Origin of the sequence: Niallia sp. FSL W8-1348, assembly GCF_038006745.1 — a bacterium.
Lineage (GTDB): Bacteria > Bacillota > Bacilli > Bacillales > Cytobacillaceae > Niallia > Niallia alba.
Map to the genome: position 1 here is coordinate 2,048,185 of NZ_JBBOVV010000001.1, position 230,686 is coordinate 2,278,870.

The window sequence follows — 230,686 nt, forward strand, 5'->3', positions numbered from 1 at the left end:
TGTTATTTAGTTGGCGGCGGCTGTTCTAGCCACTTATTTTTAATCATTAAATCGGCCCCGTCTTTTGCATATTGACCAATTTCCATAGATAGCCTTTCATAATTAAGCAGAAGATCGCTTCTTTGGCTAGCTCCACCCGCCATTGCATAATTGCCTACGCCAGCGGCACTCAATAAACCAATATGAAACATCATTAACTTATCAGAGAAAGTTCGTACGGTCGAGTTAGTGACACCTATATCCGAAGAATTGGGATTTTGGATTCCCTCATTCATTAATGTATCCGTAAATATTTTTAAATATTTTTGTGAAATATCTCTTCCTCTTAGCATATATGCTTGTACTTTTTTATTCGTCGTTGTTTGAGCAAAAGCCATTGTAATCTTTAGTCCCATATTATTTGTCTGTGTATTCATATAAAGATGAGAAACTTCTACTGCATTTAAGGGTCTTTTTTTATGAAACAAGGAGTAGCCACTTAAATATTTTTTGTTATCAATATCACTAGTGTTGCGTTAATTTAATTTAACTATTAAAAATACTTGAAATGTTCAATTTTATCATTTTATGCAAAGAAAAAGTCCTTTATAATGGATAAGTTAGGTGGTAACCCGTCCAAATCCACTAAAAAGGACTATCGCATGGACAAGATTACACGAAAAACTTCATTTGGACAATGGTTTTCACCAATAAATCTTCAATTATTTGAAGAAAACGTGAAAACGTTGAAATTAGATTTCTATACGAAAAAACTAACGACAGAGTCATTTCTAAAATTATTACTTTTTGCGCAGCTAGAAGAAGTCGAAAGTCTGCATGCGCTGAGCGATTGTCTTTTCGATGATCAACTGCAAAAGGGCATTGATCTTGATTCTATCAGTATTTCCCAACTCTCACGCCGTTTAAATGGCATGAATCCAGACTTATTCCAAAAGCTTTTCCTTGATTTAGTTTCACAAATTCATGCCAAAACGCACAACACGAAACTTGTGATGCCATTAAAAATCATTGATTCAAGCACATTGCCTCTCAATTTGACTAATCATAAATGGGCAAAATTCCGCAAAACAAAAGCGGGTGTTAAATTGCACTTACGCCTTGTGTTTATGGAAAAAGGTATATCCTATCCCGAAAAGGCCATTATGACAACGGCCAAAGAACATGACCGCGGTCAGCTTGAAGTAATGGTTGATGACAAGGAATGTATGTATGTGTTTGACCGTGGTTACTTAGACTACGAACGCTTTGATCGGATGACAGATGACGGCTACTTTTTCCTTTCTAGGCTGCGAAAAAACGCAGTCATACGGGAGGTTTACGATTTTAAACTACCCGAGAATACATCTGTTTTGTCGGATCAAATGGTGTTGATTGGTACGACGCAAAACCGTGCCGAAAATTACTTTCGTCTTCTAAAAGTGATTGATTCAAAAGGAAATGAGCTTCATTTAATCACAAATCGTTTTGATTTAAGTGCTGAAGAAATCTCAAAGATGTATAAATCACGCTGGGCGATTGAGTTATTTTTCAAATGGATTAAACAACATCTCCATATCAAAAAGTTTTACGGCCAAAGCGAATGGGCAATTCAGAATCAAGTGTTTATCGCACTTATTGTTTTTTGCCTGCATGTTCTCGCACAAATCGAGACAAAAAGTAAACGAAAAACCCTACAAATTAGCCGATATTTACGGGCAGCTTTGTGGAAACCAGCACATATTTGGCTTCGAAAGATTGAAGGAAAAACCATTCCTTAATAAACAAATTGTCGTCGTCTCTTAAGTCTAATTGTAAAAAAATTTCCAAATGGATGGATCCACCTTTAGTTGGGTATTTACTTTTTTGGCTCTTAACAGGGGACATATTTAAACTGAATATTCTAACAACATTTATGCAACACTAGTGTATCAATATAATCCATTTCCTTTGGAATGGAAGTATAAGGTGCGCAAACGAGCAATCCTTTTTTTTCAAGAATGGAAGTACTTAAATGATATAACTTTGAGGTATAATGTAATCCATGATGGAAGAAGGCTATCAAATCTTCCCTTGTACTCATAGCCAAAAATCCTCCGTATGCCAGTAGGCCAGCTTTCGCCATATGGTTAATATATGCTAAACAGAAAGAGTCAGTAAATAAAGCAGGAGCTTTCGTATTAACATCGGCTTCTGAGAAACCAAGTGGAATGGCAAATTCATCTTTTTGAAAAATTGTTTCAAAACGCTTTCCTTGCTTTTGAGCAAACCGAAAAGCAAAACGAATAACATCAGCAATTTCTCGATCCTTTACATATTGAATCATATGTGTGAGAACCTGTTTGGACATGCAATTATTTAAATACGATGTCCACAGGGAAGCAATTTCTGAGGATGTCAGTTTTATATTTGATTGGGACACGAAGTAAAACCTCCAAAATTTACATTGTATTTAGTAGTATGGGCATCCTTTTTGATATTATGCTATTTAATACATATTAGAAAAACATAAACTCGTACTTATTTATTCATTATAATAAGAGCATACATACTAGACGAAAATAATAACAAGGACTGATGATAAGCTTGAAAAATATAGATATGCTTTTTCTTGATTATGCGAACGATAAAAACCTAACCGAGTCGGAGAAAGATATCATCCATTTTCTCATCCAAAAGAAATTAGCAGGAGAGACGTTAAGCATCCGCGCAGCCGCAAATGATCTATTCGTATCCACTGCAACCATTATCCGCCTTTGTAAAAAGCTTGGATTTAGTGGATACAGTGAATTCATATACAACTTAAATTTGAAAGTCACTAAAATGCTTAATCAAGAAGTTGAATACGTAGACAGTATTCACCAACCACTAGTGGAATCGGTGGTTTCCTTTAAACAAAATTATCAACGCACCATCGATTCTTTAGATGAGACAAGCATTGAACAATTTCTTACACAAATTAATGATAATAAAATGATTTACTTTTATGGTGCAGGCTTTTCCACCGTATTTTCTAGCTATTTCGCTAAAAAACTAGAGTTATTTGGTTATTATGTTTCCAATACAACAACAAGTGATAGTCGAGCCATTTTCCTCAATAATATTCAAAAATATAAATTACTCATTGCCTTTTCACGTTCTGGTGAAACAGCTAAAGTTCTAGAGAAAGTGAAAATCGCAAAAGACAAGGGCGTTAAAACAATCCTTTTTACCGGAAATAGTAAAAGTTCAACAGCTAAAATTTCTGATATTATTTTTACTGTCCTCGATCCGACTATTGAGTCCCAACAAGAGTTTGAAGTAACTTCCTATGAATCCAACATGTTTATGCTCATTGATTTACTGTTACTTGTAGCCATTAAAAAAGGGATTATTACAGAATACTGACCAGTTAAGGGGATGCTCGTAGAACATCCTCTATTTTGCCTTGCCGAAGGTTTGTAACATGTTACAGGATTGAAAGACATAGTACACAATGCTTGCAACCCCTTTCAAAATGATATATTCAATTATATACTTCGGTTATTAAAAACATTTGACAACGCTTACCATAAAGGGAGGTTTTATAGATGAAAAAGGTTGTAAATGGTCTCCAGCTCTTTGGAAAATCTTTATTTGCACCAATTCTCATTCTACCGATTATCGGTTTATTTATCGCATTTGGGAATGTTTTCGGAAATGGAAACTTAGCACAATATATTCCGTTTTTAGAAAATCCACTTATCCAAAATACAGGGAAGTTCATTTCTTCCTCAGCTGTAGCCATTCTGCAAAATCTAGCTTTAATCTTTGCTGTTGGTATCCCGATCGGCTTAGCTAAAAAAGATAAAGGATACGCTGCCTTAACTGGGTTAGTGACCTTCGTTATCTTTATAAATGCTATGCATCAAGTACTAAACTTAACTGGTCGTTTAGTAGCACCGGAGCAAATGCAATTGTCTGGTCAGGCAATGGTATTAAATGTCCAAGTGCTAGAAATGGGAGTATTCTCCGGAATTCTTCTAGGTGCTCTAGTTGGTATTTTGCACAATAAATACTGTGACACAGAATTCAAAGGGGTTATGGCCATATATTCAGGACATCGCTTCGTTGCTATTTTAGCTATTCCTAGTGCGATGATTTTAGGCGCACTTTCCGCAGAGTTTTGGCCATTCGTTCAAGATGGAATTACAGCAGTTGCAAGTGGTATTAAAAATTTTGGGGTAGTTGGATTACTTATTTATGGATTCTTAGAAAGAATTCTGATTCCAACAGGTCTTCATCACTTAGTCTATACTCCATTCCTATACACAGAATTAGGCGGAGTTGCACATATCGGAAACGAAATTATTTATGGAGCAAGAAATATCTATTTTGCTGAAATGGCAGACTCAAGTATTAAAACGTTAAGCAGTACGGTTAACTGGGATGCGCGTGGCTTAAGCAAAATGTTTGGGCTGATGGGCGCAGCACTAGCAATGTACGTGACTGCAGATAAAAAGAAGAAATCGATCGCAAAAGCAATTCTTCTCCCAGCTGCCTTTACCTCCTTTTTACTAGGGGTAACAGAGCCATTAGAATTCGCTTTCCTTTTCACAGCTCCAATCTTGTTTGTAATACATGCTGTTCTTTCAGGCGTAGGGATGATGCTCTTAAGTATCTTTAACGTACATGCAATTGGCGCAAATGGATTTATTGACTTTCTACTATACAATTTACCGCTTGGAACAACCAAGTCTAACTGGCCAATGTTTATCTTAGTAGGATTATTAATGGCAACTATTTACTTCATTCTTTTCCGCTTCTTAATTCTTAAGTTGAATTTAAAAACACCAGGCAGAGAAGAAGATGCGGCAGTAACAGAAACAAATAAAATAGCTAAAGCAGAAGCAGCTGCTTCTGGTGTCGCACCAAGCGATTCACCATCTGCTTTAGGAGCAACTATTGTCAACGCCTTAGGCGGAAAAGCAAATATTGAAAATGTAGATAATTGTTATACAAGATTACGCTTAATTTTAAAAGATCCAAATGTGGTAGATGAACAAACACTAAAACAAACAGGTTCAAAAGGAATTATTAAATCAGGAAATAATGTTCAAGTCGTCTATGGTTTAAATGTTAAATCTGTTCGAGACCAAGTAGACCAACAATTAGGAGGTATTTAATATGAAAACATATAAATTAGCAGTTGCAGGCGGAGGAAGCACATACACACCAGGAATTATTCGAAGCTTAATGGATCGTTTAGAGGACCTGCCTCTATCTGAAATTCGCTTCTATGATATTGATGGAGAAAGACAATCACAAGTAGTTGTTGCAGCAAAAGCAGTTATTGAAGAATATACAGATAAAATTAAAGTCATTGATACAACAGATCCACAAACAGCATTTGATGATGTAGACTTTGTGTTTGCACAAATGAGAGTTGGCAAATATGCAATGCGTGAACTGGATGAAAAAATTCCCCTTTCCCATCATGTAGTCGGACAAGAAACATGTGGACCAGGTGGATTAGCTTATGGACTTAGAACCATTTTTCCAATGATCGAGTTAATCGATTATGTAGAAAAATACGCAAAAGAAACAGCTTGGATTGTAAACTACTCAAATCCTGCATCTATTGTAGCAGAAGGTGTTCGTAAATTACGTCCAAACTCAAGAGTATTAAATATATGTGATATGCCGGTAGCAACAATGCGTAATATTGCAGCTATCCTTGGAGTAGAAAGAGAAGAACTAGAGGTTGACTACTTCGGTCTAAACCACTTTGGCTGGTTTACAAGCATTAAGGTAGAGGGTCAAGAAAAATTGCCTGAAATTCGTGAACATGTCTATAAATATGGATTACTAACAGAAGACATTTCCAAAATTGATTATCGCCATGCAGATTCTTCTTGGATTAAAACCTTTAAGAATATCAAACTAATTATGGATCATTTTCCAGAATATCTGCCAAACCCATATTTACAATACTATCTGTTCCCAGATTATATTGTGGAAACTTCAAACAAAGATTATACTCGTGCAAATGAAGTAATGGATGGCCGTGAAAAAACGTTATTTGAAACAGTTAAGAAATATGAAGAGACTGGCATTTTAGAAGATTCCTTTGCAGTAGGCGTACACGGAACATTTATTGTAGATGTAACAGTATCCCTTGCACAAAATTTAGGAAAAAGATATTTAGTTATGGTAGAAAACAACGGAACAATTCCAAACTTACCTGCGGATGCAATGATTGAAGTACCGGCACTTATTACAAGTGATGGTCCTAAACCTGAGTTTGTTGGAGACATTCCTTACTTTTACAAAGCAATGATTGACCAGCAATTAGCATCTGAGAAAATTTTAGTGGAAGCAATTGTGGAAGGTTCTTATGAAAAAGCGTTACAAGCATTCACTTTAAATAAAACTTTACCATCAGCAAAAGTAGCAAAGGCAGTTCTTGATGATTTAATTGAGGCAAATAAGGAATACTGGCCAACATTAACAAAAGAATATAAAGAAGGCGTACTAGTGTAAGATTATAATAGTCCACAAGGAGTTGAGACTCTTTGTGGATTTTTTATGTTCTAATGTTGCATTGCTTTCCACTAAAAACCATCATGCAAAAACAATTCTACCACCAGTAGAATCACTATTTTTCAGCTATTCAACTAACCGTTGATAGGCATGTTTTGGCAAGTATGCTAGTATCGAATTAGACAGTGCGCACTGGAAAAGTAGAGGAGATGACAAGTATGGTTGATTCACGAAAAATTGGGGCATATATATCAAAATTGAGAAAAGAAAAAGACCTAACACAGGTTGAATTAGCAGATAAATTAAATATCAGTCATCAAGCGGTATCCAAATGGGAAAGAGGAGAATCCCTTCCTGATATTATGACCATTCCCATTATTGCTAATGAATTGGAGGTTTCTATTGATCTCTTAATGAGCGCTGGGAATAAACAACCAAAACCTTCCAAGCAAATTGGGAAAATGGTTGAGCATTTATCGGCCGACCAAACCGAGGAAGTAGCTGATTTAATTAATTCAGGAGCTACCGACGTAAAGGAGCTGATTGATATCGCCCCTCTTATTAAAACTAGTCAACTAAGTAAAGTATCTGAAAAAATGAATGCAACCGCTTGGAATCTAGACACAATTGTTCATCTAGCTCCTTTTCTGTCAACAGAAGCATTAGATGAAATCGTCATACAAGTAACAAAAGAAACCATAGATTGGAAGATTGTTCATCGAATTGCACCTTTTTTATCTTCTAGCACCTTACACTCAATCGCCAATCAAGTCATTAGCGAATCGATTGAACCTATAGAATTAGTCCAGCTTGCCCCCTTTTTAGATGAAGAATATATAGACAACTTAATATGGAAAATGCAAAATGGGCAGTTAACTTGGAAGTTCATCACAAATATGGCTCCTTTTATTAGTGATACAGCTTTAAATAATCTTGTCTTGCAAGGAATAGATGACATGTTTAATGAGGAACATATAATTGGTTTGGCTCCCTTTTTAGAAGAAGATACGATTGAACACTTAGTTTCAATCGCATCAAGTAAGGGGGAATGGTCTTTCATACAAAAAATGGCTCCTTTTATAGGAGAAGCTTCCTTTAATGAACTAGTGGATAAAGCAGTGAATGGAGAAATAGAATTGGAACAGCTGATTGAACTTGCTCCTTTTTTAGAAGAGGATGCTATTGATCAATTATTATCCAATATGGATGCTGATAAACTATCCCCACAATTACTAGCAAAGCTAGCTCCTTTTATAGAGGAAAATTCTTTAGGTAGAATCGTAAAACAGTTACTTAAGACAAAATAAAAAACTCGTTTCACTTCGACTTGGTCGTTCATTCCTCGGATGAACGACTTATTTCTTGCTTTCTTTTCTTTGATAAACTCTGCTTCTTCCTTCCACTCTTTAAAAATGAAATCCCTCATTAATGCTCTAAATACCTATATAATGTAGATTTACTAATTCCTGTTTCTTCTTTTATTTCTTTTAATGTATATTTTTTAGACTGATACATCTCCATTGCTTTTTTTACATTTTCATCAGCTTTTCTCGGTCTTCCACTTGCTTTCCCATGCTGTCTCGCGTATTCCATGCCTTTTTTTGTTCTTTCCCGAATAATCTCATTCTGGAATTCAATTAAATGAGACAGCATTTCAGACAATGAATATTCCTTTTTTCTTTCTGTATCAATATCTTCCTTTATTGATTGCAAATAAGCACCTTTGTCTTCAAGTATGTCTAATAACTCCATCAAATGCCTACTCGAGTCTGCAATTGTAAATAACTGGGCTACAATAATTTTGTCTCCCTTTAATAGAGAGGCTATTACTTCCGATAGCTTGGATCTATTTTTTGCCGAATCATGTTCTTCTTGATACATTTGCTCACATATAGGCTTCAGTATTTTTAACTGTTGCTCGCAGCTATTATCTGCAATGGTAGGTCGCATATAACCATATTTCATCTTAATTGCCTCCAACATTATCTCTTCTCATTATTATAGATAGAAATTCTCTCCTTGTAAAAACTTTCCCAAAACATATTCCTTTTTGGGAAAAAACATGGTAGACTTCTTTGTATCAAGCAGAAAGATATTGAGGTGAATCAATTGATTGAAAAAATAAAAAAAGAATGGTTTTCAAATATCCGTGGGGATATTTTATCAGGAATGGTCGTTGCTCTTGCATTAATACCAGAGGCAATTGCATTTTCCATCATTGCCGGGGTAGATCCGATGATCGGATTATATGCCTCCTTTACTATGGCTGTGGTTATTTCGTTTACAGGTGGAAGACCTGGTATGATTTCGGCAGCAACAGGAGCAATGGCATTATTAATGGGGCCATTAGTTAGAGATTACGGATTAGAATATTTATTTGCTGCTACAATCCTTACAGGGATAATTCAGATTCTTTTCGGCGTATTAAAAATTGCGAAGCTCATGAAGTTTATCCCGAGAGCAGTGATGATTGGATTTGTTAATGCTTTAGCGATCTTAATTTTTATGGCTCAAGTGCCACATCTTATTAACGTAACAAACATTACTTATTTATTTGTAATCATCACGTTATTAATTGTGTATATCTTGCCGCGATTTTTAAAAGTCATTCCAGCACCGCTAATTGCTATTATTATTTTAACCGCTGTTGCTATTGTTGGAAATGTAAATGTATCTACTGTTGGTGATTTGGGAAAAATTACGCAATCATTGCCATCTTTCTTTATTCCAAATGTACCGTTTTCCTTTGAAACGTTAGCAATAATTTTCCCATATGCGCTGGCTTTATCGATTGTTGGTCTATTGGAATCCTTATTAACTGCTTCTATCATTGATGATGCAACAGATACAGACAGTAATAAAAACAGAGAAGCAAGGGGACAGGGAATAGCTAATATTGTTACAGGATTCTTTGGCGGAATGGCTGGCTGTGCGATGATTGGTCAATCTGTTATCAATGTGAAATCAGGTGGGAGAGGGAGACTCTCTACATTTGTTGCAGGCGTTTTTCTAATGTTTTTAATTATGGTATTAGGCAGCCTTGTTGTACAGATTCCTATGCCAGTCCTAGTTGGCATCATGATTATGGTGTGTATCGGCACCTTTGACTGGTCTTCCTTCAAGTACTTAGTTACTGCTCCAAAAGGAGATGCAATCGTTATGCTCGTAACCGTGATAATTGTTGTCGCAACCGATAATTTATCGATAGGGGTAATTGCTGGGGTTATTTTAAGTGCTGTCTTATTTGCTGCGAAGATTTCCCATGTGAAAATGCATAAACAGGAAACGTCGCAAGGCTACAACTATGCAGTGGAAGGACAACTATTTTTTGCTTCTGTTGATAGCTTTGTTCAAGCATTTGATACAACGATTAAAAACAAACAAATTTCCATTAATTTTACTAATTCTCATGTATGGGATGATTCTGCAGTCGGTGCCATTGATAAAATTGCGTTAAAGCTGAAGGAAAATCAAAATACAGTTACCATTACTGGCTTAGATTCTGCAAGTAAAAAGATTGTAGATAAACTTGCTGTATTTCCCAAACAAAATGCGAAACTATCTGATCACTAAATCAGAAAAAGGGGCGTAAATCATGTATTCTACTATTCTTTTAGCAATTGATGGTTCAAAAAACTCGTTAAGAGCAACAACAGAAGCAGTAAAATTAGCTTCCCTTCAGGAGAATGCTGTAATTACAGTTGTTCATGTCCTAGATATCACTCAATCGAAATACGATGTATTGCACGCTCAAGGGAAGGCTGATTTAGAACTTACTAGGCGGAAAAAATTCTTATCAATGGAAGAATACTTACAATCCAATAATATCACTTATAAACTACTATTTCTTCATGGAGAGCCGGGTCCTACAATTGTCGAGTATGCAAATCAAAAGAGCTTTGACTTACTTGTCATTGGCAGCCGCGGATTAAATTCCTTGCAAGAACTGGTATTGGGAAGTGTTAGTCATAAAGTAATCAAAAGCGTAAAATGTCCAGTTTTAGTTGTTAAATAAAAAAAGAGCTAATTAAATGATTATCCTGTTTGATTAGCTCTTTTTTTATAGCCAAGAGAATTAGTTTTGATATAAATACGTTTTTACTCCTTGAATATGTAGCTTGATTTTATATAACCCTCCTGATTGTGGATACTTTTTTAATTCTTCATCATCCAAACCAGATCTCGCTGTCGTTATATATAACTCATTTAGTTTTTTCCCTCCAAATGTACAAGACGTCACATTCGGCACTGGCAAGCATATTTCACTTAATTTCCCCCCACTCTCTGGATTCCATCTAGACACTCTTCCTCCACCGTAATGAGCAATCCATAGCATTCCTTCGCTATCAATTGTCATACCATCTGGGAATCCTTCTTCCTCTGAAAAATCAATAATCTGCTTTGCTTTTCCTAATTTTCCTGTTTCCAAATCATATTCATAACGTGTTACTGTTTGAGCAGGTGTATCAATATGGTATAAGTATTCATTATCACTAGTCCATGCAATGCCGTTCGAAATACTCAAATGACTTATTTTTTCCGTCCATTTTCCCTCATTATCAAGACAGTATAGTGCTGCATCTTTCGTCTTTCCATCTCTGCACATTGTACCTGCCCATAAACGACCATAAGCATCACATTTCCCATCATTAAAACGATTCTGTTTTAAATCTCGCTCTGGATCGCCAATAAACTTTAGTTGCTCTGTTTCTATATTTAAAAGATGAAAGCCATTATCTAATGTAACAATAAATTCTGTATCTTTTGTTATACAAGGGATAACAGCCGATACTTCTCGTTCTAGTTGAACCTGTTTGTGCTCACCAGAAATATGGTTATACATATGTACTTTTTTTCCTTCAATATCTACCCAATATAAAATATTGTTTCTAAAATCCCAGCATGGTCCTTCTCCAAGCACAGCTTTTGCATCAAGTACTAATTCTAGATCCTCTATCATATGTTTCCCCCTCCAACTATGTATAATCTATCTCCTTGTCCTATACCTTTTCTAGATAGAAAAGAAACCCATATTATTAAAATTTTATAAAAATATGCTCGTTTTTATGTTTTAATCAATCAAATTCGGGATATTATAATAAAACTAGCTCCTTTCGTAATGTAGCTCTGCTTTGGTTATGTTTTCTAGAAAACATTTCTCCAAATTAACCTACGAATTTACGAGTAAGGGGCTAGTTTTTATTTATGAGTACTAGACTTAAATAACCATTTTATGGAATAATCCTGTCGCAATCTCTCGGAAACGCGCTTGCTTCCCGAATATTTCCTAGGTTTAGAAACTTCATGATAATTCGTTCTAAGCCAATTCCAAACCCTCCATGTGGTGGAATTGCATATGCAAAAGAATCGATATATGCCTTAAACTCATCTGGGTTTAGTCCCTTTTCTTTAAAAGATGCTATCAGCTCTGCTTGTCGATGAATTCTCTGTCCGCCTGAGGTAATTTCACTTCCTTTATATAAAAGGTCAAATGAATCAGTTAACACCGGATTCTCCTTATTTGGCATTGTATACATCGGTCTAGTTGTTCTCGGATAGTTGGTTATAAAAACAAAATCACTTCCGTACTTTTCCTTTATATAGTTTCCAATGCACTTTTCCCCTTCTGTATTTAAATCTCCTTCTGGGGAATCCTTTTGATACTTCTTCTTTAATAGTTGCTGTGCCTCTGCTAATGTCATTTGGGGAATATCGTTAATCACTGGTATTTCAACCTTTAGTATGTCTAACTGTTTCTGACAATGCTCCTTCACATAATCAAAAGTATATTGAAGAACCTGCTTTTCCATCTCCATTACTTCCTCGACGTTTTCAATAAAGCCCATTTCGACATCTAGCGAGGTATATTCATTTAAATGTCTAGAGGAATTATGTTCTTCTGCTCTATATACAGGAGCAATTTCAAACACTCTTTCAAACCCCGCTCCAACCATCATTTGTTTATAAAATTGCGGAGATTGAGCTAAATAAGCATTTTTATCAAAGTAGTTAAAGGTAAAAACATTGGCCCCGCCTTCTGCTCCTTGTGAAACGATTTTAGGAGTGAAAATCCGGGTGAACCCTTCCTTTGTTAAGAACTCTGCAAAACCTTTTACAAACATGGATTGGACTGTAAAAATAGCATTTATTTGCTCGTGTCTTAAAGATAAAACTCGATGATTTAATAAGTGGTCTAACCCTGCATTTACTTTTTTCTTATTAATTTCAAATGGCAAAGGATCCGCTTCAGCTAGTACGATTAATTCGTTTACTTGCAGTTCTACTCCATTTGCTGTTTTATCCGTTTTTACAAGAACTCCAGTCACCCGAACTACACTTTCTGTTTCTATTTTCAACTGATTTTGCTCCTGCTCTAAAACACATTGTACTGTTCCAGTACGATCTCTCAATAACAAGAAGCCAACCTTTCCTAGTTGGCGAATTTTCTTCACCCAGCCCTTTAATATTACTTCTTTACCAATATGTTGCTCACACTCAGAAATGAGTACCCTTTTTGAAAATTCCATATCGTTGTTCCTCCTAAAGTTAGTAAATTCTCTTGATTCATATCGTTATCATCATCGTCATCCACGGTACTCACCTCCTTAAATTTATGCAAAAAAACAACAAAAATCCGCCCCTATAAAAGGGACGGATTATCCGCGGTACCACCCAAATTGTTCTTTTAAAAAAACCACTTGTATCATAACGGTGACGGCCGGTTACTTCTACTAGTTAGTTATACAACGTTCAAAGTAACACTCACAGATGTCTTCTCCTAAGACTTCAACACAATCTTTTCAGCTGCCGACTGCTCTCTTTTGAAAAAGTTTTTTAGGATACTCCTTCTGATCTACATGTTCGCTCGATGAAATTATGTTTTATTATAGTCCTCTATCTTTCCAATTTCAACCACTAAAAAAAGAAAATATAAATATTTCTGAATATGACTTTCCCTAAGTTGCATAAAGTTTACTAATACGATGTTGAATTTGAGGTGAGCTTATTGAATACATTTCTCGAATCGGTTAAAACAGAACAACAAAGACGTGTAAAAGAACTTGTCGAACATCAGCAAGCAAATGGATCTTTTCCTTTTCGTTTTCAGGGAAGCTTAATGACAGATGCATTTTATATCATCACCATAAGAGCTTTAGACATCCAGACAGAAGAAGAAAATATTCGCCTTTTAACGAAGACACTGCGTGCCACTCAGCATAGAGAGGGCTATTGGAAAGCATATAGTGATGAGCCTAACGGGCATTTATCCGCAACCATTATTGCGTATACTGCTCTTTTATACTCTGGACATTATTCGAAGAACGACAATCAAATGAAGAAAGCAAAAGCATTTATAGTAAAAAATGGCGGATTAGCGAAAGCTCATTTTATGATAAAATGGATGCTTTCCGTCAATGGTCTTTACCCATGGTCCCATATGATCTATATTCCGATGACATTTCTACTTTTGCCCACCTTTCAACCTATTAATTTCTATCAGTTTAGTGCCTATGCTCGTATTCATTTCATACCAATGTTAATAGCAGCGAATAAAAAATTCACTATCGATGCTAAAACAAAACCACAGCTAGATGACTTATTTGCAAGAGATATAGCCCTTTATCCATCCTATGCTCACTTAGAAGATGAGCGCTCTCCAATTACCTTCCTATGGAAAGAGATGAAACGAATAGGAAAATTCCCGTCTTATCTCCATCACCTAGGCTTTCAATACGGAGAAAAGTACATGTTAGATCGACTAGAAGAAGATGGAACGCTTTACAGTTATGCAAGCGCAACTTTCTTTATGATTTATGCACTACTTGCGCTTGGCTATAAAAAGGACTCTCCTGTTATTCAAAAAGCAGTTACTGGTCTCTCATCCCTCATTGATAAAAGAGGGGAACAAAGTCACCTCGAGAATTCTACCAGCACCGTTTGGGATACAGGGTTAATTAGTTATACGTTACAGCAAGCGGGAATGGCTACTGACACTACCCCGATAAGAAAAGCAACGAAATATCTACTGACAAAACAGCATACAAAAAAAGGAGATTGGCAGGTTCATAACCCCCATACAGAACCTGGTGGATGGGGCTTTTCTGACATTAATACAAATAACCCAGACAATGATGATACCTCTGCAGTTTTACGAGCCATAACAGCTCCAGCAGCAATAGACCAAACTGTCCATCAGGCTTGGCAAAAAGGAACAAACTATTTACTTTCCATGCAAAACAGAGATGGAGGATGGGGAGCCTTTGAAAAAAATACCGATTGGGAAATACTTAAATTAGTTCCAATTGAAAATGCAAAAGATGCAGCAGTTGATCCTTCTACTGCTGATTTGACGGGAAGAGTGCTAGAATACTTGGGAAACTTTGCACATTTAGACTACACGCATCCTCATATAAAGCAAGCCACAAGCTGGCTAATCGACCATCAAGAAAAAGATGGTTCTTGGTATGGCAGATGGGGTGTTTGTTATATTTACGGAACATGGGCAGCAATTACTGGTTTAGCCGCTGTTGGTATGGATGTAAATCACCCAACAATCAAGAAAGCTATAGCTTGGTTGAAAAAAATTCAACAATCAGATGGAGGATGGGGCGAATCTTGCCAAAGCTGTGAAAAATTATCCTATGTGTCTCTCCCATTCAGCACAGAATCACAAACGGCTTGGGCTGTTGATGCATTAGTTGCAGCAGGGGAAGGAGCAAGCAAAGAAGTAAAAAGGGGAATAAGCTATATACTAGAAAAAAAACAAGAGGATGATGCAATTACCTATCCTACAGGAATTGGTTTACCAAATCAATTCTATATCTATTATCATAGCTATAATAAGATTTTTCCATTATTGGCTCTTTCCCATTATATAAGCGATAGAAAAACAAGGTAGCAAAGCTTTACCATAAAATCGATTGTTTTTCCGAAGCAACACTCCTACGAATTGGCTTCGGAAAAACAGATCTTTTCTACTTCGTTCGAATATTTTCGCTATGATTTTTTCTCAAAAGAAGAAAAAACAACACTAATCCAATCGTAACAGAAATATGGCCTAAGCCTGCAATTCCAGAAATAGCAGAGTCTACCCCAACTGATAAATCAAATTCAAGCACTTGCAGTGTCCCACGAATAATCATTAATGTAATCGTTGAAAGTACACCAATATTATAAAAATAAAAGAACACATCAAAATTTTTAAGCGTATGTATTTTCATCGTATAACAGAATAAATAGACAATCAGCATAATCATCATTCCTAAGGCAAATGAGTGGGTATGAACAACGGAGAGCTGAGTTTCCCCTGCAAAATCTCTCATTTTTGTAAATTCTCTATAGTAAACACCACTAACTAATCCTAAAATAGCATAAAAGAAGGCTATATTTAATACTTTCTTCATGTCTCTACTCCCTTTCAAGCCTATTCAATCACTACCTACCATTCTAACAAAATCCCAGTCTCGATACTATGACAGATTTGTGGCTGTATTTTCACTTATTTATTAAGCTTTTTTTCATGATGAAATATAGGCATATGCCTCTTGAACTTCCCATTTAAAAGTGCTATCCTATACAAAACATTCCAATTCATAGAAATCAATGAAGAGAAAAAGTACGTTTTGTGTCCCTTTTAGCGAGCTGGGTATGGTGAAAGCCAGTAAGGAAAGCAAACCGGAAAAATCATCTCTGAGATGCAAGGCTGAACCGTTAGTAAGTCTTGACGGATTTCCACCGTTAAAAGGAACACGTATGATAGTACGTTGACTAAGCGCTGTTTGCTTTTTTGCCAAACAGAATTTGGGTGGTAACGCGGGTTATGAATAATACACTCGTCCCTACAAAGGGACGGGTGTTTTTTATTTCCGAAAATATCTTTCTATACTGGAATGTTTACTGATTAAAAATGGAGGGATATGCATGGAAAAACCAAAAGAAACAGACAGAGCCCGTGAAAAAAGAATACTCGCCTTTTGGGAAAAAGAACGAATTTTTCAAAAATCAATCGAACAGCGCAAAAACAATGATTCTTTTGTATTTTACGAAGGACCGCCAACAGCTAATGGCCTTCCACACGTCGGCCATGCACTAGGCAGAACTATCAAAGATATTATTGCCCGCTTTCAAACAATGAACGGAAAACAAGTAATTCGCAAAGCCGGTTGGGATACCCACGGACTCCCTGTTGAATTAGGGGTAGAAAAAAAACTCGGTATTTCTGGAAAACAAGAAATCGAAAAATACGGGGTTATTCCATTTATTGAACAGTGCAAAGAAAGTGTATTCTCTTATGAAAAGCAATGGAGAACCTTTACGAAAGAATTAGGATATTGGGTTGATATGGATGAACCATATATGACCATGAGTAATGAATATATGGAATCGGTTTGGAATATCCTTGGAACTATTCATGAAAAGGGCTGGCTGTATAAAGGACACCGCGTCTCTCCATACTGCCCTAGCTGCCAAACCTCCTTAAGCTCACATGAAGTGGCACAAGGCTATAAAGATGTAAAAGATTTAAGTGCAACCGTTAAATTTAAATTAACTACAAAAGCAAATGAATATATACTAGGTTGGACAACGACACCTTGGACGCTACCAGCGAACGTGGCCTTAGCAGTTCATAAAGACTTAGATTATGTAAAAGTAAAAGTAGGGGAAGAAATATTCATTGTTGCTCAAAATAGATTGCAGCAGGTTATTGGCACAGAAGGGGAAGTAATCGAACAATTAAAGGGATCAGCCTTAGTTGGTCTCTCCTATTCAGCACCATTTTCCTATATTCAAGTTGTGAAAGGTCATACCATTCATCATGGCGATTTCGTCACAAGTGAAAGCGGAACAGGAATTGTCCATATTGCTCCTGCTTATGGAGAGGATGACTATCGACTTGTGCAAGAAAACAATCTTTCTTTTGTACACGTAGTCGATGAAAGGGGAAGATACAAAGAATGTATTCCTCCTCTAGCTGGCGCCTTTGTAAAAGACGGGAAAGTGGATGTGGAGATAATCAAAATGCTTCACCAAAAGGGGTTGTTATTCCATAAAGAAAAGTATGAACATTCCTATCCACATTGCTGGCGCTGTGACACAGCTCTTTTGTATTACGCGACAGAAAGCTGGTTTATTAAAACTACTGCCGTAAAAGAAATGCTTATCACTAGAAATCAAGAAGTAACTTGGCATCCTGAGCATATAAAGGATGGTCGTTTCGGAAAATTTCTTGATGGTTTAGTCGATTGGAATATAAGTCGAAACCGATATTGGGGAACACCACTAAATGTTTGGCAATGTACTTCCTGTCAAAAGGAGATTGCTCCAAAAAGTATTGCACAAGTAAAAAAATATACTAAGGCCCCATTTGACCAGTTAGAATTGCATAAACCTTACGTAGATGAACTTGTCTTAACATGTCCATCTTGCAGTGGAGAGATGTATCGAACACCTGAAGTAATCGACGTATGGTTTGATAGTGGCTCCATGCCATTTGCCCAATATCATACTCCATTTGAAAATAATGAAGTATTTCAACGGCAGTTTCCTGCAGATGTTATTGTAGAAGGAATTGACCAAACAAGAGGATGGTTTTATTCGCTATTGGCTGTATCTGTCCTCTATACTGGTAAAGTACCATATAAGAATGTTGTGGCTACAGGGCATGTATTAGATGAGGATGGGCAAAAAATGTCTAAAAGTAAGGGCAATGCGCTAGACCCTGTCCAGCTTATCCAAACATATGGTGCAGATGCACTACGATGGGCGCTTATCGCAGATAGCGCTCCATGGAACCAAAAAAGATTCTCAGCAAAAAATGTCCAAGAGGCAAAATCAAAAATCATTGATACATTTTTAAGTTTATTTCATTTCTACTCCTTATACGCTGAGATAGATGGTTTTGAGACAGATTTACCTAAAGTTAAAAATATGCCTAATATGGATCACTGGATTCTCTCTCGCTTAGCAACGACGACAATGGTCGTGCAATCAGAGATGGAACAATATCAAGTGACTAATGCAGCTCGGAAACTTGGTGAGTTAATGGACGATGTAAGCAACTGGTATATTCGTAGAAATCGCGAACGGTTTTGGATAGCCGGAATGTCTGAGGATAAAATTTCTGCCTTTCAAACACTATATACTGTATTAACTCAGTTATCACAATTGCTTGCTCCTTTTACTCCTTTCACTTCTGAAAGCATTTATCTTGCCTTAACAGGGAAAAGCGTCCATCTGACTAACTTTCCTTCAAAGAATTCAGAAAGAATGAATAAACAATTAGAAGAACAAATGGAACAGGTTAAAGAGATAGTTGAACTAGGGCGAAGTCTCCGTCACCGGTTTCAACTAAAAACAAAGCAACCTTTAGCAACACTACTGATTTTCTCAGCAACGAATTCGCCAGATATCGAGCTTATTAAATTTGAGCCAATTATAAAAGATGAACTTAATGTAAAAAGCATTAACTGGATAGATTCTCAAGATAATTATGTTCAATATTCTTTAAAGCTCAATTTTCAAAAGACAGGACCAAAACTAGGAAGTAATACAAAGCAACTTAAAGAGAGAGTACAAACCGCTACACAAGAAGAGATAAATTTCTTCAGAAATAAAGGATATTTAACTTTTCAGCTAGAAAGTAAAGAAAGTGTTACCCTAGCAGGAGAGGAAATACTCCTTCAAAGAAAAACAAATTTACCTGGATATCATGAGGCCTCTAATAAGAACTTTACCGTAATGCTTGATACTACCGTATCAGTAGCATTAAAAAAGGAAGGGAACATCCGAGAACTGATTCGGTCTATCCAAGATTTGCGCAAAGAGAAAAATCTGCCTGTCGATAAAAAAATGGATTTATATATCGACAGTTCATCCATTTTCAAAAATACAATGATGGAATATCATTCCCTCATTCATAAAGGCGTTATTCTTCATAAGCTCCTCTTTGAAAGAATAGCAGAAATGAAAGAAATTCAAATAGACGGCGAAATTGTATACATTGGATTGAAATAACTATACGTAGGGCTGTCTCAAGCAGGGTGCATAACCTATTTGAGACACCTTTTTTCTTTCCAATGAATTGTTTTTCAGATTGTTTTCTAAAAGAAATTAGTCGTAAGCTGTTCTATTTTTTCCATATTAGATTATACTATTGGGCAGGGGTGAAAAAAATGTACAAACTATTATCGCATAATGACCTAGATGGAGTTGGCTGCGGCATTGTGGCAAAGCTGGCTTTCGGAGAAGACGTAGAGATTCGTTATAACTCCGTTTCTTTTCTGAATCAAGAAGTAGAAAAATTCTTAGATCAAAAAATAGAAAATACCTTCCTCTTTATTACCGATCTTTCTGTTAATGAGGAAAATACAATTCGACTAGATGATTATTATAAAAAGGGTGGAAAAGTTCAACTTATTGACCATCATAAAACGGCACTTCATTTAAATGATTTTGAATGGGGATTTGTTTCTGTTCAAGATGAGGATGGAACGTTAACTAGTGCCACTTCTTTATTATATGAATACCTTGTCAAAAATGGCTATATGACACCCTCTCCAGCGGTGGATGAATTTGTTGAACTAGTAAGACAATACGATACCTGGGATTGGGAAAGAAATAATAATTTAGAAGCACAACGTCTAAATGCACTTTTTTATCTAATTTCTTTTGATGAATTTGTTGAGAAAATGGTAACACGTTTAAAGGAAAATGAGCATTTCTTTTTTGATGAGCTAGAAGTACAGATACTAGATATGGAAGAAAAGAAAATTGACCGTTACATCCGACGCAAACGACGTGAACTCGTGCAAAAGGAGATTGATGGTTTATATGCAGGCGTTGTATATGCAGAGCAATACCATTCTGAATTAGGGAATGAGCTCGGAAAAGAGTACCCTCATTTAGATTACATAGCGATTGTTAATATTGGCGGGAAAAAGCTTGGTTTCCGTACCATTCATGATCATGTAGATGTATCCAAAGTAGCAGGTACCTATGGCGGTGGTGGTCATGTCAAAGCATCTGGCTGCAACTTAACCGATAAAGCCTATCAAAATTATTGCTTAGATACTTTTGCATTAGAACCGTTAAGAGAAGATCCAAAAAAGAATGAATACAATAAAAAAGATTCTCCACTCGGAACCTTGTTTGAAAATAAACAAGATGATATATTCTTCCTTTATCAAGTAAGCAAAAACCAGTGGGCAATCAATCATAAAAAAACCAAACTCCCGCAAACATTTCCGACCTTCTTGCAAGGGGAAATCTTCCTCCGTAGAAACTATGGGGCATGGCTTGCAAGAGATGATAAATATATCCGCTACGTAATGGATTTTGTAAAACATAAGTAATCTATGTAAGAAAAGCAGAAGTCGGACTGTCAAAAAAACCAATGGAAAACACAAACACCATTGGTTTTTTATTATTTCATCGATTAGAACTCAATCATTGCTCCACGTTCATCAAATACCGCGCTCGGATTCCATGCTACTTCCCAAATATTATTTTCTGGATCAGCGAAATAAGAGGTTCTTCCGCCCCAAAATGCATCACTTGGTTCTCTAAGAACCTTTCCTCCCGCTTCTTTCACCTTTTCCATTACAACGTCTACTTCCTCTGGCGTATTTACAATAATAGCAAAGGTAACTCCTCTAAAGCCCTCCTTTGGATTTTGTAGTTCTATCCCAGCATCCTTCGCTAATTCCTCCAATGGAAACAAGGTTAACAAAACGCCAGCTGTCGTAAAAATAGCATATTGATTCGAACTAGATTCTTTTTCCTCCCAGCCAAGAAGTTGATAAAACCTGCGCAATTCCGGTAATTGGAAAGCTCCTAACGTTAGCAACGAAACCCTTTGTGGAACCATTTGAAATCTCCTCTCTATCATTTTTTGTATACTTTCGTTTTTTCTTTCTAGAATTCCTTTTTAAATAACATGAATTTTAAAATCCTTATTCATTTGCTATAAAGGAAATGGATTTCTAACAATAAAAAAGAAAAATAGAAGAACTGCTAGTTAAGCAATCCCTATTTTCCTTCCACTATTTCAAAATATACAGAGAATCTCGTACCATTCTCGCTTGTCTTAACTTTTATTCTCGCTTTATGACGTTCTGCAATTCGATAACACACCGCAAGGCCAAGTCCTGTACCATTGTCCTTCGTTGTAAAAAAAGGTGTTCCTAATTTATTTAAGATTTCCTCATCAATTCCAGTACCGCTATCGATGATTTCCAACACAAGATATTGTTCTTGGCAAAATGTTCTTATTGTGAGAATTCCTTCTGCATCCATAGCTTCTAAACCATTTAAAGCAAGGTTCAGTAAAAGCTGCCTTATTTCTTTCTCATCCAAATAAAGTTCAGGACAATCATCCAACTGGAGATTCACCTTTTTTCCAGTCAATAATGCCTCTGCATTAATTAAGGGATAAATAATTTCAATAATCTTATTTAACGAGTACTTTCTCTTATCGCTCGTCTTATTTTTTGCTAATGTTAGAAACTCTTTGATAATCTTATTCGCCCGATCTAACTCATCAATCATTAACTCCATATGCTCTAATGATAAATTTGAAGGATTCGATTTTCCAATTTGCAAGAATCCATGAACTGTTGTCATCGGATTACGAATCTCATGAGCTATTCCAGCGGCCATTTCCCCAACTAGGTTTAATTGATCTAGTCTTGCCATTTCCTTTTCAAAAGCCAATCTTTCTGTTATATCGTTCAAAACGATTAACACACAATTTTTATTCTCAATTGTTATAATCTCCGTAGATAATAATCCTTGCTTCTGTTCCCCATTTTTCAGCATGAAAAAGACTCTTTGATTTTTAAATGGGGTCTGCCATTCATCCTCATGAAATTTCTCTTCTAAGCCATTTATATCTTTGGATATCTCCCATTGATAACTGTCTTCCTTCAACTCTTCCATCGTATAACCTGTACTTGCCACCCAGTTTTTATTTACAGCAATAAAAACTGGGTTTTGCAAGGAACGAATTGCCATCATGCATGGACTCGCCTCGAATATTTGTTGAAATCGTCCTTCGGAAAGCATTAAATCATCTGTTACCCTAGATTTTTCCTCCCGTTCCCTATGCAGCTGATGATTCATAGATAATAACTCTAGCGTTCTTTCTTCTACAGCATGCTCTAGTTGATCAACTTGTTGTTTTCTTAATAGCTCTACCTCTTTTCTTTCAGAAATATCTCGAATCGTACATACGAATAGCTGATAATCTTCAACCATTGCATCCCCAATATATAAATCAACGGGAAAAATAATATTATTCTTCCGCTTCGCTTTTGCCTCTATCATTCTACCAATAAAATTTGGCATGAGTATATCGAAGGTAATAGGTGTCTCTCCAGAAACTTCTGATTCAACAGAATGCAAGAGAACTTCGATAGAAGACCCAATAAGGTCATCTTCTTCATAACCAAACATATTTCTTACACTTGGATTAACACTAATAATGGTTCCATCTTCATCGAAGGTGACAATTGTATCCTGTAACGCTTTCTGTAAGACAGAAGAGAATACCGTATTTTTAGTCAAATCCATTTTCGTTATTCTTAGTTCCTTATTCATTTTCTCCAGTTCTGATGTTGTTTGCCAGTTAATCTCATGGAGACTTTTCGTATGGCTTTCATAAATTTGAACAAACTGAGCCACTTTACTTCTTAATGTTTCTGGATTAAAAGGTTTTACAATATAATCAATTGCCCCTACTTGATAACCTTGTGTAATATGTTGAATATCTTGTGAGATGGCGGTAATAAAAATAATGGGAATATGTCGTGATTTTTTTCGTTCTTTAATTAATTTTGCTGTTTCAAACCCGTTTAAACCTGGCATTTGGACATCGAGTAAAATAACAGCGAAGTCATATTTTAAAATGCATTTTAAAGCTTCTTCACCTGATTTAGCAAATACTAAATGATAACGAGGAGAATTTAATACTGCTTCTAGCGCCAAAAGATTTTCTTGTAAATCATCTACCATTAAAATGTAGATTGGTTCCGATACAGAAGAAGATAGATTTTTCTTTTGTTCTATAGATTGAGCCGAATACTGCATAAATATATGAAGCCTCCTATCTATTAACAAGCCATTTACCAACGTTACCTATATATCAGTATCGCTCTATTATTCCTTATAAAGCCAAACTTGAATAAGCGAATATAATTGTTCTAAATTAACTGGTTTACTAATATAATCAGATGCTCCCGCTTCTATACATTGCTCTCGATTATGTTTCATCGCCTTTGCAGTCAATGCAATAATTGGCAATGTTTTAAACTTCTCCTTTTTTCTTATGATGGAAATAGCTTCTAAACCACTCATTTCTGGCATCATAATATCCATTAATACAAGATCAGTGTCCGGGTTTTCCTCTAAAAGATTTATACCATCCTTACCATTTTCCGAATAAAGTATGTCAATATTATACTCCTCTAAAGCTGCATGGATGGAAAAGATGTTGCGTATATCATCATCTATGATTAGGACTTTCTTTCCCGTTAAATGAACACTCTTATTAGAGTCGATGTTCTCTATTAACTCTCCCTTTGCGGTTGCAATCTGCCGATAACTCCCTTCCATAGAAATAGGTTCTTTAGCTAAGACTGTTCCCTTTTTCGTTTGTCCTTTTATAGGCAAATAAATGGAAAAGGAGCTTCCCATTCCTTCGATACTGGTTGCTTCTAATTCCCCTCCAAGCAAGCGGGAAATTTCCTTACAGATAGATAATCCAAGTCCTGTACCACCGTATTTTCTGCTAATGGTTCCATCCGCTTGCTTAAATGGCTCAAAAATAATACTCATTTTTTCCTCAGGAATACCAATCCCTGTATCCTTCACAGTAAAGGATAAAACCACTTCATCAGGTATGGCCAACTTAGAAGTATCTTCCATTTGAACAGAGAGCTCTACCTTTCCCTTTTCCGTAAATTTAAACGCGTTAGACAGTAGATTTTTTAATACCTGATTTAAACGATGGCTATCTGTTTCAATACAAGTAGGAACTTCTTTATCAATTTTTATCAGAAAATCAAGCTTCTTTTGATTAGCGATAGGAGAAAATTGGTTTTTCAAACAATTTAGGATTCCCTCCATTTTCACAGGCTCCTCTATTATCTCCATCATCCCAGTCTCAATCTTTTCCAAGTCTAAAATTTCATTAATCAACCTTAATAATTCATTGCCAGAATAATAGATTGTTTGTAAATATTGAATTTGCTTTGCATTTAAATTTTCATTTTCCTTTTCCACTAGCATTTGCGACAATATCAGCATACTATTTAAAGGTGTTCTCAGTTCATGAGACATATTAGCTAAAAACTCTGATTTATATTGGGAACTATAAATCAACTGCTGTGCTTTTTCTTCTAATTTCTTGCTTATTTTTTCGAGTTCTGCATTTTTTTCTTCTGAAACTCTATATTGAGTCTGCAGTTCCTCATTAATAGCCATTAATTCTTGCTGCTGTGCTTGCAGCTCCTCCGATTGGCTTTGTAGCTCCTCTGTCAAACGTTGTTCATCTTCTAACAATCTCTTAACTTCCAGTCGATTGATAATCCCTTGAATCGATATACCTAAATATTCCACCACTTCTTTAAGTAAACTTTGTTGCAAAGGTCTAACATATTGTAAAGAGGCTAATTCCACAATTGCCAATACCTTTCCTTCATAGGAAATAGGTTGAATCAAGACCTGCTTTGGCTCTGCCTCTCCTGACCCGGATTTAATCTTTATGTATCCTTTAGGGATATCAATAAGACTGATACTTTTATTCTCTTTCGCAGCTTGTCCTACTAGCCCCTCCCCAAGTTGGATAATAGATTGTTGTTCTTGACTATGAAAAGCATAATTTGCTATTTCCTCTAGATAACGAACATTCCCCTTCTTATTTAATAGATAAAAGATACCATATTGGGCACCAACTGCTGGTGTTATTTTGCTAATAAAGTAGTCTGCAAGAGATTCCATTGTTTCTGCCATAGAAAAATTCGTTGTAATTTCTGCCAATTGTGAATCAAGCCAACTTTTCTCTTCTGCCTTTGCACGGCTTTCTATTTCATCCTGAGAATAATTTTCTAAAGTTGTTACCATTTCATTAAAGGCACGGGAAATTTCTCCTATTTCATCCTTTGACGCAACCTTTAATCGTGGGAATTTTATACCTTTTTTGTAGGATATACCAGACATAACAGTAGTAACTTGGCGCAAATTTTTCGTTAATCCTCTAATTAAATAGATAGCTAGCGCTATACTGCATACGACCCCGACAATAATATAAATATACGTCATCAGTACAACGATATCATATGTTTTTTTCGAATTTTCTAGGTCATCCTGCATTTCTTGAATCTGTACTGTATAAAGGGAACTGGCAATTTGCAGTAATCTATTTTTTTCATCATTTTCTCTGACCCAAAAATTTGTATTCATTTTTTTATTTTCAGCTTCTATTATCTGTTGCCCTTTTTCTTCAAATGGTTCGTAAAGGATTTCAAATTTTATTAAAAGATCCTGCGCCTCTTCTCTTTTATCATTCTCTGTTAAAAAATTATGTGCTTTGTTTATTTCCTTTCTTGTATCTTCCATATGTCTCATCGTTATATCATTGAGCGTTTTAGAAGATTGGGAGGACAATTCATAAAGCTGCCTGCTTAAATTATTCACTTCATTCTTTAATGTATAAGCAGCATTTATTCTTTCTGTTTTGTCATGGACAAGTAGATGCATTTTGTCATTTTGCTGTCGAAGCATACTCAGGAGTACAATAATTAGAATGGTGATTAAAATAAAGATAATTCCTAAACCAAAATAAAGCTTTGTACTAAATCTCATGTATCCTCCTATCAATCTACAGTTTAAAAGGCGAAGCTTGGAAGATTATTTTTTTATAAAGTGAAACTTCCTTCAGTGGGGGTTCCTTCCTCCCCCACTGATGGTTAGTTGAACCAATCGGACCTTTACGGACAGTTGATCTCCCACTTCTCTTCCTCGCATACTCATAAGCTTGAGGGGAGTCTTACTGGCCGTTAAGAGTGGGATAAACAAATGAAGACTTTTTAAAGTTATGTAAATAATGCCATTATAAGAAAATTATATGTTAAATAAGGAAATGACACAATATGATAAATGGATGAAACTAGGAGTAACAGAGATGGAGAACAACATAATACTTGGAGACAAAAAGTAATTTTTATAAAGGGTACTAAAGTATTAAAAAACTCCTAAACCTGGTTATCTGTTTAAAGGTTTAGGAGTTTTTCATAATAAATATGTCTTAAAGTTGCCGATTCTTTATAAGCATCATCTAATATCTCTCCTAAGATAGCATCAGAAACTTCCGGAGAAAGTGACTTTTTCTTTATAAGAGTACGAACCTCAAATAAAAAATCAATATACGCAATATAATTATCATCATACGTATGCTGCCATTCTTCCTTTATCTTCTTTGCGAGTTTCGGACTTGCCCCATTAGTGGAAACAGTTAAATGAAGACGCCCCTTTTTAAAGCTAGCAGGAAGCTGACAATTTCCTTCTTCATAGGAGGAAGCATCATTAACCAAACTAATTGATTTAAGTTGTTGGGAGATACGACGATTTTCTTGCGAGTCATTAGTTGCTGCAACGGTTAGAAAGGCTTCGGCAAAATCCTCTTCCATTCCTTTTCTTCTAACCAACTTTATTTCTCCGTTTTTTGAAAGTTCTTCTATTTCACTACAAACTTCAGGGCTAATCACTGTTACACTTGCCCCTTCCGCAAGAAGCATTCTTACCTTTCGATAAGCAATCTTGCCACCACCTACTACTACACAATATTTATCCTTTATATCAACTAGTAATGATAGCATATTCGTTACCAACACTCATTTCTTCTATTCTTTCTTTTAAAATCTCTGCAATGAATGGATCATAGCCTAAATAAGGAGCCAACACGTATTCCTTATCAATACTGTTCATTTCTTTGATTGTCTTTTCCATTGATTTCATTAAAATCCCCGTAAAAAGAAGATAGGGAATCACTAATATATGGCGGTAGGAAGAATGTTCTGCCATTTGAAGCGCTTCTTCAAAGCTAGGTTGTGCTGCTGTTAAATAACAATCTTGTACATCAATCCGATCTACTTGTTTTTCGATTAAAGATGCGATTTTACCTAAATCCCGTTTCACATCTGGATCACTACTGCCACGCCCAACAAGAACGACATGGATCTTTTCATCGTTTTTTTTGTAAAGGGAATTATTTCTGATTTTATCTGACACAATTTCAACCATTTGAGGATGAACACCAATCGGCCTGCCATATTGTATGTGGACGTGCGGATATTCCAATGAAAGCTTTTCTAATACTTCTGGAATATCCTTTTTAGCATGGGCCGCTGTAAGCAGCAGAACCGGTATAATACGAATAGTAGTAGCACCTTTTTCTACGCAATTTCGAAATCCTTCTTCTATGGAAGGTTCCGACAACTCTAAGAAAGAATATTCTTGTATGCCTTGAAATTCATTTGTCTCCATACACTTCTTAACAAATGAGATAGCCTGCTCGCTTGCCTCTTTTACTCTGCTTCCATGACATATATATAATACTGCTTCCATTAAACTACCTCTTTCGGAATGGTTTCTCCGAAGCTTTCCTCAAACCATTGGATTTTCTCTCTCATTTTTACTACTTCGCCAATCACAATCATACATGGATTTTCAATCTTCCCTGTTTCTGCATCCTCTATTACATGATACAAGTCCGTTATAATTGTTTTTTGTTTAAAGGTTGTTCCCCAATTAATTAATGCAACTGGTGTAGTGCTATTTTTTCCAAAAGACAGAAGCTTTGACTGAATATATGGTAGATTTTTCACTCCCATATAGATGGCCAGAGTATCAATTTGAGAAAGTGCCTCCCATTTAATATGGTCTTCCTCTCCATTTTTCATATGTCCTGTTACAAACGCAAACGAAGATCCATAGTTACGATGAGTCACCGGGATACCTGCATAACTTGGCGCAGCAATGCCTGCAGTAATGCCTGGGACTATTTCAAAAGGGATCTGATTTTTTGCTAATTCTTCGGCTTCTTCTCCACCTCTTCCAAATACAAAAGGATCACCGCCTTTTAGCCTTGTTACGATTTTGCCCTTTTTGGCATGTTTGACCAAGGTTTGATTGATCAACTCTTGCTTCATGGCATGATGATGCGGCAGCTTACCGCAATAAATCAGTTCAGCTTTGGGTCTGGCATATTCTAATAACTCTCGATTTACTAAGCGATCATATAAAATAACATCTGCATTTTTGATACATTTTAGTCCTTTTACCGTTATTAAATCTGGATCTCCTGGTCCTGCACCTACTAGGTATACCTTCCCCATTTTATCCACCCTTCTTGTTGTTTCTTTATAGGATCAATTAAAAAAGTGGGGAAAGGAAATAACGATGAACGGAAAGTAATTATCTTGACTTTCGCCCAAGTTTCTCCTTTTCCCTACATTAAGAGATATAATAACCTTTTCCTTTTAAATATTGTACGATTTGTTCCACACACTCTTCAATAGAATGTTTTTCGGTATCCACTATTATTTCTGGATGAGCCGGTTCCTCATACGGAGAACTAATCCCTGTAAATTCTTTAATGATTCCTTTTCTTGCCTTCTCATATAATCCCTTTGGATCTCGAGCCTCACAAGCCTCTATCGAACACTTTATATATACTTCAATAAACTCATTATCTTCTAATAAAGCCCTTACTCTATCACGATCTTCTTGAAATGGAGAAATGAAGGCAGTTAATACTACTTGGCCACTGTCTACAAACAGCTTGCTGACTTCTCCTATTCTTCTGATATTTTCTTTACGATCCTCATCTGAGAATCCTAAGTCTTTATTAATTCCAAAACGAATATTATCTCCATCTAACACATAGCTATTTGTTTGTTCTTCAAATAATCTTTTGGCAACAGCATTCGCAACCGTTGATTTTCCGGAACCAGATAACCCAGTAAACCATAATACATAGCTGTGATGCTTGTTTCTTTCTCTTCTTTCCTTCTTTGTTACAGCATGGTCATGCCATGTAATATTTGCACTTTGGCTCAAAAGTTCTCTCTCCTTTAAGAATGAATTTCTTGTTTCTGCAATCCTTTGATCAACACTTCCACTACTTCTTTACGGCTAAATGTACTTGGTGGAATCTCTCCATTTCTTAAAAGTTCACGAACCTTCGTACCAGATAAAATTTCATGATGCTCACTGCCATGTGGACAAGTCTTTGTGGAAGCCATGTTTTCGCATTTCTTACAATAGAAACTATGTTCAAAGAATAATAGATTAATTCCTAGCTCTTCTTGTGTAAATTGATCGAAAATTCTTTGGGCGTCATAGGTTCCATAGTAACTTCCGACACCAGCATGATCACGACCTACAATAAAATGAGTACAGCCATAATTCTTTCTAACCATGGCATGGAACACTGCCTCTCTCGGCCCTGCATAACGCATAGCTGCTGGGAATACTGCTAGGAAGACACGATCCTCTGGATAGTAATTTTTTAATAGTACTTGATAACTTTCCATACGTACATCGGCTGGAATATCATCCGCTTTTGTTTCTCCTACCAATGGGTTTAAAAATAAACCATCCACTATTTCAAGGGCTGATTTTTGGATATATTCATGGGCACGATGAACAGGATTTCTTGTTTGGAATCCGACTACTGTCTTCCACCCTTTTTCTGCAAACACTGCTCTCGTTTCCGCCGGGTCTAAGTAAAAGCTACTAAAATCTGTTTTTTCTACTTTCTTTAAAAGATTAATTGGGCCGCCAAGATAAATATTTCCCCGGTCATACATTTTCTTGACACCAGGATGTGCTAAATCATCGGTACGATAAACGGAAACAGCCTCTTTATTTTTATCAGGAATATAAATATCCTCCACTGTAAGTACACCATACACTTCTCCTTGATGTACTAATTTTACGGTTTCGTGAAGTTCAATAGTTTCTGATTGTTCTTTTGAAATAGGCAATGTAATAGGAATACTCCACACTTCTCCAGTTGACAAGTGCATGTTATCTACCACTGCTTCATAATCTTTTTGTGATAAAAATCCTGTTAGTGGGCTATACGCTCCGTTGCCAATCAACTCCAAATCACTAAGTGCAATAGTGTCTATTTCTAGTTCTGCCGTGAGTTTAGATACATCAAAATTAGGGTTGTATAAATTAATTAATTTTCCACCATGTGGTTGGCTTAGTGACATTTTTAGCACACCTTTCTTTTTTCGACTATTTTAGTAGTTAACTTTTTTTACTAAGTTATTAATTTTAAATACCGCCACCGTCTTCATAAATAGTACTGTTATCTTCACGAATGGTTTTCATTAAACTTATAATTCCAAGTGTAGCAATACATACACTAAGAATGATAAGAACACTATAGATATCTGCTTTAATAAATAATTGAACCAAGCTATACGAAATAACTAGTGATAAAATTGGAGAAACAAGCCATACCTTAAATATTCTTAACACCAATTTCTTTTTCAGTATCTCATATCCATTCTTAGAAACACCTATTCCTATAATTGCAGAGCTAGTTACTTGTGTTAACGGAACTGGTATTCCAAAGATAGACGCAATCATTACTAATGTTGCACCGGTTCCTGAGATTAATCCTCCTTCAAGCTTGCTAAATTGAACAATTTTCTTTCCATTTGTCTGTAATACTCTACCACCTAAGAAAAAGGCGCCAATTGCAATAAAGAATCCTCCAATAACTACTCCTGTATTCATCGATATGAGATTGGCACCAACTAATGGGCCAATAGAGTTTGCAACATTGTTCATTCCTGCTGAGAATGCTTCAAAGCACCCAATGATAATGACAAAAATCGATAAATATTTTTCATTGTTTGGATTGCGGATCCATTCATTTTGATCCTCTAGCTTCCTTATATATTTCCCAGCACCTAAGGCGATAAAAAAAGAAACAATAGGAACTAAAATCCAAAAGAAAACAATCCATAAAATATTAGCAATATACAAACTTTTGAAGGCCACACCTACTCCTACTACACTACCAACTGTAATTTCACTTGTTGATAGGGGAATCCCCATTATATTAGCAATAAATAAGGAGAGAGCCGCTGATGATAAAATGATTAAGACGATTTTGGCATCAAGGATATCACTTGGAATGAGCCCTTCCCCAACCGTTTTTACTACTTCGCTTCCTCCAATAACAGCGCCTAGAAAAATGGCAACCCCACATATGAGAAGAGCAACTCTTTTTTTAGGAATGGCGCCAGATCCATATGCAACACCAAGACTTGCTGCTGCACCACTCGCGCCAATGTTCATTGCAAAAAACAATGACATAATACCTGCTAAAATAACGATCATATCCCTATACCTCTACTCCTTATTGTAAGTGTAACCCACATTCTGTTTTGCCTTTTCCTGTCCATCTTCCAGATCGTAAATCATCCATATTAATGGCAGGCTGTGTACATGTCCTGCAGCCAATGCTAGGATATCCCTTATCGTGAAGAATATTGTAATCTAAAGAATTCTTATGGGCATATCTCCAAACATCTTTCCATGTCCAATGAATAAGCGGACAAACTTTAACGGACTTGAATTTATTATCTTTATTAAAATATTGCGTATTTTTTCTTGATTCGGATTGTTCTCTTCGAAGGCCTGATATCCAAGCAATCGGTTCAGACAATACTTCATTTAAAGGAATAACTTTACGAATCTCACAGCATTTATTTGGATTTGATAACCAAAGTTCATCTCCATATTGAGCAGCTTGTTCTTCCAATGTAATCGCTGGTTTTTTCATTTCAATTTGCAAATCTGGATACCGTGTTTTTACTTTTTCAATTAATTTATATGTTTCATCAAAATGTACATCTGTGTCTAAAAAGACAATATGTGCATCTTTTTTTATTTTGGAAATTAAATCGATTAGGACAATTCCTTCTATTCCAAAACTACATGCATAGACAATATCATCTTCGTACGTATCATAAGCCCACTTTAAAACCTCTAAGGCTCCCTTTGTTTCCGTTTCACTTGAAAAGTCAACAGGAGGATACGTATCAATAGTTTCATAAGTTAATAATGGACTCATAAAAAAACCCTCCAATCTTATTAGAAAAACGTTAATACCTATTTAAGCAAGGGCAAAAGCCGCTAGTCCCTTTTACCAAACACTAGTTCAACTATCACGGATTATGTGACAATTAACACAAAAAGGCAGCTTTAACCCACTTTCTCAGTTAAAGTTGCCTCTAGTTTTCTAGTCAGCCTCTTTATAAAACGCCTTAATCAGAATATTCCCTCATAACAGGCTACTACCACTTATTTTCCTAAGCGTATTTTTTCATTTTTTTCAATTTGGATTATTTTCCCGTCTTGTATCACTAATGTGACAGATCCAAATTTCATGGTTTTTAGAATTGCCTCTAATTGAGTTTTCACTTTGTCTAGCTGATTTGTTTCCCCCACCAACAAATCCCTCCTTAAGAAAGGTGAAATCTTTATAAAACCTTTTGAATAGCCCTTATGCCAGACATTTTTTGATATCCAATACTCTTACCAAATGGCTGTTTGAATTTTTAGCGTTTAGAAATAGACAAACCCAAAAGATAAAGAAATCCTTCCCATTCGGAAAGATTGTAGGTACTTATTCCTTACCTTATCTTTCAAAATGGTTATCCATTTTGTTGGATTTAGCACCTTGCCTGTGAGCAGGTTGCCGGACTTCTTTGGGCCAATTCCCTCAGTCTCTCTTGATAAGCATCGTTATTTTCTAAATTTTATCATAATTGTTATTATTGTCAATAAGTTTTACTAGTTGTTTAGTCGGAATTATTTTTGGTATCTCCTAGTATTTAAGAAGGGAGATACTCTCTCTCATTATATAAAATAAGATTTTACTAGTGCATGACCAAACTTAAAAATGACCCTTTTTCTTTTGCAAAAATAGCTGATTAGCACTAGGCTACATCAGCTATTTTCCATTTCTTATTTCTTTCTTATTTTTAATAATGGCTTGGCAATGATTGGCGTTAAAATACCTGATAAAATCGCTTCTGGGACCCCATTTGTACCAACAACGGCCAAGATTGCGGGTAGAAGTTTTTCTACATTCACTCCAATAGCATTTGCATAAGGTTCTCTTACAAATAAATAGACAAAGCCAAGCACAAGAATAGTATTGGTTAAGGACCCAATAACACCAGATATACTCATTGCTAAAGTCTCATTCATTCTGTCTTTCAGTACTTTATAAAATAAGATTCCTGCTACAACTCCAATCATTACTCTTGGAAAAACAGATATCAATGGATTTGTGAAAATTATCGGTGCTAGGGCACTTGTTGGAAAAGTGAATGCGCGAATAAACGTGATAACTCCCCATACTCCTCCGATAATCGCGCCATCTAATGCTCCTAAAACAATCGCCGCGATAATAACGGTAACCGGAATGATTGTTAAGCTTAGTGCAGGAGTCGGGATATATCCTAATATCGGAACGAAAGTTTGAATAATTATAATTGCTGAAAGCAGTCCTAGTAGAACCAAGCGAGTTGTTTTATTTTTTTTCTTCATCTGCGAGTAGTTCTCCTTATTAGAAAAAGGAAGGTTCATCACTTTTTCTTCTATATAATAAAATTCCTTTGTTATCATACTACAAACGCTAGTCATTTTTCTATGATTATAGAAGGAATTTCTGCTTTTTCCTTTATAGGATGGAACTAATTACTTCCAGTTATACATTTCACCTAGACAATGTTACTTACTCTGTATAAGGAAATGTCGCTTTAAGAGTTTCCATAAATGTAAGAACATTTTGCTTCTCCTTCATAATTGGAGCAAATAGATAGGATAATCTTCTTGTAAAACGAGTATTTACTACTGGGATAATACACAGGTTCCCATTCTTTACATCTCTTTCTATTACACTTTTGGATAAAAGAGATAAGCCATACCCATTAATAATGGTTTCCTTAATTCCTTGATTACTGCTAATTGTCAAAAATGATTTTGCTCTTAGTCCATTGGAACGAATAACATGATTCAAGTATTCCCTTGTCCCCGATCCGACCTCTCTTGTAATCCATGCTTGATCATGGAGTTCTGAAATCGAAACTTGCTCTCGCTTTGCTAGCGGGTGATGGACAGATGCAACAATAAATAACTCATCCTCCATAAAAGGCACAACCTGCAATTCCTTATTGTTTGTCTGTCCTTCAATTAAGCCAATATCTACTTCATACAATCTTACCGCTTCCACAATTTCCTCCGTATTCCCAATCGTTGCTTGTATTTGCAACTCAGGATGCTGCTGTTGCAAATCAAGTAATAAAGAAGGGAGTATATATTCACCAATTGTAAAGCTCGCACCTATTTTAAGCTCCCCTTTTATCGCATGATGGTGCTCTGTAATATGCTGTCTTGTCTGCTCATATAAGCGTATCATCTGAACCGCACAATCATATAGCATTTGACCTGTTGGGGTTACCTTTAGATACTTGGGTGAGCGGTCCAGTAATTTTGTTTGAAATTCTTTTTCGAGATTTTTTATATGCAAACTAACACTTGGCTGTGACATCAGCAACATTTCTGCTGTCTTTGTAAAATTTTTCACTTCAACAAGTGTTACAAATGTTTTTAAGGCATCATACTGCATGATTTTTTCCTCCATATGGTTTAACTAGTTTAGATGAGTTGTTACTTCCGCTTTTTTGAATGAGAAGGATAGTAGCCAATTATTAAAATTACTAATAGTTGCAATTATTTATATGTATTTTACTAATTCCTTTATTTGCAGTAAAGTACAATTAGAATACGTATCATATGAGGATGGTTTAGGCGTTTTTCTTTGTGCTTGGCTTGGTTTTGGCGTTTTAACGTCTTGTCGCCTATCCAACTTTCAGTCACTAGTTAGATAAATCTACTATTAGATGGTGATTCTAAAAGACATCTATCCAATCCTTAGCTTTTGGAATAGATGAAAGGCTTTTAGAAAAGGCTTTTTTCTAAAGGATTGTTGTTTTATCAATCGAAAAAAAAGAATTAGTTGGAAAAATGGAGCAGCCGAAATACACGAAGAGGCCACGGGGATTAGCGAGACAGCCTGAGACCCCGGAGGCGAAGCTGAGGAGGCTCAGAGCGAGCCCCACGGAAAGCGAAGTGTATTCCGGCTACGGGTAATCGCAACAAACTTTACGAAAACAACCTTAGAAAAACATTATTCCACTGCTTGTTCCAAATAGTAACAGGCTTCTTTTGTTTTTCTAATCCGATTTGTCTGATAGGATTAATAAATATACAGTGACAATCCTCCCTTTTCATTATAAAATGAATCTCAAGAATTATCTTACTAATCAAACAATGCCAAGAAACGTTATTATCTATGCGAGGTGAAAGTGTTGCAGCTTCAAGTAATAAACAGCCCATTTAATCAAGAACAAACTGAATTATTAAACAGCCTATTACCAACTTTAACAGAATCACAAAAAATTTGGCTAAGTGGCTATTTATCTGCTTCCACGACAACAGTGGCAACAGCAGAATTACCTAACTTAACAACTGAAATAACAGAACAAAAGGCAGCAAAGCCAATTACCAAAGACATTACAATTCTTTTTGGTTCTCAAACAGGCAATGCACAAAATCTTTCCAAAAATCATGGTAACCGTTTAAAAGAAAACGGATTTAATGTTACTGTGCAATCAATGAGTGACTTTAAGCCTAATAATCTTAAAAAAATACAAAATCTTCTTATTATTGTTAGTACACATGGCGAAGGTGACCCGCCAGATACAGCAATAGCATTCCACGAATTTCTACATGGAAAACGCGCACCAAAGCTAGAGGGTCTCCAGTACTCCGTATTGGCGCTTGGCGATAGTTCTTATGAGTTCTTTTGTGAAACAGGCAAACAATTTGATAAGCGTTTAGAGGAATTAGGCGGAATCAGACTTTACCCACGTGTAGATTGCGATCTTGATTATGATGAACCGGCAAATGAGTGGTTTGAAGGTGTAGTAAGTGGCTTAAATCTCCAATCGAAGTCAACAGTCACCAATACAGTAAATACAGCACCAACATCTGTCCAAGATTCTGGCTACTCCCGCACCAATCCGTATTATGCTGAAGTACTTGATGTCATTAATTTGAATGGTCGCGGTTCAAATAAAGAAACATTCCATGTTGAACTTTCTCTTGAGGATTCTGGAATTTCCTACGAACCAGGCGATAGCCTTGGAATATTTCCAAACAATGATCCAGAGCTGGTCGACCTTTTAATAAAAGAGCTAGACTTCTCACCAACAGAAAGTGTAACGATCAATAAACAAGGTGAAGTGCTCGCTTTTCGTGAAGCTCTATTAACCTACTACGAAATTACCGTTTTAACAAAGCCACTATTACAAAAGTTTTCCGCAATAACAGCTAATAAGTCTTTAGCTGCATTGCTAGGTAAAGGAAACGAGGAAAAATTAAAAGATTATATGAATGGTCGAGACTTATTAGATCTTATCCGTGAGTTTGGTCCATTAGACACAAATGCTCAAACATTTGTATCCTTGCTTCGTAAGCTGCCTACTCGGCTTTATTCGATTGCCAGTAGCTACAAAGCAAATCCTGATGAAGCACATTTAACAATCGGGGCAGTTCGTTACCACGCAAACGGAAGAGATCGCAATGGCGTTTGTTCGGTTCAAATAGCAGAACGTATCCAGCCAGGTGATAAGCTGCCTATCTATATCCAAAACAATGAAAATTTCAAACTTCCTGAAAATCCAGAAACACCTATTATTATGGTCGGACCTGGAACAGGCGTTGCCCCATTCCGTTCTTTTATGCAAGAAAGAGAGGAAATTGGTGCACAAGGAAAATCGTGGCTATTTTTTGGAGACCAGCATTTCGTAACAGACTTTCTCTATCAAACAGAATGGCAAAATTGGCTTAAGGATGGCGTGTTAACGAAATTGAATATCACTTTTTCTCGAGATAAAGCAGAAAAGGTTTACGTTCAGCATCGTATGCTTGAACATAGCAAAGAGCTATTTGAATGGCTAGAGGACGGGGCAGTTCTCTATATTTGTGGAGATGAAAAGCATATGGCACATGATGTACATCAAACACTTCTTGCTATTATTCAAAAAGAAGGCCAAATGTCTTTAGAAAAAGCGGAAGAATATGTAGCAGCTATGATTCAAAACAAGCGTTATCAACGTGACGTTTATTAATTAATTTTTACAGGAAAGGAGTTTTCTATAAATGGCTAAACAAGTATTAAAAGCACCAGATGGATCACCAAGTGATGTGGAACGAATTAAAGAAGAAAGTAATTATTTACGTGGCACATTAAAAGAATCCATGGAAGAAGAAATAAGCTCTGGTATTTCAGAAGATGATAACCGTTTAATGAAATTCCATGGCAGTTATTTGCAGGATGACCGTGATATTCGCAATGAAAGAGCTAAACAAAAGCTAGAGCCTGCCTACCAATTTATGCTCCGTGTTCGAACTCCAGGTGGAGTAGCAACACCTGCTCAATGGTTGACAATGGATGATTTAGCTCAAAAATATGGAAATCATACATTAAAATTAACCACACGCCAAGCTTTCCAAATGCATGGCATTTTAAAATGGAATATGAAACAAACTATTCAAGATATTCATCAATCCTTGCTTGATACAATTGCTGCTTGTGGAGACGTAAACCGTAATGTTATGTGTAACCCAAATCCGTATCAATCAGAGTTACATAGTGAGGTTTATGAATGGTCTCAAAAATTAAGTGATCATTTATTACCTCGTACACGCGCTTATCATGAACTTTGGTTAGATCAGGAAAAAGTTGCTTTCTCTCCAACAGTGGAGGAAACTGAAGTAGAGCCAATGTACGGAAAACTTTACTTGCCTAGAAAATTTAAAATTGGTATTGCCGTTCCTCCTTCCAATGATATTGATGTTTTTTCTCAGGATCTTGGGTTTATTGCTATTACAGAAGATCAAAAATTAGTTGGATTCAATGTAGCAATCGGCGGTGGGATGGGAATGACTCATGGAGACAAAGCAACTTACCCTCAGCTTGCAAAAGTGATTGGGTATTGTACTCCAGAGCAAATTCTTGAGATTGCTGAAAAAGTAATTACGATCCAACGTGATTACGGTAATCGTTCTGTTCGTAAAAATGCTCGTTTCAAATATACCGTGGATCGCCTTGGTTTAGAGAATGTAGTAGAAGAACTAGAAAATCGATTAGGTTGGAAGCTACAAGAAGCAAGAGAATTCCGCTTCGATCATAATGGAGATCGCTATGGCTGGGAAAAAGGCATCAAGGGAAAATGGCATTTCACTTTATTTGTGGAAGGCGGTCGTATTAAAGATTATGAAAACTATCCTTTAATGACCGGATTACGTGAAATTGCTAAAGTACACACTGGAGATTTCCGATTAACTGCCAATCAAAACCTGGTTATCGCTAATGTTTCAAGCCGTAATAAAAAGAAAATTGCTAATTTAATAGAACAATACGGCATAATGGATGGAAAGCTTTTCTCTGCTCTACGCCGTAATTCAATCGCTTGTGTATCACTACCAACTTGCGGACTAGCCATGGCCGAAGCAGAGCGATATTTACCAGTATTAATTGATAAGATTGAGAAAATTATTGATGAAAATGGATTGCGCGAAGAAGAGATTACCATTCGTATGACTGGCTGTCCTAACGGCTGTGCCCGCCATGCTTTAGGAGAAATTGGTTTTATCGGGAAAGGTCCCGGAAAATACAATATGTATTTAGGAGCTGCCTTTAATGGAAGTCGCTTAAGCAAACTCTATCGCGAAAATGTTGGCGAGGAAGAAATCCTTTCAGAGCTCCGTGTGCTGCTCCCTCGTTATGCAAAAGAACGCCTAGAACATGAACATTTTGGAGATTTTGTCATACGCGCTGGCGTTGTTAAAGAAGTAACAGATGGTACTAATTTTCACGATTGATTGTTGAATAGTTGACACCACTTTAATCATTTTTGATTGGGTGGTGTTTTTTTGGATTGAGGTTGGTGGTGGGGTATCGTTATGTTTGCTGGTTTGGCTGATATTTTCGATGTTTGGCTGATTTCCTTGCTGCTTTGGCTGATATTTTCGATGTTTGGCTGATTTCCTTGCTGCTTTGGCTGATATTTTCGATGTTTGGCTGATTTCCTTGTTGCTTTGGCTGATATTTTCGGAGTTTGGCTGATTTCCTTGCTGCTTTGGCTGATATTTTCGATGTTTGGCTGATTTCCTTGCTGCTTTGGCTGATATTTTCGATGTTTGGCTGATTTCCTTGTTGCTTTGGCTGATATTTTCGATGTTTGGCTGATTTCCCCACCGCTTTGGCTGATATTTTCGATGTTTGGCTGATTTCCCCACCGCTTTGGCTGATATTTTCGATGTTTGGCTGATTTCCCCACCGCTTTGGCTGATATTTTCGATGTTTGGCTGATTTCCCCACCGCTTTGGCTGATATTTTCATTGTTTGGCTGATTTCCCCACCGCTTTGGCTGATATTTTCATTGTTTGGCTGATTTCCCCACCGCTTTGGCTGATATTTTCATTGTTTGGCTGATTTCCCCACCGCTTTGGCTGATATTTTCATTGTTTGGCTGATTTCCCCACCGCTTTGGCTGATATTTTCATTGTTTGGCTGATTTCCCACCGCTTTGCCTGATATATCTATATTTTCATGAGATTTTCCACCATTGCATTTCAGTCCACTATAAAACAAACTAATTTTCCACTCATAGGCCAACCTAATTTTGTATATATTTAAGCTTGTAATACATGAAAAATTCTCTACTAAACAACTAGGAGGCTACATTATGTCTGTTAATCCAGCTTCTCCTTCCTTTCAGCTCTTTGGCGATTCAACTCAGTCTGTGAATTATAAAAGGGATTCCTATAATTACATTACACAATTATTTTCTGATCAATTACCAGCTATACATACTGGGTTATTCAATGTGCATCTAAATCAAGGAATCATCGTACAGCCGCACTGGCATACAAATGTAAATGAACTTGTTTTTGTCATTAGCGGGGAAGTAATAACATCTGTCTTCAATCCTTTTACGCAAAGTATTATGACTTATCATGTAAAACCAGGGCAGGCTTCTCAGTTCCCTAAAGGATGGTTTCACTGGATTGTTGCATTGAGAAACAATACTCATTTTCTTACTATTTTTGATCAACCAACACCGGATATTGTTTATGGCTCTGATTTTCTCCGCTTTTTGCCTAAAGAGATTGCTAACAGAGCTTATTGTGTAAATGAAGCGGCTTATGCAAATGCGATTGCACCTATTAATCAATCCACTATTCTTGGACCACCACTAAACTGTAATCAACATGGCGGCACAATGAACCATCCACACCATGTCACGCAGCCTTCACCTACTACCCATCCTTATATTGATCTCTCCCCTCCGCCTACCCCTTATTAAATGTGATTTGGAGGTTAACACCGTGACGAAGAAAAAATATTATGGATCGGAAACAAAATGTGAAGAGATGAAATGGACTTTTCCGCCTCAACACCAAACAAGACAGCCTGGCTTTGAATACCTTATGGAACCCCTTCCCATTTTTGATAATCCCAATTATATTGGAACAGGTAAATTAAAAGGTCGTACCGCTATTATATCCGGGGGAGATAGTGGCATCGGAAGAGCGGTGGCAGTGGCCTTTGCAAAAGAGGGGGCAAATATCGTTATCTCTTATTACGATGAGCATACAGATGCAGAAACAACGAAACAGGCAATCGAGCATTACGGCAGTTCATGCTTGCTTATTCCAGGAGACTTACGAAGAAAAGAACACTGTGAATTCATTGTGCAAAAAACGTTAGAGGCGTTTGGAAAAATCAATATTCTAGTAAATAATGTAGCTGTCCAATTTTTACAAGAGGACTTAATGTCAATAACAGATGAACAATGGGAATTGACCTTTGATGTTAACATTCATTCCTATTTCCATTTAACAAAAGCCACCTTACCTCATTTAAAAAAAGGAGCTAGCATTGTCAACACGACGTCAGTTGTTGCCTATATCGGTGCAAGTAAAATGATCGATTACGCAACTACAAAAGGTGCGATTGTTAGCTATACAAGAGCACTCGCTAATAATCTTGTAAGCGAAGAAATTCGAGTTAATGCGGTGGCTCCAGGTCCATTTTGGACACCGATCCAGCCTGCAACCAAACCTGCCGAAAGTATTGCCATTTTAGGTACGGATGTACCAATGAAGCGCGCTGGCCAGCCATATGAAATCGCCCCGGTATATGTGCTACTTGCCTCCGATGACGGTTCTTATATCACAGGGCAAACAATTCATGTAAACGGTGGTGCGATGGTTGCTACTTAGGAACTAGCAAAAAGACGACAGTACTTCCCTGTCGTCCCTTCATCATCAGCAAATTACTTTTCTTTTCTCAATACCATTACTTCATAAGGGGAAAGCTCTACATGCTCATCTATTGTTTCCTGTGTAAGCAAATCATAGAAGGATTCCTTTAACATAATGGTTTGCTTTTGTTCGGTAAAATTCATCACAAAGAAGTAATAGTAATCGTCTGATTCTCTTGTTTGAACAGACACACCTTCTTCATGCAAAATGTTAGTTTCTGTATGAAGCTTTACTTCCTGTTGAATTTCTTCATAGAGATCGTCTAAAAAGGACTGTTCTGTTCTAGCCCCTATAAAATAAGTTTTTCCTTTACCATAGCTGTTTTTTACAACTGCAGGATTTCCTTGATAAAAGTCTTCCATATAAGTTGCTAAAACATCTGCTTCCTTATTTTCAAAAATAGTACAGTAATCCTTTATTTCATATTGCTTTCCATTATAAATAAGCGCATTTCGATCTTTTGGATAAAGTGTATCTGTTTCTTTTACTTCCATGCCAAATATACGTTTTAATAGGGCTGGCCACCCTGATAGATGTGCAAGATCCGTATCATCGACAAGACCACTAATATAAGAACTTACTAATGTCCCTCCATTAAAAACATAGCTTTCTAATTTAGAAATAGTCTCGTCAGACATCATATAAAGCATTGGAGCAATAACTAAATCATAGGAAGCAAGCTCTTGATTTAATGTAACTATATCGACACTAATATCCTTTTTCCAAAAACTTTGATAATGCTTTTGCAACGTTTGAGGATATTGCTTTGTTGAATCGGAGAATCCTTGTGCATCGTTTAAAGCCCAGTTATTTTCCCAATCATATACAATTGCTACTCTTGCTTGTTTATGCGTTCCCTTTACTTCAGCAATCTTCTCTAAAGCTCCACCAACTGCTGAAACCTCTTGAAAGACTCGATTCGTTTCACTATTATCATGATCCACTACTGCCCCGTGAAATTTCTCAGAGGATCCTCTTGATTTTCTCCATTGAAAATACAGAACACTGTCTGAACCATGTGCAATAAATTGCATGGAGGATAGCAAATGCATACCAGGTCTCTTCGTTTTATTCACATCATGCCAGTTGACGCCACTTGGTGTACTTTCCATAATGAGAAAAGGCTGTTGTTTTAAAGAGCGATACAAATCATTGATAAAACCAACTTTTGCAGCTAAGTCCTTTGTTTCCTCCCAATCATTGTGCCAAGCAGGATAGCAATCCCAACTAACAATATCCACATGCTTTGCAAACTCACTATAATTCAAACTTTGAAAGGGTATTAAATCATGCGTGTCTGCCATAAAGTTTGTTGTAATAGGGATAGATGGAGAGATTTCCCTTAATGGCACTATTTCATGCTTGTAAAAATCAATTGTTTGGTCAGTGACAAAACGCTTCCAATCTAAATTCAATCCATGTACCATACTCTCTCCAATAGAAGAAGGCGATTCAATTTCCGACCACTCAGTAATCGTATGGCTCCAAAACGGTCCCCACCAAGCATGATTTAGTTTTTCCAATGTTTCATACTTATCTTTTAACCAGCTGCGGAAGTTCGCTTGGCAAAAATCACAATGACAGTCACCACTAAATTCATTAGAAATATGCCACATTAGTAATGCAGGATGATTTCCATAACGTTCTGCTAGTTTTCTATTAATGATGGCAACTTTTTCTCGATAAATGGGAGAAGAAAAGCAATGGTTATGACGTCCCCCCTGCAACATTTTCGTACGCTTCTCAGAAGTTCTTAATACCTCTGGATATTTTTTCGACATCCATGCTGGTCTTGCCCCACTTGGTGTTGCCAAAATTACTCTTCCGCCCATTTTGTGAATAGCATCGATTCTTTCATCGAGCCAACCAAACTGAAATTCACCTTCTGTTGGTTCAAGTGCACTCCACGCAAATACGCCCAATGTGAATGTATTTGTTTTGGCTTGTTTCATCAGTCGTAAATCATCTTTCAATATTTCTGGATAATCGAGCCATTGATCAGGATTATAATCTCCACCATGCAATAAGCGATTATCTGCTACTGTTTTATCTGTCATCTTAATGCCCTCCGATTCTTATCCTTTTGTTCCTCCTGCTGTTAATCCAGATACGAAATGCTTCTGTAAAGCTACAAATACAATCGCAACCGGAATACTTATCAGAATAGCTCCAGCTGCAAAGGTGGTGTAGCTTGCTCCCATTTTATCGCTGACTAATTTATAGAGCCCTATTGGAAGTGTATAGTACTCTGGATTTCTCAAGATTACTGAAGATATCGCAAAATCACCCAATGGAGCAGTAAATCCGTTCATCGCAACTACTGCCAGCATCGGTCGAGATAAAGGCATGAGTATTCTCCAAAAAATCCTTGTGTTGCTAGCACCATCAATCTTCGCACTCTCGTCCAAATCCAATGGGATGGAATCAATATATCCCTTCATCAAATACGTATTCATTGGTATTTGACCGCCGACATAAATGAATATTAACAACCAGTGACTATTGATTAATCCAAGCATTTGCGCTAAAACAAAAATCGCGATTAAAGCGGAAAACTGTGGAATCATCTGTAATAACAAAAATAGCATGAGACCATTTTTTCTTCCCTTAAATCGGAAACGGGAGAAAGCGTAAGCTGTATAGGATACACATAAGATGGAAAATACCATCGTTAGAATACTAATTTTCATGGAATTCATATACCATTTTCCATAATATAGAGTACCTTCCTGTTGGAATAGGTCTTTATAATGACCTATCGTTGGATTATCAGGGACAACACGCGTACTCACCAAGCTATTTCCAGGATTAAAGCTTGCACCAATGGTCCAGACTAACGGATAAATGATAGCAGCACATACAAAAAGTAAAAGAAGGTAAGTCAGCGTCATTCGAATCGTCCGCTGTTTTTTGATACTGACTATTTTTTTCGTCATCTTATTTTACCTCCTTAAACGAATTCGTTCTTCTGAATTGCCATAAAGCAATGCTAATAACAAAAATACTTAGTAGAATCGTTAATGCAGCAGCAAGCGCATATTGACTGTTCTGCATCGTTAATTTATATATCCAAGAAACTAAAATATCTGTACCGCCTGCAGTGGAGCCTGGAACTGCTGGCCCTCCAGCATTAAACAAATATATAATATTGAAGTTATTAAAATTGAACGTGTATTGCGTAATGATAATTGGTGCCATTGCATATAAAATTAATGGCAAGGTGATATTCTTAAATTTTTGAATAGGCGATGCTCCGTCAATAGTAGCTGCTTCATACAAATCATCTGAAATAGATTGAAGTACCCCTGTTGTTACAATAAATATATATGGGAACCCTAGCCAGCCTTGAATAAGCAACAATGCAAGTCGCGTCCAATTCGGACTTGTTAGCCAAGGGATGGCATCTATTCCAAGGAATGCCAAGATAGAATTGTTAATTGCTCCAAAACTATCATTAAACATTCCAGCAAAAACTAAAATCGTAACAAATCCAGGAACTGCCCATGGCAATACTAAAATGGTCCGAAAGAATTTTTTAAAGCGTAATTCCTTCTGGTGAACGACCACTGCTAAGAATATCCCAATTGCTACTTGAAGCGTTGAGGCGATTAATGTCCAAATTAATGTCCATCCTAATACATCAAAAAAAGTAGCACGCCATATATCAACAGTAAATATTTTCTTAAATGTCTCCAGCCCTACCCAATCCACTAAGTTAGCTGGTGCTGAGTGATATAAATCGTAATTAGTAAACGCAAGGGCAAAACAAAATAGAATAGGAAAAATAACGGAGAAAACAAGTAAAATAAAGGCTGGACTTGTAATGATATATGGATAGCCTTCTGCCAAAAGAACTTGATACTGCTCTTTTATAGAAGGAATATCAAAGCCTTCTTCTCTCCTCTTTCCGATCGCATAAGCGTCTTTTATATTAAAGTAGTAAAATGCTAATCCGAAAAAAATTACAATTAAAGCGATGATCCCTTCTGCCAGCAAGAAGATCGAATTATCCCGGGGTACTTGTTCACCAAGTGTAACAATCCCCCAAAGCCCCATATTAAATAAATCCTTAAAAACAATAATAAATGCGATAGAAAAGACAAGGAAGAATGCTCCCTTACCCCACTGCTTATTATAAAACTGTCCTAATCCTGGAATAATGGATAATAACGCAGCCTTTTTCGCAAACTTTGTATCCTTATCAACTGTATTTGCCTGGAAGCTCATACCTAAACTTCACCTCTCTCCTTTTAAAAGGGACGAGTAATTTTTCGTACTGTCCCTTCTTGTCTCAAGTTAGTTTCCACTATTCGCAGCAATAGAACCTTTAATTGTTTCTACTGCCGTAGTTAGAGCTTCTTCTGGTTTTGCTTTTCCAGTAGCAATCGTTTGAAGTGCAGAGTCAACAGGTTGCCAAACTGCATCCATTGCTGTAATGCCTGGTGTTAGTTGAGAATATTGAGATTGATTGGCTACCGCCTTCGCATTTTCACTTTCTGTTACAGCTGGATCCTCTGCCAATGCTTTCACTGCTGGGACCTCTTTCGTAATTTCATAACGTGTTTTCGAATTTTCTTCATTCGCTAAAAACTTTACTAACTCTTCCGCTAACTCAGCGTTTTTGCTATATGTGCTTACGTTATAGCTTTTAACTCCGATAAAGGAGCCCATATGCTCTCCATTCGCTAACATTGGAAGTTCCGTTACCCCGTAATTGATGCCTGCTTTTGCATATGGTTCTAAATTCCATGGTCCAGAAATAACTGCCGCTGCTTTTCCTTCTGTAAATAGAGAGTCTAGAACGTTAATACCTTGCTCACCGATAATGCCTGATGGGAATAATCCGTCTTTATAGAATTTAGAAATATATTCTGCTCCATCGATAGCTCCATCGTTCGCTAAGCCAATATCCTCTGGATTATAAGTGCCAGAACTATCCTGCCCGAATACATAACCGCCATATCCGCTTAAAACACCATTTGCATAATAGATTTGATCCCATAATGCCAATAATCCATAATTACCGTCCTTTGTTACACTTTTAGAGAACTCGTACCATTCTTCGGTGGTTTTAGGCAATTGGTCTTCACTCACTAAGTCCTTGTTATAGTATAAAATGGTTGTTTCTACTGCTTTAGGAAGCCCGTATACTTTACCATCTACAATTTGAGAATCCATCGCTGCCTCTGTATACGATGCCTTAAGGGTATCATCCACTGTGATTTCTTTTAAAATCCCTTCTGTGACAGCTGTTCCAATTTGATCAGCGGGAATCGTAATAACATCAGCACCTGTGCCTGCAGGACCGTCTAATCGTAAATCCTCTAATTGATCTGCATATGCTTTTTCTTCCACTTTAATTTTCACATTATTTTCTTCTTCAAATTTTTTAATTGCATCTGCAATCCCATCGGATTTACTTTGATCTTCCCATACAAGGAGATCATATCCATTATTATTTTTCTTGGAAGATGTATCGTTATTTGTTTCACCAGACGGTCCACAACCTGCTAGTGCCAAAGCTAAAGAACTACTCAAAAGTATTGTTGTCAGCCTTTTTTTCATCTTTTTTTCCACCCTTTGCTTTAATATTTTACTGAAAACGTTTTCTAACAAAAGGATACTACACATCTATTTCTTTGTAAATATATTTAGTAACATTTTTTATTTAATAAGTAACGATTCAACACCAAATAAATTTAACCTTCTTATAAAAACCAATCAATCACTTTACTTACCATAGAACAACCGAAGGAAAACAATTTACTAAAAAACATTACTAATTTATTAGTAAATAGCTTATAATGAAAGTATTGTAGAACAGTGCTTTTAGGAGGTTTACATGGTCACCATTAAAGATATTGCAAAAAAAGCAGGTTTTTCTCCATCGACCGTTTCAAGATTATTGAACAATGATTCAACACTTTCCATTTCTCCAGAAACTAAGAAGAGAATTTTAGATACGGCGCTTGAATTAGGCTATGAAAGAAAAAGTATTCAACCATTAATAGAAAAAGTAGCACTCCTTTACTGGATCACGGAAAAAGAGGAGCTAGAAGATGTTTATTTTAAACAAATGCGATTGGAATTGGAGAAAAATGCTCTTAATCATAATATAGAGTTGCATTTGTTTAAACACGAAGATGGCGTCAAAAGTATTCCTAATGATATATCCGGCTTTATTGCTGTAGGTGCATTTTCAACAGAAGAGATACAAAAACTAAGAAAGAAAACAAAAAGGGGGGTTTTCATTGATACAAACCCCGTTCCAGATTTATATGATGCTGTTCTGCCGGATACAGTAAGAATTACAAAAAAGGCAATTGATTACTTTATTGAAAAAGGACATCAAAAAATCGGATTTATCGGGGGAACATACCACAACCCTGATACAAATGAGGATGAAATGGATATTCGGGAAATTACTTTTCGTACATATATACAGGATTTAGGATTACATGATGAAAAGTACATATTTGGCGAAAGGCATTTCTCTGTAAACGATGGCTATACTGTTACGAAAAAAGTAATTAACGACTTAAAAGAAGAGTTACCAACTGCCTTTTTTATTGCTTCAGATCCGATTGCAGTTGGAAGTCTCCAAGCTTTTAATGAATATAATATATCGATTCCAAACAGAGTTAGTATCATAAGTGTTAATAATATTAGTGTCGCGAAGTATATATCACCCCCTTTGACTACCTTTCATATTGATATACCTGAACTTTGCAAGACAGGGGTTTCCTTGCTTTTGGAGCAAATCTTAGATCAGCGAAAAATACCAAAGACCGTTTTGCTTCAATCGGAATTAATTGAACGAAAAAGCGCATTATAAAGAAACCTTCCATAAGTGGGGGTTTTACCTTATCCCCCATAATGGTTAGTTACTCTTATCGGACCTTTACGGATTAAGAGTAAGCTAAAAAGACAAAAAAGCATCTATTCGGATGCTCAGGCTGTCGAGAAAGTCTCGACAGCTTTTTTTACAATTCCGATATACAACATATAGTGTTTTAATAATACCTTATATTCCATATGTTGTGGTAAAAATCAATTAAAACATCAAAAACCCCCTTTTTCAAAATCATACTTTTAAAAATAGGGGGTTTTTCTACAATCTGAAGCATCTATTCGGATGCTTTTTTTCATATTTTCTTGCTATCTGGGTAAGATAATAAAATCCTATCACGACCAGAAGGAAGGATAATTTGCAACTAGACGGGTGATTATAGTGGAACGGAAGATATTAAGATTTCTCTTATTTTTGGGAATTGGGCTTTTACCAGTTATTTTTAGAAAAAAACCAGTAAAGGATTGGTTTCTGGTTTTCTTTTTTAAAGGCTATGTGTCCAGCTTTATTGATAGTATTGTTACTACTGAAAAATGGCTTAATTTCCCTGTTCGATTTCTCCCCAAAAATTTTCAAATCAATATTTTATTTGATTATCTGTTATTCCCAATCACTTGCGTCGCTTTTAATCAAATAAGTTATCATTCCAAAATACCTGGAATTATACTCAAATCCTTTTACTTTAGTATTCCAATGACTATCTTGGAAGCTCTGTTCGAAAGATACACAAATTTAATAAAATATAAAAAGGGCTGGCATTGGTATCATACTTTGTTGACAGAAACATGTACTTTCTTACTTTCCAGAACTTGTCTTGGCATTATTCAAAAATTTGATAAGGAAGACAAAAAACAATCGATCCATTAATGGTCCGATTGTTTTTCTCGTTCAAGAAGAACGAGCAGCTCTTGAAGACTTGTGATTTCGTATGTTGGTTGCACATCTAAATTATTTTCCTTTTTCAATGGATTGACCCAGCATGTATCAATTCCTGCATTGTAACCGCCTTGTATATCGGCGCTTAATGAATCACCAATAATTAAAGTAGACTCTTTGTTGATCTGTGGAATTCGCTCAAAGCAATAATCAAAGAACTCCTTCATTGGCTTTTGATAGCCAGTGTCTTCTGAGACAAATACTGCTTTAAAATATGGGTATAGTCCAGAGGATTTTAAACGCTTCTCTTGCGTTTTAGATATACCATTGGTCACAATATATAAATCAAAATGATTTGAAATCTTTCGTATTAGATTAAGCGCTCCATCTAGTAACTGACTTCCTTCTCCTAAATACGCACGATAGCTTTGCTGTAATAAAACGCCGTCTACTTTCTTGCCCAGCTTTTCAAAGAAGAGCGTAAATCTTGTATTGACTACCTCATCACGCGTAATTTCTCCTCCTTCAAACGCCTTCCATAGACCTTGATTTAGCTCTTGATACTGCTTTTTCCATTCATCACTGTATGATATCCCTTGTTCCTGTAGCAATAAGCGAAAAGCTTGATCTTCTGCAGCTACAAAGTCTAATAAGGTATCATCCACATCAAAAAGCAAAGTTTGATAGTACTTTATGTTCCTTTTTTCCTTAGTTGCTGGAGTCGTATTTAGCATTGTCTCTCCCTTATTATTCAATAATCCCTGCATAAAAATCCTCTCCTATCTTTTCACCAGTTCTTTCACTGGCTGTTTCTTCTCTGATGTTCCACCCATTTTAAAAACAAGGATTCCACCGATAATGACCAATACTCCAATTAACTGCTTTGAAGTAAATGGAACTTTATCTAATCCCAATAAACCGAAGGAATCAAACAGCAAAGCAAAAATAAGCTGAGAAGATAAGGAGATCGAAACAGCATATGTTGCCCCCAAATGTCTAATCCCCTTTGTCATACAAACAACAACACCGACCCCGATAATTCCACTAAACCAGTACCATGTCTGCATATTTTCTAAATGAAAAAGTCCTGTTCCTTCCGTAATAAAGCCCAGAATAAAAGACGCAATAAACCCTAACGCTAACACAAGCGTTGTAGTAGCCCAAAGGCCCGCCTTCTGATTTACTCGATTATTAAATATATTTTGCAACCCAACAAGACTACCGCTAATAAAAGCAATAAGTAAGCCATAAATCATATTTTTTATTCACCCAATCCTTCTTCATAAATACTTTTACCAGCTAAATTTGTTAAACCATCACGATTTTTCACCACAATAAACCCTTTTTTCCGTTCAATCAAGCCATCCTGACAAAATTGCTGTATCACTCTGTTTAAATGACGGTAACTAGTACCAATTAGATTGGCTGTATCTTTTAGGTTAATCTTATTACGCTCCGTATCATATAATGGATCCTCCTTATCAAAGGAAACAGACAATAAATAACTAGCCAATCTTACTTCGACTGGATAAAATAAATTGAAGCGCATCGAACTTGATTTGATATAAAACTTCTTCGTGATAATATCCAACAAAAACTGTAAAAAGGGTGCATAATCGCTCACATATTGTTTTAAATGTCGTTTATGAACACCGATCATCATTACGTCTGTTATAGCTTCCACTGTATTAAGAATATCCGTATCTCTTATATATTCCACGTCGCCTACCATTTCCAATGGCGTTTTAAAAGAAAGGATTAATGTTTTTCCTTCCGCTGTAGTTGTATATATTTTAATTTTCCCATCCACCAAAATATAAATATATTCAGCCGTCTGCCCTTGTGTACAAATAAACTCCCCTTGTTTAAAGGCATAAAGGTGTAAATGCTCTTTCAACTTCTCAGGAAAAATTGCTTCTAATTGAAATGTGCGAATATATTCTTCTACCTGTTCCAGATTACCAATTACTTTCATGAATGGTTCTCCTTACATTTTTAATAAAAGAACACCTATTATCATCATACCAATGCCAATAAACTGCGGAGCCTTCATTTGCTTTTTTTCTAATCCGAACCAGCCATTGCTATCTATTATAAAGGTCATAAATAGCTGTGCAATTAAAGCCGTTGAGATTGTTAATGTAGCGCCCACTAAATGCATCGCTGTAATCGTACTAAAAATAATAACTGATGCAAAAGATCCTCCAGCCAAATACAGCGGCTTTACTTGTTTATATTTTGAAAAGGTTTCTTCTTTAACAAGCAATAAGATTAAAAAGGCAAGTACAAACCCGGTAAATTGTGTAATTGCAGCTGCCTGCCATGAACCAATATCTTGGCTAATTCTTGCATTTGCCACTCCTTGTAGAGTAATAAATGCACCACCCATATATGCAAATAAAATACCTCTCATTTGTTCGACCCCTTGTTATTTAATTTCCTTTTTAAAGATAATCGAATTCTAAAAATAGGAAAAGGACATATGTCCTAAATATGCCCTTTTCCTAGTATAATCTTTTTTCCATAAAAAAACCCATCTGAAAAATAAATTTCAGACAGAGTTTAGCTTGCTATCTTATCTATTAATTAAACAGTTTGTGCTACTAATTTAGTTCCAGCAGCAGTTACTTTTTGTAGACCTTCTTCAATGATAGAAGCAGCTTTATCAGGCATTGCATTATGACCTTCGATAATCACTTCGTCAATGATTTCCATTCCGAATACGCCGCCAAATACAGCACGCATATAGTTAACTGCCATTTCAGATGAAGCAGCTTCTGGAGTAGAATAAATGCCACCACGAGCATTTAAAAGAATTGCTTTTTTATCTGTCATTAATTGGATCATGTTACCCTCTGCATCAAATTTAAATGCAAAGCCTGCAGCATATACATAATCAATAAATGTTTGTAATTTAGCTGGAATAGTTAAGTTCCAAAGTGGGAATGCAAAAACTACTACATCAGCAGCTGTTAAAGCATCCATCGCTTTTTGTTTAGCAGCTAATAAGCGTTGTTCGATATCTGTTAATTCTTCTCCGCTTTGTACTTTACCAAAAGCATCAAATAATTCTTGACCAAAGTAAGGAGTATCTTCTGCATATACATCATATACATTTACATTAAGGTTTTCAGCACCTTTAATAGACTCCATAAACGTTTCATACATTTTGCTTGATACAGCTTCAGAAGCTGGACGATTGTTTGCTTTTACTACTAAGATATTCATTTTATTTCATTTTCCTTTCCCTATTTCAAATTGAAATCTAATGTGAATATAATAACAAAAAAAATACCTCAAAGGCAAACATTTTTAACTAAAGATATTTCCATTAAATATTTCCAATTAAAATGCACATAATTCATTCCACTGGAACAAGTAAAAAAGTAGAATAGTATTAAATAAATAGAAAGGTTGATGGGGATGAAAATTATTATCGATCATGTTACATCAAAAGAAGTTATCGCTTTATTAGAAGATCATTTACATAGCATGACCCTCCACTCACCGCCTGAAAGCATACATGCTCTTGATGTAGAAGGATTGAGAAAACCAGAAGTAACTTTTTGGAGTGCATGGGAAGACGGGGAGCTAACTGGCTGCGGTGCGTTAAAGGAACTTAATAACAAGCATGGAGAGATAAAATCGATGAAAACATCTCCTCATCACTTACGCAAGGGCGTAGCGAAAAAATTACTTGTCCATATTATCACAGAAGCCAAAAATCGTGGTTATAGCCGATTAAGTTTAGAGACAGGTTCCATGGATGCTTTCTTGCCTGCTAAAAGACTATATGAAAATTTAGGATTTCAGTATTGCGGCCCGTTTTCGGATTATGTGGAAGATCCGAATAGTGTGTTTATGACGTTGAAGTTATAACAGGGTGCCAGTTTTTTCAATCATAATCCGATGATTTTGTACTGAACATGAAGTCGGCCACTCAGTTTTTCTTCGAATCTTGATGAGACGATAGTAAACTGAGTGGTCCTCTTTTATCAATTTCATTAGATGCTACTCAAGTGTTCATGAATAATTTTCCAATTTCGTTCACTATCTTTTACAAAAACATTTGTTGCTCGTCCACTTCCTTTTATAAATTTCCCTTTAAAATATCCTTCATAATGATAATTGTAAATACATGTTGCCGAGTCATTCTCCACAACTAGCCACTGTACATCTGCGGCTGAATACTTTTCTTCCTTAATCGTATCCCATGCAATCTCAAAATATTTTTTTATTTCTTCCATACCTGTACATGTTTTATCTGTAAACCAATATACCGCTTTTGGATGTAATAATCGTTCAACATTTTCGAAGTTATGAGTGTTTGTCGCGTCAATATATTGTTTTAATAGATTAATAGGGCTCATTTTAAAATAACTTCCCCTTTCTGCTTTTTATTTTCGGTATATTTTCTGAGATGTAGCTAACTTATTCAGTAAAATTCTTATTCGCACTTCTTCTTTCCATCAATACAACATCTCTCCAAACTCCATCTAACTTGCCAATTTTCTCACGCATACCAACTTCTCTAAATCCGCAGCTTTTATGAAGCTGGATGCTTGCAATATTTTCTGGAAATATACCTGATTGCAGTGTCCAATAACCACTTGATTCAGAATGTTCGATTAATTTGACCAATAAAAATTTCCCATATCCTTTTCGCTGATAATCTGGGTGCAAATAAAGACTATGCTCGCCTACCCCTTGATATACACTGCGATTTGATACTTTGCTGATAGCAGTCCAACCGATTACTCTATCTGCGTCTTCATCCAGTAGAACAAAGCTGGATGATAAATCTTTACTGCTGCTCCACTTCTCCCAAGTTGGAACACTCGTCTCAAATGTTGCCTGCTTTGATTGAATCCCCAACCTATAAATATTCGCTACCTCTTCCCAATGATCCTCCGAAATCTGCCTAAGCTTTACGTTCATCCTCTCTTTCCTCCTTAATCTCACACCAGTCTCCTTGCTTTTTTCCTACTTCTTCTATCATAATAGTTAATTTATTGCATATTGTAATTATTTAATTTTGACTGCTTAAATCGGAACAGGCCTTTTACAATTCTCTGCTAAAAATAATTAGTTCTCCTTTTGGCCCCATTACTCTTCTTCCATTATCATCAAATCCTGCTTTATGGTATACGTATTGGGCTCGAGTATTTTTCACATTTACAGCCAAGATTACTTCCTTTTTAGCTGGAAATTGTTCTTTCACAAAAGGGATTAATTGCTCCATTGATTCCCTTCCAATTCCCTGCCCCTGATAAGAATGCTGAATAGAATAAGCCCGCATTAAAATCGCCCCTTTATTCTCACTATAATCTTTTACTCCGTCCCAGCCATGAAGGACAAAAAAGCCAGCAACCATACCATCTTTTAAGATAACGACCGGATGGCGATCCTCTTCCACTAAACATTTCTCTAGAGCATCAAGAGGTGTACTCGTATAATATAATTGTTCCTCTGATAAAAGGTAATTTTCCAGCTCTGGTTTATATTTTTCTTCATAAAATGCTAATGCGATAGACAAGTTTCTCACCTCAAATTTTTTGTAGCTTATCCGATAACTTCTTTACAAGTACTATTTCATCTCTAATAGAAATTCCGTCATTTCCATGGAAAGGTATCTATCTCAGGGCTTCCCCACTGAGATTGAAAAAATAGCTGTACTTTTTCACAATTGGTTTCGTTAATAGAGGTCATATTCATATTAGTTCCTTCTCCATACAAAGGTATTTGCGATGTCCTTCCGGCTTAGATTTATAGAAAATCTCTCCTCTTTCCACATAGTCACGCTTTTTATATAAATTTAAAGCTTGAAGGTTTCCTGAAAATGAATCTAATCGGATGCTATCATATCCTTGGGCAAGGGCATATTCTTCCATATATTGTACAAACGTAGAACCGATCCCTTTTCCTTGATAACTGGGATCAATCATGAAAGAATGAATAATCAAAGGCTTATTTCGCTTCCACTGAATAACCTCCCACTCCCCTGTTTGCCATTCATTTAATACAACATGTCCAACTATCCTGTCTTCTTTTAATAAAACGAATAATACTTTATTATCTATGCACACTTGAAAATATTCAATATTTGGATATTGATCGTCCCACTGAAAGATATTTTGCTTTATTAAATTTTCTCTACATTTTAAATAAATCTCATTAACTTCCTCTAACATATAGGCACTTGCCATGATAAATCGCATTTTCATTCCACCTCTTGCCGTTTATATTACTTGAATCTATTCTACCATTACAGTTCTTCTAAGCGATGTTTTTTCTAAACTAGTAGGGAATCATGGGGACGGTTCTTGTGCTTCCCTTTTCTCTACTAGAAAGAATAGAAGCACAAGAACCACCCCTTTAATTCCTTTAAAATCGTTCCAGCATTAAGTCTGTATTCACCGCTATAGCAGTCTTACTTCCATCTGCAGCGGACAGGAGAATAGAGGATGAAGCTACCTTTTCCACTTCTCCTGCCACATAAATATTTTTGACTGTTGTGCGGCCGGATCCATCCGTTACTATTGCCCCATTAGGATGAACTTCTAATCCAAGGTGTTCCACAAACTGATTGGAACGGTAATAAGAGGGAACAACAAAACCACCAGTTCGTGCCATTTTCCTTCCTGATCTAAACTCGATTTGTTGAAGGAATCCATTTTCTCCAATTATGCCTTTTATCGGTTCTGTGATAATTGGGATATTTCGCTTTTGAAAAGCCCCCTTAGTCTCTGCTGAAACAGCTGCTCCATTAGTTGTTATCACTAAATCCTTTGACCAATTATAAACTAATTTCCCCATATGTAAGATTTGCGCTTCGGTATGGACAATGAGAATAAGGGCTTGATCCCTTAGTTCCCACCCATCACAGTACGGACAACTAAATAGGCTTTTTCCATAATATTGTCTCACATTTGGAATCGGGATTACCTCTTGAACTCCAGTTGCTAAAATGATTTTCTCCGTTAAGTATTCTTCGTGATTCTTTGTTTTAACAAGAAAAGCTCCTCCTGCTTTTACCTTTTCGATTTTCGTTATTGTAGCTCTATGGTAAGAAATACTTGGGTATTTCATCAGATCATTTATACCTAAATCTTTAAACATTTGAGGACTTATCCCATCTCTCGTAAGAAAACCATGTGATTCATGGGTTACTCTATTCCTGTTCGTCCCATCATCAAATACAGCAACCGTTCTTCTTGCCCTCCCTAACATAAGCGCCGCACTCATTCCCGCTGGACCAGCCCCTATAACCACACAATCATAAACATTCATCTCAATTGGCCCCCTTTTTGCTTCCATTTAAATTATATGAACATTGTTTACTTTGTAGTGCTAGAATAAAGTGAAACTTCCATCAGTGGGGATTTTCCTTCCTCCCCCACTGATGGTTAGTTGAACCAATCGGACCTTTACGGACAGTTGATCTCCCACCTATCTTCCTCGTATACTCATAAGCTTGAGGGGAGAGTCTTACTGCCTGTTAAGAGTGGGATAAAATTTTTATAAAATAGAAACCGTTCTTCTGTTTGCTTTGTCTAAACAATAGGTAGAAAGGAGAGGGAAATGTGGAAAAGCATGAAAGAGATAAATTGCTCACAAACGCGATGGATGTATATGGCCATTATTTAACCCGACTTGCCTATGCCCTTGTGAAAGACAAAGAAAAAGCAGAGGACATTGTGCAAGAAGTATTTATCCGTTATTACTTACATCTCGAACAATTTGAGGGTCGATCTAGTGTTAAAACGTATTTATATCGTATGACTGTAAATGAGTGCCGAAATTATTTTAAAAGCTGGGCCTTTCGAAAAATAGAAGTTTCCAAGCTTGCTAGCACTTTTCTAATCTATAAGGAGACACCAGAAGAAGCCTATTTAAAACAAGAAGATAAGCATTATCTTGCCGCATTGCTTAATAAACTTCCAGCTAAATACAAGGAAGTCATATGGTTATATTACTATGCTGAATTATCTATAAAAGAAATTAGCGAGATATTAAACTGTTCCAGCAACACTGTTAAAACAAGACTAGCGAGAGGACGGAAAAAAGCGCAATTAACCATAAGTGAGGAGGAAATAGATCGTGCCAAATAACATTAAACAATTATTAGATGAATCAATCCCAGCTGATATCACCCTTTCCGAAGAAAATAAACAAAGAATTTTACGAAAAGCAAATCAGCAGTTACAAAGTACCATTCATCCGAAAAAACGATTATTTCGTCCCATATTCAGCACACTTGCCATTATTAGCCTTCTCATTATTTTAATTGGTCCGTCGCTATCCAATTGGTTTTCAACAAGATCTTCTTTTAATTTACCATTGGAAAAAGTAACTATTCCAAATGGTGATTATTCTTCTTTCATTCATTCTATCTTTATAAAAGATACAAACGAATTAATTTACGCAGATAAAAAAACGATATATTCTTATTCCCTTACGTCTCACTCACGGGAAGTACTTATTGAGTCTAGTGAGAATATTGATATTTATACACTGGCTGCAAATAAAAATTGGCTTATTTGGGGAGAAAAAAACAATAATATCTATATTTTAAATCGAGAGACAACATTGCAGAAAGAACAGAAAAAGACCGTTCTGGGGGATATTCAACTCCAAGAGGATATGTTAATTTATAATGATGCTTCGGGTTATAAGCAGTTAAATTTAATAACAATGGAGGAAACTAACCTTCATGATTTCACCGGAATAGGCAGAAACAGCAAAGCCGGTTTATATGATAATTTACTTGTTATACCTGAACAGTTTAAATCAAATAACGGAAATACAACTGAATTTTACGTCTATGATCTAACCACTCTAAAACAAATTGGAAAATATGGAGCTCCTTATAAAGCGGCAGAAAATGTTATCTTAATGAACAATAAAATATATGCTGCATTTTCAAATGAGGATGAAAATTCACCTATTTTAGGCTATATCGATCTCACCGATGGCACTTTTCACAAAATAGAGACTCCCCCCTTTAATAATTATGCAGTATATAAAAATTACCTTGCACTAAGTATAGTGGACAAAAATACCGATACAGTAAAACTATATCGATTAGAGAATGAAAATTTGGAGGAACTTCCCACTTTCAATAAAATAAAAGAACGCTTAGTCATGCCCCGCTTCACCGATGATGGAGCCTTAATAGTAAACGGAGAGTCAGCAGATTTTTCGATGTATATACAGGATGTAGAATGAAAGCAGAGGGACGGTTCTTTCGCTTCCCTTTTCAAAATAGCGGAAGCAGTAGAACCGTCCCTCTGCGCACTTACATTACGTATTCCCTATAGCGGTTATAGTCTTCTTCTTTGCATTCGATAGATAGATATACTCCCTCGTTTTTGTATTCGGTTGAAAGGATATTTGCCCTTTCTTTTAAATAAGACAGGATATTTCCTTTATCGTAAGGGATGTTCATTTCGCAGGAAATATATTGTTTAAAAACATTTTCCGTAATAACTCCAATCAATTCATCTATTCCCATTTGTTTTTTTGCAGAAAGGTATACTGTATCTGTTCCTGCCATTGAAACTTCTTCCATTACTAAATCGACTTTATTAAAAGCATAAATAGTAGGGATATTTTCTGCCCCTAGCTCTTTTAATGTTTGCTTGGTTACGTTTATTTGCTCCTTATAATTCGGATTGGAGAAGTCTACGACATGAATGAGTAAATCAGCTTCAGCCACTTCCTCTAAGGTAGATCGAAATGCTTTTACTAATTGGTGTGGCAATTTACTGATGAATCCAACAGTATCTGTTAATAAAAAGGACTTATTATTTGGCAATGTTATATTTCGCACAGATGTTTCCAATGTTGCAAACAACATATTCTTTTCAAAAACCTTTTTTTCTGTCGCAGCGTGAAATTTTTCAATCAGCACATTCATTAAAGTAGATTTACCAGCGTTCGTATAGCCAACTAGTGCTATACTTGGCATTTCTTTCTTTTTCCGCATTTTCCGTTGATTCTTACGTTGGACAACAAGCGTATCCAATTCTTTATGCAGACGACTGATTCTGTCCTCAATACGTCTTCGATCCAACTCTAGCTTTGTTTCCCCAGACCCTCTATTTATTAGTCCAGATCCACCGCCTTGGCGTCCTAATGATTCGCCTAAACCCGCTAATCGAGGTAGCATATACTGCAATTTTGCAATTTCAACCTGTAGCATAGCTTCTTTTGTCTTCGCTCTTTGAGCAAAAATATCTAAAATTAATACCGTTCTGTCAATGATTTTACAATTTGTAGCTTCTTCCAAATTTCGAACTTGTGATGGAGACAACTCATCATTAAAAAGAACTGTTTGCACATCCTTTTCAGCAAGTAAAGCTGTTAATTCCTGAAGCTTCCCTTTTCCAATATAATGGGCAGAATGAACCCGATCCAACTTCTGTGTTACTTCCCCAACTACCTCTATATCACAAGCCTCAGCTAATTGAGCTAGCTCTTCCATCGAATTCGAAAAATCTTCTTTCTGATCATAATGAACGCCTACTATTATCGCCTTTTGTCTTTCTGCCATTTACTATTCCTCCATTCTGTTCATAAAAAAACACACAGGTGGCCGCCTGCGTGTTAAGTAATCGGAAGAAGGAAAAGGAATAACATTTATCCAGAAAAAACCCTAAATTCATAAAAATTGGGTATCTAGAGAAAAATATTATTCAATTTTAATAAATAAAAAGAGAGCACATTTCTCTCCCTTTTTACACCACATCATTATTAATAACGTTAATGAAAGGTTAAATTAAAAATAGGCAGACTAATCCCGATTACTCTACACACAGGCAGAGCCTTTAAGTACTATAAAATTAGTTACATAAAGTATAAAATCGAGATAGAATTCCACATCTTAAAGCAACCCTCCATTCATCTAATTAATTTTATTATACCATAAATGGAAATGATTCGGAAGCAGTAAAACCGTCCCCACGCTTCCCCTTGACATAAAGTTAACTTCATGTTGTATCGTCTAAAATACGAGGTGAGAAAATGTATCAAGTATCAGAAGTTGCTAAGCTTGTTGGCTTATCGATTCCTACTATTCGTTATTATGAAAAATTGGGACTCATTGATGCCCCCATGAAAAATGACAGAGGCTACAAAGTATATGATGACAATATCGTTCAATATTTAGGATTTATTGTTAATTTAAAAGATACCGATATGCCGTTGGAACAAATTAAAAAGTATGTAGATGCTTATAAAGAAAACGATAACCAGCAATGTTATAGTATTTTACAGGAACATGCAGAAAAAATGAAAGCGGAATTAGCCAAACGCCAGCAAATTTTAGAAAAGGTGCAATACAAAATTTCTCACTTTAGTACCCTCAAAGGTGGCGGAAAATAATGCAACAACCATTACTAACAGGAAATTCAGCAAGAACAACGACAGATGAAGTAATTGAAAATATAGATTTAACAGGTAAAACGGTCATTATTACTGGTGGAGCAGCTGGCCTTGGTTTAGAAACAACGAAAACATTAGCAAATGCCGGGGTAACAATTGTTATTCCAGTAAGAAATCCAGGTAAGGCTAAACTTTCTTTAGCTGGAATTCCAAATATTGAGCTTTATCCTGCTTCATTTGATTTAAGCAACAGGGATTCCATAAACTCATTCAGCCAATGGTTCAAAAAAAATCATCAAAAATTAGAGATACTAATTAATAGTGCCGGAATCATGGCTACTCCTCTATCCTATGATAGCTTGGGAAATGAACTACAAATAGCAACAAATTATTTAGGCCATTACTTTTTAACAAAAGCGTTGCTTCCCGAACTAAAGCAAGCGAATGGAGCGAGAGTTGTCCATTTAACCTCAAGAGCACACTGGTTTTCTCCTTTTCATTTTGAGGACCCTAACTTTACACACACGCCTTATGATAAGTGGGTGGCTTATGGACAATCCAAAACAGCTGTTTCATTATTTAGCGTAGCTCTTGATGAACTGTATAAAAAAGACAATATCCGCTCCTTCGCGGTACATCCAGGAAGTATCGTTACAAACCTTTCTCATAATTTAACAGATGAAGAATTGTCCGCAATGGGAGCAATCAATAAAAACGGAGAACGTGGTTACGATAGCTATAACAATGAACATAAAACAATAAAAGAAGGTGCCGCAACCATTGTTTGGTGTGCAACAAGCCCACAATTAGCAGGATATGGCGGGGTTTATTGCGAAAATGGAGATTTAGCTCCTTTAGCCACAGACGATAGTAATCAAAATCGAGTCGGCGTCAAACCTTGGGCTATAGATAAAGGAACTGCACTTAAGTTATGGGAAGAAACTCCTCATTTATTTAAGTGATCATAGGGACGGTTCTTTCGCTTCCCTTGATCGTTTTTCTTAGTATGTGAACAAAAAAAGCGAGGGATCAGTAGAACCGTCCCTCTGCTTCCTTCCTCCGCTTCCTTTATGCTCTTTGTAAGGTTTGTATCGAGCTTGGTTATAAAAGCTTGGTATTCTTTTGTTATATCAATATCTAGATGATTACTTAATACCATAATCCACCGGACAACTTGTGCTTAAGTTCTTCCTTTTCGTCTCCAGCATACCCCCATGTACCACTGCTTGCCATCACTAAAGCGTCCTAGTACACCAACATCTGTTGAAAACCCGAGCATATCTTCTTGCATTGTCCATTTCCTTCCAATACTTAACTGTTCCATCTGGTTATATAAACCACGGATATATTTTGCTTGCTCCAGCGCTTCAGTAAAATCTATTTCCTTGCTCTCTTTATTCATAACGATCCCTTTGATTTCAATTATTAAGGGAATCAGTAGAGCCGTCCCCATGCTTCCCTTTATTCCCATGAAAAGCACAACTAGTAATGTGATCGTTGACTACCCCAATTGCTTGCAGATAGGAATAGATGGTTACAGGACCGACGAATTTGAAGCCCCTTTTTTTCAAATCTTTGCTGACTTTTTTTGAAAGATCGGTTTCTGCCGGGATTTGGCTATCATACTGCCAGTTTGATATGATTGGTTTTCCGTCTACATAGGACCATAAAAATTTTGCAAAACTGCCGTATTCTCGTTGAATTTCCATAATTGCTATTGCATTGCTTTTAACTGACTTAATCTTTAACAGATGTTTAACAACTTCCGTATTGGTTCGGATATTTTCCATTTCTATTTCTGTCAGGTTCGCACAGTACTTTAAATCGAAATGATGAAAAGCCTTCCTATATGCCTCGCGCTTTTTTAATACAATAGACCAAGATAATCCAGCCTGTGCTCCTTCAAGTACTAGCATTTCAAACAAATATTGATCATTATTACTTGGAACACACCACTCTTTATCATGATATTCTCGCATCAAATCACTCGAATTTGCCCATGCACATCTAGTTTCCATCTATTTCCCCATCCTCTTTCCATGAAATCATCAAATAGTAATATAAATTTAGTATAAACTAATTAACCTGACAACATCATGTCATCTTCTGATTCCTCTTCTCCTTTCTTTGAATAATGAAAAGGGGGTACATTCGTTTGGAGACAATCTTCTTTTCTTACAGCAAGAACGATTTTTCCCCCTTTTCTGAAAGCAATTGCTATAGCTTTCTCAATTCCGCTGGAAGCTCCTGTGATAATTATAATTTCGCCTTTATTTGATCCTTCCTATCTACTCACTATATTTTACTTACCTTTCAAATATAGTGAGTATAATATGACTACAGCGTGTCATATTTATAAAACATTTTTAACTGAATTAATAACATTGATAAGGAGAGGACTTTTTACACATGAAAATAAGTAGATTGTTTCAAATTGTATATATCTTACTAGAAAAAAAATCCATAACGGCAAACGAATTAGCCGAAAAGTTCGAAGTTTCTGTTCGAACGATTTACCGCGACATTGAAACACTTACTGAATCAGGTATCCCTATCTATACGACCCAAGGTAAAGGCGGAGGAATTACCTTGATGGACCAGTTTATATTGAACAAGTCACTTCTTTTAGAAAAAGAACAAGATGAAATCTTATTTTCCCTCCAAAGTCTATCTGTTACAAATTATCCAGAAATAGATGAGATCTTAACGAAACTGAGTCATGTATTTAAAAAAAGTGATACAAAATGGATTGAAGTAGATTTTTCATCCTGGGGAAGTGACACAAAAGAAAAGGAATATTTTTCTCTATTTAAACAAGCTATATTAGATCGTCAAATAATCTCTTTTCACTATATAAATTCAAATGGAGACAAAGGCTTCCGACGAGTTCTCCCTACGAAATTATTATTTAAGGACAAATCATGGTATTTAGAAGCCTTCTGTTTAGATAAAGCAGCTTCTCGAATTTTTAAGATTAATCGTATGTCAAAAATAGAAGTAACAGATGATCATTTAGAACAAATGGATAACGTTGAAACTCTTTCGTTTTCTCCCCCATTCCACGATGACCATCAAGAACGAGCCGATTTAGTTCTAAGAGTTAGCCCTGAGGTTAGCTATCGTATATTTGACGAATTCGATGAAGAACATATTACAATCGAGAAAGATGGATTTTATCACATAACAATCTCTCATATGAAAGGAGAATGGCTGTACAGCTATCTCTTATCCTACGGGAACTATTTAGAGGTTATTGAGCCTACAGACATAAGGAAAGAATTAAAGAATAGAATCCAACAAATGCTCAATCTATATTCAAATACAAAATCCAACTCTTAATATGACATAATGTTGTCAGGTATTGGGGGTTAAAGTAGACCATGTACACAAAGCAAAATACTATTTTGAAAAGTGAGGTTTCAACACTATGGATAAACTTCCCCAAATCATATCTGACTATATCAATGTGTCAAATAACTACGATACTCAAGGATACTTAGCAACATTTTCTGAGGATGCTATTATCAAGGAAGACTCATTAGGAAAAGCGCTCGTTGGAAAAAAGGAAATTCAGCATTACTTTGAAACATACTTCATCAATTACCAAACACAAACAAAAGTATTAACATATACCACATCTGAAAATATTATCGACATGAAAGTCTTATTCACAGGTAATTTCCCAGGTGAAGAAATTAACGGGCTATTTAAATTCACCCTTAACTCCTCTGGATTTATTGCAAATTTAGAAGCTGATTTAGAATAAGCAGAGGACGGTTCTTCCGCCCCCCAAAAAGGGAAGCAGGCGAACCGCCCCTCTGCGTCCTATTTATGAATAAAATACCCAATCACTGCACCGACAAGTGCGGGTACTATCCAGCCTAATCCTAGATCGTAAAATGGGAGTATGTTCTCGTAAAATGCCCCAATCTGATTAAAGAACATAAGCTTAGCTTCTGGCATACTCTTAACAAGTGCCTGATAACCATCCAGTATACTTACAAAAAACGTTAATACCATCGCCATTAAGTACACACTCTGCTTTCCTTTGAATAATGGAGAAACAAGTGCAAGTACGATAAGCACAATTGCTAAAGGATATAAAAACATAAGCACAGGTACAGCAAATTGAATAATTTTGTTTAAGCCTAGATTTGCAAATAAGAAAGAAACTGCACATAGGATAAACACAAAGCTTTTATAGCTAATCTTCGGAAATGCTTCATGAAAAAATTCACTACAAGACGTTATCAGTCCTATGCTTGTTTTTAAACATGCAAGTACAATAATAATTGCGAGCAAAATTCCACCGAAAGATCCAAAATAGTGTTTAGCAACAGCTGCAAAGATGAGCCCGCCATTTTCAAACATTCCCACAGCTTGTACACTTGAAGACCCCATATATGTGATAAATCCGTAAATCAGCATCATTAACAACATAGCAAATATTCCTGATTTCCATGTCGTTTTAGCAATACTTTTTACATCACTAATCCCTTTCGCTTTAATTGCATTAATAACAACAATCCCAAAAGCAAGAGATGCTAGAGCATCCATCGTATTGTATCCTTCTTTAAACCCTGTCATAAAAGCATTATTTAGATAAGTTCCTTGCGGCTCTTGAAAACTCCCCATTGGACGAACAAGGCTTATAATTATTAATAGAAATAAAAACAGTAAAAAAGCAGGCGTTAAATATTTTCCTATCACATCCATAATTTTTGCTGGATTTAATGAAAAATAGTAAACCAGTAAAAAGAAAAGAAAACTAAAAATAGCCAAAAATAGAGCGATATGTCCATCCCCTACATATGGTTCAATCCCTACAGCAAATGGAACCGTTGCTGTGCGTGGAATAGCAAAAAATGGGCCAATCGTTAAGTAAAGAAAGAGAGAAAATAGAAAGCCGAATACTGGATGAACCCGATTCGAAAGCTCACGTACCCCATTACTCCCTGATAATCCAATTGCTAATATCCCGAGAAACGGAAGGCCAATTGCCGTAACTAAAAAACCAGCTAGCGCAAGCCAGAAATTTGTTCCAGCAAGCTGTCCAAGCTGAATAGGAAAAATTAAATTGCCTGCTCCAAAAAACATACCGAAAAGCATCGTCCCAATTAGAGCATACGTTGATAAAGAAATTCTTGATTGCATAGTTCTAATACTCCTTCATAAAAATGCATATAAATTAGATAATACGGGAATCATCAAAAGTTCTCAACCACTTTTTAATGAATATTCTAAAAACAACCTTCTTATTTCCTAACTTCCCGTATACTTAACTTCCAAATCATATGGTCATACCCTATATCCCAATAATCCTTAAAGATATAGTCAGGAGTTCCAAACTTCTTTTTCCAAACAAGCTGTGCATGAACATAACCGCTATCTAAGCAGAATGCCTCTACTCCTCTTTTATCCATCTCCTTATAAATTTCCTTCAATAGAAGACTTCCAATGCCTCTTTGTTGATAGTGTGGGTGTACAAATATCGTACCTACTTCCTTTACATCTTTTAATTGATCGTTGGTACATTGACAAATAAGCGCACTAGAAGGACCGAATTCAATTGTACCAATTATTAAATCCTCTAGTTTAGCAATTAAAAAATCCCGTTCCTCCCCGTTGCTTTCCAAATCGATTGCAAGATAACGTTTCTTCGTTTCTATTTCGGCAAGTAAATCCCCCGTTTGATCTTTTATCCCTTCTTTCTGAAAGGTATCCGTTATTACAAGCTTGAAAAAATCATGCAATAAATCAACATCGTCTATTGTTGGTCTTTTAATTGTAATAGGTATCATCTTAGTTCCTTCTTCAAAATCTCTCCTGGTAAGCCATCCATCTCCCCCACCCAATCTGAAGAAAAGCCTTTATTCATTAATATTTTTCTCGAAGCCTTGTTAGCCGGATCTATAATGGCTTTTATAACCCTTACATTTGTTTGCTCCATTAATGACATTAATATCCCCGCAATCGTACTGCCATATCCCTTTCCCCATTGTTCTGGCAAAAGCATATAGCCAAGTTCTGCCTCATCAGACTTTTGTTCGTCTAAAGTCAAATGCCCAAGCCCAATAAACACTTCTGTTTCTGGTTGAAAAAAGGCATATGACCCAAAGACATGATCCCTTTCATTGCGAGTTACTAACTTCTCGAAGTTCGCTTTTGCTTCTTCTAATGGAATGGCTCGCTCTGTAATCTGTGCCATCACTCGTTTATCAGATACTAGCTGAAAATATAACTCAAAATCATTTACAGTAAATTTTCGATACAACATCCTAATCATCCCCTTAATAGTTTATTCATCTTCCGTTCCGGAATTATGACAATCTAGTGAAGTCCGCATATCAAACATCATTTTAAAAAAAGCTAAGGATATTCTAAAACAAAGAAGGGATTATTCAATGGAAAAAAGATTAAATTTGTTAATGTTCAGTGGTGATTATGATAAAGCAATGGCTGGTTTAATCTTGGCCAATAGTGCCCGGGAAATAAATATCGAAGTAACAATGTTTTTCACCTTTTGGGGGCTCTTATTGCTTAGAGACCCAGAAAAAATCGATATGGAAGGCAAGTCACTCTATGAAAAAATGTTTAGTACTCTCACTCCCAAAGACATTGAGCAACTTCCTTTATCTAAAATGAATTATGCTGGTCTAGGTAAAGCAATGATGAAAGAAATGCTTGAAGATGAAGATGCCCCGCCATTGATAGCCTTCTTAAAAGGTGCACGAAAGAAACAAGTAAAGTTTCTTGCCTGCAAACTATCTGTTGATATACTCGGATTTAAGCAAGAAGAGTTTTATCCAGAAGTCGAAATTGTCGATGCCAAGGTCTATCTGGAGGATGCTTTGAAATCAGATATTCAGCTTTTTATTTAAAAATTAAGACACCCATTACTACGCGAGTGAAAAGGGCGGTTAATCTGCTGATGCAAAAGAACCGCCCAAAAAACCCTTAATATATCTCTGTTGCATTAGGATGCAACGTACGGACATGTTTTAAATAGCTTTTCACCTTTTCTGCCTCTTTTATTGAATAACGATAACTCAACTGCTTTCCGACTTCTAATCCTGTTTCCTCAAATAATGCTGTCATCGAAAATAACGCTTCCCAGACTTGATTATACTCTCCACTCGGGTAGGTATCCATGAGTTTCTGCCACGTTTGCTCATCCATATATCGCTTTAAATACTTACTGTTTTTACCTACACTAAGTGAAAAATCTGTTTCGATGCCAGCCTTCCATTCCAGCATTTTTAACAGCATCGCTCTTACAATATTCATATGGTCAATCGCATAAAGGATCTCTTGTCTCCATAACCCTTTGACTACATAGGTAGAGACCCACCAAAATTCATTAAAGCAATCAGCAAACTGTTCGGCTGTCGGCTTTTTTACCCAATAATCCTTATCTGTACTAGGTGGCACATAAGGAAGACTACCATCTTTATCGAACAAAACAATTGTCAGTCCATCCTCTTGACAGTATTTCTCCTTCTCTTCAATTGGAATAAGCATTAAATCTATCCGATTGCCATCTGTAAATAACATAAGATAGGTGAATCTTCCACCAAGCTCTGCTGGAAAAAGCGAGAAATCTTCTGGTGTTTGCATGATGATTTTTTCACCAAAAACATCAATCCAATCTGGTTCAGCCAAAAATGACTGCATATCATCTACTATATAAACAATATCGAAATCTTGAAAAGCATCTTTCGGTACATTCAGATTTGTTCTTGAGCCATTCATACAAACAGCTCTCACTCTATTATCCTCATTCGCTACTTTTAACACTAAATCTAGCATCTGTTGCTCTGTTCGCATCTTATCTCCTCCAATTATGTTTAATCGTTTTTTTCTAATAATTGGCGGCACACGAATCCAAATAGTATCTTGTTATATAAAGTGAAACTTCCATCAGTGGTGGTTTTCCCTCCTCCCCCACTGATAGTTAGTTGAACCAATCGGACCTTTACGGACAGTTGAGCTCCTACCTTTCTTCCTTGAGAGAGGAGTATTACTGTCCGTTAAGAGTGGGATAAAATGTTCTAAAAGGTTCACCGGCAATTGCTCCTTCTAATAAATAATATATGGTCCAAATAATATAGTTAACAAAATAATATGTACCCCAACAAAATAGATAATCCTCGGAGCACCTATCCATTCATTCACTCTTTTTGTCATTATAGCTAAGAAATAAGCAATAACCGCAATTAAAAAGAGGTAGAAATAGGTACTCCCCGTAAATGTTAAATACCCAGGCGCACTTGATAAAATATTGGGCACAAAGAAACGATCCTTAAATAGGACAGCTGCAATTAAATAGACCCCGATACCTGTATGAAAAATCCAAGGTCGATCATAATCTACTGTTCTACTAAAAAATACATACATAAATAGGACAAATAAAATTGGCCATATTAACCAAATGAAGGAAAGCGCAAAGGCAAAGAAGGAAGTCGAAATCATTCCAAATGTCTTTCCAAATGCCTGTAACCAATCTTCAGATGTATGTTTAATTTGTTTGTTTATCTTTGCCAGCTCATTGGAAGAAACATAAACTTTATTGCCAGCTCCATCAAGATCCATCCACGCAACTGTATCCTCATTTAACCATTGAGGAATAGTGGAAATAGCAGCTGTGTTACTGCGTCGTTCTGACTTTGTTTTACCTTCCTCACCTATTTCCGCTTCATAAATATTGAAGCCCTTTTTCTCATTATATTTTGTTTCTGTAAAACCATTCGCCTTAAATAAAAGACGTGGCTTTCCATCTCTATATGTAAAAGCAATATCCAAAATTTCCGTTAACTTGCCGCTTTCTATCGCAGGATCCTCAAACTTTAATTCATACTGTTCAGGTTGTTGTCCTTTTGTTATATCAATTTCAGCAAAATAGTTGAAATACTCTGGTTTTCCTTGCGTTAATTCCAGTTCTTCCTGAAGCAATAATGCCAGCTTTTGCTCCTCAAAAGTAAAGGAAATATTATTCACTATTTTGCCAGGATCGACCTTTACTTTTGTGTTATATAAACGATTGATCTTCCCATTTTCAATACGATATAAAGTGAGATCTACATTACCTTTTGCCTTTGCAAATAACAGAAGGTGAATACCATCCTCCTTTTCCTCTATCGATACCTTTTCTTTCTCTAAATCAATCGCCATTATTTCCGATGATTTTTTTGTTTCAGGATTTAATTGAAAAAGCTTGTTTTCTTTTACATAAAGAATGGTCGTCCGTAACGGAAAGAACGCCTCTACATCTGCAACCAATTGCGTCTTATCTTGGTCAAAAATATTTTTATAGTCAAAATAAATAAGCTGATTATTTCCCTGATATATTTGCGTCCATTTGTCTACAGGTATATCATAATTCTTCTCTTCCGCTATCTGAAACTCCTTGTTCATGGTCACGGTATGCAATTTATTTTCCTGAAAAAAGGAGAACAAGTAATGACCATCCTTTGTTTCTATTATTGCTGGTAATTTATTTACTTGAGATTTCCCAACTAATAATCCTCTACTCCAATCTGGTTCTGGTTGTGCTGTAACCTTAGAAAAATTTTCGACAAATAATAAAAACAGTCCTAATAAAATCAGCACAACTGGTATGATCCAATATAGTTTTTGTAGTATCCAGGTCTTCATCCTACTCCCCCATGCTGTTTCAAATTAATTCTCATTGTATTGCGAATAAAATAATAATAGCATATTTTCTGACAAAATATGCTATATTATTTTATCCATTAGAGGGGTTTTCCTTCCTCCCCACTGATGGTTAGCTGACAATCTGACCTTTACGGATAGTTGATCTCCCACCTATCTTCCTCGTATACTCATAAGCTTGAGGAGGGAATCTTGCTGTCCGTTAAGAGTGGGATAAATCGACAATAGCTGAGCTTCTCATGATTTGACGACCTAATCAGGTCTTGTTAAAATACAGGATGTAAAAGTTTGTGAATAAATTCACAATAATAACTTTTGCATCATTAATATGTTAGAAAGAAGGTGCAAATAAATGAAGAGAATTATTACATTAAGCACTCGTAAACTTAATGATACCGTAAAATATGGTGGCTGTGGGGAATGCCAAACTTCCTGCCAATCAGCTTGCAAAACTTCTTGTGGAATTGCTAATCAAAAATGCGAGAACCCTTGGAACCGATAGACTGCCCATTGTCTACCAAGAACTACCTTTATTCAATGGGGAATATCTCATTCCCCATTGGTTGAAATCCGAATATCACCGTGAAAATTAAACTAACTACATAAGCAAAAGGAGCTTATTTTCAAATGATTCATCAGTATAAACTTAATGGATACAATATTGTGATGGATACTTATAGTGGTTCGGTTCATGTTGTTGATGATCTTGCCTATGAAATCATTGCTCTTTATGAGACGACATCTACTAAAGATATTATTGATGGCCTACTTAACAAGTATACCGCTGACCCTACCATCTCAGAAAAAGCAATTTTCGAGACAATCGAGGATATAGAACACTTAAAAACTACAGGGCAGCTGTTTACAGAGGATGAATATAGAGATTTATCTATCCATTTAAAAAAGCGACGTACATACGTAAAGGCACTCTGCCTCAATGTTGCCCACACTTGTAATTTATCCTGTGATTACTGTTTCGCGAGCCAAGGGAAATACAATGGAGAAAGAGCCCTCATGAGCTACCAAGTTGGAAAAAGTGCCATTGATTTTCTTTTAGAGAATTCTGGGCACCATCGAAATCTTGATATTGATTTCTTCGGCGGAGAACCACTGATGGCATGGAAAGTCGTAAAAGATATTGTCCATTACGCTAGGAGTAAAGAAGCAGAATATCATAAAAAGTTCCGTTTTACCTTTACAACCAATGGCATGTTATTGAATGATGAAGTGACTGACTTTTTAAATAAGGAAATGGATAATGTTGTGCTTAGCCTGGATGGAAGAAAAGAAGTTCATGATCATCTCCGAAAAACGGTTAATAACAAAGGGAGCTATGATTATATCATCCCGAAATTTAAGCGCTTTGTTGAAAAACGTGGGGATAAAGAATACTATATTCGCGGAACTTATACCCATAACAATCTTGATTTCACCAATGATATTTTTCATATAGCAGATCTTGGATTTGATAAACTATCGATGGAACCAGTTATTTGTGATTCATCAGAACCTTATGCATTAACAGAAGCAGACCTTCCGGAAATTTACCATCAATATGAAGTGCTAGCTAAAGAAATGCTAAACCTCGGAAAAAATGGAAACAGCTTTACCTTTTACCATTATATGCTGGATCTTTCTGAAGGCCCTTGCATTCAAAAAAGAATATCTGGCTGTGGTTCTGGAACCGAGTATTTAGCTGTCACTCCATGGGGAGAACTCTTTCCTTGTCATCAGTTTGTTGGTGATAAAGAATTTAGTATGGGCAATGTATGGGCTGGCATCACCAAGCCGGAACTGCAATGTCAGTTTAAAGAAAATAATTGTTATTCAAAGGAAGAATGTCAAAAGTGCTGGGCAAAGCTTTACTGTAGTGGAGGCTGCCCTGCAAACACACTACATGCAACTGGTTCTTTACAAGGCACGCATGACTTTAGTTGCGATATTTTCCGTAAACGAGTCGAATGTTCGATGATGGTGAAAGTTGCTGAAACGCTGCGAGCAATGGAAGAATCAGAATATGCATTAACAGAAGAATAATCCATATTAATTCTGCCTCTATTTCTATAGAGGCAGGCTTTATATCCATTAACTATCTAAATCTTATTCTACTAAACATTAACATGGTATCTTCCTCGAGGCACAACTAAAGGAGTACCTGAAACAGGATCATTAATCACCGTGCAATTAAGACCAAAAATATCTTTTACCAATGTACTTGTAATAATATCTACCGGTTTTCCTTCTCCAACAAGTTTACCTTTCTCAAGTGCAAAAATATAATCTGCATAACGGGCGGACAGGTTAATATCATGGAGAACCATCACAATGGTCGTACCATATTTGCGATTAAGGTCTGTTAGCAAATCTAATATTTCTATTTGATACGTTATATCTAGAAACGTTGTCGGCTCATCAAGAAATAGAATATCCGTTTGTTGCGCTAAAGCCATTGCAATCCAAACACGTTGCCTTTGGCCACCTGATAGCTCATCGATATCACGATTAGCAAATTCTGTTATCTTCATAATTTCCATTGCTTCCGCAACTGCTTCATAATCTTTCTTGGACCAACCACTAAATAAGGCCTGATGAGGAAAACGCCCACGACCAACTAAATCTGCTACTGTTATTCCTTCTGGCACAATAGGAGATTGAGGTAAAATACCGAGAATCCGTGCTAATTGCTTTGGTGGAAATTTGCTAATCGATTTTCCGTCCAGTGTTATGTTACCAGACGAAGATTTAATAAGATTCGATAGCGTTTTTAAGAGAGTGGATTTTCCACAACCGTTTGCTCCAATAATAACACTGATTTTATTACTCGGAATTTCAAGCTCAATGTCTTGTAATATCATTTTATTTTCATAGCCAGATGTTAACTTTTCAGCTCGAAATTCATGTATCTTTTCCATTACAATTCTTCCCTTCGATTCATTCGAATTAATAGCATAATTAAGTACGGAGCACCTAGAATACCAGTAATAACACCTACTGGATATCTAGCAACGAACGCAAACTGGCCAATAAGATCCGATGCTAAAACTAAAATGATCCCCACAAGACCTGCTGGAATAACACTAGAAAAACCAATACCAACTAGTCTTTTGGCGATAGGTCCAGAAAGGAAAGCAACAAATGCAATGGGTCCTGTTGTAGCAGTAGCCAGCGCAATAATAAGTACAGAGCTGATTATCAATATTAGCCTTGTCCTATCTGTATGAATTCCAAGGGAAGTTGCAGTTTGCTCACCAAGTTCTAACATATCTAATCGCTTGCCAAGTAAGATGATAATTGGAGCAAAGAGAAGGACAGCAATAATAAGTGGATAAACATTCTCCATTTTAGCTCCATTTAAACTACCACTTAACCATCTCATGGCTGTAGGTACATCATGATGTTGGCCGATAAGCAATAGATAGGATATTACCGCATTGAGCATTGCTTGTATTCCAATTCCTATTAATATTAATCTACCAATCGAAAAAGAAGAACCTTTTGACAATAGAAAAATAACAATTACTGTGACTAGTCCGCCGATAATAGAGGCAATCGAAACAAAAGTACTACTTGCATGAAGCACAATGATGCAAAATACAGCAGCAGCACTTGAACCAGTTGTTATTCCGATAACATTTGGGTTTGCTAACGGATTACGAAGCATCGTTTGAAACACATATCCAGAGATACCAAATGCAAAGCCAGCAAAAACACCTGCAACCATTCTTGGAAAACGGATGGTTCCCACTGCAAAGGAGGCTCCTTTTACTTGCTCACCTAGTAAAACACTGATTACATCTGAAACAGGATATATAGTGTTTCCTAACATAAGCATCGTCCAGCATAGCGCAAAAGAAATAATTGCTAGGAGGCAAGTCACAAGTATAAAACGACGACGTCTTTTTAATCTACCTACCATAATAAGATTCATTGATTCATTCATCATAACGTACGCATTTTCGCTTTCATAGTTATTAAGATTAAAATAGGAGCACCAATAAAAGCAGTAACTACTCCCACTTCAAGTTCACCAGGACTTCCGATGATTCGGCCACATACATCTGAAATAGTTAATATAATAGCTCCTGCTACAGCGGACATCGGAATAATGTAGCGCAAATCAGGACCAATAATGAGACGAATCACATGGGTTGCAAGTAATCCAATAAAACCAATTGGGCCTGCTAGTGCTGTTGCCGCACCACATAATAGTACTCCTCCAAATGCTGCGATAAGTCTAAGTGTACCAGTACGTACACCTAATCCTGTAGCAACTTCATCCCCTAACGCTAAAGCATTTAGGGCTGGAGCGGAAAACAAGGCTATTAGAATACCGACGATAAGAAAAGGAATAAAAATAGAGATAGAGTTCCAATTTCCAGAACCAACGCTGCCTACCTGCCAAAATCTAAATTGATCCATCACATTTGAGCGCGGGATCATAATTGCCATTACAAGAGAGGATAATGCTGCACTTGTCGCCGCCCCAGCTAAAACGAGTTTAAGGGGGGTGGCACCGCCACTCCCCATCGAACCAATTCCGAATACAAAAATGGCAGTTAAGATTGCTCCTGCTAATGCAAACCAAATGTATTGACTAGCAGTACCAATATGAAAAAAGGATATTCCACAAACGACGAATAGTGCCGCACCTGTGTTTACTCCTAATATGCTAGGATCTGCAATAGGGTTACGTGTGACGGACTGCATAAGAGCCCCAGAAACTCCTAATGCAGCACCACACATAAGACTAAAAACAGTTCTAGCAATTCTTTGGCGAACAACATTTGCTCCGTGTGACTGGACATCAGGATGGAATAAACCATCCATTATTTCGTTCCATCCAACAGTACGAGACCCAAAAGCAAGAGACACCAATATACTTATACCGAGTAAGACAATTGAAAGTATTAATACGCTAATAAATCTTCTCGGAATTACTAACTGCTTATTTTTTAAAACGGATGTATGTTCCATTTATTTCACTTTGCTTACAGCTTCTGAGAGTAAAGTTAAGTACTCATCGATAGAGTATTCAATAGAAAGTGTACTTGGAGTTCCTGCTGCTGCAAGTGGAGTATTATCCTCAATAATAACAACAGATCCTCTCTCTACAGCAGGAATCTTTCCATAAATCGGATCAGCCTGTAAAGCAGCAAGTGTTTGATCATTTCCATATGATACAAAAATATCTACATCGTTTAGTATATCTGCATTTTCAGCACTTACTTCCAAATAGAAGCTAGTTGGATCAGTAATTTGACTTGTAATACTTTCCGGATATTCCATTCCTAATTCTGTCAAGAATTCACCACGTGGATCTGCTGGTGTGTAGATGTAAAACTTAGATAAATCAGCACCATTGACACTTACAAATGCTGCTTTTTTCCCCTTAATTCCAGGGTGTGCACTTGCTTTATCTGCAATTAATTTTTCTGTATCCGCAATAAGCTGTTTTCCTTCTTCTTCCATACCCATTCCCATAGAATTGTATGTTACTTGTTCACGCCAAGTTGCTACCCAAGGATTTTCTTGATAAGCAACAACTGGAGCAATTTCACTTAATGTATCATATTCTTCTTGCGTAATACCTGAATATGCTGCAAGAATAACATCTGGATTAGAATCAGCAATCGCTTCAAAGTCTAAACCATCTGTATCTTGAAAAATATTCGGATTTGTTTCCCCTAATTCTTCTATTTTCGCTTTCGTCCAAGGTAACATACCGCTTTCATCTTGCACTCCGTAGTTTGCTGCTGAGAAACCTACAGGTACAACCCCAAGAGCAAGTGCAACATCATGATTGGACCATGCAATAGTAGCAACACGTTCAGGCTTCTCCTCAATTACTGTCTCACCAAACGCATGTTTGATAGTTATTGGATATTGAGAATCTGTATTTGAATCATCTGATTTTGTTTCATCTGATTTAGGTGTTGACTGACTTGAACAACCCGCTAATAAAAGGATTGCTACAATTGAGAATAATAAAATATGAATAAATGGCTTTCTTTGTTTTTTAAACATATGTATGTCCCTCTTTTTCTATTTTTATAATGATTATCATTCTCAATTATAATACTTGTTTTTTATTTTTCTGTCAATTACAAAATAAATGATGATTGAGTCAAGTTTTTGTGGGAGTTTTTTTAGCTCCCTTTTTTATAAAGTAAAACCTCTAAGTTTGTATCCGCTTTCCAATTGGTTTTGTTCTTCCAACTGTTGATTCTCTCATTTTTTAAAAACCTTTTAATCCCTGTAAGGCAAAGTGAACGGGTTTTCCAATCGCTTGATTTAAGTATGGCATGTTCTGACGCACGGTTTCTGTTACTAATTTTGTGGGTATTTTTCTTTTCGGTCGATGCTCTTTCTTTGATTTTTCCGTGGCTTTTTCCCATTTTCCATATATCGTTTGGATAGATAGATCATCCTTCAACCCAATCCACAAACGTGCCATGCTCATGACGCCTTTTTTGCTCCATGCTCTTCCATTTTTTAATCGTTTGGCTAATTGATTCATCATTGCTTCTGCACTTCCCATTGGACGATACGCTGTCGTGTCCACGCCTTTCTCCTGTAACCAACTACGGTAATCTTTTATGGTTTCCTGATGATGCGTTAAAAAGCCGAGGAAATGTGCTAGTTTTTCTTCTTCTTCTGGTGTATCCATTGTTCCTACTGCGCTATTCAACTCTAGAAGTAATGTTTCTACCTGGTAGTTTTTTAACGCTCTTTTCATGTAGCGGTATCGAGGATGGCTCTTCATTAGTTGCTTCATCGAACGAGCGACATGAAAACGGTCCATGGTGAAAAAGGCGCGTTCCCGAAAATACTCCCGACATGCCGTTATCCAGCCTGCTCCATCGCCATTAATAATAAGCAAGGTTTGGGTTGGATCATACGCATAATGATTCTGTAAGAATGTTTCAAAAGCTTCCCAAAAGGGTTCTTTTTCTTCATAGAGAAAATGCCTTTTATTTCGGAGCCTGACTCGCTTTCCGTTTTCTTTCCATCCCTCATGTACAGCGGCGAATTTCAACTCCCATCCACGCTTTTTCTTTTCTTGACTCTTCACATATAATCCATCTACTTCGACAAACAACACCTTTTGAAAAGGACGTTTTTCCTTAGCGGGAAGTACGCTTGTATGAAGAAGATGTTGCCGTAATGCTTCGTGGCTCATCGCCGAATAGCCTAAAAATTGTTCGAACGTTTCCACCGCCTTTCGATAGGAGGAACCATTTGTCGCTAATTCTAGCCCCCATTCTTCTAATAGTGGACTAAACCCTTTATTCCCTTGAAACTGTAAATAATGATCTAACAGACAAATATATTTTTTGGTTACACGATCGAAATAATAATTACGCTTCAGCTCCACTGCTCCAAACGCTGTATCTACTCGTATTTCTCGTTTATCTCGTAAAGCAAATCTTCTTTTGTCTCGTTGCTGAGCAATCTCTAGATCCCAATTTTCTAATGTTTGAACAAGGATTTCTTGAAAGGTCATTTGTAGTGTTCGAAATAAAGTTTTTTCCAATTCTTTTAATGATGGCATTTTTGTGTTACATTGATTCATGAGAGCCTCTCCTTTTCGTAGTATTCTAGTCAAACTCTACTTTACAAAAGGAAGCTCTCTTTTTTAATACTTAATTTTTTCCAGCTACCGCGCTTTCGCTTGGTGGCCTTTTTGTCTAGTTGGGGGACTCGTCCCCCAACTAGACAAAAAGGATATTTATTCTCCCACAAACATTTTACTCATACATAAATGATGACATTTAATAATCCCTTTCGTTCTAATCCTGGATTAAGAAATCGACCAGCACATAGGAAGATAAGAATAATAAAACCAACAAGTGATATAACTCCTAGTTTACTTGATGCGGATTCATAGATAATAAACTGATCATCTACAAATATACTTTCCTTAAAATCTTGATAACTTACATGTAAATAGACCAATAAAGGGAGGATAAAAAAGAAAAATAGATAAATGAATATCCATCGCTTTCCTCGATGTTTAAATTCAGACTTTGACGTTTTCATTATTTGGCCACTGATATAGAGAGGAAGACTAATAACCCATAACAGTATATTGGCAAAAATAATATCCTCTTGAAAGTTTAAAGCACTGCTAAGAGCAAGTACCAAACTAATAATAATGATTACTATACCACCAATTTTTCTCATACGACTCCCCCTTGTTTTCGTAAGTGCTGATTATTCGCCGAAATAATTACTTAAACTGTTTTTCTACTTTTTCTAGACAGCATTCATCCACCAAATCCCTGTATTTGTAATAGATCGGACGTAATATTTCTATGTCTCTTGCGATAACTTCACACCCTCTATCATCAAAAATATAAAGGATAATACTTTTTGTGACATTAATAAAAAATATATCTGGATATATTCCAGACTGTAGACAAACTCCTGAATTTTAAAATAAAAGTTTGTATATAGTATATTTATTAGTCCCTTTGAATGGGATGTTGCTTTCCGCTCCAGGGGTTCGCTTTCCGTGGGGCTCGCGCTGAGCCGCTTCGGCTTACAGCCTGCAGGGTCTCAGCTGTCTCGCTAATCCCACAGGAGTCTCACCCCTTCCACTACAAGCAACGCATAAAAATTCTATTTAACTTTTTAAAAATCATTTTGTCGACAAACTGAAATATATCTGGATATATTCTTTTAATTTCATTACTTCTACCCCCTCTGTTTGTCAAGGGCGATTGCGTGGCTTCACCACCCAATCACTGGAAGAGATCAGTGAGTTTTCATAGAACTTTTGACACTACCATTATCCATTTCTTTTAACGACTCTTTTTAAGAACCGTCTGACCTTTTATAAATGTTTATCCCTTCCAAAGTGCCACCTCAAATTGTTATTTAATAAAAGTATAGCGTGAATCTATTCATCTTCAAGGATTTATGCGGTCGTGGACTATATAAGTGAATCGGTTAGTATTAAATATTGGAAACCTTAGGGGGACTCGTTTAAGTAATAAATAAACCAAAAAGCCAAATAGTCTTTATAACTATCTGGCTTTTTGGTTTACATATAAAGGAGTACACAAAAGATTTTAGACTGTCTAACGTATTTTTAAATAATCAGGAATATCTTAGGGGAATGATTAATCCTGACACAGTTTAATTCCATTTCATCTTTTAGATTCCTTGTTTTTATTAACATAACCTTTAACTATTTTTAGACTGTATCAGAGAATGATTTTCTTTTCGTCAGCCAATCTGCAAAAATGAAGATAAGAGCATATATTGGGAGCGAATATGTATATTTCCATCCAGTTAAAACGTAAAAGCCTGCCCATACAAAAATAGGTTCACCGATATATGCGACCAGTGCTCCATAAAACAATCCTTTCTTCCATGCTGAAATATGGGGCTTTGTCTGAATTAAAAACATGATTGTTACAGGTAACATACAAAAATTAAAAGGAAGCCATGCAGGAAAAGAAGGAGTAAGTTTACCCGTATAATACCATAACCCCATTGCTACACCTATGTAGTCCAAACACAGCGAAATTAAAATTACTAATATGCCTGCATATAATAGACGATTGGTACTATCCTTTTTTCTATAGAAAATCCAGAATACCCATGCTCCTACTGATAATATAACTGACAGCCACCAATCCCATTGGAGAAATGTCTCATCCAACCAAAGCCGACCATAATTTTCATGGAGTTGATGAAAACTTTCGAACAAGTCCTCTACTTCATTCATTTTCTTCCCTTTATCCACATACCTCAGCCCTTCGTTGCAATTTACCATATTATTGTTCATTAATATCCATTAAAAAATTCAAGATATATGCAAAGATATGTATACAAATAAGCGGTACAAAAATAAAATCGCATTGGTTTTAATTTCCATGCGGTTTTCATGCGGAGATTACATTTAACTACTTTCTTGGTTGGTGACTACGTATTCTCTTTTGGGCTCGGTGAACTTATTCTTCATATGGCTTGCCAAAGGATTTCGGTAATGAGTTCATCATTCTTGAAAGAATGTCACTGCTATCCATACTTTTCCCCATTAATGGATGTCCTAACTGATTAAGTCTTTGCTGCCTTTTTATCGGATTCTCATAGATCGTTTGCCCTTTCCAAGCCTCATCAATCCAATGTTTGATAAAACTTTGGGTTTTATGGTCAAATTCATTAAAATCTCGACTGTAATCCATCCAAGTACTGACATGGCTCCTAAAGGTATCCGTTATTGGTCTTTCCCATGAAAATAACTTTTCTATCGCAAACGCTACAGCACCTATATAAGTTTCCTTAGGCATTCCCTTTACATGCATATATAGTTGACCAAATGGTCCACTACCCTTCTTTCTAGCATTTGCTGTAGTCATTAATAAAACCAATACCCCAAAAAGGTTTTCTACTTTTGAGAAATTCAAATGGGAACCAGCGGCATTTAAATAATCTGATTCTTCAGTGCTAGAACACTTTTGAGCAAGCGTTTCAAACATTTCGAGGACTTTTTCTTCAAAATCTATTGGAATCAGTGAAGAATCCATAATAGCCCGAAATTTTTGGCATCCCTGCATAAAACCTTCCTCATTAATGACCTGTTTAAGGGCTTGTATTTCTAATGGTGAAACAACTTTTTGCGTTTGAGGCACATTAGGTGTAAAAATGCTTTTAATTTCCTTATCTGTTTTTTTAATCAGTGTTTGTGTTACAAATTCATTTAAAAATTTTTCGAATGCTTCTTGGTTACTTCTACTTTCAGGGAATTCCTTCATGGGGTCAATTAACTTGATACCATACTGCTTACAATGCTCCTCTAATTCATCACTATACTCCCAAGCAAGCATATATGAAACAGGCATATTCCCTCTGAAGACTACTTCAATTTCCTTTAAAATTTCCTGTATATTTTTATCCCGAAGGCTATACCCTATAAAAAATAGCCGTTTTGCAAGAAGGTCAGACCTTAATCTAATGTTCAGAAAATGGTCAACTGATCCCATTCTGTTTTCATAATCACCTGCTGTAAACACTATTGAATCCGGAACGTATAAATCCCCATGGAATTTAATAAAAAATCTATCACCGGGCATAGAATTTGCTAAATCCGATAAGGTTGTTATTACTTTTAAATCTCGGCCATATTTCTCAAAACATTTTTCCATTATATTGTCCTGATTAGTAGTATAAAGCACCCCTACTCCAAGACTCATCATTGCTAAGTGTGCGAAACCTAATGAATCAGAAAAATCCTCTATTAACAATTTTGTTCTTAAATATTCGCAAAATCTTTCTTTAGAAAAAGTATCTACATATTGCTGAGCCACAACTAAATGGTCCTGTTCATCAGTAGATAGTTCTTCTGCCAATCCGTCCCTTATCGTATCCCAATCAACTTTCAAATGTGGAACTGAACACCCAGCCCCTAAGAAGGGAACCAATTTATGTTTGGCTGCCAAATCAGCCAATTCATTTATTATTTTATCCATAATTATTTCACCCTTGTTATTAATCAGAAAATGGCAAAAGTAAGCAAGATTGTGTTTCCTGCTTACTTTTCTGTTAATCAATTGTTAAGAAGTCATGAATACTATCGAAACAGGCCTTTATATTCCTGTTAATTTGTGTTCCTGTCATTACATTCAATTGAAAACCATACTTTGTGGCAATTTGCCCTTTTAATTGCATCTTTACTTCGCTGTTCAACTGTTTTATGGTACTCATGACCATCCAATTCTACAAATAACATTTTTTGTTTACACCAATTTAATATTTGAAAATCGAATCTAATATTAGTTGAATTTGTATCGTGCATTCTTCTTTCTTTATCTGGTATATCAGATAATTTTAAATAATAATGCCCATTGCATTGTTCAGCCCAAAAAAATGACCTTGTTCCACAGACCTCTGGAATAATGGCTGGAAAAGAAGTGTCCTTTTTATAATAATTATCAAGCCAATATTGATAAAACATTTTTTCAATCGGGCTTGTCGATAATGATTCCAAAACAGTGGGCAAATCTGTATCATAGCCTGCCAATTCAGTATTTACATGTTCAACCGTCCAAGGAATCAGTGACTCCCCTTCAACAATTTCAGTTTTTTTATAGTTATGGCTACCTTTATATAGTCCATAGTTTATATCGAAGAAAAGATCCTCATTCCACCGATACCCTAATCTTACTCTATCGATTAACGGACCTTTTTTTCTTGCTAATTTGAAGTTCTTTTCATATTTCTTTTGGAACCTCGACAGTATAAACTCCTCTGCATCTTCTGAAACCATCCAGAGTTCCTCTTCTTTATTTAGAAAGGAATAAACCCCATTTTTATAAGATTGTTTCCCATACCATCCCTTTTTATGAAAAGACCTTAAGTATTCTATAAAATCATGATACATTTGTTCAGGTGTCCATATAAGATGGTCCCTTACATAAGTATCCATATATTTTCCCAAAACGCCGTTTATATACCATTTCTGTTCTTGACTAAAATCCTGATATTCCATTCCTTCCCTCCACTTTTAAAGTATTGCTTTCCATCCTATTTATCATATCAATTGCGTATTTGGCAATTAAAATATGTTGTATATATCAGTTTCAAAATCCGATGCTAATTATAAGGTTTGTGGAATGAAAGAAATGGATTACAAGGGTGGTAAAAATGAAGATGTAGCGTAACTTTTAGAAATCATCTACAATATAGTCATGCATCTTTTGTGAACAAATCGCTTAAAAAATATTCATATTAAGTGAGGCGGGAAATTAAATGGAAACATCTAAAAAAATAACAGTAGAAACAACAGTTCAAGCACCCATAGAAAAGGTATGGAAATATTGGACAGAGCCAACTCATATAACAAAATGGAGCAGTGCTTCTGATGACTGGCACACACCATTTGCTGAGAATGATTTAAGAGCAGGTGGGAAATTCCATTCAAGAATGGAAGCCAAAGAAGGCAGTTTTGGTTTCGATTTTGGTGGAATATATGATGAAGTAAAATTACACGAGGTTATTGCTTATACACTGGGTGATGGAAGAAAAGTTATAATCACTTTTAAAGGTCATGAAAACGAAACCCAAGTAATTGAAACTTTTGATGCTGAAACTACGAATCCAATTGAGTTACAACAACAAGGATGGCAGGCGATTCTAGATAATTTCAAAAAATATTCAGAGCAAACAACCATTTAAAAAAGCAATGAAGAGATACTCTAATTATCACTTTTATAAGTCACCAAAATAAATTAGTGGCGAGTATCTGTGGTTATGATAATTCAATAACCACGATACTACCATTTTTATTTTTATGATTATCGCTAAACCTTTTTACCATAAAAAAACGCTTAGTTTACTAAATTTATCTAAGCGTTTTGATTTAGTCCTTACTAGTGGCAAGAGTCTGTATACAGATTATAATGTCTGAAGTGTATTTTGGACTTGTTCTTCTGATGGTGAATAATGGTTAACATTAAATTTATTAAGCAATTTCTGTGTTGATTCGCTAATAAGGGTAAGACACGCAATACAAAGAAACTCTTTCGGTCTACTGAATGCTACATATCCCAATCTGCATTTATCCTGTTGATCGAGAAGCCTTTTCTCCTTGTCATCTTCCAGCCACATTAATAGTTCCTTTTCATTTTTTGCGATAACTAGTGCTGCATCGGCCTGTAGACCTTTTGATTTATGGATTGTAAGAAAAGAATCGTGGTATTCCTCTAATTCTTTAGACAAATCCTCATTATCGGGAATCGTCCTATTTGAGAGTTCGTCTACTAATCTTTTTGTTCTTTCTTTTATATTGAACTTAACTTCCTCGTCTGTTTCTTGCCTCTTGCGATTAAATGTAGACTCTACAAAGTCTGCAAAATCTTCCAAATCGAAGTTTATATTGTAATTAATCTCATAAAACAATAAAAGACATTTCTTCCTTAGTTCAATTTCTTCCAATTCTAACGTTTGAGGTAACTGATCCTTTTTTATATTATAAAAAGCCGACAAAAACTCAAAAACACATGTGAACAACGGCAAATTTTCTTTCGATTTGTGGCTGAAGTCTACTTTTCTATAATTTTTGTAAACTTTATTTTCATGCGCTAAAAAAAATCTTGTTTTAGGAACCACTTTACAATAACTTTTATTTACGCATAAATTGTTAAAATCAGATATAATCGTCTTTAATTTAGTTGATGGAATGAACATGACTGGATTCTTAGAGGTACTCTCTTTATTTGCCCATTCTTGTTGAATACTGGAATGAAAATGATTAATAAAATTCACAATTGTTTCGCTCGATCTGTAATTGCAATTTAACTTACTAATGGAATAAACTTTTTTATTTTGCAATGCATCTATTGGGTGCAAAGGAACTTTCTTAGCCCCTGTGGAGCCTTTCCTTTTTCGGGGCTTGTTCCTAAAATTCATTATGCGTTGTTCTGGGTCACCAACTAGTATGACTTCAGAATTCTTCCCCTTTCTTAAGGTATCAAAAATTTCAAACTGGGTATTTGTAGAGTCCTGAAACTCATCTACAAATAGATACCTTATTCTGTTGCAAAAACGCTTTTTTACTTCCTCGTTCTCCAGTATTTTTTTCGAAAGAGTAACTATATAATCGTAGGTCAGAACTCCTTTCTCAGAAAGTCGATTAACTATCATATTTTTCTCGACAAATGGATTTTTTGAAGAGTTATTAACCTTAATTTCATAATCTGTAATAATCAGTTCATTTGGAACTAGTCTTAAAACCTTCCCATAGGGTTTTATTAGGAACTTAATAAGGAAACTATGTATTGTTCCTACAAAAATATTTGGTTGAATTGATACCTTTTTTTGTAACCTCTCTAAAATCTCATTTGTGGCAGAATTCGTATAGGTTATAACTGCCAAATACTTATCATTCGGTAATTCATTTGCCTTTTGAATTATTTGCTTTACTAACTCTGTGGTTTTACCTGATCCAGCAGCAGCAATTATCAACGAATTATTTAGTTTTCTCTTCATTTTCTTCCCCCATAATAAACTTGAAGATAGAAACTATATAATCAGGAATTTTAAAGCCTGTACTATCTTTTAATAGTTCTTCATGTAAAGCAAATGCAAAATCAGATTTATCATTTTCTATGTTTTCGAAGTAAGTCTTCATGTCAATCTGTTTTGTCCAATTCTTCTCTACTTCTTTATATTTTATAGGGTGAAGTTGTTTAAAAACCCTTAACAACAACTCCCTTCCCTTGCCCTTATCATTATACTTTATTATCTCTTTTTCAAATGTGTCATCGTTGATTTCAATGGCAATTACATCCTTATTAACCTTATAGTGCTCTTTTAGTTTTTCAGCCCGTTTTTCCGTTTTCTTTCCCGCATCTTTATCGGTTAGTACACCACACTTAATAAAGTATCCGTTTTTTATTATTTCTAGAAAATGCTTAAAAGCAACCCCATTAACATTGATTATGTTAGAGCCAATACTTTCTAACGTTTTCTTTTGGTGCATTTCAAAGAATAATGGAACCAATATTTGCTCAGATATTCCCTCAACAAGGATAAGTCTCCTTGCATAAAACATAGATGAATTTGTTGCATCTAGATATTTTTTCAAATACTTAATATGGTCTTGTCCTTCTTTTTTATCTGAAAAACCATCAAGGATATAATGATACTTTATCTGTACCTTATCTTTGTAAAGAATAACTAGGTTATTTAAATCAATTGAGGTAGTTATATTAGTGCAGTGAGATGTAATGATAATCTGGGTATCCTTCTTCTTTTCCTCTTTATCATCCTTCTTTTTATCCTCTTTGCTCCCAATACTATTAACCTTACTTAAATTTTTCGCCAGATGTGTTTGTAAATGTGGGTGTAAATGTGCCTCAGGCTCTTCTATCCCAATAACTCTAAACGCTAATTTTGTCTTATCATCCGCCTGAGACGCTAGATGCGAGAGTACAAGAGAAATAAATAATAAATTATTCTTACCCAATCCATTTCTTTCAATTGAAACAGGATTCTCTCCATACACAATACTTAATTTCTTTAATATTTCATTAACCTCTGGAGAAGAGAAATTAAAGTCAATACTGTTTAATTCCGATGGGTTAGATAAAGAAACCCTGTCTAAATATGTAGTTAGTTCCCTCTTAATAGAATCTAATTTTTTATTTTCTTTTAATTTCTGATTTAATTCCCCAAGAATTGATTGGACCTCAATAAAATCATTTGCATAATTTTTATTTAAAATACGATATAATAATTTATATTCCCCATTTGCTACTAGTTCCTTTTTTGCATCACGTAGAGCGTCTAAAACCTCTAATTTTAACATTTTTAAGAAGTATGGGTCACATTTATTAGTAGGGTTATTTCCACCAAAAATTACATATTCATATTGATCGATAGGGAATTCAACATGATTATATAATTCTTCTTTTTTCACCTTACCTTCACTTAATAGTTCCCTCAAATTGGCAACTTGCCTTTCAATCCATTCTTGTCTTTTAAAACCAGCCCTAGGTTTAAACCAATAAGTTAATTTGGCCTTAGTAAATGTCTTTTCATAAAACCAATCCCCTACAACAGCAAGTTGATCATCGTCTAATTCATCTAATATTAATTCGACCTTAACTTCAGGAAACTTCATTTCAGAATCATCAATGGTTTCTTCGTCAATAACTCTTACAATGGATTTTTTAAAGTTCTCTTTTGTTTTTGAATTTATATCATCAATGTCTAAAAACCTTTTCTTGAACATAGTGATATCCTGACTTAAGACCAAACCTATGCAATCAATAAGATTTGACTTCCCTATATTATTCTCTCCAATAATAGCAGTAAATGGTTTCAGCGGAATCGTAAATTTCTCTTCACCAAAATTTCTATAGTTCTTTACACTCAACTTTGAAATATACACGACTAAACTCCTTAAAACTTATTTAATAATGCCTATATTAGAATTCTACAAGAAATGACAAAAAACCTTCATTCCATAAATATACACCCTTTACCTTCCATAAAAAAGAACAGCAGGCTTCCCTGCTGCCAGTTATAGTTTGGTTGTCATTTTACATATTTACTTAAAATCTCTGTAAAAGGATTATAGCCTGTTACAATAGTGATTATTGAACTAATCAAACCAATTACTATAACGAGGAAATTTATGATTTTTACAATTATATTATTTGAAATCCTATAATACGTGCCGTACTTAATTAGTCCAGTCCAGTATAATAAGAGAATAGGCAGATGCACAAAAAACTGAACCCCTTCTCTTAACCATACAAAGGGGTTCTTTGCTTGCCCCTTTAACTTTTCGATATTATTTTCTACAACACCTATATATCTTAACAAGACATCGTCAATCATAGAAAGATAATTATGCATTATGCTATTTTGAAGACTATTAAATCCTCGAATTGGACTTCTTGCTTCATCCCTCAAAGTAGGTAAAGCGTTAATTATTATTTGATATGTTCTATACTGAATACCAGAAAAAGGTGGAATGAATCCTCTTGCAATCCCTAGTTCTCCAACCTTATCCTGCATTTTTGGTGCTTTCATGGTTAACCATTCATATAACTGATAGTTCTCTTTTTCAATTAATAGACTATTACCATATTCACGAAATTTATTAAGATACTCATAGGCTTCCCTTTGATTATTTACTTCCTTTATTGAATTACGGATTATTAAACTAAACCCTAACAAAGATAATCCAATTATTGTAAAAATGTAGTATAGCAAGTTTTTCACCCCGATGAGTAACTAAAAGTAATTAAAATAAGTTAATTAGATTAGTTGCTATTAGATTTATATACTCTACGATTAATATACAATCTTGTAAGGTCATTGATCTCTACATAAATTTTACCTGATTGAACCCACTTGAGTTCTCCGAATACTATAGCGGGCACACCATTTTTCCAATTCCCCTTAATTTTACCCATACTTAACCAAAATCTTTTTTTGACCTGTTCATTTAACTTAATGCTGAAACTATTATAGGGATATTTCTTATCAGAATTTAGCCATATTTCGTTATCCGAACTTTGAAGATATCCCCAAAAGAAACCTTGAACACCATTTTGTTGTTTAGTAACTCCATCCCAAGAACTGACCATTTTTTCAAGAGGAATTATCTTATTATCTATTTCCAATGAAAATCCTTGCTTATCAAGATTATTATTTATAGCACAGTCTAATATCCTTTTAAGCGTCCATGTTTTCTGTACAGTTTTTGTCGGATCTTTATCATAAATATTTTTACTATCACCTGTTTTTCCAAAAACATCAGATTCTTCGTTATCATCTCCAGCAAGAGAAGCGTTACTAAAGTAATCCTTAAACAAGATTCCTATATCATTTGTATCTGCCTCTCTTTTATTTTGAGATACTCTGTTCTCCTTTTTATTTGAAGAAGTATTCGACTTCTTTAAATTACAGTCTATATCATGCTTTGCTGAAAAACAGGGTTCCTTACCATCTACTGATTTTTTTCGAAACCAAGCATCTTTTCCACATTCTCTACAAATAATTAAACCCTTTAATTCTAGTTGTTTTTCTTCAGACATATTTTGAACTTGATAAGCCGAATAAATTTGTCCTGTTTTCTTATGCTTAACTACGTCCATACCTAATCTCTCCAAATATCAATTAATAGCGGTTGCGGTTGAGGAAGAATCTTTGCATTTCTAACTATGACTCTATTAAGATTATACCATTACCCGATTTATAAGAAACTCAATAATGAGTCCTTACTACAACTTAGTTCATACACTAACTTTGATTACAGGCCTATTCTAACCCTAATTTTACCCCTGTTTAAGACAAAAAGACCCGAAGGGTCTATTATAATGAATATTTTTCTTCTGCATAGTGAATAAATTTTTCAACGGTCCATAATCTATTCTGATATTTTGCTGGATATAATGAGTGGTAGGGCTTAGGTACAACTAACGTAACTTTTTCATCTGCCATTTCATCTAACTGGTTAGGGGATATTCCCTGTTGAAGTGTCAATAAGTGTTTCTCATCGATTCTGTTCGCTTCGTTCAGAATCTGTCTCCATCTATCCTTACAAGTAGTTTTCGCACCTAGAAAAATTAAGTCGCTATCAAGGAATGACTTATCAGCATAGGCTGCATTTGATGGAAGTAAGAAATCAGGCTTTTTATTACCTTCAGACCGACCGGGATGGCTAAACGGAATACGATAAGAAGAAAATAAGAAATCAACATGATGTTCCAAAGACTTTCCTGCTCTACTCTTTCTTCGATTTAAGGCACTACTAGCAAACGCAATTAGTGGATCAATATCATCATAGGATAAATTATTTTTATACAAATTTCTTTCAATTGCTCTAAATACACTGTATTCAGTCTTTACCCACTCAAGAATCATAGTATCGGGTGGAAAACTTTTCTTTTTATATACATGGTAATGTATTTGTCTGGCTAATTCTGCAAGTTTAATTGTTTCAGGGAAGTCCTCAAACACATAGACTACTTCTTCTATTTCCTTTTCTAACTTTTTAGATAAATCTATGTCCTTAACTTTTCCCCCATTGTAAACCGCGTTATTGTCCATAAGGGAGGTAGTGTCAAAAGATTTATGAAAACTACCTAAAGGGTTAGTTTCTCTCCTATTTACTGGATGGAGATGCGCCGCAATCGCTCTTGACAAACACGCCAATGGTTTGAGGATTGTTTAACAAGGGCGAAGGGAACAAAAGAAGGCATACCAAATAAGCCCTTGGTTGTTTCCATTTTAAACCATTGGCAAGTTCGGTTTGTCAAGAGTTCGCTCCGCCGATTGCTGAATTAGCTTAAGGGCTCAGCTAAACAAAAAGTTAGGCTTGTCTTTGTTCTACTATCCATTGTTGTGCTAATCCAATGAGCTTTGTCCAACGTGCTGGCATTGTTGGAAGCCCCTTGAGTTCTGGATTCACTACGGGCACTTTTCCTTCTAAGGCGGCATGCGGACGCAAAAAGTTAAAGTAGGCCGTAAATAAGGTGACGTATGAAATGGAACCATGTTCAGAGCCGAATCCATGAGTGGAGCGATAATTGCCCTTAAAGGTGCGGTTAAGTCTCTCAATTATTTGTTTCAGTGGTCTATATTCGGTCGAAACAGGGTCCTCATTGGTTAATCCAATGACCTGCTTCACATCGAATGAAATCCCATGTTGAGCGAAGAAATGTTGGGCTAAAAGATAGATTGGATTCCCGTCTACCACAAAGGTCAGATTTTCTGGAATCTCTTTCATCTTGATTAAGACCTCATCAATTGCTCGAATGGCTGTTGCTGTGTCTCGATTAGGCGACACCGGATACGAAAGAATAATCTTTTTCACGGCGTCAAAAAAGAAAAATAAATAATGCCATCGACCGTTTACTCTGATATACGTTTCATCACCGCAGAATTGGTCTGAAAGTTCATAGGGATAGTGATCCACATAAGGTTTAAGTAATAAAGCTACGCTATTTTCGTAGTTCAATACAGTCTGATGTGAAATCATCACTCCGTGTACGTCCTGCATAATCGCAGCTGTTTTACGGGCCGAAAGGCCATAGTTTACATGATAGGTTAGGATTAATCCTAATGTATGTGGTGATGCATAAATCTTTGATAAGTCAACGGCCGGCAGTTCTGGTGATTCCTTGGATAACGGCTGGAAATCGATATGAAACTGACGGAAAATGTATCTTAATTTAAATGCTTGAGGGTCCTTTTTGAACCTTTTCTTTTCTTTTGAAGTCATCCCATTGAGCTTCTTTTGATAATAAGAACAGTCATTGTTCTTGCACTTAAACACGTGAAAATCTTTTCTTTCTTTTATTTTCTCGAGAGTTTTGGAACAATGAGGACACTTCAGGATGGCTTCCTTAGAATAACGGTTCTTTTCACTGAAGAGCTCTGTACACACCTTGCATTGATACTGGCCTTTATCTCCATTGTTGGCATAAAGATAATCTGATGGAGCACCACACTTTGGGCAGTTCATGGATTTAGGTACGGAAACTTTTGCATTCTTACGCCTTTGAACAGGTTTAAGTGGTTTCCCGTTCTTCTCTAGATATTCACTAAGAAGAACTCGATAATCAAGCTGTTCCAGAACTTCAATGACCGGAAGGTCGTCCACTTGAAGTTTTCGATATGGTTTATTTACTGGCTGTTCAGTAGGCTTATCAAACATACTCTTACCAATCAATAAAGTAAGCAATGTTCGAATTAGTTGTTCTTGATAGTTTATAAAAGTTAATAAATAGGTTATAATTTGAGGGTACAAATTGTCACTTCCTTTTCTAGGTTGTTGAGAGTGTCGTAACCTCAATTATCCTTAGAATTCAGGGGGTGGCAATTTTTTTGCTTATAAAGCCCTCTCAGATAGGATTTAATAACCTATTTACTATAAAAGTTTTGACAATACGATAAGGGACAGGGAGAAGGAATCTATGAATTTTTCAATCTCATCTTCAGTATCTAAAATATAGACTTTGAAGTTCTCTTGATCCATCGGCATGAAGATAATCAAGTTACCCACTTGTTCTGCTTTCTCAAATGGTGAATTGGTCCAAAAACGAGTAATACGGTATTCGTTTCTTGTCCCTCTGCCATAATATATTACACGGCTTTCATATGGATAATATCCGTCAAGGTGAACTTTAATGTATTTGTCTTTGTTTTCTCCTTTTACACCTTTTTCTTCAAAGAAGATATTCCATGCTTGTTTTGCAATGTAAAGCCCTACTTGATGGGCACCTGTTAGATCTACATCATTTGCAGATATGAATTTACAATAAAAGCGACCAATAGACTTGGCCGCCTCAATTGCATTCGTGAGTTTTTCTGACTCATTTTGTTGCATACTCGACTCGACCCTCTTCCACGACTTGTAGTATTTCTTCACGCTCAATTGCTTGTACCATCTTTTCAGCAATCAGCCGAACAACAGGTACTGCAACGCTATTACCGAACTGTTTGTAAGCAGCAGTGTTACTTACTACAATCTTAAACGTTTCTGGAAACCCTTGCAAGCGCGCACATTCGCGTGGGGTCAGTCTTCTTGGATTTTTTCCCTCTCCTTGAGGAATGAGAATCTCACTTCCATCCTTATAGTATCTTGCACTTAAAGTTCTACTGTAAGAGTTTAGATCAGCAAGGCCGTAGCCAAATCCATTTCCCTTTTTTGCATGTTTTTCTTTATATGCTTGAAGATAATCCCAAAGTTTATCCGATAAGGTGTATTTTTCGTCTACATCTTCCTCTAGAATTGTTTGTAGAGAAGGACCTTCTTTAGGAACCTGAGGAAATTCAAATTTCAAAGGCTTTTTAAAGCCTACAATATAAATACGTTCACGGTTCTGCGGTACTAGTCCTTTCGCATTTAATACCTCTGAATAAACTGTATAACCTAGTTCTTCTAATACATTAATTATTACCTTAAATGTTTTACCCTTATCGTGACTTCTTAAATTCTTTACATTTTCCAGTAGAAAGGCTTGAGGCTGTTTTTCTTTTATTATTCGAGCAATATCAAAAAATAGAGTCCCTTGTGTCTCGTCTAAAAAACCATGCTGCCGTCCTAATGATTGCTTCTTAGAAACTCCTGCAATACTAAACGGTTGACATGGAAAACCTGCAAGCAATATATCATGATCAGGAATTTCTTTTTCATTTACACTTCTAATATCACCAACTGGTTTTTCACCGAAATTTGCTTCATATGTTTCCTGAGCCTTCACGTCCCACTCACAACTAAAAACACAATGTCCATAGGGTTCAAAGGCAGTTCTAATACCTCCGATACCAGCAAACAAGTCAATAAATCTATATAACATATTCCTCACCTCCGAACACTTGTCCTAATGGGATAATTATAACAAAGTTTGTAGTTCTTTTGTTGATTTTCATGCTATAATATTTAAGTTACTTTTTTACAATACCCTCTAGAACGAGGTGAAACAAGTGGCAAATGTATTTATTTATTATAATTCAGATCAAAGCGAAAGTACCGAACAGGCGGTTCATCGTGTCAACGAATTGATACACAATTTAGAGATCCACCATGTAATTTTAGGAGTGTTTTTAGATTTCTTTAATCAAAGCACCGAACTAATGGAATTACTCAACTCTCCTCTTTCAGAAATTGATTACATATTTACAAATAAACCTATTGTTAACGAATTTGATAAAGAATTAATAATTCAACTTTCAAGAACTGAAAAGTTTGAAATAAGATATTTTGATGAAATGTAGCATAATAATTTTTAGCAAAAAAAAGAATTACCACTGGACTGATTCCAAGAAGCAATTCTTTTTTGTTTCATTAGAAGGACCCTTCAATTAAGGTATTGATATTCTCACTAGTCACCTTTTATTTCACTGAAGGTTTTAACATTGTAATAGTTCCATACCCATCTGCCACTTGATATTATAACTAGAAAGGTTTATAAAGTTCCTTTTTTAAATAACATTTAATAAATAATCAACCTCAATGGCTACATCTGAATGGATGTCCTGCTTTAAAATTGAAAATTCCAAATTATAAGAGCGGCATAGCCTTGAGAAATACTTGAAATTCTCCCAACTCCCTAATTCTTTAAAGTCATAAAGAATCACTCTACTAAAAGTAGTACGATCAATAAACTTGAAAAATGATTCTAGTAACCCAATATCATCCAATAGATACATACTTGATTTCTTATTAAAATATTTTGCATGGTCTTCCAATGCATCAGCAATATAATGGTAGTCACCAAAGTCAAAAGTAATCCCCAGATAACGCATACTATCACCCCAGTTTGTTATTTAATGAAAGTATAGCGCGAATCTAATCATCTTCAAGCATTACTATTTTCTCTTATGAAATGAAATAAATTATAGATTGGATTTTTGGCTTTTTACCACCGACTGAAAAGACCAAACAGTTGAATAACTGTCTGGCCTTATTCAATAATATAGGCATACACAAGAAAGCGGTCTAAAACCAAAGAGGCTATCTGGAAAGCCCTAAGGGGAAGAGGGCACTGAAAAAGTCCTCATAGGGATTTCATAGCGGGTAGATGAACGATTTGTCGTTCATCTACCCGTTTTTTTGGAATCCGTTGATTTCCGTTCCAGGCGGACGCTTTCCGCGGGCGAGGCCAATCCTCCTCGTCGCTGCGCTCCTGCGGGGTATCGGCTGTCTCGCTTTTCCCGCAGGAGTCGCCACCTTCCACTCCAATCAACTAGTGTTATTACCACGGAAAACCTATCTTTTCTCTAAAAAACGCCATTTTTCCTGTATACTAAAATAAATAAATACAGGTGGTGCTCCTCATGATTTCAAACCAAGAAACACTCAATTTAAGTCCATACATGGAGATTTATGACATCGTCGTGCCAAAAGATAACATGCTTCGTCAGATTAATGAACTGGTCGATTTTTCCTTTATTCTAGATGAGTTAAAAACAAAATACTGTTTAGATAATGGTCGAAATGCGATTCCGCCTATCCGTATGTTCAAGTATTTATTATTAAAGGCGATTCATGATGTATCGGACATTGATTTAGTAGAGCGTTCTAGATACGATATGTCCTTTAAATATTTCTTAGATATGGCGCCAGAAGATGACGTCATCGATCCAAGTTCACTGACAAAATTCCGTCGACTGCGTCTAAAAGATGTCGGTTTATTAGATATGTTAATTGGGAAAACCGTTGAAATCGCACTGGAAAAGAACATCATTAAAAGTAGCACAATTATTGTGGATGCCACGCATTCAAAAGCACGTTACAATCAAAAGTCACCAAAAGAGTTTTTACAAGAGAAATCCAAAAATGTTCGAAAAGCAATCTATAAAATTGATGAATCGATGAAAGAAAAGTTTCCTGCAAAAAATACTACTAATGATGTAAAAGATGAAGTAACTTACTGTGAAAAATTAATGGAAGTGATTGAAAAGGAACCAAAAATCGCACAAGTACCCGCTGTCAAAGAACGCTTAAATATGTTAAAGGAAGTTGTCGAGGATTACCAAGTGCACCTTTCCTATTCGTCAGATGCCGATGCACGAAAAGGTCATAAATCAGCTGACTCTTCTTTCTTTGGCTATAAAACACATATTGCGTTAAGTGATGAACGAATTATTACAGCCGCAGTCATCACGACAGGTGAAAAAAGTGATGGGAAGTACTTACAAGAATTGATCGAAAAAAGTAAACAAACAGGTATGGAAGTAAACACGGTAATTGGAGATACAGCTTATTCAGAGAAAGCGAATATTGACTATACGAAAAAAGAAAAAATTGCACTTGTTTCAAAGTTAAATCCAGCTATATCAGAAGGTAACCGAAAAGAAGAAGATACATTTGAATACAACAAAGATGCCGGACGATTTGTTTGTAAAGCAGGACATTTAGCAGTACGAAAAGCACGAACTGGTAAAAAGGGACAAACTAAAAACCAAGTAGAAACACATTATTTTGATATTGAAAAATGCAAGGTATGTCCATTACGGGATGGATGTTACAAGGAAGGTGCGAAAAGTAAAACCTATTCGGTAAGCTTAAAATCCGAAACACACGCAGAACAATTGGCCTTTCAACAAACGGATAAATTTATCCAGTTAGCGAAGGAGCGCTATAAAGTGGAAGCAAAAAATAGTGAGTTAAAAAATGGACACGGGTACGATACGGCATCGTCTACGGGTCTATTTGGCATGGAAATTCAAGGAGCCACAACAATATTCGCAGTGAACCTCAAGCGAATATTGACGCTATTAAACGAAAAAGAGTAAGAAATAGACAAAGAAAGAAGGCACTTTCTGTTCAAAATCGAACAGAAAGTGCCTTCTTTTTATTCTGAAAAACCGATACGCAATAAAAAGCGTAAGTTTTTCAGTGCCCTCAAGGGGAAAGGGGTTTTCCTGACACTGTATATTTCCTTATTCCCTTTTAAATCCCTTGTATTTTTGAAAATATTTTTCAATCTCTTTTCTCTTTTATTCAACCTCTCATCAATAGACTGTCCAAAAATAAGACTCATATCTTTATCCGGAGTAGCATTGATGGTTAACATATCCTTACACTATATTCAGCAGCCAATAAATTACCCTTCCCCCATAATAAAGATTCCAACAATAAAGGACTAATTCAATGAAGGCTAGAAATCCTTGAAAGTTGGAAAAAGAGGAATAAACTAGAATTAACAAAAAAGAAGCCTATAGTTTGTTTTTTGTTAAAAATAATATTTAAATGGGGGTAAAATTATGCAAGAAAATGAACTTAAACATGGATCAATTTTCACACATGCTTTTAATTTTTCAATGATAGGCACTGCGGTAGTTGATCCAATCGGACGAATCTTAAAGGTAAACCCGTCTTTAAGTCACATATTAGGATTTACCGAAAATGAATTAATCTCCTTAACTTTACGGGACATTACGTTTTCGGAGGATTTTGTAAAACTTGATGATTATATATCTCAACTCTTATTGGGAAAGATATCTTCTCATCAAATAGAAACAAGGCTTTTACATAAGCATAATTATGGGATTTGGACTTTATTAAGGATCTCATTAGTTCAAAGTAATGAAGGAAATCCCTTGTACTTGATCATTCAAGTGCAGAATATAACAGAACGAAAGAAAGTAGAGGAAAGATACTTTAACTTTATTGAACGGTCATCAGAGGCCATGATTATTATAAGCAACAGGAAGATACAATACATAAACGAAACAGGGTTAAAATTTTTGAATATTTCAGAGAAGGAAGAAATAATAGGTAAATCAGTTATTGATTTTATTCATCCAGATAAACGTAACATTTCCGTGAACTATATTAATAGAGTAGAAGCGGGAGAGACCATTTATCGTATAGAAGAAATTTTCGGTAGAGTTGACGGCAAATTTATTAATGTAGAGTTTACAGCATTCCCGGTTTATAACGGTGAGAAAAATGATATGCATGTCATCATGAAGGATATTAGTGAAAAAAAGAAAACAGAACAGTTCCTTTTAAATTCTGAAAAGTTAAATGTAGCAGGACAATTGGCTGCAGGAATTGCGCACGAGGTTAGAAATCCTTTAACAGCAATAAAAGGGTTTCTTCAAATAATGGATAGGGAATCGATTGGGAGTAAAATGTACTTCGATGTTCTTTTGTCGGAGGTTAACCGTATAGAATTAGTTTTAACTGAATTACTCCTGCTATCTAAACCACAGAACACTAAACATAAATTTATTAATCTTGAAAGTATCATAGAACAGGTTATCTCTCTGATGAGTACCCAAGCCATCTTACATAATATCGAAATAAAAAAAGAGATTAATACGGATACGTGTATGATCAGTTGTGACGAAAATCAATTAAAGCAGGTCTTCATTAACTTTATCAAAAATTCTATTGAAGCAATGCCTAATGGTGGACCTATTTATATTAAGGTTTTCAAAAGAGACAACGATAGTATATTAATTCACATAATTGACCGAGGGAGTGGTATACCAGCAGAAATTCTGAAAAGGATTTGGGAGCCTTTCTTTACCACTAAGGAAAAGGGAACGGGCTTGGGAATGATGATATGCAATAATATCATTGAAAACCATAATGGAAAGTTACAAATATCAAGTTCTCCTAATGGAACGACTATTGGTATTATCCTTCCTCTTAATAAATAAAAATGTTTTGATTACTGTTTTCCTTTTTTAAAATTTAATAAATGAAATGTTTCTTACTCAAACAATAACCGTGCAGTAGTGGCATATTTTGATATCTACGCACGGTTATTTTTAAGTTCACTCATATTTATTTTCTTAAGTTAGGTAAATGGTAGATGAATCGTGCTATTTTTCCCTTGTTTCTATTCTATGTATCGTGTCTACAAGCCACTTTATGAACACTGATAATAAAAAATAAATTGGAAAAGAATAAACTGATTTCCAAGCATATGGTTTATAAATATTCATAAAAATTGCAAGCGGCTCAAGTATAAAAGCAAAAGTTAAAGCCATTAGTAAAGAAATTAAAATATACGTTTTCCATACTCTAAAACGTTGATATAACATCATGAATACCAAGGAAATTATAATATCTATACAAATTATTCTTGAACCCCAAGGTAAAACCATTTTTGGATAATCCCAAAGGTGCAACTCTGAACCTAAAACGTCTAGGAAAATAACTATAGATAAAGTCAGAAATCCATGCAAAACTATATTTCTTAACCTTGAACGATCAACAAATTTCCACCATAAGTATCCAATTACGAAAGTACTTATAAGGAGAAACCACCATTGAAAAGAATAAAGTACCTCTTCCCTCCAATAGTCCAACCTCAAATGGCTAAGTGTTTTTTGCGCCTTTTCAAGTTCACTAAATCTTACTGAATCCTTCATTATTTCACTCTCTCTTTAAATCATAAATATACTTACCACTATCCCAAAAGAGGGCACCTTAAGTATCGGTGCCCAAAGATTAGAAGTGTTTTTAACTTTTTCTCTTTGCCAATTCATCCCGATCAATCGCCTGTGGGGGTTGTTCAAACCAACCATTTTCAAACATAATCTTTGTTCCTTCTTCTGAATATTTCCCAATTTCGAATGAGAGACGAGCGTAATGCGTTGCTAAGTCATGTCTTGGGCTAGTCGCTATGCTTGCTCCATAATATCCCATACCAATTCCATTTAAAGCAGTTGTTTGGAACATCATAAGTTTATCTGAAAATGGGGAAACAGTAGAATCTGTAACTTCGCTATCCCATGTCATGGGAACTGGTAGATCTTCTTCCCTTAAAATCGAGCCAAAGATTTCAACATGTTTGGAAGCAATTTCTTTCCCATGTACCATATATTGTCTAACTTCTTTTGAATTTGCAACTTGGCTGAATCCTAATAATGTTGCAACACCCAGAGCATTTCGTTGAATATTGTTAAATAAGTTTGAAATCTCTAATGCAAGTAAAGGTCTTCTCTCTCCTAACCATCCGGCAAGAAAACTTTTGCTTTTAACAAAATCAACTTCTTTTGGTGTAGGTATATAAGGTGGACGAATATAAAGACCTTTTGACAGTAATAAGTTTGTTGTCATTTTGTGAAGTTCTATAAATTCGGTAAGACATTCAGAAAAATAAGCCAAAATATCAGCACGTGTTACAGTCGGTAAAGCAATACTGTACGCATTTAGTCCTAACTGGCTCATTTGATACACATATTTTAAAAAGTATGTATCAGAATACAGTCTTGGGGCATTTATGTTTATATCCTCATCAGTAAAACCTTGAGGAATCGGGAAATTCTCAACTGTAAAGATGGAAGTTAGTTTTTCTAAATGCGATTCAGATAATTCGAATGTTTGCTCCAAGATTGGACGAATTTCTTTATCTTCTACCTTTTCTAAAAAGTACTTCAAAACACATACAGCCAAACTATCGTTTATATATGCCCCCCAAAGTTGGGACATTTCTGCAGAGGTAAGCCTAATGTTATTTTCATTAAATTGCACTTCAATACCTCCCTATAACTAAAATCTCCGTATATATTATCTTAAAACGAACAAGAATTATTCCGAAAAAAACATGATAATACTAAACATCAGGGAACAAGATAGGTAGAAGAAACCAGAAATAAAAATGCAGAGTATCAAAAACAATCGGAATGATCATTGTGTTACTCTTCCATAATTTTCTTTACCCCAACAAAATATTCATTATCTTTTGTCTAATTCATTTAATCTCTTATCCCCTAGAAAACAACTCCCCACTATTAATGGTCTTTTTTCCACTTTCTAAACTCCAAAAATTCTCTGAATTGCTCTTTAGTCATCCCAGAATTTATTGCATCTCTGAGTAGTACCTTCCATTCTAATTCCATTTCATTGGTGAGAGACTCTTCTGGTTGTAATAATGTTTCAACCGGTATCTCCAATACATTTGATATTTTCGCCAGAAAGTGAATTGAGGGATTTAATTGAATACCCCTTTCAAGGGAACTGATATATGATTTGGCTACACCTGCTTGTTCTGCTAATTCAGACAATGTTATATTTTTGGCTAGCCGATACTTCTTTATCTGTTTACCAATCATCTTTACAACACCAATCTTCTATATAATTAAAATACCATTATAATTATACAAAAAGATTCTAATAATTATGGATATAATATTTGAGGTATTAACTATACCCATGTTGTCGAATATGTTATAGTACCTTTCAAAGAATTCCTATATAGAGAAAAGACAGCATGAATATACATAATTAAGATCAGATATTGTTTTTTGAAAGGGAAAAAGAATTCGAATGAGCAATTGGCTCCATTCGAATTCTTTTATTTTCTGTATATTTAATTGTTTCTATCTTTATATCCCTTTTTACCCTGTAAATATAATTCCTTTAGGTATCAAATTTAATCCTAAAAGGAAAAATAACACTATATTCCATGGTAAGGAGAAGAAAATGGACTTTAATCAAAAGGAACATATAGAAAAAACACAACTTGAACAATCAGATGCATGGTATGAATACTGGCAACAATACTCGGATTGGAGTACATGGGAATTTTGGGTAAACTTAGGGTTTCTTGTAGTCCCGTTAATACTACTTTATATCTTAATTGATAAGAAAAAAGCGCTTTTATTAGGGTTCTTTGGTTATAATGTACATGTATGGTTTACTTATATAGACGCTTTTGGGGGAAGTAAAGCCTTGTGGTTTTATCCATATAAGGTTTTACCTATTCTTCCTGTAAATTTCGCTCTAGACGTTTCTTTGATTCCTGTAGTATATATGTTGGTTTATCAATGGACCTTAAACCACGGGAAAAACTATTATTTATATATCACGGGACTTTGCGTGATTTTATCTTTTATTTTCAAACCACTAATGACTACTTTCGGTTTTTTTAAATTAAATGAAGGCGCTAATTATTTTCATCTTTTCTTGGGATATCTTCTGATTGCGATAATATCCAAATTAATAACTAACATTTTTATTTTTATGGAGAGGAGGTCTAAACTAAAAAGTACTGCTTAAATTATTGAATCAGCACATATTTTTTGTTATAAATACCATCTTCATCTAAATTAACCCGGTATCCACCGGGTATTTTAATGTACGGAAATTCATCATATTCATTTGTTAGTTACTCAAAAATGTTAATTAAAAATCCCCTAATAACTAGCCCCACACATAAACCTATTCCTAAAAAGATAATAGGTAACCATATTGGTCCCATCAATACCCCAAAAATTTTAAATGTTGAGGAATAGATTAAGCCTACCGTTATAAAATATGCAGCAAACACAATGGGTATAAAAGAGAAAGGTGATTTCCCACCTCCTGAATCTTTATAAGCATCCCAAATAGCAAACATATAAAGACATGGATAAAACATAAGCCATTGATAATTTGTTACCTCTATTGCTTGTTTTATTTCCCCATGGAAACTGTATATTATTGCTAAATTGAAATTCGCCTGTACATTAACCAATATTTCTAAAGCAATTAATAGAACACCCTTGAGGTACTTTCCATTTAAGATTTGTCCAAAACCTGGTAAGGCAATACTCCATAAGAGTTTTTCTACTTTATTTTTATTGTTTGTTTTCTCCATTTATCATTTTCCTAACCTACTTTGCCAAGTCTTTTCTTTGTGGTGCTTGTGGTGGATATTCCATCCAGCCATTTTTAATCATTAAGTTTGCTCCGTCGTCAGAAAAATGGGCGAGTTCACCCATTAAACGGGTATAATGAACGCCTAAATCATGTCTAGGACTCGTCGACATAGCAATTCCATATTGACCGATTCCAGACCCAATAAGTGCGCTAATGTGATACATCATGAGTTTATCTGAAAAAGGGGCTATCTTGGAATCGGTAACTTCGGAAGTAAGTAGTAATGCCCCCCCCACCAGAAAGATAATCGTCATGTAATATTGAGGTAAAAATTTCAAGTTGCTTTCCTGCAATTTCTCTTCCTCTTTCAAAGTACTTTCGAACCTCTTTTGACTTTGCAACCTGACTAAATCCTGTAATAATAGCCTGTAGTAAAGCGTTACGTTTGGCGTTATAAACTAGATTCGCTATTTCAATACCTAGTAGCGATCTCCGATCCCCGAACCAACCTGCCAAGAAACTTTGCTTCTTTACAAACTCAATTTGCTCTGGTTTCGCAATATGAGGAGCACGCACATAAATACCTTTTTCTTTCGCTAACTCCTTTGCACTGTTATGCAGGTCTTGTGTTTCATTTAAACATTCGTTGTAATATTCGATTATATCCGTTCTTTCTGCAAGTGATACGGCCAAACCATATGAGGTCAATCCAAAGTTTGCCATATTCGTCATATATTCAAGGTAAAGTTTATCCGAAAAAAGACGCGGAGCGTCAAGATTCACGTCATGTTCAGTAAACCCTTGTGGAACTGGATAGTTTTCATTATTAAAGATTTTAGTTACTTTCTTAACGTGTGCCTTTGATATTTCTAAAGCATATCCCAATACCGAACGAATTTGTTCATCTTCACAATTTGCCAAAAAATATTCTATTCCGCATATTGCCATTGAGTCATTTTGGTAAGAAATCCAAAGTTGGGAAATTTCTGAGGCTGTTAATTCTACATTATGGTCATTTTGATCCATTATTGTTAATCCCTTCCATTATTAGTTTCCACACAATCTATCCGAATATTTTCGAGTTATATAAAGCGATTCACTAGTGTTGCATAAATTTTGTTAGAATATTCAGTTTAAATATGTCCCCTGTTAAGAGCCAAAAAAGTAAATACCCAACTAAAGGTGGATCCATCCATTTGGAAATTTTTTTACAATTAGACTTAAGAGACGACGACAATTTGTTTATTAAGGAATGGTTTTTCCTTCAATCTTTCGAAGCCAAATATGTGCTGGTTTCCACAAAGCTGCCCGTAAATATCGGCTAATTTGTAGGGTTTTTCGTTTACTTTTTGTCTCGATTTGTGCGAGAACATGCAGGCAAAAAACAATAAGTGCGATAAACACTTGATTCTGAATTGCCCATTCGCTTTGGCCGTAAAACTTTTTGATATGGAGATGTTGTTTAATCCATTTGAAAAATAACTCAATCGCCCAGCGTGATTTATACATCTTTGAGATTTCTTCAGCACTTAAATCAAAACGATTTGTGATTAAATGAAGCTCATTTCCTTTTGAATCAATCACTTTTAGAAGACGAAAGTAATTTTCGGCACGGTTTTGCGTCGTACCAATCAACACCATTTGATCCGACAAAACAGATGTATTCTCGGGTAGTTTAAAATCGTAAACCTCCCGTATGACTGCGTTTTTTCGCAGCCTAGAAAGGAAAAAGTAGCCGTCATCTGTCATCCGATCAAAGCGTTCGTAGTCTAAGTAACCACGGTCAAACACATACATACATTCCTTGTCATCAACCATTACTTCAAGCTGACCGCGGTCATGTTCTTTGGCCGTTGTCATAATGGCCTTTTCGGGATAGGATATACCTTTTTCCATAAACACAAGGCGTAAGTGCAATTTAACACCCGCTTTTGTTTTGCGGAATTTTGCCCATTTATGATTAGTCAAATTGAGAGGCAATGTGCTTGAATCAATGATTTTTAATGGCATCACAAGTTTCGTGTTGTGCGTTTTGGCATGAATTTGTGAAACTAAATCAAGGAAAAGCTTTTGGAATAAGTCTGGATTCATGCCATTTAAACGGCGTGAGAGTTGGGAAATACTGATAGAATCAAGATCAATGCCCTTTTGCAGTTGATCATCGAAAAGACAATCGCTCAGCGCATGCAGACTTTCGACTTCTTCTAGCTGCGCAAAAAGTAATAATTTTAGAAATGACTCTGTCGTTAGTTTTTTCGTATAGAAATCTAATTTCAACGTTTTCACGTTTTCTTCAAATAATTGAAGATTTATTGGTGAAAACCATTGTCCAAATGAAGTTTTTCGTGTAATCTTGTCCATGCGATAGTCCTTTTTAGTGGATTTGGACGGGTTACCACCTAACTTATCCATTATAAAGGACTTTTTCTTTGCATAAAATGATAAAATTGAACATTTCAAGTATTTTTAATAGTTAAATTAAATTAACGCAACACTAGTGATTTCATCTATATTAAAAATATTTACATTGTGATATTGATTTTAGGAAGGAAGTGTTTTTATGAACGATATAGATCAAGTTATTGAAAAGATGAAGCAGTTGTTTATTACGGTTAGATACAAATATATCAAACTTAACGAAGATGGTAGTTACCATACATTCAATATATATAATAACGACAAACATGTAAGACTTAATGATGGATTTTTGAAATCCCATATACTGCAACAAAGCACTTACGGCATTTTTTGCAGGAAAACACATACAAAATTTGTCACTTTCGATGTGGATGTTCCAGTTATACCAGAGGCTAAAAAAGTAGTATTGGCTCTCTATGAATCTTTAAACACACTCGGAATACCTTCAGACAAAATTTTCACTAGTTGGAGCGGTACAAAGGGATATCACGTTGACATTTATTTTTCAGAGGAAATCCCTTACAACTCAATGAAAGTACTTTTTAATGCAGCAGTTTCAACAGCATATAACTTATTAGATGGAAAAATAAATGGGAAAATTGAACTTCGACCAACACCTACTCAAGGGTTGAAACTTCCTCTCAGCATTAATTACAAAAATAAGGATAAAAGGATTAATATCTGCTGGTATGTAGACGTGCAAAATAATTTTACTACTATCCAATCGTTAGATTACTTCTTAAATATTGAACCCATATGCGTTGATATCGTAAATGATTTAATATCGGATTTACAAGAAGATGAAGAGGAGTCACCAATTAGCAAAAGTGATACTAAAAAAATTGAGGGTAATGCTAATGCGAATTTTGATTTATCGGAGGAAACACTAAAATCACTAGCAGATTTGTATGAAAATGGCCTGAGAAAACCAAGTACTAGAAATGAAGTTACTTGTAAATTAGCGGTGTATTTTAATACATTAAGGGAAAACAAACATGATTGTGAACAAAAATTAAGAATTTGGATGAAGGGTCAGAATAGAGCATTTTATAAAACCCCACTTGAAGAATGTTATAAAGAAATAACTAGAATTGTTAATTTAGTTTATAAAAAAAACGTTGTGCTTACCAAAGGAGTAACAAAGATAGTTATATCCAGAAGTGAAATGCTAACATTATATCAGTATCCTAAAAAATTCCATAAAACGATTTTTACTTTGTTTATTCACTTAAAACGATTTGCAGATTTAAACAATGAGTTTTTTATGACTTATGAACAAATTGCATTGGCTGCGAAATGTTCTGTTAAAACTGCCATTAACCATATTAAATTACTTGAGCAAGACAATATAATTAGGGTAACAAGATCACCAATATATTTAAGAGGAAACAAACCTGAAAGCCATCCAAATATTTATGAACTCAATCTTAATTGGCTAAATGCAGACAAGGAAGTTTCCATTAGTGTGGGAGCAGATAATGTGAAGTCCTATCATGATATAAGAATTAAACTCATTTTAGAGTTATTCCCTAATAATGAATGGTGGAATATCGGTGAGTTATTGAATAAAGCACTAGAAAAATAATCTAAAGAATAATAATTAAGTACTTGTATGTAAATTATTTTAATCATATTAATTCATATCGACTATGTGTAATTGTCTTACAATACTAAAACAAAAAAGCGTGTATTACTAGATGTAGTTTTCACGCTTTTTTCGTCTTTATTCTTCAAAAAGAAAGGAATACCCCAAAATTTACAGCAAAGGAGAGGTTTCATAGAAAAAACACAAATAATATGTATGCCCTTCAAGTAAAGGATCACTGATTAAATTCCACATATATCTTCCCATACCTTTATTTTTAATAATATAGTTCCGTATCTCTCCTTCAAATTTTTGAACATTAGGTACGGCAATTCCCAAAAAAGGTAATCTAGTAACCGACTTTTGTTTTAAATTTCACCTCCAAATTCCCCTCTTTTTCCCTTTTTACCTTAATATAGCCCTTCAAGATGCTAAACCAAATCCACCCACCAGTTAAAAGAAATACTGGTATATATAGCGAAAGGTAAAAATCTTTTTTGAAAAAGTAAATTGCCATTCCTGCAACTATATATGCAATCACCTTACCAACAAACATAGCCACATAATGTACTTTATTGATTGCTTCGTAATCATTTCCTATGTCTAAATAGAAGTATGTAAATGCTCTATCAAAAAATGCTCCACCAAGTGCTAATAAAAACATTGAAAATAAAAAATAATCCATGATAGAAAACTCTAAGTATTTTACCGATAGTGGGTAAAAGAAGATCGTGAACAATATAGAATAGAACAACCCCATAATGAAAAAGGACAATCGATATAAGCACTTTGTAATAACGTGCAACATACTAGGGCTCCTTCCTAAACACTATTTGGAATTATCTGTATACTATTATACATAACAATCACTTATAAAGCAGCGTTGAAGCGGGTGATAATCTTTTTTATGACATTAAAAAACAAGGATTTTACTCCTTGTTTTGAACCCATAGGTTTTATTATAATCCATGCGTTTTTAATCTACTTGTCTTATTCAATTAAAGCATCGTTAAAAACAAAAACATAAGGTATATATTGTGAAAATGTATCAAAGACTAAAAAAATAAATTTTGACAAGGGTGATACATTTGGAACAAGAAGAAAAATTGAAAACTGCTACAACTGCAATGACGAGTGATTTCAAGGTGCAAATTTTTGGAGATGCTGAGAAAACGACTGATACTGTGGTTGCTAGGGATGCTGTTGAAAATATTATAAATGATTGGAACGCTATGTCTAAAAAGGCGGCTAATCTTACAATTAAACAGTACGGTCCTCCAAACGAAGCAACTCAAAGCAGGTTAATTTGGTAGAACAATGGACCTTGGAAACGTACCATTGTTTATCGTGATGAAATTCCACATGATTTCCCACAGCCTCATACCGATGTTATTGAGAACTATATTAACTACTCTGTCCCACCTGAAATGTTTAGTGAACTTGCTAAATTTGATGGTAGTGTCATTGTCGAAAGAACAAGAGGTGAAATTTCATCTCGATGTGATATGGAAGCGGCTAATATCCTTGCCCTTAATATGATGAATGATATTGTAACAGGTAAGTTAATTGCTGAAGAAGCCCGCGATAAATACTGTGAGGTGACTTCTGCTTTTATGATGAATAGACCAGCACCTTATGCTGAGAAACTTCAATTCGATGTATCACAAAAAGAAAAGTATGATACGGACGTTGTAATGATTGCTGATGAAATGGTAGAACAGGCCATAGAAAAGGTTAATGATATGGTTGACGATAGTATAGGTAATAACAGGCTTCATTGATAATTGTTTATTCTCTAAAAACTGTCTTTCCAGACAGTTTTTTATTATACCAAACTTCTGTTGTCTTCAGTATGTTTTTCCACCCTGTTGATAACTTGTGGATAAAATAAAAAAGGCTAGGTTTTTTTAAACCTAACCATTTTAAGGTAGAAATTATTGATTATTTATCCACACATGGGTACAGGTCATTCTCTTTAGCAACTAATTTTATTGCTTCTTCCTGAAGTTCCTTCTGGAAGTTTTCCCTGATTCCAGCCTTTCGATAAATTCTCCATAAAGACAAATCCTGTCCCTCTTCCCGTAACTCTTGAACTGCCCATTGTAACCGTCTAACTTGAAAGTCTCTAATACCTTCAGTATGCTCCACCATGTATTCTTTTGTCTTTGGCAGTTTATCAAGATGTTTTTCTAATAACGGTCTAATGCCTAGCATACTCCCTATTGAACTTACCGTAATCCGTTTAGGTTTTCCGTCAATAGACAACATTTCAGTAATTGCTACTTTTACAATTTCCAAAATTCCCTCGTCCCTATCCCCCCAGTTAACCCTGTGACTATCATGTATTGTTGATTTTAACCTAGGGGAGTTCTGATTAAGCCAGTCCCTGTCATTTCGGTACAACCATGTAAAAACTCTATTGTTAACTTGACGTAATTCCGTTTTACTCTTAATTGGGTACTGTTTTCTCAAATTTAACCAATCTCGTCTGTTTTTTTCTTTATTATTAATAACAGAGCATTGCTCAATGGTATTCGTACGTTTTTTTTCTTCCTGACCCCTTTTTGTCCAGTATGTCTTTAAACCTAACTTCTTAGCATATTTTTTGACTGTGGCTGGGTCTACCTGCAATTGCCGGGCTGTATCTCTTAAACTAAATCTTTTATTAGTCAATTCTTCTAATTTAGTTTCCCACACAGACCCGAAGTTCTTTACCTTTGTTAATTTGTATCTGTCCTTTTCTTCATGATCAGGGCCTGTTCTGAGGTAAACATAACCGCAATCACACCTAAAGAGCCCTATCGGACCTTTACTTTCAGCCCCATACTCTATTTCTATATCAGTAATAACAGGTCTAAGATAATGGTCAGCAACAGGATTTAAACAAGGCCACGGTTTATCCCCAAACGGTTTATATTCGATTTTCTTGTTGAAAAGGTCTGAAATTGAAATTCCGAGAAACCGTATAAATAATAGGTGTCTTATAGGATGGCTTGTTCTATTTTTTCTCCAAAGCATATCACTCAACCAATTATTATTATTACCGATATCTGATTGCAGTTTCTCCAGAAATCCATGTTCATAAAAGTCTAAGAAAGAATTTAATAATTCTTTTTGCTTTATTTTACCGTTTACATTTGCAAAACCAAGTTCTTTTAATTTACTTAAATACTGCACTCTAAACCAATCCGAACGTTTGTTTTTCATCTTATTATTTAAAAGGAACTCAATATCTTCTGCAATATTGATTGCCTTTTCCATGATATTATCAGAATACTGTAAATCCGAGGTATTTATTCTGCAATTTTCAATAGTGGCTAATCTATAATCATGTTTGTTATAACCTCTAATAGAAACTTGACTATCATACAGTGGCATCTTATGCTCTAGACAAACAAGAACTCCCGGTATTTGATGGATTCTATGCCAATACAATTCCCCAAGATTATATAAATCTTCTTCAACACATTGAGGACAAAATTTAAAGTACTGATACAACTTAATTGAACTTGCCATCAAACCAATTTTATTATATATACTACCCCCTTTATCCCCAATCATAGATTCTTTAACCTTAGTAGCATGTTCAGAAGGCAGGAAGGCGGAATAGAATGGATATAGGGTATGATTTGTAATTAAATATTCGGGTGTATAATGATGCCCCACAGGAAGGTTTTCCATTATACGGCTGATATGAGAAGGCAAATCCATTATTGCTGTGATACTGTCCGTACCGTATATATCCTTTTGTGTGGCTTTGTTACTGACATTTCCACTACGAATATGGTATCTAGCCAAAACGCTGTATAAAAGTTCGTCTTTATATGGTACAGGGAAGAAGGTCATCATTTCACATCATCCTGTCTGACCAAAATCGCTTTCATGACTTTTAATAAACCCACCATTACAAAGCACTTCATAGGCTGTCTTATTTTCTTTTCGTCCTTCAATAACCAAGTGTCTTATATCATTCTCTACAGAAGATTCCTCTTCCTTTCGCTTTTTCTTTCGTTTATTTGATGTGGACATTTCCTGAATGGCTTTCACAACAAGTTCATTGATATCCAAATTCCCCTCTTTTTCAACAATTGCCTCTACAACTTTTTGAACCTCATTTGGTTCAAAATCCAATTCTAAAAGTTTCAAAATTGCTTTTTCTTTTATGGATATACTCATTTCTTGTTCTTTTTTCCTTTGCGTTCTTTTCATGGCCTCCATTTTCATTTGTAAATCAACAGTAGCCCTTTCCCTTTCCATAAACCCTAAAAAGTCTACGTCTACTGTACTGATATCCTCGAACTTGGCAATCTTACTTATGTTACCTGATTTCAAAGCCTGAATCATTGGCTTAACTAGTTGTAAATGCTTATTAGCCACCTGACTAATTGATTCTGGAGTTATTTCTTCCCTTTGCGTCATAATGGCCTCAATTTGAGCCATTACGTAGAGTTTTACTGCGATATCAATAATACCTTGGCTTTCTTCATACAGGATATTTTTAAAATCATCTGTTAAAGGAATCTGCTTCTTTGTCCATTGATATCCCCAAAGTGCATTAATCAATAAATCCCAGTTTTGGTTGTTTTTCAACCTATCCCAAATCATATCTCCTTGGCCACTGCCCCGTCTGGCCTGTCTAAATTCACTTTGCAAAATAGATAAGCCTGCTGGCGTTCCGACTAAAATAACTGGAACTCCAATTGTATTAACTAGCGTTACAAAGAAGTTCAGCATTTTTTGATCCCCACCGCTTTTGGCCTTACTTAAATGCTGAATCTCGTCTATAATTAAAACACCCAATCCTGTGTTTCTTGCTATTTGAGACATAATCACCAACATATCATTTATCGTTTTTCTACCTAGCCCAAACTTTTTGTGATATTCTGTCCCCAGTAAATCGTCTACCTTACGGAAAAATTCTAAGGCAAGTCCTCTCAAGGAAGAATCAAATGGACAATCAAGTTTAAGCCATACAAGTTGATACATACTGAATTTTATTTCGTTATAATCTTTATGAACAATAACTTGAGGATATAAAGATAAAATTCTATTTATAGCCGTTGTTTTCCCCATACCACTAACACCGATTATCGTAAATCCTGCTGCAGTTGTTCTAAAAACACTGTTGTTGTTTAATTCATTGTTCAATCCGTTGATATTTCGATGTCCTTCCTGTAAACTCTGCGCATATCCGGCTCTGAAGGGGTTTCTTGCCAAATATCCTTGACGAATTACTCTGGAAATTCTGCTTTCCAAATCCAAGTGTATCCATAACGGCTGAAAGCATTGAAATAATCTCTGTACTAAATGAATACGGTATTGTTTATCTAGCATTCTTTCTTTTGAATTGTATTCGGCATATATAGCCATTTTTTCAATGGCTTCTTCTGTAGAGAGAATAGAAGGAAGTGCTTCAATAAAAGGATTCTTCCTATATTCTTCGATAACCTGTTCACTATAATCTGCTTCAATAGCATTGCAACCATTTGGAATAATAACCCTATTCATCTATCTTATTTAAAGCCTCCTTCTGCTTTCTCAATAACAAATCAAACCCTGTATCCCCCATAAATTCTTTACTTTCAGATAGATTAAAAGGAACAACTTTAGAGTTTTCTATATTACTTCTATCTAACTCAAAGGCCTCTTCTTCACGTTGAATCATTTTTTCAACAGCACGGTTTTGACGAATATTCCCAATCCTGCTCCTTTTACTGATTACATCCGTTTGTTCTTGAGATGTTTCCTGTTTAGCCTGCTTTACAATTTCTTCAATTTCAGTGTTTAAATCAACTTTTTCCTGTATTGTTTTCTCCTTATATTGCTTTTCTTTTACTTTTTCGTATTCTAACAAGTAATCAATTTCTTCAACTACCTTGCCTCTATAACGCTGTTGATGTTCCAATAAAAAACATTTATCAAAACTCAAGCCATTTTCATCCCGTATATAGATATAGTCCATATTTCTTGGATCATAACTTATATCAATTTTCCAAGTGCCCCTGTTCCGTGCCTGTTCAAACCATCTGTCCTTTAGGGACTGTTTTGAACCATAAAGCAATCCTTTAAACGCAATTCCCTTTGCAGTTACCGTAGCCTTGCCCGTAGGCATGAGATTGAGTTTAACAATATCTTCCGAAGCATGACGTAACTTTCCAGATTTGTTGTTTATCCCCCATTCCCAAAGCCGTATTGGAATGGACTCTATTCCATCCTCCACCATCATTTCTTCACGTTGATAGTTTGTAAGATAGTGGTGATTATTATGGTATAATACACATTTGATAATAACTTGAGTAAACTGGTAAATATCCAATTGTGCTTCCAAACGGTAATCCCGGTCCCCACGTTCTTTAATTGGCTTAACAGCACCCGGCAGAAATGCCTTTGTTCTTGAATTGGTTACCCGAAAATGTTGTTCAATTATTCCTTTTAAATCTGCTCTATAAGAAGGCGTATTCAGAATTCTTATTCCGAAATTATTAATTAGGGGATCAACTTTACTTCCCTCTAATTCTCCTCGATCAGCCAAGATGGATTCAGGAAGATGTTCAACAGGCCATTCATGTTTTTCAATCTCAATTCCGAAGTCACGACAAAAATTAACTTTATCAGAAGCAGCGTTGGCTAAAGCCATCATTGCACCGGCCCACGATGGACCCTCTAAGCCAATATATAGACCAACTATCATTCTGCTATAAACATCCATAACAGAATAAATTACAGGTCGTCCAATTATCCATTCACGATTAAACCTTGATAACAGATACAAATCTCCAACAGTTGCGTCAATCTGATAAATTGCTCCGGGCCCTAATGCTTCTGTTGTTGACTCCCCAATAATTGCTCTATGGTTTTGCTCATACTTTTTTCGGCCTTTTCTTTGGCTGATTTCTTTCTTGATGTCTCTTTGCTTTTCAAACCAATATCTAAATTGATTTAGTGTTGGTAATTCTCCATAAGTTTTAATTACGGGTATTTCCACATTTCCTTTCACTTTACTATCTAGACTAAAATGCTCTTTTAACATTAATTCATAGGTCAGTGCTAAGGATTTTTCGGCAGAGGAGAGATAATGTTTGTTTATAGCAGACCTAAAAATTCTTTTGATATTTTCGTCTATATTTATTCCTTCGCCTGTTATCTGTCCATGCTTTCTTGGTCTTCCTCTTTTTACCTCACTAGCCTTCTTTTCCTTACCCTTCCCTCCACACAAGTAATAGTCAGGTAAAAGGGCATTTTTTGTTTTACCACGCTGCCAATACTTCTTTAGATAGCGAATAACAGTGCTTTCATGAATATTGTGGGCTTCACACCTTTTTAGAATTAATTTTCTTCTTTCTTCTGAGTGGTAAACAAATGGTTCCAATTTCACAATATCCTTTATGATTTCCCATGCATTGTCACGTAAGGATAAATGTTTTTCAGAAATATTGTTTTCATTTATTAGTCGACTGAAAGGGTCTTTTTCAACAAGGACAATACTACCATTGTTAAACCCTTCTTCAACTTCTGAAATACTCTTTTCATAGGGCAAAGCGGTAGAGTAAACATTGAAAAAATACCCATAATTATGTGCTTTATTAAGCCATAATACCCTTTCTATTACTTTCTCGTTTTCTGACGAAGTATAGGAAATCAGATTATTTACTACAAACATCTTCTCCTTGCCTCCTCATGTGTAATTCGTGGTTTTACTTCAATTGTCGAATTGGAAAGATTTAAGTCAATTTGCTTTGTCATATCTATCCCAATCTGTTTTGAAGCAATTAAAAACTTAAACACAAACAACCCTGTTCCCGAATCATAGTTGAATTCTTTGTCAAAGTCGGCAGTAACCTTTCTAATGGACTGCTTGGTATCTATTAACCTTTCTATTAAAGAGTTACTTAAGTAAATTAGTTCATCTTGCGTAAAACCCCTTTCAACATATGAATATAAACATGAATGTACCCATTCAATATTTTTGGTAAAAACAGTTGAAATTTCTTTTTGGGTAACGATTCCCCAGTCAATACCTTTTCCCGTCCAATATCGGCGCTCAATCTCCAATCTTTCCAAAGTCTTTTTCTTCTCAAGTTCGGAAGCCATTTTTATACTTCTTGCCAAATACAAATTATCACCATTTGCTTTCTTTATCGTGATTAAAAAATTGGTGCTTAAAGTATACGCATATCCACTTTCTTTATCTGTAAATAGTTTAAAATCTAAGTCCTTTTTTTGTTGTACAGTATCCTCAAGGTCCAATAGGGGGAAGTGCTCCCGTATGTCCGTAACTGTATCTTCCCATTCCAACATATAAAAATAGCGAGCCTGCAAATCAGAAAATAGGTGATGTATTCTTCCACTCTTCCATCCTAGTATTCGTGATACTCTCCCCATAGAAGGAAAATCCTGAATAGTTAACCACGGTTTATATTCTTTACCTACTCCCTGTCCTCGCCCCTCATTAACAAAACGGTTATACTTATTCTCATTCCAAGAATGGTTACGTTTAGACATAATCTACTTCCTCTACAATCATGAATATTCTAGGATACTATATTCCTAGTAAATTAAGTAACTCGATTCTAACGGGCCGGTTTGGTACATGCAATATCTTGAGCAATCTTTTTTATGATTTTAAGCGAACATTATTCTTATTCTTTTCTTTCCTAAGTTATTTATTGCAAATAAGATTTTGTAACTATGTTAATTTAGAAAAAAGTTTGCAGAAACTAGAAAACACATTCACCCCTTGCCACATCTAACCTCACAACCATTATCCAAGTTATTCCATGAGAATAAAGTCTGCACAAAGATTTGCCTGTTTTCGGCCGAAAATAACCAAAAAAAGTAAAGAGATAATAATAAAGTTTGCTGAAACATAAAGGAGAGATCGCCAAACAAAGGGAGTGACCTAAACCTCATGATGGCACCTTACGGTGACACCTTTACCACAACCGATTCTTGCCTTCTGGTGATTCTATGGTAGTGCAGTTCTTTACTACTTTTGGGATACAGTATAATTACCATGTTAATTAAGTTATCAAGGGTGAGCATTAAATGATTTATGCAATTGTATTATTTATATTTGCTGGATTTGCAGAGATTGGTGGAGGTTATCTTATTTGGCTATGGTTAAGAGAAGGTAAGCCATTTTATTGGGGGATCTCGGAGGAGTAGCCTTGGCGTTATATGGTGTTATTGCCACATTTCAAACATTTCCATCATTCGGCAGAGTATATGCTGCCTATGGAGGAGTATTTATTGTTCTTTCTGTATTCTGGGGATGGGGTATTGATAAACAAACACCTGATTTATACGATTGGATAGGTGCTGGTATATGTTTGGTGGGTGTTTCAGTAATGTTATTTGCACCTCGCCAATATAAGAGGTATCGAAGATACGTTTCCTACTCGATAGTCTAATCAATCAGCCTCATACATAGTACCTTACGGTTTGGTTTCCCATATACCACCGTCATTCCCATACTCACCACGTGACCTATACCTAATTATTTATTTTTATTTATTTCTTTATGGGCGAGTGCTTCTGTTGAAGCCTGTTATACGTTGCTGGACGTGGACTTCCCTTGAAAGTGGAGGGACTATTATACCTTACGGTTTCGCCTGTACCACCACCATTCCCATACTTACAACGTGACCTATGCCTAATTATTTATATATTTATTTATTTTTTTATTGGCGAGTGCTTCTGTCTGAAGCGTGTTACACGTTACTGGACGTGGGCTCCCCCTCGATTGGGTTGGTTCCAATGCTCCCTTCGGAGTGACATGGGAACTTCCCTTGTGCTGTACTTATGCAGGGATTACCTCACCTCCCCCGTAAGGGTAACCCTGATCCACGCAGAGAACCTCGTACGACCACGATTTTATATAAAAAAGCCCTGTGAATATATCCATACTCTGGATACACTCAGGGGCTTTGTGTAGACTTTTTTCTTTTAAAACAGACTTTTCCCATACATCAAACTTCATTTTGGTTTGACACTAGTAGGCCAAACCTTTATTTCTCAAAAACTAATATAAATATTTATTGAGAAAAAAAGACAGTAGGGTATTCCCTACTGTTATTCTCCACTTGCTTCTTGGTGGAGCGGGTCTTCACTTTGGTATTCTAATTCTTGCACAAGCATACAAATCTTAAAGATTTTCTCACTCTCCAAGATATATTCACTTAATATCGGTTCAATGACTAACATTAAATGGTGATAATCGTAGAATGTTTGTTGGTGACATAAAACATTGATATTCCCCACATGCGCTGTATTTTTACCGACAAAATCCTTCTCTGTACGGGTGATATATAAGAAATACATATAATCTTTATCCGTGTGAGTGACCCAATTAAAGCGGGGATGCCTACCTATCGTAATAACATAATCATTATGATAGGCTTTTATATAATCCGGGCTTTTCTTTTTGCCTTTTCCCTTTATCATTTGTTTATCCTCCCTATTTCTTAGTAAAATATATTCATATATTTAATTAAACAAACATATGTTCCTTCCTTGTTTTCTAACAAAATAAAAGTTGGACCAACATTGAACCAGTCAAACCCTTGGCATTATTAGAATGAGCCAGTTGAACTAATAACTTCGCTATTAAAAGAGATTGTTTTTGTTAAACAAAAAAACCACTTATTATCGTAGGTACGTTCCCGATTATTTAGTCTAATCCTTCAGCCTCGTACATAGCCGTCTTGCCCCTACTTCTCCTTCTTTTTTAAACTCAGTTACAAGAAGATTATAGGACACCTTACGTTTGTCCACCCGTCCTTTAGTTTGTCCCTAACTCACCCCCACCTTAACCCTCTACTATCCCTTGCACCACCTGACCTCACGCCTTTTCTTACAATTTCTCCTCGCATGGTTGTCTCAAAGCGCCTTGTGTGACTAGCCCTGATGGGCTAAAAAGAAAGAAGAATCGAGATTAAATCCGAAGATAAAATCCCAATTCCTTAAACCACCCGATATATATTGAGTCACCCTTACTTAGCCTAGGGTCGGACTGTTTATCGCCTGTACCCCATCATTCCTTTACTTCCGACATTACCTACATTTAACTTTCCTTTCATATATTTTATGGGGAACCGTACTGGGATCAGGTTACACGTGGAAATTCGTTAATTCGCTTGATTCCGGTGTTCTACACTGCAGGAAGACATAGGAATCCCTTGCGCTGCAATTCAGCAGTCATTACCCATATATTATGGAACCTTAAATGACCCCTCAATAGGATTACAGCGCTAAATTAAAAACCCCGTGAATACACCCATATTGGGTACAATCACGAGGCTTTTACAAACTTTTTTCTTCTTAAGCAGACTTTTTTCTCATTCTGCAAACTTTATTTTGATTTGACAACAACTTATTTTATTACAACCAAAATCACTCTACCGTAACACTCTTAGCCAAGTTACGAGGTTTATCTACATCACAGCCTCTATGGAGTGCTGCATAGTAAGCAATTAATTGTAATGGTACTACAGAGATAAGGGGTGTTAACAGATCGTGCACAGCTGGTACGATGTAGCGATCGTCTTCCATTTCTAGACCTTTCATGGAAATGATACATGGGTTTGCTCCGCGAGCCACTACCTCTTTTACGTTACCACGTATGCTTAAGTTAACACTTTCTTGTGTTGCTAATGCGATAATAGGTGTTCCATCTTCAATCAAAGCAATTGTTCCATGCTTTAATTCTCCACCTGCAAAACCTTCTGCTTGGATGTAAGAGATTTCTTTTAATTTTAATGCACCTTCAAGTACAACATAATAGTCAATACCACGTCCGATAAAGAAAGCGTTTCTTGATGTTTCAAGATACTCTTTAGCAATTGCTTCAAGCTCTTCCTTATCTTCAAAAATGACTTCCATAGCATTGGCAATAATGCCTAGTTCATGGATAAGATCAAAATCCACTTCATAGCCTTTACTTTTTGCTGTCACTTCTGCAAGAATAGATAATACAGCCATCTGTGAAGTATAAGCTTTCGTTGAAGCTACAGCAATTTCCGGACCTGCATATAATAATAAGGTATGGTCAGCTTCACGAGACAGTGTAGAGCCTGGCACATTTGTGATTGTTAAAGTTGGATAGCCCATTTCTTTTACTTGCACTAGTACTGCTCGGCTATCTGCTGTTTCTCCACTTTGTGTAATGAAGATGAACAAAGGTTTTTCTGAAAGCAACGGCATATTGTAGCCAAATTCACTAGCTACATGAACTTCAACTGGAATTTTTGCTAATTTCTCAATAAATTGCTTTCCAAGAAGACCAGCATGATATGATGTACCAGCAGCAATAATATAGAGACGATCTGCTGCGTTTACAGCATCAACGATAGCCGGATCAATTTTTAACTTACCATCTTTATCTTGGTATTCTTGAATGATTTTGCGAATAGCTAATGGCTGTTCGTCAATTTCTTTTAGCATATAATGAGGATATGTGCCTTTTTCAATATCACTAGCATCCAATTCAGCCGTATAAGCTTCCCGGGAAATAATTTCTCCCTCTAATGTCTCAATGGTTACCGCGTCTTTTGTCACGATTACAATTTCTTTATCTACTAATTCCACATATTGATCTGTTACTTGAAGCATAGCCATTGCGTCACTAGCAACGACATTGAAGCTTTCGCCTAAACCAATCAATAGTGGACTTTTATTTTTTGCCACATATATCATGTCTTTGTTTTGCTCATCTAATAAAGCAAAAGCATAAGACCCTTTTAATAATTTTAATGTTTGAACAAAAGCAGCCTTTACATCGCTTCCTGTCTCAACAAAATGTTCAATAAGTTGAACTACTACTTCTGTATCTGTATCACTTTTTAACGAAACGTCAGAAAGGTACTCTTTCTTTAGTAAGTCGTAGTTCTCAATTACTCCGTTATGAACAATGGTGAAACGTTCTGAAGCACTTTTATGTGGGTGAGCGTTCAATCTGCTTGGTACACCATGTGTTGCCCAGCGTGTATGACCAATTCCTGCAGGTGCAAACACATCTTCGTCCACAATATTACGAAGATCTGCAATTCTTCCTTTTTCTTTAAAAACTTGCACTCCTTCTCCATTGCTTAAAGCAATACCAGCTGAGTCATAGCCTCTATATTCAAGTTTTTCTAAACCTTTTAATAAAATCTCTTTCGCATCCTGGTTTCCAATATAACCAACAATTCCGCACATACTTCTTTTCCTCCGTTCTAAGGGAGCAAGAAGTCACTATTTAGGGAACAAACTTGCTCCCTTACCTCTGATTATTTTTTTCATAAATCATATTACTTTTCATTGTTAGATTTCCTACTTACCCATCCATTTTCTCCGGGAATAAGCATGTAAAAACGAAACAATGTAAAATGATACAACTTAAAAGAAATACTTATATTATTAGCATACCCTACTCTTTGTGCATTAAGTTGCCTTAATGTTTTAAAGTAGTACTTACGATTGGCTAACACAACCGGGAGGCATCCGCCGAAAAATCGATAAACCTCCTCCTCGTCAACTAGTTTCGTGTCGTCCATCACTAGTCCAGGCGCTTCATTTTCCTATTTCCACTCCTATCCTCCTTTTTCACATAATGGCTTTTTTCCAAAAGCAATTTAATCATACCCTACCTCGATTCCCCTCGTCAAATACATTCCTGTGACAAAACGGTAAATTTTATATTTCTCTAATTGCAGTAGGATATCCATCTGACACGAAAGCGGAAAATAAAATCATAATAGGGTGAAAAGCATTTAATTTCTTAAGTGCCCTTCACCCTAATAATGTATTCTATCGTGCTATATTTGTTCCTAATTGCATAGATATTAGTATAAGTTCCTTATGTTTAAGCTTACTCTTCTGGTAAACCCATTTCATTCTTAACTACTTCTGAAATAACATTTACATAGGCTTCACATAATTCCTCTGTTGGAGCCTCAGCCATAACGCGTACCAGCGGCTCTGTTCCAGAAGGACGAACTAAAATTCTTCCATTTCCGTTCATGTCCTGTTCCACTTTTGCAATAACTTCTTTAACCTTTTCATTATCTGTCACATGGAATTTATCTGTCACTTTAATATTTACCAACTTTTGCGGGAACTTTTTCATTTCCCCAGCAAGCTCTGATAATTTTTTCTTTGTAACTTTCATGATATTAACCAATTGCAATCCAGTTAAAAGTCCGTCACCTGTTGTATTGAAGTCAAGGAAGATAATATGACCTGACTGCTCTCCACCAAGGTTATAGCCATTATTACGCATTTCTTCGACTACATAACGGTCACCAACAGCAGTTGGAATACTAGTAATCTCATGTTGCTTTAATGCTTTATAAAAGCCTAAATTACTCATTACAGTAGATACAACCGTATTATTTTTCAATCTTCCCGTTTCTTTTAAATATTTTGCACAAATATACATAATTTGATCGCCATCCACGATATCACCATTTTCATCAATAGCTATCAGACGATCGCCATCACCATCAAATGCTAACCCAACATCTGCTTCTTTTTCTAGAACAAATTTAGCAAGTGTTTCTGGATGTGTTGAACCTACCCCATCATTAATATTTAAGCCATTTGGGGACGCACCCATTGTGGAAATATCCGCATCTAAATCTGCAAATAAATGCATCGCTAAGGAAGATGTTGCTCCATGTGCACAATCTAACGCAATATGAATACCAGCAAATTCTTCATCTACTGTTTGCTTTAGGAATTGCAGATATTTCTGGCCACCTTCGAAATAATCATCTACCTGACCAAGGTCAGCACCAGTCGGTCTTGGAAGATTATCTTCTTCTTTATCAATTAGTGCTTCTATTTCTAGCTCTTGCTCATCTGAAAGCTTAAAGCCATCTGGTCCAAAAAATTTAATTCCGTTATCTGCGACCGGGTTATGCGATGCAGAAATCATTACTCCCGCCTGTGCGCCTAGTGCCTTTGTCAAATAGGAAACACCAGGTGTAGAAATAACACCTAAGCGCATTACTTCTGCACCAATGGAAAGTAATCCTGCTACAAGCGCTCCTTCCAGCATATGGCCGGAAATACGAGTATCTCTTCCGATTAATACCTTTGGTCTATCGTGGTCTTTTGTTAGGACAAAACCACCATATCTTCCTAGCTTAAACGCTATTTCTGGTGTTAGTTCACTATTTGCCACACCTCGTACTCCGTCCGTACCGAAATATTTACCCATTTCTATATCGCTCCTTCTAACTAGTATAGATCACGTTTTATGTTAAGCCTCTTTATTTGTAATAGACACACTTGCTGTATCAATGGCAAGTTCCCAATCTATATCCGCTGGCCCATTTACTTTAATAGGTACTTCGTGCTCTCCATCATCCATTCCCGTTAAATCTATATAGAGATTAAAATCAGAGATACTCATTTCTCTTACCCTGTTTTGTTCTCCAGAAATCCGAAGACTTGTACTACTACTTCTTGGATTCTTAATGCTCGCTTCCAGACTACTATTTAGACCTTGAATATTAATTGGTATACTACTAATCATTCTTGTTTCTGTTTTTTCTGTAGCAGCAGTTTCCTCCGAATCCTGATTTTCTTGTGGATCCTCTTCCTGTTCTTCCTCTTGTTCCTCTTGTGCAACAGTTACTTTTACGGTTACCTTAACGAGCTCTGGATCGACAGACGTTACTCCATTAGATATGATAACTGGTAACGTCAATTCCTCATCTTTTTCAATCGTACTTAAATCCACTTCAACCCTTGTGCTTTCCACTTCTTTCAAAACATCTTCTGGTCCACTAATGGTTGCTTCCTTTTTATCTAACGTAATCGAATCAATGTTTATATTTGCAGGTGGTGTACCTTGTTCGACTATATTTATCGGTACTGTTTTACTCGTTCTTTTAACAGGAATATTCACTTCCACTGTCTCTGGTTCCACTTGCACATTTAATTTATTTAAACTACTATCCAACACAGAAACTTTTGCCTGCTGACTAACTGCCTCATTTGTATTTTCATTCAAATTAACATTTGCCTTTACATAGGCGATTTTTTCAATTTCGTCTTTTGCTCCTGTAACCTTCACTGTTTTTGGTTCAATCTTTGGTGTTCCAGCAGAATAGCCTTTCTCAATAGCATTACTACTAAATTCTGCTTCCACAGTAAATTCCTTTGTAACCTTTTCCTTCACTGTGACTTTTATCGTTTCAGGATCTATCGTCGCTTTTATTTTATCGGATAAATCCTTTATTTCTAGTGGAACAGTTTTACTACCTAAATCAGCATTTGCTAAATTAACATATACCTCAAAGTCTTTTTTTAGTTTAGCCTGCTGTATATGAACGGTTGGCCCTCTTAACGTTACAGTAACTGTTTTCGGTATACCTGTTACAACAACATTTTCCGTATCGTAATAAGCTGTTACCGGAATGTCCTCTAAAATAGCTGTTTCTGAATCACCAGGAACGTTCACATCTGTTGAACTTTCGTTGGGATCATATGCATAGGAAAAAAGTAAAAGGGCGAATGCGAGAGATAGTACTTTGGTAAACCAATTTTTGCCTATTACATTATTAAACAGTTTATTCATTTTTCTTCCCCTTCCAGCTCCACTTACTTGACGTGGTTTGTTTGGTAGAAGGTGTTATCAGGGCACTAGATAACATTTCTCTAAAAGCATCTAGTTTCAATTCTCTATGCAAATCACCATTCTTTGTAATAGAGATAGCCCCTGTTTCCTCTGAAACAACAACAGTTAAGCTATCCGTCACTTCGCTAATACCTAATGCTGCTCTATGCCTAGTTCCCAGCTCTTTTGAAATAAATGGACTTTCGGAAAGAGGAAGGTAACATGCGGCTGCAGCAATATTTGTTTTTTGTATAATGACAGCTCCATCATGTAGTGGCGTATTCGGAATAAAGATGTTAATTAATAGCTCTGCAGATATTTTTGAATCGAGAGCGATACCTGTTTCTATGTAATCACTCATCCCTGTCTCTCTTTCAATCGTAATTAAAGCTCCAATTCGTCGTTTAGCCATATAGTCTACTGCTTTTACAATTGATTCCACTAACTGTTCCTGAAGTTCATGTTCTTGAACTACTGAGCGTGAGAAGAATTTTCCTCGTCCCAGCTGCTCGAGAGCTCTTCTTAGTTCTCCCTGGAAAATAATAATAAGTGCTAATGCCCCCCACTGTATTACCTGCTGCATCATCCAGCCTAATGTTTGTAGTTGGAAATAGTCACTCAACATTTTAATAATCAAAATAACAAATATTCCATTCAATAACTGGACAGCCTTCGTCCCACGAATTATTGTGATAATTTTATATATGACATACCAAACAAGGATAATGTCTACTGTATTCGCTAAATATTTTAAAAAAGGGAAATCTGCAAACGACATTTTCCTTCCTCCAAAGTGTATATTTCAAAAGTTACTACTGCCTACTTAAAAATGACTTTTTCTATAAAGGTTCTTCCTATTAAATAAATAATGGAATGAAAAAAACCTACAATTATCATATTATAACACAATTCAAATTAATACAAAGAAAAGCATAACTAAGTATCTAGATTGTCCATATCATTAGTATATGTCCCATCATTGTATTTAGCCCTATTTTTACCCGAAAGAGAAATGAACTTACGATACTAGTAATATAAAAGTCCTATCGCTTTAGAAATACAAAGAACCCTGCAATTTATAATTAAATTGCAGGGAGGCTGTTTTTAACTTTCATGTCGTCATTACTAAACAACTCTGTAAAATCAGTTACAGTTTTCTTTATATGATACCACAGCCATTCAAACACTTCGTTCACTTCTTTTATTTCTCCAGTAACTTGACTGGCAGAAGCCATATACTTCTTTCCATTGATTACTGTTACATTGCCTTCAACTTGTCCTTCTATTTTAATATCACCATTTCGAACGATAATATCACCTTTTACTGTTTCTCCCTCAGGCACAATAGCTGTGTTATTTTCCACTAGTATATTGGGCTGCTTTGATACAGAGAATTGGTGATCTTGATTCCATGCTGACATTAAACTTGATACCATTAAGATAAGAAAAAGGGATGCAGCAGCAAGCATAGGGTGGTGCCGTAGCCATCGTTTCACTCTTACTCTTTTGGGCTCTTCTGGCAACCTGTCAAGTATATTCTCTGTAAAATTCATTGGCGCATGGATATGAGAAGTGCTTTGGACCAGTGCGATGGTTTTCTTCAATTCATGAAAATGTGTTGCACATTCTTCACACTGATCTAAATGCTGCTTCAATTCTTTTAGATTTTCTTCTTCTATTTCTTCATCAAGATATTGATGCATATAGGAAATAATCTTTGTTGAACAAGACATATTAATTTCACCTTCTTTATCAGACATACCGTAATTGTTTTCTCAACGCTTCTCTTCCCCTATGAATTCGCGTTTTCACTGTTCCTAAAGGAAGCTCCAGAATCTCACTTATCTCGTTTAAAGAAAGTTCTTCGATATACTTTAACACTATGACTGCTCGATACTTTTCAGGAAGTTTCGAAATTTCCCTTTGTATCATTGCTTGTAGTTCCATACTTTCCACATCTTCCTCAGGTAATTTCCCCTCTGATGGAATCTGCGAATACATATTTAGGCCATCTGTCCCTGGAACCTCTGCATCAAGATAATAATCTGGCTTCCTTTTTCTAATACGGTCAATGCATAGGTTTGTTGCAATTCGATATAACCATGTCGAAAACTTATATTCCATATTATATCGATGGATATTAACATATGCACGAATAAAAGCTTCTTGTGCTATATCCTCTGCCTCATGCCTATTGCCTAGCATCCGATAACAAATTTGAAACACTTTATCTTTATATAGTTCGATTATGTCACCAAATGCATTTTTATCCCCTTTTAAAACTTGTTGGATCCTTTTTTTTACTAATGCTTCCATCTATTTACCTCCGCTCTAGTGCGGCTAATCGATTTACGAATCGACAGCAGGAAAGGTTTCATTTTTTATTAAAGATTTTTTTATTATGTATTAAAAAATATTTATTTCCACTTACATGAAGTGAAAAATCTCCCTATTATGCACATCTGTCTTTTTTAGGATACTCATTCTTATTTTAACAAATAATGCCACATAATGTTTAAAATTTTTAGAATTGGTTATAAAAAAAGTAATAATATGCTAAAATCAAGTCAAGCACATTTGAATTTACTGAGGCTATATAAATGAAGAAATATTAAAAAACATATAGAGGGTGAAGTAAATGAGTGATAGAAAACTATTAAAAGACATTGAAGAACATCGTGAAATGATGATCTATTTGGCAAACAACACTTCTTTTTCACACCCCCAAGTTGTTGACATAAGCACAAAACTTGATTTGTTATTAAATAAATATGAAAAAAAATGTAGCGAATTATCGATTAAATAATAATAAAGGTAACTTTAATCCATACTCTCAACCCACTTATCATATGAACAGCAGCGCACATCCATGACTGCTTTTTAGATTTCGGATAAAGTTACCTTCTTAAAACTTATAATAATTTTTCCCCAAATAAAGAGCCCATCAATGCTACTGCTAACGATGCGGTTGTGTTTCTTTCATCTAATATCGGATTGACCTCCACGAATTCAGCAGAAGTAATAAGTCCTGATTCTGCTAACATTTCCATTGCTAAATGACTTTCTCTGTAACTTATTCCCCCGGGCACTGGGGTGCCAACACCCGGTGCGTCATTGGGATCTAGTCCATCCAAATCAAGAGATAAATGGACTCCATCGGTATGATCCTTTAAATATTCAATTGTTTCTTCCATTACTTTTGTCATTCCTAAGCGATCAATTTCATGCATCGTAAAAACTTTTATTCCCAATTCCTTTATAAGCTTACGCTCACCTTCATCTAAGGACCTTGCACCAATTATTACTACGTGCTCAGGTTTAATTTTAGGCGAAGTACCTAATAAATTGGTTAAAAGTTCATGGCCATATCCCAAACTAGCAGCAAGTGGCATCCCATGAATATTTCCAGATGGAGAGGTTTCTGCAGTATTTAAATCTCCGTGTGCATCATACCAAATGACCCCTAGATTTTTATAATGCTTAGAAACACCAGCTAGTGTTCCTATTGCTATGCTATGATCTCCACCTAATACAAGAGGAAAGGATTTGGATTGAATAATTTTATCTACCATTTCAGCAAGTCTTTGATTTTTTTCTGCTATCAAATGAAGATTTCTCAGATTGCTTTGTTCATCTATTATGGTTTCTGGTCTTCCAACTGAAATATCGCCCCAATCTTCAATAGAGGAAAATAACGTTGATAGTCTTTCAAATACTCCAGCATAACGTATAGCACTTGGTCCCATATCTACACCTCTACGCATTTGTCCAAGATCCATAGGCATTCCAATAATAGTTAGCTTCTTCATAAAAATCCTCCCCATCCTCTTGTCTCTATTTCCTTATATTGTACCTTTTTCTAAATCAATGACTCAACTCAACATTTTTATGTATATATATGCGAATATTCAAAAAAGACTTCGGAAATTAAAATAGCAAAAGAAGACGTAGGATACATGTATGCCAGTAGAAATATACTTTGAAAATAAATAAAAAGAACACAAAAAACCAAACACTTCAGTGTTTGGTTTAAATAATATGAGCCATGGAGGATTCGAACCTCCGACCCTCTGATTAAAAGTCAGATGCTCTACCGACTGAGCTAATGGCTCGATGGCTGGGCTAGCTGGATTCGAACCAACGAGTGACGGAGTCAAAGTCCGTTGCCTTACCGCTTGGCTATAGCCCAAAAATATAAAAAGGACATATATCTTAATATTGTCCAATGATAAATGGTGGAGGGGGACGGATTCGAACCGCCGAACCCGAAGGAGCGGATTTACAGTCCGCCGCGTTTAGCCACTTCGCTACCCCTCCGATATTCAAACTAATGACAATTAAAAAAGTGGTGCCGGCTAGAGGACTTGAACCCCCAACCTACTGATTACAAGTCAGTTGCTCTACCAATTGAGCTAAACCGGCGATAAATCTATATGCTTTTAAAAATTAATGGTGGAGGATGACGGGATCGAACCGCCGACCCTCTGCTTGTAAGGCAGATGCTCTCCCAGCTGAGCTAATCCTCCATAATGGTGACCCATACGGGATTCGAACCCGTGTTACCGCCGTGAAAGGGCGGTGTCTTAACCGCTTGACCAATGGGCCATATTTTCTTTTTCTTAAGCTTCCAACCGGGCTCGAACCGGTGACCTCTTCCTTACCATGGAAGTGCTCTACCTGCTGAGCTATGGAAGCACTTTGGCTAACATATGAACAAAAATAATGGCTCCGCAGGTAGGACTCGAACCTACGACCGTTCGGTTAACAGCCGAATGCTCTACCACTGAGCTACTGCGGAACAAATGGTATGCCTGGCGACGTCCTACTCTCACAGGGGGAGATCCCCCAACTACCATCGGCGCTGAGAAGCTTAACTTCCGTGTTCGGTATGGGAACGGGTGTGACCTTCTCGCTATCGCCACCAGACTATTTTTCTCAAGACATATATTATTATACATGTTTTCGAGATTTTTTCAAGTATAATTTAAAAAAATTATTCCCTGAAAACTAGATTATGAAGTAAAAGAAAGAAATAAGTAATCAATTGTCCAGCTCCAACGCCTATCGCCTATCAAACTTCCGATCTCCTCCCTACGATAAGTCAACATCAGTTCACTCTCGTTCACTGTGTTTCCTTTATCTCAGTCGAAACTCTTCCAGTTTGTACGCCGATAAACAGGCGTTTCCGCTTTTCTTTTTAGTTAAGTCCTCGATCTATTAGTATCAGTCAACTCCACATGTCGCCACGCTTCCATCTCTGACCTATCAACCTGATCATCTTTCAGGGATCTTACTAGCTTACGCTATGGGAAATCTCATCTTGAGGGGGGCTTCATGCTTAGATGCTTTCAGCACTTATCCCTTCCGCACATAGCTACCCAGCGATGCCTTTGGCAAGACAACTGGTACACCAGCGGTGCGTCCATCCCGGTCCTCTCGTACTAAGGACAGCTCCTCTCAAATTTCCTACGCCCACGACGGATAGGGACCGAACTGTCTCACGACGTTCTGAACCCAGCTCGCGTACCGCTTTAATGGGCGAACAGCCCAACCCTTGGGACCGACTACAGCCCCAGGATGCGATGAGCCGACATCGAGGTGCCAAACCTCCCCGTCGATGTGGACTCTTGGGGGAGATAAGCCTGTTATCCCCGGGGTAGCTTTTATCCGTTGAGCGATGGCCCTTCCATGCGGAACCACCGGATCACTAAGCCCGACTTTCGTCCCTGCTCGACTTGTAGGTCTCGCAGTCAAGCTCCCTTGTGCCTTTACACTCTACGAATGATTTCCAACCATTCTGAGGGAACCTTTGGGCGCCTCCGTTACTTTTTAGGAGGCGACCGCCCCAGTCAAACTGCCCACCTGACACTGTCTCCCACCCCGATCAGGGGTGCGGGTTAGAATGTCAATACAGCCAGGGTAGTATCCCACCAATGCCTCCACCGAAGCTGGCGCTCCGGCTTCCAAGGCTCCTACCTATCCTGTACAAGCTGTACCAAAATTCAATATCAGGCTGCAGTAAAGCTCCACGGGGTCTTTCCGTCCTGTCGCGGGTAACCTGCATCTTCACAGGTACTATAATTTCACCGAGTCTCTCGTTGAGACAGTGCCCAGATCGTTACACCTTTCGTGCGGGTCGGAACTTACCCGACAAGGAATTTCGCTACCTTAGGACCGTTATAGTTACGGCCGCCGTTTACTGGGGCTTCAATTCAGAGCTTCGTCTTACGACTAACCCCTCCTCTTAACCTTCCAGCACCGGGCAGGTGTCAGCCCCTATACTTCGCCTTGCGGCTTCGCAGAGACCTGTGTTTTTGCTAAACAGTCGCCTGGGCCTATTCACTGCGGCTCTCTCGGGCTTTAACACCCAAAAGAGCACCCCTTCTCCCGAAGTTACGGGGTCATTTTGCCGAGTTCCTTAACGAGAGTTCTCTCGCTCACCTTAGGATTCTCTCCTCGCCTACCTGTGTCGGTTTGCGGTACGGGCACCATAAATCTCGCTAGAGGCTTTTCTTGGCAGTGTGGAATCAGGAACTTCGGTACTATATTTCCCTCGCCGTCACAGCTCAGCTGACATGGTAATGGGATTTGCCTCATTACCGGCCTAACTGCTTGGACGTGCTAATCCAACAGCACGCTTACCCTATCCTCCTGCGTCCCCCCATTGCTCAAATGATTTAAAGGTGGTACAGGAATATCAACCTGTTGTCCATCGCCTACGCTTTTCAGCCTCGGCTTAGGTCCCGACTAACCCTGAGCGGACGAGCCTTCCTCAGGAAACCTTAGGCATTCGGTGGATGAGATTCTCACTCATCTTTCGCTACTCATACCGGCATTCTCACTTCTAAGCGCTCCACCAGTCCTTACGGTCTAGCTTCAACGCCCTTAGAACGCTCTCCTACCACTGACATCATAGATGTCAATCCACAGCTTCGGTGATACGTTTAGCCCCGGTACATTTTCGGCGCAGAGTCACTCGACCAGTGAGCTATTACGCACTCTTTAAATGGTGGCTGCTTCTAAGCCAACATCCTGGTTGTCTAAGCAACTCCACATCCTTTTCCACTTAACGTATACTTTGGGACCTTAGCTGGTGGTCTGGGCTGTTTCCCTCTTGACCACGGATCTTATCACTCGTAGTCTGACTCCCAAGAATAAGTATTTGGCATTCGGAGTTTGTCTGAATTCGGTAACCCGATGGGGGCCCCTAGTCCAAACAGTGCTCTACCTCCAATACTCTCAATCTTGAGGCTAGCCCTAAAGCTATTTCGGAGAGAACCAGCTATCTCCAAGTTCGATTGGAATTTCTCCGCTACCCACACCTCATCCCCGCACTTTTCAACGTGCGTGGGTTCGGGCCTCCATCCAGTGTTACCTGGACTTCACCCTGGACATGGGTAGATCACCTGGTTTCGGGTCTACAACCACATACTATTTCGCCCTATTCAGACTCGCTTTCGCTGCGGCTCCGTCTTTTCAACTTAACCTCGCATGTAATCGTAACTCGCCGGTTCATTCTACAAAAGGCACGCTATCACCCATAAAAGGGCTCTAACTACTTGTAGGCACACGGTTTCAGGATCTATTTCACTCCCCTTCCGGGGTGCTTTTCACCTTTCCCTCACGGTACTGGTTCACTATCGGTCACTAGGGAGTATTTAGCCTTGGGAGATGGTCCTCCCTGCTTCCGACGGGATTTCTCGTGTCCCGCCGTACTCAGGATACACTCAAGAGGGAACGAAGTTTCGACTACAGGGTTTTTACCTTCTACGACTGACCTTTCCAGATCGATTCGTCTACCCCGTTCCTTTGTAACTCCATATAGAGTGTCCTACAACCCCAAGAGGCAAGCCTCTTGGTTTGGGCTAATCCCGTTTCGCTCGCCGCTACTCAGGGAATCGCGTTTGCTTTCTCTTCCTCCGGGTACTTAGATGTTTCAGTTCCCCGGGTCTGCCTTCAGTACCCTATGTATTCAGGTAAAGATTCTATCCCATTACGGATAGAGGGTTCCCCCATTCGGAAATCTCTGGATCAAAGCTTACTTACAGCTCCCCAAAGCATATCGGTGTTAATCCCGTCCTTCATCGGCTCCTAGTGCCAAGGCATCCACCGTGCGCCCTTTCTAACTTAACTTAGTTGTCGGCTAAAGATAAACTTCACATCTCTTCGTCAGCTTCTTCACTCTGCTCCTCACGTACTGTCGTACGCTCCGGTGCTCGCTCCGTCGCTTCCTTGACCTGCTCGTTTCTCTTTACCCTCCATTCTTTGAATAGGTATTCGTTTAATACGATTACTTTTCAAAGAAATAATTCTCTAACATAGAGAATCTAAGATGGCGATTACTCGGTTTCTTTCTTGTTTTTACTATTCATAATCTAGTTTTCAAGGAACAATTTCGGCTAAAGATAAACTTCGCATCTCTTCGTCAGCTTCTTTGCTCTGCTCCTCACGTACTGTCGTACGCTCCGGTGCTTACTCAGGCGCTTCCTTGATCTACTCGTTTCTCTTTACCCTCAAACTTCTTACTGTTTTGAGGAATTAATTGCTCCCTCAAAACTGAACAACAAATCGTCAACAATCTATGATGGAATGTAAATTCCATTTTCCTTAGAAAGGAGGTGATCCAGCCGCACCTTCCGATACGGCTACCTTGTTACGACTTCACCCCAATCATCTATCCCACCTTAGGCGGCTGGCTCCAAAAGGTTACCCCACCGACTTCGGGTGTTACAAACTCTCGTGGTGTGACGGGCGGTGTGTACAAGGCCCGGGAACGTATTCACCGCGGCATGCTGATCCGCGATTACTAGCGATTCCAGCTTCATGTAGGCGAGTTGCAGCCTACAATCCGAACTGAGAATGGTTTTATGGGATTTGCTCGACCTCGCGGTTTTGCTGCCCTTTGTACCATCCATTGTAGCACGTGTGTAGCCCAGGTCATAAGGGGCATGATGATTTGACGTCATCCCCACCTTCCTCCGGTTTGTCACCGGCAGTCACCTTAGAGTGCCCAACTTAATGCTGGCAACTAAGATCAAGGGTTGCGCTCGTTGCGGGACTTAACCCAACATCTCACGACACGAGCTGACGACAACCATGCACCACCTGTCACTCTGTCCCCCGAAGGGGAACGTCCTATCTCTAGGAGTGTCAGAGGATGTCAAGACCTGGTAAGGTTCTTCGCGTTGCTTCGAATTAAACCACATGCTCCACCGCTTGTGCGGGCCCCCGTCAATTCCTTTGAGTTTCAGCCTTGCGGCCGTACTCCCCAGGCGGAGTGCTTAATGCGTTTGCTGCAGCACTAAAGGGCGGAAACCCTCTAACACTTAGCACTCATCGTTTACGGCGTGGACTACCAGGGTATCTAATCCTGTTTGCTCCCCACGCTTTCGCGCCTCAGCGTCAGTTACAGACCAAAGAGTCGCCTTCGCCACTGGTGTTCCTCCACATCTCTACGCATTTCACCGCTACACGTGGAATTCCACTCTTCTCTTCTGCACTCAAGTCCCCCAGTTTCCAATGACCCTCCACGGTTGAGCCGTGGGCTTTCACATCAGACTTAAAGGACCGCCTGCGCGCGCTTTACGCCCAATAATTCCGGACAACGCTTGCCACCTACGTATTACCGCGGCTGCTGGCACGTAGTTAGCCGTGGCTTTCTGGTTAGGTACCGTCAAGGTACAAGCAGTTACTCTTGTACTTGTTCTTCCCTAACAACAGAGCTTTACGATCCGAAAACCTTCATCACTCACGCGGCGTTGCTCCGTCAGACTTTCGTCCATTGCGGAAGATTCCCTACTGCTGCCTCCCGTAGGAGTCTGGGCCGTGTCTCAGTCCCAGTGTGGCCGATCACCCTCTCAGGTCGGCTACGCATCGTTGCCTTGGTGAGCCGTTACCTCACCAACTAGCTAATGCGCCGCGGGCCCATCTGTAAGTGACAGCGAGATGCCGTCTTTCAGCTTTTCCTCATGAGAGGAAAAGGATTATCCGGTATTAGCTCCGGTTTCCCGAAGTTATCCCAGTCTTACAGGCAGGTTGCCCACGTGTTACTCACCCGTCCGCCGCTAACTTTAAAAGCAAGCTTTTAAAGTCCGCTCGACTTGCATGTATTAGGCACGCCGCCAGCGTTCGTCCTGAGCCAGGATCAAACTCTCCAATAAAGAGTTGATTAGCTCATTGCTAAACTCTAGCTTTTATATTGCTTGTTTTCATTCTATAACTCTCGTTACAGAACGATTATTGTTGACGTTTGTTTGTTCAGTTTTCAAAGAGCAATTAGTCGGCCGCTCAAGAAGCGACTTTATTAATTTATCATATTCCCATATAAGAGTCAACAACATTTTTTATTTTCTTTTCCGCTGTTTTCTCTCATGTCGAAGTGACGTTTACTAATATACCAAGATAACTATCATCCGTCAACAGTTTTTTCATATTTTATATTTTTTCATTTATCATCTTATTTTCTGTAAGGATATAAGCTAAACAATCCTTAGGAGATGCGACTCTTTTTAACAACGAAAATAAATCCTTATACCTTTCAACCATTGCCTTTTTTACCGCAAGATCAATTCTCTTATCTCCTAGATCTAATAGTATTTCATCTAATTCCCTTTTTATTAGGTATTCAATCTCCTTTACTTCTTTTTTATTTAATAATAATCCAATCATCGTTATTCCTCCTGCTGCACATCCATATTTTGGTCTCTGTATTATGTACTAGTTTTTCTGTTTTTATAAAAGTTTTTGTCATTATTTTTTACTTTCCTTCATAAAAATGAGACGAGCAGTAAAGTGGACGAGGTGACAATGATGAATTTTTTTTATGTTCTTAACAGTAAATCCTTAAAGCAATTTGCATTAATTGTTGTAGTATCTTTCTTTACAGCCTGGTTTTTGTATGTGGAAAACATTGTGCAAATTCCTGTATTCTCTTCTAAAGATGGACCAAAGGCTGTATATAAGGGGGAGAAAGGAGTTGCTCTTACCTTTAATATTGGGTGGGGCGACAAAAACGCGGAACCTATTCTTGATATTTTAAAAGAAGAGAAAGTAAACGCAACATTTTTCTTGGCTGGAGCATGGGCAGAGAGGCATCCTGAGTTAGTAAGCAGAATATCAAAAGAAGGTCATGAAATTGGCATTTTGGGCTATGATTATGTTGATTATTCTGAGGTAAAAGACGAAAAAATAAGTCAAGATGTATCCAAAGCAAAAACTGCGTTTGAGAAATTAAAAGTCGATAATATTTTGCTTGCTCGAGCTCCAACTGGCCATTTCAACCAATCTGCTTTAACTATTACGGATCAATATCATTATACGTTAGTACATTGGAGTATTGACTCAAAGGATTGGACAAATCCTGGTTCACAACAAATTATTAAAAAAGCAACTTCCGCCAAAAAAGGAGACATTGTTTTGTTACATGCTTCTGATTCCGCTAAACAAACAGCAAAGGCTCTTCCTGAGATCATAGAGAAATTACAGAAAAAGAACCTAAAGTTCGTTACCGTATCAGAGATGATTTCAAATGCTGATTCTAAATCTAAAGAAGTACATTAATTTATAAAGCTGTTGCCAAAATAATAAACCGATTAAAGCTAACTATCTTAATTTAGATAGCAATACTAAAGATCGGTTCATTATTTCTTAGGAACAGCTCTTTTTCTTTTTTATACACCGTTTATCTTTTCTCTTTCAATAGGAATAAAAATTCAAAAAGAATCCATTCTACTTAATAGATATCTTTAATGAAAGAGGTAATTATCATGCTAAAAAAAGGGATCAGCCTCCTACTAGTCATTTCTTTATTAAGCGGGTGTTCTGAAGGTGAAAACGCTCAGCAAACAGACTATGATCAAACGAAGAAAATGGTTGTGGATATATTAAAAACCGATGAGGGAAAAAAGGCAATACGTGAAGTAATGGATGACGAAGAGATAAAACAAAATTTAGTTATGAATGAAAAGGCAGTAACAAGTACCATAGAAAAAACACTTGTATCCGACAAAGCAGCTGACTTCTGGGAAAAAAAATTCAAAGATCCTGAGTTTGCTGAAACAATGGCAAAAAGCATGAAATCGGAAAACGAAAAATTGATAAAAGATTTAATGAAAGATCCGGGTTACCGAAAAATGATGGTCGAGCTTTTGCAAGACCCGTCATTAGAAACGGAATGAAAAACATTTTGAAAAGTACAGAATACAGAGAGCATATTGAACAAATTCTTCAGGAGACAATGGAAACACCTGAATTCAAATCCAAGTTTAAAGACATACTCGATAAAGCTGCAAAAGAAGCCTCTTTCCCATTGCAATCAGAAAAGAATAACATATAAAAAAGAATTACCTTCTTAAGGAAATTAATTTGCTTAAGAAGGTAATTCTTTATTGAATCGATTAGCTTTCTACCTTATCGCCCGTTTTCTCTAGAACTTCTACTATTTGTTCAGCGATTGCTCTATATCTTTCCCCAATATGATGTGTTTCTTGGTACACAGAAGGGGCAAAATCTTCTTCATTCCAATCAGGCTGTCCTAATGGCAGCTCTCCTAGCATCGGAACTTCTAAATCCTTTGCTAATTTCTTTCCTCCACCTTTTCCGAATACAAATTCCTTTTCTCCAGTTAAGCGGCTTTCAAAATAAGACATATTTTCAATAACACCTAATATTTCATGTTCTGTTCTTAATGCCATAGCACCAGCACGGGCTGCAACAAAGGCTGCAGTTGGATGTGGTGTTGTGACGATAATTTCCTTACTTGTAGGAAGCATGGAGTGCACATCTAAGGCAACGTCTCCTGTTCCTGGCGGTAAATCTAATAGGAGATAATCAAGCTCCCCCCATTCTACTTCTTCCATGAAGCTTGTCAGCATTTTCCCAAGCATAGGGCCTCTCCAGATAATTGGGGTGTTATCTTCAACAAAGAATCCCATCGAGATAACTTTCACGCCAAATCTTTCTACAGGGATAATTCGCTCATTTATCACTTCAGGTCTTTTCGTAATGCCCATCATATCTGGTACACTGAAACCATAGATGTCCGCATCCAATAAACCGACTTTTTTTCCTAATCTCGCTAAAGACACAGCTAAGTTTACAGAAACAGTCGATTTCCCCACTCCACCTTTTCCGCTAGCGATAGCAATGTAAATGGGATTCCTCTCTCTTGATTCTGTTTCGTTTACTATTTCTTCTACAAGCGCACTAGATAGTTCTGTAAATCTTAACCCTACACTTTTTACTCCCTTGTCTTTCAGTGCACTAACAATTTGATTTTGAAACTCTATTTGATAGGCAGATCCAAGCTTTGCCACAGCAATCTTTAAACTCGCAAGTCCTTTTTCTGCATTCCACTTAACATCTTTCACTGCCCCTAGTTCAAGCAATGATTTATGTAAAAAAGGATCGATCATATTCTCCACTATCTTCTCGATTTCTTCTTTTGTTATCATGACGCAATCCCCTTTCCTGTTTTTACTAACAGTATAGCACAAAAATAGTTATCGTTTACATTCTGAAGATTCAAACGGAGCAACCACTTGTTTATTTCCCGGGAATAAATAAGTGGCTAAAATAAAAATAGAGACATGGCTAGTCTCTATTCTTCTACTTTTAATTCCTCTTCATTCGTAAAAAAGCGGTTAACTCCTTTATATATGGACGCTGCTATTTTTTCCTGATAATCTTCATTCATAAGATTTGCCTTTTCTGGTGGATTTGATAAGAATCCTACTTCCACTAGCACTCCCGGCTTCTCCGCATATTTAAGTATGTATACACTCTCTAGGGGTTTCGCCTTTCGGGTAGTATTCTCTAAGTTATAAATTAGTTCATCTTGAATAAACTTAGCAGCTCTAGCATTTCCCTCCAGTTGAGAGGAATAAAAAGTTTGCGCTCCGCTCCATTTTGATGAAGGAATGGCATTTAAATGAATACTCAAGAATAAATCCGCATCCGATTTATTGATGATGTTTATTCTTTCCTTCAAATCTTCCACTTTTCTATTGCGATACCCTTTTGTACTTTCACTTGCTAAGTCCTTATCGACTTCTCTTGTCATAATAACTAAGGCGCCTTGCTCCTGCAAATAATCACGTATCTTCAAGGATACATTTAGTGCGATATCCTTTTCCAATACCTCATTATCTCCCGCTCCTCCATCAGGCCCACCATGACCAGGATCAATAATGATCACTTTTCCGGTTAACGGCAAATTCCAGGCATCCCATGAATCATCATTCGAGAAATCAAATTGCAAAATAAAGAAAAGGAGTGCTAATCCCATGATATATATGCTTATTTTCCATTTTTTACTCACAGTCTTCCTCATTCCCCCTATGCCCGTCCTTATATTCTTACTATATGGGGGAACAAGAAAATTTAGAACAGCAAGTCCTTCTTTCAGAGAACAACAAAAAGATGGCAACTTTATGCCATCTTTAATGTAGTCGAAGCTTTCTTCTCTTATTCGCTTTCGTAAAACCTTCCAACCACCATTCATCAACAAACTGTTCACATAAATAGTAAAGGGATTCATTTTTATTACTTTCCTCACTACCCCAATAAAGAAGAAAATGGTAAAGTGTTTCTTTAAAATGTGTATCTTCTTCCCTACATCTATTTTTGATTGCTTGGGTATCTTCTCCATACTCACTAAATTTACTATAATTCGCTCCTAATAGAAATGCTTCTACTGCTACATCATAACAGGCTTCTTCAATCCCTGTATTCATTAACACACCAGAAGTAAGGTTAGAGGAACCAAAGTAGTTAGCTACCTTTTCTTTTAACTCTTTAAGGGATATCTCCTTAAGAACAGCTCTTTCGTATTTTATTTGTTTTTCTCGTTTTTTTATATCAAAGCTTGTAATGACTGCCAATTGATTTCACCTCTTGCCTTTATTTTTCAACCAACAGGAAGTGAGCATACTAGCCTAACAAATGTTTTAGCATCCAATTGAAAGAATAGTTGCTATTTCAGTACTTTCTTTCCATTTTCATCTGAATTGCTCGCCAAATAATCTTCTACTTGTATGCCATACATTCGTTTATTGTACAATGTTAAAATCCACTAGCATCTAATGCCAGAATATCAATTAAGGTCGTTTGTTCAATTGTTTCAGATACTTTCTTTTAAGTCCACGGACAGAAATACACACTCCTTACATATTCTACATATTTACATAGTGAAAAAAAGGTATCGTTTAACGTAAAAAGGCTTTAACTCTATAGTATTAGAATAGAGTTAAAGCTTTTTTTGAGCCTCTACATTTTGCGTATCCGAATGGGAAGAAGTGTACCGATTAGCACAATTACCGCACAACCAATTAATACATTAGTATATCCTTTTAAAGCCACAACCGATAGACTTCCAAATATAAGTAAATCAAGTCCCGAATCAACAATGGAAAGCAAAGAAATTGTTGTTGCTCTCACATGAGAAGGGATTATATCATTACTCAGCTGAGAATAGATGGGATATCTCACCGCTTGAACTAAACGTAGTACAAAAAAGGCACCCAATACCATAAATAAGACATCAGCAAAAAGCGCAGAAAGCAGTAACCCTGCAAATGCTAAAAATCCAGTTAGATTCATGAGGAAAACGCGAGAAAATTGATTAGTTAACCATCCAATCGACTGAGAGGCAAAGTATCCGACCACGGATGCCAGCGCATACATGACACCAATAAAAAACACAGGAAGCCCCGCTTCTAATATTAATGGTTGATCAAAATACCCATACACAGCTCCTGCAGGTATAAATACTAATGTAACATTTAAAAGAACATCCATACTAATTGTGGTGTTCTTCGTATTGCCTTCCAGCCATCCTTTACGTGAGAAAAAGAATTTTCTCGAATGAAGGATTCCCGATAAGGCTGTTTTACTTGTAAAACAAGAAGCAGCTCTATGATATAAAAGAAAATCCCTAATAAGATTAACAGAATAAATTGTCCTTCTTGCAAGTCCTTTGCTAAATAAGCACCAAATAGAACAGCAATAATCATTGAAATAAACCCTGCCGATTGAATTTTCCCCATCGCTTGATCCATTTGGTTTTGATCCCCAGTTTCTTTTAAGGAATCGTAAATAAGTGCTTCATCTGCTCCTGAGAAAAAAGTTACAGAAAAACCATTAACAAAACTATAAAAAAAGAATACCCAAGGTTCATGAGCAAAAAGCAATATCACCATACTAACAATTTTAATACTTGTTCCAATAAGAAATGATTTTTTCGCCCCAAACCGATCAGCTATAACTCCAGTTGGAATTTCACCAACAAGAACAGCACCGCTCCAGAACATTAAAACAATCAATATTTCAGAAGCAGTCAAGCCTCTTTCCGTATAAAAAAGCGTTAAGATAGGCGCTAAAAAACTCATCGAGCTAAAAAATTGAATCCAAAACATAACGCGAATGTTATGTCCGGCTATTGTTCCTTTTAAATGTTTCATTCTCTTCTCCTACTTCCTTTTGATATCTCTTGTTATAAGAGAAGCAGGAGCACTCTTGTTATCGTCCCCTACGGAACGTCAACTGTTCACTCCTCCTTCTTGTTTCGAAAATACTAGATATATTTTTGACATATCGATTCCTCCTATTGTTTTATAATTTGATATTAACATAATCACTTAATTTTTTTCAAAAATCCAAATATTTTCCACGAAAAATTCCATTATTGCTTTTAGAGTTTTGATTACCCTACATACTTTTGTATAAAAAAGACCCTCTCCACATAAGTGGAAAGAGCCTTTTGAGAACAGAACCCAAAATTAACGTTTTGAGAACTGAGGTGCACGACGAGCGCCTTTAAGACCGTATTTTTTACGTTCTTTCATACGAGCGTCACGAGTTAATAATCCTGCACGTTTTAATGTTGGACGGTATTCAGGATCTACTTGAAGTAAAGCACGAGCGATACCATGACGGATAGCGCCAGCTTGACCAGTATAACCTCCACCGTTAACATTTACTAAAATATTGTAGCTTCCAGTAGTTTCAGTTGCTACTAATGGTTGTTTAACAACTTCACGTAAAGCTGCAAACGGGATATAACTTTCGATTTCACGACCATTGATGATGATTTGTCCGTCACCTGGAACTAAACGTACACGAGCAACAGAGCTTTTACGACGACCAGTACCGATATATTGAACCTGTGCCATTTGTTTTACCTCCCTTTATTAATTATCCACGAAGTTCGTAAACTTCTGGTTGTTGAGCTTGGTGCGGATGTTCGCTACCAGCATATACGTGTAATTTTCTATACATTTGACGACCAAGAGAATTCTTTGGAAGCATACCTTTGATTGCAAGTTCTAACATTTGCTCTGGATAGTTAGTACGCATTTCTAAAGCTGTTCTTTGTTTTAATCCACCTGGGTGCATAGAGTGACGGTAGTAAATTTTGTCAGTTAATTTTTTACCAGTCAATTCAATTTTTGAAGCATTTAAAAGAATTACATGATCACCAGTATCCACATGAGGTGTGAAAGTTGGTTTATGTTTACCACGTAGAATTGATGCTACTTCACTAGCAAGACGACCTAAAGTTTTGCCTTCAGCATCAATCACGTACCATTTACGATCAACAGTGTTTGAATTAGCCATAAACGTTGTACGCATGAGTTTCCCTCCTGAAATGTTTAATTATAATTTGTTTTAAATTACGAATGTTTTGTTCTTACGTCTATATGTTCACACAATTAAGTTCCGGGGCTTAATGTGGGATTAAAATACATACAATATTATGATATATCCTAGACTAGTATATGTCAAGGGAATGTTACACCAGGTTTAGTTGTTATGAGAAAAAAATCATAATTTCTTTTATTGTGGCTGTTTTCGTAAAGTTTGTTGCGATTACCCGCAGCCGATTTTAATATAATACTTTCCATAGATATAATCCATTAGCAGAAGCAGTTTTTCCTGCTGCTTTTCTATCTTTTTTCGCAATAATCATCGGAATATCCTGTGGTAATTTCTTCCCTCTTCCGACATCTAGTAATGTTCCAACCATAATCCGCACCATATTATAAAGGAATCCATTCCCTTGGAAAGAAAAAATCAACATATTCTCTTCCTCTGTTAGCTTTACCGCTGTAATGGTTCTTACTTTTCTTTCTTTGTCTGTTTTAGCAGAGCAAAAACTAGTAAAATCATATTCTCCAATAAAATAGCTAAGTGCTTCCCTCATCGCTTTCACATTTAGGGCATATGGGTAATAATAAGCATAATTTCGCTTAAAAGGATCTCTCCGCTCTCCTAATTGAATAAAATAGCGATATTCCTTCGCTGTTACATTATATCTGGCATGGAAGGATGCTGACACAGTCTCCACATCTGCAACCACGATATCATGGGGTAATAAAGTGTTCAATGCAATCGGCCATTTTTCTGCTGGAATATCAAGAGAGCTATCAAAATGAATGACTTGTCCCTTTGCATGAACACCAGCATCTGTTCTGCCAGAAGCTTGAATCTTTACCTCTCCCCCTTTATGAAGCTTTCTTAAGGCCTTTTCGATTTCGCCTTGTATTGTTCGATCCTTTGGCTGAATTTGAAAACCACTATAATTCGAACCATCATAGCTAATTGTACATTTATATCTTTGCATTCTTTTCTCCATTATGTTCTTAACACAAACAGCATAGCTGTTACTAGTATCAAAATAATAATCATTATTGTATCGATGGAACTCCATACTAATTGACGGTATTTTGTTCTTCCTTCTCCACCTTGATAGCCACGTGCCTCCATCGCAATAGCAAGCTCCTCTGCCCGTTTAAAAGAGTTAACAAATAAAGGAATCAATAACGGAATAATTGCTTGTACACGGCTTTTAATCGAACCACTGGAGAACTCAACCCCTCTCGCCATCTGAGCCTTCATAATCTTCTCTGTTTCATCCATTAAAGTGGGGATGAAACGAAGCGAGATAGACATCATAAGTGCCAATTCATAAACAGGAAACTTCACTTTTTTTAATGGGCCTAACAATGTTTCAATTGCATCGGTTAATTCAATTGGTGTCGTTGTTAACGTAAGCAAGGATGTCATGATTATAAGCAAGAAGAACCGAATCGAAATAAGAATTCCCATCCTTATGCCTTCCTCATAAATCTTAATCCAGCCCCATTCAAACAATAGTTCTCCATTTTTCGTAAAAAAGATATGCAAAATAAACGTAAAGATAATTAACCAAAAAATTGGCCTTAATCCCAAATAAATATACTTTATTGGCACATTAGAAATAGCTACTAAAGTAGCCACATATATAATTAGCAGAGAATAGCTCCAAATATTATTAGCCAAAAATACAACACAAATAAAAAGGAAAACAAGCAGCAATTTAGAACGGGGATCCATTCTGTGCAATATGGAATCAACGGGAATAAATCGCCCTATAATCATTTTCCCCATTAACTACTACCTACCTTCTTCTTTAGATACACTGCTAATTCATTCGTAAAGTCTTCCATATTTAAGTGGACGTGCTCCATCTTCATTCCCAATTTCGCTTCTATCTTCCTCTGGAAACGCACCACTTCTGGTACATTTAAGCCAATTGCTGCCAAATCTTCTGCATTCTTAAAAATCTCTATTGGTGTCCCTTGACGATGTACTTTCCCTTTATTCATAATGACTATTTGATCAGCATAATGAGCTGCGTCCTCCATACTATGCGTTACTAAAATAGTCGTTAAATTCCGCTCTTTATGAAGTCCATAAAACATATCCATAATTTCTCGTCTGCCCCTTGGATCTAAACCAGCAGTTGGCTCGTCCAAAACTAGCACATCCGGTTCCATTGCTAATACACCTGCAATGGCAACTCTTCTCATCTGGCCACCTGACAAATCAAATGGAGACTTCACAAGAAACTCTTCTGTTAATCCCACTTCACGCAATGCCCTTTCGGCTCTTTCCTTTGCCTCCGACTCCGATATCCCAAAATTAAGTGGGCCAAAGCAAATATCTTTCTCCACCGTTTCTTCAAATAACTGCTGCTCCGGAAATTGAAAAACAATTCCTACTTTCTGGCGAATACTACGCAAGTTCTTATGCTTTTGTCCACCTTCAATTATTCGGTCGCCTATTACAACTTTTCCTTGAGATGGAGTTATAAGAGCATTAAGATGCTGTAAAATGGTCGACTTTCCAGAACCAGTATGCCCGATAATTGCAACATAGCTCCCTGATGGAATATCAAAACTTACATCCTCTATTGCCAATCGCTCAAACGGCGAATTTTCCTGGTAACGATACTCTACTTTTTGAAGTGAGATGTCCATATTCCTGTCACCAACTCTTCTTCTGTTAAATATACTTCTTCTAATGAAATGCCTTTATTAATTAGACTTTCTCTCATTTTAATAGTAAAAGGGATATCCAACCCAATTTCAACAAGTTCCTTTTGAAGCTTAAATATATCTTTAGGTATTCCCTCTTTATATACTTCACCTTTATTCATCACTATAATCCGATCTGCTTTAGCAGCCTCATCTAAATCATGTGTAATCGAGATAATCGTCATATTTTCCTTTTGCAGCTCTCTCATAATTTCAAAAACTTCTTCTCTGCCTTGTGGATCAAGCATGGAGGTTGCCTCATCTAATATGATAATTTCAGGTTTTAATGCAATAATTCCCGCTATAGCGACTCTCTGTTTTTGTCCACCAGACAGATGGTGCGGCTCTTGATCAAGAAAAGATAACATCTTTACTTTTTCTAAAGAACGCTCTACTCTTGTTACCATCTCACTCCTAGGAACGGCGTTATTTTCTAAACCAAAAGCCACATCATCCTTAACAGTTGTACCAACAAACTGGTTATCAGGATTCTGGAATACCATTCCAACCTTTTTCCTTATATCCCACACAGAATCCTCCGTTATTGGAATACCATCTATTATAATAGAACCTTCATTGGAGAATTGTAATCCATTTAATAACTTAGCTAGCGTAGATTTACCTGATCCATTGTGTCCAACTATAGCAACCCATTCACCTGCGTTCACATGAAAAGAAACATGATTTAGGGCATTTTCTAATTGCTCCTCATATTTAAAGGATACATCTTCTACCTTTACTAAAATCTTTTGGTTCATTACATTCCCACCATTTACTTACTAGATATTGTCGATTGTATATTACATACGACTTTTTTAAACATATCCTATTATGGATAACGTGAATCTTCAATTAATGGATTAAGAACTCCCGAAAATTATAAATAGAATCAATTGCCTTTAAGTAAATTAGTTCTCTTCACCTAATTTCTCATTTCTACTCTAAATTTTCAAGTGGGTCTTTACTTGCACTTAATCCAAGATAAAAAAATAAACTCGCCAATTGGGCGAGCTTTGAATTGGTTTAACATAAGATTATTTATATAATCTTTGATATCCTATTTCTATGCTTGTTAAAATATATCTTATGGTATTCCACTTCTTAGCACCCTACAGTCCTAATGAAACATGAAAAAAGCCCGCACCTCATTCATACAATTAAAATCGAAGAAGAGGTGCACGAGCTAGACGAGTCATTTAATGAAGACAAATGCTCATCGTAACACTCTATATTGGCTTGATCAAAAAAAGCGAGGATTAAAGAAAAAGGATACTTGAACAAGTTTCATAACAATATAAACTGTCCCGCACCCTAAGTTTCTTTGAAAATCCTATTACACTAACTCGATAATTACCATAGGTGCTCCGTCTCCACGACGAGGTCCCATTTTCATAATACGAGTGTAACCACCTTGACGATCAGTATAACGAGCAGCAACATCACTGAACAATTTTTGAACAGCATCTTGGTTTGTTTCAGCGTTAGCAACTTCATGACGTACATAAGCAGCTGCTTGACGACGTGCATGTAGATCTCCACGTTTACCAAGTGTAATCATTTTTTCTACAACAGAACGAAGTTCTTTTGCACGAGCTTCAGTTGTTTCAATACGCTCATTGATGATTAAGTCTGTAGTTAAGTCACGTAACATAGCTTTACGTTGTGCGCTTGTGCGTCCTAACTTTCTGTAACCCATGTGAGATTCCCTCCTTTTGTTAAAGTACAAGCTTTATAGACAAAGTCAAGAGACTAATCAGTCGTCTTTTCTTAAACCTAATCCAAGCTCTTCTAATTTATGTTTTACTTCTTCTAGAGATTTTCTACCTAAGTTTCGAACTTTCATCATATCTTCTTCTGTCTTATTTGCTAATTCTTGAACGGTATTGATACCAGCACGTTTTAAGCAGTTATAAGAGCGAACAGAAAGATCCAATTCTTCGATTGTCATCTCAAGTACTTTTTCTTTTTGATCTTCTTCTTTTTCTACCATTATCTCAGCATTTTGTGCTTCGTCAGTTAATCCAACAAAGATATTCAAATGCTCAGTTAAAATCTTTGCACCAAGTGCAATAGCATCTTGAGGACCAGTACTACCGTCAGTCCACACGTCAAAAGTTAACTTATCATAATTAGTCAATTGACCAACACGAGTATTCTCTACTTGATAAGAAACACGAGATACTGGTGTAAAGATAGAGTCAATAGGAATTACACCAATAGGTTGATCTTCACGTTTGTTTTGCTCAGCTGGAGTGTATCCACGACCACGCTTTGCAGTTAAACGCATGCGGAAATTTCCGTTGCTACCTAAAGTTGCGATATGAAGATCTGGATTTAAGATCTCTACATCACTATCATGTGTAATATCTGCTGCTGTAACTACCCCTGCACCTTGCATATCAATCTCTAAAGTCTTTTCATCATCAGAGTATATTTTCAATGCTAGTTTTTTGATATTTAATATGATAGCTGTAACATCTTCTACGACGCCTTCAATTGTTGAGAACTCATGAAGTACCCCATCAATTTGAATGGATGTGACAGCGGCACCTGGCAGTGAGGATAGTAGAATACGACGTAAGGAGTTACCCAAAGTAGTACCATATCCACGCTCAAGTGGCTCTACGACGAATTTACCATATTTGGCATCATCGTTGATCTCAACCGTTTCGATTTTTGGTTTTTCTATTTCGATCATCAAGATATACCCTCCTTCAAAACGTCGAAACCTCGGTAAGGTTTACCGAAATTCCCCATGTTTACGTTCCCGCTTGTGCACAACAACTGGGTTAGTTAATAAATCTGTACGGGTTCTAAAAGTTTTAGTCATATCCCATTATAGACAAGGATACAAAATTTATACAGAAAAATTAAACTCGGCGACGTTTAGGTGGTCGGCAACCGTTATGAGGAACTGGAGTTACATCTCTAATTGCTGTAACTTCAAGTCCTGCAGCTTGAAGAGCACGAATTGCAGCTTCACGACCTGCACCTGGTCCTTTAACTGTTACTTCTAAAGTTTTCATACCATGTTCCATAGAAGCTTTCGCAGCTGTTTCTGCAGCCATTTGAGCAGCGAATGGAGTAGATTTACGAGAACCTCTGAATCCAAGTGCACCTGCGCTTGACCAAGAAAGAGCATTTCCATGAACGTCTGTAATTGTTACGATAGTATTGTTGAAAGTAGAACGAATATGAGCAACACCAGACTCAATATTCTTTTTAACACGACGTTTACGTGTATTAGTTTTACGTGCCATTATATTGTACCTCCTTTACCGATTATTTTTTCTTATTAGCTACAGTCTTACGAGGACCTTTGCGAGTACGAGCGTTGTTTTTCGTGTTTTGTCCACGAACTGGTAAACCACGACGGTGACGAAGGCCACGGTAGCAACCAATTTCCATTAGACGTTTGATATTTAAAGAAATCTCACGACGAAGATCCCCTTCTACTTTTAAACCGTCGATCATATCACGGATTTTGTTTAATTCATCTTCCGTTAAATCACGAACGCGTGTATCTTCAGAAACACCAGCTTCTGCCAATACTTTTTGTGCAGTATTTTTTCCAATACCGTAAATGTATGTTAAAGATATTACTACACGTTTTTCACGTGGAATATCCACACCAGCAATACGTGCCATCTATATGCGCACCTCCTTGTTATTAACCTTGTTTTTGTTTGTGTTTAGGGTTTTCACAGATAACCATAACTTTACCACGTCTGCGGATAACTTTACATTTTTCGCAGATTGGTTTAACAGATGGTCTAACTTTCATTATCCTAACCTCCTTGATAGTACGGAGTGCAATCAGATTATTTAAAGCGGTAAGTAATTCTTCCGCGAGTTAAGTCATATGGAGATAACTCAACCGTTACTTTATCACCAGGTAAAATACGGATGAAATGCATGCGAATTTTACCAGAAACGTGAGCCAATACAGTATGACCATTTTCTAATTCTACCTTAAACATGGCGTTCGGCAAAGTTTCAGTGATTGTGCCTTCAATTTCGATTACATCGTCTTTAGCCATCGAATATCTCTCCTTTCCATAAAAAATACGAGATCCATCTTAACTAATATAGCAAAGTGTAGCTCTTCTTGTCACACGATCGGTGTACATTAAACTACTCTGAACTGCTCCTATAATATAATAAAACTGCATTTAACTGCAACTAATTGATTATAACATAAGAGAAGGTACTTCGTCCGCTATTATTATAAAAAATATAATAATAGGAAAAGGTTTAATGCTACCAACTAAACTTAGCATTGCTAGATCATTCAATTTAAGAAAGAAATGATCTTTCCTCTGATTACGAATATTCTATCAACGGCCTGTGTCTTATCGTATCGAAGTAAGCATGTAATTATATGACTTGTTTCAAGAAAAATCGTCATCTTTCAAGAGTCTAGCCTTAAAACTTCCACAACATACTCGGTTTTACTTGAAAAGCCACATAGATTTCGTATTTCCAGGATTTCGTAGAGTGTTCGACAACTGCACACCTGTTCTAATACCAATCGTCATAATAGAAAGAATAATAGTTACATTACCTTCTTCACTACTAGATAAAAAAGCAATTCAAGCGGAGTTACCATGAAATCCAAAATACTCTGCACCAATTATCTAAATTGATTAATCTTTTAACGAAGATAAACATGTCAAAATAACACGATTATGCTTTTTTTGTTACAGATATAACCATGGAAATTATTATACCTTTTGAAAAAAGGAAATGCATCATGTTTAGGAATAAACTCCTCAGCCATTTCATCCCAATTCTTCTATTTATTATCTCTGATTCATTTCCATGCTAGATAACAGATTAGTCAAAGCAAAAGTTACTCTTATTTTAAAGTACTTAATAGCTCGTCAAGATCTAAGAAGACTTTATTAATATCTTGTTGTCCATTAATATTACGAAGATATCCTTTTGACTCATAGAAATCAAGTAATGGTTGAGATTGCTTAATATTTACTTCTAAGCGGTTTTTTACAGTAGCTTCATTATCATCAGCACGTTGATATAACTCGCCTCCACATCGATCACATGTATCTGGCTTGGATGGCGGATTAAATACTAAATGATATGTTGCGCCGCAATTTTTACAAATACGTCGGCCTGTTAAACGCTCCATTAATATCTCTTGATCTACTTGAACATTGATACAAAAGTCTAATTTCTTATTTAAATCAGACAAAATATTTTCTAAAGCTTCAGCTTGAGGAACAGTACGAGGAAAACCATCTAAAAGAAAGCCTTTTTCACAGTCATCCTTACTAAGTCTTTCGCGAACAATACCAATTGTAACTTCATCTGGTACTAATTCACCTTTATCCATAAAAGATTTTGCCTTTAGTCCAAGTTCTGTTTCGTCTTTCATAGCCGCACGGAACATGTCGCCAGTTGAGATATGAGGGATGTCGTATTTTTCGACAATCTTCTCAGCTTGTGTACCTTTACCTGCGCCAGGGAGCCCCATTAAGACTAAATTCATGCGTATTCCCCCTCAAGTTCTCTTACATAAAATTCAAGGGACATATGTCCCCTAAATTATACTATTTAATAAAACCTTTATAGTGTCGTTTAACTAATTGCGACTCTAATTGTTTCATTGTTTCCAACGCAACCCCAACCACGATTATGATACTAGTTCCGCCAATCTGTGCAGATTGTGGAAGCCCTGCAATATTAATGAAAAATACAGGTAGTATAGCAATAATGGCTAAGAATAGAGCTCCAACTAGAGTTAAACGAGATAGAACACGTGACAAATAATCTTGCGTACTTTTACCAGGTCGAATACCAGGAATATATCCACCTTGTTTTTTCAGGTTTTCAGAAACTTGTTCTGGATTCACTTGAATGAAAGCATAGAAATAAGTAAACGCAAAGATTAATACAGTATATATAATCATTCCTATTGGATGAGTATAATCAAATACTCTTTGAATCCAGGAAGTAACGTCATTTTGCGGAAAGAAAGATGCAATTGTTCTTGGTGTTACCAAGAAGGAAACTGCAAAGATAACAGGAATAACACCAGCAGAGTTTACTTTCAACGGCAAATGTGTTGACTGACCACCTGTGCTACTATTTCCGTTTACCATTCTTTTTGCATATTGAATAGGTATTTTTCTAAGAGCTTGCTGGATGAAAATTACTCCAACTACAATTGCAATGACAGCTAAAATAATTAAAGCTAACTTAACAATATTTAGGAATAATTGATCACCTGGGTTGTCAAACTGCTGTGCATAGATTTGATTAGCCATAGATGGAATTCCTGCAGCAATACCAGCAAAAATGATAATAGAAATTCCATTACCAACGCCTTTAGAAGTAATTAGTTCTCCTAACCACATTAAAAAGGCTGTACCAGCTGTTAATACAATAGAAATTACTAAGTATGACGAAAATCCAGGTTTTGTAATCAGCGAACCACCCGCTAGATTATTAAAACCGTAAGACATACCAAAACCTTGGATAAGAGCTAGAACAATTGTGAAGTAACGCGTAAACTGCGTTAACTTTCTTCTTCCAGCCTCACCCTGTTTTGACCATTCCGTAAATTTTGGTACAACATCCATTTGCAATAAGCTTACAATAATGGATGCTGTAATATATGGCATGATCCCCATTGCAAGAATAGAAAAGTTTTGTAGTGCCCCACCACCGAAAGTATTTAAAATTCCGAAGGCACTGAAAGCATCTTGTGCTTTTAAGAAGTCTGAATTCACATATGGTACTGGAATAAAAGTACCAATGCGAAATATAATCAACATTAATAGGGTGAATATGATTTTTCGTCTTATTTCACCCACGCGCATAAAATTGGAGATTGTCTGAAACATCAGATCACCTCTGTTTGACCGCCGGCAGCTTCAATAGCTTCCTTAGCAGCAGAGGAGAATTTATGAGCTTTAACAGTAAGCTTTTTCTCTACGTTGCCTTTTGCAAGAATCTTAATTCCTGCTTTTTCGTTACTAACAACTCCTGTTTCGATAAGAAGTTCTGGAGTTACTTCAGTTCCATCTTCAAAACGATTTAGAGTGTCTAAATTAACAATTGCGTATTCTTTACGGTTGATATTAGTAAAACCACGTTTTGGTAAACGACGGAATAAAGGAGTTTGACCACCTTCGAATCCAGGTCTTACACCCCCGCCTGAACGTGCGTTTTGACCTTTATGACCTTTACCAGCAGTTTTACCATTACCTGAACCGATACCGCGCCCTTTGCGTTTACGTTCTTGACGTGAACCTTCTGCAGGTTTTAATTCATGAAGTTTCATCTTGGCACCTCCTTATTGAAGAAGAATGATTTTTAGTTTTCTTTTACAGTTACAAGATGTGATACTTTATTGATCATACCGCGAATAGCAGCATTATCTTGTTGAACAACTGTTTGATTTACCTTACGTAATCCTAAAGCTTTAACTGTTTCGCGTTGGTCTTGCGGACGACCAATTACGCTTCTAGTGAGGGTAATTTCCAGATTGTTTGCCATTTAATTTCCCTCCTTATCCTAACAGTTCTTCTACTGATTTTCCACGTAACTTTGCTACGTCTTCAGCACGTTTTAATTGTTTTAAACCGTCTAAAGTAGCACGAACCATGTTAATTGGTGTGTTTGTACCTAATGACTTAGATAAGATATCAGCTACACCAGCTAATTCAAGCACAGCACGTACTGGACCACCAGCGATAACCCCAGTACCTTCTGAAGCAGGCTTCAATAGGATTTCACCAGCTCCGAAATGTCCGATAATTTCGTGTGGAATTGTTGTACCAACCATTGGTACTTCAATAAGATTTTTCTTCGCATCTTCAACCGCTTTGCGAATTGCATCTGGTACTTCTTGTGCTTTACCAGTACCAAAACCAACGTTACCATTTTTGTCCCCAACTACTACTAGAGCAGAGAAACGAAAACGACGTCCACCTTTAACAACTTTCGCTACACGGTTAACTGTAACTACGCGTTCTTCAAGTTCAAGTTTGTTTGGATCAATACGACGCATCTTTTTATGTCCCTCCTTTGTCTATTAAAATTCTAGGCCGTTCTCACGAGCAGCATCAGCTAAAGCTTTTACGCGACCATGATATAAATATCCTCCGCGGTCAAATACTACTGATTTAATTCCTTTTTCTACAGCACGTTTAGCTACTAATTCACCGATCTTAACTGCAGCTTCAAAATTACCAGTAGATTCAAGGTTAAGCTCTTTATCTAATGAAGATGCACTTGCGATTGTTACACCGTTAACATCATCAATTAATTGAGCGTAAATGTGTTTGTTTGAACGGAACACATTTAAACGAGGACGAGCTTCAGTTCCGCTAAGTTTAGAACGCACACGTGCGTGTCTTTTTCTACGGACTTGATTTTTATCAGCCTTCGTAATCATTTAGGTCACTCCTTTCGTTTACCTATGCGGCATTACTTACCAGTTTTACCTTCTTTTCTACGTACATATTCGCCTTCATAACGGATACCTTTCCCTTTATAAGGTTCTGGTGGGCGAACGTCGCGAATGTTAGCAGCAAGTGCTCCAACACGCTCTTTATTAGTTCCTTTAACAACTACTTTCGTAGCAGATGGTACTTCGATTTCAATACCAGCTTCTGGTTCAATTTCTACTGGATGAGAGTAACCTACGTTCAATACAAGCTTGCTTCCTTGTTTTTGAGCACGGTAACCGACACCGATTAATTCAAGACCTCTCTCAAAGCCTTTTGAAACACCCTCAACCATGTTTGCTAACAATGCGCGAGTTGTTCCATGTAATGCACGATGTTCCTTCGCATCAGAAGGACGAGTTACATTAATCACGTTTTCTTCTAAGCTGATCGCAATATCAGAATTAAAAGTACGAGTTAATTCACCTTTAGGACCTTTCACCGTTACAGTACTTTTATCAATAGTAACTGTAACGCCTGCTGGTACTTCGATTGGTTTTTTACCTACACGAGACATTTAGTTGCACCTCCATTCATTAAACCTATTATTACCAAACGTATGCTAATACTTCTCCGCCAACTTGTTTCGCACGAGCTTCTTTATCAGTAAGTACTCCTTGAGAAGTAGAAACTAATGCAATTCCAAGACCGTTTAATACACGAGGTACTTCTGTTGCTTTCGCATAAACACGAAGACCAGGTTTACTAATTCTTTTAAGTCCAGTAATTACACGCTCGTTGCTTGAACCGTATTTTAAGAAAATGCGGATAATACCTTGTTTGTTGTCTTCGATATATTCTACATCACGTACAAAACCTTCACGCTTTAAGATTTCAGCGATCTCTTTTTTGATGTTAGAAGCAGGAACTTCTAATTTTTCGTGACGAACCATATTCGCATTACGGATTCTTGTAAGCAAATCTGCAATTGGATCTGTCATAACCATTTGTATTTACCTCCTTCCCAATATCGGGTTTTACCAGCTAGCTTTTTTCACACCAGGAATTTGTCCCTTATACGCTAATTCGCGGAAACAAATACGGCAAAGCTTAAATTTACGGTACACAGAATGTGGACGACCACAACGTTCGCAACGTGTGTATTCTTGTACTTTATATTTAGGCGTGCGTTTTTGTTTCGCAATCATTGACTTCTTAGCCACATCTTCGCCTCCTAATTAGAGATTACTTTTGGAACGGCATTCCAAATTGAGTTAACAGTTCACGAGCTTCTTCATCTGTTTTTGCAGTTGTAACGATAACAATGTCCATTCCTCTTACTTTGTTTACTTTATCGTAATCAATTTCAGGGAAAATTAATTGTTCTTTAACACCTAAAGTGTAGTTACCGCGACCGTCAAATGATTTTTTAGATACACCACGGAAGTCACGTACACGTGGAAGAGAAACAGATACAAGTTTATCAAGGAATTGATACATGCGTTCTCCACGAAGAGTAACTTTTGCTCCGATTGGCATTCCTTCACGTAGACGGAAACCTGCAATTGATTTTTTCGCACGAGTGATTAATGGCTTTTGACCAGTAATTTGTGCTAATTCCTCAACAGCAACGTCTAATGCTTTAGCATTTGCTACAGCATCACCGACACCCATGTTAACAACGATTTTTTCCAGTTTTGGAACTTCCATCACTGATTTATAATTGAACTTGCTCATAAGAGCAGGAGTAGTTTCTTTAACAAATTTTTCTTTTAGGCGGTTCATTCATTGTACCTCCCTTCTTCATTTGAACTATTTATCTAGAATTTCACCGGATTTTTTCGCTACGCGTACTTTTTTACCATCAACCGTTTTAGATCCTACACGAGTAGGTTCACCAGTTTTAGGGTCGATAGGCATAACGTTGGATACATGAATAGCAGCTTCCTGGTCATTGATTCCACCTTGTGGATTCAACTGGGATGGCTTAGAGTGCTTCTTAACAATATTAATCCCTTCAACGATCACACGATCTTTTTTAGGGAAAGCAGCAAGAACAACACCTGTTTTGCCTTTATCCTTACCAGAGATGACCATTACTTTGTCACCTTTTTTAACATGCATCTTTTCGCACCTCCTTAAAGGCAATTAAAATTTATATTATAGTACTTCTGGAGCTAATGATACAATCTTCATAAAGTTATTGTCGCGAAGTTCGCGTGCAACTGGTCCAAAGATACGTGTTCCACGTGGACTCTTATCATCACGGATAATTACACATGCGTTTTCATCGAAACGAATGTAAGTACCGTCAGCACGACGAACACCACTTTTAGTTCTAACGACTACTGCTTTAACTACGTCACCTTTTTTAACAACGCCACCTGGTGTTGCTTGTTTCACAGTAACGACGATGATATCACCGATGTTAGCAGTTTTACGTCCTGAACCACCAAGAACTTTAATAGTAAGTACTTCACGAGCACCAGAGTTGTCAGCAACTTTCAAACGTGATTCTTGTTGAATCATGTGTGTAACCTCCCTTCGGGATGCTTAATTCCGAACAATTATATAATAACTGCTTTTTCTACTACTTCTACAAGACGGAAACGTTTTGTAGCTGATAATGGGCGAGTTTCCATAATACGTACGATATCGCCGATTTTTGCTGTGTTTTGCTCATCATGAGCTTTATACTTCTTAGAGTATTTCACGCGTTTGCCGTATAATGGGTGTTTTTTGTATGTTTCAACAACAACTGAAATGGTTTTATCCATTTTATCAGATACAACACGACCAGTATAGACTTTGCGTTGATTGCGTTCGCTCATTCTACGAACCTCCTCTCAACTTATCGATTATTGACGCCGATTTCTCTCTCACGAATGACAGTTTTCATTCGAGCGATCGCTTTGCGTACTTCACGAATGCGAGCTGTATTTTCAAGTTGTCCAGTCGCTAATTGAAAGCGAAGGTTGAAAAGCTCTTCTTTTAAGGATTTAACTTTTTGTTCAATTTCAGCAGTGGTAAGGTCACGAATTTCATTAGCTTTCATTAGTTTCACCACCAATTTCTTCACGTTTTACAAACTTACATTTAACAGGAAGTTTGTGCGCTGCAAGACGAAGTGCTTCACGAGCGATCTCTTCAGATACACCTGCTACTTCGAACATAATTTTTCCAGGCTTAACTACCGCTACCCAACCTTCAGGAGCACCCTTACCGGAACCCATTCGGACTTCTAGAGGCTTAGCAGTGTAAGGCTTATGTGGGAAAATTTTAATCCAAACTTTACCGCCACGTTTCATATAACGTGTCATTGCAATACGAGCAGACTCGATTTGACGGTTTGTAATCCAAGAAGCTTCTAAAGATTGTAAACCATATTCACCGAATGCTACTTCTGTACCACCTTTTGCTTGACCACGCATTTTACCACGATGTACACGGCGATATTTTACACGTTTAGGTAGTAACATATTATTTGCCTCCTTCCTCAGTTTTCTTCTTCGTTGGAAGGATCTCTCCACGATAGATCCAAACTTTTACACCTAGTTTTCCATAAGTTGTATCAGCTTCTGCAGTAGCATAATCGATATCTGCGCGTAGAGTGTGCAATGGAACAGTTCCTTCGCTATAAGACTCTGAACGTGCGATATCTGCTCCGCCTAAACGACCTGATACCATTGTTTTGATACCTTTAGCGCCAGCACGCATTGAGCGTTGGATAGCTTGTTTTTGGGCACGACGGAAAGATACACGGTTTTCTAATTGACGAGCAATGTTCTCAGCAACTAGTTTTGCATCCATGTCTGCTCTTTTGATTTCTAAGATATTGATGTGTACACGTTTGCTAGTAAGTGAGTTAAGAGCTTTACGTAAAGCTTCAACTTCTGTACCACCTTTACCAATAACCATACCTGGTTTAGCAGTGTGGATAGTAACATTTAAGCGGTTAGCAGCACGCTCAATTTCTACTTTAGAAACAGAAGCATCGCTTAGGCGTTTTGTAATATACTCACGTACCTTTAGGTCTTCGTGTAAAAGATCAGCATAGTCTTTACCTGCGAACCATTTAGATTCCCAGTCACGAATGATCCCAACACGTAAACCGACTGGATTTACTTTTTGACCCACTAATTACCCCTCCTTCTTTTCTGATAAAACGATAGTGATGTGGCTAGTACGTTTGTTGATTTGGCTTGCACGACCTTGTGCACGTGGACGGAATCTCTTTAGAGTTGGTCCTTCATTAACGTATGCTTGCTCAACCACTAGGTTGTTAATATCCATTTCGTAGTTATGCTCTGCGTTAGCAACAGCAGATTTTAAAACTTTCTCTACGATTGGAGAAGCTGCTTTTGGAGTTAACTTCAAAATAGCTACCGCTTCACCAACTTGCTTTCCTCGAATTAAATCTACGACTAAACGAGCTTTACGAGGAGCAATACGAACTGTATTTGCAACAGCTTTTGCTTGCATTGGAATGCCCTCCTCTCATTAACGTCTTGTTTTCTTATCGTCACTTGCATGACCTTTGTAAGTACGAGTTGGAGCAAATTCTCCAAGTTTGTGACCTACCATGTCTTCAGTAACATAAACTGGAACATGTTTACGACCATCATAAACAGCGATTGTTTGACCGATGAATTGTGGGAAGATCGTAGAACGACGAGACCAAGTTTTAACAACTTGTTTCTTATCACTATCACTTAATTTTTCGATCTTTGTCAGTAAATGATCATCAACAAAAGGTCCTTTTTTTAAGCTGCGACCCATAATGGAACCTCCCTTCGTGATTGTTCTACGGTTCTATCATTGAACCGTAGTTCAACCCCGTTATTTTTTACGGCTACGTACAATAAATTTATCAGATTTATTTTTCTTGCTACGCGTTTTGTAACCAAGTGTTGGTTTACCCCATGGAGACATTGGTGATTTACGTCCGATTGGAGCGCGTCCTTCACCACCACCGTGTGGATGGTCGTTAGGGTTCATTACAGATCCACGTACAGTTGGACGTTTACCTAACCAACGATTACGACCCGCTTTACCAATATTGATTAATTCGTGTTGTTCATTACCAACTTGACCGATTGAAGCACGGCAAGTAGCAAGAATTAAACGAACTTCACCAGAATTTAAACGTACAAGTACGTATTTTCCTTCTTTACCAAGCACTTGAGCGCTTGTTCCAGCAGAGCGAACTAATTGTCCACCTTTACCTGGTTTTAATTCGATGTTGTGGATTACTGTACCAACTGGAATGTTAGCAAGTGGTAATGCATTACCTGGCTTGATATCAGCCTCTGGTCCTGACATAACTTCTAATCCAACTTCTAAATTTTTCGGTGCAAGAATGTAGCGTTTCTCACCGTCTACATAATTGATTAACGCGATGTTAGCAGATCTGTTTGGATCATACTCGATTGTAGCAACGCGTCCTGGAATGCCATCTTTGTCACGTTTAAAATCGATTACACGATATTGACGCTTATGACCTCCACCTTGATGACGAACAGTTAACTTACCTTGGTTATTACGACCGCCTTTTCTGTGTAAAGGAGCAAGCAATGACTTCTCAGGAGTACTTGTAGTGATTTCACTAAAGTCTGAAGACGTCATGTTACGTCGACCATTGGAGGTAGGTTTGTATTTTTTAATCGCCATTTGTGTTCCCTCCTCTTCTAAATATTATTATTAAGCTTCAAAGAATTCGATTTCTTTGCTGTCAGCTGTTAATTTAACAATTGCCTTACGACGTTTGTTTGTGTATCCACCAAAACGTCCCATACGTTTGAATTTACCTTTATAGTTCATGATGTTAACTTTTTCAACTTTTACGCCAAAGATTTCTTCAACAGCATCTTTAACTTGAGTTTTATTAGCTCTTACATCAACTTCAAACGTGTATTTTTTATCAACCATTAAATCAGTAGAACGTTCAGTGATAACGGGGCGCTTAATCGTATCGCGTGCATCCATTATGCAAGCACCTCCTCTACTTTTTCAACCGCTGCTTTTGTCATGATTAATTTATCATGGTTTAAAACATCTAAAACTGTAATTCCAGTAGCTGTAACAACTGTTACCCCCGGGATGTTACGAGCAGATAATGCTACGTTCTCATCAAGGTCAGCAGTAACGATTAATGCTTTCTTCTCAATAGAAAGGCCACCTAGTACCGCTTTGAAATCTTTTGTTTTAGGTGCATCAAAAGCAAGGTTTTGTAATACTAAAATATTTTCTTCTAATACTTTAGTAGATAATGCAGATTTAATTGCTAATCTACGAACTTTTTTAGGTAATTTGTAGCTGTAGCTACGTGGAACTGGTCCAAATACTGTTCCACCACCACGCCATTGTGGAGATCTGATAGATCCTTGACGTGCACGTCCTGTACCTTTTTGGCGCCATGGCTTACGTCCACCACCAGCAACCTCAGAACGAATTTTAGTTTTATGAGTTCCTTGACGTAAAGAAGCTCTTTGCATAACAACTGCTTCGAATAAAACATGTTTGTTAGGCTCGATACCAAATACTGATTCGTTTAATTCGATATCTCCAGCTTGCGTACCGTCTTGGTTGAATAATGCAACTTTAGGCATTCTTATTTCCTCCTTTCCAGATTAATAATTATGCTTTAACAGCAGTTTTGATTTTTAATAAAGCTTTTCTAGCTCCAGGTACATTACCTTTAATTAGAAGAAGATTGCGTTCTGCATCTACTTTAACGATCTCTAAGTTTTGAACAGTGATTTGCTCTCCACCCATACGTCCTGGCAATGCTTTACCTTTAAATACACGGTTTGGTGCTACAGGTCCCATTGAACCTGGACGACGATGATAACGAGATCCGTGAGCCATTGGTCCACGAGATTGTCCATGGCGCTTAATTGAACCTTGGAAACCTTTCCCTTTAGAGATACCTGTTACATCTACTATATCGCCCTCAGCGAAAATACTTACATTGACTTCTTGACCAACCTCGTACTCATCCACGCTAACATCTCTAAATTCACGAACGAAGCGCTTAGGAGCAGTACTTGCTTTAGCAACGTGACCTTGTTCAGGTTTGTTAGCTAACTTTTCACGTTTGTTTTCAAAACCGATTTGAACTGCAGTATAGCCATCAGCTTCAACAGTTTTCGTTTGAAGAACAACGTTCTCAGCAGCTTCAACTACTGTTACAGGGATAAGATTGCCATTTTCAGCGAATACTTGAGTCATACCTATTTTTCTTCCTAAGATTCCTTTGGTCATTTAAGTCACACCTCCTGATAGTTTAAATGTTTATTTCAATTATAATTTAATTTCGATATCTACACCTGACGGTAAATCCAGACGCATTAGTGAATCAACTGTTTGTGGAGTTGGGTTCACGATGTCGATTAGACGTTTATGCGTACGCATTTCAAACTGTTCACGAGAATCTTTATATTTATGAACCGCACGTAAGATTGTGTATATAGACTTTTCAGTTGGTAACGGAATTGGTCCAGATACAGCAGCACCAGAACGTTTTGCAGTTTCAACAATTTTCTCAGCTGATTGATCTAAAATTCTATGATCATACGCTTTTAAACGAATACGAATTTTTTGTTTTGCCATTATTTTCCCTCCTTTTCGCCTATTTTAGAATAGACATTCTCCGTAGGAATTTCCCACACACTCGCCATGGCAAAGCGGCCGGGTGTGTCAGCAACCTCCCACATCATCGCAGTCAAAGACCAACATTGTCTATTATACATAAAAACGCCTAGAAAAGCAACAACTATTATTATTTTTCTTTCGTTTTAGTACACTCAGATTATTATACATATACTGCCATGATATTTCAAGGCAATGTATAATAGTCAGTCAATTAAATATGAAAACGACTAATTTTAACTGATCTCTTAACAGCACTTTCTTATTCTAACAAATATCAATACTATATTATATAGAAAGATTTTGGAAACCTACTTTCTTCTATAATATGTACATCTATCTATTATAGCTTTTCTCTTAACTATTTAAACATGAAGCTTCAGGAGAATAATAGATATTTCTATACAATTTAAGCACAAAAAAAACAAGCTGACTAATCAGCTTGTTTTTTCTATTATAAGTTATTACTCAACGATAGTAGCAACGACACCAGCGCCTACTGTACGTCCACCTTCACGAATAGAGAATTTAGTTCCTTCTTCGATAGCGATAGAAGAAATTAATTCAACATCCATTTCGATGTTATCGCCAGGCATAACCATTTCTACGCCTTCAGGTAAGTTACAAATACCAGTTACATCAGTTGTACGGAAGTAGAACTGTGGACGGTAGTTTGTGAAGAATGGAGTATGACGTCCACCTTCTTCTTTTGATAATACGTAAACTTCAGCTTTGAATTTTACGTGTGGAGTAATTGTACCTGGTTTTGCTAATACTTGACCACGTTGGATATCTTCACGAGCAACCCCACGAAGAAGTGCACCGATGTTATCTCCAGCTTCTGCATAGTCTAGTAATTTACGGAACATTTCAACACCAGTTACAGTAGTTGATTTTTTCTCTTCAGCTAAACCGATGATGTCTACAACGTCACCAACTTTAACTTGTCCACGCTCAACACGACCAGTAGCAACTGTACCACGACCAGTGATTGAGAATACATCCTCAACTGGCATCATGAATGGTTTGTCAGTGTCACGAGTTGGTGTTGGGATATATTCGTCAACCGCAGCCATAAGCTCGATAACTTTTTCTTCCCAAGCAGCATCTCCTTCAAGAGCTTTAAGAGCAGAACCTTTAATTACAGGAATATCATCACCAGGGAATTCATATTCTGATAATAGGTCACGTACTTCCATTTCTACTAATTCTAATAATTCTTCGTCATCAACCATATCACATTTGTTTAAGAATACTACTAAGTGAGGTACACCAACTTGACGAGAAAGAAGAATGTGCTCACGAGTTTGTGGCATTGGACCATCAGTAGCAGATACTACTAAGATACCGCCGTCCATTTGTGCAGCACCAGTGATCATGTTTTTAACATAGTCAGCATGTCCTGGGCAGTCAACGTGTGCATAGTGACGAGTTTCAGTTTCATACTCAACGTGTGCAGTTGAGATTGTAATTCCACGCTCACGCTCTTCTGGAGCAGCGTCGATTTGATCATAACCGCGAGCTTCAGCTCCACCTGCTTTTGCAAGTACAGTTGTGATAGCAGCTGTTAAAGTAGTTTTACCATGGTCAACGTGACCAATAGTTCCAATATTTACGTGTGGCTTTGAACGATCGTATTTAGCTTTTGCCATTAGGAAAATCCTCCTTTGATTTGTAAAAAATTAAGTATTTTTATAGAGCTGTGATTATTCATCACAGCTTTATTGCTTACATAGTAGTTATACTTCATTAAAAAGGTAAAATCAACAATTACCCTTTATTTTTTTTGATGATCTCTTCAGAGATTGATTTTGGTACTTCTTCATAATGGTCAAATACCATTGAGAACACACCGCGACCTTGCGTGCTTGAACGTAATGTCGTAGCATAACCAAACATTTCAGATAGAGGAACCATCGCACGAACTACTTGTGCGTTACCACGAGCTTCCATACCTTCTACACGTCCACGACGTGAAGTGATGTTACCCATGATATCACCCATGTATTCTTCTGGAATGATAACTTCTACTCTCATAACAGGTTCAAGAATTACAGGATTACATTTAGATGCTGCATTTTTCAATGCCATTGAAGCAGCGATTTTGAACGCCATTTCAGATGAGTCAACATCATGGTATGATCCATCAAATAATTTAGCTTTGATGTCAACCAATGGGTAACCAGCAAGTACTCCTCTTTGTAATGCATCTTCTAGACCAGCTTGAACTGGAGCGATGTATTCACGTGGAACAACACCACCGACGATAGCATTTTCAAATTCGAATCCTTTACCTTCTTCATTTGGAGCGAATTCGATCCAAACGTGACCATATTGTCCACGACCACCAGATTGACGAGTGAATTTACCTTCAACTGCAGCAGATGAACGGAATGTTTCACGGTAAGCAACCTGAGGTGCACCAACATTAGCTTCTACCTTGAATTCACGACGCATACGGTCTACAAGAATGTCTAAGTGAAGTTCACCCATACCTGCAATGATAACTTGACCAGTTTCCTGGTTAGTATGTGCACGGAATGTCGGATCTTCTTCTTGTAATTTTTGTAGCGCAGTTGTCATTTTGTCTTGGTCAGCTTTTGATTTTGGCTCAATAGACAATTCGATAACTGGTTCTGGGAATTCCATGGATTCTAAGATTACTAAGTTCTTTTCATCACACAGAGTATCTCCAGTTGTAGTATCTTTTAAACCAACTGCTGCTGCGATATCACCTGCATATACTTCTGTGATCTCTTGACGGCTATTCGCATGCATTTGAAGGATACGTCCTACACGCTCACGTTTGCCTTTTGTAGAGTTTTGTACATAAGAACCTGAGCTCAATGTACCAGAATATACACGGAAGAATGTCAGTTTACCAACGAATGGATCTGTCATTACTTTGAATGCAAGAGCAGCAAATGCTTCATCATCACTTGAATGCTTTTCAATTACTTCATCAGAATCAGGAGCAGTACCTTTAATTGCAGGTACATCTAATGGTGATGGTAAGTAATCAATTACAGCATCAAGCATTGGTTGAACACCTTTGTTTTTGAAAGCAGATCCACAGATTACTGGATAGAATTCAACGTTAACTGTACCTTTACGGATAGCAGCTTTTAACTCATCAGTAGTGATTTCCTCACCACCAAGGTATTTTTCCATTAGATCTTCATCAAGTTCAGCTACAGCTTCAACCAATTTTTCATGGTATTCATCAGCTAACTCTTTGTACTCTTCTGGAATTTCACGTTCTTGAACATCTGTTCCTAGGTCATTACCGTAGAAAGTTGCTTTCATTTCAACTAAGTCAATGATACCTTCGAATTGATCTTCAGCACCAATCGGTAGTTGAATTGCATGAGCGTTTGCTTGTAAACGATCATGTAAAGTTTTTAATGAATAAAGGAAGTCTGCACCGATTTTATCCATTTTGTTTACGAATACTACACGAGGTACACCGTATGTTGTAGCTTGACGCCAAACAGTTTCTGTTTGTGGCTCAACACCAGATTGAGCATCAAGTACTGCAACCGCACCATCAAGTACACGAAGAGAACGTTCAACTTCAACAGTGAAGTCTACGTGCCCTGGAGTATCGATAATGTTTACACGGTTACCTTTCCATTGTGCAGTTGTTGCCGCTGAAGTAATGGTAATTCCACGCTCTTGTTCTTGCTCCATCCAGTCCATTTGAGATGCACCTTCATGAGTTTCACCAATTTTGTGGATACGACCAGTGTAATAAAGTACACGCTCAGTTGTAGTCGTTTTACCAGCATCAATATGGGCCATGATACCAATATTACGAGTGTTTTCTAAGGAGAACTCTCTTGCCATTTGGTCTTTCTCCTTTCATAATGAAAGTATTTTTGTATATTATAATCTTACCAACGGTAGTGAGCAAACGCTTTGTTCGCTTCAGCCATTTTGTGTGTATCTTCACGTTTCTTAACAGATGCACCAGTGTTGTTAGCTGCATCCAAGATTTCGTTAGCTAATCTCTCTTCCATTGTTTTCTCACCGCGAAGACGAGCATAGTTAACTAACCAGCGAAGACCTAAAGTTGTACGTCTTTCAGGACGAACCTCCACTGGAACTTGATAGTTAGAACCACCAACACGGCGTGCTCTTACTTCAAGAACTGGCATGATATTCTTTAATGCTTGATCAAATACTTCAATCGCTTCTTTTCCAGAACGCTCAGCAACGATTTCGAATGCTGAATATAGGATAGCTTGCGATTTTCCTCTTTTACCATCGATCATCATTTTATTGATTAAACGAGATACAAGCTTTGAATTGTAAATCGGATCTGGTAATACGTCTCTTTTTGCTACAGGACCTTTACGTGGCATTTGATTTCCTCCTTTCGATTATTCTATAAATTCTAGTTTATTATTTTTTTGCTGCTTTTGGTTTTTTCGTACCGTATTTAGAACGACCTTGCATACGGTTGTTAACTCCAGCAGTATCAAGCGCACCGCGTACGATATGATAACGTACCCCCGGTAAATCTTTTACACGTCCTCCACGGATTAGTACAACACTATGTTCTTGTAGGTTGTGACCAATACCAGGAATGTATGCTGTTACTTCGATACCGTTTGTTAAACGAACACGTGCATATTTACGTAATGCAGAGTTTGGTTTTTTCGGTGTCATTGTACCAACACGAGTACATACCCCACGTTTTTGAGGTGATGATACGTTTGTTTGTGCTTTTTTGAAACTGTTATAACCTTTGTTTAACGCAGGAGACTTCGACTTCTCTTCAGCAGATTGACGAGGCTTGCGCACTAATTGGTTAATTGTTGGCATTTCTTTTTCCTCCCTTCCTTTATGTTTGAAGCCCACACATCCAGGTGGTTCATATTAGGGCAAAAACAAAGTTCTCATGGTTAATTCCATAAAAACAGTTTTAATTAATTATGGCAACAGTTGCTGCGCCTACTTCTATTCCGCATGATTCGCCAAGCTTCCTCATGGATTCAACAAGTATAATGGGAATATTCACTTCTTCAGCTACCTCGGATACCTTTCTCTTTAACATTGGATCAGCATCTTCTGCAACGATAACTTCTGTCGCTATTCCTTTTTTTAACGCTTTTACTGTTTGCTTTGTTCCTACTACTATTTTTCTTGCCTGTTGCACTTTTTCATAAGACATATTATATCCTCCAAAGTAACAGGTGAATAGGAGCACCTTTGATATAGTATCATCTATAATTTCAGATGTCAATTATTTTCCTAGAAAACTTTTATAGCGATAACTAGATTGTTTTCGAAAGGTCATGGCTTACGAGAGATTATATCTTCTCTTCTTTATGATAGAGTCGATATAATCCTCGTAATATCCAAGTCCTTATAGATATTAATCATTTATAGGAACGTATTATTCTACAGTAACTGATTCTTCTGTTAGTTCTTCTGCAGTAATAGGTTCAGCATGACGATATCTTGGCATACCCGTTCCAGCTGGAACTAATTTACCAATAATTACATTCTCTTTCAATCCTAATAACTCATCGCGCTTGCCTTTAATTGCAGCATCTGTAAGAACTCTTGTAGTTTCTTGGAACGATGCAGCTGACAAGAATGAATCTGTTTCAAGAGATGCTTTCGTAATACCAAGCAATACTGGTCTTCCTGTAGCAGGAAGTTTTCCTTCTCTTAAAGCTTTTGCGTTTGCATCAGTAAATTGGTGAATATCTAGTAGTGTACCTGGTAATACTTCTGTCTCACCAGCATCTACTACTCTGATTTTGCGAAGCATTTGGCGAACCATCACCTCTACGTGTTTATCACCAATTTCTACCCCTTGCATACGATAAACTTTCTGTACTTCACGAAGTAAATATTCTTGTACTGCTGTAACGTTTTTCACTTTAATTAATTCTTTCGGATCAATAGAACCTTCTGTTAATTCCTGCCCTTGTTCTACTACATCATCAACTTTCACTTTCAGTCTTGCTGTATAAGGAGCAGTATATGTTCTAGTTTCTAATTCACCTTGAACTACAATTTCGTGTTGACGGTCTCTACCTTCATTGATACCAACAACAACCCCTGCCATTTCAGTAATAACGGCTTGCCCTTTTGGATTACGAGCTTCGAATATTTCCTGAATACGAGGTAAACCTTGTGTAATATCATCTCCAGCAACACCACCAGTATGGAATGTACGCATCGTTAACTGTGTACCAGGTTCCCCGATGGATTGCGCAGCTATAATACCAACAGCTTCTCCTACTTCCACCTCTTGGCCAGTTGCTAGGTTGCGACCATAACATTTTTTACATACTCCATGACGAGTATTACATGTAAATGCAGAACGAATCCACACTTCTTCAATATTAGCTCCTACTATTTCCACAGCTAAATCTTCTGTAATAAGTCCATTTTCAGGAACAATAACTTCCTTCGTTTCTGGATGTTTAATAGCCTTTCTTGCATAACGGCCAATTAAACGCTCATCAAGAGATTCAATAATTTCTGTACCTTCTCTAAGAGCAGAAACTAACAATCCTCTATCTGTACCACAATCATCATCACGGACAATAACATCCTGTGCTACATCCACTAGACGACGAGTTAAGTAACCAGAGTCTGCTGTTTTCAGTGCTGTATCGGCAAGACCTTTACGAGCACCGTGAGTAGAGATAAAGTACTCTAATACTGTTAATCCTTCACGGAAACTTGAGATAATCGGCAACTCGATAATTCTACCAGCCGGGTTGGCCATCAAACCACGCATACCAGCAAGCTGTGTAAAGTTAGATGCGTTACCACGAGCACCTGAGTCACTCATCATAAAGATTGGATTTCGTTTATCCAATGATTTCATTAGCTTCGCTTGAATTGTATCTTTCGCAGCACTCCAGATAGAAATTACGCGATCGTAACGTTCTTCCTCTGTAATTAATCCGCGTTTAAATTGTTTCATGACATTATCAACTTTACTTTGTGCTTCGTCGATAATTTCTTGTTTTTCACCTAATACAACGATATCAGCCACACCAACTGTAATACCGGCTTTTGTAGAATGTTTAAATCCTAAGTCTTTCATTCTATCCAACATCTTAGAAGTTTCAGTGATCTTGAATCGTTTAAATACTTCAGCGATTATATTCCCTAAAATTTTCTTTTTAAACGGATCAATAATCTGTAACTCTCTGATAGCAGCAGGAACATCTACACCTGGCTCAACAAAGTATCTCTCAGGAGTTTTTTCTTCTAAATTTGTTTTAGTCGGTTCGTTAATGTATGGGAAAGATTTCGGCAAAATTTCATTGAATATTAATTTACCAACTGTTGTTAATAACAATTGTTTATTTTGCTCTTCTGTAAATGTTTCATTATTTAAAGAGCTAGCACGCACTGCTACACGTGTGTGTAAATGTACGTAACCATTTTGGTAAGCCAATATTGCTTCGCTCGTATCATTGAAGATACTACCTTCTCCAACTGCACCTTCACGTTCTAATGTTAGGTAGTAGTTTCCTAATACCATATCCTGTGAAGGAGTAACAACTGGTTTACCATCTTTAGGATTCAAGATATTTTGAGCTGCAAGCATAAGTAAGCGCGCTTCCGCTTGTGCCTCAGAAGATAAAGGAACGTGAACCGCCATTTGGTCACCGTCAAAGTCAGCATTGTACGCTGTACATACTAGCGGATGTAGACGAATCGCACGGCCTTCTACTAAAGTAGGTTCAAACGCTTGAATTCCCAATCTATGTAGAGTTGGGGCGCGGTTAAGCAATACTGGATGCTCTTTAATTACTTCTTCAAGTACATCCCACACTTCTGGTTGAAGTCTTTCGATTTTTCTTTTTGCAGACTTAATATTATGAGCAATACCTTTTTCAACTAACTCTTTCATAACGAAAGGTTTAAACAATTCAATTGCCATCTCTCTAGGCAAACCACATTGATACATCTTTAAGTTCGGACCAACAACGATAACAGAACGTCCAGAATAGTCAACACGTTTTCCTAGTAAGTTTTGACGGAAACGTCCTTGCTTACCTTTTAGCATGTGAGATAGTGATTTAAGTGGTCTGTTACCAGGACCTGTTACCGGACGACCACGACGACCATTATCAATCAATGCATCAACCGCTTCTTGAAGCATACGTTTTTCGTTTTGAACGATAATACTTGGTGCTCCTAAGTCTAATAATCTTTTTAAGCGATTATTACGGTTAATAACGCGGCGATATAAATCATTTAGGTCAGAAGTAGCAAAACGTCCACCGTCTAATTGAACCATCGGGCGTAATTCTGGAGGAATTACCGGAAGTACGTCAAGAATCATCCAAGAAGGTTCATTACCAGAACCACGGAATGCTTCTAATACTTCTAATCTTTTAATTGCACGAGTTCTTCTTTGACCTTGTGCAGTTTTCAATTCTTCTTTTAATGCTTCTACATCTTTATTTAAATCAATGTCAGATAGTAGTTTTTTGATTGATTCAGCTCCCATAGAAGCTTGGAATTTCACTCCGTATTTATCACGATATGCTCGATATTCTTTTTCAGAAAGAAGTTGTTTTTTCTCAAGAGCAGTATCACCTGGATCTGTTACTACGTAAGAAGCAAAATAAATAACTTCTTCCAACGCACGTGGAGACATATCCAACACAAGACCCATACGGCTAGGAATCCCTTTAAAATACCAAATATGTGAAACTGGTGCTGCTAATTCGATATGACCCATACGTTCACGACGAACTTTTGCACGTGTAACTTCTACTCCACAGCGATCACAAACTACACCTTTGTATCTAACACGCTTGTATTTACCACAGTGACATTCCCAGTCTTTTGTAGGACCAAAAATACGCTCACAGAACAAGCCATCTTTTTCCGGTTTTAAAGTACGATAGTTAATTGTTTCTGGCTTTTTAACTTCACCAAATGACCAAGAACGGATTTTGTCTGGTGAAGCTAGACCTATTTTCATATATTCAAAATTATTAACATCCAACAAGGGTCCTACCTCCCTTTCGATCTTCAGGCTTTTCGCCTTACTTAAAAACTTCTTAAAAACATTTATAATCAAAGACAGGCCGTCACAAAAGGGTCTGACCTCACGTGAATAATCTATTTATAAAAGATATATAAGGATCTTCTATCTAGATGTCTTCATGGTGGAGTCTGACCCTTTCGTTTTTAGACAGGCCATGTTCATTACTTTATTATTCTTGCATGCCTACCTTTTCTGACTCAGGCTCTTTTGTTTCCGAAACAATTGTTAGAGATTCAGCTTGATGAATTTCATCATCATCATCTGTGTCTCTCATTTCAATTTCTTCCTCTGTGCTAGATAAGATTTTTACATCTAAACCTAAGCTTTGCAGCTCTTTCATTAATACGCGGAATGATTCAGGTACTCCTGGTTCTGGAACATTTTCCCCTTTAACAATTGCTTCGTACGTTTTCACACGACCAACAACATCATCTGATTTAACGGTAAGAATTTCTTGCAAAGTATAAGCCGCTCCATAAGCTTCAAGCGCCCAAACCTCCATCTCTCCAAAACGCTGACCACCGAATTGAGCTTTTCCTCCTAGTGGCTGCTGCGTTACTAAAGAATATGGTCCAGTAGAACGTGCATGCAGTTTATCATCAACCATGTGAGCAAGTTTGATCATATACATAACGCCCACAGATACACGGTTATCAAATGGTTCACCTGTACGCCCGTCATATAGTACTGTTTTAGCATCTTGCGCCATTCCAGCTTCTCTAATCGTTTCCCAAACATCTTCTTCACGAGCTCCATCAAATACCGGAGATGCAACATGGATACCTAGGCTTCTTGCAGCCATTCCAAGATGCAATTCTAATACCTGACCGATGTTCATACGTGATGGTACACCTAGTGGGTTTAACATGATATCAACTGGTGTTCCGTCTGGTAAATACGGCATATCTTCTTCAGGTAAAATTCGGGAGATAACCCCTTTGTTACCATGACGACCTGCCATCTTATCGCCTTCATGGATTTTACGTTTTTGAACAATATATACACGAACTAATTGGTTAACTCCTGGTGGTAATTCATCTCCATCTTCTCTATTGAAGACTTTAACATCATGAACAATACCGCCTCCACCATGTGGAACACGTAAACTTGTATCACGAACTTCACGTGCTTTTTCACCAAAGATAGCATGTAACAAGCGTTCCTCTGCTGTTAATTCTGTTACCCCTTTAGGTGTAACTTTACCAACTAGCAAGTCTCCATCTTTCACTTCTGCACCAATACGAATAATACCGCGATCATCTAAGTTGCGTAATGCATCTTCCCCAACATTCGGGATATCACGTGTAATTTCTTCTGGTCCTAACTTTGTATCGCGAGACTCTGATTCATATTCTTCAATATGAATAGATGTATAAACATCATCTTTAACTAAGCGCTCGCTCATGATAATAGCATCCTCGTAGTTGTATCCATCCCATGTCATAAAGGCAACTAATACGTTACGTCCAAGAGCTAATTCTCCAAGTTCCATAGAAGGTCCATCTGCTAGAACTTCCCCTTTGACTACCTTATCACCAACAGCAACAATTGGGCGTTGGTTATAACATGTTCCTTGGTTTGAACGGGTAAATTTAAGCATTTTATACTTATCAAGATTACCTTTAACTTCTTGACCATCTACTTCAGAAATACGTCTTACCCAAACTCCACGTGCTTCTACATGTTCAACAATACCAGGATGCTTACAAATAACAGCGGCACCGGAGTCTTTTCCTGAAACATACTCCATTCCAGTTCCTACCATCGGAGCTTCTGGTTGCATTAAAGGTACTGCTTGACGTTGCATGTTTGCTCCCATCAGAGCACGGTTCGAGTCATCGTTTTCTAAGAACGGAATACAAGCTGTTGCTGGAGAAACTACTTGCTTTGGTGATACGTCCATATAGTCTACACGATCACGTTTGACAACAACGTTCTCATCACGGAAACGTGCAACAACATCTTCATCCAAGAAAGAACCGTCTTCTCCTAATCGAGCATTCGCTTGGGCAACTACATAGTTATCTTGTTCATCAGCAGTTAAGTAATCAATTCGTGATGATACTTTACCTGTTTCAGGGTCAACACGTCGATACGGTGTCTCAATAAATCCAAATCGATTCACTTTTGCATAAGAAGATAAAGAGTTAATTAAACCAATGTTTGGTCCCTCTGGTGTCTCAATCGGACACATACGGCCATAGTGAGAATAGTGAACGTCACGCACTTCCATTCCCGCACGTTCTCGCGTTAAACCACCAGGTCCTAATGCAGACAAACGACGTTTATTCGTTAATTCTGCTAATGGATTTGTTTGGTCCATAAACTGAGAAAGCTGAGAGCTTCCAAAGAATTCTTTAGTAGATGCAATTACTGGTCGAATATTGATTAATTGCTGCGGTGTAATTGTATTTGTATCTTGAATGGACATTCTTTCACGTACAACACGTTCCATTCGTGATAGACCAATTCGGAATTGATTTTGTAGCAATTCACCTACAGAACGAATACGTCTATTCCCTAAATGATCAATATCATCTGTTAAACCTACACCATGTAATAGGTTAAAGAAATAGCTGATAGACGCAATTATGTCTGCAGGAGAGATGTTTTTCACAGCTTCTTCTACATACGCATTACTAATAACATTAATTTCTTTATCACCTTCATCTAATGGTGAATAAATTTTTACCGATTGAACTACAACATCATCTTCTAAAACGCCGCCATATGGGCTTAACTTTTTAAATCCAATATTGTTTTCTAGATTCGGAATAATACGATCAAGTGCTCGGCGATCTAAAAGTGTTCCCTTTTCAGCAATGATTTCTCCTGTTTCAGGATCCACAAGTGTTTCAGCCAAGCGTTGACCGAACAATCTATTTTTAATGTGAAGCTTCTTGTTAATTTTATAACGACCTACATTGGCAAGATCATATCTTTTTGGATCAAAGAATCTTGAAACCAATAGACTTTTTGCATTGTCAACAGTAGGTGGCTCACCAGGACGAAGACGCTCATAAATTTCTAATAGCGCTTTGTCTGTTCCCTCGGTGTTATCTTTTTCTAAAGTATTGCGTAAATATTCATTATCACCAATCAATTCAATAATTTCTTGGTCAGAGCCGAATCCTAATGCACGTAACAGAACTGTAACTGGAAGTTTACGAGTACGATCAATACGTACATAAACAACATCCTTAGCATCTGTTTCATACTCTAGCCAAGCTCCACGGTTAGGAATTACAGTTGCTGTAAATCCTTTTTTTCCGTTTTTATCAATTTTCCCATTATAATACACACTTGGAGAACGTACTAACTGAGAAACGATAACTCGCTCCGCACCGTTAATAATAAAAGTACCAGTTTCAGTCATAAGCGGGAAATCACCCATGAATACATCTTGGTCTTTTACTTCTCCTGTTTCTTTATTCACAAGACGGACTTTCACACGTAAAGGCGCTGAATATGTAACATCTCGTTCTTTCGATTCTTCCACTGAATACTTAGGTTCCCCTAAGCTGTAATCAATGAAATCAAGTGATAAATTGCCAGTAAAATCTTCAATAGGCGAAATGTCCTGGAACATTTCTCGCAATCCCTCATCTAAAAACCATTGATAGGAAGAGGTTTGGATTTCAATAAGATTTGGTAATTCTAAAACCTCACTAATTCTTGCGTAGCTTCTGCGCTGGCGGTGTCGTCCATACTGAACAAGTTGACCTGTCAACTGATTCACCCCTCAAATCAAACGTTATAGTACATCTATTTACATCTTATCAAAAGGATATAAACCCTTTTTTATAAGACAAAAAGAAAAAGGGTTTTCCAATAAAAACCGCATTTTCATATTTCTAATATTATTCTGTTAGTTTTTCCTTTTAACACCAATTTTATACAATGAGTTAGATAAAATTGCGAGTTTCAGAAAAATATTATATTGGCATTATACAATGCTATCACAACAAAAAGGACTAGTCAATCTTTTTTGCTTGAATTATAAAATACCCTTTTTTCTTTTCTACTACATTTACTTCTTTAAAAAACGCTTCTAATTTCGCAATAGCAGACGGGGCTCCTTGTTTCTTTTGAATCACAACCCAAAGCTCACCATTTACAGCTAAACGTTCATAACTTTGCTCAAGAATATCATGTACAACTTTCTTTCCTGCTCTAATCGGCGGATTCGTTAAAATGGAAGCAAACTTCTCACCTTTCACACCAAGAAGTCGATCACTTTCATAGATTTGAATATTTCCAACGCCATTTTGCCGCGCATTTTCTTGAGCCAATTCAATAGCACGTAAGTTGACATCTACCATATGAACCATTCTATCTGGAGCTTCCTTTGCAATAGAAAGACCTATTGGACCATAACCACAACCTACATCCAATATATCTCCATCTAGGTTCGGAAATGTATAAGTTTCTATTAATAGTCTAGAACCAAAATCTACTTCTCTTTTGGAAAAAACCCCATTATCTGTTTTAAAACGTATTGTATTGCCTTTGAGCGTAAAATTCCAGTAATTTGGATCGCTATTTACATTCTGGGTTCGGGAATAATAATGTTCTGACATACGAACACCTCCTTAGGAGAATTTATATAAGGAAGACTACTACTTGAGGATGATTACAACGCTCATTTGCATAGCAATCAATTAAAAAAGTGCAGATGACTCTTCAAGCTATCACATCCAGTTAGAAGTTATTCATAACCTTTCCCATAAAGCAAATCATTCTTCTATAAAGCTAGAGAGTGAATTCACTTACACAAAAAGATGGTTTAGCTCCGTTCTAACTTAGCAGATTAGAATCAGCCTTTTTCTTAAGTCTCACGCACTTTAGGAAAAAAAAGCCCGCTATTATAGCGAGCTTCTTTTTAACTAACATTACTTAACTTCAACGTTAGCTCCAACTTCTTCAAGTTTAGCTTTGATTTCTTCAGCTTCTTCTTTAGAAGCTCCTTCTTTAACAGCTTTTGGAGTGTTGTCAACAAGTTCTTTTGCTTCTTTAAGACCAAGACCTGTGATTTCACGTACAACTTTGATAACTTTGATTTTTTGATCTCCAGCAGATGCAAGAACTACATCAAACTCAGTTTTTTCTGCAGCAGCTTCTCCGCCACCTGCAACTACAGCTACAGGAGCAGCAGCAGTTACTCCAAATTCTTCTTCAATCGCTTTTACTAAATCGTTTAATTCTAAAACAGTCATATTTTTAACTGCTTCTAAGATTTGTTCTTTAGACATTATATGTTTCCTCCTTGTTTTTTGGGTTTTTATGATACGTTTCCGTATAAAATATTAAGCGCCTTGTTCTTCTTTTTGATCTGCAACTGCTTTTGTAGCAAGAGCAAGGTTGCGGATTGGTGCTTGAAGAACGCTGAGTAACATAGAAAGTAAACCTTCGCGTGATGGAAGTTCAGCTAGAGCTTTCACTTCTTCAACAGTTGCTAAGTTTCCTTCGATTACTCCTGCTTTAATTTCTAACGCTTCATGTTTTTTAGCGAAGTCGTTTAAAATTTTTGCTGGTGCAACAACATCCTCATTACTGAACGCAATAGCGTTTGGACCAGTTAATGATTCGTTTAAACCTGCTAATTCAACAGATTCTGCAGCACGGCGAGTTAAAGAGTTTTTGAAAACTTTGAACTCGATTCCTGCGTCACGAAGTTGTTTACGAAGTTCAGTTACTTCTGAAACAGTCAAACCACGGTAGTCAACAACGATAGTTGATTTACTTGCTTTGAATTTCTCAGCAATATCAGATACTATTTGTTTCTTTTGTTCGATTACGCTGCTCATCTTTACACCTCCTGTAGAATTTCTACATTCATACCGACAAATAAAATCCTCCATATCTTTTTAGACATGGAGGTGTATACAATAGTCGTTCTCACAACTGATCAAATAATCTATCGTATTACCTCGGTAGGAAATTAAGCTTATATAAGCACCTACTGTCTACGGTACAAATGTTATTTATTTTTTCAACAAGATGAAGTATATTCTATCTATCTTGTTTTGTCAAATACCAATTTTTATCAAACAGTAGAAGGATCTACTTTTACGCCAGGTCCCATTGTTGAAGTAACAGAAACGTTCTTCATGTAAGTTCCTTTTGCAGCTGCTGGTTTTGCTTTTGACATTGTATCAAAGATAGTTTTGAAGTTTTCAACTAGTTTTGCTTCATCGAAAGAAACTTTACCAATTGGAACATGCACATTACCAGCTTTATCTACGCGGTATTCTACTTTACCAGCTTTGATTTCGTTAACTGCTTTTGTTACATCAAATGTAACTGTACCAGTTTTAGGGTTTGGCATTAAACCTTTAGGTCCTAATACACGACCAAGTTTACCAACTTCACCCATCATGTCTGGAGTTGCAACGATTACGTCAAAATCAAACCAACCTTGTTGGATTTTAGTTATATATTCAGCATCGCCTACAAAGTCTGCTCCTGCTGCTTCTGCTTCTTTTAATTTTTCACCTTTAGCGAAAACTAAAACGCGTTGAGTTTTACCAGTTCCGTTCGGAAGAACTACTGCTCCACGGATTTGCTGATCAGCTTTCTTAGGATCTACTCCTAGACGGAAAGCAACCTCAACTGATGCATCAAATTTTGTAGTGCTAGTTTTTTTCACTAACTCAATTGCTTCTTGAATTGGGTAAGTTTTAGTACGATCAACAAGTTTGATAGCTTCTAAATACTTCTTACCTTTTTTAGCCATAACTTTATTTCCTCCTTGAATTGTGGTTTTAGCGGAATTACCTCCCACGAATAAAGGTTGCGACTAAAGATTCACCGTCGTCACAACCTTAATCAACACCAAGCCTATATAGGTTTAGTCTTCAATAACAATACCCATGCTGCGGGCTGTACCTTCAACCATGCGCATAGCTGCTTCAACATCAGCTGCGTTTAGATCAGGCATTTTTGTTTCAGCAATCTCGCGTACTTTATCACGCTTAACAGTTGCTACTTTATTACGATTTGGTTCACCTGAACCAGACTCAATACCAGCTGCTTTTTTAAGTAAAACTGCAGCAGGTGGAGTTTTTGTAATAAATGTAAATGAACGGTCTTCGAAAACCGTAATCTCAACAGGAATAATTAAACCAGCTTGTTCAGCTGTACGAGCGTTGAACTCCTTACAGAATCCCATAATATTTACGCCAGCTTGACCCAATGCAGGACCAACTGGTGGTGCCGGATTCGCTTTAGCTGCTGGGATTTGCAATTTAACAACTTTAATTACTTTTTTAGCCACGAGACACACCTCCTTAAAGTCCGTGATGTGGTAATAGGGGTTTCCCCTCCCACTCAACTTATCGTCTTTATATGAAATAAAGAAATTTGACAATATCTTATCTCTTTATGAGATATACTGACCTATGAAATAGTAACACTTTTTCAATATCATTTCAAGTTTTCTGGTTAAAATTTTTCAATTTGTGTAAAATCCAGTTCTACCGGGGTATCTCTTCCAAACATATTTACCAGTACTTTAACCTTCGCTTTATCTTTATCAATTTCCTCAACAGTCCCAGTGAAATTAGCAAATGGTCCTTCATTCACCTTCACTGTTTCTCCTAATTCAAACTCAATTTCAATTCTTTGTTCCTCAACACCCATGCGCTTCAGAATTACTTGGACTTCTTCTGGCAAAAGCGGAGTTGGTTTAGACCCTGAACCAGCAGAACCTACAAACCCAGTTACCCCAGGCGTATTACGCACTACATACCAAGAATCATCTGTCATAACAATTTCCACCAGCACATAACCTGGGAAAACTTTTCTTTTCACTACTTTTGTTTTACCATTTCTGATATCTGTTTCTTCTTCTTCAGGTACAACAACGCGGAAAATTTTATCTTGCATCGCCATTGTTTCTACCCTTTTTTCCAAATTGGCTTTTACTTTATTCTCATATCCAGAGTACGTATGCACTACATACCAGTTTTTTTCCATAAAAGAGGACTACTTCGTCCGTCCCTCCCTATAACTTTATTTTTATTTTTCGTGCTGTTTTTTTATAGTATCTGTAAGGAACAAGTCATTTATTTTTCAGCAAATGAAAAAACCCGTTACCGGGCTTTTGTAAATGTTTCCTATCGTTTTACCATTATACCATGAGTAGACAACTGTTATTCAAGTATTAAACGAATAAGTTCAGAAATTCCTAAATCAACAACTGCGAAGAAGATAGCAAAAAAGACAACAGTCACAAGTACTGTGATTGTATAATTAGTTAACTCTTTCTTTTTCGGCCAACTAACCTTCCTTAATTCTCTACCAACTTCGCGAAAATACTTAACAGCACTTTGCATGTTTTGTTACCTCCATCTTTAAAGCGGGCAATTTATCCAAGATCGTTATTTTGTTTCTTTATGAACGGTATGAGCATTACAATTTTGACAAAATTTTTTCATTTCCAAACGTTCTGTTCCATTGTTACTCACAGTAGAATAATTTCTTGTCCCACATTTTTCACACGCTAATACAAGCTTTTTCCTCATTTTACCTACACCTACTACGTCCTTTATATCTACTCAAACTGTATCATGGACACGCGTAAGATGTCAATATCAGTAAATATTTGTTATTTCAAAAAACTATTTACGTCTATAGCGAAAATTCTCTTATTTCTAAATACCGCTCTAACTTTCTTTTCACCCTTTGCAAGGCATTATCAATAGACTTCACATGCCTATTCAACTCTTCAGAAATTTCTTGATAGGATTGACCATCAAGATATAGAGACAATACTTTTCTTTCTAAATCACTTAATAATTCAGACATTTTTATCTCAATGTGATCATACTCTTCCTGATTAATGATCAATTCTTCTGGATCAAGCACTTTTGCTCCAGATATAATATCCATTAACGTTCGATCAGATTCTTCATCATAGATGGGCTTGTCCAAAGAAACATACGAATTTAAAGGAATATGTTTCTGCCTAGTTGCCGTTTTGATAGCAGTAATGATTTGTCTTGTTATACATAATTCCGCAAACGCCTTAAACGAGGAGAGCTTGTCCTCCTTAAAATCACGGATTGCCTTATAGAGACCAATCATACCCTCTTGTACAATATCTTCTTTGTCTGCTCCGATTAAGAAATAGGATCTGGCTTTAGCTCGCACGAAGTTACGATACTTTTGAATTAAATAATCTAAAGCATCACTTTCCCCTTGGTGCACCAATTCCACTAACACTTCATCTTCAAGTTCCATATAATTTCCAATATATTCGTTACTCTTAGTCCAGTTGTCAGTACTCATACAGATCCCCCCGACCGTGCAATCATGGATAAATCCATTATACTCTAGCCTTTTTTTGAGCGTCAACAACTCATTTTTCTCCACGGCGCCATTTTTCGAAAATTTCTTCCACTTCTCTTGAAAGCGGAATCTTTGCAACCGGCTTTTTTTCTTTGATTTTCTTTACTTTTTTCCCGATTTCTTGCTCCATGCCAGCCATCTCTAACAATAATTCTCTCGCTGATTTTCGCAAAGCTCCTTGTCCAAAAATAGCCCATTGCTCTGTAAAATCAGATGTCGCAACATGTATTTGTGTTTTTCTGTTATTGAGCTCAATTGCTAATTTCTCAATACGTTCATCTGCGGTTTCATTTTCCCTAGTAAAAATAACTTCCACTTTATAATCCTTATATTTTTTCTCTGTGCCTTTTACATAGTACGCATCAAAAACAACAATTACCCTGTATCCAGAATAACCCTGATATTCTGCCATTTTCGCTACTAAAGTATCTCTCGCTGCTGCAAGGTCTCTATTCTTTAGGACGTTTAATTCTGGCCAAGCACCAATAATGTTATATCCGTCAACAATAAGAATGTCCATTATTATCCCTCAAGTGGATGGCGTTTCCGATATACCTCATACATTAAAAGTGCGGCTGCAACAGAAGCATTTAAAGAAGTAACAGCTCCGGCCATAGGTAAATGAATAAGAAAATCACATTTTTCCTTAATCAACCTTCCCATGCCTTTCCCTTCGCTGCCAATCACTAATCCTAATGGCATCGTTCCATCAAATCTGCGATAATCTTCACTTCCTTTTGCATCTGTTCCTGCAATCCATATCCCTCTCGTTTTAAGTTCATCTATCGTCCTTGCCATATTCGTTACACGTACAACTGGTATATGCTCAATAGCGCCAGTAGATGCTTTAGCAACAGTAGCTGTTAAGCCTACGGCTCTTCTTCGTGGAATAATAATCCCATGGGCACCTACTGCATCAGCAGTCCTCATAATGGAACCTAAATTATGTGGATCCTCAATTTCATCAAGCAGCAAGAAAAAAGGCGTTTCTTGCTTTTTTTCTGCCAGTGCAAACAAATCGTCTATTTCTGCATATTGATACGCAGCAACTTGAGCTACTACTCCTTGGTGATTTGCATCTACTAAGCTATCCAACTTTTTCTTCGGTACAAATTGAACAAGCACATTTGCTTGTTTCGCTAAACCAATTACGGTTTGCATTTGTCCCTTTTGAGAACCTTCAGCAATGAGTATTTTATTTACATCTCTTTCCGATTTTAACGCTTCAATTACTGCATTTTTTCCAACAATAAAGTCACTTGACACTTTTCGCTCCTCCTATTTGCTTTCAATGACAGAAAGAGCTGCTTTGATTATTTCTTCAAGTCGCTCTTCTTTCTTTGCTAAATATAAAAAACCTAATACCGCTTCAAAACCAGTGCTATATCGATAGGTCTGTACATCTGTATTTTTAGGTACTGTACCGGATTTTGCATTACGCCCTCTCTTCAGTACCGCTATCTCCTCTTCGGAAAAAAACCCTTTTTCAAGAAGCTCATGTACTACTTTAGCCTGCCCTTTAGCTGAAACATATTTGGTAGCCTCTCTATGAAGCTGGTTAGGTTTTACCTTTCCACTATACAACAAATGTCTTCTTACATATATCTCAAGAACAGCATCGCCCATATAAGCAAGGGCAAGGCTGTTCAATTGTTTTTCATCCACTTTTTTATCATAGAGGAGCATCTTTTACCCTCTTTTCCATCGTATACCTTGTGCGGTGTCTTCTAATATGATATTCATTGCTTTTAATTGATCTCTAATCTGGTCAGCAAGCACAAAATTCCTATCTTTTCTTGCTTGTGTTCTTTTTTCAATTAGTGCTTCAATTTCCTCATCTAATAATTCTTCATTAGCAGATAAAGATAAGCCCAGCACTGCAAATAATTCTTCAAACTCTTGCATAAACGCATGAATAACAGCAGGAGAGGTTGTTTTTTCTAGTAAATAGTAATTTGCTTGTTTCGATAATTCGAACAAAACAGAAATGCCATTTGCTGTATTAAAGTCATCATCCATACTTTCAACAAATTGTTTTCGAAGATCAGTAATTTTAGCAATCCATTCATCATTTGTATCAGTAAGATCAGTACTCGCTGTACTGCGATGCTTTAAGTTTTCATAAGAAGTTCTAATTCTTTCTAATCCAGCTCTTGTATTTTCCAATACCTCTTCACTATAATTAATCGGATTGCGATAATGTACGGAAAGCATAAAGAATCTTAGCACTTGCGGATCATGAATTTTAATTATATCGTTTACCGTAATAAAATTCCCAAGCGACTTAGACATCTTTTCATTATCAATATTAATATACCCATTATGCATCCAATAATTAGCAAAAGTCTTGCCTGTTAATGCTTCTGATTGTGCTATTTCATTTTCGTGGTGGGGGAATGCTAAATCTTGACCGCCTGCATGAATATCAATTGTATCCCCTAAATATTTACGAACCATCGCAGAGCATTCAATATGCCAGCCTGGACGCCCCTCTCCCCATGGACTATCCCAGGAAATTTCGCCATCTTTTGCTTTTTTCCATAACGCAAAATCTAATGAATCTTGTTTCTTCTCCCCTACCGCAATGCGAGCGCCTGAACGCAATTCATCAATGGATTGATGGGAGAGCTTTCCGTATCCGTCAAAAGCTCTTGTATGATAATATACGTCTCCTTCAGACTCGTAAGCAAATCCCTTTTCTACTAACGCTGCAATAAAATCAATAATAATATCCATATTCTCTGTTACCCGTGGATGCGAATCAGCCTTTTTGCAGCCTAATGCGGAAACATCTTCAAAATATGCGTTAATAAAGCGGTCAGCGATAACAGGTACTGTTTCTCCAAGCTCATTTGCTGCTTTAATTAACTTATCATCCACATCGGTAAAATTAGATACAAATTGGACATCATATCCTCGAAATTCTAAATAGCGACGAACGGTATCAAAGACAATTGCAGGTCGAGCATTTCCAATGTGGATATAGTTGTAAACAGTTGGTCCACATACATACATTTTTACTCTTCCCTCTTCCAGGGGAACAAAGTCCTCCTTCGCTCTTGTTAATGTGTTATATATTTGAATAGGCATTACTTATAACTCCTTTCTTCCTGTAATTCTTTTAGTTGTTCTCTTAAATGGGCAATTTCCAATTCCATTTCTTTTAGTCGATCTGCAACCGGATCTGGTAAATCACAATGATTTAAGTCTTTTTTTATTTTAATACCATCTTGTACTTTAACTCTTCCTGGAATACCTACTACTGTAGAATTTGCTGGTACATCTTTTAGCACAACTGATCCTGCACCTATTTTGGCATTTTCCCCAATAACAATGGATCCAAGCACTTTTGCACCAGAAGCAATAAGGGCGTTATCTTTAACGGTCGGATGCCTTTTTCCTTTTTCCTTTCCCGTTCCGCCAAGTGTTACTCCCTGAAAAATAGTAACATTATCCCCTATCTCACACGTTTCTCCGATCACTACTCCCATACCATGATCAATGAATAGACGATTGCCGATTTTTGCTCCTGGATGGATTTCAACCCCTGTCATAAAGCGACTAAATTGCGAAATCACTCTCGCTAAGAAAAACCGTTTATGTCTAAATAAGAAATGAGCAATTCTGTGAAACCATATAGCATGCAACCCAGAATAAGTTAAGATAACTTCTATTGAGCTTCTTGCAGCAGGATCTTGTTCAAACACAACAGCTATATCCTCTTTTATGCGCCGAAACATATAAATCTCCCCCATTTTGCTACTACATTCTGCTTTCTAGCAATCATTACTCTTTTAAAAAGTTATGATTCCCTTTATCTTTTTCCCCTATAAACATCTCTATATCTTTATACACAAGAAAAGCTTCTTAATTCCTAAGAATTAGCTTTTCTAATCTTGCCCAGCACTTAAAAATGCATTTGTTTTCCCTATATAAAAAAGCGCCTCTGTCTAAAAGACAGAGACGCTTTTTCCGGCGCGGTTCCACTCTGTTTAGATCATTGCTCTTCGCAATAATCTCCACTCATCCCTGTTAACGGATAGGTTCCGCCTCTATCTACTAATAAACCATTCTTTTCGATACAGGACTCTGAGGCGCACTTCAAAAAGGAGGTTGCTTGAATCACTTTCAGCCGGGTGATGATTCTCTCTAATAAGCTTCTCTTTTTTTACTTTTCCTCTTCTTCGTTTTTTTCGATATAGCTTTCCTACTACTATATTACATTTCACCGAAAATGTTAACTAATTAATGCTGTTAATCTTGCTTCAATTTTTTCTTTTCCTAAAAGCTCAATTGCTTTTGGTAAATCTGGTCCATGGGTTTGTCCAGTTGTAGCCACACGAATTGGCATAAATAAGTTTTTCCCTTTTTGACCTGTAGCCTTTTGAACCGCTTTAATAGAAGCCTTTATCTGATCTGCACTCCATTCCGGCATTTCAGATAAGGCATCTTTAAACGCTTGTACTACACTAGGAACCTGCTCACCAGCTAAAACTTCTTCTGCTTCTCCATCATAATGGATTTCATCACTAAAGAATAAAGTAGATAAGTTTACAATATCTGCTCCACAGCTCATTTGCTCTTGATATAGACCAACCAGATTATTTACCCATGCCGCTTCTTCAGCCGAACGATTTTCACTCACTAAACCGGCTTTTTCTAAGTGGGGAACAGCTAGACGAACAACCGTTTCTAAATCTGCCTTCTTAATATATTGATTATTCATCCATGCCAATTTATTTTGATCAAATAGTGCAGGAGATTTAGATAATCTCGCTGGATCAAAAATACGGATAAATTCTTCGATAGAGAATAATTCCTCTTCTCCTTCTGGTGACCATCCTAATAGAGCAATGAAATTAAATAAAGCTTCAGGTAAATAGCCTAACTCTTCATATTGCTCGATAAATTGAATAATCGATTCATCACGCTTACTTAATTTCTTTCTACTTTCATTGACAATCAAAGTCATATGGCCAAATATTGGTCTTTCCCAACCAAATGCATCATAGATCATTAATTGTTTTGGTGTATTGGTAATATGGTCATCTCCACGTAGAACGTGGGTAATGTCCATTAAATGATCATCGATTGCAACCGCAAAATTGTATGTTGGAGTACCATCCTTTTTAACAATGACATAATCGCCAATTGTTTCTGACTCAAAGGAAACGTCCCCTTTTACCATATCATTAAACTCATAAACGATATTTTCCGGAACACGAATTCGAATACTAGGTTGTCTTCCTTCTGCTTCTAATTTTTCTTGTTGTTCCTTTGTTAAATGACGACATTTTCCAGAATACTTAGGTGTTTCTCCTCTACTTACTTGCTCTTCTCTTTCTGCTTCAATTTCTTCTTCCGTACAATAACACTTATAAGCAAGATCCTTGTCTAGCATCTCTGTATAGTACTTTTTATAAATATCATTTCTTTCAGACTGGCGATACGGACCGTATTCTCCACCAATATCCGTACTTTCATCCCAGTCCATTCCAAGCCACTTCAAATATTTTAACTGGCTTTCTTCTCCGCCTTCGATATTTCTTTTTTTATCCGTATCTTCAATGCGGATGATAAACTTTCCGCCTTTACTGCGTGCAAATAAATAATTAAATAATGCTGTACGTGCATTCCCTATATGCAAATGCCCTGTTGGACTTGGAGCATAACGAACACGAATTTCGTTAGACATGGTTGTGCCTCCTTGATAAATTACGCTTTTTCTCATCTATTCTATCACTTTGTTTTTTTCTTTAAAAGGTGTTCACCTTTATAATACCTATCATTTACACATTTCTTTTTTGGAGCAATACTACCGCTTGCGAGGCAATACCTTCTCCTCTTCCTGTAAACCCTAATTTTTCTGTAGTTGTCGCTTTGACATTTACATTCTCTTTCTCTGTTTCAAGTAAATCCGCAATTCTTGCTTGCATCGCTTGAATATGGGGGGCCATTTTAGGCAGCTGAGCCATGATGGTACAATCAGCATTCACTAATTTGTAGCCTTTTTCCTTCACTATTTGCCATACATGCTGCAATAGCTTTGCCGAATCAGCATCTTTAAATGCTTCATCTGTATCTGGAAAGTGTTTTCCAATGTCTCCTTCTCCAATCGCCCCTAAACAAGCGTCTGCAATCGTATGTAACAAGACATCAGCATCAGAGTGTCCTAATAGCCCTTTTTCGTATGGAATTTCTATCCCTCCAATAATAAGTGGTCTTCCGCTTACTAATTGGTGAACATCAAATCCTTGACCAATTCGAAACATCTTAATTCCTCCATTCTTTTATTTACAAAATCTAAATTTATTCCAAAAGTCCTGACTATAACGGTACATTACTTGCTTTTTTTCGCTTCGCCACTATCGCCTCAGCAAAGTATAAATCCTCTGGTGTCGTTAATTTAATATTGTCATAGTTTCCTTCTACAATTTGCACAGCTTGTCCTAATCTTTCCACCAAACTAGCATCATCTGTTCCTATATATGTATCTACAACAGCTCTTTCATGCGCTTCCTTTAAAATGGAAATGCGAAAAGCTTGTGGGGTCTGAATCGCCCACAAGCTTGAACGCTCAACTGTTTCCACTACCAATTCACCATTCACTTTTTTGACGGTGTCTTTAATCGGTACTGCTAAAACAGCTGCGCCACTTTCCTTTGCAACCTTTGTTAATCTAGCAATTTGCTCTGTTTGTATAAAAGGTCTCGCCGCATCATGAACAAGAACAATTGTATCATCCGGTATTTCCTTTACTGCATGGTAAACACTATGCTGTCTCTCTGCACCACCCTCAATTAGCGCAGTAACTTTTGTAATGCTATATTTCTTTACTAGTTCATCCATTATTTTTTTATCGTCTGAACTAACTACCAACCATATTCCATTACAGTTCGGATCATTTTCAAAGACAGTTAAGGTATGAATAAATACTGGTAAACGGTCTAACTCAAGAAACAGTTTGTTTTTCCCTAGTCCCATTCGTCTCCCTTGTCCTGCTGCCGGAATAATGACTTCATAAGTCATGTAACTAACCCCTATTCTTACAATGCTTTTTCTAATAATTTTGGTTTAGCAAAAATCATTCGCCCTGCAGATGTCTGCAAAACACTCGTTACTAGAACATCTATATGTTTTCCAATATAATTGCGTCCTTCTTCTACTACAATCATTGTTCCGTCATCTAGATATGCAACGCCTTGATTGTGCTCTTTTCCATCTTTTATAATTTGTATCTTCATCTCTTCTCCTGGAAGAACAACCGGTTTTACAGCATTGGCTAAATCATTAATATTAAGAACAGCAACCTTCTGCAGTTCACATACTTTGTTTAAGTTAAAATCATTCGTTACAACAACGCCGTTTGTTAATTTAGCTAATTTGACTAGTTTACTATCTACTTCTGCGATATCTTCAAAATCACCTTCGTAAATTTCCACTTTAATTGCTAATTCCTTTTGTATTCGATTAAGGATATCTAAACCTCTTCTTCCACGATTACGTTTTAGCGCATCGGATGAATCTGCTATATGCTGAAGTTCTCCAAGAACAAATTGCGGAATAACAATTGTGCCCTCTAGGAAACCCGTTTGACAAATATCAGCTATTCTTCCATCAATAATAACACTAGTATCCAATATTTTTAAATTACTTTTCTCAACTTTTACGGGTTCCTCTTCCACTACTTTTTTCTTTCTAGCTGTGAAGAGTGTTAATAATTCATCTCTCTTTTTAAACCCAACTTGAAAGCCTAAATATCCAAAAAGTAATGATAAAAGGATTGGAGCGACAGTATTAAGCACAGGGACCGACGTCAAAGCATACCCTACTAAAAAGGCTAACGTTAATCCAAATCCGATTCCAAGACTACCAAAGATTATATCCGTAATTGGAGCCTTTACAATTGATTCTTCTAAAAACTTAATAAAGTTAACAATATAATCAATCGCCCAAAAAGTAATAAGATAAAAAATAATGGCACCAAGTATTGCTGACACATATGCGTTATTAATAAGATCATGATCGATAGACATTACTGAGAATAAATCAGGAATAAATAAAAATCCGATTGTTCCTCCAATAATTAAAAAACAAACTTGAACAATGCGTTTTAACAATACTTCCACCTCCTCTTTCACATTATAAACAAATTCCCAGTTTTGAAACCTAATATTACAGGAAATTTTAATTTGTAATGAAAAAGTTATTTTTATAGATATGATGACTATGTCAAATACTAGTGTTAATAGATAGAATCTCTCACATTGCGCGGGAAATAAAATGCCTGCATACCCCTATCAAAAGTAATAATTTTATAATGGCAAGATACTTAAAAATACAAAAACCCTGGCAAAAATGGAAATATAACACAGACAAAGAGATAAATACCTATTTTATTTGATAAAACTAGATTAGCATTAAAAACAAATGCCTGTCAAATAAATAAATATTCCATTTTAACACAACTGAAAATTCACATCAATGTATTTTTTTTGAAATTAATGGCCTAAAGCAGCTGTTAAAGCTTCTGCTACTGTATGTACTCCGACAACTTCTAAACCTTTTGGAGCCTTTAAACCGCTTAAATTATTTGATGGGATAATAACACGCTCGAAACCTAATTTTGCAGCCTCTTGTACCCTTTGTTCTATTCGAGAAACTCTTCTAACTTCTCCAGTTAATCCTACTTCCCCTATAATACAATCAGTTGCTCTTGTCGGTTTATCTCGGAAGCTTGAGGCAATGCTAACTGCGATTGCTAAATCAATAGCGGGCTCATCTAACTTTACACCGCCAGCTACTTTTAAATATGCATCTTGATTCTGCAATAACATTCCTACTCTTTTTTCCAATACAGCCATTAACAACGGGACTCTATTATGATCTATCCCAGTTGCCATCCTTCGTGGATTTCCGAAGCTAGTCGGTGAAATCAATGCTTGTATTTCAACAAGAACAGGTCTCGTTCCTTCCATTGAGGCTACCACCGTAGAACCAGCAGCACCTTGTGAACGTTCCTCAAGAAAAATCTCAGATGGATTCTCTACTTCTTCAAGACCAACTTCTTTCATTTCAAAAATTCCCATCTCATTAGTTGAGCCAAAGCGATTCTTTACAGCACGTAAAATACGATATGTATGATGTCTTTCTCCTTCAAAATACAATACAGTATCAACCATATGTTCAAGCAATCTCGGTCCTGCAATCGAACCTTCCTTTGTTACATGTCCTACAATAAAGATTGCTATTCCTTTTGTTTTTCCGATTCTCATTAATTCTGCTGTACATTCTCTAACTTGAGAGACACTTCCTGGTGCAGATGTAACCTCTGGATGGTAGATTGTTTGAATCGAGTCAATCACAACAAACTCTACATTCGTATTTTCAATAGTTCTGCTTATATCCTCTAGATTTGTTTCTGAATAAACGAGCAAATGGTCGGAAACTACGCCTAAACGATCTGCTCTTAATTTTGTTTGTTTTTGAGACTCCTCTCCAGACACATATAGCACAGAGTGTTTTTTTTGTGCCAATTGGGAAGATACTTGTAAAAGAAGCGTTGACTTCCCTATTCCTGGATCTCCACCTATTAATACTAGCGAACCACGAACCACTCCTCCCCCAAGAACACGGTTTAATTCCATTAAGTCCGTATATATTCTTGGCTCATTGACTGTTTCAATGCTAGTTATAGGAATAGGTTTTGCTGCAATAGTACTGGTAGCTGAGTGCGCAAATGCTCCTTTTCTTTGAACAGTGCTTTTTTCTACTTCTTCCACCATCGTATTCCAGTTTCCACAACCAGGACATTTCCCCATCCATTTTGCAGATTCATATCCGCATTCCTGGCAAAGAAACTTGGTTTTTCTTTTAGCCATATTCATCCTCCTTTCCCTTCATTCTCTAACTTTCCCCATCGTAGCATATGTATCCTAATCTGATCGTCATGATTAAGTAGAGGATTAGTTTTTTCCTATTTTACATTAAATAAAGAAATGACACACGTAAAGCTGTAATACGTGTGTCACTTATTTAAATGTTGTTAGCGTTATTTTTGTAGATTTACTGCCGGCTCTTCACCATTTACCTTAACAGTAAACTCACCATTTTCTACATCCAATTCAATTTGTTGACCAGTTAATACCGTTCCTTTTAGAAGTTCTTCTGATAATCGATCCTCTACATGCTTTTGGATCGCACGACGTAGTGGTCTTGCCCCATACTCCGGATCATATCCTTCTTCTGCAATTTTTTCTTTCGCTGCTTCTGTAATAGTCAACTGAATATCCTGTTCAGTTAGGCGCTTAACTAACTGATCTGCCATTAACGTAACAATTTCTTTTAAATGCTTCTTCTCTAAGGCATGGAAGACAATTGTTTCATCTATACGGTTTAAGAATTCTGGACGGAATGCTCTTTTTAGCTCTTCCATTACTTTGCCCTTCATATCTTTATAGTCTTGATCTCCATCTTGAACGTTAAAACCAACATATTTATTTTGCTTTAACGCTGAAGCACCTACATTGGAAGTCATAATTAAAACTGTATTTCGGAAATCAACTGTACGTCCTTTAGAATCTGTTAAGCGACCATCTTCAAGCACTTGAAGTAAGATATTAAACACATCTGGATGAGCTTTTTCAATTTCATCTAAAAGCACTACAGAATATGGCTTTCTTCTTACTTTCTCTGTCAATTGTCCGCCTTCTTCATATCCAACATATCCTGGAGGGGATCCTACTAATCTTGAAGTAGAATGCTTCTCCATGTATTCAGACATATCGATACGAATCATAGCATCTTCATCCCCAAACATAGACTCAGCAAGGGCACGAGCAAGTTCAGTTTTCCCTACTCCAGTAGGACCAAGGAAAATAAAGGAGCCAATTGGTCTTTTTGGATCTTTTAACCCAGCTCTTGCACGTCTTACTGCCTTGGAAATAGCGATAACAGCTTCTTCCTGGCCAATAACTCGGTTATGAAGAATATTTTCCATATTTAACAACTTATCTGTTTCTGTTTGCGCAAGCTTAGATACAGGAATCCCAGTCCAACTTGAAACAACACTTGCAATATCTTCCACTGTCACTTCTGTATTCTCTTGGCCTTGTTTTTCTTTCCAATTTTTCTTTGTTTCTTCTAATTGTTCTCTTAATCTTTGTTCTGTATCTCGTAAAGAAGCAGCCTTTTCAAATTCTTGACTTTGAACAGATGCGTCCTTCTCTTTGCGTACTTCCTCTAACTTCACTTCTAACTCTTTTAAATTTGGTGGAGTAGTATATGATCTTAATCGAACCTTCGAACCAGCCTCATCAATTAAATCAATTGCTTTATCCGGTAAGAAACGATCAGAAATATAACGATCAGACAATTTAACAGCTGCATCAATTGCTTCATCTGTAATAGAAACGCGATGATGAGCCTCATATCGATCTCTTAATCCTTTTAAAATTTGGATTGATTCTTCACTAGTTGGTTCATCTACTGTAATAGGTTGAAATCTTCTTTCTAAAGCAGCATCTTTTTCAATGTATTTACGATATTCATCTAATGTAGTGGCACCAATACATTGAAGCTCTCCTCGAGCTAAAGACGGCTTCAGTATATTGGAAGCATCAATAGCTCCTTCTGCACCACCTGCACCAATTAAAGTATGCAACTCATCGATGAACAGAATAATATTCCCCGCTTGGCGAATTTCATCCATTACTTTCTTCAGACGATCTTCGAATTCACCACGATACTTCGTTCCAGCAACCACTGTACCCATATCCAATGTCATTACCCGTTTATCTCTTAAGATTTCAGGAACTTCATTTTGAACAATTTGTTGTGCTAGGCCTTCAGCAATAGCTGTTTTACCTACACCAGGTTCCCCTATTAACACTGGGTTATTTTTAGTACGTCTACTTAATACTTCAATAACACGCTGGATTTCCTTGCTTCTTCCGATAACTGGATCTAGACTACCCTCTCTTGCGATAGCTGTTAAATCACGAGCTAAGCTATCAAGTGTTGGTGTATTCGCACTAGCAGCTGAGCCACCTGGGTGATTTCCAGATTCACTACTTCCAAGTAACTGAAGTACTTGTTGTCGTGCTTTATTTAGACTTACACCTAGATTATTTAATACTCTGGCTGCTACCCCTTCTCCTTCTCTAATTAAGCCTAAAAGAATATGTTCTGTACCAACATAAGAATGACCTAATTTTCTTGCTTCGTCCATTGACAGTTCGATCACTTTTTTAGCTCTTGGCGTATAATGAATAGTTTGGGCAGCATCTTGACCACGACCAATCAAATTTTCTACTTCCTCTTGAATTTTTTCAGCTCCTAATCCAAGCGCTGATAGAGCTTTCGCTGCTATTCCTTCTCCTTCACGAACTAACCCAAGTAAAATATGCTCTGTACCAATATTATTGTGTCCTAAACGAATTGCTTCTTCCTGGGAAAGTGCTAATACCTTCTGCGCTCTTTCTGTAAATCGACCAAACATCATACTTTCATCCTCCTTAGAATCTCTATTCTGTTTCCAATTTTAATCTTTCTCTTATTAAGGATGCACGACGTATATCGCGATCATTGGGATTCATTTGTTCCCCAGCATATAGTTGTAAAAACCCTGGCTGAGTAAGAATCATTAATTCATTAAGGATACTTTTGGATATATTTTTTATATATCCCATATCAATACCTAATCGAACATCAGACAGACATTTTGCCGCTTCCTTTGTTTCCATAATACGACTATTACTTAATATTCCGTAGGAACGGAAGACTCTATCTTCTAATTGTATGTTAGAGGTTTTGGCTAATGCATTTCTCGATTCTTTTTCTTGATCAATTAATTGAGTAACAACACTTTTTAATTCCTCAATTATGTCTTTTTCGGATCTACCCAAAGTTATTTGGTTAGAAATCTGAAAAATATTTCCGAGAGCCTCGCTACCTTCCCCATAAATGCCTCTAACTACTAAGCCAAGCTGTTGAATAGCTGGGATAATCCGATTCATCTGTTGCGTTAATACCATTCCTGGTAAATGCATCATAACAGAAGCTCTAAGACCTGTTCCGATATTAGTCGGACAACTTGTCAAATATCCCGTTTCTACATGGTAAGCATAATTAATCTTTTTTTCTAATAAATCATCAATCCTATTAGCCTCTTTAAAGGCCTCTACTATTTGAAGACCAGGCTTGATACATTGAATGCGAATATGGTCCTCTTCATTAACCATGATGCTTACTTCTTCATCTTCTGATAATATTGCTGCTCCATAAGGAGATTGTTCAGCAAGTTGAGGACTGATTAGATGTTTCTCTACAAGAACTCTTTTTTCCAATTCATTTAAGTCACTCATTTCAAGCAGTTCCATCTGATCATTTGATTCCTTAACTATTGCATGTTCTACTTGCTGGATCACATTCTCAGCTTCTTCTTTCGAAAATAAAAGAGGAAATTTCACATCCTGTATATTCCTTGCTAATCGAATTCGAGAGGTAAGAACGATTTCAGAGTCTGGTCCATCAGAACACATCCATGAAGTTCGTGCTTTACTTATAAATTTTTCTAAAGACACGTTACTCCCCTCCCTCGATAAAAGAAGTTAACTGTTTTTCTTTACTTTTTATTTCATCTCGAATGACTGCTGCTTTTTCAAATTCTTCGTTATTAATTAGTTCCTTCAACTCCAATCGCAACTGCTCAATTTCCTTTTTGATAAGAAAATGACCACCAATGCGCTCCGGGATTTTTCCTTTGTGTTCAATATTCCCCCCGTGGAGTCGTTTAATAAACGGTAACAGTTGTTCCTTAAATGTATCGTAACAATGAGGACATCCTAATTTACCTATTTTCCTGAATTGAGAAAATGTCATTTGACAATCTTTACACTGTAAAGGTTTTTGTCTCTTATAAGTATCTTCTGTGATGTGTTGAAAACTTGGCTCTATATTTAATAACCCAGCTAATAAATTATTCAAAGACAAACCAGATGAACCATTAATCATAAATATATCGCCATTTTCCTTTGCACAATGCTCACAGAGATGAAACTCTGTTACTTTCCCATTAATATTTTTTGAAAAATGTAAAGTAGCTGGTCTTTGATTACATTCCGTACACATCATAGTTCTCACCTCAATTTAATCAAAGGGATATTATTTATATTTTAATGACGTTAACATCGCCTTTAATAATCTTGCTCTTAATTCATCTCTATATGGTAATTCTAAATATAATACAGAGCGATCGATTACACTTAACATAATTTTTGCTTCTCTCTTATTAATAACATCTTCTTCTACTAATCGAAGAATTAAATTTTCTGCACTATTTTGAGGTATCCGACTTTGAATAAGGGATAGTAATTGGTCAATTAAATGGGCATGATCATACGTTTGAACTTTCATAATTCGAATAAAACCGCCACCACCACGTTTACTTTCGACTACATACCCTTTTTCTATAGTAAAACGGGTATTTATTACATAGTTAATTTGTGATGGTACACATTCGAATTTATCGGCGATTTCACTTCGCTTGATTTCCACTAATGATTTTTCGCTCATTTCTAATACTTCTTTTAAGTAATTCTCAATTATATCCGAAATATTTCTCACCAAGCCTCCCCCTTCTGACTTTGACTATATTTGACTATAATTATACACGATAAAAATAATATTTAGCAAGGAAGACGTTTTATTAATTTTCCCATTTTTTAGCTATTCCAAACCTGTTATAGTCATTCTTTCATGAAAGAAGAGGTGGTTGTATAAAGATTATATTAACTATAGTCTGATTTATCACAATTTTCAAGTTTGATTGTTTAGCAATTCTGCATTTAGGTATAGTTTAATTAAAAAGCTGTTTTCGTAAAGTTTGTTGCTATTACCCACAGCCGGAACATTTCCAACTAATTTTTTTCTCTGATTGAAAAAACAACAATCTTTTAGAAAACAGCCAATTAAAAAACGCCGGCTTATATCAGATGGGGAAGTATTGAATGAAGTTATTATCCATGGAGAAAAAATAACAGTAAAAAAACATAAAAAAAAGCCCTAAAAGCAATAAGCCTTTAGAACCTTTTGGCAGCCTGGCGACGTCCTACTCTCACAGGGGGAGAACCCCCAACTACCATCGGCGCTGAGAAGCTTAACTTCCGTGTTCGGTATGGGAACGGGTGTGACCTTCTCGCTATCGCCACCAGACTATTTTATTTTGAGGTTATTCCCTCAAAACTAGATTATGAAGTAAAAAGAAAGAAATGAGTAATCATTTTGTCCAGCTCCAACGCCTATCGCCTATCAAACTTCCGATCATCTCCCTACGATAAGTCAACATCGATTCACTTACGTTCATCGTGTTTCCTTTATCTCAGTCGATGCTCCTCTAGTTTCTACGTCGATAAACAGGCGTTTCCGCTTTTCATTTTAGTTAAGTCCTCGATCTATTAGTATCAGTCAACTCCACATGTCGCCACGCTTCCATCTCTGACCTATCAACCTGATCATCTTTCAGGGATCTTACTAGCTTACGCTATGGGAAATCTCATCTTGAGGGGGGCTTCATGCTTAGATGCTTTCAGCACTTATCCCTTCCGCACATAGCTACCCAGCGATGCCTTTGGCAAGACAACTGGTACACCAGCGGTGCGTCCATCCCGGTCCTCTCGTACTAAGGACAGCTCCTCTCAAATTTCCTACGCCCACGACGGATAGGGACCGAACTGTCTCACGACGTTCTGAACCCAGCTCGCGTACCGCTTTAATGGGCGAACAGCCCAACCCTTGGGACCGACTACAGCCCCAGGATGCGATGAGCCGACATCGAGGTGCCAAACCTCCCCGTCGATGTGGACTCTTGGGGGAGATAAGCCTGTTATCCCCGGGGTAGCTTTTATCCGTTGAGCGATGGCCCTTCCATGCGGAACCACCGGATCACTAAGCCCGACTTTCGTCCCTGCTCGACTTGTAGGTCTCGCAGTCAAGCTCCCTTGTGCCTTTACACTCTACGAATGATTTCCAACCATTCTGAGGGAACCTTTGGGCGCCTCCGTTACTTTTTAGGAGGCGACCGCCCCAGTCAAACTGCCCACCTGACACTGTCTCCCACCCCGATCAGGGGTGCGGGTTAGAATGTCAATACAGCCAGGGTAGTATCCCACCAATGCCTCCACCGAAGCTGGCGCTCCGGCTTCCAAGGCTCCTACCTATCCTGTACAAGCTGTACCAAAATTCAATATCAGGCTGCAGTAAAGCTCCACGGGGTCTTTCCGTCCTGTCGCGGGTAACCTGCATCTTCACAGGTACTATAATTTCACCGAGTCTCTCGTTGAGACAGTGCCCAGATCGTTACACCTTTCGTGCGGGTCGGAACTTACCCGACAAGGAATTTCGCTACCTTAGGACCGTTATAGTTACGGCCGCCGTTTACTGGGGCTTCAATTCAGAGCTTCGTCTTACGACTAACCCCTCCTCTTAACCTTCCAGCACCGGGCAGGTGTCAGCCCCTATACTTCGCCTTGCGGCTTCGCAGAGACCTGTGTTTTTGCTAAACAGTCGCCTGGGCCTATTCACTGCGGCTCTCTCGGGCTTTAACACCCAAAAGAGCACCCCTTCTCCCGAAGTTACGGGGTCATTTTGCCGAGTTCCTTAACGAGAGTTCTCTCGCTCACCTTAGGATTCTCTCCTCGCCTACCTGTGTCGGTTTGCGGTACGGGCACCATAAATCTCGCTAGAGGCTTTTCTTGGCAGTGTGGAATCAGGAACTTCGGTACTATATTTCCCTCGCCGTCACAGCTCAGCTGACATGGTAATGGGATTTGCCTCATTACCGGCCTAACTGCTTGGACGTGCTAATCCAACAGCACGCTTACCCTATCCTCCTGCGTCCCCCCATTGCTCAAATGATTTAAAGGTGGTACAGGAATATCAACCTGTTGTCCATCGCCTACGCTTTTCAGCCTCGGCTTAGGTCCCGACTAACCCTGAGCGGACGAGCCTTCCTCAGGAAACCTTAGGCATTCGGTGGATGAGATTCTCACTCATCTTTCGCTACTCATACCGGCATTCTCACTTCTAAGCGCTCCACCAGTCCTTACGGTCTAGCTTCAACGCCCTTAGAACGCTCTCCTACCACTGACATCATAGATGTCAATCCACAGCTTCGGTGATACGTTTAGCCCCGGTACATTTTCGGCGCAGAGTCACTCGACCAGTGAGCTATTACGCACTCTTTAAATGGTGGCTGCTTCTAAGCCAACATCCTGGTTGTCTAAGCAACTCCACATCCTTTTCCACTTAACGTATACTTTGGGACCTTAGCTGGTGGTCTGGGCTGTTTCCCTCTTGACCACGGATCTTATCACTCGTAGTCTGACTCCCAAGAATAAGTATTTGGCATTCGGAGTTTGTCTGAATTCGGTAACCCGATGGGGGCCCCTAGTCCAAACAGTGCTCTACCTCCAATACTCTCAATCTTGAGGCTAGCCCTAAAGCTATTTCGGAGAGAACCAGCTATCTCCAAGTTCGATTGGAATTTCTCCGCTACCCACACCTCATCCCCGCACTTTTCAACGTGCGTGGGTTCGGGCCTCCATCCAGTGTTACCTGGACTTCACCCTGGACATGGGTAGATCACCTGGTTTCGGGTCTACAACCACATACTATTTCGCCCTATTCAGACTCGCTTTCGCTGCGGCTCCGTCTCTTCAACTTAACCTCGCATGTAATCGTAACTCGCCGGTTCATTCTACAAAAGGCACGCTATCACCCATAAAAGGGCTCTAACTACTTGTAGGCACACGGTTTCAGGATCTATTTCACTCCCCTTCCGGGGTGCTTTTCACCTTTCCCTCACGGTACTGGTTCACTATCGGTCACTAGGGAGTATTTAGCCTTGGGAGATGGTCCTCCCTGCTTCCGACGGGATTTCTCGTGTCCCGCCGTACTCAGGATACACTCAAGAGGGAACGAAGTTTCGACTACAGGGTTTTTACCTTCTACGACTGACCTTTCCAGATCGATTCGTCTACCCCGTTCCTTTGTAACTCCATATAGAGTGTCCTACAACCCCAAGAGGCAAGCCTCTTGGTTTGGGCTAATCCCGTTTCGCTCGCCGCTACTCAGGGAATCGCGTTTGCTTTCTCTTCCTCCGGGTACTTAGATGTTTCAGTTCCCCGGGTCTGCCTTCAGTACCCTATGTATTCAGGTAAAGATTCTATCCCATTACGGATAGAGGGTTCCCCCATTCGGAAATCTCTGGATCAAAGCTTACTTACAGCTCCCCAAAGCATATCGGTGTTAATCCCGTCCTTCATCGGCTCCTAGTGCCAAGGCATCCACCGTGCGCCCTTTCTAACTTAACTAATTGGCTTAAAAGCCTTAGTTTTTAATTCTTCTATTTACATAGAGAATCTAAGATGGCGATTACTCGGTTTCTTTCTTGTTTTTACTATTCATAATCTAGTTTTCAAGGAACAATTTCGGCTAAAGATAAACTTCGCATCTCTTCGTCAGCTTCTTTGCTCTGCTCCTCACGTACTGTCGTACGCTCCGGTGCTTACTCAGGCGCTTCCTTGATCTACTCGTTTCTCTTTACCCTCAAACTTCTTACTGTTTTGAGGAATTAATTGCTCCCTCAAAACTGAACAACAAATCGTCAACAATCTATGATGGAATGTAAATTCCATTTTCCTTAGAAAGGAGGTGATCCAGCCGCACCTTCCGATACGGCTACCTTGTTACGACTTCACCCCAATCATCTATCCCACCTTAGGCGGCTGGCTCCAAAAGGTTACCCCACCGACTTCGGGTGTTACAAACTCTCGTGGTGTGACGGGCGGTGTGTACAAGGCCCGGGAACGTATTCACCGCGGCATGCTGATCCGCGATTACTAGCGATTCCAGCTTCATGTAGGCGAGTTGCAGCCTACAATCCGAACTGAGAATGGTTTTATGGGATTTGCTCGACCTCGCGGTTTTGCTGCCCTTTGTACCATCCATTGTAGCACGTGTGTAGCCCAGGTCATAAGGGGCATGATGATTTGACGTCATCCCCACCTTCCTCCGGTTTGTCACCGGCAGTCACCTTAGAGTGCCCAACTTAATGCTGGCAACTAAGATCAAGGGTTGCGCTCGTTGCGGGACTTAACCCAACATCTCACGACACGAGCTGACGACAACCATGCACCACCTGTCACTCTGTCCCCCGAAGGGGAACGTCCTATCTCTAGGAGTGTCAGAGGATGTCAAGACCTGGTAAGGTTCTTCGCGTTGCTTCGAATTAAACCACATGCTCCACCGCTTGTGCGGGCCCCCGTCAATTCCTTTGAGTTTCAGCCTTGCGGCCGTACTCCCCAGGCGGAGTGCTTAATGCGTTTGCTGCAGCACTAAAGGGCGGAAACCCTCTAACACTTAGCACTCATCGTTTACGGCGTGGACTACCAGGGTATCTAATCCTGTTTGCTCCCCACGCTTTCGCGCCTCAGCGTCAGTTACAGACCAAAGAGTCGCCTTCGCCACTGGTGTTCCTCCACATCTCTACGCATTTCACCGCTACACGTGGAATTCCACTCTTCTCTTCTGCACTCAAGTCCCCCAGTTTCCAATGACCCTCCACGGTTGAGCCGTGGGCTTTCACATCAGACTTAAAGGACCGCCTGCGCGCGCTTTACGCCCAATAATTCCGGACAACGCTTGCCACCTACGTATTACCGCGGCTGCTGGCACGTAGTTAGCCGTGGCTTTCTGGTTAGGTACCGTCAAGGTACAAGCAGTTACTCTTGTACTTGTTCTTCCCTAACAACAGAGCTTTACGATCCGAAAACCTTCATCACTCACGCGGCGTTGCTCCGTCAGACTTTCGTCCATTGCGGAAGATTCCCTACTGCTGCCTCCCGTAGGAGTCTGGGCCGTGTCTCAGTCCCAGTGTGGCCGATCACCCTCTCAGGTCGGCTACGCATCGTTGCCTTGGTGAGCCGTTACCTCACCAACTAGCTAATGCGCCGCGGGCCCATCTGTAAGTGACAGCGAGATGCCGTCTTTCAGCTTTTCCTCATGAGAGGAAAAGGATTATCCGGTATTAGCTCCGGTTTCCCGAAGTTATCCCAGTCTTACAGGCAGGTTGCCCACGTGTTACTCACCCGTCCGCCGCTAACTTTAAAAGCAAGCTTTTAAAGTCCGCTCGACTTGCATGTATTAGGCACGCCGCCAGCGTTCGTCCTGAGCCAGGATCAAACTCTCCAATAAAGAGTTGATTAGCTCATTGCTAAACTCTAGCTTTTGTATTACTTGTTTTCACTCTATAACATTCGTTATAAAACGATTATTGTTGACGTTTGTTTGTTCAGTTTTCAAAGAGCAATTTGTTTGTTGCTATTAGAAGCAACCTTTATATAATAACAGTTATTAAACATACTGTCAATATATTTTTTGGTGGAGCCTAGCGGGATCGAACCGCTGACCTCCTGCGTGCAAGGCAGGCGCTCTCCCAGCTGAGCTAAGGCCCCGTATAATTGATAATGGTCGGGAAGACAGGATTCGAACCTGCGACCCCTTGGTCCCAAACCAAGTGCTCTACCAAGCTGAGCTACTTCCCGAAATATAATGGCGCGCCCGAAAGGAGTCGAACCCATAACCTTCTGATCCGTAGTCAGACGCTCTATCCAATTGAGCTACGGGCGCTTTATATTTAAAAACAATGGTGCCGAGGACCGGAATCGAACCGGTACGGTAGTCACCTACCGCAGGATTTTAAGTCCTGTGCGTCTGCCAGTTCCGCCACCCCGGCATTGTTTTTCATGGAGCGGAAGACGGGATTCGAACCCGCGACCCCCACCTTGGCAAGGTGGTGTTCTACCACTGAACTACTTCCGCATATATTTAATTATAATTGGTGCGGGTGAAGGGAGTCGAACCCCCACGCCTTGCGGCGCTAGATCCTAAGTCTAGTGCGTCTGCCAATTCCGCCACACCCGCAGACAAAAATAAGATGAGCCATGGAGGATTCGAACCTCCGACCCTCTGATTAAAAGTCAGATGCTCTACCGACTGAGCTAATGGCTCACAAATGGTGCCGGCTAGAGGACTTGAACCCCCAACCTACTGATTACAAGTCAGTTGCTCTACCAATTGAGCTAAACCGGCATATAAAAGTTTGTCCAATAAAAATGGTGGAGGATGACGGGATCGAACCGCCGACCCTCTGCTTGTAAGGCAGATGCTCTCCCAGCTGAGCTAATCCTCCATTATAATATAATCGCCTGGCGACGTCCTACTCTCACAGGGGGAGAACCCCCAACTACCATCGGCGCTGAGAAGCTTAACTTCCGTGTTCGGTATGGGAACGGGTGTGACCTTCTCGCTATCGCCACCAGACTATTTTATTTTGAGGTTATTCCCTCAAAACTAGATTATGAAGTAAAAAGAAAGAAATGAGTAATCATTTTGTCCAGCTCCAACGCCTATCGCCTATCAAACTTCCGATCATCTCCCTACGATAAGTCAACATCGATTCACTTACGTTCATCGTGTTTCCTTTATCTCAGTCGATGCTCCTCCAGTTTCTACGTCGATAAACAGGCGTTTCCGCTTTTCATTTTAGTTAAGTCCTCGATCTATTAGTATCAGTCAACTCCACATGTCGCCACGCTTCCATCTCTGACCTATCAACCTGATCATCTTTCAGGGATCTTACTAGCTTACGCTATGGGAAATCTCATCTTGAGGGGGGCTTCATGCTTAGATGCTTTCAGCACTTATCCCTTCCGCACATAGCTACCCAGCGATGCCTTTGGCAAGACAACTGGTACACCAGCGGTGCGTCCATCCCGGTCCTCTCGTACTAAGGACAGCTCCTCTCAAATTTCCTACGCCCACGACGGATAGGGACCGAACTGTCTCACGACGTTCTGAACCCAGCTCGCGTACCGCTTTAATGGGCGAACAGCCCAACCCTTGGGACCGACTACAGCCCCAGGATGCGATGAGCCGACATCGAGGTGCCAAACCTCCCCGTCGATGTGGACTCTTGGGGGAGATAAGCCTGTTATCCCCGGGGTAGCTTTTATCCGTTGAGCGATGGCCCTTCCATGCGGAACCACCGGATCACTAAGCCCGACTTTCGTCCCTGCTCGACTTGTAGGTCTCGCAGTCAAGCTCCCTTGTGCCTTTACACTCTACGAATGATTTCCAACCATTCTGAGGGAACCTTTGGGCGCCTCCGTTACTTTTTAGGAGGCGACCGCCCCAGTCAAACTGCCCACCTGACACTGTCTCCCACCCCGATCAGGGGTGCGGGTTAGAATGTCAATACAGCCAGGGTAGTATCCCACCAATGCCTCCACCGAAGCTGGCGCTCCGGCTTCCAAGGCTCCTACCTATCCTGTACAAGCTGTACCAAAATTCAATATCAGGCTGCAGTAAAGCTCCACGGGGTCTTTCCGTCCTGTCGCGGGTAACCTGCATCTTCACAGGTACTATAATTTCACCGAGTCTCTCGTTGAGACAGTGCCCAGATCGTTACACCTTTCGTGCGGGTCGGAACTTACCCGACAAGGAATTTCGCTACCTTAGGACCGTTATAGTTACGGCCGCCGTTTACTGGGGCTTCAATTCAGAGCTTCGTCTTACGACTAACCCCTCCTCTTAACCTTCCAGCACCGGGCAGGTGTCAGCCCCTATACTTCGCCTTGCGGCTTCGCAGAGACCTGTGTTTTTGCTAAACAGTCGCCTGGGCCTATTCACTGCGGCTCTCTCGGGCTTTAACACCCAAAAGAGCACCCCTTCTCCCGAAGTTACGGGGTCATTTTGCCGAGTTCCTTAACGAGAGTTCTCTCGCTCACCTTAGGATTCTCTCCTCGCCTACCTGTGTCGGTTTGCGGTACGGGCACCATAAATCTCGCTAGAGGCTTTTCTTGGCAGTGTGGAATCAGGAACTTCGGTACTATATTTCCCTCGCCGTCACAGCTCAGCTGACATGGTAATGGGATTTGCCTCATTACCGGCCTAACTGCTTGGACGTGCTAATCCAACAGCACGCTTACCCTATCCTCCTGCGTCCCCCCATTGCTCAAATGATTTAAAGGTGGTACAGGAATATCAACCTGTTGTCCATCGCCTACGCTTTTCAGCCTCGGCTTAGGTCCCGACTAACCCTGAGCGGACGAGCCTTCCTCAGGAAACCTTAGGCATTCGGTGGATGAGATTCTCACTCATCTTTCGCTACTCATACCGGCATTCTCACTTCTAAGCGCTCCACCAGTCCTTACGGTCTAGCTTCAACGCCCTTAGAACGCTCTCCTACCACTGACATCATAGATGTCAATCCACAGCTTCGGTGATACGTTTAGCCCCGGTACATTTTCGGCGCAGAGTCACTCGACCAGTGAGCTATTACGCACTCTTTAAATGGTGGCTGCTTCTAAGCCAACATCCTGGTTGTCTAAGCAACTCCACATCCTTTTCCACTTAACGTATACTTTGGGACCTTAGCTGGTGGTCTGGGCTGTTTCCCTCTTGACCACGGATCTTATCACTCGTAGTCTGACTCCCAAGAATAAGTATTTGGCATTCGGAGTTTGTCTGAATTCGGTAACCCGATGGGGGCCCCTAGTCCAAACAGTGCTCTACCTCCAATACTCTCAATCTTGAGGCTAGCCCTAAAGCTATTTCGGAGAGAACCAGCTATCTCCAAGTTCGATTGGAATTTCTCCGCTACCCACACCTCATCCCCGCACTTTTCAACGTGCGTGGGTTCGGGCCTCCATCCAGTGTTACCTGGACTTCACCCTGGACATGGGTAGATCACCTGGTTTCGGGTCTACAACCACATACTATTTCGCCCTATTCAGACTCGCTTTCGCTGCGGCTCCGTCTCTTCAACTTAACCTCGCATGTAATCGTAACTCGCCGGTTCATTCTACAAAAGGCACGCTATCACCCATAAAAGGGCTCTAACTACTTGTAGGCACACGGTTTCAGGATCTATTTCACTCCCCTTCCGGGGTGCTTTTCACCTTTCCCTCACGGTACTGGTTCACTATCGGTCACTAGGGAGTATTTAGCCTTGGGAGATGGTCCTCCCTGCTTCCGACGGGATTTCTCGTGTCCCGCCGTACTCAGGATACACTCAAGAGGGAACGAAGTTTCGACTACAGGGTTTTTACCTTCTACGACTGACCTTTCCAGATCGATTCGTCTACCCCGTTCCTTTGTAACTCCATATAGAGTGTCCTACAACCCCAAGAGGCAAGCCTCTTGGTTTGGGCTAATCCCGTTTCGCTCGCCGCTACTCAGGGAATCGCGTTTGCTTTCTCTTCCTCCGGGTACTTAGATGTTTCAGTTCCCCGGGTCTGCCTTCAGTACCCTATGTATTCAGGTAAAGATTCTATCCCATTACGGATAGAGGGTTCCCCCATTCGGAAATCTCTGGATCAAAGCTTACTTACAGCTCCCCAAAGCATATCGGTGTTAATCCCGTCCTTCATCGGCTCCTAGTGCCAAGGCATCCACCGTGCGCCCTTTCTAACTTAACTAATTGGCTTAAAAGCCTTAGTTTTTAATTCTTCTATTTACATAGAGAATCTAAGATGGCGATTACTCGGTTTCTTTCTTGTTTTTACTATTCATAATCTAGTTTTCAAGGAACAATTTCGGCTAAAGATAAACTTCGCATCTCTTCGTCAGCTTCTTCGTTCTGCTCCTCACGTACTGTTGTACGCTCCGGTGCTCACTCAGGCGCTTCCTTGATCTACTCGTTTCTCTTTACCCTCAAACTTCTTACTGTTTTGAGGAATTAATTGCTCCCTCAAAACTGAACAACAAATCGTCAACAATCTATGATGGAATGTAAATTCCATTTTCCTTAGAAAGGAGGTGATCCAGCCGCACCTTCCGATACGGCTACCTTGTTACGACTTCACCCCAATCATCTATCCCACCTTAGGCGGCTGGCTCCAAAAAGGTTACCCCACCGACTTCGGGTGTTACAAACTCTCGTGGTGTGACGGGCGGTGTGTACAAGGCCCGGGAACGTATTCACCGCGGCATGCTGATCCGCGATTACTAGCGATTCCAGCTTCATGTAGGCGAGTTGCAGCCTACAATCCGAACTGAGAATGGTTTTATGGGATTTGCTCGACCTCGCGGTTTTGCTGCCCTTTGTACCATCCATTGTAGCACGTGTGTAGCCCAGGTCATAAGGGGCATGATGATTTGACGTCATCCCCACCTTCCTCCGGTTTGTCACCGGCAGTCACCTTAGAGTGCCCAACTTAATGCTGGCAACTAAGATCAAGGGTTGCGCTCGTTGCGGGACTTAACCCAACATCTCACGACACGAGCTGACGACAACCATGCACCACCTGTCACTCTGTCCCCCGAAGGGGAACGTCCTATCTCTAGGAGTGTCAGAGGATGTCAAGACCTGGTAAGGTTCTTCGCGTTGCTTCGAATTAAACCACATGCTCCACCGCTTGTGCGGGCCCCCGTCAATTCCTTTGAGTTTCAGCCTTGCGGCCGTACTCCCCAGGCGGAGTGCTTAATGCGTTTGCTGCAGCACTAAAGGGCGGAAACCCTCTAACACTTAGCACTCATCGTTTACGGCGTGGACTACCAGGGTATCTAATCCTGTTTGCTCCCCACGCTTTCGCGCCTCAGCGTCAGTTACAGACCAAAGAGTCGCCTTCGCCACTGGTGTTCCTCCACATCTCTACGCATTTCACCGCTACACGTGGAATTCCACTCTTCTCTTCTGCACTCAAGTCCCCCAGTTTCCAATGACCCTCCACGGTTGAGCCGTGGGCTTTCACATCAGACTTAAAGGACCGCCTGCGCGCGCTTTACGCCCAATAATTCCGGACAACGCTTGCCACCTACGTATTACCGCGGCTGCTGGCACGTAGTTAGCCGTGGCTTTCTGGTTAGGTACCGTCAAGGTACAAGCAGTTACTCTTGTACTTGTTCTTCCCTAACAACAGAGCTTTACGATCCGAAAACCTTCATCACTCACGCGGCGTTGCTCCGTCAGACTTTCGTCCATTGCGGAAGATTCCCTACTGCTGCCTCCCGTAGGAGTCTGGGCCGTGTCTCAGTCCCAGTGTGGCCGATCACCCTCTCAGGTCGGCTACGCATCGTTGCCTTGGTGAGCCGTTACCTCACCAACTAGCTAATGCGCCGCGGGCCCATCTGTAAGTGACAGCGAGATGCCGTCTTTCAGCTTTTCCTCATGAGAGGAAAAGGATTATCCGGTATTAGCTCCGGTTTCCCGAAGTTATCCCAGTCTTACAGGCAGGTTGCCCACGTGTTACTCACCCGTCCGCCGCTAACTTTAAAAGCAAGCTTTTAAAGTCCGCTCGACTTGCATGTATTAGGCACGCCGCCAGCGTTCGTCCTGAGCCAGGATCAAACTCTCCAATAAAGAGTTGATTAGCTCATTGCTAAACTCTAGCTTTTGTATTGCTTGTTTTCACTCTATAACATTCGTTATAAAACGATTATTGTTGACGTTTGTTTGTTCAGTTTTCAAAGAGCAATTTCAGTGTCGTCATCGGGCGACTTTTTAATATTACCAGAAGTCATCGTTCGAGTCAACACTTTTTTAAAATTCTTTTTTGTTTCATCATTGCTTGTTTCAGCAACGAATATTAATATACCACCGTTTCATTCTCTGTGCAACTACTTTTTAAAAGAAAAAATATTCTTATTATTCGATCCTTCTTTTCCTATGATCCATTTAAGTATTCTTGAATTTTCTTATCTTATTATATACTTCCCCAATGCTTCTATTTAATTAGTTCGTAACTATTCTCTTTAAAGATATCAGATAGCATATAAATAATTATCCAGCTATAAACCTCTTATTCAAAATCAACAGCTAGTCAATACAATATTTATAAAATAAGACAGGATACTTTTAAAGGTATCCTGTCTTATTTTTAGCGATGTCTCATCAACGGGAATAATAATACATCTCTAATAGAAGGAGAGTTTGTTAACAGCATAACTAGGCGATCAATACCAATACCTAATCCACCTGTTGGAGGCATTCCATATTCCAACGCCTCTACAAAATCTTCATCCATTAAGTGCGCTTCATCATTTCCTTGTTCACGCTCTTTTAATTGTGCTTCAAATCTTTCACGTTGATCAATTGGATCATTTAATTCAGTAAAGGCATTCGCGTGCTCTCTACCTACGATAAATAATTCAAATCGATCTGTAAAACGAGGATCCTCCTCATTTTTCTTTGCTAATGGTGAAATTTCTAATGGGTGACCATAGATAAATGTAGGCTGAATTAATTTTTCCTCAACTCTTTGCTCAAAGAACTCATTAACTATATGACCATATGTCATATTATCATTAATTTCTATATTATTTTCTTTTGCTAATTTTCTTGCCTCTTCTACGCTCATCTCTGGCCAGAAATCTACTCCTGTATATTGCTTAATAGCATCTACCATATGAAGTCTTGTCCATTCTGGTTTTAAATCAACTTGGTAGTCTCCATAAGTTACAGTAGTGGAACCGTGAATTTCTTGTGCAATATGTGCAACTAAATTTTCTGTAAGGCTCATAATATCACGGTAATCCGCATAAGCCTCATAAAGCTCAATCATCGTAAATTCTGGATTATGTCTTGTTGATACGCCTTCATTACGGAATACACGACCGATTTCATATACTTTCTCTAATCCACCAACAATCAATCTTTTTAAGTGAAGCTCAATGGCAATACGCATATATAAAGGCATATCTAATGCATTATGATGTGTAATAAATGGACGTGCCGAAGCTCCTCCTGCGATAGAGTGCATCATCGGTGTTTCTACTTCTAAATAGCCGTGGTTATCTAAATAACGGCGCATAGATTGAATAATTTTACTGCGAAGAATAAAAGTGTTCTTGCTTTCTTCACTTGAAATTAAATCTAAGTAACGTTGGCGATAACGTTGCTCAATATCTTTCAAACCATGGAATTTATCCGGTAATGGACGAAGAGCTTTTGTCAGTAAAGTAAAATCTTTTACTTTAACAGAAAGTTCTCCTACATTCGTTTTAAATAAAACACCCTCAACTCCGACAATATCTCCTAAATCTACAGAGTTGAAAATAGCATACTGCTCTTCCCCTACATTATCTTTACGAACATACAATTGGATCTGTCCTTCAAGATCTTGGATATGAGCAAATCCAGCTTTCCCTTTCCCTCTTTTCGTCATTACTCTACCAGCAATTGTAACAGCAATATTTTTTTCCTCTAGCTCTTCTTTCTCTAGAGATTCATATTGTTTTTTTAGAGCTTCTGATAAATGAGTTCTATCAAAACGTTTACCAAACGGATCTATTCCTTGTTCACGTAACTCATTCATTTTGTTACGTCTAACTAGTAATTGGTCATTTAAGTTTAATTCTTCATGACTCATGCTTAATCATCTCCACCATCTTTTTATGTATGATCACCTAAAAAAGGAATCGTTCAATTTTATACATACTTTATTATTCTACACAATGTCACGATTACAGACACTAAAAAAGAAAAAAAACTGTCAGATTTTTTGTCCAACAGCTTTATTTTTACACATATTACAGGAAAATTAAACAGATACGTTCAAAATTAGCCTACTTCCATTTCAAATCGTTCTCTTTCCTCTACCTCTAAGACTAAAGCGTTCAAGAGTGTCACTAGCTGCTCTCTAGTCTCACATTCATTAACTGCATTTCTTGTTTTTGCATTCCCTTTAATGCCTTTCAAATACCAAGCAGCATGTTTTCGCATTTCTCTAACTGCTACATACTCGCCTTTTAAGCTAATTAATCGATCTAGATGAAGAATACATACATCCATCTTTTCACGTATTGACGGATCACTTACTAATTCTCCTGTTTCTAAATACTTAACCGTACTATAAATCATCCACGGATTACCTAGAGCGGCTCTCCCAATCATTACACCATCACAGCCAGTTTCATCTAACATTCTTTTTGCATCTTGTGGTGTATTTACATCTCCATTACCCATTAAGGGAATATTGATCGATTGTTTTACTTCACGGATAATATCCCAATTTGCTTTTCCTTCATACAGTTGCACACGTGTCCGGCCGTGTAATGCAACCGCTGCTCCGCCTGCACGTTCAACTGCTTGTGCATTTCTTACTGCATATATATGGTCTTCATCCCATCCCATACGCATTTTAACCGTTACTGGTTTATCAACATTTTCAACCACAGCAGAAACCATATCATAAATTTTATCTGGATCTAACAACCATTTAGCACCTGCATCACATTTTGTAATCTTTGGCACAGGACACCCCATGTTAATATCAATAATATCTGCATTAGTATTCTTATCAACAAATTGCGCCGCTTCCACTAATGTTTCTTTTTCGCCGCCAAAAATCTGTAAACTCATTGGATTTTCGCGCTCATCTATATAAAGCATGTTCATTGTTTTCTTGTTTTTTAAAACAATGCCTTTATCACTAATCATTTCCGCACAAACAAGACCCGCTCCAAATTCCTTAACCGTTAAACGAAAAGCAGAATTTGAAATACCAGCCATTGGCGCAAGCACAACACGGTTACTGATTTCAACATTTCCTATTTTAAACAACCTTTTACCCCCTGATGAACCGCGCTTATTTATTTTGATGTGGATCTAACTCTTCTCTTGTTATCTTTAGTACCCCTACAATAGAATCAATCATTTCTTCTGAAGGCATACGATTCCCCCGCTCAATCTCTCCTAATATAGAAACAGAAACAAGTAACTCTTTTGCTAAACTTTCCTGTGTATATCCTTTTAGCTTTCGAAAAGCTCGAATACGTCTTCCCCATTTTTCTGTCGTTTCCATACCTTTACTCCTTCTCTATCTCGCAAAAGCTTCAAACTTTCTTTTAAAAGTATTGATTTATTTGGTAACTTTATATCTGGAGCAATTTCTATTAACGGAACTAAAACAAATGCTCGCTCTTCTATTCTTGGATGTGGAATAATTAGCTTCTCTGATACTATATTTTCATGATTATACAATAAAATGTCAAGGTCTATTGTTCTTGGGCCCCACTTAATTATCCTTTTTCTTCCAAGTTCACTTTCTATCCTCTGGCATTGTTCTAATAAAGATAAAGGGTTTAATGAAGTTTCAATCTGGACGACAATATTCAAAAATAGTGCTTGTTCCTCATATCCAACTGGATCTGTTTCATAAATGGATGAAATATTTACCACTTTTATTTCTTCTTGACTTTGCAACATTTGCACAGCTTCATATATGTATTCAAACCGATTTCCAATATTCGATCCTAACGATAAATAAACTTCATTCATCCTTTTCTCTTCCTCGTAATTTCCACAGCAACCGATTTATAGTGACCTGGAATAGGTGGGTCTGGTTTAATGATACAAACGGTTATACTTTCAATGAGGGAATAAGATGATAAAAGTTTCCGTGTGATATTCTCAGCTACCGCCTCAATCAATTTATACGGTTTTCCTTCCACTATCTCCTTGACATCTAAAAAAAGCTGTCCATAATTCACCGAATATTGTAAGTCATCTGTTTCTCCAGCCTTTGCTAAATCCACTTCTGCCTGTAAATCCACAATAAAGCGTTGACCCAATTTATTTTCTTCTTTAAAAACACCATGATAACCATAGAATTCCATTTGATTTAATATGATCTTATCCACTGTATTCTCCCTTTCCCATCAGTGCATCCATCATGCGTGCCATCCGCGTCATTTCTTTTACATCATGAACACGGATTAGCTGACATCCTTTTTGAATACCATAGCAAATAGTTGCACCTGTTCCTTCTATTCGTTCTTCTACAGGTAAATTCAAAACATTTCCAATCAATGATTTTCTAGAGGTAGCAAGCAACACTGGATATCCCATAGCTACAAGTCTATCTAAGCCCCTCATCATTTCCAAGTTTCCGTTTAAATCTTTCGCAAAGCCAATACCAGGATCAAGGATGATTTTCTCGTTAGAGACTCCTGCTCCTATAGCAATATCGATACTTTCCTGCAAATCAGAGACTACATCTTCTAAAAAGGACGTATAGTTAAGATTATCTCTATTATGCATTAAGATAAGCGGAGCTTGATATTCAGCTGCAATAGCTGCCATGTTAGAGTCTCTTTTCGCTCCCCATATATCATTAATAACATGAGCACCTGCTCGTAAAGATTGTCTTGCTACTTCACCTTTATATGTATCAATCGATAAGGGAACTTCTACCTCCATCTTTAATCGTTCAATAATCGGGATTACTCGTTCCAATTCTTCTTCGACCGAAATTTCTGTATATCCAGGTCTGGTAGACTCCCCACCTATATCAATAATATCTGCTCCGTCCTCTACCATCTGGATCGCACGCTCTACCGCTTTGTCTACTTCGTTATATTTACCGCCATCGGAAAAGGAATCCGGATTTACATTTAAAATTCCCATTACAATTGTTTTTTGTTCATAATCCAATGTATATGGGCCACACTCTATTTTATTTACCATTCCTTTATTCCTCCTAACTCTTTTACCGACCATAATTGATTAGTATGTTTTCTATACTTTTTATGCAGCATTGTAACAATAGGACCTTCCATTCCCTTATATACATTAGTTTCTATTCTTTTAATCGGTATTATCTCCTGGATAGAATTTGTTGCAAATACCTCCTGGGCATGCTCAAGGATATCAAGCGAAAACATACCTTCTTTAATAACTATCCCTTTATCCTGTGCAAGTTTTAAAATAAACTGCCTCGTAATCCCATTCAAGATGCCCGTTTGCAAGCTAGGGGTATAGAGCTCACCGTCAATAATCCAGAAAAGATTAGATGTAATCCCCTCTGCTATATATCCTTCCTTTGTTAAGAAGATTCCTTCCATGGTCATCTCCGGTCCAATCTCACGCTTAGCAAGGATATTATTAAAAAAATGATGGGATTTTAAGCGAAAGGCTCCTTCTGGCGTATTCCTTGAAATTGCAACTATTTTCCCCGTTTTTTCAACCATACCAGCTGCCTTTGGAAGAGGCTTTATATACACAATGGTATTTGGTTGTTTATATGGCTCTGTTTGGAGTCCGATCATTCCACTTCCTGCTGAAATATTCCAGCGAATATAAGCATTTTCAATCTTATTTTTACTCAGTAGAGCTTTAATAATAGATACTGCCTCTTCTCGTCCAAAAGACTTCTCTATATTCATCTCTTTTAATCCTTCATTTAATCGTTCAAGATGATCTTCTAATAAAAAGGGATGACCTTCATATACACGCAACGTTTCAAATAAGCCTACTCCATACATAAAGCCGTGGTCAAAAACCGATACAACAGCTTCTTCCTGGGGAATAATCTTTCCATTTAAGTATATATACATCTTCTCACTCGGTTCCTTCTCGATAAGATTGAATAAAGTTATGCAAGATTTCCATACCAGCTTCAGTCATAATAGATTCCGGATGGAACTGCACGCCTTCGACTGGAAGCTCTTTATGCCTAAGCCCCATAATCTCCCCTTCTTTCGTCCAAGCAGATATTTCCAAACACTCAGGTAATGTTTCTTTTTTTACAATCAAAGAATGATAGCGTGTAGCCGGGAACGGATTAGGCAAACCTTGAAAAATAGTTTTGCCATCATGATAGATAAGCGAAATCTTTCCATGCATTAAATTGCCTGCTTGTACAACCTCTCCTCCAAAAACTTGTCCAATTGCTTGATGACCAAGACATACACCAAAAATCGGTAATTTACCAGCAAAGGTTTGAATAGCTTCCAAACTAATCCCTGCATCATTCGGAGTACACGGTCCAGGAGAAATCATTAAATATGCTGGGTTGTTCTTTTTTATTTCCTCTATAGAAGTTTCGTCATTTCTTTTTACTTGTAATTCTTGTCCTAATGAACCTAAGTATTGCACAAGGTTATAGGTAAAAGAATCATAGTTATCAATCATGTAAATCATTTGCTACCACCTAATTTCTCTTCCGCTAATTCTTTCGCATTCCACAGCGCTCTAGCCTTTTTCATTGATTCTTTGTATTCATTTGCAGGTATAGAATCAATCACTATTCCCGCACCCGCTTGTACATATGCTTGGTTGTCTTTCACCAGCATCGTTCTAATCATAATATTTAATTCCATATCATGATTAAAGCCAATCCATCCTAATGAGCCAGTATAAGGGCCACGACGCACTGGCTCTAATTCTTCAATGATTTCCATTGTGCGTATTTTCGGAGCTCCCGTGATTGTTCCACCCGGAAACATGCTATCAATAAGATCAAATTCATCTTTCTCATCTGCAAGTTGCCCTTTTACATTGGATACTATATGCATAACATGGGAATACTTTTCAATTACCATAAATTCGTCGACTTGCACGCTCCCGTACGCACATACTCTCCCTAAATCATTTCTTTCTAGGTCTACTAACATAACATGTTCTGCTCTTTCCTTCTCACTCTCGATCAACTCACGAGCAAGTACTAAATCCTCTGCCTCATCCTTCCCACGTGACCTTGTTCCCGCTATCGGACGTGTGCTTACTTCTTTTCCCTTCTTTTTGACAAGAAGCTCTGGTGACCCACTAACTAACTGAAACTCAGGTGTATGAAAATAGCCCATATAAGGAGATGGGTTTAATATTCTTAGTTGCTTATAGACATCGAGCGCAGACACGTGCAACGGTTTAGCCTGTCGAACAGATAAATTAACTTGAAATACATCACCCTGCGAAATATATTTCTGAATCTTGCGCACAGATTGTTGAAATTCATTATCTTCAATCGATACCTTTACACCCTCAGACTTTACTACATCACCTTGTATTTGTTCCTCTTTACTTTCGCCCCCCCATCCTAATGCATAGGTTTCGACTTTATCCCGAACGATGGCTAATTGATTTTCTTCATATAACCCAGATATCCATAATTCATTTTCTTGATGATCATACGTAAACCACTCTTCAAATAACAAAAAGAATACATCCGGGATATCCATATCATCAACTGTCTGATTAGGAATCTTTTCGATATATCGAATATAGTCATAGCTAATAAACCCGAGTGCTCCTCCTTGAAACTCAGGCAGCTTCGGATCAGCTTCTACAACATAATTATTCATTACCTCTTTAATCGAATGAAGCGGATTGCCTTTGATTAATACAATGCCTTGTTTATCTATCACTTCTAACCGATTATTTCTACCTATCATTTTTACTACAGGGGAAATAGCACCAATGCTATATCTGCCACCCCGTCCACTTTCTAATAAAACATAATGGGATTCATCTTCAGCAAGTGTTAAAAAACTCCTAAAAAACTGCTCATACGAGAGAGAAATCGTCTTACTATATACCTTGTAATTCTTCAATCAGGCTTCGCTCCTTACGTTTTTATATGTTCTCATCATACAGGATGAACAGAGAAAAATACAAAAAAATCATATGTTTTTGTGCTTAACTATTTAACATTGTTTCAGCATAACAAAAAACAAAAAGCCCCCTTTTTAAGGAGGCTTCTGTAAGCTTAACTTTTATTATTCTTCTTCATCAAATTGATAAAGAGGTGTGCTTAGGTAGCGTTCTCCGTTACTTGGGATAATCGCTAATACTTTTTTCCCTTTTCCTAGCTCTTTTGCAACTTGTAACGCTGCGTAAATAGCTGCACCTGAAGAAATCCCACCTAATACGCCTTCTTCTTTACCTGCACGACGCGCATATTCAAAAGCATCTTCTGTTGAAACTTTAATGATGCCATCGTATACTTCACTATTTAAGATATCTGGAACAAATCCAGCACCAATTCCTTGGATTTTATGCGGTCCTGGTTTTCCACCTGACAGCACTGGAGAATCAGCAGGTTCTACTGCATAAATTTTGATATCATTATATTTTTCTTTTAACACTTCCCCAGCACCAGTGATTGTTCCACCTGTACCAATACCAGCAATGAATGCATCTAAACCTTCATCACCGAAAGCATCCACGATTTCTGGTCCAGTTGTTAACCTATGTACTTCAGGATTAGAAATATTTTTAAATTGTTGGGGAATAAAATAGCCATTTTCTTTTGCTAATTCTTCTGCTTTGCGGATAGCTCCACCCATTCCTTCTGGTCCTGGTGTTAATACTAGCTCAGCACCATAAGCTTTTAGCAATCTACGACGTTCAATACTCATTGTTTCTGGCATAACTAAAATAGCACGGTAGCCTTTTGCTGCAGCAACCATAGCAAGTCCAATACCTGTATTTCCACTTGTTGGCTCAATGATAGTGCTACCTGGTTTTAAATCCCCGCTTTTTTCAGCAGCTTCAATCATCGCTAACGCAATACGATCTTTTACACTGCTTCCCGGATTCATGTATTCTAATTTTAAATAAACATCTGCACTAGAATCATCCACTAAACGATTTAATTTTACAATGGGTGTTCCACCGATAAGATCTACTACAGAATTTGCGATTTTTGACATTTGCAATCTCCCCTTATCTTTATTCCGAGTATTTTAATTGGTTTTATAATATTAATTTACCAAATGGCACCTTCATTTGTCAATCTATATGTTTGTATTTTCCGAAAAATTAATTATATTTCCATTCCCAAAAAACTCTCTCCCTTTCAATAAAAAAACACCTTGAAAATGGTGGAAAACAACCAGCCTTTCATGGTGTTTCAATTTTTCTTCTTACTTCGCCTCTTCAAGTAATTTTTCTAGCTCGTCTTTGTTAAACATATACTTCTCATTACAGAAATGGCATTCAGCTTCCGCTTGTCCGTCTGTTTCGATAATATCTTCGATTTCTGCTTGCCCTAAGCTAATAATAGCATTAGAAAATCTTTCTTTCGAACATGTACACGTAAATGAAATAGGCATTTTTTCAATTACTTTTACATTATCTTTTCCACAAACCTCTTCTAATAATTCCTCTGGTGTTAAACCTTTCTCAATTAACTTAGAAATAGGTGGTATTTCGCTTAGCCTATTCTCAATTTTCGTAATCGTATCCTCTTTTGCACCTGGCATTAATTGAATAATAAATCCTCCTGCAGCTAAAATGCTGTCATCCGGATTTACTAACACGCCAACTCCGACAGAGGAAGGTACCTGTTCTGAATTAAACAGATAGTAAGTAAAATCTTCTCCAAGCTCCCCTGAAACGATAGGAACCTGACCGGTAAAATAGTCGCGCATTCCGATATCTTTTACAACAGATAACGTCCCTTCTGTCCCAACCGCTCTTCTCACATCTAATTTCCCATGCTCATTTAAATCGAAATGAACTTGTGGATTGGTAACATATCCACGTACTTCGCCTTTTGCATTACCATCAACTAGGATAAGCCCAATTGGACCGCCACCATCGATTTTCACTGTTAATTTTTGATCTCCTTTAAGCATTGCACCTAACATTGCTGTTGCTGTTAAAGATCTACCTAAAGCAGCTGATGCTGTTGGCCAAGTATGATGTCTTCTTTGCCCTTCTCCAACTGTTTCTGTACTTCTTACTGCATATGCACGAACTTCACCATCAAACGCTAACGCTTTTACTAAATAATCACTCATAATTTACTCCTTTATCTTATTCCGTTTCCAAACAGTTCATCTTTTCATTTTGCTATTTTAGTGTATCCTTATTTTTTTTATAAATAAGCTGCAATCCCTTTAATGTTAGAAACGGATCTATTGCATCAATAATATTTGATTCTTTGGCAATAAGGTTTGCTAATCCTCCTGTTGCAATAACCTTCGGCTTAACAACACTGTCTTCCTTCATTCTCTTCACTATGCCTTCAACCTGTCCTACATAGCCAAAAAGAATTCCTGATTGCATCGCAGAAACAGTATTTTTACCGATTACTCCTTCTGGTCTCGCAATCTCGATACGAGGCAATTTAGCTGCTCTAGAATACAAAGCCTCTGTAGCTATATTAATCCCCGGCGCTATAGCACCACCCATGTATTGCTTATGTTCATTTATATAGCAGAAAGTCGTCGCTGTACCAAAGTCCACCACGATCAACGGGCTTCCATATTCATGAATAGCTGCGACCGCATTAACAATTCGATCTGCCCCTACCTCTTTCGGATTATCATATTTTATGTTTAAGCCGGTTTTTGTTCCTGGACCAACTACTAACGGTTTCAATTGGAAATACTTTTGGCACATTCTTTCTAATGAAAACATGATTGGAGGAACAACCGATGAAATAATAATCCCATCAATATCCGAAAATGTTAAACCAACATGGTCGAATAGAGATTTAATGATCATACCATACTCATCTTCCGTTTTATAACGATTTGTTTCGATTCTCCAATGATGTTTTAATTCTTCTTTATCATATACACCTAATACTATATTTGTATTTCCAATATCAAAAACAAAAATCATTATGGTCACCACTTCTTTATTAATATAATTCTATTTACCATATAGCTTTCTCTTTACTTATTATTAGTATCTTTTCACACCTATCACTAACACCTTACCTAAGCTATATGTAAACGTTCATGTTCAATACTGGAAATATCATAACATACAACAGGAAAGAGACAAAGCCTAAAGCAACAGCTGCTATCTATACACCTATTATTGTAGTATTAACAAATAGATAAAAAAGGACACGCTTTTAAGCGTATCCTTTTTACTGATGATCGAGATTTACTCGTCTCTATCATCCTTTTTATTAATATTTACCTTTACATCCTCTGAACCTAAAGTAGTATCTACCTGTTTCGTACGATCTGGCAGAACACCGTCTTTATACAAACTATTGATTTGTTCTGCGTCCAACGTTTCGATTTCAAGAAGTGTTTCAGCGATTAGGTTTAACTTCTCACGATTTTCTGTAAGAATTTGTTTCGCTCTTTCATAACACTCTTTTATGATTCGTTGAATTTCTAAATCAATATCATATGCAATTGCATCAGAATAATTTTGTTCATTATTTAAATCTCTGCCTAGGAACACTTGACTTTGTGCTTGACCGAATTGTAATGGTCCAAGCTTATCACTCATCCCATACTCTGTTACCATCTTACGAGCAATCCCTGTAGCTCTTTGGAAATCATTATGTGCTCCGGTACTTACTTCACCAAATACGATATCCTCTGCCACACGACCACCAAGTAATCCAGTAATCTTATCAAGAAGCTCTTGTTTTGTCATTAAGAAACGATCTTCCTTAGGAAGCATAACTGCATATCCACCAGCTTGACCTCTAGGTACGATTGTTACTTTATGAACCATATCAGCCTCATCTAACACAACACCGATAATTGTATGACCTGCTTCATGGTAAGAAACAATATTTCTTTCTTTTTTAGAAACAACTCGGCTTTTCTTGGAAGGTCCAGCAATAACACGGTCTGTTGCCTCATCCATGTCTTCCATATCAATTTTCTTCTTATCAGCTCTCGCAGCAACAAGCGCTGCTTCATTTAGAAGATTTTCTAAATCAGCTCCAGAAAATCCTGGTGTACGCTGAGCAATGCTTTTTAGATTGACAGACTCATCTAAAGGCTTATTACGAGCATGTACACGTAAAACTGCCTCACGACCATTAACATCTGGTCTGTCTACCGTAATTTGTCGGTCAAAACGACCTGGACGTAATAATGCAGGGTCTAAAATATCAGGACGGTTTGTAGCAGCGATAATAATAATACCTTCGTTTGCACCGAATCCATCCATTTCAACTAATAGTTGGTTTAAGGTTTGTTCACGTTCATCGTGTCCTCCACCTAAACCAGCTCCACGCTGACGACCGACTGCATCTATTTCATCAATGAAGATAATACAAGGAGCATTTTTCTTCGCATTTTCGAATAAATCACGAACACGTGAAGCCCCTACCCCTACAAACATTTCTACGAAGTCAGAACCACTGATGGAGAAGAAAGGTACGCCAGCTTCTCCTGCAACCGCTCTAGCAAGTAGTGTTTTACCTGTTCCTGGAGGTCCATTAAGAAGGACTCCTTTTGGTATTCTTGCACCTAGCTCAGCAAATTTACGTGGATCTTTTAAGAATTCCACTACTTCTACTAGTTCTTGCTTTTCTTCGTCGGCTCCTGCTACATCATTAAAGCGAACTTTTTTCTTTTCTTCATTGTAAAGCTTTGCCTTACTTTTACCAAAGTTCATTACTCGGCCGCCGCCGCCACCTTGGGCTTGATTGAGTAAGAAGAAAAATAAGATGAAAATAATCACAAACGGGATAATTGAAGTAAAGAATGTGATCCATCCACTTGTTTCTTGTGCAGGCTGAACATCGATATCAGAACCTTCTGTAGCAGCTTTCAAGATCACTTGAGCATTTGTTTCATTGTTTGTTACATAAGAAACAAATGTTTCATTTTCTTTGTAGCCCTTTAATTTCCCTCGTACTTCAAGTACACCTCTTTCAGGCTGCTGCGTTATTTCTGCAACATCACCAGCTTCAAGGTGATTTATTAATTCAGTATATGTTAAATGCTTGGTAGGCTGATTATTTCCATTGAAAAAACTAACCACACCGATAATTACTAAAAAGATTAATAAATAAAAAATGGTATTACGAAAAATACGGTTCATCCCTTACCTCCTCCCACGGTAAACAAACTATAGAGTATAGTAACATAGAAAATTAAGTAAATTCAAGGAATTACCCTTTCTGGATCTGAATTCCTTTCTTTTATCCTTATTTACTATCACTTGCATAAACTTCCGGTTTTAAAACACCAATATAAGGTAGATTACGATATTTTTCTGCGTAGTCTAATCCATACCCCACAACAAAAGCGTCTGGCACGTTAAATCCTACATAATCTGCTTCAAGATTCGTTTTTCTACCAGAAGGTTTATCAAGAAGAGTCACAATTTTGATTGATTTTGCTTTACGATAACGGAACAACTCTACAAGATAACTTAATGTTAATCCACTATCAATAATATCCTCAATAATTAGTATGTCTCTTCCTTCAACAGAAGTATCCAAATCTTTTAAAATTTTTACTTCTCCAGAAGAAACAGTAGAGTTACCATAACTTGATACATCCATAAAATCCATCTCTAGGTATGTATCCACTCGCTTTAAAAGATCGGCCATAAAGGGCATAGCACCTTTTAACACTCCAATTGCCAAAGGAAATTTATCTTGATATTCCTCTGTAAGTTGAAAAGCCAAATCCCTGATTTTACCTTGTATTTCTTCTTCAGATATCAATATTTTTTCAATATCGTGTTTCATTTCTTGTGTGCCCCCTAGAAGATCATTGCTTTTTATATGTTATTAATAGATTACTACCACTATTCGTATTACTATGAGAATATATCGATTTTTTTAGTCCTGGTATCCAAAGAATTTCACCATTACTATCTGTAATAATTGGCCAATTCTCTCTTTCATGGATTGGAATCTTCTCATCTATAAAAATGCGGTTCACTTTTTTCTTACCATTCATCCCTTTTAAATGGATTCTATCGCCAGCGCTTCTTGTACGGATAATAAGAGGGAAGGAAATAGAAGAATCCAAAAGAATACAATGATTATCAGTATGATGTTCACCGTCTATATATTCTACCTTAATATTATACCCATTTGGTAATAATAACTCTCCCATTTTTGATAATTCATAATAAAAGGATTTTGTTGGAGAAAAATTAAGCTGAAAATGAAGATAATGGTACGACTTTTTCACTTTCAGACCATTCGGGAGATCAATATTTCCAGAAGAATGAGGACTCTTAAGTAATATCATCATTTGCTCAGTATGTAATGCGGATAATGAAATAGGCATCTCGTCATAGAGATAATTTAATATTAGTTGAATACATCTTCTTTGTAAAGGAATAGCTATTGAAAGAAATCGATTAATATCAACTACTGCTTCCTGTTCTCGTTTTTCGACTAATATAAATGAAAGCCTTTCTTCTGCCTGCTCCATTAAATAAGCTTCATCGTCTGCTAATTCTTCACTAAACCGCTGGAAATGCTTTGCCGCGTGTATGTTTTCTTTTTTCAAAAAGGGCACAACATACTTTCTATATCGATTGCGGCTGTATGTGTCTTTTTCATTGCTTGGATCTCTTCTTGGATTTAAATTATGTACTTTACAATATTCCTCAATGTCGTCCCTTTCTAAACATAAAAAGGGACGAATAATATTTCCTGCTCCGAAAGGACGGATAAAAGGAATTCCAGCTCTCGCCTTACCTGAACTTCCTCTCGTTAATCGCATCAGAATTGTTTCTATTTGATCATCGCCATGATGACCTAATGCTAAATAGTCTAAATTAAATTCTTTCATGATTTTTTCATAAAAAGAATATCTACATTCTCTTGCCGCTTTTTGTGAGTTCATCCCTGTTTTTTCAATAAACACTGGTAAATTTATTCTCTCCCAAGAAAAGGGAATGTTCCTTTTTTCACAGAACAATTTTACAAATTTGGCTTCTTCTAGCGACTCCCCCCCTCGAAACATATGATCAACATGCCCGGCATAAACCTTGATTTTCCACTCTTCTTCTTTTGTCCATAAAAAATGAAGAAGTGCTAAAGAATCGGGGCCCCCCGACACTCCAACTAAGATTTTTTTTCCTTCTAAAGTCACTTTTTTTCTTTGCAGGTAATTTGAAACTTGATCCTCAAACATTTCTGATTACTTCCTTATCACTATCACTATTCTACCAACACTGATGTTATTACTTTTTCATCAGAGATTGTAGTCTACTATAGTCAAGGATATCACTTTTTTAAAAGTGATACCAAAGACTATTCTCTAAAATTGTTAAAATTCCTCTTTTCAAGTTAATTGACCATATATATACAAAATATAACAAATAGAAATAAGAATAATGATAAGAAAAGATTCGACCCAACCAGCCTTTTTCTTCTTTTTAGCCATATTGCTTCTTGTTATAGTAGATTGAGTAGTTTGCCCTCTTACTTGCCGGGAGCTATTTCTATTAGCTCCCGCTGTTACGGTGCTTCTATTAGGTTTTGTCGAATCTCCACTTGTTAATTTTAAAAAGTCTAATCGCATTTCTTTAGCGCTTTGATATTTTCCGGTTAACGCTTTTTGAAGAATTCCCTCATAGCGCACGAGACCCTGTTTTTGTCGAATCATCGTTTGCAGTTGTTTCAGTCCACTCACTGTTTTATTAAACCTTTTTGGATAATAAAGATTGAGCATAATCATGGCGACAGCAAATAAATCATAACTTGGCTCTGCCTTTCTTGTACCTAGCCCCCAATACCCTCTATCAAAGAACTCTGTAAATTCTTTAATCGCTCTACCGGTAATGGTTGTTCCGCCTACATCAATACATCTAATTTTTGTTGGAGGTCCTGTAATAATCAGATTCTCTGGTTTTAAATCTCCAAATATCCAATTATTTTCATGAAGGTTTTGTAAATCTTTTAACAATTGAATCATTAACACATCAACCCATGATCCTTCCTTATGTTGAATAAATGTTAGTAAATCAGGTCCATTGATGTATTCCATTACATAAAAAGAAATAGTTCCTCTATTCGTTACCCAATCATCTACATCTATTAAAGAAGGTCCAAGGCTATAACCTTGGACCTTTGCAAAGGACTTCAACACATTTACTTCGGAAGTTATAGATACACTATTATTACTTAATTTCAAAGCAACTTTTCCTATTCTGAAATCTGCCAAAAAAACAGTACCATTCGCTCCATAGCCAAGTTCCTTTATAATTGTATACTGCTTGTTATGCCACTTTCCTTTTATTACTGTACCACTATTTATTTTAAATTGACTCTTCGATGTATTCATCATCATTTGAAATCAAGCTCCTTAATGAGCGCTTATGCTTAAAGTAACGAACTGCTTCTTTTAAAGCTGGACCTGTCGGTGTAATTCCTCCTGTCGATAATTTCGGAAAAATACTTGTAAGAGATTCTAAACGAGGAGTCCAATCCATTAATTTTTCGACATCTTTCTTTTTCCCGGGAAATACAAATACAGAATAGCGGTTTTCACCAGATCTAGCATTCAAGCTTAAGGACAAATCAATTAATGCTTCCTTAACTGTTGGAAGTTTATGCTTCATACTAGCACTTGTATCCAATAAAATTAGCACCTCAAGTTCGACTGTTTCTCCTAGTTCGTCAACAACCTCCATTACTTCCCCTCTTTTTTCTGGCGGCAGATCCTCCATTGTCTTTGAGGAACCTAGAATTTGCTGAAGCTCTTTATTTATTACTCCTTGTAGCGTTTGGGTCATTGCCTTTTTCGTTACCATTTGGACAGTCTGACTTAATTGTTGTGCGTATACTACTTGACTGACACCGCCCCCAGAGAGTGCAATGCCTTCAATTTCCTTCATACCTTGCTCATCAATTGTATCTTGCTCCATGACTCCAATAACATTGACTGTAATTCCTTGTTCACTAGCTAATGCTGCCATCGCAATAGGATCTTCTCCTTTATTTGAGCATCCATCTGTGATAAGCAAAATTTGCTTTAACGTACCTGTTTTCATAAATATCTCCCCTCCATCTTTATGAGTTAGTCCCATTTTCGACGAAAAAGGAAGTATTTATACCCTCATATGAAGGATAAACAGAGGATATAGAGTGAAACTTCTCTCAGTGGGGGTTAGTTGAACCAATCGGACCTTTACGGACAGTTGATGTCCCACCAATCTCATAAGCTTGTGGGGATGTCCGTTAAGAGTGGATAAAATAAAACTAACAACCATGCTTACCCTTTACGCTGGTTGTTAGTTGAATAAAACAGTATTATTATTATCAATTTTATTAAGAAGGCTTCCATCAATGTTTTTTCTTTATCCCCCACCTAGTTTCCTTGATTTCCCACAGCTCGCGGTTGGGTATTATTACTGTCCAGTGGGATAAATGTTTTGCAAGTTACCAAACTTAATTTGCCATTTGCTTAAAGCCTTTTACTGGAATAGATGCCCATTTAGGAATATTATGATCAATTTTTGCAACTAACACCGTCATATCATCCTCAATTAACCCAAGACGAGATCGTATAACCTCCTCCATAATTAAATCGGCTACCTCTTGAGGATTTTCTGTCTTCAATTCTTTGATTTTTCTCTTCATCCAAATTTCAAAGTTTTCAACATGTTTTGGCCCTTCAAAAACACCATCACTCATCATAATTAACAAATCTCCGGCTTTTAATTGTTCACTTACAACATCGACATCAAATTCTTGAAGGATACCCATTGGTAAATTACTTGCCTGTATCTTCATTATTTTCGAACCTCTTTTAATAAAACTAGGCGTAGAACCAATTTTCAAAAATTTCACTGCTGCATTTTGGAGATCAATCATCGCTAAATCTAAAGTTGAAAAAATTTCATCTGTTGTTCTTAAAGAAAGAATGGAATTAATCGATTTTATAGCAACCTGTTCCTCAATCCCTGATTGAAGAATTTTTTGTAATAATTGAAGTGTTTCTTCACTTTCTACATGGGCGCGCTTACCATTACCCATTCCATCGCTTATGGCCATTGCATATTTTCCTAATCCTAACTCGATTGTAGAATAGCTGTCTCCTGATATAAATCCACCATCCTTGGCCGCATGGGCAACACCTGTCTCCACTGTATAAGCTTTTGCCGACCGAAATGTTGCATGACTGTAATCATTAGAATACTCGGAAACCTCCTCTTTATTGACAATAATCGTTTCTCCAAGAATATCAGATAGCATCGGTGCAATTAGTTTTTCACATTCTCCATAGCCTGTATTATATGGAATCGTTATATCGATATCGACATTCCCCTGTTCCAAACTATATATTTCTACATTTTCAATATGAATACCAAACTCTTGAATAGCCTCTAGTATTAATTCTTCCTGCTTATAATGATTTTCTCTTTCTCTTTGAATTTCTTTCGCAAAGTCACCCATTACTTCGGATACACCGAGCAATTGATCGGCAACTAGTTTTCTGCTTTCCTGCACTTGTTTTTTTAATTTTTGATTAGCTTGATACAATGTTAGTTCTTGATGGATTGCATCAGTTACCTTCTTCGATCTTGTACAATGCTTATCCCATTCCCTTGAAAGACTAGGAGAAATATTTCCACCAGTATCAGCCATTTCAGTCATAATATCTTTCATATAATCATAGGTTGTATTAAAGTTACGCGCCCAGCAATGTTCCTTTCGAAAGCATGTTTGGCATGTTTTTTCCGTAACATTACTTAAAAAGTAGTCTAACTCCTTATCTTCCTCCTCTATCATCTCACTTATGTTGGGAGAGGAAAAACTTTTAGAGAGTGCCTGAAAAACATTGGAAAATTGAGAAACTCTTTGTGCTGTAACGTCTCTCATCTTTCTCATATATTGCTGTTGTTCTTGGGAATATTCTGCTGTTCCAGGTATATGCTTTGCAATGCGAGAGGTCAAACTTTTTGGTGTTAAAAGGAATAGGAAAACAGCTATTGTCGTTTCCATTAAGGAAACGGATAAGACGCCTCCTCCTTCTCCATACATTCCAATTAGAAGCGTAGCAATAAACAAGCCCAGTGCCACACCAATCTTCTTACCTTCTTTCAACAAACCACCTAAAAGTCCTGAAAAAGCTAATAAGCTCATATGATAAAAGCTAGAAATGCTTGCAAGACTAAAAATTAATCCAGTTACCACACCGACAGTCGATCCAATAGTTGCCCCAGCAATAAAGGAAAACACGAGAACTAAATAACGAGACATAATATGTTCAATTGATAAGCCATAAACCGCCCAACCAATTGTTCCGGTCATAATAGAAGCTAGCATGATGATAAGACATACAATCTCTTCTGTTTTTAGTGCTTGTCTCCTTTTATTAACGGTCATCAGGGGTAGGCTTTGCAAAAAGATTAATGTTAGAATATACCCAAGGCTTCCTTCTACAAACGCTAACATTCCACCATACAATGTAAAACCATTTGTTAAAAGATAGGCTTTCACTAAGCTGCCTAGAAAAACAAGCCCAAACACAAATACCGGTACAAGTTGTTGTTCTTTACTTTTCCAATTCAAAATGATTTTATAGCTAATCAAAAAGAAGAAAGACAAGACAAAATTAGAAGCAGCCTCAGTTATCCCTAAAGTGGCCGCACCAGCTATTAATCCAATAAGGGCAAGTGGGGCTTTATCTTTCCTTGATAGATACACAGCTGCAAAAAATGGAAGAGCAAAAGGAGTAAGCTGCCCTAATATTAAGGCACGTCCAAGCAAAAAACCAATGATTAGTAACAAATAACCCTTTACTAAAAAGAAACTCTCCAATTTTGTATTAAATTTATGAACAAATGAGCTGAAGCTATCCCGCGACTTCCCAAAATCAACTTCACCAATCGGATCGATTATATCCCTTTCTACTTTCTCCATAAAACCACACTCCCTATCAAGTATCGTTGCTCCACATTATAGAAGGTAGCTATTTAAAAGTTTGTCAAAATAACGAAGCATTTCCAACTTTTCGCTCGACTTCTTTCCTCCATTTTTTTATCGAAATACAAAATTCGATAGAATCTTTCTAGTTAGATTTGTCAGGATATTCAATAAAAAGTAGCTACCCTATTATTGGAAAGCCTTCTTTATTGGGAACGGGGTATATGTGAATCGTCTTATTTGCTGTCACCATTTTTACATTTATTGCTTATTTTTGTCAGTTCATGCAATATGTTTTTTTAGATTCTTTATTCGTTAAAACTATTTAAATAGAGTAAAAACTAATATCCTAAATAAATGATTAAAATCTATTGACATTATATTTATTTCTTTGTATTATATTAATTGTCTTGTTAATATTATGGCGGTGTAGCTCAGCTGGCTAGAGCGTACGGTTCATACCCGTGAGGTCGGGGGTTCGATCCCCTCCGCCGCTATCGAAAAAAACCACGTAAATTTACGTGGTTTTTTTTTGTGTTTTTTTATCAGGAATGCTCTAAAAAAAGCAAGCCGATTTGGCTTGCTTAAGCTATGGGAATATATAAACGATAAACCCTGCTATCTATTGGTTATTCAGCAGCAAGTTACCCGCGTCTAGCGCCTCTTCCCCCGCGTTTCGACTCAGTATTTCTTTTCAAAGAAGCTAATCGATCTTCACTATCTTTTAAGAAACGAGCCATTTTCGATTCAAAATTCTCTTTAGGAGCACGATTATCATTTGATTTTGCATTACGTGACCTTTGAGAATTTCCTCCGGAATAGCCGCCTCTCGATTCTCTTCTTTCTCCGCGTTCGTATTGTGGTCTCTCTGGTCTCTCTGGTCTTTCCGGTCTTTCTGGTCTATCCTTCGCCTTCTTGATAGATAGTCCAATTTTTCCATCTTTCTCGACATTAATAACTTTAACTTCGACTTCATCGCCTACTTTTAGGTGTTCATTAATGTCCTTCACATAATTGTCTGCGACCTCACTAATATGAACAAGACCTGTTGCGCCTTCTGGGAGCTCAACAAACGCACCAAAATTAGTAATTCCTGTTACCTTTCCTTGTAACTTGCTGCCTACTTCGATTGACATAAAAAAGTTTTGCCTCCTTAAGGATATAAAAAATCGTACTTATTTATATTATACAGAATGGAAAAAAAGAGTGTCAATATTACTGACAACCTTATTATTTTCCAGTTGCGTTTTTTGCTTCTTTTTCAGGGATATTAAAAATAATTTCCCCTTTTTGTGATAATAATAAATCTTTCCTTGCTAATTTAGCTAAATATTCTTCATCGTTCAATCTAGCAATTTGATCCTTTAGGTCTGCTTCCTGCTTCTCCAATGCAACAAGTTGTCCTTCTAACTGTTCTTTCTCTGCTCTTTTTTCTTTTAAAGTGGAGCTTTGTGATATGAGTGTGGAAATCATGATAAAGCCAATAACAGCAGCACAAACAAAGAAGGTTGTCAGTCGGCGCATCAATAGCTTTTTCTTTCTGGCTCCACTAAGACTATCAGCTTGATGCTGTAGATTATATTCTGTTGGAAATGTTGTAACATCTGGTTTTCTTATAGCACTCATATGAGGCTCCTCCTTTCATTATTTTTTTCTATTAGCTATCCATTCTTTCAAATAGTTCTTTATTTTAAAGTAATATCCTGCCAATTTACTAGAGATTCTCTCGACGAATAATTTAACCTTTTTCGGCATAATTAGCCACAATAGGGATAAAAGCCATTCTATTGGTTTTAATAGTATCCTTATGATAAATCTTAATACCCTAATTATACCACTGACAAGTGCCATAAGTCCCTTGCCTAATGCAATTATTATCGACAAAAGAAAAAAAACAATAGATTTAATTGGTCTATATACGATATTAACTATTATCTTAATCAAAAAGCGATACGAATGGATGCAAAAGGAAATAATTCCTTTTAAGAGTCGAAGATAAAGAGCTTGAAATAAACTTTTGTACATCGCAAAGCCTAATAGCAAGGCTAAGACCAAATAAACGCGAACCTCTCCCTTATTTACTAGGAAAAGGACATAAAACATCAGAAGAGCTTGCAAAATCCAGAAAAGGATATCATGGATAAAAACTATACTTCTTTTCCGTGTCGGTCTTTTCAAGAAGTATTGATATGTATCTAAACTTATCCCAAAGAATAGGCCCATGCTAACCATAGCTAGCATGGTCATAAATTGTGTAGAAAGTGTCATCGGAATATCTTGCTAAAGAATCCCTTAGCCTTATCTCCACTTTGATCGTCTACATAAACTAAATCAAATACCTTACCTTTGATGGAGACGATTCCCTTTTCTACATCCAGATTTTTCATTTGAAGATTTTGACCTCTAATGGATAAAAAACCCATTACCGTTTCAAGTATAAACTCTTCGTTGTCAAAGCTTTCCACTTGCTTGACTCCTGTAATATCTAGCAGCTTTCTTCCTCTCATAATCACGTCATGTTCCACCATATTACTTTTAGTCGTATTTGAATCATAATATTGGCTCATCATTATCCCTCACAATCACTTAGTACAATCTCTACTTGTACAAATATATGTGGACAATAATAAATTTAGAACAAGCCTTATAAAGGATGTGAGGAGAAAATAACTCTACCTTGTTTATTACCAATAATAAAGCTTAATAAACTTAAGCTTTATTGCAAAATCTTCTTAAAAACTGCTTGAAATTAAGAAAGTGTCTCTTCTTTAATTATTTTGTACATATTCGCAGCATCTTCTTTTTTTGTTGATTCCTGCAACATTTCCACTTTAGCAGTTACCAACTTTTGACCGAAACGAACCTGCAGCTCATCGCCGACCTTCACATTTGTACTTGCTTTTGCTTGCTGTCCATTTACCAAAATCCTCCCCTGATCAGCAACTTCCTTTGCTAATGTTCTTCGCTTAATTAAGCGAGAGATTTTCAAGAATTTATCTAGTCGCATCCTAACAGCTCCTTCTTAACGTTATTTTTCCTTTGCTTCATTCCAAAAACCGTCTAATTCCTCTAAACTCATATCGCTCCAATCTCTTTCAGACTCCTTCACCTTTTTTTCTATATAAGAAAAACGCTGGAGAAATTTTTTGTTTGTCTGGAAGATGGCAAGTTCAGGATCTACTTTATAAAACCTAGCAATATTTACCAGTGAAAATAAAACATCGCCAAATTCACTTTCTATCTGCTCTCTATTATTTGCCTCTTTTAATTCCTCTTGAAACTCAAGAATCTCCTCTTTTACCTTTTCCCAAGCTCCTTCTACATTCAGCCAATCAAATCCTACCTTTGCAGCTTTTCTTTGTAATTCATAAGCCTGTAATAAATTAGGCATTGCACGGTTTATTCCATCTAAGATAGATTCTGTTTCTTCCTTCGCTTCCTGTTTTTTGGCATTTTGCCAATGCTTCATTACATCATCGACCGATTCTGCTTGTTCTTCCCCAAATACATGTGGATGTCTGCGAATCATTTTATCGGAAATTCCTTCAATTACATCATCGATTGAAAAATATCCCTCATCTTCTCCTACTTGACTATGAAGCATTACTTGTAATAACACATCACCAAGCTCTTCAATAATATGGTCTATGTCCCCTTCATTGATTGCCTCAATTAATTCATAGCTTTCTTCCAATAAGTATTTACGCAAGCTTTCATGAGTTTGTTTTTTATCCCACGGGCAGCCATTTGGCCCACGAAGTTCCGCTATTATATGTCTAAGCTGGGAAAATTCTTTATAAAGCAACTTTTCCTCTTGAACAGGTGGCACATATATACTTGTTAAATTATTTAAATCGATCTCTCTATCTAATTCATGTAGCTCAATTTCTTTTATTTTTTCTAAAATACTTCCAGCTGCAGTGACAATCTTAATTGGATAATCATATGGCAGTACATCCATTAGCGTTAATTTCACTTCAGATGCAGAAAAAGCATCATAGACTTGGCCAATAATCAAATGATTTCTAAGCTGGATGCTTGAGCGGTCAAGAGCTGTTCCGTCTAAGAGTTGAAACCCTTCAATTGGATCTATTCGCAATGCTTGAAAAATACTGTCTAGAAAGCTTTGACCCCCAGCAATTTCAATCGAGACAATTCCTTCTTTATCCTTTTCTATTAAGAGCTGGACCGTTTTTTCTGCAACAAGCGGATGACCTGGAACCGCATATACAATGTCTGTTTCCTTTGCTTTCTCTAATAGAACTTCAACGATTTCCTTATATACCGCTTCAAATTGTTCATGCTTCTCATAAATAGAATCAAAAGAATGAAAAATAACTCCTTCTTCTTCAAGAGTTGATATGACGGGATGATCATTCGTCCGTACATAAACAGCTTTATTCTCATCGATTAGACTGCGATAGACACCTAATGGCAGCTGATTTATATCCCCTGCACCTAATCCAATAACCTTTATTTGCTTCATTTAGTTCCCTTCCTTTTTTTCGGTAAAAACCATTTTAGTTTACTTCCTAACGGTAATAGGGATAATTCCTTTTCTTTAAAAACATTACCTCGCAACACAATAACCACATATATTATTCCACCTATTATGACACCAGATAATGCTTGGATAGCACTTTTTATACGTTCATGCTCTATATATTTAAGCAGCAGAGAGGAAAATGGTATATATCCTTTAAGGACAAAGAACATAACAAGACTTGCTCCGCTGATAATCAGTATCTGCTTTATGTCCATAAGCGGCTCTTTGGCTATTCTTCTCAATTTTACCATCATTAAAAGCAAAATCATAAATAATACAATAAGAGATGCATAAGCTGCCCCGTAAATTCCATAGGAGGAAACAAGTACGATGTTAAGCACATATTTTCCAACAAATCCTAATAAGATCAAAATTGCTGGATATAAAGAATGGCCTAATCCCTGAAGAATGGCCATTACTGTAGCAATAATGGCATTAAGAAAAATGACAAAAAATAAAATAGTAAGAACATCTGAACCAGCATCATTTTTAAATAGCATACTGTTTGTTTCATTTATGATGCCAATTAAGCCAATCGTTGCCCCAAGACCAATAAAATAACTGACTAAGAAAGAAAAATGAATATTTCCCATCAGCTCTTTCTTACTTGTCTTTTGACGATCCTTCGTAATTAGGGGAACAATGGTTAAAGCCATAGAAGTGGAAATAATACTTCCAATTTGAATAAGCGGCTGCCCCCTGTCATAAACCCCTTTCATTACTTTAGCACTTTCATCAGCCATGCCAGTTTCGATTAATAAAGAATATAAATTCAAAGAATCAGCGAGTTGCAATAACACCAATAACATACTACTAATGGAAATAGTAATGCCTTCGTATATTATTCTTTTGCATAGTACACGATTCTCCTTTTCAAAAAGAAGAGAAAACCGAAAAAGAGAGAAGGATAAAGAAGATTTTCTATAAAAATGGATTAAGACTATTAGAGAAAGCAACCCACCTATTACAGAACCAAACATGGCGCCAGAACCAATTGCATATAAGGAATATCCTTGATAGGAAAAAAAGACAGCCACAAATAAGATAATCCCCACTCTCATTAGTTGTTCACTTACCTGGGACACTGCGGTCGGAATCATATTTCCTTCTCCTTGAAAAACACCTCTCAATATAGCAATGAAAGGAGAAAAAAGAAATGCAAAAGAAATAACCTTTAACAAAGATGCCAAATAAGGATCACCCATCAAAGAGGCTAGCCTACCTGCATTTAAAAACAAGACAAGAAAAGCAACAACCCCGATTGGAACAAATAAGAAAAAAGAGGAACTCACAAGTCTATTTATACCCGATTGATTCCCCTCTACTTTCATTTCCATATACAATTTTGACAGCACAACTGGAAAACCATATGTAGATAAAGCAATAATTACCCCATAAAAAGGATAAACCTGCTGATAGATATAGAAGCCTGTATCACCAACAATATTTTGAAATGGTATACGATATACAGCACTCAATACTTTAGTTATTAAGGCAGCGATCATTAAAATAAAAGCGCCTTTAAACCAGACATTTGATTGCGAAGTCTTCACATGTCTAGCTCCTTCCATAATTACTTTCGCTTGTATTATAGCATAGTTAGATGGAAGATGTGTTCTTACATACGAATCCATTTCTTACATATATTAACACAATAGAGGTAAAGATACTTTCCATGAGCAGCCCTGTTGCCTGGAAAGTATCTTTACCTCTACAAAAAGAAGCAAAACTAATTACATAAAGCTTAATAATAAAATAATAAGCAACGGAAGAAAGATGATAACATACCCAATAGGATTAGCAAAGTTTAGCGTCCATCCAATTCCAAAACGCTTTTCAACAAAAATAGAAGGATCATTTTTATTAAAGTAAAATAAGCCTCCCTTCCAGTAGCTATCCGTATCAAAAGAAGAGATTTCTTGTGTGGCGTGTTCCTTTCCATCCAACCCACGATTTAGTCTTTCTACCTTTATCGTAAATAGAATTGTCCCAATTAATATCA

215 protein-coding genes, 18 tRNA genes, 9 rRNA genes, 3 pseudogenes, 1 riboswitch and 4 other annotated features (1 of these 250 cut by a window edge) are annotated in these 230,686 nt (G+C 37.3%); of the genes and pseudogenes, 39 read left to right on the forward strand and 206 right to left on the reverse strand.

The annotated features are described in order from the left end of the window. Positions 1 to 2: 2 nt before the first annotated feature. Positions 3 to 467 carry a DUF3231 family protein gene (locus NST60_RS09715; protein WP_341098744.1) on the reverse strand — a complete coding sequence of 155 codons (465 nt, stop codon included), beginning with the start codon at positions 465 to 467 and terminating at the stop codon, positions 3 to 5. Positions 468 to 641: 174 nt separating this feature from the next. On the opposite strand from NST60_RS09715, the gene NST60_RS09720 reads away from it, so the two are divergent. Next, a complete protein-coding gene (locus NST60_RS09720; protein WP_100525938.1) occupies positions 642 to 1,757 on the forward strand; it encodes an IS4 family transposase in 1,116 nt (371 codons plus the stop codon). A 122-nt stretch (positions 1,758 to 1,879) separates the two neighbouring features. Here the strand turns inward: NST60_RS09720 and NST60_RS09725 are convergent, their stop codons facing one another. Then, the gene (locus tag NST60_RS09725; RefSeq protein ID WP_341098745.1) at positions 1,880 to 2,398 is read right to left on the reverse strand and encodes a DUF3231 family protein; all 519 of its coding nucleotides are present in this window, start codon (positions 2,396 to 2,398) and stop codon (positions 1,880 to 1,882) included. A 155-nt stretch (positions 2,399 to 2,553) separates the two neighbouring features. Here NST60_RS09725 and NST60_RS09730 point away from each other — a divergent pair, with 155 nt between their 5' ends. The 4 genes from NST60_RS09730 (at position 2,554) to NST60_RS09745 (ending at position 7,784) form a co-directional block, all read left to right on the forward strand. Next, positions 2,554 to 3,363, forward strand: coding sequence for a MurR/RpiR family transcriptional regulator (locus NST60_RS09730; protein ID WP_341098746.1), 810 nt, complete (start codon positions 2,554 to 2,556; stop codon positions 3,361 to 3,363). A gap of 182 nt (positions 3,364 to 3,545) precedes the next feature. After that, a complete protein-coding gene (locus NST60_RS09735; protein ID WP_341098747.1) occupies positions 3,546 to 5,120 on the forward strand; it encodes a PTS transporter subunit EIIC in 1,575 nt (524 codons plus the stop codon). A gap of 1 nt (position 5,121) precedes the next feature. Continuing rightward, positions 5,122 to 6,477, forward strand: coding sequence for a 6-phospho-alpha-glucosidase (locus tag NST60_RS09740; RefSeq protein ID WP_169187687.1), 1,356 nt, complete (start codon positions 5,122 to 5,124; stop codon positions 6,475 to 6,477). A 218-nt stretch (positions 6,478 to 6,695) separates the two neighbouring features. Beyond that, the gene (locus NST60_RS09745; protein ID WP_169187686.1) at positions 6,696 to 7,784 is read left to right on the forward strand and encodes a helix-turn-helix domain-containing protein; all 1,089 of its coding nucleotides are present in this window, start codon (positions 6,696 to 6,698) and stop codon (positions 7,782 to 7,784) included. Positions 7,785 to 7,902: 118 nt separating this feature from the next. Here NST60_RS09745 and NST60_RS09750 read toward each other — a convergent pair whose 3' ends face one another. Next, on the reverse strand, positions 7,903 to 8,442 hold the full coding sequence (locus NST60_RS09750) for a recombinase family protein (protein ID WP_016201360.1): 540 nt from the start codon (positions 8,440 to 8,442) through the stop codon (positions 7,903 to 7,905). Between the two features lie 144 nt (positions 8,443 to 8,586). On the opposite strand from NST60_RS09750, the gene NST60_RS09755 reads away from it, so the two are divergent. Beyond that, positions 8,587 to 10,050 carry a SulP family inorganic anion transporter gene (locus NST60_RS09755; RefSeq protein WP_016201361.1) on the forward strand — a complete coding sequence of 488 codons (1,464 nt, stop codon included), beginning with the start codon at positions 8,587 to 8,589 and terminating at the stop codon, positions 10,048 to 10,050. A gap of 22 nt (positions 10,051 to 10,072) precedes the next feature. Beyond that, positions 10,073 to 10,492 (forward strand): universal stress protein, encoded by a 420-nt coding sequence (locus NST60_RS09760; protein ID WP_101729090.1) that lies wholly within the window; start codon positions 10,073 to 10,075, stop codon positions 10,490 to 10,492. Positions 10,493 to 10,552: 60 nt separating this feature from the next. Here the strand turns inward: NST60_RS09760 and NST60_RS09765 are convergent, their stop codons facing one another. Both NST60_RS09765 and aspS read right to left on the reverse strand, forming a co-directional pair. Further along, positions 10,553 to 11,437, reverse strand: coding sequence for an SMP-30/gluconolactonase/LRE family protein (locus NST60_RS09765; RefSeq protein ID WP_016201363.1), 885 nt, complete (start codon positions 11,435 to 11,437; stop codon positions 10,553 to 10,555). Between the two features lie 271 nt (positions 11,438 to 11,708). Further along, positions 11,709 to 13,004, reverse strand: coding sequence for an aspartate--tRNA(Asn) ligase (aspS, locus tag NST60_RS09770; RefSeq protein ID WP_169187684.1), 1,296 nt, complete (start codon positions 13,002 to 13,004; stop codon positions 11,709 to 11,711). A 117-nt stretch (positions 13,005 to 13,121) separates the two neighbouring features. Further along, positions 13,122 to 13,342, reverse strand: a binding site (T-box leader). Between the two features lie 141 nt (positions 13,343 to 13,483). Between aspS and shc the strand changes: the two genes are divergently transcribed. Next, positions 13,484 to 15,376, forward strand: coding sequence for a squalene--hopene cyclase (shc, locus tag NST60_RS09775; RefSeq protein ID WP_341098750.1), 1,893 nt, complete (start codon positions 13,484 to 13,486; stop codon positions 15,374 to 15,376). Positions 15,377 to 15,452: 76 nt separating this feature from the next. Here shc and NST60_RS09780 read toward each other — a convergent pair whose 3' ends face one another. Further along, the gene (locus tag NST60_RS09780) at positions 15,453 to 15,881 is read right to left on the reverse strand and encodes a DUF2871 domain-containing protein (protein WP_169187682.1); all 429 of its coding nucleotides are present in this window, start codon (positions 15,879 to 15,881) and stop codon (positions 15,453 to 15,455) included. A 190-nt stretch (positions 15,882 to 16,071) separates the two neighbouring features. Then, positions 16,072 to 16,321, forward strand: a binding site (T-box leader). 77 nt (positions 16,322 to 16,398) lie between these two features. Here NST60_RS09780 and ileS point away from each other — a divergent pair. Together ileS and NST60_RS09790 are read left to right on the forward strand one after the other, a co-directional pair. Beyond that, the gene (gene ileS, locus NST60_RS09785) at positions 16,399 to 19,491 is read left to right on the forward strand and encodes an isoleucine--tRNA ligase (protein WP_341098751.1); all 3,093 of its coding nucleotides are present in this window, start codon (positions 16,399 to 16,401) and stop codon (positions 19,489 to 19,491) included. A gap of 158 nt (positions 19,492 to 19,649) precedes the next feature. After that, positions 19,650 to 20,828, forward strand: coding sequence for a DHH family phosphoesterase (locus NST60_RS09790; RefSeq protein ID WP_016201368.1), 1,179 nt, complete (start codon positions 19,650 to 19,652; stop codon positions 20,826 to 20,828). Positions 20,829 to 20,911: 83 nt separating this feature from the next. Here NST60_RS09790 and NST60_RS09795 read toward each other — a convergent pair whose 3' ends face one another. From NST60_RS09795 to NST60_RS09855, 13 genes are all read right to left on the reverse strand, one after another. Further along, positions 20,912 to 21,343: a VOC family protein gene (locus NST60_RS09795; RefSeq protein WP_016201369.1), complete on the reverse strand. Its 432-nt coding sequence runs from the start codon at positions 21,341 to 21,343 to the stop codon at positions 20,912 to 20,914. Between the two features lie 161 nt (positions 21,344 to 21,504). After that, positions 21,505 to 23,562 (reverse strand): response regulator, encoded by a 2,058-nt coding sequence (locus NST60_RS09800; RefSeq protein ID WP_016201370.1) that lies wholly within the window; start codon positions 23,560 to 23,562, stop codon positions 21,505 to 21,507. A gap of 69 nt (positions 23,563 to 23,631) precedes the next feature. Further along, on the reverse strand, positions 23,632 to 26,337 hold the full coding sequence (locus NST60_RS09805; protein ID WP_169187679.1) for a hybrid sensor histidine kinase/response regulator: 2,706 nt from the start codon (positions 26,335 to 26,337) through the stop codon (positions 23,632 to 23,634). A gap of 407 nt (positions 26,338 to 26,744) precedes the next feature. Further along, positions 26,745 to 27,362, reverse strand: coding sequence for a precorrin-2 dehydrogenase/sirohydrochlorin ferrochelatase family protein (locus NST60_RS09810; protein ID WP_016201372.1), 618 nt, complete (start codon positions 27,360 to 27,362; stop codon positions 26,745 to 26,747). Beyond that, positions 27,331 to 28,098: a sirohydrochlorin chelatase gene (locus NST60_RS09815; protein WP_224427561.1), complete on the reverse strand. Its 768-nt coding sequence runs from the start codon at positions 28,096 to 28,098 to the stop codon at positions 27,331 to 27,333. Before NST60_RS09815 ends, NST60_RS09810 begins: the two co-directional genes overlap by 32 nt. Then, positions 28,098 to 28,868 (reverse strand): uroporphyrinogen-III C-methyltransferase, encoded by a 771-nt coding sequence (gene cobA / locus NST60_RS09820; protein ID WP_016201374.1) that lies wholly within the window; start codon positions 28,866 to 28,868, stop codon positions 28,098 to 28,100. Before cobA ends, NST60_RS09815 begins: the two co-directional genes overlap by 1 nt. 118 nt (positions 28,869 to 28,986) lie before the next feature. Beyond that, entirely contained in the window at positions 28,987 to 29,592 is a 606-nt protein-coding gene (cysC, locus tag NST60_RS09825; RefSeq protein ID WP_101729100.1) for an adenylyl-sulfate kinase, read from the reverse strand. A 14-nt stretch (positions 29,593 to 29,606) separates the two neighbouring features. Continuing rightward, the gene (gene sat / locus NST60_RS09830; RefSeq protein ID WP_016201376.1) at positions 29,607 to 30,755 is read right to left on the reverse strand and encodes a sulfate adenylyltransferase; all 1,149 of its coding nucleotides are present in this window, start codon (positions 30,753 to 30,755) and stop codon (positions 29,607 to 29,609) included. 64 nt (positions 30,756 to 30,819) lie between these two features. Further along, positions 30,820 to 31,896 (reverse strand): inorganic phosphate transporter, encoded by a 1,077-nt coding sequence (locus tag NST60_RS09835; RefSeq protein ID WP_016201377.1) that lies wholly within the window; start codon positions 31,894 to 31,896, stop codon positions 30,820 to 30,822. 19 nt (positions 31,897 to 31,915) lie between these two features. Next, the gene (locus NST60_RS09840; protein ID WP_016201378.1) at positions 31,916 to 32,632 is read right to left on the reverse strand and encodes a phosphoadenylyl-sulfate reductase; all 717 of its coding nucleotides are present in this window, start codon (positions 32,630 to 32,632) and stop codon (positions 31,916 to 31,918) included. A 230-nt stretch (positions 32,633 to 32,862) separates the two neighbouring features. Beyond that, the gene (locus NST60_RS09845) at positions 32,863 to 32,982 is read right to left on the reverse strand and encodes a YezD family protein (protein ID WP_407939854.1); all 120 of its coding nucleotides are present in this window, start codon (positions 32,980 to 32,982) and stop codon (positions 32,863 to 32,865) included. A gap of 214 nt (positions 32,983 to 33,196) precedes the next feature. After that, positions 33,197 to 33,303: riboswitch (SAM riboswitch) on the reverse strand. A gap of 225 nt (positions 33,304 to 33,528) precedes the next feature. Beyond that, on the reverse strand, positions 33,529 to 34,116 hold the full coding sequence (locus NST60_RS09850; RefSeq protein WP_224427563.1) for an ECF transporter S component: 588 nt from the start codon (positions 34,114 to 34,116) through the stop codon (positions 33,529 to 33,531). Positions 34,117 to 34,303: 187 nt separating this feature from the next. After that, a complete protein-coding gene (locus NST60_RS09855; RefSeq protein WP_016201381.1) occupies positions 34,304 to 35,197 on the reverse strand; it encodes a LysR family transcriptional regulator in 894 nt (297 codons plus the stop codon). Positions 35,198 to 35,939: 742 nt separating this feature from the next. Here NST60_RS09855 and NST60_RS09860 point away from each other — a divergent pair. Further along, a complete protein-coding gene (locus NST60_RS09860) occupies positions 35,940 to 37,763 on the forward strand; it encodes an assimilatory sulfite reductase (NADPH) flavoprotein subunit (RefSeq protein WP_224427571.1) in 1,824 nt (607 codons plus the stop codon). A gap of 31 nt (positions 37,764 to 37,794) precedes the next feature. Beyond that, on the forward strand, positions 37,795 to 39,519 hold the full coding sequence (cysI, locus tag NST60_RS09865; protein WP_169187674.1) for an assimilatory sulfite reductase (NADPH) hemoprotein subunit: 1,725 nt from the start codon (positions 37,795 to 37,797) through the stop codon (positions 39,517 to 39,519). Between the two features lie 79 nt (positions 39,520 to 39,598). Here the strand turns inward: cysI and NST60_RS09870 are convergent, their stop codons facing one another. Together NST60_RS09870 and NST60_RS09875 are read right to left on the reverse strand one after the other, a co-directional pair. Then, a complete protein-coding gene (locus NST60_RS09870) occupies positions 39,599 to 40,039 on the reverse strand; it encodes a hypothetical protein (RefSeq protein WP_341098755.1) in 441 nt (146 codons plus the stop codon). A 78-nt stretch (positions 40,040 to 40,117) separates the two neighbouring features. Continuing rightward, positions 40,118 to 40,291 carry a hypothetical protein gene (locus NST60_RS09875; RefSeq protein WP_341098757.1) on the reverse strand — a complete coding sequence of 58 codons (174 nt, stop codon included), beginning with the start codon at positions 40,289 to 40,291 and terminating at the stop codon, positions 40,118 to 40,120. A gap of 94 nt (positions 40,292 to 40,385) precedes the next feature. Between NST60_RS09875 and NST60_RS09880 the strand changes: the two genes are divergently transcribed. Continuing rightward, positions 40,386 to 41,006 carry a cupin domain-containing protein gene (locus NST60_RS09880; protein ID WP_101729105.1) on the forward strand — a complete coding sequence of 207 codons (621 nt, stop codon included), beginning with the start codon at positions 40,386 to 40,388 and terminating at the stop codon, positions 41,004 to 41,006. Between the two features lie 67 nt (positions 41,007 to 41,073). Further along, positions 41,074 to 41,925, forward strand: a complete 852-nt coding sequence (locus NST60_RS09885) for an SDR family oxidoreductase (protein WP_445304408.1) — start codon at positions 41,074 to 41,076, stop codon at positions 41,923 to 41,925. 53 nt (positions 41,926 to 41,978) lie between these two features. Here the strand turns inward: NST60_RS09885 and NST60_RS09890 are convergent, their stop codons facing one another. The 4 genes from NST60_RS09890 to NST60_RS09905 all read right to left on the reverse strand — a co-directional run bounded on the left by NST60_RS09890 (position 41,979) and on the right by NST60_RS09905 (position 47,532). After that, entirely contained in the window at positions 41,979 to 44,024 is a 2,046-nt protein-coding gene (locus tag NST60_RS09890) for a beta-galactosidase (RefSeq protein WP_341098759.1), read from the reverse strand. A gap of 18 nt (positions 44,025 to 44,042) precedes the next feature. Beyond that, positions 44,043 to 44,903 carry a sugar ABC transporter permease gene (locus NST60_RS09895; protein WP_016201388.1) on the reverse strand — a complete coding sequence of 287 codons (861 nt, stop codon included), beginning with the start codon at positions 44,901 to 44,903 and terminating at the stop codon, positions 44,043 to 44,045. Position 44,904: 1 nt separating this feature from the next. After that, positions 44,905 to 46,194 carry a sugar ABC transporter permease gene (locus NST60_RS09900; RefSeq protein ID WP_169187670.1) on the reverse strand — a complete coding sequence of 430 codons (1,290 nt, stop codon included), beginning with the start codon at positions 46,192 to 46,194 and terminating at the stop codon, positions 44,905 to 44,907. A gap of 69 nt (positions 46,195 to 46,263) precedes the next feature. Next, the gene (locus NST60_RS09905) at positions 46,264 to 47,532 is read right to left on the reverse strand and encodes a sugar ABC transporter substrate-binding protein (protein WP_169187669.1); all 1,269 of its coding nucleotides are present in this window, start codon (positions 47,530 to 47,532) and stop codon (positions 46,264 to 46,266) included. A gap of 277 nt (positions 47,533 to 47,809) precedes the next feature. On the opposite strand from NST60_RS09905, the gene NST60_RS09910 reads away from it, so the two are divergent. Both NST60_RS09910 and NST60_RS26775 read left to right on the forward strand, forming a co-directional pair. After that, a complete protein-coding gene (locus NST60_RS09910) occupies positions 47,810 to 48,802 on the forward strand; it encodes a LacI family DNA-binding transcriptional regulator (protein ID WP_341098762.1) in 993 nt (330 codons plus the stop codon). A 396-nt stretch (positions 48,803 to 49,198) separates the two neighbouring features. Next, positions 49,199 to 49,684, forward strand: a complete 486-nt coding sequence (locus NST60_RS26775; protein WP_411955775.1) for a CBO0543 family protein — start codon at positions 49,199 to 49,201, stop codon at positions 49,682 to 49,684. Here the strand turns inward: NST60_RS26775 and NST60_RS09915 are convergent. From NST60_RS09915 to NST60_RS09935, 5 genes are all read right to left on the reverse strand, one after another. After that, the gene (locus NST60_RS09915; RefSeq protein WP_040342661.1) at positions 49,681 to 50,388 is read right to left on the reverse strand and encodes a YjjG family noncanonical pyrimidine nucleotidase; all 708 of its coding nucleotides are present in this window, start codon (positions 50,386 to 50,388) and stop codon (positions 49,681 to 49,683) included. The genes NST60_RS26775 and NST60_RS09915 overlap by 4 nt on opposite strands. Positions 50,389 to 50,472: 84 nt before the next feature. Continuing rightward, positions 50,473 to 50,949, reverse strand: a complete 477-nt coding sequence (locus NST60_RS09920; protein ID WP_169187668.1) for a DMT family transporter — start codon at positions 50,947 to 50,949, stop codon at positions 50,473 to 50,475. Positions 50,950 to 50,954: 5 nt separating this feature from the next. Next, entirely contained in the window at positions 50,955 to 51,668 is a 714-nt protein-coding gene (locus NST60_RS09925; protein WP_101729110.1) for a Crp/Fnr family transcriptional regulator, read from the reverse strand. Positions 51,669 to 51,680: 12 nt separating this feature from the next. After that, positions 51,681 to 52,106, reverse strand: a complete 426-nt coding sequence (locus NST60_RS09930; protein ID WP_341098764.1) for a DMT family transporter — start codon at positions 52,104 to 52,106, stop codon at positions 51,681 to 51,683. Between the two features lie 173 nt (positions 52,107 to 52,279). Then, positions 52,280 to 52,921: an FMN-dependent NADH-azoreductase gene (locus NST60_RS09935; RefSeq protein ID WP_101729111.1), complete on the reverse strand. Its 642-nt coding sequence runs from the start codon at positions 52,919 to 52,921 to the stop codon at positions 52,280 to 52,282. A 195-nt stretch (positions 52,922 to 53,116) separates the two neighbouring features. Here NST60_RS09935 and NST60_RS09940 point away from each other — a divergent pair, with 195 nt between their 5' ends. Next, positions 53,117 to 53,572: a GNAT family N-acetyltransferase gene (locus tag NST60_RS09940; RefSeq protein WP_169189587.1), complete on the forward strand. Its 456-nt coding sequence runs from the start codon at positions 53,117 to 53,119 to the stop codon at positions 53,570 to 53,572. A 125-nt stretch (positions 53,573 to 53,697) separates the two neighbouring features. Here the strand turns inward: NST60_RS09940 and NST60_RS09945 are convergent, their stop codons facing one another. From NST60_RS09945 to NST60_RS09965, 5 genes are all read right to left on the reverse strand, one after another. Beyond that, complete coding sequence (locus NST60_RS09945; RefSeq protein WP_224427568.1) at positions 53,698 to 54,063, reverse strand: YybH family protein; 366 nt, start codon at positions 54,061 to 54,063, stop codon at positions 53,698 to 53,700. 61 nt (positions 54,064 to 54,124) lie between these two features. After that, positions 54,125 to 54,631 (reverse strand): GNAT family N-acetyltransferase, encoded by a 507-nt coding sequence (locus NST60_RS09950; RefSeq protein WP_169187666.1) that lies wholly within the window; start codon positions 54,629 to 54,631, stop codon positions 54,125 to 54,127. Positions 54,632 to 54,755: 124 nt separating this feature from the next. Continuing rightward, positions 54,756 to 55,229, reverse strand: coding sequence for a GNAT family N-acetyltransferase (locus NST60_RS09955; protein ID WP_224427569.1), 474 nt, complete (start codon positions 55,227 to 55,229; stop codon positions 54,756 to 54,758). A 175-nt stretch (positions 55,230 to 55,404) separates the two neighbouring features. After that, positions 55,405 to 55,911: a GNAT family N-acetyltransferase gene (locus tag NST60_RS09960; RefSeq protein WP_169187664.1), complete on the reverse strand. Its 507-nt coding sequence runs from the start codon at positions 55,909 to 55,911 to the stop codon at positions 55,405 to 55,407. Between the two features lie 166 nt (positions 55,912 to 56,077). Next, positions 56,078 to 56,983, reverse strand: a complete 906-nt coding sequence (locus NST60_RS09965; protein WP_169187663.1) for an NAD(P)/FAD-dependent oxidoreductase — start codon at positions 56,981 to 56,983, stop codon at positions 56,078 to 56,080. A gap of 293 nt (positions 56,984 to 57,276) precedes the next feature. On the opposite strand from NST60_RS09965, the gene NST60_RS09970 reads away from it, so the two are divergent. Continuing rightward, entirely contained in the window at positions 57,277 to 57,804 is a 528-nt protein-coding gene (locus NST60_RS09970; protein ID WP_169187662.1) for a sigma-70 family RNA polymerase sigma factor, read from the forward strand. Then, positions 57,794 to 58,921 carry a hypothetical protein gene (locus tag NST60_RS09975; protein ID WP_224427570.1) on the forward strand — a complete coding sequence of 376 codons (1,128 nt, stop codon included), beginning with the start codon at positions 57,794 to 57,796 and terminating at the stop codon, positions 58,919 to 58,921. The genes NST60_RS09970 and NST60_RS09975 overlap by 11 nt, the downstream gene beginning before the upstream one ends. A 70-nt stretch (positions 58,922 to 58,991) precedes the next feature. Here NST60_RS09975 and hflX read toward each other — a convergent pair whose 3' ends face one another. Further along, entirely contained in the window at positions 58,992 to 60,248 is a 1,257-nt protein-coding gene (gene hflX, locus NST60_RS09980; protein ID WP_169187660.1) for a GTPase HflX, read from the reverse strand. A 470-nt stretch (positions 60,249 to 60,718) separates the two neighbouring features. Between hflX and NST60_RS09985 the strand changes: the two genes are divergently transcribed. Both NST60_RS09985 and NST60_RS09990 read left to right on the forward strand, forming a co-directional pair. Beyond that, positions 60,719 to 61,078, forward strand: coding sequence for a MerR family transcriptional regulator (locus NST60_RS09985; protein WP_169187659.1), 360 nt, complete (start codon positions 60,719 to 60,721; stop codon positions 61,076 to 61,078). Further along, on the forward strand, positions 61,078 to 62,040 hold the full coding sequence (locus NST60_RS09990) for an SDR family NAD(P)-dependent oxidoreductase (RefSeq protein WP_169187658.1): 963 nt from the start codon (positions 61,078 to 61,080) through the stop codon (positions 62,038 to 62,040). The genes NST60_RS09985 and NST60_RS09990 overlap by 1 nt, the downstream gene beginning before the upstream one ends. A 218-nt stretch (positions 62,041 to 62,258) precedes the next feature. Here the strand turns inward: NST60_RS09990 and NST60_RS09995 are convergent, their stop codons facing one another. Together NST60_RS09995 and NST60_RS10000 are read right to left on the reverse strand one after the other, a co-directional pair. After that, the gene (locus NST60_RS09995; protein WP_205835557.1) at positions 62,259 to 62,480 is read right to left on the reverse strand and encodes a hypothetical protein; all 222 of its coding nucleotides are present in this window, start codon (positions 62,478 to 62,480) and stop codon (positions 62,259 to 62,261) included. 16 nt (positions 62,481 to 62,496) lie between these two features. Then, positions 62,497 to 63,096 (reverse strand): DNA-3-methyladenine glycosylase I, encoded by a 600-nt coding sequence (locus tag NST60_RS10000; RefSeq protein WP_224428285.1) that lies wholly within the window; start codon positions 63,094 to 63,096, stop codon positions 62,497 to 62,499. A gap of 391 nt (positions 63,097 to 63,487) precedes the next feature. On the opposite strand from NST60_RS10000, the gene NST60_RS10005 reads away from it, so the two are divergent. Together NST60_RS10005 and NST60_RS10010 are read left to right on the forward strand one after the other, a co-directional pair. Next, positions 63,488 to 64,417, forward strand: a complete 930-nt coding sequence (locus NST60_RS10005; protein WP_169187657.1) for a helix-turn-helix transcriptional regulator — start codon at positions 63,488 to 63,490, stop codon at positions 64,415 to 64,417. A gap of 88 nt (positions 64,418 to 64,505) precedes the next feature. After that, on the forward strand, positions 64,506 to 64,844 hold the full coding sequence (locus NST60_RS10010; protein ID WP_169187656.1) for a nuclear transport factor 2 family protein: 339 nt from the start codon (positions 64,506 to 64,508) through the stop codon (positions 64,842 to 64,844). A gap of 59 nt (positions 64,845 to 64,903) precedes the next feature. Here NST60_RS10010 and brnQ read toward each other — a convergent pair whose 3' ends face one another. The 3 genes from brnQ to NST60_RS10025 form a co-directional block, all read right to left on the reverse strand. Then, positions 64,904 to 66,232: a branched-chain amino acid transport system II carrier protein gene (gene brnQ / locus NST60_RS10015; RefSeq protein ID WP_169187655.1), complete on the reverse strand. Its 1,329-nt coding sequence runs from the start codon at positions 66,230 to 66,232 to the stop codon at positions 64,904 to 64,906. Positions 66,233 to 66,333: 101 nt separating this feature from the next. Then, the gene (locus NST60_RS10020) at positions 66,334 to 66,879 is read right to left on the reverse strand and encodes a GNAT family N-acetyltransferase (RefSeq protein WP_341098765.1); all 546 of its coding nucleotides are present in this window, start codon (positions 66,877 to 66,879) and stop codon (positions 66,334 to 66,336) included. Next, a complete protein-coding gene (locus NST60_RS10025) occupies positions 66,876 to 67,364 on the reverse strand; it encodes a GNAT family N-acetyltransferase (RefSeq protein WP_101729121.1) in 489 nt (162 codons plus the stop codon). The genes NST60_RS10020 and NST60_RS10025 overlap by 4 nt, the downstream gene beginning before the upstream one ends. Before the next feature lie 118 nt (positions 67,365 to 67,482). Here NST60_RS10025 and NST60_RS10030 point away from each other — a divergent pair, with 118 nt between their 5' ends. Next, complete coding sequence (locus NST60_RS10030) at positions 67,483 to 67,959, forward strand: DsrE/DsrF/DrsH-like family protein (RefSeq protein WP_016201429.1); 477 nt, start codon at positions 67,483 to 67,485, stop codon at positions 67,957 to 67,959. A gap of 76 nt (positions 67,960 to 68,035) precedes the next feature. Here NST60_RS10030 and NST60_RS10035 read toward each other — a convergent pair whose 3' ends face one another. Both NST60_RS10035 and NST60_RS10040 read right to left on the reverse strand, forming a co-directional pair. Further along, the gene (locus NST60_RS10035; RefSeq protein ID WP_169187654.1) at positions 68,036 to 68,905 is read right to left on the reverse strand and encodes an aminoglycoside 6-adenylyltransferase; all 870 of its coding nucleotides are present in this window, start codon (positions 68,903 to 68,905) and stop codon (positions 68,036 to 68,038) included. 252 nt (positions 68,906 to 69,157) lie between these two features. Next, positions 69,158 to 70,732, reverse strand: a complete 1,575-nt coding sequence (locus tag NST60_RS10040) for a hypothetical protein (protein ID WP_341098766.1) — start codon at positions 70,730 to 70,732, stop codon at positions 69,158 to 69,160. Between the two features lie 370 nt (positions 70,733 to 71,102). Here NST60_RS10040 and scfA point away from each other — a divergent pair, with 370 nt between their 5' ends. Both scfA and scfB read left to right on the forward strand, forming a co-directional pair. Continuing rightward, complete coding sequence (gene scfA / locus NST60_RS10045; protein WP_016201432.1) at positions 71,103 to 71,252, forward strand: six-cysteine ranthipeptide SCIFF; 150 nt, start codon at positions 71,103 to 71,105, stop codon at positions 71,250 to 71,252. Positions 71,253 to 71,377: 125 nt separating this feature from the next. Beyond that, positions 71,378 to 72,787 carry a thioether cross-link-forming SCIFF peptide maturase gene (gene scfB / locus NST60_RS10050; protein WP_169187653.1) on the forward strand — a complete coding sequence of 470 codons (1,410 nt, stop codon included), beginning with the start codon at positions 71,378 to 71,380 and terminating at the stop codon, positions 72,785 to 72,787. A 71-nt stretch (positions 72,788 to 72,858) separates the two neighbouring features. Here scfB and NST60_RS10055 read toward each other — a convergent pair whose 3' ends face one another. The 10 genes and pseudogenes from NST60_RS10055 to NST60_RS10100 all read right to left on the reverse strand — a co-directional run bounded on the left by NST60_RS10055 (position 72,859) and on the right by NST60_RS10100 (position 83,249). Continuing rightward, the gene (locus tag NST60_RS10055) at positions 72,859 to 73,662 is read right to left on the reverse strand and encodes an ABC transporter ATP-binding protein (protein WP_016201434.1); all 804 of its coding nucleotides are present in this window, start codon (positions 73,660 to 73,662) and stop codon (positions 72,859 to 72,861) included. Further along, positions 73,662 to 74,693 carry a FecCD family ABC transporter permease gene (locus tag NST60_RS10060; RefSeq protein ID WP_040342676.1) on the reverse strand — a complete coding sequence of 344 codons (1,032 nt, stop codon included), beginning with the start codon at positions 74,691 to 74,693 and terminating at the stop codon, positions 73,662 to 73,664. The genes NST60_RS10055 and NST60_RS10060 overlap by 1 nt, the downstream gene beginning before the upstream one ends. After that, the gene (locus NST60_RS10065) at positions 74,690 to 75,724 is read right to left on the reverse strand and encodes a FecCD family ABC transporter permease (protein ID WP_016201436.1); all 1,035 of its coding nucleotides are present in this window, start codon (positions 75,722 to 75,724) and stop codon (positions 74,690 to 74,692) included. The genes NST60_RS10060 and NST60_RS10065 overlap by 4 nt, the downstream gene beginning before the upstream one ends. Next, positions 75,725 to 76,774 (reverse strand): iron-siderophore ABC transporter substrate-binding protein, encoded by a 1,050-nt coding sequence (locus NST60_RS10070; RefSeq protein WP_101729126.1) that lies wholly within the window; start codon positions 76,772 to 76,774, stop codon positions 75,725 to 75,727. Between the two features lie 211 nt (positions 76,775 to 76,985). After that, positions 76,986 to 78,323: an ISLre2 family transposase gene (locus NST60_RS10075; RefSeq protein ID WP_100525934.1), complete on the reverse strand. Its 1,338-nt coding sequence runs from the start codon at positions 78,321 to 78,323 to the stop codon at positions 76,986 to 76,988. Between the two features lie 179 nt (positions 78,324 to 78,502). Further along, positions 78,503 to 78,934, reverse strand: coding sequence for a hypothetical protein (locus NST60_RS10080; RefSeq protein ID WP_341098767.1), 432 nt, complete (start codon positions 78,932 to 78,934; stop codon positions 78,503 to 78,505). A gap of 46 nt (positions 78,935 to 78,980) precedes the next feature. Next, a pseudogene (locus NST60_RS10085) lies at positions 78,981 to 79,154 on the reverse strand (DUF3885 domain-containing protein); the annotation flags it as partial. A 795-nt stretch (positions 79,155 to 79,949) separates the two neighbouring features. After that, positions 79,950 to 80,504, reverse strand: coding sequence for a CBO0543 family protein (locus NST60_RS10090; RefSeq protein ID WP_224428577.1), 555 nt, complete (start codon positions 80,502 to 80,504; stop codon positions 79,950 to 79,952). A 208-nt stretch (positions 80,505 to 80,712) separates the two neighbouring features. Next, positions 80,713 to 82,230, reverse strand: coding sequence for an SIR2 family NAD-dependent protein deacylase (locus NST60_RS10095; RefSeq protein WP_254416043.1), 1,518 nt, complete (start codon positions 82,228 to 82,230; stop codon positions 80,713 to 80,715). Positions 82,231 to 82,358: 128 nt separating this feature from the next. Then, positions 82,359 to 83,249, reverse strand: coding sequence for a hypothetical protein (locus NST60_RS10100; RefSeq protein ID WP_254416042.1), 891 nt, complete (start codon positions 83,247 to 83,249; stop codon positions 82,359 to 82,361). Between the two features lie 260 nt (positions 83,250 to 83,509). Here NST60_RS10100 and NST60_RS10105 point away from each other — a divergent pair, with 260 nt between their 5' ends. Further along, positions 83,510 to 83,935, forward strand: a complete 426-nt coding sequence (locus NST60_RS10105) for an SRPBCC family protein (RefSeq protein ID WP_224428460.1) — start codon at positions 83,510 to 83,512, stop codon at positions 83,933 to 83,935. A gap of 219 nt (positions 83,936 to 84,154) precedes the next feature. Here the strand turns inward: NST60_RS10105 and NST60_RS10110 are convergent, their stop codons facing one another. The 8 genes from NST60_RS10110 to dcm all read right to left on the reverse strand — a co-directional run bounded on the left by NST60_RS10110 (position 84,155) and on the right by dcm (position 93,579). After that, entirely contained in the window at positions 84,155 to 85,747 is a 1,593-nt protein-coding gene (locus NST60_RS10110) for a UvrD-helicase domain-containing protein (RefSeq protein WP_224428461.1), read from the reverse strand. Then, the gene (locus NST60_RS10115) at positions 85,728 to 87,653 is read right to left on the reverse strand and encodes an ATP-dependent nuclease (RefSeq protein ID WP_341098768.1); all 1,926 of its coding nucleotides are present in this window, start codon (positions 87,651 to 87,653) and stop codon (positions 85,728 to 85,730) included. Before NST60_RS10115 ends, NST60_RS10110 begins: the two co-directional genes overlap by 20 nt. Before the next feature lie 146 nt (positions 87,654 to 87,799). Further along, complete coding sequence (locus tag NST60_RS10120; RefSeq protein WP_224428463.1) at positions 87,800 to 88,483, reverse strand: hypothetical protein; 684 nt, start codon at positions 88,481 to 88,483, stop codon at positions 87,800 to 87,802. A 50-nt stretch (positions 88,484 to 88,533) separates the two neighbouring features. Next, positions 88,534 to 89,370: a hypothetical protein gene (locus tag NST60_RS10125; protein ID WP_169187650.1), complete on the reverse strand. Its 837-nt coding sequence runs from the start codon at positions 89,368 to 89,370 to the stop codon at positions 88,534 to 88,536. Between the two features lie 217 nt (positions 89,371 to 89,587). Further along, positions 89,588 to 90,421: a type II restriction endonuclease gene (locus NST60_RS10130; protein WP_224428464.1), complete on the reverse strand. Its 834-nt coding sequence runs from the start codon at positions 90,419 to 90,421 to the stop codon at positions 89,588 to 89,590. A gap of 166 nt (positions 90,422 to 90,587) precedes the next feature. After that, positions 90,588 to 92,027: a DDE-type integrase/transposase/recombinase gene (locus NST60_RS10135; RefSeq protein WP_169187685.1), complete on the reverse strand. Its 1,440-nt coding sequence runs from the start codon at positions 92,025 to 92,027 to the stop codon at positions 90,588 to 90,590. 120 nt (positions 92,028 to 92,147) lie between these two features. Continuing rightward, entirely contained in the window at positions 92,148 to 92,606 is a 459-nt protein-coding gene (locus NST60_RS10140; RefSeq protein WP_169187648.1) for an EcoRII N-terminal effector-binding domain-containing protein, read from the reverse strand. Beyond that, complete coding sequence (gene dcm, locus NST60_RS10145; protein ID WP_107921316.1) at positions 92,593 to 93,579, reverse strand: DNA (cytosine-5-)-methyltransferase; 987 nt, start codon at positions 93,577 to 93,579, stop codon at positions 92,593 to 92,595. Before dcm ends, NST60_RS10140 begins: the two co-directional genes overlap by 14 nt. 127 nt (positions 93,580 to 93,706) lie before the next feature. Here dcm and NST60_RS10150 point away from each other — a divergent pair, with 127 nt between their 5' ends. After that, positions 93,707 to 93,997: a hypothetical protein gene (locus NST60_RS10150; protein WP_107921315.1), complete on the forward strand. Its 291-nt coding sequence runs from the start codon at positions 93,707 to 93,709 to the stop codon at positions 93,995 to 93,997. 207 nt (positions 93,998 to 94,204) lie between these two features. Here the strand turns inward: NST60_RS10150 and NST60_RS10155 are convergent, their stop codons facing one another. Further along, positions 94,205 to 94,528 carry a hypothetical protein gene (locus NST60_RS10155; protein ID WP_169187647.1) on the reverse strand — a complete coding sequence of 108 codons (324 nt, stop codon included), beginning with the start codon at positions 94,526 to 94,528 and terminating at the stop codon, positions 94,205 to 94,207. Between the two features lie 531 nt (positions 94,529 to 95,059). Between NST60_RS10155 and NST60_RS10160 the strand changes: the two genes are divergently transcribed. Next, positions 95,060 to 96,520: an IS1182 family transposase gene (locus NST60_RS10160; protein ID WP_341098173.1), complete on the forward strand. Its 1,461-nt coding sequence runs from the start codon at positions 95,060 to 95,062 to the stop codon at positions 96,518 to 96,520. Between the two features lie 59 nt (positions 96,521 to 96,579). On the opposite strand, the gene NST60_RS10165 is transcribed toward NST60_RS10160, so the two are convergent. Further along, positions 96,580 to 96,801: a hypothetical protein gene (locus NST60_RS10165; protein ID WP_341098769.1), complete on the reverse strand. Its 222-nt coding sequence runs from the start codon at positions 96,799 to 96,801 to the stop codon at positions 96,580 to 96,582. 190 nt (positions 96,802 to 96,991) lie between these two features. Between NST60_RS10165 and NST60_RS10170 the strand changes: the two genes are divergently transcribed. Then, positions 96,992 to 98,398 carry a PAS domain S-box protein gene (locus tag NST60_RS10170; RefSeq protein ID WP_169187646.1) on the forward strand — a complete coding sequence of 469 codons (1,407 nt, stop codon included), beginning with the start codon at positions 96,992 to 96,994 and terminating at the stop codon, positions 98,396 to 98,398. Between the two features lie 165 nt (positions 98,399 to 98,563). On the opposite strand, the gene NST60_RS10175 is transcribed toward NST60_RS10170, so the two are convergent. The 3 genes from NST60_RS10175 to NST60_RS10185 all read right to left on the reverse strand — a co-directional run bounded on the left by NST60_RS10175 (position 98,564) and on the right by NST60_RS10185 (position 100,801). Then, positions 98,564 to 99,115 carry a CBO0543 family protein gene (locus tag NST60_RS10175; protein ID WP_098798126.1) on the reverse strand — a complete coding sequence of 184 codons (552 nt, stop codon included), beginning with the start codon at positions 99,113 to 99,115 and terminating at the stop codon, positions 98,564 to 98,566. A 91-nt stretch (positions 99,116 to 99,206) separates the two neighbouring features. After that, complete coding sequence (locus tag NST60_RS10180; protein WP_098798127.1) at positions 99,207 to 100,220, reverse strand: DUF3231 family protein; 1,014 nt, start codon at positions 100,218 to 100,220, stop codon at positions 99,207 to 99,209. Between the two features lie 260 nt (positions 100,221 to 100,480). After that, positions 100,481 to 100,801, reverse strand: a complete 321-nt coding sequence (locus tag NST60_RS10185) for a helix-turn-helix domain-containing protein (protein WP_098798128.1) — start codon at positions 100,799 to 100,801, stop codon at positions 100,481 to 100,483. A gap of 370 nt (positions 100,802 to 101,171) precedes the next feature. On the opposite strand from NST60_RS10185, the gene NST60_RS10190 reads away from it, so the two are divergent. After that, positions 101,172 to 101,747 (forward strand): CBO0543 family protein, encoded by a 576-nt coding sequence (locus NST60_RS10190; protein ID WP_169187645.1) that lies wholly within the window; start codon positions 101,172 to 101,174, stop codon positions 101,745 to 101,747. 109 nt (positions 101,748 to 101,856) lie between these two features. Here NST60_RS10190 and NST60_RS10195 read toward each other — a convergent pair whose 3' ends face one another. The 4 genes from NST60_RS10195 to NST60_RS10210 form a co-directional block, all read right to left on the reverse strand. Then, positions 101,857 to 102,327 carry a hypothetical protein gene (locus tag NST60_RS10195; protein ID WP_169187644.1) on the reverse strand — a complete coding sequence of 157 codons (471 nt, stop codon included), beginning with the start codon at positions 102,325 to 102,327 and terminating at the stop codon, positions 101,857 to 101,859. A 16-nt stretch (positions 102,328 to 102,343) separates the two neighbouring features. Then, positions 102,344 to 102,556, reverse strand: a complete 213-nt coding sequence (locus tag NST60_RS10200; protein WP_254416037.1) for a DUF3231 family protein — start codon at positions 102,554 to 102,556, stop codon at positions 102,344 to 102,346. Between the two features lie 4 nt (positions 102,557 to 102,560). Next, positions 102,561 to 103,355, reverse strand: coding sequence for a DUF3231 family protein (locus tag NST60_RS10205; protein WP_254416036.1), 795 nt, complete (start codon positions 103,353 to 103,355; stop codon positions 102,561 to 102,563). A 219-nt stretch (positions 103,356 to 103,574) separates the two neighbouring features. After that, positions 103,575 to 104,690 carry an IS4 family transposase gene (locus NST60_RS10210; RefSeq protein WP_100525938.1) on the reverse strand — a complete coding sequence of 372 codons (1,116 nt, stop codon included), beginning with the start codon at positions 104,688 to 104,690 and terminating at the stop codon, positions 103,575 to 103,577. Between the two features lie 199 nt (positions 104,691 to 104,889). Between NST60_RS10210 and NST60_RS10215 the strand changes: the two genes are divergently transcribed. Beyond that, a complete protein-coding gene (locus NST60_RS10215; RefSeq protein WP_169187627.1) occupies positions 104,890 to 106,332 on the forward strand; it encodes a TOTE conflict system archaeo-eukaryotic primase domain-containing protein in 1,443 nt (480 codons plus the stop codon). A 349-nt stretch (positions 106,333 to 106,681) separates the two neighbouring features. On the opposite strand, the gene NST60_RS10220 is transcribed toward NST60_RS10215, so the two are convergent. Then, complete coding sequence (locus tag NST60_RS10220) at positions 106,682 to 107,140, reverse strand: hypothetical protein (RefSeq protein WP_169187626.1); 459 nt, start codon at positions 107,138 to 107,140, stop codon at positions 106,682 to 106,684. 280 nt (positions 107,141 to 107,420) lie between these two features. Here NST60_RS10220 and NST60_RS10225 point away from each other — a divergent pair, with 280 nt between their 5' ends. Together NST60_RS10225 and NST60_RS10230 are read left to right on the forward strand one after the other, a co-directional pair. Next, positions 107,421 to 107,645 carry a hypothetical protein gene (locus NST60_RS10225; RefSeq protein WP_169187625.1) on the forward strand — a complete coding sequence of 75 codons (225 nt, stop codon included), beginning with the start codon at positions 107,421 to 107,423 and terminating at the stop codon, positions 107,643 to 107,645. Between the two features lie 114 nt (positions 107,646 to 107,759). After that, positions 107,760 to 108,113: a hypothetical protein gene (locus NST60_RS10230; protein ID WP_169187624.1), complete on the forward strand. Its 354-nt coding sequence runs from the start codon at positions 107,760 to 107,762 to the stop codon at positions 108,111 to 108,113. A 160-nt stretch (positions 108,114 to 108,273) separates the two neighbouring features. Here the strand turns inward: NST60_RS10230 and NST60_RS10235 are convergent, their stop codons facing one another. Genes NST60_RS10235 through NST60_RS10250 form a run of 4 tightly spaced genes read right to left on the reverse strand, consistent with a single transcriptional unit; the run spans position 108,274 to position 114,834 of the window. Then, a complete protein-coding gene (locus NST60_RS10235) occupies positions 108,274 to 110,181 on the reverse strand; it encodes a TnsD family Tn7-like transposition protein (protein ID WP_169187623.1) in 1,908 nt (635 codons plus the stop codon). 6 nt (positions 110,182 to 110,187) lie between these two features. Further along, on the reverse strand, positions 110,188 to 111,840 hold the full coding sequence (locus NST60_RS10240; RefSeq protein WP_341098770.1) for an ATP-binding protein: 1,653 nt from the start codon (positions 111,838 to 111,840) through the stop codon (positions 110,188 to 110,190). After that, the gene (locus tag NST60_RS10245; RefSeq protein ID WP_224428342.1) at positions 111,833 to 113,992 is read right to left on the reverse strand and encodes a Mu transposase C-terminal domain-containing protein; all 2,160 of its coding nucleotides are present in this window, start codon (positions 113,990 to 113,992) and stop codon (positions 111,833 to 111,835) included. Before NST60_RS10245 ends, NST60_RS10240 begins: the two co-directional genes overlap by 8 nt. Further along, positions 113,983 to 114,834, reverse strand: coding sequence for a TnsA endonuclease C-terminal domain-containing protein (locus tag NST60_RS10250; RefSeq protein WP_169187620.1), 852 nt, complete (start codon positions 114,832 to 114,834; stop codon positions 113,983 to 113,985). Before NST60_RS10250 ends, NST60_RS10245 begins: the two co-directional genes overlap by 10 nt. A gap of 543 nt (positions 114,835 to 115,377) precedes the next feature. Between NST60_RS10250 and NST60_RS10255 the strand changes: the two are divergent. Next, a pseudogene (locus NST60_RS10255) lies at positions 115,378 to 115,742 on the forward strand (YnfA family protein). Between the two features lie 661 nt (positions 115,743 to 116,403). Here the strand turns inward: NST60_RS10255 and NST60_RS10260 are convergent. The 7 genes from NST60_RS10260 to sigW all read right to left on the reverse strand — a co-directional run bounded on the left by NST60_RS10260 (position 116,404) and on the right by sigW (position 125,251). Beyond that, entirely contained in the window at positions 116,404 to 116,775 is a 372-nt protein-coding gene (locus NST60_RS10260) for a hypothetical protein (protein WP_169187619.1), read from the reverse strand. A gap of 948 nt (positions 116,776 to 117,723) precedes the next feature. Next, positions 117,724 to 119,526, reverse strand: a complete 1,803-nt coding sequence (gene glmS / locus NST60_RS10265; RefSeq protein ID WP_101729169.1) for a glutamine--fructose-6-phosphate transaminase (isomerizing) — start codon at positions 119,524 to 119,526, stop codon at positions 117,724 to 117,726. A 652-nt stretch (positions 119,527 to 120,178) separates the two neighbouring features. After that, positions 120,179 to 121,531 carry a phosphoglucosamine mutase gene (gene glmM / locus NST60_RS10270; protein WP_254416032.1) on the reverse strand — a complete coding sequence of 451 codons (1,353 nt, stop codon included), beginning with the start codon at positions 121,529 to 121,531 and terminating at the stop codon, positions 120,179 to 120,181. A gap of 42 nt (positions 121,532 to 121,573) precedes the next feature. Beyond that, positions 121,574 to 122,896: a CdaR family protein gene (locus NST60_RS10275; protein ID WP_254416031.1), complete on the reverse strand. Its 1,323-nt coding sequence runs from the start codon at positions 122,894 to 122,896 to the stop codon at positions 121,574 to 121,576. Further along, complete coding sequence (gene cdaA / locus NST60_RS10280; protein ID WP_101729171.1) at positions 122,889 to 123,713, reverse strand: diadenylate cyclase CdaA; 825 nt, start codon at positions 123,711 to 123,713, stop codon at positions 122,889 to 122,891. The genes NST60_RS10275 and cdaA overlap by 8 nt, the downstream gene beginning before the upstream one ends. 304 nt (positions 123,714 to 124,017) lie before the next feature. Next, positions 124,018 to 124,668 carry an anti-sigma factor family protein gene (locus tag NST60_RS10285; RefSeq protein WP_254416030.1) on the reverse strand — a complete coding sequence of 217 codons (651 nt, stop codon included), beginning with the start codon at positions 124,666 to 124,668 and terminating at the stop codon, positions 124,018 to 124,020. Between the two features lie 19 nt (positions 124,669 to 124,687). After that, positions 124,688 to 125,251 (reverse strand): RNA polymerase sigma factor SigW, encoded by a 564-nt coding sequence (gene sigW, locus NST60_RS10290; protein ID WP_016201458.1) that lies wholly within the window; start codon positions 125,249 to 125,251, stop codon positions 124,688 to 124,690. Between the two features lie 322 nt (positions 125,252 to 125,573). Here sigW and NST60_RS10295 point away from each other — a divergent pair, with 322 nt between their 5' ends. Next, entirely contained in the window at positions 125,574 to 125,741 is a 168-nt protein-coding gene (locus tag NST60_RS10295) for an aspartyl-phosphate phosphatase Spo0E family protein (RefSeq protein ID WP_016201459.1), read from the forward strand. Positions 125,742 to 125,847: 106 nt separating this feature from the next. On the opposite strand, the gene rocF is transcribed toward NST60_RS10295, so the two are convergent. From rocF to NST60_RS10360, 13 genes are all read right to left on the reverse strand, one after another. Further along, entirely contained in the window at positions 125,848 to 126,744 is an 897-nt protein-coding gene (rocF, locus tag NST60_RS10300; RefSeq protein ID WP_254416029.1) for an arginase, read from the reverse strand. Between the two features lie 230 nt (positions 126,745 to 126,974). After that, positions 126,975 to 127,047 (reverse strand) — tRNA-Lys (locus NST60_RS10305). Between the two features lie 2 nt (positions 127,048 to 127,049). Next, a tRNA-Gln gene (locus NST60_RS10310) sits at positions 127,050 to 127,124 on the reverse strand. A gap of 44 nt (positions 127,125 to 127,168) precedes the next feature. Continuing rightward, positions 127,169 to 127,252 (reverse strand) — tRNA-Tyr (locus NST60_RS10315). Positions 127,253 to 127,281: 29 nt separating this feature from the next. Further along, positions 127,282 to 127,357, reverse strand: a tRNA-Thr gene (locus NST60_RS10320). 28 nt (positions 127,358 to 127,385) lie between these two features. Next, positions 127,386 to 127,461: transfer RNA gene (locus tag NST60_RS10325), tRNA-Val, on the reverse strand. Between the two features lie 4 nt (positions 127,462 to 127,465). Then, positions 127,466 to 127,540 (reverse strand) — tRNA-Glu (locus NST60_RS10330). A 17-nt stretch (positions 127,541 to 127,557) separates the two neighbouring features. Further along, a tRNA-Thr gene (locus NST60_RS10335) sits at positions 127,558 to 127,630 on the reverse strand. Positions 127,631 to 127,658: 28 nt separating this feature from the next. Continuing rightward, positions 127,659 to 127,733, reverse strand: a tRNA-Asn gene (locus tag NST60_RS10340). A gap of 11 nt (positions 127,734 to 127,744) precedes the next feature. Continuing rightward, a 5S ribosomal RNA gene (rrf, locus tag NST60_RS10345) occupies positions 127,745 to 127,861 on the reverse strand. A gap of 271 nt (positions 127,862 to 128,132) precedes the next feature. After that, positions 128,133 to 131,068, reverse strand: a 23S ribosomal RNA gene (locus NST60_RS10350). 478 nt (positions 131,069 to 131,546) lie between these two features. After that, a 16S ribosomal RNA gene (locus NST60_RS10355) occupies positions 131,547 to 133,095 on the reverse strand. The 16S, 23S and 5S rRNA genes sit together here with 8 tRNA genes alongside, the layout of an rRNA operon. A 274-nt stretch (positions 133,096 to 133,369) precedes the next feature. Beyond that, complete coding sequence (locus NST60_RS10360; protein ID WP_016204594.1) at positions 133,370 to 133,603, reverse strand: hypothetical protein; 234 nt, start codon at positions 133,601 to 133,603, stop codon at positions 133,370 to 133,372. 141 nt (positions 133,604 to 133,744) lie between these two features. Between NST60_RS10360 and pdaB the strand changes: the two genes are divergently transcribed. Both pdaB and gerD read left to right on the forward strand, forming a co-directional pair. Then, on the forward strand, positions 133,745 to 134,494 hold the full coding sequence (gene pdaB / locus NST60_RS10365) for a polysaccharide deacetylase family sporulation protein PdaB (RefSeq protein ID WP_016204593.1): 750 nt from the start codon (positions 133,745 to 133,747) through the stop codon (positions 134,492 to 134,494). Between the two features lie 206 nt (positions 134,495 to 134,700). Continuing rightward, positions 134,701 to 135,269, forward strand: a pseudogene (gerD, locus tag NST60_RS10370) (spore germination lipoprotein GerD). Positions 135,270 to 135,330: 61 nt separating this feature from the next. Here gerD and NST60_RS10375 read toward each other — a convergent pair. The 103 genes from NST60_RS10375 to spoIIE form a co-directional block, all read right to left on the reverse strand. Then, on the reverse strand, positions 135,331 to 136,386 hold the full coding sequence (locus NST60_RS10375; RefSeq protein WP_341098772.1) for a P-loop NTPase: 1,056 nt from the start codon (positions 136,384 to 136,386) through the stop codon (positions 135,331 to 135,333). 146 nt (positions 136,387 to 136,532) lie between these two features. After that, a complete protein-coding gene (gene cwlD / locus NST60_RS10380) occupies positions 136,533 to 137,252 on the reverse strand; it encodes an N-acetylmuramoyl-L-alanine amidase CwlD (protein ID WP_084668768.1) in 720 nt (239 codons plus the stop codon). 121 nt (positions 137,253 to 137,373) lie between these two features. Next, a complete protein-coding gene (locus tag NST60_RS10385; RefSeq protein WP_016204589.1) occupies positions 137,374 to 137,814 on the reverse strand; it encodes a DUF2521 family protein in 441 nt (146 codons plus the stop codon). A gap of 385 nt (positions 137,815 to 138,199) precedes the next feature. Continuing rightward, positions 138,200 to 138,730 carry a hypothetical protein gene (locus NST60_RS10390; RefSeq protein WP_341098773.1) on the reverse strand — a complete coding sequence of 177 codons (531 nt, stop codon included), beginning with the start codon at positions 138,728 to 138,730 and terminating at the stop codon, positions 138,200 to 138,202. Continuing rightward, positions 138,715 to 139,392 carry an MFS transporter gene (locus NST60_RS10395; RefSeq protein WP_341098774.1) on the reverse strand — a complete coding sequence of 226 codons (678 nt, stop codon included), beginning with the start codon at positions 139,390 to 139,392 and terminating at the stop codon, positions 138,715 to 138,717. The genes NST60_RS10390 and NST60_RS10395 overlap by 16 nt, the downstream gene beginning before the upstream one ends. Positions 139,393 to 139,710: 318 nt before the next feature. Further along, the gene (gene rpsI, locus NST60_RS10400; protein ID WP_016204588.1) at positions 139,711 to 140,103 is read right to left on the reverse strand and encodes a 30S ribosomal protein S9; all 393 of its coding nucleotides are present in this window, start codon (positions 140,101 to 140,103) and stop codon (positions 139,711 to 139,713) included. Between the two features lie 22 nt (positions 140,104 to 140,125). Further along, a complete protein-coding gene (rplM, locus tag NST60_RS10405; RefSeq protein WP_016204587.1) occupies positions 140,126 to 140,563 on the reverse strand; it encodes a 50S ribosomal protein L13 in 438 nt (145 codons plus the stop codon). 253 nt (positions 140,564 to 140,816) lie between these two features. Then, the gene (truA, locus tag NST60_RS10410) at positions 140,817 to 141,554 is read right to left on the reverse strand and encodes a tRNA pseudouridine(38-40) synthase TruA (RefSeq protein WP_341098775.1); all 738 of its coding nucleotides are present in this window, start codon (positions 141,552 to 141,554) and stop codon (positions 140,817 to 140,819) included. Positions 141,555 to 141,565: 11 nt separating this feature from the next. Next, positions 141,566 to 142,360, reverse strand: a complete 795-nt coding sequence (locus NST60_RS10415; RefSeq protein ID WP_101728779.1) for an energy-coupling factor transporter transmembrane component T family protein — start codon at positions 142,358 to 142,360, stop codon at positions 141,566 to 141,568. Beyond that, positions 142,360 to 143,232 (reverse strand): energy-coupling factor ABC transporter ATP-binding protein, encoded by an 873-nt coding sequence (locus tag NST60_RS10420; protein WP_254416025.1) that lies wholly within the window; start codon positions 143,230 to 143,232, stop codon positions 142,360 to 142,362. The genes NST60_RS10415 and NST60_RS10420 overlap by 1 nt, the downstream gene beginning before the upstream one ends. Next, on the reverse strand, positions 143,208 to 144,047 hold the full coding sequence (locus NST60_RS10425; RefSeq protein ID WP_016204583.1) for an energy-coupling factor ABC transporter ATP-binding protein: 840 nt from the start codon (positions 144,045 to 144,047) through the stop codon (positions 143,208 to 143,210). Before NST60_RS10425 ends, NST60_RS10420 begins: the two co-directional genes overlap by 25 nt. 575 nt (positions 144,048 to 144,622) lie before the next feature. Next, positions 144,623 to 144,985 carry a 50S ribosomal protein L17 gene (gene rplQ, locus NST60_RS10430; RefSeq protein WP_016204582.1) on the reverse strand — a complete coding sequence of 121 codons (363 nt, stop codon included), beginning with the start codon at positions 144,983 to 144,985 and terminating at the stop codon, positions 144,623 to 144,625. A gap of 57 nt (positions 144,986 to 145,042) precedes the next feature. Continuing rightward, entirely contained in the window at positions 145,043 to 145,987 is a 945-nt protein-coding gene (locus NST60_RS10435; protein WP_016204581.1) for a DNA-directed RNA polymerase subunit alpha, read from the reverse strand. Positions 145,988 to 146,159: 172 nt separating this feature from the next. Beyond that, complete coding sequence (rpsK, locus tag NST60_RS10440) at positions 146,160 to 146,549, reverse strand: 30S ribosomal protein S11 (protein WP_016204580.1); 390 nt, start codon at positions 146,547 to 146,549, stop codon at positions 146,160 to 146,162. Between the two features lie 22 nt (positions 146,550 to 146,571). Further along, a complete protein-coding gene (gene rpsM, locus NST60_RS10445) occupies positions 146,572 to 146,937 on the reverse strand; it encodes a 30S ribosomal protein S13 (RefSeq protein ID WP_169187601.1) in 366 nt (121 codons plus the stop codon). A 22-nt stretch (positions 146,938 to 146,959) separates the two neighbouring features. Then, positions 146,960 to 147,073, reverse strand: coding sequence for a 50S ribosomal protein L36 (gene rpmJ / locus NST60_RS10450; protein ID WP_000868344.1), 114 nt, complete (start codon positions 147,071 to 147,073; stop codon positions 146,960 to 146,962). Between the two features lie 37 nt (positions 147,074 to 147,110). Next, positions 147,111 to 147,329 (reverse strand): translation initiation factor IF-1, encoded by a 219-nt coding sequence (gene infA / locus NST60_RS10455; RefSeq protein ID WP_016204578.1) that lies wholly within the window; start codon positions 147,327 to 147,329, stop codon positions 147,111 to 147,113. A gap of 818 nt (positions 147,330 to 148,147) precedes the next feature. Then, positions 148,148 to 148,798, reverse strand: a complete 651-nt coding sequence (locus NST60_RS10460; protein ID WP_016204577.1) for an adenylate kinase — start codon at positions 148,796 to 148,798, stop codon at positions 148,148 to 148,150. 61 nt (positions 148,799 to 148,859) lie between these two features. Then, complete coding sequence (gene secY, locus NST60_RS10465; protein ID WP_016204576.1) at positions 148,860 to 150,155, reverse strand: preprotein translocase subunit SecY; 1,296 nt, start codon at positions 150,153 to 150,155, stop codon at positions 148,860 to 148,862. Beyond that, complete coding sequence (rplO, locus tag NST60_RS10470) at positions 150,155 to 150,595, reverse strand: 50S ribosomal protein L15 (RefSeq protein WP_016204575.1); 441 nt, start codon at positions 150,593 to 150,595, stop codon at positions 150,155 to 150,157. The genes secY and rplO overlap by 1 nt, the downstream gene beginning before the upstream one ends. 32 nt (positions 150,596 to 150,627) lie before the next feature. Then, the gene (gene rpmD / locus NST60_RS10475) at positions 150,628 to 150,810 is read right to left on the reverse strand and encodes a 50S ribosomal protein L30 (protein ID WP_016204574.1); all 183 of its coding nucleotides are present in this window, start codon (positions 150,808 to 150,810) and stop codon (positions 150,628 to 150,630) included. Positions 150,811 to 150,823: 13 nt separating this feature from the next. Continuing rightward, the gene (gene rpsE, locus NST60_RS10480) at positions 150,824 to 151,324 is read right to left on the reverse strand and encodes a 30S ribosomal protein S5 (protein WP_016204573.1); all 501 of its coding nucleotides are present in this window, start codon (positions 151,322 to 151,324) and stop codon (positions 150,824 to 150,826) included. Between the two features lie 24 nt (positions 151,325 to 151,348). Then, positions 151,349 to 151,711 (reverse strand): 50S ribosomal protein L18, encoded by a 363-nt coding sequence (rplR, locus tag NST60_RS10485; RefSeq protein WP_016204572.1) that lies wholly within the window; start codon positions 151,709 to 151,711, stop codon positions 151,349 to 151,351. Between the two features lie 32 nt (positions 151,712 to 151,743). Then, positions 151,744 to 152,280, reverse strand: a complete 537-nt coding sequence (rplF, locus tag NST60_RS10490; protein WP_016204571.1) for a 50S ribosomal protein L6 — start codon at positions 152,278 to 152,280, stop codon at positions 151,744 to 151,746. A 31-nt stretch (positions 152,281 to 152,311) separates the two neighbouring features. Next, positions 152,312 to 152,710, reverse strand: a complete 399-nt coding sequence (gene rpsH, locus NST60_RS10495) for a 30S ribosomal protein S8 (RefSeq protein WP_016204570.1) — start codon at positions 152,708 to 152,710, stop codon at positions 152,312 to 152,314. 30 nt (positions 152,711 to 152,740) lie between these two features. After that, the gene (gene rpsN / locus NST60_RS10500) at positions 152,741 to 152,926 is read right to left on the reverse strand and encodes a 30S ribosomal protein S14 (protein WP_009499044.1); all 186 of its coding nucleotides are present in this window, start codon (positions 152,924 to 152,926) and stop codon (positions 152,741 to 152,743) included. 22 nt (positions 152,927 to 152,948) lie between these two features. Continuing rightward, complete coding sequence (gene rplE / locus NST60_RS10505; protein ID WP_016204569.1) at positions 152,949 to 153,488, reverse strand: 50S ribosomal protein L5; 540 nt, start codon at positions 153,486 to 153,488, stop codon at positions 152,949 to 152,951. A gap of 27 nt (positions 153,489 to 153,515) precedes the next feature. Next, positions 153,516 to 153,827 (reverse strand): 50S ribosomal protein L24, encoded by a 312-nt coding sequence (gene rplX, locus NST60_RS10510; protein WP_016204568.1) that lies wholly within the window; start codon positions 153,825 to 153,827, stop codon positions 153,516 to 153,518. A gap of 36 nt (positions 153,828 to 153,863) precedes the next feature. After that, entirely contained in the window at positions 153,864 to 154,232 is a 369-nt protein-coding gene (gene rplN / locus NST60_RS10515; protein WP_016204567.1) for a 50S ribosomal protein L14, read from the reverse strand. 38 nt (positions 154,233 to 154,270) lie between these two features. After that, a complete protein-coding gene (rpsQ, locus tag NST60_RS10520) occupies positions 154,271 to 154,534 on the reverse strand; it encodes a 30S ribosomal protein S17 (protein WP_016204566.1) in 264 nt (87 codons plus the stop codon). A gap of 20 nt (positions 154,535 to 154,554) precedes the next feature. After that, positions 154,555 to 154,758, reverse strand: a complete 204-nt coding sequence (rpmC, locus tag NST60_RS10525) for a 50S ribosomal protein L29 (protein WP_003351417.1) — start codon at positions 154,756 to 154,758, stop codon at positions 154,555 to 154,557. After that, positions 154,748 to 155,182: a 50S ribosomal protein L16 gene (gene rplP, locus NST60_RS10530; protein ID WP_016204565.1), complete on the reverse strand. Its 435-nt coding sequence runs from the start codon at positions 155,180 to 155,182 to the stop codon at positions 154,748 to 154,750. Before rplP ends, rpmC begins: the two co-directional genes overlap by 11 nt. Before the next feature lies 1 nt (position 155,183). Beyond that, on the reverse strand, positions 155,184 to 155,840 hold the full coding sequence (gene rpsC / locus NST60_RS10535; protein WP_016204564.1) for a 30S ribosomal protein S3: 657 nt from the start codon (positions 155,838 to 155,840) through the stop codon (positions 155,184 to 155,186). Positions 155,841 to 155,843: 3 nt separating this feature from the next. Next, a complete protein-coding gene (rplV, locus tag NST60_RS10540; protein ID WP_016204563.1) occupies positions 155,844 to 156,185 on the reverse strand; it encodes a 50S ribosomal protein L22 in 342 nt (113 codons plus the stop codon). An 18-nt stretch (positions 156,186 to 156,203) separates the two neighbouring features. Then, on the reverse strand, positions 156,204 to 156,482 hold the full coding sequence (gene rpsS, locus NST60_RS10545; protein ID WP_016204562.1) for a 30S ribosomal protein S19: 279 nt from the start codon (positions 156,480 to 156,482) through the stop codon (positions 156,204 to 156,206). 60 nt (positions 156,483 to 156,542) lie between these two features. Then, on the reverse strand, positions 156,543 to 157,373 hold the full coding sequence (rplB, locus tag NST60_RS10550; protein WP_016204561.1) for a 50S ribosomal protein L2: 831 nt from the start codon (positions 157,371 to 157,373) through the stop codon (positions 156,543 to 156,545). Between the two features lie 30 nt (positions 157,374 to 157,403). Further along, a complete protein-coding gene (gene rplW / locus NST60_RS10555) occupies positions 157,404 to 157,688 on the reverse strand; it encodes a 50S ribosomal protein L23 (RefSeq protein ID WP_016204560.1) in 285 nt (94 codons plus the stop codon). Further along, positions 157,688 to 158,311, reverse strand: a complete 624-nt coding sequence (gene rplD, locus NST60_RS10560; RefSeq protein WP_016204559.1) for a 50S ribosomal protein L4 — start codon at positions 158,309 to 158,311, stop codon at positions 157,688 to 157,690. Before rplD ends, rplW begins: the two co-directional genes overlap by 1 nt. Before the next feature lie 28 nt (positions 158,312 to 158,339). Further along, complete coding sequence (rplC, locus tag NST60_RS10565) at positions 158,340 to 158,966, reverse strand: 50S ribosomal protein L3 (protein ID WP_016204558.1); 627 nt, start codon at positions 158,964 to 158,966, stop codon at positions 158,340 to 158,342. Positions 158,967 to 159,005: 39 nt separating this feature from the next. Further along, the gene (gene rpsJ / locus NST60_RS10570; protein WP_009336571.1) at positions 159,006 to 159,314 is read right to left on the reverse strand and encodes a 30S ribosomal protein S10; all 309 of its coding nucleotides are present in this window, start codon (positions 159,312 to 159,314) and stop codon (positions 159,006 to 159,008) included. Positions 159,315 to 159,817: 503 nt separating this feature from the next. Further along, positions 159,818 to 161,005 (reverse strand): elongation factor Tu, encoded by a 1,188-nt coding sequence (gene tuf, locus NST60_RS10575; protein WP_016204556.1) that lies wholly within the window; start codon positions 161,003 to 161,005, stop codon positions 159,818 to 159,820. 118 nt (positions 161,006 to 161,123) lie between these two features. Beyond that, the gene (fusA, locus tag NST60_RS10580) at positions 161,124 to 163,199 is read right to left on the reverse strand and encodes an elongation factor G (protein WP_016204555.1); all 2,076 of its coding nucleotides are present in this window, start codon (positions 163,197 to 163,199) and stop codon (positions 161,124 to 161,126) included. 47 nt (positions 163,200 to 163,246) lie between these two features. Continuing rightward, entirely contained in the window at positions 163,247 to 163,717 is a 471-nt protein-coding gene (rpsG, locus tag NST60_RS10585; protein WP_016204554.1) for a 30S ribosomal protein S7, read from the reverse strand. 40 nt (positions 163,718 to 163,757) lie between these two features. Then, positions 163,758 to 164,180: a 30S ribosomal protein S12 gene (gene rpsL / locus NST60_RS10590; RefSeq protein ID WP_016204553.1), complete on the reverse strand. Its 423-nt coding sequence runs from the start codon at positions 164,178 to 164,180 to the stop codon at positions 163,758 to 163,760. Positions 164,181 to 164,280: 100 nt separating this feature from the next. Beyond that, complete coding sequence (locus NST60_RS10595; protein WP_016204552.1) at positions 164,281 to 164,529, reverse strand: 50S ribosomal protein L7ae-like protein; 249 nt, start codon at positions 164,527 to 164,529, stop codon at positions 164,281 to 164,283. A 225-nt stretch (positions 164,530 to 164,754) separates the two neighbouring features. Then, the gene (gene rpoC, locus NST60_RS10600; RefSeq protein WP_016204551.1) at positions 164,755 to 168,354 is read right to left on the reverse strand and encodes a DNA-directed RNA polymerase subunit beta'; all 3,600 of its coding nucleotides are present in this window, start codon (positions 168,352 to 168,354) and stop codon (positions 164,755 to 164,757) included. 208 nt (positions 168,355 to 168,562) lie between these two features. After that, positions 168,563 to 172,123: a DNA-directed RNA polymerase subunit beta gene (gene rpoB, locus NST60_RS10605; RefSeq protein ID WP_016204550.1), complete on the reverse strand. Its 3,561-nt coding sequence runs from the start codon at positions 172,121 to 172,123 to the stop codon at positions 168,563 to 168,565. Positions 172,124 to 172,367: 244 nt separating this feature from the next. Beyond that, positions 172,368 to 172,973, reverse strand: coding sequence for a class I SAM-dependent methyltransferase (locus tag NST60_RS10610; protein WP_016204549.1), 606 nt, complete (start codon positions 172,971 to 172,973; stop codon positions 172,368 to 172,370). 312 nt (positions 172,974 to 173,285) lie between these two features. Continuing rightward, positions 173,286 to 173,645, reverse strand: a complete 360-nt coding sequence (gene rplL, locus NST60_RS10615) for a 50S ribosomal protein L7/L12 (protein ID WP_016204548.1) — start codon at positions 173,643 to 173,645, stop codon at positions 173,286 to 173,288. A gap of 54 nt (positions 173,646 to 173,699) precedes the next feature. Beyond that, a complete protein-coding gene (gene rplJ / locus NST60_RS10620; protein ID WP_016204547.1) occupies positions 173,700 to 174,200 on the reverse strand; it encodes a 50S ribosomal protein L10 in 501 nt (166 codons plus the stop codon). A gap of 32 nt (positions 174,201 to 174,232) precedes the next feature. Continuing rightward, positions 174,233 to 174,383: a sequence feature (ribosomal protein L10 leader region), on the reverse strand. A gap of 56 nt (positions 174,384 to 174,439) precedes the next feature. Beyond that, complete coding sequence (gene rplA / locus NST60_RS10625; RefSeq protein ID WP_016204546.1) at positions 174,440 to 175,129, reverse strand: 50S ribosomal protein L1; 690 nt, start codon at positions 175,127 to 175,129, stop codon at positions 174,440 to 174,442. Between the two features lie 114 nt (positions 175,130 to 175,243). Further along, positions 175,244 to 175,669 (reverse strand): 50S ribosomal protein L11, encoded by a 426-nt coding sequence (gene rplK, locus NST60_RS10630; protein WP_016204545.1) that lies wholly within the window; start codon positions 175,667 to 175,669, stop codon positions 175,244 to 175,246. A 167-nt stretch (positions 175,670 to 175,836) separates the two neighbouring features. Next, a complete protein-coding gene (gene nusG / locus NST60_RS10635; protein ID WP_016204544.1) occupies positions 175,837 to 176,370 on the reverse strand; it encodes a transcription termination/antitermination protein NusG in 534 nt (177 codons plus the stop codon). Positions 176,371 to 176,546: 176 nt separating this feature from the next. Next, entirely contained in the window at positions 176,547 to 176,729 is a 183-nt protein-coding gene (gene secE, locus NST60_RS10640) for a preprotein translocase subunit SecE (protein ID WP_016204543.1), read from the reverse strand. Positions 176,730 to 176,774: 45 nt separating this feature from the next. Beyond that, the gene (rpmG, locus tag NST60_RS10645) at positions 176,775 to 176,918 is read right to left on the reverse strand and encodes a 50S ribosomal protein L33 (protein WP_016204542.1); all 144 of its coding nucleotides are present in this window, start codon (positions 176,916 to 176,918) and stop codon (positions 176,775 to 176,777) included. 106 nt (positions 176,919 to 177,024) lie between these two features. Next, entirely contained in the window at positions 177,025 to 177,684 is a 660-nt protein-coding gene (sigH, locus tag NST60_RS10650) for an RNA polymerase sporulation sigma factor SigH (protein WP_016204541.1), read from the reverse strand. Between the two features lie 70 nt (positions 177,685 to 177,754). Continuing rightward, positions 177,755 to 178,264, reverse strand: a complete 510-nt coding sequence (locus tag NST60_RS10655; protein ID WP_016204540.1) for an NYN domain-containing protein — start codon at positions 178,262 to 178,264, stop codon at positions 177,755 to 177,757. Positions 178,265 to 178,266: 2 nt separating this feature from the next. After that, entirely contained in the window at positions 178,267 to 179,010 is a 744-nt protein-coding gene (rlmB, locus tag NST60_RS10660; protein ID WP_016204539.1) for a 23S rRNA (guanosine(2251)-2'-O)-methyltransferase RlmB, read from the reverse strand. 12 nt (positions 179,011 to 179,022) lie between these two features. Then, on the reverse strand, positions 179,023 to 179,430 hold the full coding sequence (locus NST60_RS10665) for a Mini-ribonuclease 3 (protein ID WP_016204538.1): 408 nt from the start codon (positions 179,428 to 179,430) through the stop codon (positions 179,023 to 179,025). 3 nt (positions 179,431 to 179,433) lie between these two features. Continuing rightward, entirely contained in the window at positions 179,434 to 180,834 is a 1,401-nt protein-coding gene (gene cysS / locus NST60_RS10670; protein WP_212121181.1) for a cysteine--tRNA ligase, read from the reverse strand. Further along, on the reverse strand, positions 180,834 to 181,484 hold the full coding sequence (gene cysE, locus NST60_RS10675; protein WP_016204536.1) for a serine O-acetyltransferase: 651 nt from the start codon (positions 181,482 to 181,484) through the stop codon (positions 180,834 to 180,836). The genes cysS and cysE overlap by 1 nt, the downstream gene beginning before the upstream one ends. 216 nt (positions 181,485 to 181,700) lie before the next feature. Next, positions 181,701 to 181,938, reverse strand: a binding site (T-box leader). 43 nt (positions 181,939 to 181,981) lie between these two features. Then, complete coding sequence (gltX, locus tag NST60_RS10680) at positions 181,982 to 183,439, reverse strand: glutamate--tRNA ligase (RefSeq protein ID WP_169187595.1); 1,458 nt, start codon at positions 183,437 to 183,439, stop codon at positions 181,982 to 181,984. Positions 183,440 to 183,533: 94 nt separating this feature from the next. Continuing rightward, the gene (ispF, locus tag NST60_RS10685) at positions 183,534 to 184,016 is read right to left on the reverse strand and encodes a 2-C-methyl-D-erythritol 2,4-cyclodiphosphate synthase (RefSeq protein ID WP_016204534.1); all 483 of its coding nucleotides are present in this window, start codon (positions 184,014 to 184,016) and stop codon (positions 183,534 to 183,536) included. Between the two features lie 55 nt (positions 184,017 to 184,071). Beyond that, entirely contained in the window at positions 184,072 to 184,773 is a 702-nt protein-coding gene (gene ispD / locus NST60_RS10690; RefSeq protein WP_169187594.1) for a 2-C-methyl-D-erythritol 4-phosphate cytidylyltransferase, read from the reverse strand. A gap of 17 nt (positions 184,774 to 184,790) precedes the next feature. Beyond that, positions 184,791 to 185,864, reverse strand: coding sequence for a PIN/TRAM domain-containing protein (locus NST60_RS10695; RefSeq protein WP_016204532.1), 1,074 nt, complete (start codon positions 185,862 to 185,864; stop codon positions 184,791 to 184,793). Positions 185,865 to 186,245: 381 nt separating this feature from the next. Next, positions 186,246 to 187,625 (reverse strand): DNA repair protein RadA, encoded by a 1,380-nt coding sequence (gene radA / locus NST60_RS10700; protein ID WP_016204531.1) that lies wholly within the window; start codon positions 187,623 to 187,625, stop codon positions 186,246 to 186,248. 170 nt (positions 187,626 to 187,795) lie between these two features. Then, positions 187,796 to 190,246 (reverse strand): ATP-dependent protease ATP-binding subunit ClpC, encoded by a 2,451-nt coding sequence (gene clpC, locus NST60_RS10705; RefSeq protein ID WP_016204530.1) that lies wholly within the window; start codon positions 190,244 to 190,246, stop codon positions 187,796 to 187,798. Positions 190,247 to 190,268: 22 nt separating this feature from the next. Then, complete coding sequence (locus NST60_RS10710) at positions 190,269 to 191,327, reverse strand: protein arginine kinase (protein WP_169187593.1); 1,059 nt, start codon at positions 191,325 to 191,327, stop codon at positions 190,269 to 190,271. Position 191,328: 1 nt separating this feature from the next. Beyond that, complete coding sequence (locus tag NST60_RS10715; protein ID WP_040344102.1) at positions 191,329 to 191,877, reverse strand: UvrB/UvrC motif-containing protein; 549 nt, start codon at positions 191,875 to 191,877, stop codon at positions 191,329 to 191,331. A 30-nt stretch (positions 191,878 to 191,907) separates the two neighbouring features. Then, positions 191,908 to 192,369, reverse strand: coding sequence for a CtsR family transcriptional regulator (locus NST60_RS10720; protein WP_016204528.1), 462 nt, complete (start codon positions 192,367 to 192,369; stop codon positions 191,908 to 191,910). Positions 192,370 to 192,840: 471 nt separating this feature from the next. Continuing rightward, a 5S ribosomal RNA gene (rrf, locus tag NST60_RS10725) occupies positions 192,841 to 192,957 on the reverse strand. Positions 192,958 to 193,179: 222 nt separating this feature from the next. Next, positions 193,180 to 196,115 (reverse strand): 23S ribosomal RNA (locus NST60_RS10730). 333 nt (positions 196,116 to 196,448) lie between these two features. Continuing rightward, positions 196,449 to 197,997 (reverse strand): 16S ribosomal RNA (locus NST60_RS10735). A 184-nt stretch (positions 197,998 to 198,181) separates the two neighbouring features. Continuing rightward, positions 198,182 to 198,257, reverse strand: a tRNA-Ala gene (locus NST60_RS10740). A 13-nt stretch (positions 198,258 to 198,270) separates the two neighbouring features. After that, positions 198,271 to 198,347 (reverse strand) — tRNA-Pro (locus NST60_RS10745). A gap of 8 nt (positions 198,348 to 198,355) precedes the next feature. Next, positions 198,356 to 198,432 (reverse strand) — tRNA-Arg (locus NST60_RS10750). A 17-nt stretch (positions 198,433 to 198,449) separates the two neighbouring features. After that, positions 198,450 to 198,538 (reverse strand) — tRNA-Leu (locus tag NST60_RS10755). A gap of 11 nt (positions 198,539 to 198,549) precedes the next feature. Further along, positions 198,550 to 198,624 (reverse strand) — tRNA-Gly (locus NST60_RS10760). 17 nt (positions 198,625 to 198,641) lie between these two features. Continuing rightward, a tRNA-Leu gene (locus NST60_RS10765) sits at positions 198,642 to 198,726 on the reverse strand. Between the two features lie 14 nt (positions 198,727 to 198,740). After that, positions 198,741 to 198,813: transfer RNA gene (locus NST60_RS10770), tRNA-Lys, on the reverse strand. A gap of 5 nt (positions 198,814 to 198,818) precedes the next feature. Next, positions 198,819 to 198,894: transfer RNA gene (locus NST60_RS10775), tRNA-Thr, on the reverse strand. Between the two features lie 24 nt (positions 198,895 to 198,918). Beyond that, a tRNA-Val gene (locus NST60_RS10780) sits at positions 198,919 to 198,994 on the reverse strand. 14 nt (positions 198,995 to 199,008) lie between these two features. After that, positions 199,009 to 199,125 (reverse strand): 5S ribosomal RNA (gene rrf / locus NST60_RS10785). Between the two features lie 222 nt (positions 199,126 to 199,347). Next, positions 199,348 to 202,283: ribosomal RNA gene (locus NST60_RS10790) — 23S ribosomal RNA — on the reverse strand. A 333-nt stretch (positions 202,284 to 202,616) separates the two neighbouring features. Beyond that, positions 202,617 to 204,166 (reverse strand): 16S ribosomal RNA (locus NST60_RS10795). Positions 204,167 to 204,683: 517 nt separating this feature from the next. After that, positions 204,684 to 206,174: a lysine--tRNA ligase gene (lysS, locus tag NST60_RS10800; protein WP_169187592.1), complete on the reverse strand. Its 1,491-nt coding sequence runs from the start codon at positions 206,172 to 206,174 to the stop codon at positions 204,684 to 204,686. Positions 206,175 to 206,365: 191 nt separating this feature from the next. Then, the gene (gene dusB / locus NST60_RS10805; protein ID WP_016204769.1) at positions 206,366 to 207,367 is read right to left on the reverse strand and encodes a tRNA dihydrouridine synthase DusB; all 1,002 of its coding nucleotides are present in this window, start codon (positions 207,365 to 207,367) and stop codon (positions 206,366 to 206,368) included. A 25-nt stretch (positions 207,368 to 207,392) separates the two neighbouring features. Beyond that, entirely contained in the window at positions 207,393 to 207,608 is a 216-nt protein-coding gene (locus NST60_RS10810; protein ID WP_016204768.1) for a helix-turn-helix domain-containing protein, read from the reverse strand. Further along, positions 207,557 to 208,084 (reverse strand): 2-amino-4-hydroxy-6-hydroxymethyldihydropteridine diphosphokinase, encoded by a 528-nt coding sequence (gene folK / locus NST60_RS10815; RefSeq protein WP_016204767.1) that lies wholly within the window; start codon positions 208,082 to 208,084, stop codon positions 207,557 to 207,559. The genes NST60_RS10810 and folK overlap by 52 nt, the downstream gene beginning before the upstream one ends. Beyond that, positions 208,081 to 208,446: a dihydroneopterin aldolase gene (gene folB, locus NST60_RS10820; protein ID WP_016204766.1), complete on the reverse strand. Its 366-nt coding sequence runs from the start codon at positions 208,444 to 208,446 to the stop codon at positions 208,081 to 208,083. The genes folK and folB overlap by 4 nt, the downstream gene beginning before the upstream one ends. Next, positions 208,439 to 209,272 (reverse strand): dihydropteroate synthase, encoded by an 834-nt coding sequence (gene folP / locus NST60_RS10825; protein WP_016204765.1) that lies wholly within the window; start codon positions 209,270 to 209,272, stop codon positions 208,439 to 208,441. The genes folB and folP overlap by 8 nt, the downstream gene beginning before the upstream one ends. Then, positions 209,266 to 210,141 (reverse strand): aminodeoxychorismate lyase, encoded by an 876-nt coding sequence (gene pabC / locus NST60_RS10830; RefSeq protein WP_101728765.1) that lies wholly within the window; start codon positions 210,139 to 210,141, stop codon positions 209,266 to 209,268. Before pabC ends, folP begins: the two co-directional genes overlap by 7 nt. Before the next feature lie 4 nt (positions 210,142 to 210,145). Then, on the reverse strand, positions 210,146 to 210,727 hold the full coding sequence (gene pabA, locus NST60_RS10835) for an aminodeoxychorismate/anthranilate synthase component II (protein ID WP_169187590.1): 582 nt from the start codon (positions 210,725 to 210,727) through the stop codon (positions 210,146 to 210,148). Then, positions 210,724 to 212,136 (reverse strand): anthranilate synthase component I family protein, encoded by a 1,413-nt coding sequence (locus tag NST60_RS10840; protein WP_169187589.1) that lies wholly within the window; start codon positions 212,134 to 212,136, stop codon positions 210,724 to 210,726. Before NST60_RS10840 ends, pabA begins: the two co-directional genes overlap by 4 nt. Before the next feature lie 165 nt (positions 212,137 to 212,301). After that, positions 212,302 to 213,237 carry a cysteine synthase A gene (cysK, locus tag NST60_RS10845; RefSeq protein ID WP_101728763.1) on the reverse strand — a complete coding sequence of 312 codons (936 nt, stop codon included), beginning with the start codon at positions 213,235 to 213,237 and terminating at the stop codon, positions 212,302 to 212,304. Between the two features lie 213 nt (positions 213,238 to 213,450). Further along, on the reverse strand, positions 213,451 to 214,329 hold the full coding sequence (hslO, locus tag NST60_RS10850; RefSeq protein ID WP_016204760.1) for an Hsp33 family molecular chaperone HslO: 879 nt from the start codon (positions 214,327 to 214,329) through the stop codon (positions 213,451 to 213,453). A gap of 52 nt (positions 214,330 to 214,381) precedes the next feature. Beyond that, the gene (locus tag NST60_RS10855; protein ID WP_169187588.1) at positions 214,382 to 215,158 is read right to left on the reverse strand and encodes a type III pantothenate kinase; all 777 of its coding nucleotides are present in this window, start codon (positions 215,156 to 215,158) and stop codon (positions 214,382 to 214,384) included. A gap of 270 nt (positions 215,159 to 215,428) precedes the next feature. After that, positions 215,429 to 217,339: an ATP-dependent zinc metalloprotease FtsH gene (gene ftsH / locus NST60_RS10860; protein ID WP_169187587.1), complete on the reverse strand. Its 1,911-nt coding sequence runs from the start codon at positions 217,337 to 217,339 to the stop codon at positions 215,429 to 215,431. A 106-nt stretch (positions 217,340 to 217,445) separates the two neighbouring features. Continuing rightward, complete coding sequence (gene hpt, locus NST60_RS10865) at positions 217,446 to 217,994, reverse strand: hypoxanthine phosphoribosyltransferase (RefSeq protein ID WP_169187586.1); 549 nt, start codon at positions 217,992 to 217,994, stop codon at positions 217,446 to 217,448. Between the two features lie 22 nt (positions 217,995 to 218,016). Continuing rightward, positions 218,017 to 219,399 carry a tRNA lysidine(34) synthetase TilS gene (tilS, locus tag NST60_RS10870; RefSeq protein ID WP_169187585.1) on the reverse strand — a complete coding sequence of 461 codons (1,383 nt, stop codon included), beginning with the start codon at positions 219,397 to 219,399 and terminating at the stop codon, positions 218,017 to 218,019. 150 nt (positions 219,400 to 219,549) lie between these two features. Next, positions 219,550 to 220,557 (reverse strand): protein kinase domain-containing protein, encoded by a 1,008-nt coding sequence (locus tag NST60_RS10875; protein WP_341098776.1) that lies wholly within the window; start codon positions 220,555 to 220,557, stop codon positions 219,550 to 219,552. Next, positions 220,526 to 221,260 (reverse strand): vWA domain-containing protein, encoded by a 735-nt coding sequence (locus tag NST60_RS10880; RefSeq protein WP_212121279.1) that lies wholly within the window; start codon positions 221,258 to 221,260, stop codon positions 220,526 to 220,528. Before NST60_RS10880 ends, NST60_RS10875 begins: the two co-directional genes overlap by 32 nt. Positions 221,261 to 221,657: 397 nt before the next feature. Then, a complete protein-coding gene (gene spoIIE, locus NST60_RS10885; RefSeq protein WP_101728761.1) occupies positions 221,658 to 224,135 on the reverse strand; it encodes a stage II sporulation protein E in 2,478 nt (825 codons plus the stop codon). Between the two features lie 426 nt (positions 224,136 to 224,561). Here spoIIE and NST60_RS10890 point away from each other — a divergent pair. Beyond that, positions 224,562 to 224,635 (forward strand) — tRNA-Met (locus tag NST60_RS10890). Between the two features lie 147 nt (positions 224,636 to 224,782). On the opposite strand, the gene NST60_RS10895 is transcribed toward NST60_RS10890, so the two are convergent. From NST60_RS10895 to NST60_RS10930, 8 genes are all read right to left on the reverse strand, one after another. Continuing rightward, positions 224,783 to 225,274: a S1 domain-containing RNA-binding protein gene (locus NST60_RS10895; protein WP_016204751.1), complete on the reverse strand. Its 492-nt coding sequence runs from the start codon at positions 225,272 to 225,274 to the stop codon at positions 224,783 to 224,785. A gap of 94 nt (positions 225,275 to 225,368) precedes the next feature. Beyond that, complete coding sequence (locus NST60_RS10900; protein WP_016204750.1) at positions 225,369 to 225,764, reverse strand: FtsB family cell division protein; 396 nt, start codon at positions 225,762 to 225,764, stop codon at positions 225,369 to 225,371. An 18-nt stretch (positions 225,765 to 225,782) separates the two neighbouring features. Next, complete coding sequence (gene yabQ / locus NST60_RS10905; protein ID WP_169187583.1) at positions 225,783 to 226,406, reverse strand: spore cortex biosynthesis protein YabQ; 624 nt, start codon at positions 226,404 to 226,406, stop codon at positions 225,783 to 225,785. Further along, positions 226,403 to 226,705, reverse strand: a complete 303-nt coding sequence (gene yabP, locus NST60_RS10910; RefSeq protein WP_016204748.1) for a sporulation protein YabP — start codon at positions 226,703 to 226,705, stop codon at positions 226,403 to 226,405. The genes yabQ and yabP overlap by 4 nt, the downstream gene beginning before the upstream one ends. A 182-nt stretch (positions 226,706 to 226,887) precedes the next feature. Further along, positions 226,888 to 227,145, reverse strand: coding sequence for an RNA-binding S4 domain-containing protein (locus tag NST60_RS10915; RefSeq protein ID WP_016204747.1), 258 nt, complete (start codon positions 227,143 to 227,145; stop codon positions 226,888 to 226,890). Positions 227,146 to 227,166: 21 nt separating this feature from the next. Further along, positions 227,167 to 228,624: a nucleoside triphosphate pyrophosphohydrolase gene (gene mazG, locus NST60_RS10920; protein WP_016204746.1), complete on the reverse strand. Its 1,458-nt coding sequence runs from the start codon at positions 228,622 to 228,624 to the stop codon at positions 227,167 to 227,169. Beyond that, entirely contained in the window at positions 228,621 to 230,237 is a 1,617-nt protein-coding gene (locus tag NST60_RS10925; protein ID WP_341098777.1) for a putative polysaccharide biosynthesis protein, read from the reverse strand. Before NST60_RS10925 ends, mazG begins: the two co-directional genes overlap by 4 nt. 180 nt (positions 230,238 to 230,417) lie before the next feature. Further along, on the reverse strand, positions 230,418 to 230,686 hold the end of the coding sequence (locus NST60_RS10930) for a DUF1648 domain-containing protein (protein ID WP_341098778.1). Its footprint extends 829 nt past the window's final position; the window shows 269 of its 1,098 coding nt (coding positions 830-1,098); its start codon lies off the right edge, out of view; it ends in the stop codon at positions 230,418 to 230,420.

What these genes read in the sequence shown, in the direction of transcription:
- NST60_RS10810 (WP_016204768.1), bottom strand. Translation starts at nt 207,608, where the DNA reads ATGGAAACGACAGAAAAATGGGGAAGACGTATTCGAGCTTTTCGAAAG.
- sigH (WP_016204541.1), bottom strand. Translation starts at nt 177,684, where the DNA reads ATGAGTACTGACAACTGGACTAAGAGTAACGAATATATTGGAAATTAT.
- NST60_RS09895 (WP_016201388.1), bottom strand. Translation starts at nt 44,903, where the DNA reads ATGACGAAAAAAATAGTCAGTATCAAAAAACAGCGGACGATTCGAATG.
- NST60_RS10415 (WP_101728779.1), bottom strand. Translation starts at nt 142,360, where the DNA reads ATGGGGAAAATGATTATAGGGCGATTTATTCCCGTTGATTCCATATTG.
- rplL (WP_016204548.1), bottom strand. Translation starts at nt 173,645, where the DNA reads ATGTCTAAAGAACAAATCTTAGAAGCAGTTAAAAATATGACTGTTTTA.
- NST60_RS10110 (WP_224428461.1), bottom strand. Translation starts at nt 85,747, where the DNA reads ATGAAGAGAAAACTAAATAATTCGTTGATAATTGCTGCTGCTGGATCA.
- NST60_RS09760 (WP_101729090.1), top strand. Translation starts at nt 10,073, where the DNA reads ATGTATTCTACTATTCTTTTAGCAATTGATGGTTCAAAAAACTCGTTA.
- NST60_RS10035 (WP_169187654.1), bottom strand. Translation starts at nt 68,905, where the DNA reads ATGCGAACAGAGCAACAGATGCTAGATTTAGTGTTAAAAGTAGCGAAT.
- NST60_RS10010 (WP_169187656.1), top strand. Translation starts at nt 64,506, where the DNA reads ATGGATAAACTTCCCCAAATCATATCTGACTATATCAATGTGTCAAAT.
- glmS (WP_101729169.1), bottom strand. Translation starts at nt 119,526, where the DNA reads ATGTGCGGAATTGTTGGTTATATTGGAAACCAGGATGCGAAAGAGATT.
- NST60_RS10275 (WP_254416031.1), bottom strand. Translation starts at nt 122,896, where the DNA reads ATGAATAAACTGTTTAATAATGTAATAGGCAAAAATTGGTTTACCAAA.
- NST60_RS10105 (WP_224428460.1), top strand. Translation starts at nt 83,510, where the DNA reads ATGGAAACATCTAAAAAAATAACAGTAGAAACAACAGTTCAAGCACCC.
- rpsI (WP_016204588.1), bottom strand. Translation starts at nt 140,103, where the DNA reads ATGGCACAGGTTCAATATATCGGTACTGGTCGTCGTAAAAGCTCTGTT.
- clpC (WP_016204530.1), bottom strand. Translation starts at nt 190,246, where the DNA reads ATGATGTTTGGTCGATTTACAGAAAGAGCGCAGAAGGTATTAGCACTT.
- NST60_RS09910 (WP_341098762.1), top strand. Translation starts at nt 47,810, where the DNA reads ATGGTCACCATTAAAGATATTGCAAAAAAAGCAGGTTTTTCTCCATCG.
- hslO (WP_016204760.1), bottom strand. Translation starts at nt 214,329, where the DNA reads ATGAGTGATTATTTAGTAAAAGCGTTAGCGTTTGATGGTGAAGTTCGT.
- NST60_RS10395 (WP_341098774.1), bottom strand. Translation starts at nt 139,392, where the DNA reads ATGAAACATTTAAAAGGAACAATAGCCGGACATAACATTCGCGTTATG.
- rpsK (WP_016204580.1), bottom strand. Translation starts at nt 146,549, where the DNA reads ATGGCACGTAAAACTAATACACGTAAACGTCGTGTTAAAAAGAATATT.
- tilS (WP_169187585.1), bottom strand. Translation starts at nt 219,399, where the DNA reads ATGTTTGAGGATCAAGTTTCAAATTACCTGCAAAGAAAAAAAGTGACT.
- yabQ (WP_169187583.1), bottom strand. Translation starts at nt 226,406, where the DNA reads ATGACACTTTCTACACAATTTATGACCATGCTAGCTATGGTTAGCATG.
- mazG (WP_016204746.1), bottom strand. Translation starts at nt 228,624, where the DNA reads ATGAAGCAAATAAAGGTTATTGGATTAGGTGCAGGGGATATAAATCAG.
- rplP (WP_016204565.1), bottom strand. Translation starts at nt 155,182, where the DNA reads ATGTTACTACCTAAACGTGTAAAATATCGCCGTGTACATCGTGGTAAA.
- NST60_RS10245 (WP_224428342.1), bottom strand. Translation starts at nt 113,992, where the DNA reads ATGTTTGTAGTAAATAATCTGATTTCCTATACTTCGTCAGAAAACGAG.
- NST60_RS10165 (WP_341098769.1), bottom strand. Translation starts at nt 96,801, where the DNA reads ATGTTAACCATCAATGCTACTCCGGATAAAGATATGAGTCTTATTTTT.
- NST60_RS10170 (WP_169187646.1), top strand. Translation starts at nt 96,992, where the DNA reads ATGCAAGAAAATGAACTTAAACATGGATCAATTTTCACACATGCTTTT.
- NST60_RS09950 (WP_169187666.1), bottom strand. Translation starts at nt 54,631, where the DNA reads ATGAACGTAAAGCTTAGGCAGATTTCGGAGGATCATTGGGAAGAGGTA.
- NST60_RS10070 (WP_101729126.1), bottom strand. Translation starts at nt 76,774, where the DNA reads ATGTTTAAAAAACAAAGAAAGCCATTTATTCATATTTTATTATTCTCA.
- secY (WP_016204576.1), bottom strand. Translation starts at nt 150,155, where the DNA reads ATGTTTCAGACAATCTCCAATTTTATGCGCGTGGGTGAAATAAGACGA.
- tuf (WP_016204556.1), bottom strand. Translation starts at nt 161,005, where the DNA reads ATGGCAAAAGCTAAATACGATCGTTCAAAGCCACACGTAAATATTGGA.
- cysI (WP_169187674.1), top strand. Translation starts at nt 37,795, where the DNA reads ATGGCTAAACAAGTATTAAAAGCACCAGATGGATCACCAAGTGATGTG.
- NST60_RS10420 (WP_254416025.1), bottom strand. Translation starts at nt 143,232, where the DNA reads ATGGACATCTCACTTCAAAAAGTAGAGTATCGTTACCAGGAAAATTCG.
- NST60_RS09995 (WP_205835557.1), bottom strand. Translation starts at nt 62,480, where the DNA reads ATGAATAAAGAGAGCAAGGAAATAGATTTTACTGAAGCGCTGGAGCAA.
- NST60_RS09800 (WP_016201370.1), bottom strand. Translation starts at nt 23,562, where the DNA reads ATGCAGTATTCGGCTCAATCTATAGAACAAAAGAAAAATCTATCTTCT.
- rplQ (WP_016204582.1), bottom strand. Translation starts at nt 144,985, where the DNA reads ATGGGTTACAGAAAGTTAGGACGCACAAGCGCACAACGTAAAGCTATG.
- scfA (WP_016201432.1), top strand. Translation starts at nt 71,103, where the DNA reads ATGAAGAGAATTATTACATTAAGCACTCGTAAACTTAATGATACCGTA.
- sigW (WP_016201458.1), bottom strand. Translation starts at nt 125,251, where the DNA reads ATGGAAGCATTAGTAAAAAAAAGGATCCAACAAGTTTTAAAAGGGGAT.
- NST60_RS09840 (WP_016201378.1), bottom strand. Translation starts at nt 32,632, where the DNA reads ATGAGTCCATTATTAACTTATGAAACTATTGATACGTATCCTCCTGTT.
- NST60_RS10125 (WP_169187650.1), bottom strand. Translation starts at nt 89,370, where the DNA reads ATGGACGTAGTTAAGCATAAGAAAACAGGACAAATTTATTCGGCTTAT.
- NST60_RS09900 (WP_169187670.1), bottom strand. Translation starts at nt 46,194, where the DNA reads ATGAGCTTCCAGGCAAATACAGTTGATAAGGATACAAAGTTTGCGAAA.
- NST60_RS10915 (WP_016204747.1), bottom strand. Translation starts at nt 227,145, where the DNA reads ATGCGACTAGATAAATTCTTGAAAATCTCTCGCTTAATTAAGCGAAGA.
- radA (WP_016204531.1), bottom strand. Translation starts at nt 187,625, where the DNA reads ATGGCTAAAAGAAAAACCAAGTTTCTTTGCCAGGAATGCGGATATGAA.
- folK (WP_016204767.1), bottom strand. Translation starts at nt 208,084, where the DNA reads ATGAATGAAGTTTATTTATCGTTAGGATCGAATATTGGAAATCGGTTT.
- NST60_RS10900 (WP_016204750.1), bottom strand. Translation starts at nt 225,764, where the DNA reads ATGAGTGCTATAAGAAAACCAGATGTTACAACATTTCCAACAGAATAT.
- NST60_RS09885 (WP_445304408.1), top strand. Translation starts at nt 41,074, where the DNA reads ATGAAATGGACTTTTCCGCCTCAACACCAAACAAGACAGCCTGGCTTT.
- NST60_RS10295 (WP_016201459.1), top strand. Translation starts at nt 125,574, where the DNA reads ATGAGTGATAGAAAACTATTAAAAGACATTGAAGAACATCGTGAAATG.
- ileS (WP_341098751.1), top strand. Translation starts at nt 16,399, where the DNA reads ATGGAAAAACCAAAAGAAACAGACAGAGCCCGTGAAAAAAGAATACTC.
- rplV (WP_016204563.1), bottom strand. Translation starts at nt 156,185, where the DNA reads ATGCAAGCAAAAGCTGTTGCAAATACAGTTCGTATTGCTCCTCGTAAA.
- NST60_RS09740 (WP_169187687.1), top strand. Translation starts at nt 5,122, where the DNA reads ATGAAAACATATAAATTAGCAGTTGCAGGCGGAGGAAGCACATACACA.
- NST60_RS09745 (WP_169187686.1), top strand. Translation starts at nt 6,696, where the DNA reads ATGGTTGATTCACGAAAAATTGGGGCATATATATCAAAATTGAGAAAA.
- NST60_RS10195 (WP_169187644.1), bottom strand. Translation starts at nt 102,327, where the DNA reads ATGGAGAAAACAAACAATAAAAATAAAGTAGAAAAACTCTTATGGAGT.
- cdaA (WP_101729171.1), bottom strand. Translation starts at nt 123,713, where the DNA reads ATGTCGTTTGCAGATTTCCCTTTTTTAAAATATTTAGCGAATACAGTA.
- NST60_RS09925 (WP_101729110.1), bottom strand. Translation starts at nt 51,668, where the DNA reads ATGAAAGTAATTGGTAATCTGGAACAGGTAGAAGAATATATTCGCACA.
- cysE (WP_016204536.1), bottom strand. Translation starts at nt 181,484, where the DNA reads ATGTTTCGGCGCATAAAAGAGGATATAGCTGTTGTGTTTGAACAAGAT.
- ftsH (WP_169187587.1), bottom strand. Translation starts at nt 217,339, where the DNA reads ATGAACCGTATTTTTCGTAATACCATTTTTTATTTATTAATCTTTTTA.
- NST60_RS10205 (WP_254416036.1), bottom strand. Translation starts at nt 103,355, where the DNA reads ATGGATCAAAATGACCATAATGTAGAATTAACAGCCTCAGAAATTTCC.
- rplW (WP_016204560.1), bottom strand. Translation starts at nt 157,688, where the DNA reads ATGGATGCACGCGATACGATTAAGCGCCCCGTTATCACTGAACGTTCT.
- hpt (WP_169187586.1), bottom strand. Translation starts at nt 217,994, where the DNA reads ATGAAACACGATATTGAAAAAATATTGATATCTGAAGAAGAAATACAA.
- rpmG (WP_016204542.1), bottom strand. Translation starts at nt 176,918, where the DNA reads ATGAGGAAAAAGCTTGTATTAGCGTGTGAAAAATGTGGGACAAGAAAT.
- cysS (WP_212121181.1), bottom strand. Translation starts at nt 180,834, where the DNA reads ATGCCTATTCAAATATATAACACATTAACAAGAGCGAAGGAGGACTTT.
- NST60_RS10880 (WP_212121279.1), bottom strand. Translation starts at nt 221,260, where the DNA reads ATGAAAACAGGTACGTTAAAGCAAATTTTGCTTATCACAGATGGATGC.
- NST60_RS09735 (WP_341098747.1), top strand. Translation starts at nt 3,546, where the DNA reads ATGAAAAAGGTTGTAAATGGTCTCCAGCTCTTTGGAAAATCTTTATTT.
- NST60_RS10425 (WP_016204583.1), bottom strand. Translation starts at nt 144,047, where the DNA reads ATGAACCAAAAGATTTTAGTAAAGGTAGAAGATGTATCCTTTAAATAT.
- NST60_RS10360 (WP_016204594.1), bottom strand. Translation starts at nt 133,603, where the DNA reads ATGATTGGATTATTATTAAATAAAAAAGAAGTAAAGGAGATTGAATAC.
- sat (WP_016201376.1), bottom strand. Translation starts at nt 30,755, where the DNA reads ATGTCACTAAGCCAACCACATGGTGGAAAATTAATTAATTTATACAAC.
- rpsG (WP_016204554.1), bottom strand. Translation starts at nt 163,717, where the DNA reads ATGCCACGTAAAGGTCCTGTAGCAAAAAGAGACGTATTACCAGATCCG.
- rpmJ (WP_000868344.1), bottom strand. Translation starts at nt 147,073, where the DNA reads ATGAAAGTTAGACCATCTGTTAAACCAATCTGCGAAAAATGTAAAGTT.
- cysK (WP_101728763.1), bottom strand. Translation starts at nt 213,237, where the DNA reads ATGTCAAAAATCGCAAATTCTGTAGTAGATCTTATCGGTGGAACACCC.
- truA (WP_341098775.1), bottom strand. Translation starts at nt 141,554, where the DNA reads ATGCAAAGATATAAATGTACAATTAGCTATGATGGTTCGAATTATAGT.
- NST60_RS09765 (WP_016201363.1), bottom strand. Translation starts at nt 11,437, where the DNA reads ATGATAGAGGATCTAGAATTAGTACTTGATGCAAAAGCTGTGCTTGGA.
- NST60_RS10100 (WP_254416042.1), bottom strand. Translation starts at nt 83,249, where the DNA reads ATGGAATATCAGGATTTTAGTCAAGAACAGAAATGGTATATAAACGGC.
- NST60_RS10610 (WP_016204549.1), bottom strand. Translation starts at nt 172,973, where the DNA reads ATGTCAGAACATTATTATTCCCGAACCCAGAATGTAAATAGCGATCCA.
- NST60_RS09790 (WP_016201368.1), top strand. Translation starts at nt 19,650, where the DNA reads ATGTACAAACTATTATCGCATAATGACCTAGATGGAGTTGGCTGCGGC.
- ispD (WP_169187594.1), bottom strand. Translation starts at nt 184,773, where the DNA reads ATGACTTATGAAGTCATTATTCCGGCAGCAGGACAAGGGAGACGAATG.
- NST60_RS10435 (WP_016204581.1), bottom strand. Translation starts at nt 145,987, where the DNA reads ATGATCGAAATAGAAAAACCAAAAATCGAAACGGTTGAGATCAACGAT.
- pdaB (WP_016204593.1), top strand. Translation starts at nt 133,745, where the DNA reads ATGAATTTTTTTTATGTTCTTAACAGTAAATCCTTAAAGCAATTTGCA.
- cobA (WP_016201374.1), bottom strand. Translation starts at nt 28,868, where the DNA reads ATGGGGAAGGTATACCTAGTAGGTGCAGGACCAGGAGATCCAGATTTA.
- hflX (WP_169187660.1), bottom strand. Translation starts at nt 60,248, where the DNA reads ATGGCAGAAAGACAAAAGGCGATAATAGTAGGCGTTCATTATGATCAG.
- rpsH (WP_016204570.1), bottom strand. Translation starts at nt 152,710, where the DNA reads ATGGTTATGACAGATCCAATTGCAGATTTGCTTACAAGAATCCGTAAT.
- rplB (WP_016204561.1), bottom strand. Translation starts at nt 157,373, where the DNA reads ATGGCGATTAAAAAATACAAACCTACCTCCAATGGTCGACGTAACATG.
- fusA (WP_016204555.1), bottom strand. Translation starts at nt 163,199, where the DNA reads ATGGCAAGAGAGTTCTCCTTAGAAAACACTCGTAATATTGGTATCATG.
- NST60_RS10855 (WP_169187588.1), bottom strand. Translation starts at nt 215,158, where the DNA reads ATGATTTTTGTTTTTGATATTGGAAATACAAATATAGTATTAGGTGTA.
- NST60_RS09850 (WP_224427563.1), bottom strand. Translation starts at nt 34,116, where the DNA reads ATGAAGAAAAAAAATAAAACAACTCGCTTGGTTCTACTAGGACTGCTT.
- NST60_RS10020 (WP_341098765.1), bottom strand. Translation starts at nt 66,879, where the DNA reads ATGATACCTATTACAATTAAAAGACCAACAATAGACGATGTTGATTTA.
- rpsE (WP_016204573.1), bottom strand. Translation starts at nt 151,324, where the DNA reads ATGCGTCGTATTGATCCAAACAAACTTGAACTTGAAGAACGCGTAGTT.
- NST60_RS10655 (WP_016204540.1), bottom strand. Translation starts at nt 178,264, where the DNA reads ATGGACATTCTTATTGTTGACGGATATAACATTATTGGTGCTTGGCCA.
- NST60_RS10235 (WP_169187623.1), bottom strand. Translation starts at nt 110,181, where the DNA reads ATGATGACCTTCTTCCCTGTACCATATAAAGACGAACTTTTATACAGC.
- rpsQ (WP_016204566.1), bottom strand. Translation starts at nt 154,534, where the DNA reads ATGAGCGAACGCAATCAACGCAAAGTCTATACTGGTCGTGTTGTATCT.
- NST60_RS10375 (WP_341098772.1), bottom strand. Translation starts at nt 136,386, where the DNA reads ATGATAACAAAAGAAGAAATCGAGAAGATAGTGGAGAATATGATCGAT.
- NST60_RS10595 (WP_016204552.1), bottom strand. Translation starts at nt 164,529, where the DNA reads ATGTCTTATGAAAAAGTGCAACAGGCAAGAAAAATAGTAGTAGGAACA.
- NST60_RS10000 (WP_224428285.1), bottom strand. Translation starts at nt 63,096, where the DNA reads ATGGAAACTAGATGTGCATGGGCAAATTCGAGTGATTTGATGCGAGAA.
- NST60_RS10875 (WP_341098776.1), bottom strand. Translation starts at nt 220,557, where the DNA reads ATGATGATGAATACATCGAAGAGTCAATTTAAAATAAATAGTGGTACA.
- NST60_RS10460 (WP_016204577.1), bottom strand. Translation starts at nt 148,798, where the DNA reads ATGAATTTAGTCTTAATGGGGCTCCCTGGCGCAGGTAAAGGTACACAA.
- rpmD (WP_016204574.1), bottom strand. Translation starts at nt 150,810, where the DNA reads ATGGCAAACAATCTGGAAATTACCCTCACTAGAAGCGTAATTGGTCGT.
- NST60_RS09880 (WP_101729105.1), top strand. Translation starts at nt 40,386, where the DNA reads ATGTCTGTTAATCCAGCTTCTCCTTCCTTTCAGCTCTTTGGCGATTCA.
- lysS (WP_169187592.1), bottom strand. Translation starts at nt 206,174, where the DNA reads ATGAGTCATGAAGAATTAAACTTAAATGACCAATTACTAGTTAGACGT.
- NST60_RS09935 (WP_101729111.1), bottom strand. Translation starts at nt 52,921, where the DNA reads ATGAATATCTTAGTAGTAAAAGCAAACAATCGTCCAGCTTCTGAAGCT.
- NST60_RS09965 (WP_169187663.1), bottom strand. Translation starts at nt 56,983, where the DNA reads ATGAATGTTTATGATTGTGTGGTTATAGGGGCTGGTCCAGCGGGAATG.
- NST60_RS10715 (WP_040344102.1), bottom strand. Translation starts at nt 191,877, where the DNA reads ATGATGTGTACGGAATGTAATCAAAGACCAGCTACTTTACATTTTTCA.
- rocF (WP_254416029.1), bottom strand. Translation starts at nt 126,744, where the DNA reads ATGAAGAAGCTAACTATTATTGGAATGCCTATGGATCTTGGACAAATG.
- rpmC (WP_003351417.1), bottom strand. Translation starts at nt 154,758, where the DNA reads ATGAAAGCTAATGAAATTCGTGACCTTACCACTGCTGAAATTGAACAA.
- NST60_RS10200 (WP_254416037.1), bottom strand. Translation starts at nt 102,556, where the DNA reads ATGATGTATCACATTAGCGCACTTATTGGGTCTGGAATCGGTCAATAT.
- NST60_RS09795 (WP_016201369.1), bottom strand. Translation starts at nt 21,343, where the DNA reads ATGGTTCCACAAAGGGTTTCGTTGCTAACGTTAGGAGCTTTCCAATTA.
- NST60_RS09815 (WP_224427561.1), bottom strand. Translation starts at nt 28,098, where the DNA reads ATGGAAGCAGTATTATATATATGTCATGGAAGCAGAGTAAAAGAGGCA.
- NST60_RS10260 (WP_169187619.1), bottom strand. Translation starts at nt 116,775, where the DNA reads ATGATAAAGGGAAAAGGCAAAAAGAAAAGCCCGGATTATATAAAAGCC.
- NST60_RS10210 (WP_100525938.1), bottom strand. Translation starts at nt 104,690, where the DNA reads ATGGACAAGATTACACGAAAAACTTCATTTGGACAATGGTTTTCACCA.
- NST60_RS10075 (WP_100525934.1), bottom strand. Translation starts at nt 78,323, where the DNA reads ATGAATCAATGTAACACAAAAATGCCATCATTAAAAGAATTGGAAAAA.
- secE (WP_016204543.1), bottom strand. Translation starts at nt 176,729, where the DNA reads ATGCAAAGTGCTGTTAAGTATTTTCGCGAAGTTGGTAGAGAATTAAGG.
- NST60_RS09905 (WP_169187669.1), bottom strand. Translation starts at nt 47,532, where the DNA reads ATGAAAAAAAGGCTGACAACAATACTTTTGAGTAGTTCTTTAGCTTTG.
- NST60_RS10025 (WP_101729121.1), bottom strand. Translation starts at nt 67,364, where the DNA reads ATGATTAGGATGTTGTATCGAAAATTTACTGTAAATGATTTTGAGTTA.
- NST60_RS10095 (WP_254416043.1), bottom strand. Translation starts at nt 82,230, where the DNA reads ATGGATAAAATAATAAATGAATTGGCTGATTTGGCAGCCAAACATAAA.
- rplO (WP_016204575.1), bottom strand. Translation starts at nt 150,595, where the DNA reads ATGAAACTTCATGAATTAAAACCTGCAGAAGGTTCACGTCAAGAACGT.
- rpsS (WP_016204562.1), bottom strand. Translation starts at nt 156,482, where the DNA reads ATGGGTCGCAGCTTAAAAAAAGGACCTTTTGTTGATGATCATTTACTG.
- NST60_RS09960 (WP_169187664.1), bottom strand. Translation starts at nt 55,911, where the DNA reads ATGCGATTTATCATGGCAAGTGCCTATATGTTAGAGGAAGTTAATGAG.
- rplM (WP_016204587.1), bottom strand. Translation starts at nt 140,563, where the DNA reads ATGCGTACAACGTTTATGGCTAATTCAAACACTGTTGATCGTAAATGG.
- rplC (WP_016204558.1), bottom strand. Translation starts at nt 158,966, where the DNA reads ATGACCAAAGGAATCTTAGGAAGAAAAATAGGTATGACTCAAGTATTC.
- NST60_RS10665 (WP_016204538.1), bottom strand. Translation starts at nt 179,430, where the DNA reads ATGCTCCTCTATGATAAAAAAGTGGATGAAAAACAATTGAACAGCCTT.
- dcm (WP_107921316.1), bottom strand. Translation starts at nt 93,579, where the DNA reads ATGTTATATAGATTTATTGACTTGTTTGCTGGTATCGGAGGTATTAGA.
- rplF (WP_016204571.1), bottom strand. Translation starts at nt 152,280, where the DNA reads ATGTCTCGTGTAGGTAAAAAACCAATCGAAGTACCAGCAGGCGTTACA.
- NST60_RS09990 (WP_169187658.1), top strand. Translation starts at nt 61,078, where the DNA reads ATGCAACAACCATTACTAACAGGAAATTCAGCAAGAACAACGACAGAT.
- NST60_RS10285 (WP_254416030.1), bottom strand. Translation starts at nt 124,668, where the DNA reads ATGTCTTGTTCAACAAAGATTATTTCCTATATGCATCAATATCTTGAT.
- rplE (WP_016204569.1), bottom strand. Translation starts at nt 153,488, where the DNA reads ATGAACCGCCTAAAAGAAAAATTTGTTAAAGAAACTACTCCTGCTCTT.
- pabC (WP_101728765.1), bottom strand. Translation starts at nt 210,141, where the DNA reads ATGTATATATACTTAAATGGAAAGATTATTCCCCAGGAAGAAGCTGTT.
- NST60_RS09940 (WP_169189587.1), top strand. Translation starts at nt 53,117, where the DNA reads ATGAAAATTATTATCGATCATGTTACATCAAAAGAAGTTATCGCTTTA.
- NST60_RS10065 (WP_016201436.1), bottom strand. Translation starts at nt 75,724, where the DNA reads ATGGAACATACATCCGTTTTAAAAAATAAGCAGTTAGTAATTCCGAGA.
- gltX (WP_169187595.1), bottom strand. Translation starts at nt 183,439, where the DNA reads ATGTCTAACGAAATTCGTGTTCGTTATGCTCCAAGTCCAACAGGGCAT.
- spoIIE (WP_101728761.1), bottom strand. Translation starts at nt 224,135, where the DNA reads ATGGAGAAAGTAGAAAGGGATATAATCGATCCGATTGGTGAAGTTGAT.
- rplA (WP_016204546.1), bottom strand. Translation starts at nt 175,129, where the DNA reads ATGGCTAAAAAAGGTAAGAAGTATTTAGAAGCTATCAAACTTGTTGAT.
- NST60_RS10040 (WP_341098766.1), bottom strand. Translation starts at nt 70,732, where the DNA reads ATGAAGACCTGGATACTACAAAAACTATATTGGATCATACCAGTTGTG.
- yabP (WP_016204748.1), bottom strand. Translation starts at nt 226,705, where the DNA reads ATGAGCCAATATTATGATTCAAATACGACTAAAAGTAATATGGTGGAA.
- rpsM (WP_169187601.1), bottom strand. Translation starts at nt 146,937, where the DNA reads ATGGCACGTATTGCTGGTGTGGATATTCCACGTGAAAAACGTGTAGTA.
- rplN (WP_016204567.1), bottom strand. Translation starts at nt 154,232, where the DNA reads ATGATTCAACAAGAATCACGTTTGAAAGTTGCTGACAACTCTGGTGCT.
- infA (WP_016204578.1), bottom strand. Translation starts at nt 147,329, where the DNA reads ATGGCTAAAGACGATGTAATCGAAATTGAAGGCACAATCACTGAAACT.
- NST60_RS10220 (WP_169187626.1), bottom strand. Translation starts at nt 107,140, where the DNA reads ATGTTGCACGTTATTACAAAGTGCTTATATCGATTGTCCTTTTTCATT.
- rplJ (WP_016204547.1), bottom strand. Translation starts at nt 174,200, where the DNA reads ATGAGCAGCGTAATCGAACAAAAGAAACAAATAGTATCTGATATTGCT.
- NST60_RS09870 (WP_341098755.1), bottom strand. Translation starts at nt 40,039, where the DNA reads ATGAAAATATCAGCCAAAGCGGTGGGGAAATCAGCCAAACATCGAAAA.
- rpsL (WP_016204553.1), bottom strand. Translation starts at nt 164,180, where the DNA reads ATGCCAACAATTAACCAATTAGTGCGCAAGCCTCGTCAATCTGCTGAA.
- NST60_RS10390 (WP_341098773.1), bottom strand. Translation starts at nt 138,730, where the DNA reads ATGGATGTTCTTTTAAATGTTACATTAGTATTTATACCTGCAGGAGCT.
- NST60_RS09945 (WP_224427568.1), bottom strand. Translation starts at nt 54,063, where the DNA reads ATGAGCCCTATTAATCTATTAAAACAATATATTGACGCGACAAACACT.
- brnQ (WP_169187655.1), bottom strand. Translation starts at nt 66,232, where the DNA reads ATGCAATCAAGAATTTCTTTATCAACGTATGCTCTAATTGGGACGATG.
- NST60_RS09985 (WP_169187659.1), top strand. Translation starts at nt 60,719, where the DNA reads ATGTATCAAGTATCAGAAGTTGCTAAGCTTGTTGGCTTATCGATTCCT.
- NST60_RS10060 (WP_040342676.1), bottom strand. Translation starts at nt 74,693, where the DNA reads ATGATGAATGAATCAATGAATCTTATTATGGTAGGTAGATTAAAAAGA.
- NST60_RS10160 (WP_341098173.1), top strand. Translation starts at nt 95,060, where the DNA reads ATGATTTCAAACCAAGAAACACTCAATTTAAGTCCATACATGGAGATT.
- NST60_RS10005 (WP_169187657.1), top strand. Translation starts at nt 63,488, where the DNA reads ATGAAAATAAGTAGATTGTTTCAAATTGTATATATCTTACTAGAAAAA.
- rplX (WP_016204568.1), bottom strand. Translation starts at nt 153,827, where the DNA reads ATGCATGTTAAAAAAGGTGACAAAGTAATGGTCATCTCTGGTAAGGAT.
- NST60_RS09855 (WP_016201381.1), bottom strand. Translation starts at nt 35,197, where the DNA reads ATGCAGTATGATGCCTTAAAAACATTTGTAACACTTGTTGAAGTGAAA.
- NST60_RS10190 (WP_169187645.1), top strand. Translation starts at nt 101,172, where the DNA reads ATGGACTTTAATCAAAAGGAACATATAGAAAAAACACAACTTGAACAA.
- NST60_RS09805 (WP_169187679.1), bottom strand. Translation starts at nt 26,337, where the DNA reads ATGAGATTTAGTACAAAGCTTTATTTTGGTTTAGGAATTATCTTTATT.
- folP (WP_016204765.1), bottom strand. Translation starts at nt 209,272, where the DNA reads ATGGTAAATAAAATAGAGTGTGGCCCATATACATTGGATTATGAACAA.
- NST60_RS09730 (WP_341098746.1), top strand. Translation starts at nt 2,554, where the DNA reads ATGATAAGCTTGAAAAATATAGATATGCTTTTTCTTGATTATGCGAAC.
- NST60_RS09930 (WP_341098764.1), bottom strand. Translation starts at nt 52,106, where the DNA reads ATGAGAGGTATTTTATTTGCATATATGGGTGGTGCATTTATTACTCTA.
- NST60_RS10175 (WP_098798126.1), bottom strand. Translation starts at nt 99,115, where the DNA reads ATGAAGGATTCAGTAAGATTTAGTGAACTTGAAAAGGCGCAAAAAACA.
- NST60_RS09780 (WP_169187682.1), bottom strand. Translation starts at nt 15,881, where the DNA reads ATGAAGAAAGTATTAAATATAGCCTTCTTTTATGCTATTTTAGGATTA.
- NST60_RS09890 (WP_341098759.1), bottom strand. Translation starts at nt 44,024, where the DNA reads ATGACAGATAAAACAGTAGCAGATAATCGCTTATTGCATGGTGGAGAT.
- NST60_RS09920 (WP_169187668.1), bottom strand. Translation starts at nt 50,949, where the DNA reads ATGATTTATGGCTTACTTATTGCTTTTATTAGCGGTAGTCTTGTTGGG.
- NST60_RS10230 (WP_169187624.1), top strand. Translation starts at nt 107,760, where the DNA reads ATGTTTAGTGAACTTGCTAAATTTGATGGTAGTGTCATTGTCGAAAGA.
- aspS (WP_169187684.1), bottom strand. Translation starts at nt 13,004, where the DNA reads ATGGAATTTTCAAAAAGGGTACTCATTTCTGAGTGTGAGCAACATATT.
- rplD (WP_016204559.1), bottom strand. Translation starts at nt 158,311, where the DNA reads ATGCCTAAAGTTGCATTATTCAACCAAGACGGTACGCAAGCTGGAGAT.
- pabA (WP_169187590.1), bottom strand. Translation starts at nt 210,727, where the DNA reads ATGATTTACATGATTGATAACTATGATTCTTTTACCTATAACCTTGTG.
- nusG (WP_016204544.1), bottom strand. Translation starts at nt 176,370, where the DNA reads ATGGAAAAAAACTGGTATGTAGTGCATACGTACTCTGGATATGAGAAT.
- NST60_RS09720 (WP_100525938.1), top strand. Translation starts at nt 642, where the DNA reads ATGGACAAGATTACACGAAAAACTTCATTTGGACAATGGTTTTCACCA.
- NST60_RS10080 (WP_341098767.1), bottom strand. Translation starts at nt 78,934, where the DNA reads ATGAGAAAAATTGGTGGTATAGTAATCATTATTATTAGTTTGGTACTT.
- glmM (WP_254416032.1), bottom strand. Translation starts at nt 121,531, where the DNA reads ATGGGTAAATATTTCGGTACGGACGGAGTACGAGGTGTGGCAAATAGT.
- NST60_RS10140 (WP_169187648.1), bottom strand. Translation starts at nt 92,606, where the DNA reads ATGCAACAAAATGAGTCAGAAAAACTCACGAATGCAATTGAGGCGGCC.
- NST60_RS10895 (WP_016204751.1), bottom strand. Translation starts at nt 225,274, where the DNA reads ATGTCAATCGAAGTAGGCAGCAAGTTACAAGGAAAGGTAACAGGAATT.
- NST60_RS09750 (WP_016201360.1), bottom strand. Translation starts at nt 8,442, where the DNA reads ATGAAATATGGTTATATGCGACCTACCATTGCAGATAATAGCTGCGAG.
- NST60_RS10215 (WP_169187627.1), top strand. Translation starts at nt 104,890, where the DNA reads ATGAACGATATAGATCAAGTTATTGAAAAGATGAAGCAGTTGTTTATT.
- NST60_RS09835 (WP_016201377.1), bottom strand. Translation starts at nt 31,896, where the DNA reads ATGATCGTTATTTTAGCAGGTATTATGTCATTGTTTTTTGCAATGAAC.
- rpsJ (WP_009336571.1), bottom strand. Translation starts at nt 159,314, where the DNA reads ATGGCAAAACAAAAAATTCGTATTCGTTTAAAAGCGTATGATCATAGA.
- scfB (WP_169187653.1), top strand. Translation starts at nt 71,378, where the DNA reads ATGATTCATCAGTATAAACTTAATGGATACAATATTGTGATGGATACT.
- NST60_RS10185 (WP_098798128.1), bottom strand. Translation starts at nt 100,801, where the DNA reads ATGATTGGTAAACAGATAAAGAAGTATCGGCTAGCCAAAAATATAACA.
- NST60_RS10055 (WP_016201434.1), bottom strand. Translation starts at nt 73,662, where the DNA reads ATGGAAAAGATACATGAATTTCGAGCTGAAAAGTTAACATCTGGCTAT.
- NST60_RS10250 (WP_169187620.1), bottom strand. Translation starts at nt 114,834, where the DNA reads ATGTCTAAACGTAACCATTCTTGGAATGAGAATAAGTATAACCGTTTT.
- rplR (WP_016204572.1), bottom strand. Translation starts at nt 151,711, where the DNA reads ATGATTACGAAGGCTGATAAAAATCAAGTCCGTAGAAAAAGACACGCA.
- NST60_RS10155 (WP_169187647.1), bottom strand. Translation starts at nt 94,528, where the DNA reads ATGCGTTATCTGGGGATTACTTTTGACTTTGGTGACTACCATTATATT.
- ispF (WP_016204534.1), bottom strand. Translation starts at nt 184,016, where the DNA reads ATGTTTCGAATTGGTCAAGGATTTGATGTTCACCAATTAGTAAGCGGA.
- NST60_RS10030 (WP_016201429.1), top strand. Translation starts at nt 67,483, where the DNA reads ATGGAAAAAAGATTAAATTTGTTAATGTTCAGTGGTGATTATGATAAA.
- NST60_RS10240 (WP_341098770.1), bottom strand. Translation starts at nt 111,840, where the DNA reads ATGAATAGGGTTATTATTCCAAATGGTTGCAATGCTATTGAAGCAGAT.